Origin of the sequence: Clostridium zeae, from assembly GCF_017312485.1 — a bacterium.
Classification (GTDB): Bacteria; Bacillota; Clostridia; order Clostridiales; family Clostridiaceae; genus Clostridium_AR; species Clostridium_AR zeae.
On record NZ_BMBA01000002.1, the window covers coordinates 363,958 to 594,643 of the forward strand.

Genomic DNA, 230,686 nt, shown 5'->3' on the forward strand with positions numbered 1-230,686 from the left:
TAAGCCATCTACATATACTTATCCACAACTTTATCTAAAATATAACTTCCAAAAGAATAAAAAAACTCCTCAATCCCTGGAAAGGGACGAAGGAGTATATTCGCGGTACCACCCTAATTAGTGCCTAAGCACTCTCTTAGTAGGAACATAGTATTCTTAGTTAAAAGATAATTAGCATACAAGCCTATTGTAACCAATAAGCTCTTAATATCTAATCAAACTTAATCCTAAAAATCTTTAATTCCCGTCCTCTATAACGTGAGGTCACGTCTTTGCCTACTTAAGACTAAAAATTAATCTTATTTCTCAGCAAGAGATTCAAAGACTGCTTCCATAAAGTTTTTCTGCTATGCTTCCACCATCCATAACTCTCTTTAAGAAATTACTTAATGTACTCTTTCTTATCAATATCTTTAGCAATGCAATTTTTATTTATTATACAAGTAAAATAAATAATTTTCAATAGTTTTATATATTTTTTATCATTCTATTAATATATCCACAAAACAAAAATTAAATCTCCTTTGATTTTCACATCTATTTTCCAAAAGTTATACTTTTAGAAGCACTGGCAAAATCGTTTTTCACTTTTGTATATTCATTTTTATTATCTCAAGCTCATCTATTCCACTTACCTCGATATATTCTGCGCCAAGATACTCCATGAAATCGCTAAAACATTTTGCTAAAGCATTTTCCATAGCTTTGGTTAAAGTTATATTTTCTTCCCACCACCAATTTATTATCTCTAAAGTTTTACTTTTTTTATTGTATTTAGGTTCGAACCTTGCTATAAACTTATCTTTATATATTACTGGCAGCACATAATATCCATACTCTCTTATTTCTTTTGGTTTATATACCTCCCATGTATATTGAAAATCAAATATTTCTTTTATTAGTTTTCTATCCCACATTAGATTATCCAATGGGGCTATGAATGAAGCCTTGTTCGGTACTTTAGAACTGCTTAATGTGTCGTGAAGAACTTCCATATCCTCTTTTCTTATATAGAGTGTATGTTCAATATCTTCAACTTCAACTGGAAACACCTGACCACTATCTATTAATTCTTGAAAAGCTGTCTTTCTATCATTACTCTTCATCCAATGTATACCAAGCCACGCATCGCTAGGCTTATTCCATAAAAGTCCTATCGCACCTATTCTTCTTTTAATTGCCCATTTAAAATATTCTTTTAAGTTTTTATTAGGATCATCTTTTTCTAGTATCTCTTTATCAATATATTTATCAGTAAAATCATAGAATCTTCTTGTACCTAACTTATGATGAACTATGAGTTCTCCCCAAAAATACATACTTTCAAGTGCAGCCCTTGATGCTCTCGTTGGTGCCCAAGCCCAATTTACTTTCGTATCAAATTCTAAATCTTTTGATGAAAGTGGCCCCTTTTCTCTAATATCCTTTCTAATAAATCCTAATATATTATCAATTTCAACATCTTTATTAGAAAATCTTTCGAGCCATTCTTCTCTGTACCTTTTAAAATACGGCCAATCTTCAGTACTAAAAATGCACATATTTTTATCCCAACCATCAATAAGCTTTCTATCTTCGTACAGTAATTCATACAACATGTCAACTTTAAAATTCTTTATTCTTGACTGCAACACAAGATTAGAATTGTATCCAGCTACATCTAAAGGATCAAACTGAATGGATCCCACTAAATTTATAAACTCCATTATTCCGTTCTTTCCTTTGAGCTCTCTTGATGGAAATAGTTTTTGATGATTTAAAATAAACCTAGCAGCATCTTTTTTAGTTATTCTCATTTTCTTCCCGCCTTTTATTATAAAATTATCAACTTATATATACATGAAATTCATCATATCCAAACTAAAAAACTTCAAACATAGATTACGTAAGTATCCATTAAAATACCTATACTCATCTATCTTATGTTCTTATAAAAATTATAAAATTCTTCAATAAAATCTTCTAGATGATCTTTAATATAAACAAAGTTAAACTCTCTATAAATTTTAAACTCTTTAATGGGTACTACCTTTATATCACCGGATTCTATTTCGTTAAAAATAGTTTCTTTAGATAATATTGAGTATCCGAGATTTGTATTGATTAAAGATTTTATTGCGCTGATGCTTCCTATCTCCATATAGCCTGTTAACTCATTGTTTATAATATTTAATTTCTTTAACTTTTTTTCTAATATATTTCTAGTTCCCGAGCCCTTTTCCCTAAGTATTAACTCTCCTTTTAGCACTTCTTTCAAATCAACTTCTGTTCTTTTAGCAAATTGATGTTCTTTTGAAACCGCTAATACAAGCTCGTCATCCTTAAGCTTTTTATGTAAGAACTTATTTCTCTCAAAATCACCCTCAACAATTGCAAGATCAATATCTCCATTAGATAATTTATCTATTATGTTACTTGTATTACTAACCTGAAGAAATAGTTTAGTATTTGAATGTACTCTTTTATATTTTCCTAGAATAGCAGGAAGTATATAGCCTCCTATTGTCATACTGGCACCTATCTTATAAGTTCTATTAATAGCATTTTTATTTTTAAGTTCTACTTCAAGAGCCTTATAGTGAAGCTGAATTTCTTTCGAATGTTTATATAATATCTCACCCTCTTCAGTCAATTTAACTTCTTTTCCTTCTCTGTTAAATAACTTTACCTCATATTCCTCTTCTAAAAACCTAATATGCTGAGATACAGCAGGCTGAGTTACGTTTAAAATTTCAGAGGCCCTTGTAAAGTTTTTGAATTCTGCAACAGTCATAAAAGTTTTTAATCTTACATCAATCATATTGCCTCCAAATATAATATTTACTTATATAAAATAATAACATATAAATTTTACTTATGGTAATATAAAAACTTCTAATTGGATTTTTCTTTACGATAATACTATATTAAAGATGCGCCAATAAACTTGACGATGTAACTTACACTATTATTTTAAAAAGGAGTATTTCATTATGAATTGGTTAAAGAAAAACTTACAAGGAATTGTTTTTCCCTTCATTATAGCTTTAGTTGCTAATCTGTTAGGTTATAAGTTTCCAATAATAGGAGGTGCTGTATTTGGAATTGTTATAGGTATAATTATAAACAATATTTTTAAGACTCCTGAAAAATATTCAGAGGGAATAGATTTTACTTCAAAGAAAATATTGCAATGGTCCATTGTAATTCTAGGGGCTGGACTGAGTTTAAAACAGGTTTGGTATACAGGAACAGAATCTGTTTACGTTATGTTTTTCACTTTACTAACTGCTTTCGTTACAGCTTTTATATTTGGCAAACTTTTAAATATACCTTGGAAATTAAAATCTCTTATAGCTGTTGGAACCGCTATTTGTGGAGGTTCAGCCATTGCTTCAATCTCTCCAATTATTGAAGCAGATGATAGCGAAGTCTCCTACTCGATCTCAACAATATTTTTGTTTAACATATTAGCAGTACTTATATTTCCCCCTTTAGGCCATATGCTTAAGCTTTCAAATAAAGCCTTTGGACTATGGGCAGGTACAGCTATTAATGATACTTCATCAGTTGTTGCAGCAGGATATGCCTTTAGTAACATAGCTGGAGAGTATTCTACCATAGTTAAACTTACACGAACTACCATTATAATTCCTATAGCAATAATATTTTCTATTATAATGGCTATACAGAAAAAGAAATCTGTTGTTAGTGCTGATAATTCCGTAAATTTAAATCTATCAAAAATATTTCCGTGGTTTATACTATGGTTCTTAGCTAGCTCACTACTCAATACTTTAGGATTTTTTTCCGAGAACTCAATAAAATATATAAACAGCATTGGAAAGTTTATGATAGTAATGGCTCTATCTGCTGTAGGACTTAAATCTGACTTTAAGAAAATGATAAGCAGTGGATTTAAACCTATCTTACTAGGACTTATTGTTTGGCTTTCAGTAAGTATTGTTAGTCTTATTGTTCAGGCCTTTACTCATCAATTATAAAAACTTATATAGTAAATACTTTAACAACAAACTCTTGTCTTATATAACCGTATTGACTTATAAATTATCTACGTATAATATAAATTTATATTTAATGCTAGAGAAAACCTTGGCAGGCGAATAATTTTTATAACAATAATTTCGGGGGGAAAAATGAAGACTACTTTGTATTTAGTAAGACATGGCGAAACAAAGTGGAACACTGAAGGAAGGTTTCAGGGTTGCATCGATATAGAGCTTTCAGATAATGGATTTAATCAAGCAAGAAAGTTAAAAGATAGATTAAAATATTCTTTTGATTATGTTTATACCAGCCCACTTAGCAGAGCTAAAAAAACTGCTGAAACTATTTGTGAAGATACAACTATAAAACCAATTGAAGAATTTAATTTAAGAGAAATAAACTTTGGAGATTGGGAAGGATTAACTATCACTGAAATAAAAGAAACCTACTCTGAAGAATTCCTAAAATGGAAGCAAGATGAGCTTCTTGGCCCTATATGTGGTGGAGAGCAATCTATCAAAGCAGCAAGTGATAGAGCGCAAAAGGCTATATTAAAAATTGTCCAAGAACATAAAGGTTCAAGAATTGTTATAGTCGCTCATGGAGGCATAATTAAAGCTGCTCTTATAGGACTTTTTGAATGGAAGATGAATATGTATCATAAGTTTAATCTAGGAAATACATCCATTAACGAAATTACTTTCAATGATAAATTAGAACCTAGAATGGTTTCAATAAATGATTTGAATCATCTATAGTTCTATTTTACCTATGGCTTTATTGATAAGTTTCTAATTTATCAATAGGCCTTTAATTTTTATCATTTCTTATCATTTCAATCTCTCACTAAATTGTTTTTAAAATATAGATTCGTTGTATTAATGCTGCATTATCTTAGCCTATGATTTTGAAACTGGATTACTTATTAGTAATTTTGGGCTATAATATAACTAGTGTTTAAGATAATAAATGATAATGAACAATACTATTGATTATTCATATAGAGGAGTACGATTTATGTTTGCAGAAGAACGATTAAATGAAATATTAGACTTGCTATCAAAAGATGGTAAGATATTAGTTAAAGATCTAAGCATTAGATTTAATGTTACTGAAGGTATGATAAGAAAGGATCTTCAGAAACTAGAAAAGGATGGTGCTATTAAAAGAACTTATGGTGGTGCTATTTTAAAAAGAAACATTGCTGAAAGCACAAGTATTTCAAATAGATTAATTAAAAACTTGGAATCTAAGAGGATTATAGCAGAAAAAGCTTTTGACTTAATTGAGGAAAATGACACTATATTTCTAGATGTATCAAGTATTAACTTTGTGCTTGCTGAGCTTATCGCAAGCAGTACAAAAAAGTTTACAGTTATAACTAATATGGTTGAAATAACCTCTGTTTTTAATGATTCATCTAATGTCAATATAATTTGCATAGGCGGAACTTATAATAAGAGTCTTGGTGGTATAATTGGCTCTGAAGCTATAGAAAGTATTAGAAGATACAGAGTAAATAAAGCTTTTATGGGTAGCTGCGGTATAAACCTTTCTGATAGAACCATAAGCAATTTCGACCTAGAGGAAGGCAATACAAAAAAAGCTATAATGTCTTCTGCTAGAACTGTTTATATACTAATAGAAAATGAAAAATTCAATATAGATGGTACTTATAAATTTGCTGATTTAGATGATATTGATTATATAATCACCGAAGAAAAACCAGCTTCTAAGATATATGAAGCAATAAAAAAGTTTAATATTAAACTAATTTAAACTCACTGGAAACATTGAAATCTCTAGATTTATTACTTATAAAAATTTTATATTTTATTTTAAAGTAAAAAACTTCTCTTTATTGATGTTTTTCAATCTTGAGAAGTTTCTTTTTTCATTAACTCATAATTATATAGAATTAATATAAGTAGTCACAAAATCTAATTTCTTTGAAAATCCTTGAACCAAGTTCCTTGGTATGTTAACTTTCCCTTATCTCCTTCTACTAATAGACCATACATTCTTCCACTTAGTGAAAGTTCTAGTCTTTCACCGTGCTCAGTTTCAAAGGTTATGTAATAAGTTGTACTGCTTGAAGTATGCATTGCATTATTATCTCCGGTATTATGAGTATGGTGCGATACATCTATCCTTTTGGCTATAACCTTAGCATCTACTGTTATGATTGGTGATTTAGCATTTTTAGCTGCTTCAGCTATGTTTTTCCCTAAAGCAAAAATAAATAATCCAAACATTAGAATAAACATCAACATAAAAAATGGTGGCATACCACCAAAAAATGAACCAGCTTGATCGTACATAAAAACCTCCTTATTATTATTGGTTAAAATTGCCCTTATACTTATTTTTATGTATTATTATTCTACATATGAATAATTTTTCCTTTACCATTTATTATATTATTTCTTCATATAGAAATTAAAAAATAGTTTTAGATAATGAACAAAAAAATGCATATGTCAACTTGTAAATTCAACAAATTATTCATACACATTTTATGTTTCTATTTAATTATTTTTATGCTTTAGATGCATTAATGCCAAGTCTAATTAGCCACTGCATACTGACTATTATATAGCTTTGCATAGAAACCTTTTTTCATAAGAAGCTCATCATGATTTCCTTGTTCTATTATCTTACCATCTTTCATAACAAGAATTAAATCTGCTTCTCTTATGGTAGAAAGTCTATGTGCTATAACAAAACTTGTTCTTCCCTTCATAAGTGATAAGAACGCTTTTTGTATTCTAGCTTCTGTTAAGGTGTCAATACTACTTGTTGCTTCATCCAGAATAAGCATAGATGGATTCATAAGCATAACTCTAGCTATAGTTAATAGCTGTCTTTGCCCTTGTGAAAGATTAGCTCCATCTTCGGTTATTAATGTATCATATCCCTTTGGAAGTCTCTTTATAAAACTATGTGCATAAGCAGCTTTTGAGGCATTTATTATTGCTTCATCTGATGCATCAGATTTTCCATAGGCTATGTTTTCCCTTATGGTTCCAGCAAAAAGCCAACTTTCTTGAAGTACCATTCCAAAGGAACTTCTAACACTTTCCTTGGTTACTTCTTTAATATCTTTTCCATCTATTAATATTTTACCTTTGTCAATTTCATAAAATCTCATAAGCAAATTCACTAAAGTAGTTTTACCGGCACCAGTTGGTCCAACTATAGCTACTGTACTACCAGGTTTTATATTCATAGTCAATCCTTCAATCAAAGGTCTATCCTTCTTATAGGAAAAACTTACATTCTTAAATTCTACTTTTCCGTCTGCTTTATTTATGGATTGTTTATCCTGTTCTGATGACTCTCCCTGTTCGTCCAATATAGCAAATACCCTCTCTGCTGAGGCCATAGCAGATTGAAGCTGCGTTGCTATACTTGTTATATCATTTATTGGTTTTGCAAATTGATTTGAATAGATTAAGAAACTTGAAATCTTTCCTATAGAAAGCCCTCCAGCTACAGAAACAATTGCTCCTATTATTCCTGAAAGAATATAAGTAATATTATTTATATATCTTGTACCTGGATTAGTTAAGGAGGAGAAAAACTGAGCTTTTCTACCACATTCGTATAACCTTTCATTAATCTCTTTAAAAGCTTCCTCTGATCTTTCTTCATAATTAAAAGCTTTAACTATTTTTTGATTACCAATTATTTCTTCTATATATCCATTTAACTCCCCTAGAGTCTTGGACTGTTCTTTGAACATCTTCTTAGAACTCTTAGCTATAAAGGAAGACAATAAAAAACATAATGGTGTCATAACAACTACCACTAAAGTTATCGTTGGACTTAAGTCTATCATAAATATTAAAGCTCCAACAAAGGTTATTACTCCTGAAAATAGCTGAGTTATCCCTTGTAGCAACCCCTCAGAAATTGCATCTATATCATTAGTAAATCTGCTTATTATATCTCCATTAGCTTTACTATCATAGTACTTAAGTGGCATGGTATTTAATTTTTCAAACAACTCATCTCTAATATCTTTAACAGTTCTATTTGATATCACATTTGTAAAGATAGATAAAAACCATTGAAGCACTGCACTTAAACCGTATATTATCGAAAGAAATGCTACTATCTTTAATATAGCCGAAAAGTTTACTTGTCCTTTCTTAACCATGTAGTCTATAGCCTTACCAGTAAAGAAAGGAGCCACTATTGAAAGTATGTTGCTTGTTAGCGCAAAGGCTATAACAAGAATCAATTGAATTCTATATTTCTTTACATATTTAAGTATCCTTATTAAGGTTCTATTTTTCATAATCACGACCTCCTACTTCTCAACCTGAGAGAGGCAAATTTCTTTATATACTTCACAGGTTCCTATAAGTTCTTTATGTGTGCCCAAACCAACTTGTTCACCATCATCTAAAACCAAGATCAAATCAGCATCCTTTACTGCATTAACTCTTTGAGAAACCATAACCAAAGTCATGCTGCCAGTATTATCTTTAAGTTCCTTTCTAAGTGCAGCATCAGTTGCATAATCCAATGCACTAGAGCTATCATCTAAAATAAGAATCTCCGGTTTCTTTACTAAAGCCCTTGCAATTGTAAGCCTTTGCTTCTGCCCTCCAGAAAGATTAGTTCCGCCTTGAGAGATTTGAGTATCATATCCAAGCTCAAGTTTTTCGATAAATTCTGCGGCTTGTGCTATCTTTGCTGCTTTTTTTATTTCCTTATCAGAAGCATCCTTAAGTCCCCATTTCAGATTTTCCTTTATACTTCCCGAAAACACCACAGCCTTTTGAGGAACTATACCTATTTTTTCTCTAAGTTTTACTTGGTCATAATTTTGGACTTTAATACCATTTATCTTTATGTAACCATCATCAGCATCATAAAATCTAGGTATAAGGTTTATTAGTGTACTTTTTCCTGATCCAGTAGCTCCTATTATCCCAAATGTTTGTCCTTTACTTAACTTAAAAGAGATATCTTTTAACGCATATTCCTTTGATCCTTTATAAGTAAAAGATACATTTTTAAGTTCTATTGCATCACTGCATAGATTGCTTTCATCTATTTCTCCTGATCCTAAAGAAACTTTTGGATCTACTATTGAGCCTTTAGTATCCAAGATTTCATTAACACGTGCGGCTGAAGCTGCTGCCTTTGTAAAAGTAACCACTAGATTAGCCACTACTACTAATGCAGAAAATATCTGTATAACATAATTTATATAAGCAATAACCTGTCCTTGAGTCATTCCACCTATGTTTACACGGAAGCCTCCAAACCATATTATAGCTACAATAGCAAAATTCATTATTATAGAAGTTGCTGGATTCATTAAGGCTGCAATACTACCTACTCTCACAGCAGTATCAGACAAATCTTTATTAGAAGTTTTAAATCTGTCTTTTTCATACTCAACTTTATCAAAAGCTCTAACAACTCTAACACCTGATAGGTTCTCTCTCAGTATCACTGCCAGTCTATCAAGTTTTCCTTGCACCTTTTTATATAACGGAATTGATTTTCTCATTACCGAAAATAAAACTAATGCAAATACAGGCAGTATGATGAGTATTACTATTGATAATTTTAAATCTAATAGCATAGCCATCACTATACCTCCAATGCATAAGAACGGCGCCCTAACAACCAAACGAATCCACATAGCTACTGCTACTTGTAATTGGTTTACATCATTAGTTGTCCTATTTATTAAGGAGGCTGTTCCAAAGCTATCAATCTCTGCATGTGAAAATGTTCCTATATGTTTAAAGATAGCATTTCTTACTACAGTTCCAAAGCCTTGAGATGCGATGGAGGCAAAGTACTGACAAGTAAAAGCAAACATAACTCCCAATGTAGCTATTAAAAGCATAAGTGCTCCCATCTTAAGAATATAGTTTACATCCCTATTCTTCACACCGTTATCAATCACCAATGCCATTATCGTTGGAATCATCAATTCAAATATAGCTTCTAAAAGTTTAAAAAATTGTCCTAAGAATACATTTTTCTTATAGTTTTTTAAAAAAGGTATTAATTTAAGCATACTGTCTCCTCCTTGAATGCTCCTAAGTAAATCTAATTCAAGGTTTACTTGATATCATATAAGTATTTCTTTTGATTAAATTAATAGTGCTTGATTTTCTAACAAGTTAAATTAATTTTGCATTTAAGAACTCTTTAATTATAACAAACATCAGATCATATGAAAAATTTTTATAATATCTTAATCTTAAGGTTTTCTTATTCAGAAAAAAATAAGCCGGATTCATTTTATAAATCCAACTTATTTTTGCAGTGACTACAAGTATTATTATTGTCATCCAACTTGCTTCCACAATAATAACAATATTCTATTTTGGGCTTAATATTTTGTTCTTTTCTAATTTGCCTTTCAGCGGCTCTTCTCTTGCTACTCCAGTTGCATATTGAGAAAATATAAGATAATAAGATAAATAGTCCTATTTCTACTAATTTTGAAAAATGAATTGTAGAAAAACTTACTTTTCCAGATAAAAGAGAGAAAATATCCCTTCCAAAGACAACTAAAATAGTCAATATCATCGATATAGAAATATATGTGCCTTTACCTAATCTTTCGAAGCTTTCCCATTGAGTTTTATCATCAACTTTCAATTTTTTCCCCCTGTAACATTTAGATTATGCTTTTAAAAGCATACCATATAATCCAAATACTAACAATAAGGTTAAATAACAAATATCAATTAAGCTTTCACTTATAGATTATTATCACAGATGTTCTTAACAAAATCTTTTGCTGCCTTTAAATCCACTTCATCAGGATGATTTTTGGATACTCCTCCAATAAGCTTAAAAGGACCAAAAGTATCCCATCCTTTGCAAGAAAAGTTTCCAAGTATTTTTGCGTCTTTTGAATTAAGAATATCTAAAACTGCCTTATGATTTTTCGTAGAACCGCTGTCATTAGTTGAAAATACAAATACCTTTTTATCTTTTAAATTTGCATTTTCTATTAAATCAACCATCTTTTTATTAAAACCAAAAGCATATATTCCTGATCCAAAGCCAATTAAGTCATACTTAGAGAAATCTATTGACTTCGCTTGTACTTCTTCTAGCACCTCAGCATTTATAGCTTCACTCATTGCTAAAGCAACTTTTTTAGTATTTCCATGATGATAAGAACTGTAAATAATTATAGTTTTCATATTACCCACTCCTTAAAATTATAAAATTAAATTTTGCATTATTAAATTTTATAAAATCTATTCACAAGAATAATATTATACCATCTGAATATAAAAGTAAACATGATTAATTGCTTTATGCACTTACTAATATAAATTTTAAAAACGTAAAAGTTATGCACATTTAAAAATTATTTTAATAATTAATTTTCAAACATACATAACTTAGCACTAAATATCTTATTTTATTAAAAAACTGATATTTAAAAGTTATTCAAGTTTTTCTTGCTCATCGTACTGGTCTACTTCAACTATAACTTTATTTTTAATACTGAGGATATTTTTAGGTAAGCTAATGATCAGATTTCCATTTTCAAACTTACCAGTTATACTTTTAGAATCCACATTAGGGACATAAAAATTCTTTCGAATGTCATTTACAGTTTGAACCATAAAAAAAGTACCATATCCTCCGCTTCTATTAACTTTATTGACTCTTACAGTTATAGTTAAATAGTCATTTTCATAGTTTAAGTTTATATTATTTCTCTGCACCCCCAAAATTTTTCCTACTACTACGTATTTGTCGTCTAGGTCTAGCATCTTTAACTCAACCTTATTTTCATTTTTATTATTCATCATACTAAGTAATCCCAAAATCATTCAATCTACCTCAATAAAATTACTTTCATTTTATTGTATTTTTAAATTTTCTATTTGTTCATACATAGTAATTATTTTTACTCTTCTTTTCTAATTGTTCTCCATACGTAAAAATCATTATAATAATTATTACTTATACATAAAGCCAAAATTTACGAACATTTTTTATTTTATTCAACAAATTATTCAACATAATTCTATTTCCTCTTAGAATATTTTAATATAAATTAACTTTCAAAAGGCATTGACTAAGCTGCATATTTTAAGTTTTATTTACATAATTTAAATTTACATTAATTGATATTTATTAAATTTAACATCCATTGATTATTCGTGTTTATAATGTTATAATTTCATTGGATTGATTTACCATATTATACTTATATACCAACAAATACATTTTATTTCATTTAACCATCTCAATCTACTAATAAAAATTAAGGGGGATTACACTTAATGTCACTAAAAAAAATGATGTCGCGAAAATCATTAATGGCTATTTCACTTTCTATAGCCTTAACGATTGAATTAACTGGTTTCTCTGTACCTTTTGTAAGCGGTACCCTAAAAGTTGCTAAAGCTGCCGAAACTGCTCCATATACATGGAATAATACAATTCCTGTAAAGACACCACTTGCTGGTGCTAAAAATAATGGAAAGTTAGTTTTATTTGACAACGCTCACGATAACGCTGCTGGTCAAGCAGACTGGGTAATAGATGGAGGCTTTTCAGATTTTGCTGATGCACTTGTAAATCAAGGCTACACTGTAAAAGAATATAGAGGTGTGGATAAAAACAATGATGGTGCTATAAGGTTCTATGATGATCGGAACTTGACTGCTGACCAGGAAGGCACTTCTGCTGATAAAAATGAAGCACTAATAACCTACGATGCAATTAAGGATGCCGATGTCTTTGTAACAGCAGAAGCAAACAGACCTTTTAGAAAATCTGAGTACGACGCCTTAAAGAAATTTGTTGACTCTGGAAAAGGAGTTTACTTTATTGGCGATCACTATAATGGAGACAGAAATTTAAATACATGGGATTCAACAGAAGTTTATGACGGATATAACAGATGTGACAGTATAAGTTATAATATGGGTGGAGTTTACGGAGACCTAAGAAATACAAAAGATGCTTCTAAAGGTTGGCTTGCAGAAAACTTCGGATTAAGATTTAGATTTAACGCTGGGGACTCAAACCCATTAAATTCTGGACAAACTGGCCCTACAGATATAAGACCAGCTTCAGAAGCTGAAGGTTTAACAGACGGTGTTGTAGGGGAAAAGATACTTGTAGCAGCTGGGTCAACAATTTCAATTACAGATCCTAGCAAAGCTAAAGGAATTATTTACTTTAAAGATTCTGATGATTTAGTACCTTGGAGTAGCGGTGTGGAAAATTCTCATGGTGGAAAAAGCATATACTTTGGTGGTCAAAAAGAAGGTGCTTTCGTTGCTATCTCTAAACCAAGCAAAGGAAGAGCTGCCTTTATTGGAGACTCATCACCTATTGAAGATAAGACACCAAAATATAAAAATGCTACAAATGGTAGTACAAAATCAACTTATAATGGTTGGAACGATCTTGGAAATGCAGCTAAATTATCTGTTAACATCGTTAACTGGCTAGCAGATTCATCTCAAGACTATGTTGGCTTTGGTACCGCTTCACATCCTTCAGATGTATATGGTGCTACATTTACTCCAATGGCTGACGTAGAAAAATCAGATCCAGATAACGGACAACCTTGGTCAGCTCCAAGCAATGGCTTCGATCCATGGAACACTGATACTTGGAAACCAGGTTCCTATGGTGCTCCATATTTAACTACACCTGTGACCGACCCAAGCCAATATACCTTTAACTTATCACTTTACCCATCCTATATATACAAAAACGAACCTTTTGCTATAACCATAGGGGGAGTTGGCTCAAGCCCTAGTTTAGGTATGTACTTAACCGGAGGTACTCAGGTTGGTCAGGTTTATGACAAGGCCTCAAACACTTGGTCTGCTTCAAATTACACTACCTTAAATGGCAACGCTCCTATTACCGTAACCACTAGAGCAGTTAACACAGGTTCTGATGGAGTTATTAACATAAGAGTTAGAAACGGAAAAACTAATACTGATACTAAAACTGCTACAAGCTTAACTAGCGGATATGGATATATCGAAGGTACTGTTGACGGAACTCCAGGAAGCATAGTTGCTGCAAATCTAAACGGAACCATACTTGGAACAGCTCAATTAGATGATTCTAATCACGTTAAGATAGCTGTTAAATCAGGTACAGGAATAACTTTGAGTGTTTATAATTCAAATGGAACTAAAAAGGTTGACTTACCAAATATATATACAGTTGAAGACGGAAAAACTACTCCTTTAATTACAGTTATACCTAAGTCAAGTAATGCAAATTTAAGTTCCTTAACTGTTAATATAAATGATACTTCAACCACAGCTATATCACCCGAATTTTCATCTACAATATTAAATTACAATACAACTGTGGACTACTCAGTAACCTCTGTATCGATAACACCAGTTGTTGCAGATCAAAAGGCATCAATTACTGTAAATGGTACTTCACTTGAAGGCGGCAAATCAATCCTTTCAGATCTTGCTGTTGGCGATAATTTAAATACTATCTCTGTAACTGCTGAAGATGGAACTACTAAGGGATATACCTTAAATATAAAAAGAGATATCTGTCATCCTTCTAAGGTTGAGCTTAGTACTACAGCCATAAAACTTAAGCAAGGTGAAGCTTCAAATATTTCAGCTACAGTTACTCCAGATGAAGCACAAAATAAAGCTGTAAAATGGACTTCAAGCGATACATCAATAGCGTCAGTAGATGAGAATGGAAAAATAACAGCAGTAAATGCAGGTGAAGTAACAATCACAGCTACCACTGTTGATAATAATATTTCGGCTACTTGCGCTGTTACGGTTATACCTAAATCAAGCAATTCTAACCTTAGTTCTTTAACTTTGCGAACTAGTGATTCCAGTATTATAGCTTTATCACCATCCTTCGAAGCTAACAAATTAAATTACAATGCAACTGTTAGTTACTCTGTATCATCAATTGTAGTAGCACCAGTTGTAGCTGATGAAACAGCTAGAGTTTCCGTAAACGGAACTGCTTTACTTACTGACAATTTAACTATACCTACTCTTGCAGTTGGAGACAATTTAATTAGTATAGTAGTAACTGCAGAAGATGGAACAAAGAAGGAGTACACTGTAAATGTAAAAAGAGATGTTTGTCATCCTACTAAGGTTCAACTTAATAGTACAAGTTTACAATTAAGAAAGAAGGATACATTTACTCTTACTGCTACCGTAACACCTGTTGAAGCTGTAAATAAAGCTGTAACATGGTCTTCTAGTAATCCTTCAGTTGCTACCGTTGATCAGAACGGAAAAATAACCGCAATAAGCAAAGGTGACACAACGATAACTGTTACTACCGCTGATGGAGGTTACACAGCAACTTGTGAAGTAAAAGTCTCACAAAAACCAATAACTTTAAAGGATATAATATCTGGTATATTTGAATTTCTTAAAGATATATTTGGCCTTTAAAAATTATATTTTCTTATAATTTCAAAGCATTACTCAAATATACCCAATAACCAAAATAAGCACTATGAATTTTTAATTCATAGTGCTTTAAATTTCTTAATAAATCATTTATCCATATTAAACTCTATAAAATTCCAACTTAAACTATTAAGTTATCTTTATAATTCTAAGAAGCCACTTCTTCCTTTGTCTGAATCTCTCCATCTTTTAACCTTAGTATAGAGGTTCCATAGTACGCTGCCTCTTGTGAATGAGTAACTTGAATTATAGTTTTACTTAAATTTTTATTTATATTTTGGAACAGCTTCATTATGTCCGTTCCAGTCTTCGAGTCTAGGTTACCAATAGGCTCATCTGCTAAAATAATATCTGGTTCAAACACCAAAGCTCTAGCTATAGCTACCCTTTGCTGCTGTCCTCCTGAAAGCTCTCTTGGAGTAACCTTTCTTTTATGACTCATCTCTATTGTATCTAAAATTTCTTTTAATTTTTCTTCATGTTTCTTCAAAGGCTTTCCATCAAGTATTATAGGCAATAAAATATTATCTTCTACAGTTAAGTTAGGAACAAGATTATAAAACTGAAACACAAAACCTATCTCTCTTCTTTTCATAATGCTTTTCTGCTTTTCATTTAAAGAACTTAAATCTCTTCCATTTATGTTAACTACTCCACTAGTAGGCTTATCTAACCCACCAAGTAGGTATAATAAAGTGGATTTCCCACATCCTGAAGGTCCCATTATAGATAAAAACTCACCTTTTTCTACAGAAAAGTTAATATCTTTCAGTACCTCTATCTTCTCTTTTCCAACTTTAAAACTTTTATTTAAATCAAAAACCTCGATTGATCTCATATAATTCCTCCTACGGATATTTTACTCATATTTTAATTCATCTATAATAGACAGTTTTCTGCTCTTAAACAGTACTGGTAATGTTGCTAAAAATACTAAAATTAAAGAAACACTAAGCACTACAGGCATATAAGAAATGTCAAACTTAATATCTAGCGGTAGTCCTATTTTGTCAGTTATCTTTGACATTAAGGATGAAGTAAGGTACGCAAGCGGAGTTACAATTACCACTGCCCATATAACCGAGAGTATTGATTCTACTATAATCATAACACCTCTTTGCCCCTTAGTCATACCAACAGAACTCAAAACAGCCATATCCTTCTTTCTTTGAATAAAACTAATTCCTATGTTGTTAAGCATTCCAAAGCACCCTATAACAACTGCCATATAAGAAAATATGCTTAATATGGTCATAAGCTGATCATTTTGCTCTATATTTCTATCTCTAGTTTCTTCAAAGGTTCTTACCTGCCCACCTAGCCCTTTAACTTCTTTATTTATATTTTCCTTTATATCTTTAGAGCTCTTTGAAGTATTAAAATAAATTGAGTATGAAGCTGAATCATAATATTCTTTGGGAAGTACTTTGTAATTCATTAATATGAATATACCGTTATTTAGCATCTTTCCATCAACTATTCCTACAATTTTATAAGCTTTAGTTGTATTTCTAAGCTTCATATCAAAGGTATCACCTACAGCTAATTTGGTCTTTTCCGCAACTTTTTTTGTTAGTATTATTTCATCGCTAGCTCCATTCTTAAATTTATCATAAATATCTTTATTATTTTTTTCTTCCCAATTTATATAATGATCATAATCAGTATATTTATCAGGTTCAACAGCCATTACTTGAAATACCTCTTCCTTTATACTCCCATTAGCATAGTACATAAATTGGATTGAATCCTTATCTACACCGTCAGTTTTAAGGACTACTTCTTTTATTTTATCTAAATTACCAACAACCCCAGTACCTGAACCATTTATTTCTATACTATAATTCAATTTTTCATATATTCCACTCACTAAGGTTTTAACATTTACACTTAATGAATTTATAGTAATTATGGATACAATAGCTAATATCATAAGATTAACATTTCCAAGCAAAACCTTAGAGGTTCTCATGTTGTTAAAAGAAAGTGCCATAGAACCATTGATTTTTCTTAGTACTATGTAGATACCCCTAGATAGAAAATCTACAAGCTTTGGGAATACAAGCATTGCAGCTGCAACTGCTGTAATCATTAAAATAGGGCTAATATTTACAACTAATTTGCTATTAATTGAATTTAACATTATGACTACAATAAGCATTACAAGCCCTAATATAAACTTCCCATATCCAATATCATTTACTGTACTTGGATTATTCAAAATAACATTCTTAATTTCTAATCTTCTTGTTTTAATTACTGGTAATGCAGCAGATAGTACTGACAGTAGTACTGAAAATATCATACCAAATATCAAATATTTAATATTAATATTGGGCTTTTCAATTATTCCATACTCCCTTAGCGGAGAAATAAAGTAATTTATAATATATAAAATACCTACACCTGAAGCGTTTCCTATGATGCCGCCAAGGATACCATATACCAAACTTTCAATATAAAGAATTCTTCTTATGGTTCCTCTCGTAGCACCTTGGCTTAAGAATGTACCTATTATAGGCATTCTTTCAGTTATTGTAAGCTTAAAGGAACTATATATTATTATAGCACTCATGAAAACTACAATTGCGAGCATCATATAAAACATACTAGTAATTTGAGACAACTGAGACTTTACTTGTTCTTCATTAAAAAGTTCCTTTGTAGAAAACTTTGTATTTGCGTCATTAAACTCTTTCACAGAATCTTTTATTGAATCTTTTGATTTATTTGCTATTATGTAATTGTATTTTCCGTCTACACCAAGCTTTTTAGATATGAATTTATAGGGAACAGTGACTTGAAAAGAATCCTTACTATCCATGTAAAAAGCACCTTCATTTGCTGCTATCGCAGATATCTTCAAGGATATCCTTTCACCATTTAAAATTATTTTTAGATTATCCCCGACACCGAGCTTAAATTTATCACTTATTCTTTTTGAAATTATGCATTTTTCTCCTTCAAAATCCTTAAGCTCCTTATTTATAACCAGTATGCTTTTATCAATATACTTTTCTTCTCTTCCGCTAAGATTAAGTGCTTGCAAATCATCACTATCATACACCACAGATACATTAAGTTCTGGCACTAAATTCTTAACACCTATTTCATTTATGTTTTCCATGGAAAAAGTACTTTCTCCAATTTTGGATGATATATATACGTCTTTATTTTCTAATTGTTCTAGTTGAGGTTTTACAAAACTTTCGATTGCAGCTTCAACCGCTCCCATGCTTCCCACAAAAAGTGCAGTACTTAAAATTATTGCTAAGAGTAATAGTAAAAATCTTGCTTTCTTTTCTATCATGCTTTTTGCAACATACTTTAAAAATATCTTCATTTCTTACCTCCATCGAAAAAATGTCTACCGGCATATATTATCATACATTATTTGGGTTTTGTGTAATATTAAGTTTTATTCATTAAATCTTAAGCTTTTATTAAGATTTAGGATACTTTACTGAATATTAACTATTTATATTTTACCCTTATTTATATGTACATATAAAAACTCTTCATATCTTTAATTATTATTACAAGACTTTTTTGTTGTTTCTATATAAAACTAAAATCAAAGTTGTGCTTAGGCACTGAGTTAAAATTATAACGAATTAAAAAGCAAAAAAGCACATTATAGAGCAAACTTTAATTTTCTCCATAATGTGCATCTCAAACCAAAATATATAATTTTTTGTTGTTTTATTCATTTCGATAATTAATTATTGAATATCTAAATATTTTTATTATATCTATCATTTTAGCAGTATGCTTTTTATGTCATTCCCTGTTATAAAGCTATATTATATTTTTTTTACTACAAGCAAGCCTAAACTTATAATATAAGTTATTGTGGAAAGTATTAATGCTACAATCAGCATCCCTGTTATTAAGATATTATATTTCAATATAGCTTTATCCATAAATTCTATCGATAACCCAAAAGCATTTAATATCACTAATAAAAGAAAAAGAACAATTAACCCTCTTGATGCACCTTTTATATCTGCCATACTTAAAGATATATGTGAGGATATACATATAGCAACAAATAAAAATATATAAAAATACGGATTTTTAAAATTTTCTCCTGAAAAAATACTCTTCACTAAATGACCATATGAGGTCAGTAACCCTTCTATAGTAATTTTCCCAATCCTGGTTATATGAAGCGAGTTGAATAATATATCTATAAATTTGTTATATGTATTTGGTATTGCAAAGTACATAAGCGTTATTATACTTATAACTCCACCAAATATTGGTGCAACCCCTATAAAGAAATTACCAACTTGCTGATATACACTATTAGGGTTATAACTATGATCCACATACCCCATAACACCATTATTATCAGGCTTTTGAAACAACTTTATTTTCCTTATATTGTGCCCAAATATTATAGATAGAATTGCATGACTCAACTCATGTATAGGCACTCCTATAAATCCAGTCACCATTACAGCATTAAATCCTAAACTTTTATAAATATTCTTAATAGAATTATTTCTAAGCACCCCCAAAATCAGTCCAAAAAATATTATCATTCCTGTTAGATATAAAGTTTCTACCAAAGCTCTAATCAATAAATTAACAATAAACTCCATATTTCCTTCTCACCTTTCAAATTTAAAAGTATTTCCTGCGCCCGTATCTATTTCTTAAATTCACACCCCTCATACAAACTATGTATTATAAATCTATCTAAACTATTCATTGCTAATTAAAAAACAAGTAACATTTTCGTCATAACGACAATATAATATATTATAAAACAAATGAAAAAGATTAACGACAGAACTAGTAAAAAATTTATATTTTCTTTACATGTCGTTAATCAATAATATAGTGAAGGGGTATTAAACTATGAACAATAGATTTTTAGCATACAAACAAATGCCAACCTATGGAAAGCCACCTTATCAACAATGTGAAGAGAAAGAAAAGTATTATCCAATGGAATACAAAAAACTTCTTCAAGTTCCAGTAATTGTTGGATTTGGCGATACTCAAGAATTAGTTGTTAAAGAAAGTATTATATCTCCACCAAGTCCTCCAGTTTTCCGTATAGTAAAAGTTGATACAGAAGTATTTATAACAAATACTCAATTAGTACCAAGAATAATGCATCAAGAAAAGAAATGTGATGGAAAGTGGTGGGCAAAGGTAATTATAGATGGTTTTATAGATAAAAATATTCTTTATAAAACTATAGATGATTTTACTTGCGACTCTGTTAATGGTCCAGTATTCCAGTTTACAACAAGATTCCCATTTGCTACTTTCGTAGAAGTTGAAGCAAAAGAACCTATAAAAGAAACAGATAATGTTGAAATATTAAAAGCATTTGTAGAAGGTTCAAAAGAAGAGTTATTAGACCCTAATCCAGTAGAAAACGGAGCTCCTGATTGGGCAGTAACCTTTAACAGACTTCTTGAAAAGCTTATTGTTAGAATAGATCTTAAAGTTACAAGAATAGAGCATGTACCTGTAACTATAGAAGAACACAAAAAAGAATGTAAACCATACTAATTTTTGATAATATACGTTGATTAATAGAAAGTGCAGTTGGATTTCATCCAACTGCACCTTTATAATTATTAGAAGTACAAATTAAAAATATTAGTCTCAAAAGTTCTTGAATATCATTTATATATTATTTCTTTTAAATCTTTCTTTTAAAGTCTTTTCATCCATCTCCATTATTTCAAGTATAGAAAAATTTTTATCTAATCTGCGATGCCAAACTTCAGATTTCATTGATTTTAATGTTGGAGCTCCACTTTCATTTGTTCCTTTATTATCTACTTCATTCTCTTTCCTTAATAAATATGAAATATCAAGTTTTCCTGAGATAGTTATTTCACAAATTGATCCATTTCCCACTTTCATGTTTTTTAGAGCCTCACACTGAAAATATACTATACAGTTTAATGATTCAGAATCAATATTTCCATTAAATTTACCTTCTACAACCTCAGAAAAAGCCCTCTCTATCCTTTTAATTTTATATCTATTTTTATTTATATCTAAATCCTGCATATAAAAAATATATATATAATAATCTCCAAATACTCCAATTTCCTTTTCTGATAATACCTTCATAAATATGTTAGATGACTTTGCTCTACAATCCAGTATTATGTCATTTTCTCTAAAGCTTATTTTACAAATGCCATTAAACTTTTTATTAATATTAATAACCTTAGAATCTGCTCTAATCATAAGCTCTGTTCCTCTCAATATACAATATCCTGTTATATATTATCTCAATTTGAATACTTTTGTTCCTTAATTTATTATGGATTATGAAAACATTTGAATCCAATATAAAAATTATGTATAATTGTATGAATAAATAAGCAAATATAATAACATATCGAGGTTATTAAAGATGAACATTAATCAAATAATCACAGCTTTAGCATTTTTACTAATAGCACTTTTAGTTCTAAAAAACTATATTCCCATAAAAAAGCCTTATAATTATTTAGTAGTTGCTTTTATAGTACCTGCGGTACTAATTCAAACACCTTTAACTCATAAGATAAATGTAAAAGTAGAAGCAATATTAGTCGGAATATATCTCATTTGTTCTTTTGTACTTTTAGTCAGTTATAATCATTCAATCAGCAAAGAGAATAAATAACAACGCGCATATGTTTTATTTTCCCTGCTCTGATTATATATGGTATAATGTCCATATAATTTCCTAGGAAATAATGTCGAAGGAGTAAAAATAATGGATTTGAATAGCAATAACAATAGTATATTTACTACTATATCCTATAACGATTATTTAATAGAGAAAGCAACAATAGATGATATTAATGAACTAGAAGAATTGTACAATAATCTTAACGAGCATTTAGAAATAACTATCAATTATCCTGGTTGGAAGAAGGGCCTATATCCTGTTAGAGAAACGGCAGCAAATGGAATTAGAGAGAATAATTTATTCGTCTTAAAAATAGATGGCAAAATAGCAGGTTCTATTATACTTAATCACTTGCAAGAAGCTGCATACCGAGGAGTTACTTGGGGAATTGAAGTAAAAGATGAAGAAGTTATTGTAATACATACTTTTGCGGTAAATCCAAAATATATGAAAAATGGAGTAGGCCACAAATTGATTGACTTTTCCAAGGAATTTTGTTTAAAGAATGGATTTAAAACTATTCGTCTTGATGTTACTATAAAAAATACCCCTGCAATGACTCTATATGAAAAAAGTGGTTTCAAATATGTTGATACCGTTGACCTTGGACTCAATATTCCTGACTTAAAATGGTTTAAACTATACGAAATAATATTTTAGTCCATAGCATTAAAGATAAACTACTTCCCATTAAAACTTATCAAAATAAAGATTCGTAGAACCAGCGAAATCTTTATTTTGACTCTAAGGATTGAAGTAGTCTATCTATATAACTGTTCTTATCTTATAACCTGAATAAATGGCTCTGTCTCTTTTACCTTTTCAACTTCTGTCCCTTTGACTTCTTTATAATCATCTGTGTTCGTGATTATTACCGAAGTTATCACATCATAGCCTTCATTCCTAATTCTTTCTATATCAAATTCCACTAATAACTCTCCGGCTTTTACTTCGAAGCCTTGATCTACATGAGCTTTAAAGTATCGTCCTTCAAGATTTACCGTATCAATACCAACATGTATCAAAACTTCCACTCCATCTTTACTTTTCAAAGCTATTGCATGCTTAGTATTAAAAAGAGCCACTATTTCACCATCAACTGGTGCTACAACTCGTCCTCTTGTGGGCTCAATAGCCATTCCCTTGCCCATAAGCTCCTGTCCAAAGGTAGGATCATTTACTTCACTTAGCTTCCTTACTCCCCCTTCTACAGGACTATAAACAATTTCACCACTCCTAAACTTATTACCATTATTATATTCTACTCTTGTAGCATCACTTTTTTCTTTTGATCCAAACATATTCTTAAATAACTCTTTAACTCCCATCAAACAATTCCTCCAAACCAATAATACTCAAAATTAACTTATGCGCGTAAGTAAGTAAAAATGATAACTTAAGATAATAACATTTAATATTACATCTCAGTTATTTCACACTGCTAAAAAAGCCTAACTCTACTTTAAGTTAGTATTTTACTTTAAAGTAACTTATTTATTTTATACTTTTATTGTTGTATATTATTAGTAGTATAAAGTAGATACGCCCTAGATTTAAAAATTTTATCAATCTATTTATAGATAATAGTTACTATCTAATACGGATATCTACAGGTCATTTATAATATTAGAGAGGTGTAAAAATGAAGGTATTACTTATTAATGGAAGTCCTAAAGCCCAAGGATGTACTTTTACTGCGTTAAGCGAAGTTGCAAAAGAGTTAAATAAAGCAAATATTGAAACAGAAATTTTTCACGTAGGAAATAAACCTATTCGTGGATGTATGGCATGCGGTGGATGCAATAATACTGATGGAAAATGTGTATTTAATGATGATACTGTAAATATTGCCTTAGAAAAAGCTAAAGATGCTGATGGCTTCATATTTGGTTCTCCAGTTCATTATGCAGCTGCATCAGGTCAAATAACAGCATTCCTAGATAGATTTTTCTATGCTGGCGAAGGGTTCCAACACAAACCAGGTGCTGCAATAGTTAGTTGCAGACGTGGAGGTTCAACTGCTGCTTTTGAGCAATTAAATAAATACTTTACTATATCTAATATGCCTGTTGTATCTTCTCAATATTGGAACATGGTTCACGGTAACACTCCTGAAGAAGTAAAACAAGACTTAGAAGGAATGCAAACCATGAGAATTTTAGGAAAGAACATGGCATGGCTTCTAAAATGCATACAAGCTGGTAAGGATGCTGGCATAAATATTCCTGAAAAAGAAGAACAAAGAGCAATTACTAATTTTATACGTTAATATGAAAAAGAGCTTAAACTCCATTGTTTTAAGCTCTTTTCTATATAATCCACCAATTTCATATCTTATCATAAATACTCCTAACTAGTATTTCATATTATTCTTAATATTTTCAAAGAGTACTAACTAAGTTATCTATATAGTAGTACTTGTTTTCTCTCCTGTAACAGCACTCCAATACATTTCCCCCTAACATTTACAATTGATATAATATTATACTATAATATTAAAATATATCCAAATAATTGAATCTTCGCTATTTTAAATGCAGTATCAGTATCTCTTTAATTCCACGCACAAGTTTATTTTTTTATTTATGCAAGGAGGATTATTATGATAGAATTACAAAAAAATGAAAGAGCCTCACTTCAAAGCCTATGCGTAGGTAAGTCAGATGTTGAGCTTTTTTCATGCATAGAAGGAAAAACAGGACAAGTATGGGCTAATAGCAAAGAAAATCCAACTCTTGCAGTAATTTTAGTTGCAGATTTTTGTTTTTTATTAGGTCACTCAGAAAAACTACAAGATGGTGATTACATAAAAAAACTATATGACAACATAAGACGTAAAATAATTGTCCCAGACAGTCAGTTCTGGATTGATGTCATAGCAAAATACTTTCCAAATAACCACAGAAAATTTAGCAGATATTCAATAAAAACAGAACCTAAAGTATTTAATAAAGCAAAATTAAACAGTTACGTCAGAGCCATTGAATCAAAATTTAATATAGTTAACATAGATAAAACTAATTACAATAAAGTATTAGCAGATGATTTTATGGCAGATTGTTGTTCAAATTACTCATCTTTAGAAGATTTCACTGAGAACGGACTTGGATATTTGATAATTTATGAAGATGAAATAATATCCGCTGCATCATCATATGGTTATTGCAAAGGAAGTATTGAAATAACTATTGGCACTAAGGAAGAATACAGGCAAAAAGGATTAGCCTTAGCTTGTGCTTCAAAACTTATTTTAAACTGCCTTGACAGAGGTATTTATCCTCGTTGGGATGCTGCCAATTTAGAATCAGTGGCTCTTGCAGAGAAGCTCGGGTACCATTTTGATAAAGAATATATTGTTTATTCTATATTTTAGCTTTAATATTATTAAACTGATTTTCTCTTAGTTCAAGAAAGGTGGCTCAAAGATTTTATAAATACTGATGATTTATTTACCAGTTCAGTCAATAAGATAAGCATAGAAATTATATATGAAAATGAAGATTCAATAATATAGCTTGAAATTCCTTTGAAGTAAAAAGTAGTAGGCAGTGCAGATTATAACTGATTACTACTTTTTAATAAATTTATTTTAAAATAATTGAATTATACTGTACATAATTCAAGCTACTCAGTATTTCCGTCTAATAATAGCTTCATATTATTTGTCCATCTTTAAGAGAAATTATCCTATCGCACATATTAGCAATATTAGGATCATGAGTTACAATTATAATTGTTTTACCTTGGTTGTTTAATAGCTTTAAGATATTCATAATTTCCTTTCCAGTCTTCACATCTAAAGCTCCTGTTGGCTCATCAGCAAGAATTATTTTCGGATCACCTACTAATGCTCTAGCTATGGCAACTCTTTGCTGCTGCCCACCTGAAAGTTGTGCAGGAAGTTTATCTTTAAGTTGTTTTATTCCAATCTTATCCATGCACTCGAGTGCTTTTTCCTTGCATGCTTTTGTAGATAATTTCCTATAGCTTAACGGAAGAATAACATTATCCAACGCCGAATATTCTTTAAGTAGCGCAAAATACTGAAATATAAAACCTATTTCCATATTTCTAATTTTATGAAGCTTCTTTTTCTGTAATTCAGAAAACTCAATATTATTTAAAAAATACTTACCTGATGTAGGCTGATCAATAAATCCCATGATGTTCAGTAATGTACTCTTTCCAGAACCTGATGGTCCCATAATTGAAACCATTTCACCCTCTTTAATTGTTATATTAGTATCATTTAAGGCATAAAGTGTATTTTCACCTTCTCCATAAACTTTACATATATTCTCAAATCTGATTATATCCATTTATTCTAATCCCCCTATTAGATCTTTAGGTTGGAGTTTTTTCAGCACATTAAATATTATAAGTGAAATAACAGTAAGCATGAGCATTGCAATTATCAATAATTCTAATAATAAATAAATATCAATAGTTCCATATATATCGATAATATTCATTGAACTATACTGCTTTTTGATCAACTGAATACTACCGTTATTTTCTAGAATGTACATAATGATAGCTCCCACATAAGATATAATTGAGATAAAAATAACCTCTAGAAATAAGCTGCTAAATATATTCAAATGACTTGCGCCATAAGCAATCCTTATGCCTATCTCCCTTTTTTTAGAATAAATAGTCACTATTAAAGATGTAATAAGGCCTATTGACGAAAAAATACAGAAAAATATTCCTATAATCATTTGAGATAAATTTGCATTAATAAAATCATCGATGATAACCTTTAATATAGAATCTAATTTTTCATTTTTCTCAGAGAGCTTCAATTCTTGAGCCTTCAAATTGATTTTCCTACTAGCTTCCTCGTAATTAACATTATCTTTTAATTGCAATAATAAGCCCCTCATAATTCTAGCTACAAACAATTGTTTATCTTGTTCTTCATCTTTATTGATTGGAATTATTAGAGCACTGCTTAAATTATTTAAGGACGAAGTTATTACACCACCTTGATTATAAAAATAAGTATTATTCTTTAGAAATCCTATAACTTTAAACTGTTCCTGTTTGTCTGATTGAAGCGTTATTATATCTCCGACCTTAAAAAACTTTTCAAATATTGATCCAAGCAATATGTTCCTCATCTCATCATGATTCTTTCCAAAATCATTAGATTTAAAATTACTCCCATTATCTAAAGGAAGTTTAACGAATTCATTTGCTCCCTGATCAATTATTAATAATTTTACATCTATTTCTTCTATCTTATCTGAAATAATATTCTGTTTTGTTTTGTTGAAGATATTTAATTCATCAACCAAATTTAATCTCTTTGAGGAATTTAAAGCACTAATGTTTAAAAGTTTACTGCCATATGCATAAGTTCCAAAGTTCTTTACATCACTATTTCCCTTTATGTACTGGTAGAACGCACTATAATCAGGCTGCTCGTTTCCTTTTAATAAGGTTTCTATTCCAGTAGAATTATACATGAAGGATGTTTTCTTTGTATCTGCTACACTTTTAAAATTATAAGAAAAATGATTAATAGAATTATAAAAATTCGCAAAGGTGAAAAGTGAAGAAAAGCCAATAATATATTGAAGTACAAGAAGGAAAGTAGATATTTTTCTTTTGCTTAGTGATTTAAAAGTTTCTATTAATGCACTCATATATACCTCCATTATTCTTTTATTACAACAGCAGGCTCTACTTTAAAGGCAATTAGTGATGGAACTAAAGCAGTTATTAAACAGGTTAATAAAGAAACAATTATAGAAAAAACAAATCCGCTTAACGATAGGTTTATTTCATAGGAAAATATCTTGGTTGAAACCCTAGTTATAGCAGCTAAAAAAACAAATGCCGTTCCACTAGCTAGCGTGCAAATGAAGATTATTTCTTTTAATATGAGAATGTATATAGCTTGATTGCTAGAACCAATTGCCTTACGCAAAGCTATTTCCTTTTTTCTTGAATGAATCCAAAAATAGCTGATATTTATCGTATTCAATATAGAGATAAACAGCATTTTAATAACATCATTCAAATTAGGCTTATACATCCTTATAAGATCGCCCCTAGCTTTATCAATCCTTTCATCTTTATCTACACTTATAACTGCATTTGGATATTGATTCAAAAAATCTTCATTAAATTTATCTATTTCTACTTTTGGATTTATATTAGCTTTTACTACAAATTGAAAAACTTTTGGATTTAGCCTTTTTCCTAGTATTTCAGGTATGTAGTTGATTGGTACAAAAACCTCTCTATTGATTGCTGATTCTTCCTTCTTTCCGAAGGTACCAACTATCTTATATTTTTTGCCTTCTATTGTTAATTCGTTATTTTCAACCCCATTAAATACCTTTCTACCTACTACAGCAACCCTGTCATTAACCTTGTTACCTAAGAACTCTCCCTTTTCCATTGGAGGAGTCCATAAATATTTATCCTTAGATAAAATACCAGTCACAATAATGGTCTCATAGTTCTCTGTTTGTATAGGCACAAATTCAACAGCAATATCAGAATTGATAAAGTCCTTTTCAAACAGACTTGTTAAATCTGAAATCTGATAACTATCTTTAAATGATAAATTAACCCTTTTTACGTATTTAAAGCTGCCATTTGAATAATCATTAGTGATTTTATTAATTTGTGAAATTATTGATGTCCCTATTGAAAGAGCTATCATAGAAATAAAAAAACCTAGAAATATTATTACAAAGCAAAACTTTGAATTTCTTATCCGGTTTATTATCCAATACATTAAGGCATCACCTTTCTTAATCTAACTAACGAGCGCTTGATACTTCAAGCACTCATTGTTAGAATATAATTGTTAAGTTTTTATGCTAGCGTTTAATATTTATATTAGTTTAAGCAGACAACTAATGATTAAACGCTAGTTATATTCATGATAAGTTACTTCTGCAGGATCATCCCCTGAACGTGTATACCATACATGATAAGATGAAACATGCGCTACATTGGTATATACAGTAATGTCTCCTGTAGATGCATTTGCATTTCCTGAAGAATCTACATAGCTATTATGTGCTGGTTCATGATATATTGTGTTATAGCTTGGATCAGAAAATGTCAAATCTGCTGTCACCCTATAAAAACTTGTATCATTAGTGTTTTTAGAATATGAATTTGCCATCATACCATGTGTTAATGGTGTTGCTTTTCCTCCCCAACTTATGTTAGCTTGTACAGCTATACCTATCATCAAGGAACAAGTCAATCCTCCGATTAATAATTTTATTCTATTTTTCATAATAACCTCCAAAAGATAATTTTTCGAAAATGTTATTTATTTTACCGGTAAGTGTTACATCTTCGTTTTTTATTATTACATTTTATGCCATTATATTCAATACAACCCATGTTAACTCTATGTTAAACATCCAAAATATCACTTATTAGAATTACTTTTGAAACACTTACCTAAAAGAATCCCCCAACGACCACCTTAGTAAACCGTGAGATCTTATATGCTAATCTAAATTAACTACTTTGTTAAACAGCAACTTTTAATGTTTGAAATAAGCCTTAGCATAACACAGAATGATAGATATTCTATTTCCTACATTATTATTTTGAGTTTTTTAATTATTTTTTGATATTATAGTGCAAATTTAACTTTTCTTTAAGATATTCTACTCAAAATAATGGTACAATCCTCTTAAAAGAATTGATTTATACATATAACAAAGGAGCGAAAAACGCATGCAATGGAATTCAAAAACGCTGATTTTTTCTTTTATCTCATTAATTCTAATTGTATTACTATCCTATAATATTCTTGTTTATTTTAATTTTATAAAAACTAACACCAACAAAACCAATTATTCAATTTTACTTACCAAGAACAACTTTAAGAGCTCTTATACTCCAAAAATTAATTTTTCTGACAGACATATATCAGAAATCAATGATGTAAATTTAAGTATTTTAGGCAGGACAAGCATCCCTCATATACCTATGATACTTAAATCTCAAAGATATTATATACCACTTAATTTTATTTCAGAAAAGTTGAATTATACTGTAGATAATTCAAGCGGCTCACTAATTATATCAAATAATAGCGATAAAATTTTTTTGACTGAAAACTCTTATGAGAAAAACTCTAAAAAAGGTTCTCTTAGAGGTAATTTAATTAATTACAATAATACCTTTTATATCTCAATATCAGATATAGAAGTAATTTTTGATTTAATTGCCGTATTCAATTTTGAAAATAAAAAAATTAATCTTATTCCAAATGACGTTAAAGCTCCTAATGAGTCTTCATCACTGTATAATCACAAAATTGCCTTAATCAGATTTGAAGATTTCGGTTGTGGTTATTCAAATATTGTAGATAAAAATCAAACAAAAATAAAAATCATGTCAAATTTACTATATTCAAATGGAATGAAGTTTCATGTCTCATGGATACCTAGATTCAAAGTTCCTTTAAGCAACTTTGATAATGATTTACTGACAAAAGACGATATAATAAATGTTGGATTTGTGAATGTACTAGATTATATGCTTAATAAAGGTGGAGAAATTGGTCTCCATGGTTATTCGCACCAATCCGGCAACGTTGCAAGTGGAACCGGCGAAGATATGTCGAAGGACACAAATAGTACGGAAGTTGAAACTCGCGCGGTTATCGAAAAAGGTATAGATACCGCAAGCGCTTTAAATATTCCAATTTCATATTATGAAAGTCCACATTATAGGGCCACTATGGATCAAAAGAAAATAATTAGCAACTATTTTCAATTTCTATATGAACATTATGATTATTCTAAAAAAGATAATATATATAAGACTGATGACAACCATTTATTTGTTCCAACTCCATTAGGTCGTATATCAGATACTGTTAAAGATACTCAGCGTATAATAGATAAATTTAATGAAGGTAACCCAGATGTGCTTAAAAGCTTTTATTATCATCCATCTACAGAAATAGACTATATTGATTTTGAAACAAATGATAATAAGCTAAACATAAATTACAATCCAGACTCACCTCTGCAAAGAATTGTAAAAACTCTTAAAAATAATAAATATACTTCTCTTCACATTGATGAGCTTATAGATAAATAAGTTGGAAATAGAAAAGAGAAATAAAATGATAAAACCACCACTTTGATGTGGTGGTTTTATTATAGGATTCATACGAGAGTATAAATTCTACTTTATCAACTTTTCTCTTATCAATTATAGATTTCAATGTAAAAATTGTCATATGTATGCTAACTTCTACAATTATAGCTTTACATTTTCTTTACCCGGAACAATTTCTATATTGGTGATTAAATTATCTTTAACAGTAAAAAAATAATAAAACAATTGTGGACTACCAGAAAATTTCCCGGTTGTTATTGAAGACACCATTATTATTCCATTTTTATTTTCCGCGTTTATAACTTCTGATTTCAGCTTAAACTCCTCATTCGAAATTCCTCGCCATTTTTTAATATCTATAAGTCCATAGATATGATTATCTTCACCGATATCGTGAACGTGAGCGTCTTTTGCTATACACCTATCTATAACATTATTGTCATTAGTATTTAGAGAATTCATGTAAATTTCAATTGGTTTTGGTAGTTGCATAATCATTGAATTACCTCCTTTTTTATTACAGTTTATCATCTGTAAGTTGACTACAGTATGTCAGATTATATATAAGAATTATGAAAAATGAATAAAATTTATAAAATACTTGATACTAATAATGCAAATAATTATTGAGAGGAGAAATTGCCCATGAAAAACAATAAAAGTATATCGTGTACAGTTACTGAATGTAAAAACCATAGTAAAGAAGAAAATTTCTGTTCTTTAAATAAGATACAAATTGTAAAGCATAGTGATTCAGCTTCAAATGTAGAGCAAACAGACTGCAGAAGCTTTCAAGCATAAAAAAAGATCCTAGAAGGATTTTACCTTCTAGGATCACTATGTATACTACTTTAATTTACATCAAACTAATTTCGACTAAATGCTATTTTCTTAAATAAAAAAACACATGATTTGCAAAATGTTTCCATCTAAACACAAAATAATAAAAAAGCCCCACGACAAACCCCTTACGTAAGCCGTGAGACCTTATATACTAATTTAAATTGATTACTTTGTTAAAGCTTCTTCAATAGCAACTGTTGCTCCAACCATTGGGTTGTTACCCATTCCGATAAGACCCATCATTTCAACGTTGGTTTAAATTTACAGCCTTCTAAACAGCATTATTGTTTAATTAAGCTAAGTCCTTAGTAATTCTTGAATACACGTTTTATCAACATTTATAATAATAAACGTTTCCCTAAAATTATGCAACATATTTTTTCATTTTTTTCACAATCATTTACGAGTATATTACTTAAGATATAATTTATAAAAATTCCTTCATATTATAAGCATTACTTTTCTATACCTTGTCCATAATATCTATTAAAGTGATTTCATGAAAATAAAGAAAAGCTACATTAATATAAATAGCACTATAAAAATATCTTTCTCATTATTATTTACTTCTATATTATATATACTAATCAGAACAATATGAAAAGAGAGTAACTTAATACTCTCTTAAACTCTATTCTTAACTAACACAAATTTATATTCTTTTCCATCTTTACTCTTGTAAACTTGGTTTAAATCATGCCAGTAATGCTCATCTATAAACTTTTCTACGGCTGGCTTATATATTTATTCAGGACAAACCACTGCCATTCCGCTGTATGTTGGATAATATAATTCCTCAAGTTCAAGATTATTTTCTTCCATATATTCAGCTATAATTTTCTTAACCAAGCTAAAATATGGAGCACCTACAACTTCTCCAAAATCCTTTTTATCTTGTATCTTATAAATCTTAAATAGTCTCGCTATTTCACTATCAAACAGCATTTGTTCCTCAGTTTCTAACTTCTTATAGTAATTATACATATTAGACCCCACACAATAATAATTAAATTTGTTTCAAGTGTTTTTTCATTATATATAAAAACTTTTACAAAACAATTTATGTAAATAGTATATCATCTAAATCTTCATATTTGTCACAAATTATATATTTAAAGAAGCTTATTCACTCTTATTACAATAAAGTTACAAAAGCATCTCATTTTAATGTACTTTTATACCATTTTTTACATTAAGTAACACAATTTATGTATATTTTTGTATTCTATTCCAAATATTATTTTATAATATTGATTTTTTCCCTTATTATGTTTAAAATGTAAATGCTAGTGTACAAACGTTTGCAAACAATAATAGACAATTTTATGGGAGGTTTTATACTTATGAAACTAAAAAAAATGTTCATTAAGGGTTTAACACTTTTACTTTCTTTATCACTTGTGTTACCCACAATCCCTGCTTATGCTTCAACTAACAAAAATATTACAAGCACTGAAACATTAACAAAATTTGAAGAAATTGCACATCCTTCAAAAGATATTACTATTCTAAAATCAACGTACTCGACTGGTCGCGTTGATTATACTACCTTAAATAAAGCAACTGGTGAGATTATGTTATCAGACAGTAATCCATTAATGTCAAAAACATCTAACTCTACTAAAACTTATAAAGTTTCTGACATTATGTCCAAGCCATCAAATAGTCAAAACACTTTAAAAACAAAAAATGCCGACGGAACTTTCACTACTTTAGATAGCGGTTATTGGGTTTATAAATGGTCATGCGCGAGAACAAATGCTAAATATGAAGGTATGGTCGCTGGAGTTGTTATTGGTGCGGTTATGGCTGTTACTGGTTTAGGTGCACTCATCGCTGGATCTGCTGTTGGTTCAATGTGGGCAACAATAGCATCTGGAGCAGGTTTACCTACTGCATTGCCAGCAGCATTTCCAGCTTTAGGCTCACTTTGGGAATATGACAGTAATGTATATTATGATGCTCATAATAGTTCAAACGGTATGACATGTTTTCATTATTGGTTTGCCGGTAGTTATAAAGGTTCCTATACAGGTTACTTCACTTGGAGTTAAAACTAAAAATGGAGGACTATTGTCCTCCATTTTTTTTATAATAAATATAACTTATAATGATATTACCAATCCACACAACTAATATAAATGCTAAAATTTTAATTAAAATTGGAAAATTTGTTTTGAGTATAGGTGAAAGTATAGCAGTACAGCATATTATAAACCACACTAATTCAATAATAACTTTTAAAATATAATTCTTCCCCATAAATACCTCTCTATCCTTTTATACCTATATTATAATATTAGAATTAGTACTTTTCAACCATAATATCCCAAAATAGGTTATATATTTAATCTATCATTCTTTCTAATTAACATATACTATACTTTTTTGTAATCATGATTTAAATTTAATTATTTACGCTTGAATTCTTAGCGGTAGATTGACCGAAATAAAAACCAATAATCATAGTATAAATAGCCATAAAATATGTATTAACTTCATTTTTAAATGCTAAAACACAAAATACTAGAGTAAGTACAAGTGCTATTAATTTCTTTACTTCTATAAGTTTACTTAATTTTTCTTTCATATTATATACATCTCCTTGTAATTAAATTTCATGATGTTGTCGATACTATCCACCTCACCAATCTCACTACCTAATCTTATGTGACTTTCTCCCATCAGTTCTAACTCATTTGGCAAATCCCAACCAGTTTTATAATCCACCACGCCATACTACGAATCCAGTTTTCTTACATGCTTTCTTATTAGCATCTATACCATTATATACAACTACCATTCTATTACCTAAATCAGCTATAGCTTCTGCTGTTTCTGTTGGGTCAATAACACCAATTTCATTAGTGCAATTATAATCAGAATAAACTCTCTCTATAGAACCACCATTTCTCCAAACTTTACTCATATAATCACCTTCACTTACATTATTATTTTGTACTACTGTATTAACCTGTGCTTGACCATTTTTTATAGCCTCTAAAGGAAATTTAACCCCAGGGCAATTAGTGTTATAAAGTTCTCTATGTCCAAAGCTAGGTATATTGCCATATAAACTTTGTAAATATGTTTTAACTTGTAAGCAAGCTTGTAATTGAGCTACTGGCATTTGTTCTGTCATATATTTCCCTTCACAACACACACCAATACTATTATAATTTGCAGTAGGACAATGACTTCCCCTCCACCCAAATTGTCTACCTTGATAAACTGACCCATCTTTTCTTATAAATAAATGATAACCTATTCCAGCCCATCCATTAGCTAAATGCCATCTATGTATATCTTCTACTGTACATGTTGATGCATCTGCATTATGCCAAACTATTCTAGTTGGCTTATTCTCTCCATCTATAAATGTACCATTCCAAGTAAAATTATTTTGTATTATATTCAATCTTGATCATCCCCTATTTTTTAAATATAAAATCTTTAACTTCTTTTACATCACCTTTGATATCCTCAATGATGCTGAATTTTTCTGTTAATTTGTCTAATAATCCTTGATATCTCTTTTCTCTCTCGCCTGTCGTTTTTAAAACATATAGCAGAAGAAATACAAAAAGCGCATAGCCAAAACCTTGACTAAGCGCTGCTTTCATTAAATCGTCCATCTTACAACTCCATTCTTAATTTAGTTAATTTCAATGAGATTTATTCTATCTAATCTCTATTTTTGTATTAAAAAAACACTCTATTTTCATAGAATGTTTTTCAACAAATTTACTTATGCAATACATTGAACTTAGCTCCCTCATAGGTAAATGAACTATTTCCATAACCTAATTCTGAAAATGTTGTTGTATAGAAGTGATCTGTACCATTAAAGTACCTATACATAGGAGTAGTTCCTGTTTGTTGTGTTGTTGGTGGATATACATAACACATTGGATTACCATTACACTCTATAGTATATCCGTATTTACCAGTACCTAACTCATTATAATCTATAGTATATAAATGATCTGTGCCATTATAATACCTATATAAAGGTACTGTACCAGGTTGTTGAGTAGGGAATACATATCCCTCAATTCCTTCTAAAGTATACCCTCCACTACCATTTCCAAGTTCATTAAAGTTAGTAGTATACATATGCTCTACAGAACTACTATATCTGTATAATGGAACAGCTTGTACAGTTGGTTGTGATCCTTGTGGTACTACTATTATGTAATTAGCATAAACATACAAATATAATAACTGTTCTTGGCTTGTTCCATCATTTCCAAAAGCTTTTACTTTCAACGTATGGTTGCCTAGAGTAAAATCACTTACTTTGTATATAGTTGAAAATCCACTATTGTTATTCTTATATTCCGGATAGGCATTGTACACATCAGGTCTTGAAAGTCCTATTGTTGTATCTCTAGAATACGATCCATCAATAAATGTTTGTACAGCTTTAATACCTGATTGATTTAAAGCCCAACCTCTTAATTCAAAACTTCCTGTATAAGTAGTATTTATTTGAGGTGAATCTATATTCATTCTTGGTGGTTGATAGTCATATTTACCTAATTGTCCATCAGTATCGATAGCATCAAGTGTAAACAAATCGCCTTGAGTGACATTACTATCTGTGAGTGTATCTACATCATGTACTATACTTATGTTATGTTTTGCATTAGTAGTAAATGTATATTCAAAGTCTAAAACTTCATACTCATTACTTATATTTGTGCATAAATTATTTATTGAACCTATATACTGTCCATCTGCATATACTTTTTGAGAATATACATTAAAAGTTGAATAGTTTTGTTGATTATGTTCAATTATTCTAATTTTTTGCCCAGTTATTGAAAATCGTACTTCATCAGCTTTTTTATATGATATAGATTGTGACAAGTCATATACATTTCCTGGACTAGTATATGAAAGATGATGCCATCCGTCACCAATGTACTGAATATTGCTATTAAAATCATCATATCTATTCCATCCTACTTCTGGAAGATATAAGGTATTTCCAATCTTTGCACTATTGCTAGAAGTGCCATTCAGATTATTTTTCCCAGCTAATCCATCATCCTGATAAGAATATGAATCTGTTGCTTTAGCAACTTTCAGATTACCAGTACTAAATAACACCGTAAATACCATAACTAAACTTAATATTAAACCAAATTTTTTCTTCATTTATTTTCCCCCTCTAAAATTAGTACATGTTACATTATAATTTTGCAACTAATCCATATCAAGGAAAAATATTCTACAATTTGGTTTATATATTACAAATTAAGTAAATGTTTATAAAACTTATTTATTCAAATTTAATTAATACTCTAAAAGTTACAATAATTAACTAATTATCCACATAGCTAATATTCAATTCTTCAGTTTGCTTTTCTCTAATCTTTTAGTTTTTAAATTTACTTTATAATTACCTCGAATAATACCATAAAAAATAGCACCTCAACTTAAATGAAGTGCATTTATGCAACTGGATACTTAGGTATTGCATCCTGCTTTATTTTTAATTGGTTTTCTTCGATATCGTATATAAAATTATTCGGTTTATCTAGAACATAATTGTCTCTATCTAAAACCACAAAATCTCTGATAAGTTCATAATCCTCTTTGTCTTTTCCATAGATATTCATATCTTGAATACCCCCTAAAACTTCTTTTAAATCTCCTGTTCTTTTAGAAAAAAAGATTGTCATTTTACTTTGCATTTCTTCTATTGTAGCCATGTTAAACCTCCTACGCCGTAACTATATACCATATTCGAGGGTAACCATATGCAAAACTCATATTATTGCTCAAATCTCTTTGCACCCAAGTTGAATGAGCATATAAGAAAAATGTTGCAGTTGCTTTATTTACATAAATATAAGAATTTTCAAAAGTTATCCCAAAATTGTGTAAAGAGTAAGCTGAATCTAAATATAACGTACCATTGTCGGGTTCAATCCAAAAAGGTGTTACAACAAAGTCTTTATTTTTAAATTCATCTGGCAATTGAACAGTTATTGTTGAGCCTTCAAAATTTAATGTATCAGCATGGAATAAATAATGATATGATCTTCCTGTCGATCCATTATAATTCATAAATCCATTTCCATCAGCTACGGAATAACTTCCATTAGAATGGTTCCATCTAGAATAAGAGTTAGTATGAATAGCTGTATCTCCGCTTCTTCCCCCTATTCTAAATCCACCATTTGATAAATCAATATCTATTGTTCCATCAATACTTTTTATTTTTCCTGTTATTACAGAACCATCTAAATCAGTTATTAAATCACCATCAAAATAGAATGTATGTCCATCATATTTAAATTTATTAGCAAAGTTAAATGTTCCATCATTCATATTAATCCATGTAATTTGATTTTCAGACTTAAGAACTCCAACTTTTATTAAACTTGCATCTAACTCACCTGTTTTAATGAAGTTAGCTACAATTTCACCATCCATAGTTATCGCCACATTGTAGTCACCATTATATCCAGTGCTAGAATATCCAAGACCATTTAAATTATATCTCCATACCTTTGTGGCAGTAGCTATGTCATCTTTATCCATTATAAGTATTTCACCTTCTCGTTTAACAACATGTCCCCCTAATGCTTCCTTAATCTTATTACCTATGACATAATTATCAGTTGCAACAGTTGCTATTCTATTATTAAGAATATTACTTACTGTATATTCACTCTTTACATAATCTCCAAGCTCTAGCTTAGTATACTTTTCTAGCACACAATCATATGTATAAGAAATCAATCTAGCTTTAATATCTATCCCTAATTTACTGCTATGTATTGTGACTATATCACCTAAATATAATTGCTGAAGTGCTTTTATTTCCTTGTATTCATCAGTCTTTGATAAGTCATCAAATTCTATTGAAAAGTTTACTGAAGGTCTATCAATATGTTGCTCATTATATAATAAAGCTGCTTGTCTTCTAAGCTCAGTATAAACAGCTTCTTTGTCTGCATATTCTGTTACTGCATCATCTCTACTAACCTTAATATTAGGAAAATCAATGTGCTTAAATGAAATCTGTGGATAGTTATTGATCAAAGGAGAGTCAACATATTTCTCAGGTAACTCAAGAACATTATCATTTTCATCTCTTCCAGTAACCATTGATCGAGTTACTTCAGTTCCTTCTGTAGATTCTTCTATAGTTATAAGATTTTCACCTTCAGCAACCTTAAATCCTCTATCTGTACCAAGCTGCTTATATATTCCTATGCTATCTATTCTTCTATCTAACTCTCCACCCCAAATTTTCAAGAATGAATTATCATCATCTCCCATAATTGCATCAAGGAAATTCTTTCTAATATAATAAGCAGTACCTATCTTATCTATATCACTATAAAAATTGAATCTTACAGGACTTTCTGCATGATCTTTCATCCAAGTTAAAGCACCTAATCCATTGGTGCTAGTCGGTCTTACATCTCTTAAGAAATTCCTTGATAGTGATCAGTCGTAGCTGGTCTCAAATTTCTAGCTTTACAACTATCGATAAATTCCTCGAAACCTTCGGCAAAAGTTTTGTCATTCTCTCTTTAAATTTTTAATTTTCTTACCATATGCACCACCTAATTTTGAGAACGTAAAAAAGACACGTTCTACTAGTTTATTACTAATAAAACGTGTCTCGTTATTTCAAAAAATTGATTACTTTGTTAAAGCTTCTTCAATAGCAACTGCTACTGCAACTGTTGCTCCAACCATTGGGTTGTTACCCATTCCGATAAGACCCATCATTTCAACGTGAGCTGGAACTGATGATGATCCTGCGAATTGTGCATCTGAGTGCATTCTTCCCATAGTATCTGTCATACCGTATGAAGCTGGACCTGCTGCCATGTTGTCTGGGTGAAGAGTTCTTCCAGTACCACCACCTGATGCAACTGAGAAGTATTTCTTTCCTAGATCAATCATTTCTTTCTTGTATGTTCCAGCAACTGGATGTTGGAATCTTGTAGGGTTAGTTGAGTTACCAGTTATTGATACGTCAACGCCTTCTTTGTGCATTATAGCAACACCTTCTCTAACGTCATCTGCACCGTAGCATCTAACCTTAGCTCTTGGTCCCTTTGAATAAGCAACTTCTTTAACTATTGCTAATTCTCCAGTATAGTAGTCAAACTTAGTTTGAACATATGTGAATCCATTGATTCTTGATATTATTTGAGCTGCATCTTTTCCAAGACCGTTAAGTATAACTCTTAATGGCTCTTTTCTTACTTTGTTAGCTTTTTCAGCTATCTTTATAGCACCTTCTGCAGCAGCAAATGATTCATGTCCTGCAAGGAAAGCAAAACATTTAGTTTCTTCGCTTAAAAGCATTGATCCTAGATTACCATGTCCTAGACCAACTTTTCTATCATCAGCAACTGATCCTGGGATACAGAATGCTTGTAAACCTTCACCGATTGCTTTTGAAGCATCAGCAGCTTTTGTGCAGTTTGATTTAACAGCTATAGCAGCACCTAATACATATGCCCATCCAGCGTTTTCAAATGCTATTGGTTGTGTTTCTCTTACTATAGTATATGGATCAAAACCTAAATCAACACAAAGTTGTCTAGCTTGTTCTAATGATTCTATACCGTATTTTTCTAATACAGGTGTTATTTGTCCTATTCTTCTTTCAAAACTTTCAAATAATGCCATTTCTTTATCCTCCTTCATCCACTTAATTATGCATGTCTTGGGTCAATTACTTTAGCAGCGTCATCGAATCTTCCGTATTGTCCTGTTGCACCTTCTAAAGCTTCTTGAGCATCTTTACCCTTAGCTATAGCTTCCATCATTTTTCCTAGGTTAACAAACTTGTATCCGATTATTTCTCCAGCTTCATCTAAAGCTACATTAGTAACATAACCTTCAGCCATTTCAAGGTATCTTGGACCCTTAGCTAATGTTCCGTACATAGTACCAACTTGGCTTCTAAGTCCTTTTCCTAGGTCTTCAAGACCTGCACCTATTGGAAGTCCGCCTTCTGAGAAAGCACTTTGTGATCTTCCGTAAACTATTTGAAGGAATAATTCTCTCATAGCTGTATTTATAGCATCACAAACTAAATCTGTGTTTAATGCTTCTAATATAGTCTTTCCAGGTAATATTTCAGATGCCATAGCAGCTGAGTGAGTCATACCTGAACATCCTATTGTTTCAACTAAAGCCTCTTGGATTATACCATCCTTAACATTTAAAGTTAATTTACAAGCTCCTTGTTGAGGTGCACACCAGCCTACTCCGTGAGTTAATGCTGATATATCAGTAACTTCTTTTGCTTGTACCCATCTTCCTTCTACAGGAATTGGAGCTGCTCCATGATTAGGGCCTTTTGCAACTACACACATTTCTTCAACTTCTTTTGAATACATCATTTTGTTTTCTCCTCCTTAATATTAATAAAGATTTTCAAACGCTTGTTGTAGCCTGTATCTAGATAAACGTATGGATTTTAAGACACCATTTTAAAATTAATCTAACTCTATATTTCACTAGAAATTAAATTAACTCATAGTAATACTTAACACCATAGCTCGTCCACATATAAAAAATAATTAATAAGCTACTTCAAAATTTAAGCCTCATATAATGGTCCTCTCAAACTGGGCATTAATAAAAAAGACCAAGGCATTTCACCAGCGGGTTAAAATCAATCCCACTGGGATAAATTTTGCTACCCACATATATTCTAGCAAAAGTCCTCCTCAGTAACAATATATTTCTAAAAATTTTTCCACAAATTTCGATTATTAGTCTATTTGCCCTAAGTAAACTAAGTATTTACAACCATCTTATCTTTGATTTATAAATATATCACTATCCTATTTTATCAATAACCTTATCCATCAAATTTTAAAATAGTAAATCTAAGCTTTATATTTCAAAGATATACCAGTTTAATCTTAAATCTATTTTTAAATATTCTTGAAATTAATTGGTTATGCAGGAGATGCTATATGAGCGAGCTATTAGAATTAAATGATTTTTTCAGATGGAGTGGCGTTAATAAACTGTACTGTTCGAACGTAGTGAGTTTACAGTTTTAGCCATGGAATATGACAAAATCATATTAATTCTTTGCGTAAGTTCATTAAAGCATCGGATGCATAACCAATTAATTTCAACACATTGCAAATTAGATAAATTGCAGCTTCCAATTTTTATTCACAGTACAAAAAAAAGTATTGCAATATATATTTTTTTATGATAATATAATCATGTTGCTTGCCGATGTGGCGGAACGGCAGACGCACTCGACTCAAAATCGAGCGGGAAACCATGAGGGTTCGAATCCCTCCATCGGCACCAAAAAATCACACTTTATTTAAGTGTGATTTTTTTATTTATATGCTATATTTAATAGTATTAATTAACTTCGTTTATTAAATAGCAGCTACCATGAATTTTCTTAGCTTCCTTCTTTATTGCAGCAACATATAGCGCAACATCCTCAGGATTAGAATAACTCACGAATTTACCATATACACCTGCGATTGAAAGAGACGTAATCGGAAGTTTTTCTTTGTTACCTCTCCTATCTACAGCTTCAATGTATTTATTATTCCTATCCTTTTCATTAAAAAAATTTAAGATACCTTGGTTAAATTGCTCTATTACTTTGCTGCATAGATTCTTGCATTCTTCAATTGGATTCTCCAATATACTAACAAAATCATCTCCTCCGATATGTCCCACAAATCCGTTATAAGGAAAAAGCGACTTTATTTCGGTGTTTATTAGTTGAGCAGTATATTTGATAATCCTATCTCCATTTTCAAATCCATATGTATCATTGTAAACTTTAAAATTATCTAAATCAAAATAAAGGATACAGTATGTACGCTCTGTTTTAAGAATATTATTTATAGTATTTTGTATAACCATATTACCTGGAAGCTCTGTTAGTGGATTAAGTTGTCTAGCATAATTACATTCTAACATCGTATTATAATTAAGTAAGTTTTTTATAGAAACTACCCCGCAATATTTATCATTATTAGTTACAATAATATAATCATAAATATTTTTTGTTTTTCTAGACATAGCCATTCTTGACACTTCATTAACAGGTGTATGATAATCAACAATTAGTGGATTTTCGTCCATCACTAAAGATATAGGCCGTTTTGTAAACACTGCTACACCAAATTGAGTAGCAAGAGCAGAATCCAGAGTATGTTTCATTATGAGTCCAACAGGCTTTCCATTCTCTACTATACATGCACCTGCAATATCGTTAAAGTCAAAATACTCTTTAAGCTCTTTACACTGAGTTGAAGCACTAAAGGTTTTATCATTAGATACAATTTCACCAATATTATTAGAAGTATAATTATTATACATATTTTCTTTTAATTTATTGAATCTTATAATTAATTCTTTTACCGGGCCAGGTATATCTAAGAATGTACCTGCAGGTCTACTAATAAAGTATCCTTGTCCTGCATATACCCCTAAACTTATTAGAGTCTTTAGTTCCTCTTCTGTTTCTATTCCTTCAGCTATAAGTTTCATATTTGTAGACTCCGAAAGTTTCACAAAACATTCTAATAATGATTGCTTAAAAGAATCTTTATTTATATCTCTTATTAAATCCATATCGATTTTAACATAATGAGGCTTTGTTTCATTTAACATTTTGAGTCCTGAATAACCCGAACCCGTATCGTCTATTGCAATTTTATATCCTTGATCCACATAATTGTCAAGAGCTTGCCTAAATCCCTTATAATCTTCTATACATGTCTTCTCAGTTATTTCAAAAACTATACAATCTGGGGACATGTTATGCTCTGCTAGAAATTCCTTTGTAAAACCTCTTTTAAATTTTTCATCCTTAAAAATATGGGGATCTACATTTATAAAAAGATATTTATCCTTTTCAAGATTTTCCGCCCTTTCTATAGCCTTTATTCTACATAATTGCTCTAATTCCCAGGTCTTATTGTAAGTTTGAGCAGACTTAAATAGTTTATCTGGATTTTGTAGTGGCGAGCTTATAGGCCCCCTACTCAAAGCTTCATAGCCTATAATTGCAGCATCTAAAAGTGAAACGATAGGTTGATAAACTGTAGAAATATTTTTACTATCAAGTATACTTTTCAATTCAGCCACCTCACTGTAATTTGAAATATCAACTAATCCATTTATCATCATTTAATCTCCTCTTATGTTTAATCACTAATTCTATATGGAAAACCGTATGCATTTAGTTAAAATATAGCATAGGATTATTAATAATATTGATGTTTAAGTTAACTCTATGTAAAATATATTAGATTCGTTAATTTTTTTCATATTTAGAGCATATGAATATCTATTTTAACCTAAATGGTTACTCTGAGAAATTTTAATATATACTTGAGCAAAATCCTTTCATCAATAAATTAATAAATAAGGTTAGAACTTTATAAAAAAATAAACTATCCAAAATAATTTCAAATTTATTTTGGATAGTTTCATAAACTTATATTTCTTCTAAAAAATCTTTTAAAGCACCAATAAATTTACCTTCATAATAAGTTTCCAACTTGTGATCCTTTATTTTCACTCTTGTTTTTGGATCAACCCCATTTTCTATACAATGAGCTGCAAATATACTAATCTGCTTCTTTCCAACAGTATGAGGATCAAGGGCCGGCTCTCCTTCTAGGGTATAAAACTCCTCACCATCAAGCTTAACAAACCTCAGAGCACTATCATAATCAATTTCATTTTTATCTTTTGAAGACATTATAAAAGTATGATGAAAATCGTTTTTTACAGCTGTCATATAATCATAGCTTTCTACATGCCCATCCTTCAATACTACTCCAATAGTCGGCAAATCATTAATCATTGTAGCTCTCCTTTCATTTGTAACCCAATTTTTAATTCTAGTCTATATTTAAGCATAGTATTTATCATATCTCATTGTATTTTTTATCGGTAATATTATGCAATTCTTTATACTTATACATTAGACCATGTTAAGAATATTATTGAAATTAATTGGTTATGCAGGAGATGCTATACGAGCGAGCAATTAGAATTAAATGATTTTGGCAGATGTAATGGCGTTAATGAACTGTACTGTTCGAACGTAGTGAGTTTACAGTTTTAGCCATGGAATATGACAAAATCATATTAATTCTTTGCGAATGCTCATTAAAGCATCGGATGCAAAACCAATTAATTTCAACACATTGCTTTTAACATGGCCTCTACCTAACTATCAATTTAATACCACCTAATACTAACCCAATTAAAAATCCACAAACAGCTCCATTTATTCTTATCCATTGTAGATCATCGCCTACCTTGTCTTCAATCAAATCTATAAGAGTTTCAGTATCAAGTTTTTCTATATTTTCTTTAACTAAAACACCTATCTTTTCATGATTTTTATTAATATATTGAGATATTTGAGAACGTATATATTGATCAATTTTATCCACAAGTTCATCATCTTTTGACATATCACCAATTAACCTATCTAAGATTGGTAAAACTTTTTCCTCTATAACTATATCATCATTTATAAAATCTAATATTTGACCTTCTAGGCCTTGTAATATCTTTAATGAAAAATCATTAATCTTATCATTGTTGCTAATATCCTTTTTATAATCATCTAACTTCTCTATAACACTATTATCTTCACTAATTTTTATAATATTATCACGAATAGAATTCAATACCATTATTCTACTTGGACTATCTTTATATTTTAACTCCTTTAACATGAGAAGTATAAACTCTTGAACTTTATCACCAATTTTATCCTGACCAATAATATCAGTAAATGTATTAAGTGTAAATTGAAGCATACCCTTTTTAGGGATTTTCTTCGCTGCATTTACAGAGGTAGTTGCAATTTCTTTCTTCACATCTTCTCTCTTAATTACTTCTTCAACATTATCAATTAAAACATCTAAAAGCTTATCATCATAATTATTTTTTAAAGCTTGATTTATTAGCTGTTCTAACACATTTTTTGTATCTATAGAATCTATGTACTTACTTATTGTGGTATTAAAATATATTGTCATATCTGTTATAGATATAGAATTCTTGATCCTATTCGCAATATCCACTATTGCTAATTTCACTTGATTTGAATATACGTACTCACTACACATCTGTAATATTTTCTTTGTAAAATTGATTTTGCTAATTCTATGGATTACACTTTCTTTATTTAATAAATCATTTTCAACTATTGAAACTAGCGAAGTGGTTATTCTTTCTCTATTTCTTGGTAAAAGAGCTGTATGTGGTATTGGTATTCCCATGGGATGACGGAAAAGTGCTGATACTGCAAACCAATCTGCCAATCCTCCAACTAGTCCTGCCTCAAATCCATTTTGCAACAATATCATTATGGAGTTATTACTTGAAAATAGTGTAATTATAAAACCTATAAGCATAATAACTAATGATGCTAAGGCTTTTTCACCTGTTCTTACCTTCATTTTTATCCTTTCTAAAAAACCGCCAAACAATTTTTGCACATTTGCATTTCTGAAAATACGTTAAAAAATTTGCAAGGCGATAAATTTATTCTAATTTTATTTTTAACTGCTGATCAATTTATCATTCAATTGTTTATATTATACTACTACAATTCTTATTGCACAAAAAACTTATGAAGAGGCACTACTTTCAAAATAAACTTTAAATTTATAACTAAACCAATACTGACAGATAATAGAATTATCAACTTAGTCTTTTAGATTCTATATGATATATCTATTCATAAGAAAAAAACCAAAATGAATTTTTACTTTTCATTTTGGTTCCTCTTATATAATATTTAAACTTCTATTAATTTTGTATAATTTAATATAGATAACTTTAAAAATATAAATTCCATAACAAAATTATCAGTCTATAAACCGATTCCCTTAGTATTCCCTTAACTTTTTTTGAATATTTTTGTATAAAAATCTACTGCTTTTTTTAAGACTATAACTGCATTCACAGGATTTCTCCCTACCGAGGTTTCACCAGTAAGCATGAACCCACTTACTCCTCCACCTATGCAGTAGAATATATCATTCATTTCATTCACTGTTGGTTTATAATTTTCTTTTAATGAATCTAATACATGAGTTGCAATTATAACATCCTTATTACTGTTCTTCATAGCTCTTATAAAATTATGTTGATATAATGCCATCTTATATATATTGGTTTCTGGAAGCAAATCACCTCTCCCAAGCACCACTCCATCTACCTTTTCTGAGATAGACTTTATATTGTTTATAGCTTTTTCAGTTTCTATCTTTGCCCATAACTTAGGCTCATAACTCTTTTCTATATTCACCTTATCTATAGCATTTTTGAACTTTGCTATATCCTCATGGTCATAAACGTAGGAATAAAGTATAGTATCAACTTTATTCTCTATGCAAAATTCAATATCTTTAAAATCCTTGTCGCTAATATCCCTTGTTTGTCTATTTAGCTCCGGAAGATTACATCCCTTTTCCGCTCTAACTACACCACCACAAACAGCTCTGCACTGTAGCATTGAATCTTTTCTACCAGTCACAGCATACTCCATACTTCCATCTTTCATATATATAGTTTTCAATGGAGATTCTAATAGATCTTGTTCTTTTATAGTTAGAGGAATCAACACTTCTTTTCGTCCTGTCCAAACTTTAAGTATTTCTTCGTAACTATCTTCTGAACAAAAATATACTATTTCACCTTTTGCAGTTTTTCTTACTTCTCTAAAACATCTTCCTACTCTTATTTTATGTCCTTGTATATCCCCAATAATAGTTATTGTTTTAAAATTGCTTTTTATGTATCTGATGGTATCTTTAACAATTTCGTAATCACAATGCGAAAAATTGATCCTTATTCCATTTGCCCCTTCCTCAATCAATCTTTTTATCTCTTGCTGAGTTTTGGCTTTAGGTCCCACTGTTGCAATAGTAAGCATATTACCCCTTCTAGATTAAATTAATTCAATCTATAATATTAAAAAAAGTATATAATTATGTCTAATATTAAGTAACAATTTATTATTAATTAGCATATTATATCTAAGAGGGTGATGCCTATGTTCAAGAAAGTAAAGAAGTTGAAAAAGATTTGGGAGACTCAATGTCTCGCGATGAGATTTTTAACAGTTATAGGGTTCATAGCTTTTATTCACACATGCATCACAATATTTATAAATGGTGGATTTTCTTCGTCCTCAAACGAAACCATAAGATCAGTGATGTCATCTATATTCGGGTATATATTTGGCGATCAAATTATACCAAATAATAATCTTAGAAATAAAAAGTTTCAAGTTTTAATTGCTGGATTTATGTCACTGTTATCTTTAGTTGTTATTATGCTGTCTTATTGGACAAGCATAGATCAAACCAGCTCTACCATCGGAGAAATAAGAAATATTCTATTTTCTACTGTAGGATTTTTAATTAGTAGAGTTAGGCTTGGAACTGCTTCAGATGAGAATGCTAATAATAAAAATGGAAAAGACAAGTTTAAGTGCGATTAATCCATTAAATTAAAACTTTACTCATATATGATAATTTTAATTTAAAGACTTAATAAGTTTTTTAACTTTTTGTATAAGCTTTAGCTCAGATTATTTTAGTTTAAATTTAAGTAGTAATTTATAGATGCCCTTACTAAGCAGTTAATAATTTTGACAATTATAAAATAGACTTAAACTAATCTAATAAGTAATCTGAGCTATTTTTTACATTATACTCTTTCACTAAATATGTTAATTAGCCAATCAGCTAGTTCTTTTTCGAATTCTTTAGCACCTATATCTATAGCACGTGATTTAATTCTAATAATTAATGAAGGTGCTTTTATCTTTTTACATAGATATAAACTTGATCCATCCTTTACATTAACTTCATCGAAACCAATACTCTTCATTTTATCTTTAAACTTTACTAAAAAATCTAATATTCGCTCATCTTTACTCACATATATATCCATTAAATCAACTTCAGACTTTTGGCTTTCAACATTTATATACAAATCTACTCTAGTTTGATTTGCTAATAAAGCCTTTCTAAATAGAACTTCTCCAAATAATTTATTACTATCTTCCTGAAAATTTACAACTGAATGTCTATTTTTTATCAGACTTTCATTCACATATGAAGAAACAACTTTGTTTTCTATATCAAGCCCATACTTCAATATGCTTTCCTCCTTATTTAGCACTATGTAAGAGACTCTATTAAAAATTTGTATCTATATATATTATTCAAATTTCAATAAAATGTTCTATCAGCGTATCTAGTTACATATTATTTTAAAGTAATAATATGTTTATGGAGGTCTCATGAAAAAACTTCTTTCCTTAACTCTTATTTTAATTATTTCATTAACCTTTATAGGATGTTCTGATTCTCAGTACATAAACTTAAAAAAGAAACCATCTAATCATTACTATACAGAAGAGTTGTACAAGCTTATAAATAATAATAAGTTTGAAATCTCTGCCTTCGACACAGATGTTTATAAGGAATTACCTGCAAAAGAGGAAGATGATAAAGTTCTAATTGATTTCATCAAATCCTTAAAGAATGATAATTTTATAAAGAAACCTGCTAATCTTCCTGAAAAGCCAAAATACAAGCTTTTTGTAAAGATATCTGCTGATAAGTATGTTATTAATGTATATGATGAAAATGTAGTTTCTGTTTTTCCTTGGGATGGTGTTTTTGAGGAAGATTATCTTAGTATGGACAACATTCCATTAGCGTATAGATTAGATTCCTTCTGCAAATATGTTTTTAACAAGTAACGTAATATTAGTTTAAAATAAAAAAGTGTATCCAAAACAATTAACTTTTGGATACACTATCATTGATTAGTAAATCTATATATTTATTTAATAACTTTAACTATAAGAATAAAACTTTCTTATTTCAAATTGCTAAGCAATTGTTCTTTTATCTCATATATTCTTTTTCTAAGTATCGGATGAAATTCATAAGGAGCAATCTCCGCTAGTGGTTCTATTACAAATAACCTTTCATGCATTCTTGGATGGGGAATTACTATATGTTCATCTGATGAAATCACATCATCATAAATTAAGACATCTAAATCAATGGTCCTAGGTCCCCATTTTATAATTCTTTCCCTCTTTAATTCACTTTCTACTTGTAGTAAATAATCAATTAATTCTCTTGGTGATAGTATAGTTGATATCTCAGCAGCACCATTTAAGAATTTTTCTTGATTTTCATATCCCCAAGGTTCAGTTGTAATAAAATTAGACACCTTATTTACTTTAGTATGTCCTGATTTACTTATAATTTCTATGGCAGTCAATAAATTGGTGTTTTTATCTCCCTTATTAGAACCTAATGCTATAAATGCTTTGTTCCATTTTCTATATATTTCAATAGCAGCATAGTCTAGGTGTTTGCCTATAGGTGCCCATGGTTTCTTCAATGTAACCTTAACAGCTTCTAATATTGTATATTCTTTCAAAATAAATTCTGCTGTTTTTTCTGCAGCTGTTTCTATTAAATCATAGCTTTCCTTTTGAAATTCTTTTTCAAGTTTATGACACAGTTCTCCATAGTGTACTGATTTAGTTAAGTCTCCTGTAATTGCGGCTTCTCTTGAATTGAAGAAAAGTTCTAGTGATATTACAAATTTCTGACCTAAGGATTTTTCCTCACCAAATACACCATGATTCGCAAACAACTCCAGATTTTCTATATAAAGCTTATCCAATCTATTTCTCCTCCTAAGTTTATCTATTTCTCACAATTGCATCAGTCATGATTGCTGCTCTTCTATTTTCTTTTACATCATGAACTCTTACAAAGTCATATCCCTTCATTACACATATTACAGTTGTAGCCACAGTGCCTTCAACCCTTTCATCCACTGGTAAGTTTAAAGTGTTACCTATAATGGATTTTCTAGAAGTACCTAAAAGCAATGGATATCCTAAAGAATTAAATTTTTCTAAGTTATTCATTACATATAAATTCTGCTCATAGCTTTTAGCAAAACCTATGCCTGGATCAAGTATTATATTTTCTTTTTTTACACCAGCAGATAGGGCTATAGCTATAGATTCTTTAAAATCCACTATCATATCCTCTATTATATCACCGTAGTCAGTATTATCTCTGTTATGCATAAGGCAGCAAGGCACATCATATTTTGCGGCTACTTCTGCAATATATTTATCCTTTTTAAAACCCCAAACATCATTTATTAAATTTGCACCAGCCTTTATAGCTTCTTCAGCAACCTTTCCTTTATACGTATCTATGGATATAGGTATTTCAAACTTTTCTCTAATAGTTTTAATAATCGGAATAACTCTCTGTAATTCTTCCTTTTCATCAACAGCTTTGTGATTAGGCCTTGTTGACTCTCCACCTATATCAATGATATCTACTCCTTCAGCTATCATTGCTTCAGCATGCTCTATTGCATTTTGGGAACAGTTGAACTTTCCTCCATCTGAAAATGAATCTGGTGTCAAATTAAGAATTCCCATTATATAAGTTCTGTCACCAATAATAAATTCTTTATTCCCTATGTACATTATCTCACCTCAAATTAAAAACTAATATGTTATATTATAATTCCTTTTTCCTTCTTCCCAATTGCAAGTAAGTGTTGCTTTACATTCATAGCAGTCTCTTGATAATTTATCACTTTTATAAAATATATAATCAAAACCATTTTCTTTATGATTTCTATGATTTAATATGGCATTAAGCACCATATAACTTTCTTCATCATTAAAATTTGCTTCTTTTAATAAAACTTTAGCAATACCATAAGATGCTTCATTATGAGGTGTCCCATCCTCATATTGCTTAAATCTCCCTATATCATGTAATATAGCTGTAGCATATACTACTTCCTTGGAGATTTGTATCTTCTCTTCTAACACCATGATATAAGCTATCCTTGCAACATCTAAGAAATGTTTTAAATCATGTCTACAATATATTCTATCAACCTCACAAGCTTCAATCTGCGACAGGTAGGATTTATACTTTGGACTGTTTAATATATAATTAACTCTCTCCATCTTATCACCATATTTTCTTAATAATATACAATTGCCTCTAAGTGAACCTACAATTTTATAAGGCTGATCACTTCATTTTTAAGATTATTATTAACGAACTCACCTCTACAGGTTGTAGTAACGGTAATACTACCTTGTTTTTTTATTCCCCTCATAGCCATACACATATGTTCAGCCTCTATAATAACCATTACTCCTTTAGCATTTAAGTATTTCATAATAGCATCTGCAATTTCTTCTGTAAGTCTTTCCTGTAATTGAGGCTTCTTAGAGTATAATTCAACCGTTCTAGCCAACTTTGATAATCCAGTAACTTTACCATTTGGTATATATGCTATATGCACCTTCCCGTAAAAAGGTAAAAAATGATGTTCACACATAGAGTAAAAGCTTATATTTTTTTCTAGTACTAAATCATCTCTTTCTATAGTAAATTGCTTAGAAAGATATTTTTCTGCGTTTTCTCCAATACCTGAAAATATTTCCTCATACATTCTAGCAATCCTATCAGGAGTTTCTATTAAACCTTCTCTATTTACATCTTCACCTATAGCTTCAATTATTAGTTTTGCTGCTTGCTTTATTTTATCACGATCTATCATGTATTGCCTCCTGTATTCTACAACTAGGTATTATATTTTATAAATCTGTATGCTTATAATTATATACCTATAGATGAACCACTTCATAATTAAATTTTATTAGATTTTAATTTATACCTTTTAAATAATCACTACATCTGATTATTATGGCACTTAAACAAATTAAAAGTTAAGCTAGGAACTCTATAGTAATGTATGTTAAAATCATTATATCAAAAAACACCGAAAAATATATAGTCTTGAAAGGAATGATACTTTTTTGAATATAAAAGCAGAATTTCATTGTCATACAACTTCTTCCGACGGCAAAATGTCTCCAACTGAAGTAGTAATGAGAGCAAAATCAAAAGGAATTGAATATTTGGCTATTACTGACCATGATAATACCGAAGGAATCGATGAAGCTATAGAGGCAGCTAAATTTCATGGAATTAAGCTGATTCCTGGTATTGAACTATCATGTAATAACAAAGAAAGTGTTCATGTATTAGGTTATTTTAGAGATGATTCTTACAAAGATGAAAGCTTACAAAAATTTTTAAGGGATCTTAAAACTTCCAGAGTGGCTAGAGCTAAAAGTATAGTAGATAAATTAAAACTCCATTTTAATATAGAACTTGATTATGAAAAGGTATTAGAAAAAGGAGAAGGTATAGTAGCACGTCCTCATATCGCACAAAGTATAATTGAAGCTGGATATAATTATAGTTGGGATTATATATTTGATAACATTATAGGAAATAATTCTCCTGCATATGTACCAAATAAAATCATTACTGTAGAAGAGGGGATTGCATTATTAAAAAAATATAATGCAGTAGTGATACTTGCACACCCTATACTTCTTAAGAAAAATTCTCCAGAAGACTTATTAAAATTTGGATTTGACGGTTTGGAAGCAGTATATTTTATGAACTTTAAAAAAGACCAAGATTATTTGGTAAGTCTATGTAGAAACAACAACCTAGTTTTCACTTGCGGTTCTGATTTTCACGGAATAACTGAAGGGGATACTAAGCATGGTGATATAGGCGATATGTCTATAGATGAAGAAGATTTTAATAAGTTTATGGATCTGTATAAAAACTTATCAAACTAAATGAAATATCTACTTTACATTAGCCTGTAAATTTTATGTTTCCTTATTCAGCAAAAAATTATTTTTTATTTATAACTTAAGAAAGAGATTCTATTTCTAAGAATCTCTTTTTATTTACACCAATAACACTTTACTTAACTTCTTTGTTTTCTCTGGATATAGTTGCCTCAGTAACTTCGTCATATTTTTCTTCTATAGCTTTTTCAGCCTTCTCTTTATCATCAGTAAACCATTTTGCTACTGTAGTTGGATCGTTTAATATTCCCGCCATTACAAGTATTGTTAGAAGTGCATTTATAATATCCTTATAATTCGAAGGAAGTATATCTAATCCAAAACCCTGCAAAACCATAGGAATTAATGCTGCTATTGAAACCCATAGTCCGTAATTTCTAAATCTCGACTTGTCCATAATCAATCCTCCCTCATTAGTATATTTTATTATATTCTCAAAAAACATTTTTGTTCATAAATATACTATTTTAATGACATTATCCATACACTTTGTTTCTTAGGCTATAATACACTTTATACCATAATTATACTGTCATTTATTCAATTAATCTAATACTCAAAAAGCTAAAATAGAGGGTCAAGCCTAAGCTTAACCCTCTATTTTTACGATAATCCCAATTTATCAACTATGCTTCTATTAAGAAAGCTTCATAACCTCTAACTGCTTCATATATATCAGCTTTAGATGCAACTTCCCATGGTGCATGCATATTTTGAAGTGCAATACCACAATCAATTACTTCCATGTTATACTCAGCAAGTATATAAGCAATGGTGCCACCGCCACCTTGGTCTACCTTTCCTAATTCAGCAGTTTGCCAAGCAACATTATGCTTATCCATTATAGCTCTTATTTGCGCTATAAATTCTGGGTTTGCATCATTACAACCGCTCTTACCTCTTGCGCCTGTGTACTTATTAAATACTATTCCCTTTCCAAAGAAAGCAGCATTTTTCTTTTCCATTACAGATGGATAGTTTGGGTCAAAAGCTGCACTAACGTCAGAAGAAAGCATCTTTGAATTAGTTAAACATCTTCTAAGTTTAAGCTCACTATATTCTCCTGCTCTATCCATAACTTCAGCAACTATATTTTCAAAAAACTTCGAATGCATTCCAGTAGCACCTACACTACCTATTTCTTCTTTATCTACGAACAATGTAACACAAGTCTTCTCTGTTTCCTCTATCTTTGCTATAGCTTCAAAAGAAGTAAATGCACATATCCTATCATCATGCCCATATGCCATTACCATACTTCTATCAAGTCCATAGTCTCTTGCTTTACCTGCAGGTACTATTTCTAACTCTGCCGAAACAAAATCTTCTTCTGTGATATCATACTTCTCGTTTAATATCACTAGAATATTTTCCTTTACTTTTTCTTTAACATCTTTATCTTTTACAGGTCTACTTCCAACTAAAAGATTTAAGTCTTCTCCTTCTACAACCTTGTCCCCCTTCTTACCTAACTGGTCAGCTGACAAGTGTATGAGTAAATCCGAAACTCCAACTACAGGATCATTATCATCTTCCCCTATTACTACATTTACAATAGTACCGTCTTTTTTTACAACTACACCATGTATAGCTAGTGGAATAGCAACCCACTGATATTTCTTTACTCCACCATAATAATGTGTTTCTAAAAGAGCTAACTCTGAGTCTTCATATAGAGGATTTTGTTTTATGTCAAGTCTAGGTGAATCTACATGAGCACCTAAAATCGTAAGCCCCTTATCAAATGATTGCTTTCCTATAACAAACATAGCTAGAGTTTTACCCATATTATTAGCATAAACCTTATCTCCAGCTTTTAGAGTGTCTCCATTTTTTATGATTTCTTTTAGATCCTTATAGCCTTTTTCCTCAGCCATTTTTATAAATTCATCTACACACTCTCTTTCAGTTTTGCAAGTAGACATAAATTGCTTATATCTTTCGCTTACTTCAAATACTTTTTTAACATCCTCATCAGAATATTTATCCCAAGCATTAGGAATTTCTCTAGTCAATGTCTTCTTAGTCATATTTGCCCTCCTTAATATACCTTTAAAAATTATATATTTAATCTTATTAAATAATCATATCTTAAAAAATTCAACTTAAATTTTAAAATACTAAAGTATTTTTTTCCCTTTGAATATAGCCATTAAAATTACTACTAAAAATGCCATAGTTCCTATCAGTCCCTCAAAGGCAAACCTTTCATTTTTAAGCGGCATATGTTCAAAACTCATTCCAAATATTGCAGTTATAAGTTGTAAAGGGAGAAATACAGCAGTTATTATAGTAAAAGCCTTCATAAGTTCATTTGTTCTGATGCTTATTTCAGCTTCATATGCTTCTCTTACCATAGCGAGATCCTGAGCCAAACTCTCCATGGAAGCTAATAACTTTCCTATTTTATCGTTTAAATTCTCAAATAGATACATCTGATTATGCTCAATTACGTTATTCTCATTGAGTAACAAAGCATCCCCTATATATCTAAGAGGATTAAGAAGCTTTCTTAATTTATAACTTTCTCTTCTAAGCGATACAAGTTTATTTATATGCTTTGATTTAGGAGATTTTAATATATCCAGTTCTATTCTATCAGCTTCTGTCTCTAAATCTGCAATAATATTATAATTATTAATTATAAGTCTATCTAGAATATAATATAAGATTATGTAAGGTTTACAATTTTCTTTTAATATAAAACAATTTTTATCCTTCTCAATATCTTCCATTAGATTAGATATAAGCTTCACTTTATTTTTATAAACAGTAATAATAAAACTTCTACCTAGGTATATATCAATCTCTCTAGGAATTATCTCTAAATTCTCATTGTCAAGTGCATTAAACACCATAAAAGAATAGTTTTTATAATAATCTATTCTAGGGTATTGTCTAAAATTTTGGCACTCTTCAATAGTTTCAGCAGAGAATATAATTTCAAGATTACGAATTTCATTTTGATCACAACAGATCCAATAATAAGATCTTTCTAGTTCCCATTGTTCTACTACTGCTAAATTATCACAAATATCATATACAATCATAAATATCACCTTTTTTAAATGCTCTATCTATTATGCACATGAAATAAAAAACTTATGTGAATTACTCTTCTGTTTTATTCATTCTGTTTTCAATTATATCAACTGGAGTTGTATCAGACATAAGATTGTATCTATAATTAGCTGCTGCTGCCTCAATTATTACAGCAATATTTCTACCTGGTCTTATAGGTACTCTCATTCTTCGTATGTTAACTCCTAAGATATCAACAAATTCAGCATTAATTCCTAGTCTGTCATAATCTCCGTCATCTCTCCAATGCTCTAAATGGATAGCAAGCTTTATCTCCTTTGATGCTAGTACAGAACTTAATCCATACAGTGCAGATACATCGATTATCCCCATACCTCTAACCTCTAACATTCCAAAAGTAATATGAGGTGATGTCCCTATTAAGTCTTCATCTATTTCCTTGATATCAACCGCATCATCAGTGACAAGTCTATGTCCCCTTTTTATAAGTTCAAGAGCAGTTTCGCTCTTTCCAATTCCACTTTCACCAGTAATCAAAATTCCTATACCATACACATCAACTAACACTCCATGAAGTCTAGTTTCAGGAGCCATTTTATCTGCCAGATATATAGTAGTTTTACTCATAAACTTTGTTGTCATCATTTCAGTTCTCAAAACCCATGTTTTGTTCTTTTGAGCAGCCTTTATAAGCTCTTCATGAGGATCTAAACTTCTTGTTATTACAAGACAACTTACATTAAAACTAAAAAACTTATTAACTCTTTTTTTTCTAAGGTCAACTCCCATATCATCCAAAAAGCTCCATTCAGCTTTTCCAATAACTTGTATTCTTTCTGGAGCGAAATAATTATAAAATCCTGCAAGTTGTAAACCAGGTCTATTTATATCGCTTACTGTTATAGGAATATTCTTTTCACCTTCTACTAGTACTTCAAAATCAAAATCTTTAACTAATTTTTCAACGGTTACAATACCCATAAAATATCATCCTTCATTATTTCTTTAAATTTTTAGGTTCAATTGTATTTAATTGCGCTCTAAAATTACCTTTTACTCTTTCTATATAATCTTTTCTTAATTCTTGTTGCTCTTCTTTTTCTTGTTCATTTAACCCCTCTTCTTTACTCTTCTTATATAAAAAATTAATTCTTTCAATTAGTTCTTCAATGTTCATTGAAATTCTCCTTCTTAAGTACAATATTTCATAATCAAAAAATTTAACTGGTATTTTATATGATAAGGCTTCGATTAACCATGATAAAAAATTAATTATGTGTCTAGTTTTTATTTTACCTTTCTATAAAACATTTATCAACAACAAATCTTTAGACGAAATTCTACAATCTCATTTTATTACATTTATGTAAAATTCTACATTTGCAGACTTTTACATAAATTTCCACTTGTTGCTTTATGCGTTTTGCGGTATTTTGTTAAGATTTTATAGCGTTAATTGTAACAATTTGACTTATGAATCTTTTTTACAAAAATACAAAATTTGTTATAATAATATTACGCTACTAATAAGTTAATAATTTAATTAGATTGGAGGAGAAACTTATGTACTCTTACAGATTGGAAAAGAAAATTATCAGGAGAAAATTCTTACTAAACTTTGTTCTTAATTTTTTATCACCCACTAATATCTTGGTAATAAAACTAAGTGAAAATTTGGACAAGCTCATAGTTAAGCAACAAAAATATCTGCTAAAAAAGTATCTAGGGAAAAGCAGCTTAGGAAAGAAGAGACTGAGAGGACTTTATAAAAATATAGCTTAATATTGTCGGGGTTTAAAATATGTACTATAAATTTTTAGCACACTAAAAAGCCTCTTTAGAAATTAACTAAAGAGGCTTTATAGGGTATGAACTTTATTTCTTACATATATAAACTTTAAAACTGAATTTCTATAGACCTAATTCATCCATAACATCATCGATATCCAAATCTTTATCTTCTTCGAAGAATACAGCTATAAATTCATTGTAATTATAATTTGAAGGATCAATATCATAAGAAACAAACTGAGCTTGAATCTCAAATTCTTCATTAGCTTCATCAATTACATCACTTACGTTATCTAAAGCTATTTCGCTTAAATAAGGTAAAAAGAATTCAGAATACCATTCCTCACTTTCTTCCTCATGATCGCTTTCTTCATTAGAATACGCCTTAGCTGCACTCAATTCATCACTATCGAAATCATAGAAGAACCTTAATACAAAGCCTTCTTTATACTCTATTTCTTGAATATCTACTAATTCATTTTCACTTAAGAATTTAATAATTTCTGATTTTTTCATTACTTTTCCTCCATTAATTAATACAATAATTTCTTATATTCTTTTTTTACAGCTTCAAATTCTTTATCGTCTTCCACAAGGTTATATTCTTCTTTACCTTCTACTTCATCTACTCTAAATATAAATGCGTCTTCTTCATCAGCACCCTCTTCAAGCGGAGATAGTATCAAGTACTCTTGTTCCTCTAAATATATTCTCGCAACAGCTTCAAAATCTACCTTATTTCCATTCTCATCTCTAAAAGACATTATTTCCTTATCTTCTAAATTGCTCATAAAAAATCTCCTCCTAATATTATAAATTTAAAATAAAATTTTCATCTAAGTTCTTATATGTATTATAATTCCATTAATTACAACATCTATTCTAAAAATAGGCTGCTTTTTAAGACAGCAAAAGAACACTATAGATTTGATAGTGTTCTTTCTAAAGATGTACCACTTCGAACCGAAATCTATTTTTAAAACTCTCACGGCTTCTGGTGAGAGAATTTAAAAATAATAAGTTTTATTACAAAGTGGTACATCTATGATTTTTTCTAAACTAAGCTCATGAAGTTTTCAACGAACTCATCTACATTCTTAAAGTCTGCTTCGGATGGTACAAAATTCACCTTAAGTCCATCTATAGTCTTTAATTTTAAGCTCTTAAGTCTTTCAGTCAGCATTGGCACACCTTCTCCACTCCATCCAAAGGAACCAAAAGCCGCAGCTGGTTTTGATCTGTTTATTATAGGGTTCACCAATGACAACAAATCCCATGATGGCTTAACAGCATCTTGGTTTATCGTAGGAGATCCTATCAGAAAAGCAGAACTATTATCTATTAATTCAGCAGCTTTTTCTATAGGCATTGAAGTTATTTCATGAACCTCAACCTTTATTCCTTTTTCACCTATCTTTTCTGTAACGTATTTAGCTATTGCTTCTGTGTTTCCATAGGCCGATATGTAAAACACTTGAATATTTTTTTCAACAACCTCTACTGTAGCCCATTTATCGTAAAGATCCAAATATTTCTTTGCATCAGCCACATGTAATGGTCCATGGCTAGGTGCAATTATCTCTATGTTAAGCCCATCTATTTTTGTTAGTGCTTGTTTTACGAATTTTTTAAATGGTCCCATTATTACTTCAAAATAGTATTTCATTTCTTCAAAGTAATCATCTGAAAAACTATCAGTTAATGCTCCTTCAGGGCAATAATGGCATCCAGTGAAATCACAAGTGAATAAAAGAGCTTTATCTTCTACATATGTAAATATTGTATCTGGCCAGTGAAGATTAGGAGCTGATATAAACTTTAAAGTAGTGCTGCCTAAATTTAAGTCTTCTTTGGCTTCAATAGCTTCAAAAGGCTTATTAACAATATTTTTAAGATAATTTATTGCAGCTCTTGAACCAACTATCTTAGCATTTGGATAATCTTCCATAAGTCTAATAATTGATCCGCTATGATCTAATTCTGTATGCTGAACTATTATGTAATCTACAGCTTTTTCACCTATTATATGAGTTATATTCTCTTTAAATTCATCATAAAATCCGTTCTTAACACTATCAACTACAGCTATCTTATCATCATTTATAAGATATGAGTTATAGGTTGTACCTTTTTTGGTTTCCATTATAATATCGAATACTCTTAATGCGGCATCCTTAACACCAATCCAATATATATTATCTCTAATCTTTTCTACGCTCATTGTACTACCTCCATACCTGTAATAAAATAAAAACCACATAAATTGTACCATAGAAGCTTGTATTTTACAATCTTATCCACACTTATCCAAATGATATACAGCTATATTTCTGTTATTAAAAACTCGTATCACATTACCACACCTAGTTCTTTACTTTGTAATTACACTATTAAAACTCCCCTATTAAAGATGTATCAATTCCAAAACATTTTAATACGAATTGGACATATACAACCTAGGGGAGTTTTGAAAAACATTTAATCTATTAAAGCTTATTATAAATCTTCATTTACAGTCGCTTTTCTTTTTCAATATACTAAAACAAAAATATATTAATCCTAACGAAGCAGGTTACTAATATTACCATTATAAAAAACATACTGATAGTGAAGTGCTCTTGTGAGAACAACATATAGCAACTTTTTATCAAGCTCGTTATCTCTATATATTTGATCATTACAATTAAACACTATCGAACAGTCAAATTCCAGTCCTTTAGTTAAATAGGATGGTATTATTATTTTATCTAATTTTATATTTTTATCTGCTTCTTTTATGAGCGTCCAATCATAAATAGAGTTTTTCTTCATTATATCTCGTATTTTTTTGCACTCATCAAAGGTTCTCCCTATTATAGCCACGCTGTTCTTTCCGCTATTTATAACTTTATTTACAATTTCATCTGTGTCTTTTGCAAAATCATTATTATTTTCATATTGTATAATTTCAGGTTTTTCTCCATGTCTTAGCACAGGTGTTGCAGGCCTCAGATTATTTTTTTGTTTCTTTAACACCTGATTTGCAAATTCTATTATTTCTATGGTTGATCTATAGCTCTGAGTTAAAGGTATGTAGGTGCATTCACCTCTAAATACATCATCGATAAGCTTCTCCCACTGTTCAATTCCTTTATAATAATATATCCCCTGTCCTAAGTCCCCTACTATTGTCATAGAGTTTCCTAATGCTAACATAGATGCTACACACATCTGCAATGGTGAATAATCTTGAGCTTCATCTATAACTATATGTTTATATTTTTTGTCGTCAGGGACACCTTCCACCATAAGCTTTAAGTATAACAACGGAGCAATATCATCACTATCAAGTACGCCTTGTTCATCATCATTTTCTAATATTTCAACTATATAGTTCCAAAGTTTTTTAGGTATGACTCCATCTGTTAATTCATCAAATAGTTCTTCTTCTTTAAATAACCTGTTGTATAAGTTCTTAGTATTAATACCTTTCCAGTTATCAAAATAAGCATCAAACTCACTCTTACCTTCGGTTCTTATCTTATTTTTAAAGGAATCTCTTTCATCATATATCTCTATTAGCTTTTGACGTCTCTCTTGGCAATCATCCATTTGTTTTTTTATTCTTGAAATTTGGTATTCATACTGAAAGTCTATTTTTTCAATAACCTTCATTAGTTTTTCATTCAACTTTAAAGAAAAATATCTCTTTATCTCATCTTTTCTTTTGTTAATCGGCATATGTTTCATATCCTGTACATATAGCCTTTTTATCTCTGTTTTTTCAAAGATTGTAAAACCTTGAATCGTTATATTTTCCATGTTGGAAGACTCTCTTTCTAATATAAGAAGAAATCTATCCATAATAGACTTAAATACCATCGAGCCCTTTATTTTACTAGAATTAGTTATATATTTAACCTCTTCAGAATCTTCATTCTCCAAAACATTTTGGAGTTTTTTATCTTTTGAATACAACTTTCCTTTTAATTTTAAGTAATCCATAGCAAATTCTTCAAAAGTCTTTTGTTTTACTTCTCCAACTCCTAAAGTTGGCAAAACTTCAGATATATAATCCAAAAAGAGCTTATTTGGAGCTATTACTAAAATATCCTGACCATCTAATTTTTCCTTATACCTGTAAAGTAAATAAGCAAGTCTGTGGAGCGCCACAGTAGTCTTACCTGATCCTGCTGATCCTTGCACTATTATTGGTGCATTCTTTTCAGCTCTTATAATTTCATTTTGTTCTTTTTGTATCGTTGCCACTACTTCTTTTAGCTTTCGTCCAGTACTTTGCTCTAGATTTATTTTTAAGAATTCATCAATTAATGCATTTTCACCGCTATCATCTATTGCATTTTTCAATATAATTTCATTGATTCCCTCATCAAAGATATCTTTTATATCGCCTTGATCAAAAAGAAATTTTCGTTTTAATGAAAGTTGTCCTTGAACAACTCCAATAGGTGCTCTATAATATGCGTCGCCTTGTGTTCCACTATAATATAAATCTGCTATAGGCGCTCTCCAATCAATGACCAATTCTTCTCCCTTAGTCATATCTCCTAGCCCAAATTTCCCTATATAAAAAACTTCTTCCTTCTTTCTATATTCTCTAAAATCGATTCTAGCAAAGTATGGCTGTTCAATAGATTCTCTATATCTTTCAAGATTCTTGTGAACTATATTATATATTTTTTCTTCAGTCTCAAGCTCTTCGTTATACTTTCCTTTGGATGCTTTTTTTAGTTTCCCTATTTTATCTAGAAGTTTTTGTTCTTCATTCCCTTGCGTATAAGCAGCATCTTCAAGCCACAGCTTAGTCTCTCTTAAATGTTCCTTTTCATAACCTAATTGTTCTTCTTTCATCATAATCCCACCGCCTTTGGTATACATAAACAGCAACTATAATTTTACCAGTAAATAGTATTAAATCAATATGTTTAACCTTTTTTAAAGGTTTCTATATCTTTAAATAAAAATTATATTAATTTTATACAATTGTTGTCAATAAACTTATATGATATTTCATATAATTTAATATAAATTTATATTTTGTACAAGTATGATTTAAGTAATTAACATATATTTAATTATCCTACAAAGTAAATATATTTACTATTACAATAATTAAACTAATGTAATGAGGTGAGTTTATGAAAATAATGATCTTAGGTTCAAAAGGTAATATTGGTAATTATCTATCAAACTACCTAACAAATCAACATGAAATCATTCCTTTAGACAAAAATGATTTAGATATAACTGATAAAAATTCAGTTTTACAAACTATCAAATCATCTTCACCAGATATAGTTATACAAGCTGCCGGATTGTCAGATATAGATTTTTGCGAAAGTCATGAGACTGAATCTTATACTGTAAATACACTTGGAACACTAAATGTGGCCTATGCATGCAATACCCTATCCATTCCTATTGTGTACATTTCATCAGCTTATGTATATGGCGGTGAAAAACCTTCTCCGTACTTCGAAACTGATAAATGCAGTCCAATAAATATATACGGAAAATCAAAACTTGCTGCCGAAAAACTTATTCGTACTATATGTAGTAAGTACTTTATAATTAGAACTTCTTGGTGTTTTGGAGGAAATGATTGCTATATAAAGAAAGCATTATCTCAAGCAAATGCGCCTATATTTCTAATTTCTGATGCTATTATAAATCCAACATATATAGAGGATTTATGTAATTCGATATCTCAAATCATAACCTCAGATTTTTATGGAGTATATAATTGCGTAAATGATGGATACACCTCGAAGCAAGAGGTTATAAATTATGTTTTTGATTATTTTAATATACAGAAGAACGTTCTGCCACTATCTACAGAAACAATCAAAAACATCGCTCCTAGACCTAAATATACAGCAATGAATACTTGTCTTTTATATAACTGTTTTAATATAAAAATGCCTTCTTGGCAAGACAGTATAACTCATTATTTAGATACAATCGTCAATTCAACTCAATAAGATTTTTAGTATATTTAAAAATAATCTAAATATATAAAAGGTCGCCAATAAAGGCGACCTTTTATATTTAAAATATTATTTATACAAAAATTTAAGAACTTCAAATCTAAAACTTATTTCGTATTCTATTATTTAGAAGTTGAAGATAAAACTTTTCTGAAATCTCTTCTAGTGGCTTTAGATATAGCTTCTACTAATACATATGTTATTGTACCATCTATAAAGTGATGAATCATTGTTCCAACAAGTACAGTTACCACTAAATACTGAAATTTAAATTGTGGAAAAGGCATAATTACTAAAGCCTCTAATATTCCATGGATAGGAGATGTAAATACTACTGTCTTGCCGTATGAAACACCTTTCTTAATCATATACGCACCTGCAAGTCCTACAAATACATGCATCAGCGCTCTTAAAACTACCCATATAGGCTTTCCTGCTATAAAAAACCCTATTGCATTACCTAGTCCAACTGCTACTGCAGCAAAAGGTGATACAAACATACTTAAAAACATAGGAACATGTGAAGCTATGGTAGCAGTAAAAGGCGGTATATTAATTGTTGCAAATCCAAAAGTAATAGGTATTATGATTGCCAATGCTATAAGTACTGAAATATAAGTTAAATTTTTTGTTTTATTCATTTTAAGTCTCCCCTTTTTAAATGTATATACACTAGTATATATTAATAAGTTACACTAGTAAACAGTTTGTTTATTTTTAAATAAACTTTCTCACAATATATTAATTCTATATTATTAAATAGAGTATTCCTTTAATCAGAAGCATAAATACATATTTTTTGCTCAAACTAAAATATAAACAAATTCTAAATATTTTACTTTACAGGAGGTGATTTCTATGTCAGTTGAAGCTCCATCAAAAGAAATAGTATTAGAATTAAATCGTTTTTTAAAAGGTATTCAAATGGGAATAGAAGCCTTTGAAAATCTGCAACATAAAGCCAATGACACTAGCTTAAAACAAAGCTTTTTGCAAGTTCAAGCAATCTATTTAAGTCACAGTAATATTTTAAGAGAAAGAATAGAACAACTTGGAGGCGTCCCAAAAGAGGGTGTGGGCATTACCGGAAAACTCACTGAGATATATGAAAAACTAAAAAATCTCACTGTAGATTCAGATGAAGAAGTAACTTCAGAAGCTTATAAAGCATGTAAAACTGGATTTACTATGGGGGATAGATTTATTGAAGATACTGATAATCTTGACCCTGTTAGCAAAGAAATAATACAAACTATTGTAGAAGATAATAAAAATCTAGCTCAGATATTTTTGAACAAAACATCAGAAGATAAATTTTAGACATAAAAAGGTCGTTTAAATATCAAGGTTTAGCTAGTTTAAAATTTTTATATTTCCCTATACCGCAAAAAAGTCACCGAAGCTCGCTTCAGTGACTTTTTTTGCGCATATGTCTTTCCAAATATATTTACGGAAAATCTGATATACGATAAAATCTATTTTTACTTTATTCTTCTTCGTCAACTAACTCGTACATTTCAATAGCTTGATCAACGTACATAATTCCATCTAAGTGGTCTATCTCATGACAAAAACATCTTGCTAAAAGCCCTGAAGCCTCGTACTCTACAGCTACACCTTTTTCATTCAGTGCTTTAACCTTTACTTTTTTAGGTCTTTCAACTAGCCCTTCAAATCCAACATAGCTTAGGCATCCTTCGTATCCTTCTTCTTTACCTTCTCTATAAGTTATCTCAGGATTAATTAATACTATTGGTTCTGATCCGTCTCTTAGGTCTATAAATACAACTCTTTTATTGACTGCAATTTGAGGTGCAGCAAGACCAACACCATCTACAGAATATAACGTATCCTTTAAGTCTTTTACTAGTGCTAATGTTTCTGCATTTATTTCCTTAATAGGTGCTGATACTTTCTTTAAATGTCCATCACCTAATTGAACTATCTTTCTTACTGGCATTAAGGTAACTCCTTTCAAAATCTATCTAAAAACATTATTACATACTAACCCTAATTACTTCAACTAAAATTTATAGATTCCAAGAAATCACCAAGTTTTTTATGTGCTAGTTTATATTTATAGATCCATTTTTCGTTTCCATCATAAAAAGAACTTTACCACCATTTACTTCGCCTTCTAAAGTATTCTTATTATCACTAGATAATCCAAAACTATTAGTTATAGATCCGCTTTTAGTACTACACTTAAATTTGGCTGATTGTTCCTTTAAAATTCTACTGTTTATATCTCCGAAGGCATTATATATAGTAATATCACCTTCTATAGGTTTATTGCTTTCTAATTTTATAGCACCATTATTAGCCTCAATATTGGCACCTTTTAATGGATTAATTATATTTACATTTCCATACTTGCTTGATATTTTTGAGAATCCACCAATATTCTTTTCAGTGAACGCTCCATTGGAACCTTTAAATTCTAAATCTTCACTTATATTTTCGATACTTGTTGCTCCATAAGCGTTTGAACTTATTACCTTTCCTTTTACATTAAGTACATTAAGTTCTCCATTATTGCAACTTACAGTCAAATTACCTTCTAAAGTATCAATCTTTACCGATCCATACTTATTATTTACTTCAATGTTACCTTTAATATTACTGATATTAGTGCTTCCATTTGATTGGTCAACCTTTCCATCGCTAGAAATATTGGAAACTACTACATCCCCATAAGAACTTTTGATATCATATTTTACAGAACCAGGTAGTTTTATTGTGTAATCTATTTTCTTTACTGCTCCATCTTGTTTGTTTTGATTATTGTTTGTTTTTACCACAAGATTTTCTCCATCTGTAAATTCTATTGCTTGTTTTTGTAATTCACTTATAACAGATTCATTATTATACCCAATAGAAATATTTGCTTCAATTTCTATCTTATCACTATCACTTTTATCAATAGAAATCTTTCCTTGCTTGTTTTCTAAGGTCAAAGATTTTTTCGATTGAAATTCCATCTTATTCGAAACTATCTTTTCATTGCTAAAAGCATTTATAGATATGCCATTTCCATTAAAAATAGAAACTCCATTTTTTGCAGCAAAGCTTATCCCGCTACTTATAAAGACAAAAATGACTATAATTATAGCAATGAAAACACTTTTACCGTCTACCGTCACACTAAGTTTAGGATTTCCTGCTAGGAATGCTCCTACTACAAGTTCTATTCCTAAGCATATTATTAAAACCGGCCACCATTTTTCTATAATTTCAAAATAGTATAGATTCTGTATTCTTGCAACTATAAGCAATGTGCCAAGTAATATTAGACCAACCCCTGCAGATAGTCTACCTATCTTCCATTGTTTCATTACTAGTCCTCCCTATTAATTTCCTTCGGCTTTCCCATAAAAAGCATTTTAATACCAAATCCAATCAGAATCACGGAAGATAATATAACTTTTGTATAATCTTTAATCATAAAGAAAACTCTATTATCTACAAATTCACCTAAAAATCTGTTTGCTAATGCTAAAACACCTGCTACTATAAATACCACTCCAAGAAGCTTAACCCAATTATCGAACCACTTTCCTGAAAAGTTTATTTCTGTTGTTTCTCTTATTCCTTTTACATTCATTAAATCTAATATGGAATAAATTATTATTGCTGGCACTCCTAGTCTTAGAATATCTATATTTACCAATGAAGATAATATATACACAATTAAGAAGATAGATAATAACTTTTGACTTTTTTCTTTTTCTCCTAAGTAAAGTTGGCCTAACCCAGGTATAACCGATAGCATAAAGGCAATTAACTTTCTTTCATCTTCACTACTTTTATCCTCTGCTAAGTTTATCATTCCTTTATTTATTTTTTCTGCATTGATTACACAGTCTAAAACATTAAATATCCATAATGCCGGTATTGCTGCTTCAAATACTCTTGAATATCCACCTATAATATCGTATGAATGACTTAAGAAGCTGGCTGTAAATATATATGATAAGAAACCTCCTAAGAATATCAGCCCTCTATTATTTTCTCCTAAGTATATGTGTCCAAGTCCAGGTATAAAAGAAAGAAAAAATGCTTTAAATTTACTTTTCATAATATGAATCCTCCTTGCAAATCTTATATCATAATAATAAATGCTAAAACTTAAGATTATAGTTAATAAATTCTTAACTTTTTCTTAAAGTCTTTAAAATCAAAAATATAAATACCATCCTAAATAGATTTATCCTTATATTGTAACATAACTATGAATTTTTCCCAATATTTTACACAAAATATCTTTCACTATATAGCTATTCATCTAAAAAGCATCTAATGGATAACCATTTAATTTCAACAAAGTACTCTAACCTAGGCTTAAATTAAAAAGTAGTTAAATTCAGCGTAGAGCTAAACTTAACTACTTGATTACTTAGAAATGCGGAGTTATTTCTTCTTTTTGGATCCTTTTTAAATCTTTCAATCTAAGCTTTGTTTCTTCCATTATCTTATCCCAAGATTCTCCATCTACAAGCATTTTTTTAGCAACTTCATATGCATGATCCTTTTCATTAATACCCATAGCTACCTCCTTATTATTAAGGCTTTATTTAATACAACTATAGTTTGTTGAACATTAAGTATTCATATTCATTGAAATTCTTGCTAAACATTATTTCTTCTATCTTATGTACTAATTTATTATCCGAATTATACTTTCAGGTAAAATTTATACATGCTTATATAGCTTCTTCATTTATATGATTAATAAGGGATTCAATGCTATTTGTTATCTTCTTTGCAACATATGGATTATTCATTGTATATAGATGTATTCCACTTACTCCAGAAGATACCAAGTCAACAATCTGTTCTACAGCATAAGCTATGCCTGCATCTCTAAGCGCTTCTTTATTATGTTCGTATTTATCCATTATTTTTATAAACTTTTGTGGAAGATGTGCTCCTGAAAGTGATGCTATTCTCTCAATTTGTTTCTTATTTGTAACAGGCATTATACCTGCCTGAATCGGTACATTTATATCTTTGCTAGCTACTTTATCAAGAAAGTTATAATACAAATTATTATCAAAAAACAGTTGGGATACTAAAAAATCAGCTCCTGCTTCTACCTTGTTTTTCAGATGTAGTATATCATTGTCTAAATTATCACTTTGCACATGCCCTTCAGGGTAGCAAGCTGCTCCTAGACATAAATTACCTTTTTGTCTTAAATGCTTAATAAGTTCAAAAGCGTAGGTATATCTATCACTTTCATTTTCTTCTCCACTCACATCTCCTCTTAAAGCCAAGATATTCTTAATGTTATTTTTATTTAAATTATCAACAATCTTATTTATTTTATCTTCGCTTGAGTTAATACATGTAAGATGAGCTAATGCTTCTATTCCATATTTATTTTTTACTAAAGAACTTAATTCACAAGTTCTGTTGTTATTTACGCTTCCACCAGCACCATAAGTAACACTTATATAGTCTGGGTTTAAAACAGCTAATTCATCTATTGTTTTATAAACCGTCTCTATTGGTGAAGTAAGCTTTGGAGGAAATATTTCGAAAGAAAAAACCATCCTCTTCTGTTTAAATAAATCCTTAATTAGCATAGTAAGTCCTCCTTTAATTTAAAAACAAATTTTTATACTTTTCTATAAATCAAAAAAACCTAGAGAATATACCTCTAGGTCTAAACCACAAAGCATATCCTATCTTCCAGTAAAAACTGCAGGATTTAGCACCTTTATATGCTCGGTTAATAATAATATTTAACTTATATCATTTAATACATAACATAGTATCTATAAGTTAAGTCTTATATATAACCTATTATAAGGTTGCCGGGTTTCACAGGGCCAGTCCCTCCACCACTCTTGATAAGATGATTTATTCAATTATTTAATTTACAATTTGTTTAGTACTATATGTACATAATATCATATTATATACCATATTATTAATAATTATCAATTAAATTTTATTTTTTATTTTCAAATTATTATTTTAACTAATAATATAGTATATTATCTTGATTAAGATTATAACTATCTAACCTTGAATCTACTTTTACCTATAAGCCCATTTTTATAATCTAAGCAATAATATCAATATAGAAATAAGACTTAGACATGTACTTATTAAACATATATATGAAACTACTTGCCTTGTATTCATTCCCTTTTGCTCAAGTCTATAATGTATTTGACTTCTGTCTGCTTGATATACAGGTTTCCCTTCACTAAATCTTTTAAATATTACAAATATATTATCAAATATAGGCACACCCAATGCTAAAAACGGGATGAATATAGACATAACAGTGGCCTGTTTAAAGGCTCCATCTAAAGCTATTATAGCTAACGTAAATCCTAAAAAATTCGCACCTGAATCTCCCATAAATATTCTTGCAGGGTGTCGATTATACTTAAGGAATCCTAATATTGCACCAACAAGAATTATAGACATAAGGGCTGAATCTGTCTGCCCTTTGGCAAGTGCAACTACAAATAAAGTTGTAGCTGATATGGTTGATATTCCACCTGCTAAACCATCCATTCCATCAGACCAATTAATAACTGTGGTAACCCCAAATATCCACGTAATAGTAAGTAAGTATTTGAGTACAACAGGTAACTCTATATAACTACCGTTAAATGGATCTGTAATTCCATTAAATACTATACCTGATTTATAAATTAGACTTGCTGCTAATATTTGTACTAATACTCTTGGTAATATCATAAACTCTTTGCCTTTTGTCTTAAAATAATCATCTAATAACCCTATTAGCAAAATCATTATTGATGAAACAAATATATATAGACTTTGAGTTCTATCATTTCGTACTAATAAAAAATAACCTATAAAAAAACCAATGAACATAACTATACCACCAATTATTGGTATAGGTTTATCATGTTTTTTTCTCTCAGTAGGTTTATCAGTAAACTCTATTTTTTCAGCTATTTTCATTAGTGATGGAGTTATTAGTATTGCCACTAATGATGATACTACAATACCTAAAATATAATTAAACATTAAAATCTCTCCTTTTATCCTAGGGCACAGCATATATTATATAATATTCTCAAGGACATTCAAAGAAAAATTACATACAAACATATCTTTTTCAATAATATTGCAATTATGTACTAAAATCATGTTATCTTCAAGCTTTTTATTGTGAGACAAAGGTAAGTTCTCTAAAAATCTTGTATATTCACAAAGTAATAGAAAATAACATCCTTTTCTTTGGCATTAAAAACATTAATAAATGACATTTATGTTTACAATATATCATTAAATTGCCACACAAAGATAACAAAAGAATAACAGAGAATATTGTATATAATTAAAAATTAAAGGGTCTCATTAGAGCCCCCATTTTAATTTATTCTTATCCTTGCTTTTACGCCGTTTTCTGACAATCCATCTTTCAAAGCTTTAGTTAATTTGTTTAATATTTCTTTTCTAATTTCATGCTCAACCTGTTCCTTAACAAAGCTGCTGTTAGCTAAAAGACTTGCAAATCCACCTTTATGTTTCTCTAGTATTTCTGCATGATTCACTATATCTATATCTATAACAATCCTCATTAAATCTGCCTCCAAAAATATATAGTATCCCTATATAATATGTTATGATTAGTGTAGTGATTGTTAAGTTTATGTAAATCATTTATTTATCATCTAGATTTGTCTTACATAGCACAGAAAAAGCATGACATGGTATGGCATCTTTTTTCTTTACCTCATATTTAGAAAAAATTTCTCTAGTTAACCTATTTACTTCATCAAATTCTTCTTTAGTTAAATACAAGGTCCTTGAAGTCAGTGATATATTCCCTTCATTATGATCTTCTATTCGAGAGCTTAAGGCTTCAATGACATCATTTCTGGAATTTTGATAATAGTCACTAACTAAATTTAAAACCTCTGATTTATAAATCTGTTTGGCTTGCTCACTTATATTTTCACCAACAATTTCAAATCTATCTGCTGTCAAATAATAATATTTAGCTATAATCCCCTTAACTTCTTTAGTTCTTATAAGTTCAACAATCCCAGCCTTTTCAAGCTTTTTAATATGATAGTGGACCTTTGCTGGTACTTCACCTAATTGATCAGCGATTTCCTTAACAGTAGCTGCATCTCCATTATTTCTTAATAACGTAAGTATTCTTAATCTATATGGATCTGAGTATGCCTTTATTTGCTCCAAAGTGCTCAACTTTACTTTATCTTTCATTAATATCACCTCAATAGTTTATTGTCCATCTTCATCCTTAATTATCAGTTTATCAGTTACATCTTCATCATGCTTTCCATAAAACTTTATACTTCTCAACTTTAGCTTACTAGCTTCATTGAAATCTAAAACGTCTATAAAATAGGCATCTGTGATTTCTTTCTTGAACTCTTTTTCATTTATATCTATAGTATAATATTTTGCAATGTCAGAGGAATTAATGCCGAAAACCACATATTTTTGTTTGTTGTTTTCATCTATAATATTAAGAGCACCAAATAGTGATTTACTAGATTTATCTTGATTTAAATCATTTGAATGAAAGATTGCTCCCGCATCAATAAATCTATTAAAATGCCATTTCTTAAAAGCAAAAATATTTGCACCGTTAGACCCTTTTTTTGTAAACATAATGTATTTATAATTATCTTGTTCTGTAGTAGTTAATATATCTATATCATACCCAACTGTCTTTTCAATATATATCTCAAAATCATCCCCATTATTTTTCAAACTTGAGGAATAATCAGATATACTTGTCCACAAAAAGACTACAAAAGTGCTAACTATTACTGATACTATAATAAACAATAAAATTCTTCCTACAAATTTTTCTCTCATAGCACTTCTCCTAATACCTTTTTTTGTATTATATCATATTAATTATATATTATAAACAACTAAATTTCGCTATATTTACCGCTTGTATTTTAATGATAAATAAAATTTATACTAATTACATGAATTTTCATTATGTCCGTACTTAAAGAATTTATGGACTTTATAATTAAGGTTTAACGTTAAAATACTATATTTTATTATTTATTTATTAAAACTATGTCTAATGATAAAAATAAAATTAGAATCATGCATATTATTGCAAATTTATTATTCATCTCTGAAATTTAGTTGATATGCTCCGATTAAATCCATGAGAATAAAAAAATAGATATCCCACCATTAATAAATTAATATCGCGGTTGGATATCCATATAAAATTTCCAATTACAATTAATTTCAACAAGGTGCTTTAACAGCACCTATTTTTTATAATCTATTATTTATAGAATTTATATTGTCCTCATTGTCTAAGTCAAACAACAGATAATTTTGTGACATTACCAATTTATCTGCTTCTATATACTTCATAATATCTAAACTGAATTTTTCTATATGAGATCTTTTAAAATCATAAGAATCTTTTAATTTCTCCTTTATGATTCTTTCTTCTTCTTTAGTTATATCTCTATTTAAGAATTCAGGTAGCCATTTCTTTTTGTTATACTTTAAATAATCATATTTTATTATATCTTTTAATTCTTCAGTATTTTCTCCATTAAATTTATAATTATTAAAGTCTAGAAAAACCTTATAATATTCTGTATTTCCTATGTTTATATTGAAATACCCTCTTTCATGAAAATAACTTCCCATTGCGTAATAAAAATCAAAAGGATTTTCAAACTTACTCAAAAAATACTTTAATATGGTGTTAAACTTTTGAGAATTATAATATTTATCAACAATTTCTTCTACCTTTTTTAACTCTAAAAGTTCTTCGTAGCTTATATCTTTTGATCTTAGTATTTCATATGGGGCATAAGGAGCATAAACAATCCCCCACTTTTCCGCCTCATCTCTCATTGATGACCCTTTCAGAAGCTTTAAAAATCCAAGTTGTATTTCGTCCGGTCTTATAGAGTGCACATCATTGAACGATTTTTTAAAGGAATTAAAATCTTCACCTGGAAGCCCAGCAATCAAATCAAGATGTTGTTTTACATTGTGAGCTTTAGCAATTCCCAGAACTTTATCCTTTATATTTTCAAACCCAACATACCTATTAATATTATTTAGTACTTCATTATTAGTAGTTTGTACTCCAACTTCTAATTGAATTCTTCCCTTAGGGGCTCTATTTAAAAGTTCTATTTCGTCATTCCTTAGAAGATCTGCTGAAATCTCGAAGTGGAAGGTTGTTTTAGTATCTTGTTCTATTAGAAACTCCCATATTTCCTTAACAAAATTATGATTGCAATTAAAGGTTCTATCGACAAATTTAACTAGTCGTACCTTTTCATCAATAAAAAACTTTAGTTCTTCCTTTACTCTTTCTATATCTAAAAACCTAACTCCGTCAGCAGTTGAGGATAAGCAGTATTTGCATTTAAAAGGACATCCTCTTGATGCTTCATAATAAACTATCTTATTATGTATTTCTTTATCCCCCACTTTATATGGAAAACTTAAATCATTCATATTCATCTGAGGTCTTAATCCATTAAATATGACTTTATCTTCACTTTTATAATAAAGACCTCTAATTGAACCTATGCCTCTAAAGCCCAACTTATATTCTACAAATTCTCTAAAGCTTTCTTCACCCTCACCAGATATTACGTACTCACCATTACAATCTTTTAGAAAATTTTCACTATCATATGAAACTTCTGGTCCTCCATATAATATTTCTATATCTTTATCTACTAATTTTATAAGGTTTGCTAGCTTATTTATATACTCCATATTCCAAATATAACAAGAAAATGCTACTACATCAGCTTTTTCTAATAAGATTTGTTCTAGTATTATTTCTATCCTATCGTTGATGCTAAATTCTCTAATCTTGCATTCACATGGCAAATCCTCAGTGTATGCTTTCAAATACCTTATAGCTAAATTACTATGAATGTATTTTGAATTTACTCCTGTTAATAATATTTTCATCACTTGTTCTTTCCCTTCTTTTTGCTTTTACAAAGTAAATTTTATCATAAAAATCAACTTTTTCTATTTCAAAATAACTTTCTGCAGCTTTTTTTATAAGTTCTACATTAAATTGATTTATTGGATTTATATCTCTATACTTAAATTCTTTAGTTTTATCTCCTGGAAGTAAAACCTTTATATTAGCGTTTACTATTTCTTTTGCTTTCTTATCATAGTCCCATATATAGAGATATCCATCATCTTTAATGAGATTCCATATATGTTTTATTATCTCACGTCTTCCGCCATTACTCCATATCTTTCCCATAGTAAAAAAAAGTACTGCTCCGTCATAGAATATTGTTTCTTTTTCACTTAAAATCTCTCTGTCATCAAAATAGTCCACAGAAATCTCATCTTCCATATTTTTTTTCAAATTATATATTATCCCATAGTTTTCTTTTCCTATATCCAATAAATCACCCTCTAGGCTTATTTCTCTCATATCTAAAATATATTCCATAAAATTACTCCTTTGTAAATAATATCTTGCGTACTATTTACTATTCTACATAAAAAAAAGAATTCCTCTCTACCATGGAATTCTTTTTTCAGCTTAATAATTCTATTTTTTCTTAACTTATGCTGAGCTTACATATCTTTTTCCATATCATACTTTACAATAATGTTATCATAATAATACAAAAGATACCCCGCTGTAGTGATTTGAGCCTCTCTTAATATTTCACTGGTAATTTTGAAATACCGTTGTTCCGTATCTTCAATATTTAAGTATTTATTATGAACTTCATTTGCAAATCTTGCATTGTTTTTAATAAATTCCTCTACACTATTATACCTTTTCGCACCACTGCTTACTCCAAAATTATGGTGTTTAAATAATCTATCTATAATCCAAAGTTCAAATTTTCTATGGCTTTTCAGTAGCCTGTTATTAACATGCTGTGGGACAGTCATGTCTTGAATCAAGTGTGCAGATGCTCCAAGAAAAAATAATCCTTTATGTTCTTCTCCACCTTTTATTAAATCTATCGACTCATCATAGTATTTTTGACATTCTACCAAGGCATTAGAAAAGCCATATAAACCTTTCTCCAATTCATAATGAAAAAAATGATTAGTGCTTTTAAAATCTTGGTCCGCCCAGGTTACTCCATCGTTTAACTGTTTTAAATGTTTCTTATAAAATATATGTGCATCTTCATAGCCATCATTTTTTAATATTTCTATTGCTTGTATATTTATATATTTATGAACCACACAATGGGTTTTTATTGCTACTTTCTTAATAGGATTTATAGCTACCATTACTCTACGAGCCATTCTTCCATAAGTTTTTTCCATACGTTTCTTCATAACTTTCGCCTCGTTTCTATAGATAAAAAAATCGCTGAAGCGACTTTCTTAGGTAATTTTTTTGCGCATCTGCCTTTCCGAATGCATATGAGGAAAATCTGGCAGGCAACATATTCTTCTTTTTTATTCTTTAACTTATATATTATTTTAAGTCCGTTACGCATACTTAACCACAGATTCATTGAATTATGATTTCCTAAAGAATAAAAAATCAAACCATGTCTATGATTTCTTAATTTTCATTAGAATTAAAACCATTACTGATATTATTACACAAAGAGAAAAAAACATTATATTACTATATCCACCTACTAAGTTTTTCTCCTCTTTTTTCATCTCATACATTATTCCATTTTTTTTATCCAATATATATATTGATTGTTTAACCAGCTTTATATCTTTTAATTCAATATTATCATTAAACTTCAATATTTTTTTGTTTAGACCATTGTCATCTAAATTATAAAGGGTAGTTTCATTTTTATCATAAAAAAACATAGAATCTTTCTCTTTTATAGCACCTTCACGATCCACTACTAATCCATAAATCGAACCAGCGTCACTATGAACATAAAATGGAGCGGGAGGGTTTAACATAGGCAACTTGCTTAAAAGCATTTTTACTGATTTACCATTTTCATCAGTAAATTTAGGAGAATTTAATGGATCACCACCACTATAATCAGGCCACCCATACCATATATCTTTTTTTAATTCATAAATATAATCAGTATCTCCTTGTACTGCCCTTGATCCGTTATTTTCAAATCCTCCAACTACTGCCATTAGAGCTCCGGAGGAATTATAGTCCCATCCTTCAACATTTCTAATACCAGATGAAAACAACTGGCTTTTTTTATTTTTTATATCATAGCTAATAACACACGCATTCCCAATAGAATTTACTTTTATCACTTGTCCATTTTTAGTTTTAACGCCATAACCAGAAAAACTTCCCGTAGCTTCTTGTCCGTAGTTTATCCCTTTCAGAGTAAGTTCTATTGGCGAAGTATCTGGGATAGAATTTTTCTCATTAACTACACCTGAATTAGTGGCAGCACTTATTGAAATAAATATACTATTATCTCGTGCTATGATACTATATTTCCCTATATCATTATTTCTTGGAAGATTGCTTATTAGAATATCTTTCTTCTTACTTTTAAGATCATAACCAATAAGCTTATTATCACTTATATAATATAACTTCTCATCTTTATAAATTATTGATGAAATCTTTAAATCTTTATCTTTTATTATATCTTCATTTTTTCCATCTGTCTTAATTAGTTCTATTCCATTATCAGTTCCTAAGTAAATATTATTCAAGCAATCATAGGTAAAGCAGTTAGCATCTTTTATCCCCTTAAATTTTATGGATACGCCTATCTCTCTATCTAAACATGTAATATCATATTTCATTACATTATTAAATAAAATGGCTGCTCCAATAAGGGATAAAATTATAGTAAAGGTAACTACTATTATTTTCTTCATATCTCCCTCCATTATCTAAGCTCCTATGCTAAATATATTTTTACTTAGCACAAATAATGATAAGCAATGAATATTTGTCCACTTTTTTGAATAATTTTTATTATTGAGGCTTAGAGGAGTGATTATATTGGAGCAAAATAGTTTTTATAAAAATTCTATTCTTTTAACTGCAGCTAACCTAACAACTGGAATGTTAGGATTTATATTTTCCATTTATCTTTCAAAGGTATTAGGACCAGAAGGGATGGGACTTTACGGTTTAGTTATGCCTATCTACAATTTGTTCATCTGCTTAATGACTGCAGGAGTGGTTGCTGCTATTTCTAAGGTTTCCGCAGTATATTCATCTAAAAACGACTACGGTAATCTATTCAAAACTATACGAACAGTTGCTATGTTCAATTTAATATGGGCAACCATAATAGGCGTATTAGTATTTTTAGCAGCACCTGCTATAGGTGGATATTGGGTTAAGGATGCTAGAACTATAAATGCAATACAGGTAACTTGCCCAGCAATGATTTTTATTGCATTATCAAACATATTAAAAGGATACTTTTATGGCAGTTCAAAGATAGTTATGCCTGCCTTTGTAGATATATTAGAAAAGGGAATACGAATTTTTGTAATTGCTCTTTTAATTTATTTTTTTAGAGTTAAATCTCTTTCTTCTTTAGTTACAGTAGCTTATATATCTTTATGCATAGGAGAATTCCAAAGCTTAGCTTTATTATTTATATATTACAAAGCTATAACTAGAAAAATACCTATAATGCCATCAAAAAAAGAAGGACGAGCACAGTTATTATTTGATGTTTTAGTAGTATCTGTACCACTTTGCATTACTGGTTTTTTAACAAGTATATTTTATACGATGTCAGCGTTAATTGTGCCAAGAAGACTTGTACAAGCAGGCTTTGAATATAGCACTGCACTATCTATGATAGGAAAATATGGTGGAATGGCTTTAACAATAGTAACTTTTCCATTAATTATAATACAATCATTAAACACACTACTTATACCTGATTTATCTCAATCAATGAACAAAAAAGACTATTATTCTGCCACTCGTAGAATAAGACAAGTTATACGATTAGTATTTTTACTTGGCATATGCACAACAATCGTATGTACCTTAATACCAACCTCCTTAGGTCAAATGTTCTTTCAAAGAAATGATCTGGGTGCCTATATTGAAATCGCAGGATTTTGCACACCTATTTCTTTTACAGCTGCTACAATGTTTGGTATTTTAAACGGACTAAGCAAACAAAATGCCATATTAAGAAACTCTATAATAACTGAAATAATCGAACTTATATGTTTATATGTACTCACAGGTATTCCATCTGTCAATGTTTATGGCTATGCAATAACAGCTTTTATAGTTTCAACTTTAAGCTTAATATTAAATCTATATGAAGTTAATAAAGTAATTGATATAAATATATCTTTTGGAGAAGTAATTATATATGTGTTAATCGGTATTTTAACTTTCTATCTTCTATCAGTATTAATGCCTTTCTTATCAGGCATTAATCTAATAATAAGAAATATAGTGCTTATAGTTTCCTGTTTCTCATTTTTTATATTTGTTTCCTTAAAATTAAAGCTAGAGTAAAAGGTAAAACATCCAACAATAATCACTTAATATAATTTTAAATTAAATTCAAAAAAGAATTAAAGAATTCATAAGAAAATACGATAAGTAAAGGGATGAGGAAAACCTCATCCCTTTACTTATTTATAGTTCTATCTAAGACGTCTTTTTAAAAATCTTGGTAATAATTTAGATACTTTTGGTGACATAGAATCCATTTCAGCTTTTGTTATGCCTCCTATGGATATCATTGTATATAGATATACAATTCCACCACATACTATGGCAATAAATAAAATCATTGAATTAACTATTCTTCCTTCACCTAAATAAGTGTTCATTATTCCGAATACAGATATTTTTAAAACAAATATAACTGCAGTCATAGCTAGAGAACTTAATATAGGCTTAGATGCCACCTTAAGCAAAGAAAATTTAAACTTAAGAGTTTTACACATCTTTCTATGGTTTAATATCATCGGTACAAAAAAGCATAAAATTCCACCAACTACAGCTCCTTTGACATTGATGTCTCTATATCCTATTAAAATATAGTTAGATGCTATTTTAAGAACTATTCCTACGCATAGAGAACCCACTACAAAATAAAACTTATTTACTGCTTGTAAGATTGTATTTTGTATTTGAACTATAGCCATAAAAATAACCACTACTGATCCATATACCATAAGTTCATATCCAGTAGTCTTACCAAAAAGCACTTTATATATCTCCGCACTCAAAATAGCTAGTCCAAATGCTGCTGGAATTGCTATGTCATAGCTTATTCTTATTGCAAACAATATACTTTCCTTCATACTCTTTTTATCTTTAGCTATTAATGCTCTAACTATAGCTGGCATTACTGCTGTAGCTAATGCGGTTATTATAGTTAACGGAACATATAAAAGAGTTTTATAATATCCTAGTATTCCATATAGAACATTACCTTCATCTTGTGTAAATCCAGCATGTGCTAGTCTTGCAGTAACATTAAACATATCAACCAACGCCCCAAAGTTTTGAAGACCTGCGCTTAATGCTATTGGAAATCCGTAGGTCACAAGTTTCTTTATTATTACCTTGGTTCTTATTCTCTTAATGTCCTTATCTTTATTAACTACTTGCTTATCGATTCTTTCAACCGCTGCTATGTAAATTAGATAAACTATTGCTATAAAAGCTCCTAAAGAAGTTCCGACGGTTCCTCCTGCACTTCCCTTTTCAACTCCATACTTTACGAAAATAAATGCGAATAACAAACTTACTGCCACATTCATAAACTGCTCTACCACTTGAGATACAGCTAAAGGCCCCATAAGTCTTCTTCCTTGAAAATAACCTCTGTAGGCACATAAAACAGATGTTAACGCTATAGCAGGTGCTAAAGTTATAAGTCCTATAAATATGTCTGGATTACCACTTTTTTGAGCTATAAACTTAGCACTGGCTATAAGTACAAGTGTAATTCCAGTTCCAAACAGAAGTAATAATGTTCTTGCTAATCTAAAGGTTCTCTGAGCATCCCTATGATTTTCGACTGCTGAAAGCTCAGATATATATTTTGCTATTGCTGTCTGCATCCCGAGATTTAATACAGCATAAAGAAAGGTAAAGACCTCATAGGTCTTTTGATATATACCATAACCTCCAGTCCCAATTATCCCTTGAAGCAAAGGTACATATAGCAAAGACAAAAGCTTTGCTAATATGCCTGCTAATGAAAGTATGGCAAATCCTTTACTGGTTGATTGCTCTTTCATAATATACCCCTAACTAAATAACAAATTTAAATACGTCCTTTTTCACCTTTTTAAACATAGGAGGAAGACCTTCAGCTATAGTTTTATTATTTAGATAACTAAACTTTTCTGGTACATCCCTAAATATAACCTTATATGCATATAAAAATTGATAATTAAGTCCAAATTTGTTTTCAAAGAAATTATTTAGCTTTTTGTCACCGTATTTAGGATCACCTATAATAGGATTATTCAAATGTGCTAAATGAGCTCTTAGTTGATGACTTCTACCTGTAATTAGTTCTAATTCTATAAGTGAATATGCCCCATTACTTTGAATAGTCTTAACATCCATAGCTATTTCCTTAGTGTCTGGAACATACTTGTCATATACCGTAGCAGTGTTATTTTCATCATCCTTAGAAATATATGCTTCATATTTACCGTCTTTAATTCTACCTCTAACTAGAGCAGTATAGTACTTCTGTATTTTTCTATCTCTTATCATTTCATTAAGAAGCTTTAGGGCTTCAAAGTTCTTACCAAAGAATACTATTCCAGAGGTATTTCTGTCCAATCTATTGCATGGAGCTGGTGTAAAGGTAAGTTCCTTTTCTGGAGTATAATCTCCTTTTTTATGAAGATATGATAAAACATAATCATTAAGAGTTGGCTCTCCATCTTTTTTATCAGAATGCACCAACACTCCTGGCCATTTTTCTACCAAAAGCATATTTTCATCTTCATAAGTTATTTTTAAAGATTTAGGATCTACTAACTGGAACTTTTCAGTCTTATCCTTTTTGGAATCTATATACTTAATCTCTATTAAATCACCAATTTGAAGTGAATACTTCTCCTTCTCCTTTTTTCCATTAACTTTAACATCGCCTTTTCTTAGTGCTCTAAATATAGCACTTAGTGGAACATCCTTTAAAAGCTTTCTAAGAAATTTATCCAATCTTTGACCTGCTTCATTTGTTCCTATTTCTATTCTCACATAATCAACTCCTAATTAAGTTTCTTCCATTGTTTAGCTTAATATTAATTCATTATCTTGTCAAATAATTAAATACTGACTGACATTGAACAGCTACTCCAACAGATAAGCACTGTTCATCTATATCAAATTTAGCATTGTGAATAGGTGCTGTAATTCCTTTTTCAACATTTCCTGCTCCAAGCATAAAGAATGCTGCAGGTCTTTCATTTGCAAAGTAAGCAAAACTTTCCACCCACATTCTAGGAAGCTGCTGCAACTGAACATTTTCTTCACCTATAGCTTCTTTTGCAGAACTTCTCACAAGCTCCACCATGTGATCATCATTGTATAGACATGGGTAACTCTCTTCAATATCTATTTCATAACTTCCTCTCATGGCAGTGCAGATGCCACTTACTATCTCCTTTAATCTAACCTTAGTATTTTCTCTATCTTCAGAGGACATAGTTCTTATTATTCCTTTTAACTCAACCTCATCTGGAATGATGTTTTGTGCTGTTCCTCCCTGAATACTACCTATAGTAAGTACTGCTGGGTTAAAAGGAGTTATTTCTCTGCTCACTATGGTTTGAAGCGCTAATACAACTTGTGCTGCAATAACTACAGGATCAACAGTATTGTTTGGAGCTGCTCCATGACCACCTTTTCCTTTTATCTTTATGATAAATGGATTTGATGCTGCATTGACTACTCCGTTCTTAATCATTATCTTTCCGACTTCTAGATCTTCTGTTACATGAAGTCCAAGTACCGCATCCACCTTAGGCTCTTCTAAAACTCCTTCTGCTATCATAACTCTTGAACCGCCTGTAGTTTCTTCTGCTGGTTCAAATAGAAGCTTTACCTTTCCTTTTAAAAGGTGCTTATTTTTATTTAAAAGCTTAGCTGCCCCCAGTAATATTGTAGTGTGAGCATCATGCCCACAAGCATGCATCTTCCCTTGAACCTTTGAACTATATTCACAACTCTTTTTATCTTGAATAGGAAGTGCATCCATATCACCTCTTAGTGCTATAGTTTCACCTTTCTCCGCCCCAATTGCAGTACCTTCTATTATGCCGCATACACCTGTTCCTGCATAAGATTGATAAGGTATTCCTTCCTTATCTAAAAATTCCTTTACCTTATTTGAAGTCCTAAAAACCTCGAAATCTAATTCAGGATTTTCATGAAAATCTCTTCTTAATGCTACTAACTCATCATTTATTGATAAAGCTTCCTTAAAAAAGTCCACTTTCATATATATGCCCCCTTAATCCCAAAATACTTCTATTTTATCACCTTCGTTTAACTTATCTGTATAAGCTGCATTCTCTCCATTTAATAGAAGATTAAGCCTGCCTTTTACAACTGTCAAATCAAACTCAATATAATTAAATATATCTACAAAAACATACTCTCTCTTGCCTTTAAGTTCCTTCGGATGCCCATTTGCAAATACCTTAATTGTTATTCCTAAGTCTTTTGCTTTATTATGTTGTTCCGTATCAGAATTACTATTAGTTTTTTCTTCTACAATACATATTCTATCACCATTTTTTATTTCATATGCCTCGTTTTGCAATTCACCGTTTACATTTAAATTTATTTCTTCATTTAAGTTTAATATGTATTTTTTAATTCCTTTTAAAGTTCTTGGATATGTAATCTTCACTTCATCGTTATTCTTAATAATAGAATCAATGCTTGCCTTCTCTCCATTTATTTCTATCACAGGCTCTACGGTAACAAGCTTATCATTAAAATAACAAGTTATATCTTCTAAATCAGTTAAATAATCTATAATCTTAGGAGCTGCATCCTTACCTTCTTGTGCATACTCTATGGTTATCTTATCTCCGTCTACAACTAAGTCTTCTAAGGTTGCATCTTCCCCATTTAACCTTATTTTCGCATTAGTTCCGAGCTGCCCAAAGGCCATTCTTTTAGATCCATTAATTGTGAATCTTATGTTTTTACCATTTTTACCCATTAATATTTTAGGATTTATGTCAGCATGAAGTAAAACATCCATTACGTTATGCTTATGAGAATTAAATAAACTTATCAAATTATCATTTAAAGTAACATCAATAAAATTATGGCCTAGACTTTTAATTGATAATAGAGCTATACCAAGCACTGTAACTCCAGAACTTCCTGGTGTTAAATCGGTACAAACACAATCTGTTACAGCATCCCGACCCTTTATACCAATCCTTTGTATAGGTATATTTAACTTTTCACTAATTAATTCCTTTAAATATGGAGTATGTGCTCCTCCACCTACTAAAAATACAGCACTAGGTGCCTTTGAACCATTTAAATCGATTATTTTCCTTGAAACTTCTTCTGCTATTTTTTGAACAATAGGCTCTGCTAGTTTATAAATCTCTTCACTACTTACAGTGTTTTCAAAGCCAATAATATCAGTATAAGCTACTTGTTCTTTTTCTGTTGATTCTTTCTTCATTCTTTCCGCTGTATTAAAATCTACAAGATATGCCTGGGCAATAGCTTCAGTAACTTCGTCACCTGCCTGAGGAACCATTCCATAAGCAGTTACACTTTCTTTATTACAGATAGCTATATCTGATGTCCCAGCCCCTACATCCACTAGTGCAATATTAAGAAGTCTTAAATTTTTAGGAACTACTGCTTCCATTGCTGCAATAGGTTCTAGAGTTAGGTTTACAACATTTAAATTTACCTTATTCATAACAGAATAAAGACTATCCACTACAGATCTAGGTAAGAAAGTTGAAATTACCTCTACAGCTACATTCTCTCCCTTATGGCCTAAAAGATTCGAAATAACATAACCATTCAAATAATAATTTTTCACGCTATATCCAACACAGTATAATTTGCCATCAGTTGTCTTATTTATTTCTTCCTCTGCCTTTAATACTGCCGTCATCTCAAGACTTCTTAGAGTATCTTTTGTTATCTCTTCATCATTTAGCTCCATTTCCCCTTTACTCTCTACAGTTCTGAGAAATCTACCAGCGGCTGCAATAGCAACTTCCTTTAGTTTAAAACCAAGCTCTTCTTCCAGTTCTCTCTTTACTTGACTAACTCCTGCTGCTACTAAATTTATATCGTGGATTTGTCCATCTACCATTGCTCTTTCATCATGTTCTAAGAATCTTTCACATACAACATGAAACTTTTTATCTTTAACTATTCCCACTGTTGCTTTAATAGTTCTTGTCCCAATATCTAAAGAAAATATGACATCTTGCTCAACAATATTATCTATAATCATATTGACCCCTCTTACGTTAAAATCTAAAGGCTCACATTCTACTGAATATGAGCCTATGCTTAATTAAAATTATATTATAAATTTGTCAAGTGGACAACGCTTACTTTTGCTGATTAATAGCAAAGTTTGTTGAAAGTGGCATTTTAAAAGTGTATTACACTAATAATTTATTTTATAGATGACCTTTTGTAATAGCTTTGATTTTAGCTTTAGATTTTTCTAAGTGTTCGATAAACTCCTTACAACTTTCAGTCTTGCTGTCTTATCACCATACCAATAATCTGCAAAACACGAAAATAAACCTAACGGTGATGTTATTGGCATTAGACTAGGAACATCAATACTTAATCTCACTGATTCAAGAAAAATATATCTAAATCCGTATAATGGGCCTGCATACCCACTTATTTCAGCAAACTTTTTAAACATAGCCAAAATAAATACCAGTAAACATCCATCAATGATGTTTACTGGTATTTAATGAAATATACTCATTAGTTAAAAAGAGTTCTATTAAATTTTTCATAAAAATCTACCATTCAATTTTTAGTTAAGTATCGCACTATCTTTTAATCTTATCTTATTGTCCAATAGAAAAATTCCATAACCTATGATATTAAAAATAAAGAATAGTATTGTCCACCCTAAGTTTAATCTATTTATATTGTAAGCATAAGTAGTAGCCCATATGCCAAAGGCTATCCAATATAATACAAGGAATGCTATACCTACGGCTATTTCATTAAAAGGAATATATATTATATTAAAGCCTATTCGTAATTCATACTGCTCACCACTAGGGCTTTGGCAATATACCACAAAATAGTGGTTGTTTTCTAATGTCTTATTAAAGACATCCTTATCGAAACCTAATGGATATATTTCTTTTAATACTTTTTTGTCCTCTTCTTCCTTATATACAGCAACAAATTGAATTTTCTTCTTGTTTTTGTTAACAACTTCATTCACTCTATCTGAGTTAATAGCCATGCCTTCCTGGAGTTTTATGCTCGTTTCTTCTTGCAAGTCTTGTGGAAAATTAACACTTCTATATTCATCCAACCTTTTATGAGATATGAAACAAGCTAAACCTATAAGTAAAGATATTACTAATACATAAAAGGATATTTTATTTGATTTACTTCTTACATTAAATATACTTGTCAAATCCTTCTTTAGATCCTTCGCATCACCAAATTTACTTAACGCTATCTTAAAAGCTTCTTCTTCACTGTTTCCTTGTTCAATAAGTTCTTTAAAGCTAATGATAAAATTAGTTTTCATCTCATCTCTAAAATCTTTAATAGTTTCCTTATCCTCTGATAAATTTGAAGATAGACTTACTATAAATTTATCTATCTTCCTATTTAATTCCTTACTAATTTGCACATCACCTTTCATCTTTTTTTCCTCCCATAAATTTATCTATTAAATCCCGCATAAAAATCCATTGTTCATTCTTCTTTTGTATATACTCTAGCCCTTCTTCAGTAATTGAATAGTACTTCCTTCTCCCGCCTCCACTTTCGCTATCATCCCAATAAGATTTCACGTAGCCGTTTTTTTCTAGTCTTTTTAGTGATAGATAGAGAGTACCTTCCTTTAATTCAAAGGTTCCATCACTAATTTCTTTAACCTTTTTTGCAATTTCATAGCCATACATTGAATTATCTTTTATAAGACTTATCAATATAGTGTCTATGTAACCCTTGAGCATTTCCTTATCCATTTCCATATTTTTCACCTTCCATCCACATATTAACACATAGTACTTAATAACGCAATGTACTTAATAATAAAATGTATATTTTTCTCTATTGTTCACAAAATAAAAAAGCTAGTAAAGATTTATAACTTAATACTTTACTAGCTTTTTCTATGATTTTATGATTAAAGAACTTTTTTCCACTTAGTGTGATATATAAAATATCCTACTAAAACACCTGACATACTTACCAACATATCATCCACATCAAACCAAATACCGTGAAGAGACATACCTGTTAAAGCCATAAGCACCTCAGCAATAGAAAATCCCATATAAACTATTACACCTAGTAGCAAACTCTTCTTCAAAGTTCTAAACTTAGGCCAAAGCATCGGTGCTAAAATTCCTAAAGGGATATATCTTATAAAGATCTTAAAGAATCTTCTTACAATTATAAATGTTGTTAAACCTCTATTGCTCATACCAATTATATTTTCCGGTAGATTTATGAGAGGTACGATATTTATGGAATAGGTCATATTTCTATAAAAGTCCGGATAAGTATTCATTGGAAATATTGAAGTTCCAACAAGGAATAAAATATAAATAAAAAGTAACAATATCAACAATTCTTTTTTTAGATTGATCCTTTGGTTCAACTTTATAATATTATTTAATTTTGTAGATGCTATTATTATATAAATTGGTATTGCAAATGCAAGTATTGTACCTTTTAGATTAACAGTAGCACCATTTTGATTTATTGCTATTATTATAAATATAATAAGCAATACTATTGCTGATACTGATGCCCAAACTGCAGTATTAAGTGTTTTTTTAGTTATAGGTATTACTGACGATAACTCAGATTTAATTTGAGGAATCTCTCCAAACCTTCTGATAGCAATCCTTATACTTTCCTCTTCACTTTTTCCTTCTTTCTTAAGCTCTTCAACCGTTTCAATCAAGTGAAACTTCATTTCACTTTTCATGTCTTCTACTTCATCAGAATTGTAATCTGCATTTTTATATATAGACTCTATGTATTTATCTATCTCTTTCACCCTTATACCTCCTCAAAAAAAAGATTTAATATATCTCTAAAAAATACCCATTCTGCTTTTTTACTTTTAAGATAATCAAGCCCTGCTTCTGTTATCTTATGATATCTTCTTCTTCCACCACTACTTTCTCCATCATCCCAATAGGTAGTTACAAGTCCATTATTCTCTAGTCTTTTTAGCACCACATACATAGTTCCTTCTTTAATCTCAAAGCTTTCTTTGCTTGTTGTACGGATTCTCTTTGCTATCTCATAGCCATATAGATCTTCACTCTTTAAAAGTGTAAGTATAATACTTTCTATATAGCCTTTAATCATCTCTTTATTTAATTCCAAAAGATTCACCTCCATGTAAATTATACCATATATTACTCTATGCTATAAAGTACTTTATAGCATAAAATGTAAATTTCTATTTATAGCTTGAAAAATTATCCGTTAGCAATACTTTTCCACTGCTTTTTTCAGTAAAAATACTGCTCCAGCGCTCTTCCCAATATATATGCCGATAATTAGTCAATCAAAAAGTTAAAAGGCACCTCTCTTTAGAAGTACCTTTTTAAAACACAATAAATTTTTCACTGTAATATCTATTGTGGCGGATTACACACCGAACATGGATCTAGCCCTGAAGCTTTAGCATCATTCAAACTAATTGGTATTTTACTTTTACTCAAATATTTACAGCCATCTCTATGATACTTATGTCCTGTATTAGTGGTAAATACAGTAATTGTTTGCTTATCTGAATTAGAAGATTGAGACGCTGAATTATTAGTAGAAACACTTTTCGAACTAGTATTTGACGAACTAGAGTTACTTGTAGTACCTGTAGTACTTGAATTACTAGATTTTACATTAACTTGTGCAGCTTGTTCTTTTTGTTTGCTTTCTTCTTCTGCTTTCTTCTTAGCATCAGCTTGAGCTTGTTCTTCCTCGGCTTTCTTTTTAGCATCTACTTGAGCCTGCTCTTCCTCGGCTTTTTTCTGAGCATCAGCTTTTGCAAGCTCTTCTGCTTCTCTTTTCGCCTTGTCCTCTTTAACCTTTTGTTCTTCTTTGGCCTTTTCTTCTCTTGCTTTGTCTACTTGTTGTTCAGCTATAACTTTTTGACTAGTTAATCCAGTTTGTTCGCTTTTTGCTGGATCATATGTTAATCCACCTATTCCAAAAGTTATAAAGAACAGAACCATTCCTATAGTAGTTATTGTTTTAAATATTTTTCCTCGTGCCTTAAACTTTTCATTTTTTATATACAGATACCCGCCCCATACTAATGTACCGACAACAGATACTACACCTGCAATTTGAGGGCTTGTACTATATAAGATTAAATATAAAATAATTGCTATTGGTATAAATATAATTTTCTTTTTGAATATATTCATAATAATCTCCCCTTATCAATTGTAAATTATTTGTTAATGAAATGATTATATCATGCATTTTCCCATTTAATCCATAAAAATATTAAATTTATACTTATTTCCAGTTTATTTTTCATTTACTCATACTAAACAAAAAAGTGGATCTTTCATGATCCACTCTTAAAATAATTATGAAATTAGCCTATAAAAATCCAATAAAGGTATAATAAATAAGGCATTTTACCATCATAAAGATTCATATAGCACAATATTACTTACTGCTTATCAATCTTACTTATAAGCATATTCTCAACTAGTATCTTTATAGAGAACCCTCTAACCATCCCGTCATCAAAGGTAATCTCTATATTGTCTTCAGTAGTTCCTTTAACCGTACCACTTCCAAAGCTCTTATGAAACACTCTATCTCCAGGGTTAAAGCCATAATCCTCTCTTACAATATACTTATCAATAGCAATCTCCTCTAAGAATCTTGATCTACCTTTGAACTTCCCTCTCAGCATCTTTGGTGAGTATATAAATAGGTTATCCTTTGCTCTAGTAACTCCTACATAGAATAGTCTTCTTTCCTCTTCGCCATCTTCCTCTGCGTTCTTATGTGGGATTATTTCTTCATTAACATCTATAACATATACGTTTTTAAACTCCATACCCTTTACGCCATGGATAGTACTTAGTATTACAGAGTCTTCTTCACTTTTTCTTATACTATTTTTAATGTTTTCTTCTACTGTTTCCACATGAGCTAGAAGAGTTATTATAGATTTAAATTCTCTGCTTATTTCTTTAAATTCCTCTACTATTTCATCTAACTCACTTATACTTTGTTTAAACTTATCACTATATTCTCTAAGGTGACTATAGTATTCTAATTCAAACAATATAAAATCTATTGCGCTGCTTAAGGTCATTTTATTTAAATTAGAAACATCTCTTTGAAGTTCGTCCAACTTCTTTAATTGAAAAGGGTGTATATCCTCAAGCTCCATCAGTTTTTTAAAATTGCTTTCCTTAACTATAGATTTGCTTACTTTTTCCAAGCTTCCTTTAGATATATATCTAAAAGGTTTATTTATCACTCTTGTAAAACTTTCTATATCCCAAGGATCAATTGATAACTTTAAATATGCTAAAATGTCCTTGCAAATAAAGTGATGAAAAAAGTTATACTCTTTATCAAGAAGTTTAAAAGGAATTTTATGTCTTATTAATCCATCTATTATACTTCTTGACTCCATATTAGTTCTATAGAGAATAGCATTATCTTTATATCTATCTCCTTTATTCTTAGAGCCCTCTACCTTGCTTAATATATCTTCTATTTGCTCGCTTTCATTAAAGGGGATTACAACCTCAAGTCTACCACTTTCTTTCCTAAAGTATTGAATCTTCTTATTATTTCTATTTTTATTATTTGCAATAATACTTTTAGATAAATCAACAATATTGCTAGTACTTCTGTAGTTATAATTAAGGTAAAACTTTTCACCTTGCTCAAAGTTTTTATCAAACTCCACCATATATTCTGGTCTAGAACCTCTGAAGGTATATATGCACTGATCTTCATCTCCCACTGCAAATACTGAATTTTGTCCATTTAGAAGTTTAAGAAGGCTTATCTGGAGTTCATCACAATCTTGAAATTCATCAACCAAAATGTATTTAAATAGATTTCTATATCCATTTAGAATTCTTGGCTCTCTCATAAAAAGTCCTATACATCTTAGCTGCAGATCGTCAAAATCCATCAGATTCCTCTGATTTTTATACTCTTCATATGCCTCATAGCATTCGATAAATACATCCTTACTTATTGAAGCCTCAAATTCAACCATGGAAGTGTTGGAGGTCTTAAAAATTGATATATTATTCAGTACCTCTTTAACTTTTTCTTCTCCAACTTCATCAAGCTTGCCAAGTAATATTTTATTTATAAGTCTATATCCATCACTGGGATTGATTAAATCTACATTTTTTTCATGTCTTTTAAGTATTTTATAAAACAGCCCATGAAAGGTTCCAAAGAACGGATAATTTCTCAAATTGCATAGTTTCATAAATCTTTCTTTCATATTAAGTGCTGCAGCTCTAGTGAAAGTTATTACAACTATATTATTAGGATCAACCTTCTTTTCTTCTATTAAATACTTAATTCTATTTATTATAACCATAGTTTTGCCACTGCCTGGAGCTGCAATAACTAAGGCATTTCTACTATTGCATCTTACTGCTCTCTCTTGAAATTCATCTAAATTAGCCAACTTATTTCCTACTTTCTAGAAATGTATATAACGATGAAACACTTCAATCCGAAAGCTATTTTCAAAACTCCTCTGGGTTCTGAGAGGAGAATTTGAAAATATAAACTTAAATATGAAGTGGTTCATCCATATAAATAAGTAAAGTATAACATTAATTTTAAATTTGATAAACTGGCATATATCTTCCATTATTTAAATACTCTGCCCTTTTGTAAACTTTATTATAGTAAAAATCTTGTACTCAAATTTCAGTGCTTTTCTCTATATTATTGACATTTTTAATTAAATAACAAACCCTTATACTCTCCTAAAGCCTAAAAATTACTAAGTATATTGTAATAATTTATTTATAAGGTTACAATATCCTTATGGTATTTCATGTAAAGGAGATTTGCTATGACAAAAGAAATTAACTTCGATGTAAGAAGTTCTAGGAACTTAACAATGCTTGTAGATTTTTATGAACTTACTATGGGAAATGGATATCTAAGAGATGGATTAAAAGATAAAATCGCTTATTTCGATATGTTTTTCAGAAGAGTGCCAGACGGTGGTGGTTACTGTATAATGGCTGGAGTAGAACAGCTTATAGAGTATCTAAGCAATTTAAAATTCACAGAAGAAGATATAGATTACTTAAGAAGCAAACAAATATTTGCTGAAGAGTTTTTAAATTATCTTGAAAATTTCGAATTTTGTTGTGATGTATGGGCTGTTCCAGAAGGTAACCCTGTATTTCCTAATGAACCGCTTGTAACTGTACGTGGTCCAGTTATCCAAGCTCAATTTATTGAAACTATGATACTTCTTACTATAAATCATCAGACTCTAATTGCTACAAAAGCAAACAGAATTTGTAGAGCTGCTCAGGGTAGAACAGTTATGGAGTTTGGATCTAGAAGAGCACAAGGATATGATGGTGCAATTTATGGAGCAAGAGCAGCGGTAATAGGTGGCTGTGCTTCGACTGCTTGTACTATCGCTGAGGAAATGTTTGATATACCAGCATCAGGAACTATGGCCCACTCTTGGGTTCAACTTTATCCAAGTGAATATGAAGCTTTTAAAGCTTGGGCAGAAGTTTATCCAGAAAACTGTACTTTCTTAGTAGATACCTACAATGTATTAAAATCAGGTATTCCAAATGCTATTAAGGTTTTTGATGAAATACTAAAACCAAAAGGTCTTAGACCTAAAGGAATAAGAATTGACAGTGGAGATATAACTTATCTTACTAAAAAATGTAGAAAAATGCTTGATAATGCTGGTTATAGCGATTGCAAGATTGTAATATCAAACTCACTTGATGAGCACATAATAAATGATGTAATATCTCAAGGAGCAAAAGTAGATTCTTTTGGTGTTGGGGAGAGACTTATAACCGCTAAATCAGAACCAGTCTTCGGAGGCGTATATAAACTAGTTGCTATTGAAGACGATTCTAAGATAATCCCAAAAATTAAGATAAGTGAAAATGAAGAAAAGATAACTAATCCTGGTTTCAAAAAGATATATAGAATCTTTGATAAAGATAATGATATGGCCATTGCAGATTTAATTGCTTTAAATGATGAAGTGATAAATACTGACAGTAGTCTAGAGATCTTTGATCCTGTATACACATGGAAGAGAAAGAAACTTTCAAATTTCTATGTTAAAGATTTAATGGTTCAAGTATTTGACAAAGGAAAGCAAGTTTATGAAAGCCCTTCTGTTCTAGAAATAAAAGATTTTGCTAGTGAAGAAACTGAGAAACTTTGGCCTGAGGTTTTAAGATTTGAGAATCCACATACTTATTATGTAGATTTATCAAGTAATTTATGGAGCTTAAAACAAAGCTTATTACATAAATATACAGATCAATATAAGTAATACCTTACCCCAAAAAACAGTCTAACTATATTTTAGACTGTTTTTTGTTTCTACAAAACTTAATTATCAACTAATTTCACTATACTACAATTTCTTATTAAGTAAAAACGCATTACTTCATACTGAGATTCATATTTTTAAAATACTTCACCAAAACTTATGAAGGCTTTTAGAATTATCTTCAACTTAAGTAATGCCCTTTTATATATGTTAAACATGAATAGATGTTCCCCTTAAGTATGAAGCTTATATTTTCAAAGCATCATATCAAAAAATAAGTTTTAGTATAATTTACTAATTAACCGGTCACATCTTTAATTAAATTTCAATTATACATTACGTAATTGAATATGTTCAACCTTAATTAATATTTTAGAAGATTAGTAGCTTGAAGAAGCCTTGAACTTTTTAATAAAGTAATCCTCTTCAATTTCTTCTGTAAAGTCTGTAATCCTTGTCACTTCTTTTAATGATGTTCCTGTCAAATGTGTATTAAAAACACATTCATCTTTATCCTGTGATGAACTTTTCATAGGACATTCATGATCACATTCTACTGAATGGTTATAATTTGACCAAAAAGGACATTGACCCATAATTATCCCCCCTTTAACATTTAAGATAATCTTTGCCATTTTTCTATAGAGTTATTATATTTTAATTTTATAAAAAAATAAAGAAACATTTTGTTAACAATTTCACTTAGCTAACTTTTTTATGTAATTATGTTTAGCCATTCTAAGCATTCTAAATATATATTAGATAAAGTTTCAATTTCAATGTTATGTCTTTTATTAAAATTAATGATTTCATCTTCTTTCATAGCTTCATAGTTAATTGCTACATTAAGTATTTCATAGAGAAAATTATCATTTTTTATAAGTGCTCTCTTTATATCTTCTTCTATAGGTAATTCTTCCATCAAATGCTTCATATCGGTTGAAAAAATAACATCCAAATAAGAGAATAGTCCTACCAGAAACGCTGAAGCTCCCATTTTTTTATCAATTACATCGCATAAAGTTTCACAAAAATGAGCCCTTACCATTGCATTTTTAGATAATTCTTCATAATCTTGGTTTGTAAAAATATTGAAACTTACTAATATTGCCCACTTTTCTAGTTCTCTTGGTCCTAATAAAGTAATAGCTTGTTTTATTGAATTAATCTTATTTGGCATACCGAAATGTGCTGAATTAATATATTTAATCAGTTTGTAGCATAATGAGGGGTCTCTTCTTATAAATCTTTCTAAACTCTCAAAATCTGAATTACAATCTTTCAATTCTTTAATGAACACTATAAAACTCGATTTGGCTACAGGGCTATGCTTACCTGTAATTATCTTTGGTTTACTAAAAAAGTAACCTTGGAAAAGATCATAGCCTAATTTTAGTGCTTTATCAAACTCTTCTACTGTCTCTACTTTTTCGGCCAAGGCTTTAATATTCAATCTCTTTAAATTTTTACATATTACTTTTTGTTCTTCTTCAGTAGTTAATAAAAAATCTACTTTCACAATATCTATAATTTCAACTAACGCACTTATATCTTGTTCATTACTAAAATCATCAATCGCAATCTTATACCCTTTAGCTTTCAGATTCTTACATGCATTAATAACTTCCTCTGTAAATTCTACATCCTCAAGTATTTCTACAATTACTATATCCTTTGGAAGAAGTTTTGGTAGCTCATCGATCAAAGTATTTTTAGTAAAGTTTATAAAAGCCTTTTTTCCTTCAGTAAGTCTACTCAATTCGATTATAGCTGTATTAGATAAAAGTTCTCTTGTGGCTAAATCACCGTCTACATTCTCAAACTTATTAGTGTAACTATTTCTATAAAGTAGTTCATACCCAAAAACTTTTTTGCTTCTAGTAAATATCGGTTGTCTAGCTATAAATATTTCCATATAATCCCCTCTAGTTCTCTATGTAGTCAAAGTTATGTCTATTTAAAAAATTTATTTTACTCAATGTAAATTTGTGATATAATACATTAGATTTTTGTGTTTTATCCTTGTACCCACTAAAAAAAAGGAGGATTTTCAATGAGTACAAAATCCAATATTAAATTTTTAACTTATACTGCTGTAATTACTGCTATATACGTGGTTATGACAGTTACACTCTCCTATATAAGTTATGGACCTTTCCAGTTTAGATTTTCTGAAGTTTTAGTTCTTCTAGCATTTATAGATAAAAAATACATACCTGGTTTAGTTTTAGGATGCTTTTTAGCTAATATTTCTAGTCCATTAGGTCCAATTGACTGGATCATAGGAACTACAGCTACATTTTTATCTGTATTTTGCATTAGCAGAACAAAAAACTTATTTATTGCTACTTTGTGGCCTACAATAATAAATGGACTTTTAGTAGGTGGCGAGCTATTCTATTTAGGTTTTATTCCTGAAACAAAGTTATGGATTCATCCACTAATACTTACTTCAGGTTCAGTAGCAATTGGGGAGTTTGTAGTAGTTTCTATAGCAGGATACATTCTTTTCAAAGGTTTGTTAAAAAATAATGCTATATTAAATATATTAAAAATTTCAAAGTAAAACTGTTATAACCTTTACACTTTTATTTTATATTTCCATACTATAGTATTATTATATCCAGCTTGAAAAAGCATACTTACTGGCTATTTACACAATTATTACTTATATCGTATTAATTTGCAAATTCTTTAAAATAAATAATATCACAAAGGGAAGATGTAATAAAACATCTTCCCTTTATTTATATTAAGTACATTATTTACTGTTTAGGTGAATATTATCTAGTATATCTGCACTCAGGATGCACAGTATTTTTAGAAACACTTATATTTATAATTTCGTTTTGGAACGCTTTAAGTAAAGCTTTTTCAAGTACTTTTTCTTGATCAAAGTTTTCAACATCACGACACTCAGCAAATACTTTATTTAATTCTCCATTTGCATTTCTATATGTTAATGTAATATAAGGTTTTTCATATTCTACCTTAACAACCTTTAATCCCCAAGAAATTTGAGCATAGTCACCATCTATACTTAATTTAGTTAGTTCTCTAAGTTTATCTTTTTCTTCATTTGGATCATTAATGATAAGTAACTCATCACCGATTTTATACTTTGCCATATTTTAGTACCTCCTTAAAATAAAATATATGACTTCCGCTACTAAGGTTAAGTTTACCACTTTCATATACTGTAGTAAAGGAAATTGACGATATTCTTTATTTAATTATATGTTAAAAGTAATTTGTCAAAAAAACACTTATACTTTGTACCAAATATAAATTAAAACCACTTCTAAAGTTTGTTAATTTCAATTATTGTCAATATAAATTTAATACCTAACAATAATTTTGCTCTACTTTTTATTCTTCTATACAGTTTAATATATTTCCACAAATCAATTGTACCAACAGGTTTCTAAAGTTTCTTTAAAGTTTTCATGTTCATGTCAAATATATTGTGAATTGTTTAATATTTATCAAACAAAACCCATAACAATTGAAGCCTCTATATAAAAATTAGCTTAAAAAGCTATTAACTTAACTTTTTTTTGTTATAATTATTTATAATAATTTCAAAACTAAGGAGTGTATATATTGTTTGGATATGTTGTCCCATGTAGACTAGAGCTTAAGGTAAAAGATTATGAAAGATTCAAATCCTACTATTGTGGTCTATGTCATTCTATAAAATCTATTTATGGTAACATGCCTAGATTATCACTAAATTACGATATGACCTTTCTTTCTATATTGCTTAATTCTTTAATTGAAGAAGAAGTTGATTATAAGAGAATAACCTGTGCGCTTCATCCTACTCAAAAAAAAATAATTGCAACGAATACTTCAGCATTAGATTATGCTGCGCATATAAATGTAGCTTTATTCTACTATAAATTAGTAGATGATATTAATGATGATAAAAGCGCAAAAGCTAAAATTATGTCATTAATCTTTGTTAACAGTAAAAATCTATTTTCAAAAAAATATTCGGTTATCAATGAGTTGATAAATACTGAATTAGATGATTTAGCAGAAAAAGAAAAAAATTATTCAAAGTATACATTGGACGAAATTGCTCATCCATTCGGTAATCTCACTGGAGAATTGATGCGTAAATTTCCTTCAGAATTTATTAATGATTCCACACATTTAAGAGATACATTATATGAACTTGGATATAATCTTGGAAAATGGATTTATTTAATAGATGCTTTAGATGACCTTAAAGATGATATGGAAAAGAAAAAGTTTAATGTATTTAACAGCTGTCTTAATGATAAAAACTTAAATTTTCATGAATTTTATGAAAGTATAGTACCAAGAGCAGAGTTTTCTCTTTTAAGCTATGCATCTCGATGTTATAATTCACTTATGGAGTTAGATTTAACCAAGAATAAGGAAATTTTAGAGAACATTCTTGGCTTGGGTTTAATGGAGAAATATGATTCAGTAATTAAAAAGTATGAAATTAATAATACACCTAACGGGAGGACACTTTATGAATAATCCTTATGAAATACTTGGTATAAAAGAAGGGGCTTCAGAGGACGAGATAAAAAAGGCCTATAGAGAGCTTGCAAAAAAATATCATCCAGATCAATATGGAAATAATCCATTGAGAGATTTAGCAGAAGATAAAATGAGAGAATTAAATGAAGCTTATGATTATCTTATAAAAAACGCTAAAAACACTAACTATAATAGCAATAGCTATTCTGGAAACAACAACTATTCTTCTAACGGTTCTACAAACTATGCTGAAATACGTAGAGACTTAGCTTCTGGAAGAATATCCGATGCAGAATATAAGCTAAATAACATCAGAATGCGTGATGCAGAATGGAATTATCTCTATGGCATAGTTATGCTTCAAAAAGGACATATGGATTCAGCTTTCAATTATCTTCAACAAGCTTGCAATCTTGATCCTACAAATGGTGAATATAGAGATACCTTAAATAGAATATCATCAAGTAATAACGCCTATAGACAATCTTATTATAGAACAACAAGAAACAGTGATACACTTGACTGTTGTTTGCAGCTATGGTGTTTAGATTCAATTTGTGAATGTTTTGGCGGAGACCTTATTGGTTGCTGCTAAGAAAAAGGAGTTTATATGAAAGCAAGCCATATTGCAAAGGGAGGGCTGTTTGTAGCCCTAACAATAATTTTTTTATATTTGTCTGGAATTTTACCTACAAATAAATTAGCCTTTATTACCCTAGCTTCAATAATAATTCCAATATCTATTATGGCAACTTCCGTATCATCTTCAGTGCTTGTATATGTTGCATCTTCTATTTTAGCATTATTGTTAGTAAATAAGACAATTGCATTTGCATACATAATATTTTTTGGTTCTTACGGATTTATTAAATATTTTGTGGAACGAATCAATATTATTGTTATAGAGTATATTTTGAAAATCCTGTTCTTTAGTTTATGCTTCTTTGTAATTCACAAGTTTTATAATGTTTTTTTACTAACCAATGTTGGTAATAGATTTCCAATCTGGCAACTTATATTAGCAGCTGAAGTTATATTTGTAATATATGATTATGCTTTAACAGTAGCAATTTCCTATTACATTAGAAGGTTTAATAAAAAATATTAAAGATATATCAATGAGCAAAAAAAAATCGCTGAAGTGCCTTTCTTCAGCGATTTTTTATATAAACTCTATAATTTTCGAAAAATAAAAGAACAGCAAAACTGTTCTTAAGGATAAATAGAAAATGAACATGGACTTTTGAAATTTGTTAATTAATTAACAACCTCGTTTATATTTTAACAGATACTATTTATTATTACAATAGCTTTTTCAAATTTTTTTTGCATTTAGACACTTATTATATAGTATTATTTGACGAGTAATAATAATTATTATATAATATAGATATAACAATTATGAGGATGGTGAAGATGGATAATATAACAAGTATCTTCAGAGAAAAAAAATTAAAGCTAACACCACAAAGAATTGCTGTTTATAAATATTTAAAAGGAACTAAGGAACATCCTTCTGCCGAAGTTATTTACAAAGCTTTACAAGAGGAATATCCTACAATGAGTTTAGCTACAGTATATAAGGCATTAAAGACTCTAGTTGAAGTTGGATTGGTTCAAGAAATTAACGTAGGTGAAGGAAACTTTAGATATGACGCTTTTTCAAGCCCTCATCCACATATCCAATGTGTAAATTGTGGTAGAGTTGATGATTTAGATCAATTAGACTTAGGAGGACTTAATAAGGAAGCTGAAAATAATAGTAAATACAAAGTTCTTTCTAACAAAGTTTATTTCTATGGTATTTGTCAGGAATGTCAAGAAAAATAAAGCTACATATGTAGCTTTATTTTTTTTCAATATAAGTCCTATCAACTATAGTCTGCCACTCATTTCCACTATAACCTCCATTTATTAGACTCTTCGTTTGTTCTAATATATTAGGTTTCATCTTATAAGGCAGATTATGATAAAACACAATGTTATTTTCATTAGCTACCGATATAGGCCATATCATTTGGGATTGAAGTCCTTTAAGTTCAGAATTAGCACTTCTATTACCAGTAATAATACCTTCTTTTCCTAAGGCTTTATAAGATTCATCATCTGATAAATAATCTAAAAACCTAACAACTTCATCTTTATTTTTTGCATTCTGTAACTGACATACTAAGTGATCTATTATAACTGGTGGATTAACTTTTGAATTATCGTTTATATTATTGTTAACTACAGCAATGTTTTTACTTTCATCTATTTCTTTCGAACTTAGTGTGGTAACCAAAGCAAATGGAACTTCTCCACTCTCAACTTTTTTAACTATACTGCTATCACTTAATAAAAACTTATCAGCACTCACACCATAATCTTTATATAGTGTATTCATAAATTTAAACGCTTCTTGCATTTGGCTAAGCTTTTTATATTTTTCCTTACCTACATCAAAGTTTTTTTCTAAATCAGCTTCATTAATCATGTTGTCAGCAACTATTGAAGCAATAGCTAGGGATATATCCATCTCTTTAGGCAGTGCTATTGGAATTTTAATATTCTTATCTTTTGACATCCTAAGTAAAGACATTAAATCTATTTCATCTGAATTCTTAATATATGCCGCAGCCTGTTGCCTGTTATATATGAAGTTCAATGAATATGGCATAACACCGATACCATAGTATTTATCATCTATTCTTCCATAGGTTGACACAATACTATAAAACTTATCAATAACCTTATTATTACTTACATTGCTTGATATGTCAGACAAATAGCCTTGTCGTGCCATACTAATCATCATATTTCTTTCACATATTAAAACATCGTAATCTGGTTTATCAACTGTCACTTTCTCTATCTTTTCATTTTCCGTCATATTTTCGATTTTTATCTCAATCTGAGGATGAGCCTTTTTATAATTAGCTATTAGAGTATTTATCACATCTACATCTTGAGAAACATTATTTTGTATAAGTATACTTAATTTCCCTTTTGGTTCTTCTTTTCCTTTTGAGCATCCAAATACCAAATTACAATTTAGTATGATGAATAATACTATAAAAACTATATTTTTTGTTTTTTTCATAATACACCTCCTAAAATAACTTAATATTATTTTGTGTAAATTAATTTATTCTATGATTCTTTCATATAATTTTAACGAGGTGATAAAAATGAATTCTAAAATACCACGTATAAACAAAAAATTTTATTATTGTTTAGTTTCATGCTTATTAATTGCTTTAATAGGTCTACTTATTTTAATATTTTATACTCTAAAAATCCAAAATAATAAAAATATTAGTGAACAAGCTGTTGCAACTAATTCATTGGTGTCAAATGAAAAAGCTATAAAAAAAGACTTAAATGGTGATGGCAAAGACGACATTTTGTATATTTCTACCAAAAACAACAAATATTATATAGAAGTTCATTCATCCGGAAAAACACTTTTCTTAGATCCGGATAAAAAGATTGGCACTATTGGCATGTACTCAAGTTTTTGGCCTATGAATATTGCTCTTGTAGATTTGTCTAGAGATAAAATCCCTGAAGTTTTAGTACAATCTTCTCAAGATAAAGTACCTATACAACATGTTTTTTCGTATATCAACGGAGAATATAAAGACGTTTATTTTGGATCAAATAATGTGATAGGGATTTTAGACTCTAAAAATAATAAGACTCCAAAACTCATTTCAATGAATTTAAAAAGTCAAGATATGAATGTATCTCAATATATTCTAATAAGAGACTCATTTAAGAAAGTTAGTTCAGAAACCTTAAGCATACCAGGTCTTCAAAATGTATTGCTATTTATAGATACAATAGAAAGTTCTGGAGAGCTTGATAGCACTTATGATATTTTTACTGCAGATATAGATAAAGATAGTATGTCTCTAATTTGGAAGCTTGATAAGAAAAATTATATATATGAATTTCAAGACGCCTTTTTTACTGATTCAAAGTGGGACGAGCAAGGCTTGCCAACCGAATTACAATGGACTTTAAACTTCAAAAAAATTATTGCACAAGGTATCGGGGATCCATCTCAAATAAAAATCAAAATAAACTTAATGAAGGAAGGTCCTAAATTCAACATTAATTCTATAAAAATACAGAAAATTTAAAAGGGTCGCTTTCGCGACCCAAAAGGGGGATGGGGGGTTTTAGCTTTAATGAAGTCTAACTTCATTTAGCTATAGGAGATTTCTCCTAACTACATTATTATTATTAACCGCATTATACATTTTTATACATATATAATTATATTAATAATCTATTTCACCTGCTTGATACATTTCAATAACTCTATCTATAAATCTTGCTCTAGTTGGATCTACAAAACTCCTTACAGCCATCAACATTGATATGTTACCATCTTCTCCTCCAGAATAATTACTTCCGCGATTATGATGCTTTCCTGATCTTCTCTCATAACTACTGTTATTATTACTATTAGAATTACTATTAGAATTATTATTACTATTATTAGCTCCACTAAAAGAATTAAACATAGCCCCAAGATTACTTAAGTCAAATCCTCCTTCTGGAGCCATGGATGAAAATAGTGAAGATATGGAATTAATATCAAAATTATTAAACATGTCAGAAGACTGAGAATTCATATTGAACGGAAATGGTAATCCCCCACCTGTTAAAAAGCTTAACGGGTTCATATTTCCACCCATTTGACCCATATTTCCACCCAACATACTACCTAATATACCTCCTAAAGGTCCCATATTTCCTAACGGTCCCATGTTACCCATATTGCCCATGTTACCCATGTTACCCATATTGCCCATTGGCCCCATATTATCCATAGATCCCATATTACCCATTGGCCCCATATTATTCATGCCGCCAGGACCATCATTTCTGCCTCTATGTCTATGCTTTGGCATTATACTCCCTCCATTTAATTACTGGTATGTATTAAAGTTTTATATATTTTTTTGGAGGGCATATAGCCCTCCAATCTATATTCTAGCGATAGCCATATCCATAGCCACCGTATGGTGTATTGCAGCCTTTACCAAATCCGCTGCATAGCCAGAATAATAAGAATAGTATAAACCCATTTTTATTACATAATACTCCGGAAATCCATAAGATAATGAAAGCTATTAGCCAACCACATCTATCATAACTTCCATTTCTTCCATAAGGATAATAACCATACTGGGGACTTACCATAGGATATCCATAGTTGCAACAACTATTGCACATATCTTAATCTCCTTTCCCTAGCATTACAAATTCACTTTAAAATTCTAGCAGCATCTTGGTTGGAAGTATCCAGCTCCGCCTCTATTGCAACCAAAACCACCTAATCCGCATAATAAGAACAATAATATTAATAAAAATCCTTTATTACTGCATAATAGTCCAGAAAATTGGAATATTAGAAGTAATATAGCTATTGTACATGGACTGCATCCACCTACTCCTTGACCACCAAATCCGCCTACTCCAGGTCCGTAGCCGCCCATTCCAGGTCCATATCCGCCATAAGGGTTCATCATCATTCCGCTGCAGCAGCATCCTTTTCTCTTTGACATAATTAAATCCTCCTATCATACTTTTTTTATACTTTTGTTTCTCGAGATATTATTCAACACATACATTGTTGTCATTGCATCTACAGTTATTTCTTCTTCCAAATCCTCCGCATACGAAGAATAGGATTATTAATATAAACCATAGCCAATTGCTTCCGTAGCCACCAAAGCCACATCCGCCACCGCCGAATCCACCATATCCACCGCCATATCCGCCACTTGGACAGCATGGGTCATATTGTGGGTAATAGCATGTTTGCTTACAGCAACCATGTTTAGTCTTCTTTACATTACAGCAACATGGATTTATAGCGCCAGCACCATATCCTCCACCATATCCTCCACCACATCCACCGAAGCCATTACCACCGCCACAGAATATTAGTAGTAAGAATATTATCCAGATCCATGATCCTCCAAAACCTCTGTTTCCAATTCCACAGTCATCACGATCATTATCACAATCATTGCCGCCAGTTAATCCATTTAGGATTTCATTTAGCTCCATAATTCTTCCTCCTTTTTGTTAAAATGGATTTATTTGGTTTTATAATATATACTATTCTCTTAAGATGAAATTGACACTACTTTGTGGAATAAAATTAAAGTCAAAAGAATATATTATCTGAATTATTTAATATGACTATACATTCTATCGGATATGAACTTAAATAAAAAAAACATCAAATCCTATAAGACTTGATGTTTTTTTACATTATATCAAATTATTTTTCTTCACTGATTTCGCTTAGTACGATATCATCAAAAATTGAATCTACAAGTTCATCTCTACCTTTTTTATTTAGTGATGAGAAGTAGTATAACTTTTCATCAGCTTTTAATTTAAGGGTATCTCTTATCACTTTTTCACTTTTCTTTAAATCATTATTAGATAACTTATCACTTTTTGTGGCAATAACCATTACATCATAACCATAATGCTTAATCCAATCATACATCATGATATCATCCCCAGTAGGCTTATGTCTACAGTCTACTAAAAGCACAACTCTCTTTAATTGTAATCTTGAATTGAGATAAGTTTCTATTATTTGACCCCAAGAAGCTTTTTCCTTCTTTGATACTTTTGCGTAACCATAACCAGGTAAATCTACTAAATAAAAATCATTGTTTATTAAAAAGAAATTTATTAATCTAGTTTTCCCTGGGGTTTGACTAACTTTTGCTAGCCCTCTTCTGTTTGTAATTGAATTTATTATAGATGATTTACCTACGTTAGATCTTCCAACAAACGCAACTTCTATTCTTTCATCTGTAGGATATTGTTCTCTTCTAACTGCGGATGTAATAAATTCTGATGTTTTAATCTTCATTATTATCAGCTCCAACTAATGCATTTTCCAGTACTGTATCAATTTTTTCGGCAAGTATAAAGTTTAATTTTCCTTTTATACTTTGAGGTATCTTTGAAATATCTTTTTCATTTTCTTTAGGTACTATAACTGTATCTATACCCGCTCTATATGCAGCTAAACTCTTTTCTTTAAGACCACCAATAGGAAGTACTCTTCCCGTAAGGGTGATTTCACCAGTCATAGCAACATTGCTCTTTACCTTCTTTTCAGAAAGTGCAGAAACTAAAGCAGTTATCATTGTAACACCAGCAGACGGGCCATCTTTAGGCACTGCTCCTTCTGGTACATGGATATGAATATCTTTAGATTTATAGAAATCACCATTAATATTTAGCTTTTTTGCATTTGCTCTTACATATGTGTAGCCAGCTCTTGCAGATTCTTTCATAACATCTCCAAGCTGCCCTGTAAGCTCTAACTTACCAGTACCATCCATTACCATAACTTCTACAGGTAATGTATCACCACCGTATGCAGTCCAAGCCATTCCTGTAACAACTCCAACCTTATCCTCTTTATCAACCTTGTCATAGTTAAATATTTTTGATCCCAAGTATTTTTCTACTACTGGTGGAGTAACAAGAACACTAGCCTTTTCCTTCTCCATCATTTCTTTGATAGCTTTTCTTATTATGCTTCCTATTTTTCTCTCAAGACTTCTAACTCCAGATTCTCTTGTGTATCCTTCGATAATACTCTTTATAGCGTTATCTGTTATTTTAATCTCGTTATTCTTTATTCCATGCTCTTCTAATTGCTTAGGTATCAAATACTTCTTTACAATATGATACTTTTCTTCATAAGTATAGCCAGATACTTCGATTACTTCCATTCTATCAAGTAGAGGTCTAGGAATTGTATCAAGTGAGTTGGCTGTTGTCAAAAACATAACGTTTGACAAATCCATTTCAATTTCTAGATAATTATCTCTAAATGTAGAGTTTTGTTCAGCATCCAAAACTTCTAAAAGTGCATCTGCCGGATCACCTTTATAATCATTTGCCATTTTATCAATTTCATCTAACAAGAATAGTGGATTCATAGACTTAGCTTGTTTCATCCCATTGACTATTCTTCCAGGAATAGCTCCTACATATGTCCTTCTATGACCTCTTATCTCAGCCTCGTCTCTTACACCACCTAAAGACATTCTAACAAAGTTTCTGTTAAGTGCTCTTGCTACACTTTTTGCTATGGAAGTTTTACCAACCCCAGGAGGTCCAACTAAACAAATTATAGGTCCTTTTAATGTATTACTTACCTTTCGAACTGAAAGATACTCTATTATTCTTTCTTTTACATCTTCTAAGCCATAGTGATCTTCCTTAAGAATTTCTCTTGCTTTTTTTATATCAACTGCATCTTTAGTTTGCTTATTCCAAGGCAACTCTAGTAACAAGTCTAGATAAGTTCTTATAACATTACCTTCAGATGAATAACTTCCAGAAGACTTTAATCTTGACAACTCATAAAGTGCTCTTTCCTTAGCTTCCTTAGGAAGTTTCAGCTTTTTAATCTTGCTTTCATATGCTTCTATTTCTTTCCTATCCTCGTCGTCTTCCCCTAGCTCTTCTTGTATAATCTTCATCTGCTCACGAAGGTAGTATTCCTTTTGAAGTTTATCCATCTTTTTCTTTACTTTATAGCCAATTTTCTTTTCTATCTTTAGAACTTCTATCTCATTCTTTACTATTACAAGTAGCTTTTCTAATCTCTTCTTAACATCAAAGGACTCAAGTAGCTCTTGTCTTACTTCTTGCTTTAATAACAAATATGAAGCAACCACATCAGCTAGTCTTGATGAGTTTTCTATTTCATCCAATGAAAGTATTATATCTGCAGATGTGTTTCCAGATAAATTTAAGTAATCGGAAAAATCATCTTTTAAAGATCTTGTAAGAGCCTCAAGCTCTAAAGATACTTTCTCGCTTACTTCTTCTTCTTCATCTTCAATATATATTTCTGCTTCAACAGTAAAGAACTCTTCACCATTAGTTAGTGAAAGTATCTTTCCTCTATTAGTCCCTTCTACTAAAACCCTGATTGTATCTCCTGGTAATTTTAGAAGTTGTTTAATTGTACTAAGTGTTCCTACTTCGTAAATATCCTCTTTTACTGGTTCTTCAATCTTAGCATCCTTTTGAGTCGCAAGGAAAATTTGCTGATTATTTAACATCGCTTCTTCTAAAGCAGCAATGGATTTCTCTCTACCTACATCAAAATGAATAACCATATTCGGGAAAATGGTTATTCCTCTAAGAGGAATTAAAGGAAGAACTTTATTTTCTCTATTCATGCTTCTCCCCTCCATAATTAATTTTATCAATTAGACCTATTTAGTATACACATAATATGGTTACTTTTCAATAAATATTAGTATTAGTTTTAACACAATAAGTGCTGCTGATATCAGCAGCACTTATATTAATTGTTCAGTGATCTTGCAGATAAGACCTCTACTGATTGCTCCGTAGGGGTATTATTACCTATTTTATCACATATATTAGTCAATGCCAAGTTTATTACTTCCACAATATTATCAACTGGTTTTACTTTTATTCCTTCCAAGGAATCAAAAGATTGACTATAATTTTCACTTGGTATAACAACTATTTTTGCCCCTGCTTTTTGAGCTGCTGATATTTTTGCATTTACACCACCTATAGGTTTTACTAAGCCTTGCAATGAAATTTCTCCTGTCATAGCCACATGATTGCTTACAGGAATATTTTTAATCGCACTATATACAGCAGTAGCTATGCTTATACCTGCTGATGGTCCATCGATTGGTACTCCACCGAGAAAGTTTATATGAATATCATAATTATCGCATTCTATATCAAAGTTATTATTTAGAACGGTTAAAACATTTTCTACAGAACAATATGCAGTACTTTTTCTCTTTACCTTTCTATTAGAAGAGGTTATTTCTTCTTCTTCAATAATCCCAGTAATTTTTAAAGAGCCTTTTCTTCCTATTACATTTTTAGCACTGGCTTCTATTTCTATAATAGTGCCCATATTAGCACCATATACAGCCAACCCATTAACTACTCCAACTTTAGGCTTAGCCCCTATCATCTTCTCAGGCCTTAAAGAATATTGCCCATTCTCAACTACCCATTCTATATCTTCTTCCGTAATCTTTTCTCTTCCATCGTTAATTGCTAGCCCAGAGCATAGTTGAATTAAATTCACTACTTCTCTTCCATTAGAACAATATCTACTAACTATATCTAATCCATTATCGCATATATTTAATCCTACTTTTTTAACAGCATTGTCAGCTATTTGCTTTATCTCATCAGGCAATAATGCTCTAAAAAATATTTCAACACATCTTGATCTAATTGCTGGAACTATATCATCAGGGTTTCTAGTGGTAGCCCCAATCAATCTAAAGTCTGCAGGAAGACCTTTTTCAAAAACCTCCTTTATATAAGTCGGCATATTAGGATCTTCTGAACTATAGTATGCACTATCTAAAAATACTTTTCTATCTTCAAGCACCTTTAAAAGCTTATTTAGTTGAATAGGATGTAGCTCTCCAATTTCATCGATGAATAACACTCCTCCATGTGCTTTTGTAACTGCACCTGGTTTAGGTTGAGGTATCCCTGCTATACCTAAAGTTCCAGCACCTTGATAAATTGGATCATGAACAGATCCAATTAAAGGATCAGCTATTCCTCTTTCATCAAATCTTAGAGTAGTTGCATCTATTTCTACGAATTTAGCTAAATTTCTAAAAGGTGAATTTTTACTTTTCCTAGCTTCTTCTAAAACTAATCTAGCTGCTGCTGTCTTTCCAACTCCAGGAGGTCCATATATTATAACGTGCTGTGGATTCGCTCCACATAATGCTGCCTTTAATGCTTTTATACCCTTTTCCTGCCCTATTATCTCATCAAAACTTTTAGGCCTACTCTTCTCTGTTAATGGCTGAGTAAGCTTTATCTCTCTTAATTTATTTAACTTATCTAATTCTTTATGATTTTCTTTATCTATGACTACTTTATTGTTTCTTTGATTACCAGTATTGTTTATCATAAAAATAAAGAGTAAAACAAGCATCACTACTTGAAGTAAAATAAGTATATTTGTCATTATATGCACCACCTTATTACTTTCTAATTTTTTCTCTTTTGTATTATGTACATATAAAACATAGAATATAACCCATATACTGGTAATAACATGTATAATTTATTAATATTTACTATTTTATCATTCACAATCAAACAGAATTCATTCACTATACTTTCCAATACAGCAAATAAATCTCTAGAGCGACTTTCCTCAGTAATTTTTTTCACATGCGCCTTTCCGAATGCATAAAAAACTTAACAGGTGAATAAGTTTTTTACAGTAAAAAAGCTGACGAACAAGTCGTCAGCTTTTTATGCAGATTCTATACCTTTTTTAGGTTTAGCTTTTTTTGTCTTTAAAACAGGTCTTGTTTCTCCCTCTGCAAGAAGAGTAACATCAGGTTCCTTCTTATCTTTAACAGAATCTTCAGTTACAGTAACCTTCACTATATTGTCTTGTGAAGGGATATCAAACATTATATTAGTCATCATCTCTTCCACTATAGCTCTAAGTCCTCTAGCACCTGTATTTCTCTTTATAGCCTCTTCAGCTATTGCTTGTAAGGCCTGATCATTGAACTCTAAATCTACATTATCAAGTTCAAATAATTTCTTATACTGTTTTACAAGAGCATTTTTTGGAGTTGTTAGTATATTAACTAAAGCACCTCTATCCAATGACTCTAAAGTTACTACAATTGGTAATCTACCAACAAATTCTGGAATCAAACCAAATTTCAAAAGATCTCCAGGCATTATATCTCTCAATAGTTTACCAATATCTTTTTGTTCCTTAGATTGAACATTAGCTCCAAATCCAATAGCACTCTTGCTAGTTCTTTTTTCAATAATCTTATCAATTCCATCAAATGCTCCACCGCAAATAAACAAAATATTACTAGTGTTTATCTGAATGAATTCTTGATGAGGATGCTTTCTTCCACCTTGTGGAGGAACTGAAGCAACTGTTCCTTCAAGTATCTTTAATAATGCTTGTTGAACGCCTTCACCTGATACATCTCTTGTAATTGATGGGTTTTCTGACTTTCTTGCTATCTTATCAACTTCATCGATGTATATGATACCTTTTTCAGCTCTTTCAACATCATAATCAGCATTTTGAATAAGCTTTAAAAGTATATTTTCTACATCTTCTCCAACATATCCTGCCTCAGTTAATGTAGTTGCATCTGCTATAGCAAATGGAACATTTAAAAACTTTGCAAGTGTTTGAGCAAGCAATGTTTTACCTGATCCTGTAGGTCCTAAAAGTAATATATTACTTTTTTGCAATTCAATGTCATCTTCTGCTTCATTTGAATTTATTCTCTTGTAATGGTTATATACTGCCACTGATAGTGCTTTTTTGGCTGCTTCTTGACCAATAACATATTGATCTAAATAGCCTTTTATTTCAACTGGCTTTGGCAAGCTAGTTGAATCAAATTGGATGCTTTCTTCAAATTCATCTGCAATTATTTCAGAACATAACTCGATACATTCATCACATATATATACACCTGGTCCAGCAATCAGCCTTTTAACCTGATCTTGATTCTTACCACAGAAGGAGCATCTTAACTGCTTTTTGTCTTCGTATTTAGCCATTAACTACACCTCACTAAGGTCAAACAAAGAAACTATTCTTTATTTTTCACCTCTTCATTTTTTCTTATAACTTTATCTACTAATCCATATTCTGCTGCTTCATCAGCACTCATAAAGTAATCTCTTTCAACATCAGCTTTAATTTTTTCTAATGGTTTTCCTGTATTTTCACTTAAGATTCTATTCAGATCATCTTTAATCCTAAGTATTCTTCTCGCATGTATATCTATATCTGTTGCTTGACCTTGGAATCCGCCAAGTGGTTGATGAATCATTATTTCACTGTTAGGTAGAGCAAATCTCTTACCCTTTGCACCTGATGAAAGAAGAAACGATCCCATTGAAGCTGCCATTCCAATACATATAGTTGCTACATCAGACTTTATATACTGCATAGTATCATATATAGCCATTCCGGATGTAATTGATCCTCCTGGACTATTTATGTATAAATATATATCTTTATCAGGATCTTCACTTTCAAGGAATAATAATTGGGCTACAATTAAGCTAGCTGAAGCATCATTTACCTCTCCATTCAGCATAATAATCCTATCTTTTAGAAGTCTTGAGAATATATCGTAACTTCTTTCTCCTCTGTTTGTTTGTTCAATTACCATAGGAACTAAACTCATATACAATCCTCCTTCAATTCAAAATACTATATTTATAATATATCCTATTTTGATAATTTATTATAATTAAATTATATAAAATATTTTATCATTTGTTAATCAATATATATATAAGTTACTGTAAAAAATATTCATTTTCATATCTAAAGTACTTATATACCTTTTATATTCTAGTAACTTTTTACAAAACTTATACATTGTATAATTTAATTAAGCAACTTTTAATATATTAATATTCAACTTTAACTATTCATTTAAAGCTAAATAAAATTAATAATGAAAATAAATTAATAAATATATTTATTTTCATAGATAGCTTACGAATTTGTGGAAAGTTTTAAATTAAATAATCATGAATTGTGTTATACCTATTTATACCTAAACTTATATATTTAAAATGATTGCCAGAATTTCTTCTGGCAATCCATATATACATTATATTATTCAGTTACTTTAGCATTGTCTACTAATAATTTTACAGTTTTTTCTGTAACAACTTCTAATCTTATAACTTGTTCTTGACCCTTTAATAATATTTCAGCCATTTTTTCTGAATCTCCAGCACTGTACATCTTAGCTAATTCAGCTGCCTTTGCTTTCATTTCTTCTTCAGTAGCATCTATAGCTTCAGCTCCAGCTACTTTATCAAGAACTAAATCAGTCTTAACCTTCTTAACTGCACTTTCTTGCATATAAGCTTTCATTTGTTCTTCACTACTTCCAGTGAATTCATAGTATTGTGCAAGTGTTAATCCTTGATAGCTAAGTCTGTTTTCTAAATCCTTAACCATAGCTTCTACTTCTCTATCAACCATAACAGAAGGTACTTCTACTTTTGCGTTTTCTACTACAGCACTAACTACAGCTTCTTCAAATTCTTTCTTTGCTCTTTGTTCATTTGAATCAGCTATTTTCTTTCTCATATCAGCCTTAACTTCTTCAATTGTATCAAACTCTGAAACTTCTTTTGCAAATTCATCATCTAACGCTGGAAGTTCTTTAACTTTAATTTCTTTTACAGTAACTTCAAAAACTGCTGGCTTACCATTTAAATCTTCTTTTCCGTAGTTTTCTGGGAAAGTAACATTTACATCTTTCTTTTCTCCAACAGTAGCACCTACTAATTGATCTTCAAAAGTATCTATAAATGTACCTGAACCTATTTCTAATGAATAGTCAGTTGCTTCTCCACCTTCGAATGCTATTCCATCAACAAATCCTTTGAAATCTATAGTTACTATATTTCCCTTTTCAACAGATCCTTCAGTCTTTGTTTCGATTCTTGCATTTTTTTCTTGCATTGCTTTTAATTGTTTTTCTACTTCTTCTTCTGAAACTTCATATGAAGCTTTCTTAACTTCAACACCCTTGTATTCTCCTAATTCAACTTCAGGGTAAACAGTAACTTCAGCTGTGTAAACTAAATCTTTTCCTTCTTCAACTTCTAAAACATCTATCTTTGGATAATCTACTGGTTTAATGTTATTGTTTGCTAAAACTTCAGGATATGTTTCATCTATAGCAATGTTTATAGCATCTTCAAGTAATGCCCCAATCCCGTAATATTGTTTCACCATATTCATTGGTGCTTTACCTTTTCTGAATCCAGGAATATTAAATTTCTTTATATTCTTTTTGTAGGCTTTATTTAAAGCTTCATCGAATTTCTTTGCTTCAACTTTCACTTCAAATTTCACTATATTTGCCTCTATTTTTTCCATTTTAACGTCCATTATAAAATTCCTCCTAAAAAGTGTACTAATCGTCTTTAGACTTAGATATTATAACACATTACTTCTTTTATTTACAAACATTTCTTTATAATATTAACTAAAACACCCATTAACTTCTACCTATGTTATTATTGTATGGTTTTTATAAGTTTATCCAAATAAATCTTACTTTGCAAAATTTCATCATAAGATTTATAATTATCTCCATACACTTCGATTATTGCCTTGCCTTTATAATTTATATCCTCTAAACTTTTTAAAATTTTTTTATAGTCTACATTTCCTTTACCAGGAAGCATGCAACTCTGATTTTCATTTTTATCATTAATATGAAAATTACAAATTTCTTTTCCCATTACATTAATATATTCTTGTGGTTCAATATTTGACTTATAACATTGCTTCAAATCCAAGGTATAGTATAGAGGATATTTAACTTTTTCCTTTAATAGCCTTAGATATTCCAAATCAGAAGACATACACCACGATACATTTTCTTGTGCTAATTTTATATTATTTTCTCCCGCATAATATGTAAGTCTATTGTACATATCTATGATTAGTTCATAGTCAACCTGCAAAAAATCTATTTTTCTCATACCATGGAAAGTATATATTTTGCTTCCACCTAATATATTTATAGCTTTACAAACTTTTTTAAAGATTTCCATCATATCTTCTCTACGCCGTTTATATGCATCAAATAGAAAAGGTTCAAACATTGAGCTATAAATATGAACTGAATTTATATTAAATTTGTTCTTTTCACACTGATCTTTGATCTTCAATATAAAATTTTCTTCATATTCAGAAAATGTGTTTAAAAATATTTCTCCATAATCGAACCCAATTTTTTTCATAATTTCGATACTATCTTCAGCAAGCACATTTGGGTAAAAGCATGCAGAAGACAAACCAACCTGCATCATTATTTTAACCGCCTATTAGCTGTTGTACAGTAATAACCTTTTCTGTATCATCAGCTTTAATATGAAGTCCATCTGCTTCCAAATTTGATATTGTTAAATTTTTAGCTTTTATGTTCATTAGAGCTTTATGTTCTCCAGAGTTTATATCCACAATCCAAATATAAGAGTAAAGATCTGGCACTCCAAACCATGGCAATTGACTTACATATGCTACATGTTTATCATCTATAAACTTCGAGTTAACTGACCATAGATATCCAGGATACTGTTTCATTATAGCTTCTCTACTAAAAGTTCTACCATCCTTAGTAACATAAGAAGCTTTAGTAATTTCCTTTTGTTGTCCATCACTGCCAATAACCTTCATTTGTTGAGTGTTTACCTCATTTATAAGCATAGAATTTTGAGAAGGACTTATATCAAAAGTTACTCCACTATCGATAGGGTCTAGATATTTATATTTCTTAGTCCCTGATACATCGTCATAAAATATTTTTGATACTGTTCCACTTCCTAAAGTAACTTCTATATACTTATCCTCTTCTTGCTTCTTCTCTTCATTACCGTTTTTAGAAGTATCTTTTGAAGCATTTGAATCTGATTGTTTGTTGCCATCTTTATTAGAATCATCCTTTGGCTTAGTAGCTGCTTCTTTATCATTATTCGCCTTATCATTGCTAATTGATGGCTTATCTTGATTACTTTTTTTTGTAAGTATAGATGAGACCTTATCTTTAATATCATTCTTAAAATTGATTTTAGTAGCTGTAAATGCAATTGCTCCTATAACAAGTACAACCAAGATAAATGTAGATACAAGCCTCTTTCTTTTTTTCATTCTTCTTTCATATTCTTTACTGAATATACTAGGTTTTCCCAAAGTTATTCCCTCCTAGTTACTTTTATTATTTTATTATTACATAACTAATTATGCTTTTTATTTAAAGCACCAATAGTTTGACTGTTTACTTGCTATAAAAAAGTTATTCAAATCAATCAAAAGCACTAGATCTAGCCATTCTTCAAATTTTATACTTCCTTATACAGCAAAAAGCCTACTCATAAAATACACCATTTTAAATTAACTGTTTATTTAGGATAATTATCTAATATTTACTATGTTATTATGCACTTTTATATACAGAATTTATTTAACAAATATATTTTTGTATATAATATAAAAGTAATATATCTTATTTGACCATATATATTATACCTTAATGATGTGAAAATTAATAATAATTTTTGTAAAAATTCATATCTTAATGTATAATAGACTATAACTTACCTAATTATGATTGGAGGTCAATATGACGAAATTGCACATTTTAGGCACTGGAAGTGCTATGGTAACCAAGTGCTACAATACGTGTTTTACAATTTCTAATATGGCAGGTGAACACTTTCTAGTAGATACTGGTGGAGGAAACACCTTACTGACTAATTTAGAAAAGCTAAATATCCCTATTACAAGAATACATAATATTTTTATATCTCATACTCACAATGATCACATAGCAGGTATTACTTGGATTGTAAGAGCTATTGCTCAATCAATGATAAACGAGAAATACTTTGGAACTCTTAACTTTTTTGGACATTCTGATGTATTAGAAGTTGCAAAACAAATATGCACTCTTATGCTAGAGGAAAAATTTACAAGATTTTTTGATGACCGAATATTTTTTATTCCTGTAAACGACAATGAAAAGAGGTACATAATAGATTGTGATTTCACTTTCTTTGATATAAATAGTAAAAAACGTCTTCAATACGGCTTTAAACTTGAAGATACAGATGGCATCACATTTACGTTTATTGGTGATGAGCCTTATAAAGATGAACTTGAAAAACACTGCATAAATTCTGATTTTATGATGCATGAAGCATTTTGTTTATTTGAAGAGAGGGATTTATTTAAGCCTTACGAAAAGCACCACACTACAGTTAAAGAAGCATGTGAGAATGGCAGAAAGCTTAATATAAAAAACTTAATCTTAATTCATACTGAAGATAAAAATTACATAAGCAAACCAGAATACTATTGTGCTGAAGGAAGGTACTTCTTTAGTGATAACCTTATTGTTCCATCAGATTTAGACGAGATTGATTTAGAAATTATTAAAGAAGATTAAACCACTTAAAATTTATATGCGGATATACAATTCTTACTTTGTATATTCGCATATTTTTATTTATTCTTAAGGAATTTACAACGCAAATATATCTGTGGATAAATATGAGTAACTACTTAAAATACAATTTGATTTAAAGAATAAAAAATAAGAATATGTCGCCTGTAATATTAATAATAACTTGGCCTTTTGTTCTATATACCTCCAGATAATAGTATAATTTTACTATAAATTTAAGGAGGTTTTTATGTCTAGTTATTTTAATGATAATAGATTGATTAATGATTCAAAATCAGGAATCAGATCTACCCCGTTAATTCTTGTAGTAATACTTTCGTTTATTTTTGTCTTCCTTGCTCAAATATTGGGTGGAATTATACTAGGTTTATTGTTTTTCTACACTAAAACACCATTTAGACAAGAAAATATTATAGGAAGCAATTACGTTATGATTCTCACAACTTCACTTTCAATTTTAATATGCTTTCTTTGGATATACTTATATGAAAAGAGAAATCCTATATCACTTGGCTTTCATCGAAGTGGATTCGGCTCAAATTATATATTCGGGTTCCTGTTAGGTTTATTATTGATGTCCATAGAGGCTGTATTTCTCTGTATCACAAACAATGCTGAAATTTCTAAAGGTAATTTTGCTTTTTATAACTTCCTAAGTTTTTTAGTAGTCATACTTTCCTGGATTATTCAGGGAGCATCAGAAGAGATATTAATTAGAGGTTTTGCACTACAAGCTATCATTGCTAAATATAATGTGCCAGTTGGCGTAATAGTGTCATCCTTAATTTTTGCAGCACTTCATATTTTTAATCCTGGTATCTCATTGCTAGCTTTCATAAACTTAATTTTATTTGGAGTGATAGCTGCACTTTTAGCCTTATATACAGAAAGCCTGTGGGCTTCTTGTGCATTGCATAGCGCCTGGAATTTTGCAGAAGGCAATATATATGGCTTCTTGGTCAGCGGAACTCATGCGTCTGGGAACACTTTAGCTTTCATTAATTATAAGGCAAACAACTTAATTAACGGAGGATTATTTGGCCCAGAAGGTGGACTAGCAGATACCTTAATAAGTATTATTACAATTATGGTATTAATTACCCTTATGAAGAAAAAAAATAGTTCTATAGCTTCAAACTTAAGTTAATAGAACTAATCCACATAACATTGATTCCACAAATATTCATTACTCACCTAAAAGACATCTATATTATAATTGTCTTAATAAATTTCATGTTAAACAGAGCTACTAATTACTATGATGAAATATACAAAGGGAAGTCAACTGACTTCCCTTTGATTATATATGAACTATTATTATTTGTTGCAACATCCTTTTGATGAGCATCCCCCACAACTGTCACAACCACCATTATTTTTGCAACAACCTAAGCTTATACCTAATCCTTTTGCTTCATCAGCCGTAAGCGTCACTATGTTTTCGCTGTAATCTTCATAGTCTGGAGTATCTTTAAGAAAAGACTTCTTTGCTATTTGAATCATATCTCTATGCACCTCAACTTATTTAACAAATATTTTGTTATAACACTTATATGCGTGAATCTCCAAACAAACCAACTTGTAATTCTACCCACATATTAAAGTTTATATAACCTTTTAAAATAAGTCAATGAAATAGCATTTAGTCTCCAACTATTTAGCTCCAAGATAACCAGCAGGATTTACAGCTTGTCCATTAACTCTTATTTCAAAATGTAAGTGAGGTCCAGTACTATAAATACCTTCACTTCCTACTGAAGCAATAACTTGGCCTTGACTAACTTTTTGTCCTACTGAAACATTCACTGATCTCATATGTCCATACATTGTCTGTACCCCGTTCCCATGATCAATTATAATCATATGACCGTATACAAGATTATTTGTTTCAACTACTGCTACAGTTCCACTCTTTGAAGCTCTTACAGCAGAGCCTAAGGACGCACCAATATCCATGCCAGTGTGAAAGCTTTCTGTATGTTTAATAGGGTGAATTCTCCAACCAAATGGATCGGTAATAGGACCACTTGCTGGCCATATAAAGCTTTGCCCTTTTGAAGCGTCACTATTACTAGTATCATTACCACCTTTATTGTTAATTTCAGCAATTTTTCTATCTATTTCAGCCTGAGCATCTTTATTATCTTCCTCTAATTCGCCAATCTTCTCAGCAATCTGCTTTTCAGAATCACTTAAAGAATTAATAACACTATTTTTTTGATTTTTTAAAGATGACAAGTCATCATATTGCTTCTTATTAGCATTTCTTTCTTGCAATAGTGCTTGTTGAGTATCTTTTAATTCATTTTGTTCTACTAAAACTTGATTCTTTTGCGCATCCATATCGGCCTTTTTAGTAGACAAATCTTTTTCTTTTTGAGATAAATCCTTTTGGATGTTTTTCACTTCTTCAATTAACTCATTATCCTTCTGAATAATAGTTGTTATTGTTGTAAGTTTTTCAATGAAATCATTCAGATCATTACTTCCTAAAACTACTCCTAACAGCTGTTCTCCCATGCTTGTTTTATAAGCATTGCGTAGTCTCTTTCCTAACAACTCTTTCTTTTCAACTTCTTCCTGCTTCTTTTCTTCTATGCCTTTTTGCACAGTGTCAATATCGTTTGAAACTTTGTTGATATTAGATTGAATTGAGTTGATCTTACCTTGAAGAGTATCTATTTTACCTTGATAAGTGTCTACTTTTGCCTGTGATGCTTTTAGATCACTAATTTTCTTATCTAACTGATCTTGAATAGCTTTTAATTGATCATTTTGCTGACTTTTAGCATTTTGCACTTGGTCTTTTTGATCTTGTAAATCATTAATTTTGTCTTTATTTGAATCAATCTGGTTTTGTAATGAATCAGTAGAAGCTGCTATAGCTTGTACTGAATTAAAGCCAGACGTTATAAAAAAACAAAGTATTAAAGATAAAATTTTCTTCTTCATCTTATCTCTCCTTACCCCCACTTATTATTCTAACTTTAATTATACTACATTTTTCTTCATAATTTCAGCTTTTTTTTATTATTATCTGTTTGTTTACATTTTTTTTGCGGATATTAAGGAAATTTCACCTAATTTGATAATAGATTTTATTTAATGATGAAGTAATTACAAATTTCAAGTTACACATGCTAAAAGAAAAAATAACTATCTTTTAACATGCATAGCTTATATTAAAAAAGTATTAAGCAAAAAATCTATTACTCCTCACATATTCTTCATAACTAATATCAAACTCTCCAATTCCTATGGTCTCAATACCTAATTTATGAAAATCTCTTAGTGTTTCCTCACCTATATCCTGCTCAGAAGCGTTGCTTAAGGTTGCTAATTTGTTTACTCTATTAATTCCTTTTAACCCAAAAAGTTTATATATGTTTTTTCTATTTAATTCTTCAGCTTTTACACAACTAACATAGATTTTTTCACCATTGATATTACAAACAATAGTACTATCATCTAGTTTACTAACGTAATTGTATTTCTTACTTTTTAAATATTCTATGCACCATTCGATATATTCCTCTTTTGTTAACTTGTTAAGTTCATCTTTCAAAGTAGTAACTTTAAAATCCGTTCTAATCTTAGCACTAATCTTTAAAATATTCCTGCCTATATTAAACAATTGATACACGCAAAGTATAACTACTATACCTGTTATTGTAAACATCTCAAAATACTCCTTCAGCTAGTATTTGTTTTTCTATATTTTCCCGTATTAGCTTGGTAAGCTCAGTACCATCTATAATCTTCAAATCCATTCCAGATTTCTTTATACTTTTAATTTCATTAATACACTTGGAATCAAACTGGCTAGTAGTCACTATAATACAATGATTTATCTTTTTAGCTCTTACTTTTCCTACGATTGAATACAAAGACTCTGACCCAATAACACCGTCTTTATCTTGTAAATAATACATAACGGTAGCTATATTATTCTTATAACAGATAATTTCCTCCAAGCTTTCGGATATAGTTGGATTTTTATATCCCCATTCTTCTAGCATGCTAAACAAATGTTCAACAATGTCCTCGGTCTGTGATATTTTCAGATCACTTCTAGAAAATAGCCTATAGGGCTGTCTTATAGACACATTTTTCTTAGAAATAAAAAATGTAACTATGTTTAACATCTTATTTATAACAACACATAAAACAAAGAAACTGAACATAAATTTAAAGTTTGTTATTATTTGCATAATCAATCACCTCATTTAATTTATTGACAAATTAATCGATACTGATTCATATATTGTTTAGATATTGCCCTTTAAAAAGATTTACACAGAATTAATATGCAAATAACATTCTCTTAATATTCATAGCTTAATATCTTAATAAAGAATGTCTAATTAAAAAGACAAAATCTTTGCCAGCCAAAAACTTTATCTTTAGAAGTTATGACATTCATAACTTCTTTTTATATTGTTTCAACTTCAATTAATAAGTAATGCATGCCTAAAAGTAATGTGCCCCTAATTTGGGAGAGTACATAACTTAATTTTTCACAATTGAACCATATATAGGATTATAAATTTGTACAAAAACAAAAACCTTAAAAGAAAATTTCTCTTAAGGTTTTTATGACATGAGATGATATTACACTTAATATCATTTAGTTCTTATGCGCATTTATAATATTATTCCATTATGTCGATAAGCCATTTCTTGCAGTTTAAACATTTATATATCCTTATAACATATAAGTTAAGAAATCTTTCACCATATTGTTTTTTGTATTCCTCAATTTCTTCCTGAAATATAAAATTTTCATCTTCATCTGTATATCCAACTATATCACCATAAAGGTTACTTTTAGTCTTATTACAGCAATCATTTAAATCTACACATTCAATCTTATCAAGCTTTATGCTTCTAGCTCTTTCTTGAATTATAGGTATTATGTCATCATATTCATTAATATCATCCAAGAAGTCTTCTTTAAAAAACTTTTCATTCTCTATTACAAATAACGGGTTCATCAAAATCACACATCCTTATCATAGGTAAATACTTTCAATTCTATTTCGTCCTTTTTTCTTAGCCTCATAAAGTTTATTATCACATATATTAATGAAAAAATCCAGATTAAAGTCATCTGTAGGAACCACAGTTGCTACCCCTGCACTTATAGTAACGAACTTATTTTCTCCAAGAGCTTCATTTGGAATTCTTTCTTCCTCTATTCTTTTTCTTATTTCTTCACATATGGCAACTGCATCGTCAAAATTTCTGTTTGGTAGTATAACAAAAAATTCCTCTCCACCATATCTTCCGACAACCCCTAAATTCTTTTCTACCACTTCATTTATGCTAGTTGCTATTTTCACCAAACAACTATCGCCTTTAACATGTCCATAAAAATCATTATATTGTTTAAAGAAGTCAATATCTGCAATCATTATAGATAAACTGCTTGAAAACTTCTTCAAGCTATTCCAATACATATAGGTCATTCTATCAAGTTTTCTCTTGTTTGCGATATTTGTTAAGAAATCTTTGTCACTCATTTCCTTAAGTTTTTTATTTGCAAAATGTAAAGTATTATTCATTTTCATAAGACTTAAATTTTTATTCCTTATACTAATATCTTGTTTATGTCTTTCTATCATATTATCATAATTTCTAATAGCTATTATTATAGAAACAACTAAAGTTAAAGTTAAATTAATAAAGAAAATAGTGTTATTAGCATAACCATGTATCCTAATAAAATCTCCAATAAATAATATATGTATAAGACCATATGTAAGTATAACCTGCCTTTTAGATAAGTAAAAAGTAGCTGCACAGGAAAATAATATTTGGTTATATGGTATTGAGTTTGTAATACTCTGCTCTGATGAGCTTTCCATATACGCTATCGTCCAGATTATTACCACTAATATCATAGCAATCTGAATATAAGAAAAATGATTCTCTATAAATTTCTTTTTCTTTTTTATCAAGTTTAGCAGTAATAGCAGCACTATTGAGATACAAAATAAAGCAAGATAATAAAATCTATAGTTTGAAATATTGTATTGATCCCATTGAAAACCATATATATTACCATAAATAAATGAAGCTATAGTAATAATTAAAGCAATAAACGATATTGTTCTTAATGCAAAAAAACTTCTTTTATAATTCAATTTATTCTTTAACTGAATCAATTCTTCATCATTGCTTGTATCAATTGCTGAAAATAAAACTTCTTTAATCCTTTTCAACATTAAGTCCTCCAAAAAGTTACAGAGTTGAATATTTATATTAAGAACTACTTTCTATAAATTTATGTTTATATGAAAATCATTAATGAGATTTTCGCTTGCATTTTTTGCCAATCTACCTTTAAAGCAAGTAAAAACCCTTTCTCAAGGGCTTTTACTAATTATCTTTTATATTGTTTAAAGAACCTTCAATTATTTCTTTAGGATATCCTAAGAATCTTAAAAGCTTTATTGCATTTCTAGTTGGTGAAACTCCTTGTTTTATCTTATAATCAAAGGTTAACCCCTCATCATCATTAATCTCTTCACTAAAGTAATAGCACTTGAATCTCTGTCCTACTAGTTTTGCAATTTCATGATCATGGGTAGCAGCTATAACTAAAGTATTATAGTTCATGATAAATTTAAGAATTTCCCCTGATGCAGCTATTCTCTCAACAGGGTTTGTCCCTCTGAATATCTCATCTATAAGACATAACATAGGTTTTCCATCTTTCGCACTGTTTATAAGCCTTAGCATAGCTTCTGCCTCACCTAAATAAAAACTCTTCCCACTAGTTACATCATCTGATGGACTTATTGAGGACATAAGCTTCATATAGGTTCCTTCATAACTTTCACTTAAACATGTATAAAAGGTTTGAGCTAATAAAACATTTATACCCACCATTCTTAAAAAAGTTGACTTACCAGACATATTTGTTCCTGTAAGAATGATGCCATTCCTCGACAACATTATTGAGTTATCAATGGGATTTTCAACCAGAGGATGTATTCCCTTATTTATATTTAGGTAAGCTTCTCCATCCACAAAAGTAGGTTTCGAAAAACTGCTAAGGCACTGCCTATAAGCGGCGAATCCTATTAAACTATCAACTTCACCTACCAATTTATATATCTCAATTAACTCTTCTCTGTTTTGATTAATCTTATGTGCCATTTTTAGGTAAACTCTCTCTTGCATCAAGAAAAATATATATGCAAAATCTAATATAGCATCGTTACCTTCCATTCTTCCAAATGAAATAGAGTTTTTCGCAATATATTCTATTTTCTTATAAAGTTTACCTAATCTTGTTGTATACCCATCAAATTCCTCATACTGGCTTTTGCTCAGATTCTTAGCAGTTTTAATCACCGAACCTAAGTACATGATACCATCTACATTCATTCTGTTTCTTTCCCTAGAATGAATAAATGTGTTTATAAAATATACGGGTAATAACCAAGCTAAAAATGGTAATCCCTTAAAGACAGCACCAATGGCAATAGCAATCGGTATAATTAAACCTAACAGGTTATAAAGCCACATTTTTGATTTATCTTCTGTAAGACCTTCTTTTAGCATTTTTACAATATAATTATTTTTCTTTCTTCCAAGTTTGAAAAGTTGAAGTTGGATACTCTCTCTTGCTTCATTATTATTTCTAAAAAACTCAATCAATTTATCTCTATCTTTTAGAACATTCACATCATCTATGGGTTCCCTTAACATATGATAAAACACTTCTTCACCAGGTGAAGAAATAGTTCTATCTATACCACTATAAACCTTGTCCATATCTAGATCATTCCAAGTCTGATCATCGATATAAAACCGAGAATCCGTCTTCATAATATCATGATATTGTCTTATAGTTTTAAAATCACGACTTCTTTCATCACCTTTAGGCCATATGTATCTTAAGTACTGAATATATTTTCCTTTTCCAAACATCTAATCAACTCCTACAATCGTGATTAAGTTTATAAATCATTCAAAAATACTTAATAACTATTATAAACATAGAAATAAAATTGCTTTTAAACCTACATTAACTATTCTATTACTATTACTGTAAAATATCAACATATAGTATAATTTATGCCTAATTCTATAATCTCATATACAGCAATAAAAAAACGGAATGTGCGTTTCACTACGCCATTCCGTTTCATAATATTTGTTTTAAGCTATGTTTAAGAACATTGTTGAAATTAATTGGTTATACAGGAGACGCTATATGCAGTCTTATTTTATTACCTTTTCTAAAGTATTAAATAATTCTTTATTTTCTTTTATCTTATTTTCATTACCAACAACGCAAATCAAATCTTCACTCATTACACTTTCTACTAATGGAGCAAAACTTCTTATAGTTTTATCATCAGTTTGTAGCACCTCATCTCTCTCTCTTTGTATATCTTCTGATGTGATGTTACTGAAATAATTTGCAGTTGCAACCTCTGCTTTTGATGCTGTTGTCAATGGATAATCTAATTTTCGCACAGTTCCTATGATATACTTTGTCATTTCTCTTTCATTACTTGTAAAGTTACTTAGGTAATCTTTCATCTCATCATATACTTTAATTGTTTCTTTTATATTAGGGTCTCTATAAGAAACGATGTATGATCCTCCATCTCTCCTAAAGTTTGCAAATACACCATAAGCCCCGCCTTTAACTCTCACGTTATTCCATAAATAATCAAAGCCCGATATAGTCTCTAACACATTTAAAGAACCGTGGTAGCTAAAACCTTTTTTGATGAAATTCCCACCTTTTGCAACATACTGCACATTACCTTGAGTTAAAAGACCTTCATTTGTTACAAGCTCTCCAAAGTTAAATCTATTATTAGAAGTATCTGATACTTCTAAGTATGACAAAAGTTTAGGTACAATCTTTTCTAATGCTTTATAATCTTCTTCCTCTGAGGAATAACTTATTGCTACATTATTTTTATTAAATATAGCTGCAGAGCTTTTCTTCAATTTTAAGATAATATCTTTCTTCTTACTACCAAAATCCTCCTCAATATCACATAAAAACTGATAATAAGTAAGCCCTAAGGTTATTTCATCATATTTTCCTTTTTCTGTGCAGTAAGCCAATATCTTTCTTAAAGCCAATCTATGCCCATTATCTATGAGTCTACCTTCTATTCTAGATCTTATCTCTTTAATTAATTGAAGAAGTCTATCTTCCTTATCAAAAATTGTATTTTGTATTATTTCTCCTAATAAATCAACTCCATTCTCTAACTTACTTAGCAAGGTTTTAAGATTTATCAGTAAATAAGGATTATATTCTCCTTCTTTTCCATTAAGCGAATAACTTACTGGGCTGTAAGCAATGCCACCAGTATTTATATTAATTTTATTTGATAAAGTTCCATAATTATAATTTTTAGTATCCAATTTTCCTAAGATATCTGCTAAGAATCTAACATAAACCACATCTTCACTATTTAAGCCCTTACAATTAAAATATAAGTTTAGATATGCTATTTTATTTGTAAACAGCTTATGATATAGTACTTTAATACCCTCTAAACTTCTCTCTTCAAGAGGTAACACCTCAGCTTTTCTATCTATATCGTCAATTGATAGCATTGGAATTGAAGCTAATGCTTCTTCAGTGTCAGCAGTATTTTGTCTTTCTTTTAAAACCTTACATTTGTCAATTAAAGTGTTTATCTCAGTTTCGCTTAAGTTTTTCTTTACGTTTTCTAACTTATCTTTTAAAGCTTTTTGCTTTTCTTCATTGAGACCTTTTTTAGGCTTAAGGATAATAAATGAACTATGCTTATTGTCTAATATATATTTCTTTATTAAATCTTCAAAATAATTAGTTTTCAAAGCAGTCTTTATACTCTCAAAATACTTATCATATTCTAAATGAACAAAAGGGTCTCCTTCATATAACCAGCTATCCATAATTCGACTATAGTGAATAAGTCCTTTTGGATATCCATCATACTCTCCTTCTCTTAATTCAAATTCTATTCTATTAATTGATGCTTCTATGGTTTCTTTGTCTATTCCCTTATCTACAAGTTCTTGTAAGGTTGAATATACAATCTCCTTAAATCTATCCTTATCCTTTTCATTGCAGTTTTTAGCAACTATAGTCAATATAGGCTGTTTTGTAGAACCACTATACTCTCCTGATACTGCTTTGCCTATTCCATTATCTAACAACGCTTTTTTAAGTGGAGCTGCAGGTGTTTTTAGAAGCATATGTGTAAGTATCTCAAAAGCTAATGCTAGTTCACCTTCATCAGCTTTTCCTATTACAAAGTTTAGATTCAAATAAGTTTTATCTTCTAAAGTATCCTCCTCTGAAATTCCATATTCAAAAGAATGTTCTTTTAAGCTTTCAAATGGTTTTTGAGTTGGTATATTAGATTTAACTTCAATTTTATCGAAATCCCTTAAGTAGTTTTCATCTAAGAATTTTAATTCCTTCTCTATCTGTCCATCTCCGTATAATAAAATATAGCTGTTTGATGGATGATAATATTTCTTATGAAAATTAACGAACTTTTCATAAGTTAAATCTGGAATGAAATCAGGATCTCCACCAGATGCTTCTTTATAAGGAGTATCTGGTAATACCGTTTTACTAACCATTCTATAAAGCAATGATTCTGGAGACGAATATGCACCTTTCATTTCATTGTAAACTACTCCGTTGTAAGTTAATTCATCCTTCGGATTTTCAATATTATAGTGCCATCCTTCTTGCATAAATATCTCAGGATGCTTGTATATATTAGGATATAAAACCGCGTCCATGTATACATCCATCAAATTAAAATAATCTTTTTCATTTCTTGAAGCTACTGGATATATTGTTTTATCTGGATATGTCATGGCATTCAAAAATGTATTTAAGGAACCCTTTAAAAGCTCTACAAAAGGTTCTTTTGTATTAAATTTTCTTGAACCGCATAAAACTGAATGCTCCAATATATGAGTAAGACCTGTACTGTCCTCTGGCGGTGTTCTAAATCCAATAGAAAATACCTTATTATCATCATCATTATCTATTTTAATTAGCCTAGCACCGCTTTTTTCGTGTTCAAATACATATGCTTTTGAACTTATTTCTTTTATTTCTCTTTCTTCTATAAGTTTAAAACCATATTGTACTTCATTTAATCTTAAAGTCATTTAAACTTCTCCTTTCAAAATTCTACTTTATTCCATAGTAATTAATTCCATAAATAAATACAAGTTTTTAGTTTATATTTTTATATTATATGATTATTAGTTAATACAAATTTGCCTAATTCAATAATCTTATAATAAATTGCATACTTTATTCTCAAAGATTCCTTTCTTGTAATATGTTTTACTATTTTTATTTTTTTCATGTTTATTTTTTTTATTTTTATAACATTTTATGATGACATATTATATATAAACTACTTCATATTAGAATTTATCCAAATAAAGATTCGTAGAAGCATCGAAATCTTTATTTGGAATGTAAGGATTGAAGTAGTTTATTTGCTTAAGCGGAATAGATATCCCAGTTCTATTTAATACTTTTCAACATATTAACAGTAGCTTCGGCTGCTATAGCTTGTTGCATATTGCTATCTATAATAGCTTCCCCATCTCCTTTTTGATGTCCATAACTTCCAAAGCCACCGTGATTACCACCATCTATCATCTTGAACACAGTAGTATCAGGAAGCTCATCCTTTGAATCCTTGATCTTATCTAGGTCAGCCACTTTGTCTTCCGAGCCCCAAAGACTTATGACTTTAATATTACTTTCTTTCAAGCTCTTATCACTTAATGGATATGATCCGTAAAATGCTAATCCTTTAATTCTGTCTTGGTTACTGTAAGCAAAACTTTCCGCCATTACTCCTCCTAAAGAATGTCCACCAATGGCCCAAGCATTTATATCTTTGTTGTCTTCAATTATCTGGTTAGCTGCATTGCTGTTAAAAACAGCTAATTTAAACGGCATTTTTGCTATATACACATTAAAACCTTTGTCTGCAATCTTTTGCATAAATTTTATATAAGCTTTTTCATCAACTTTTCCACCTGGATAAAATATAAATCCCACATCACTTTTTTCTTTTGGCAGCAATTCTATATATTTCTCTTTATCTGTTATCGTAATAGTAGACTGTTTACTTGCCATAACCTCTATACTTTCATCAGCCTTGTAGTAAGTGTTTAAATAAATCATAGCTGAAGTCAGTATTAGAACTAAAATTGTTGTTAATACTATTAATATGTTTTTCTTTTTTTTCATACTTGCTCCTTAAAATTTAGTCTTGATATATTTCATTATATTAGTATTATAAAATTATATAAACATCAAAATTTCATCTTCTTATTTTCTAAGTTAAATATAAATCTCAGGAGGATTTTTTATGTATACAATAATGGCTATAAAGCTATCTCCACGTACTAAGATAGCTCCAACAGTACAAGAAATCTTAACTAAATACGGGTGTATAATCAAAGTAAGGCTAGGTCTCCATGAAGCTTCAACAGATGCCTGCTCTACTACTGGATTAATACTTCTAGAATTACTAAGTGATGAAAAAGAACAAATATTAAAACTTTCAGAAGAACTAAATTCATTGGAATATGTTACTGCAAAGCTTTTAGAATTATAATCTAAAAATAACTAATGAACAAAAACCTCACTGAACTTTATTCAGTGAGGTTTTTGCGTATAATTGTCCACATATTTATCTAAAGTATAATTTACTAAAAAATAAAAAGTTTTTAGCCCTTTTCATATGAATTGAAATTTATGTTTTAACCTGGTAATAAAACAAATCTTACTATAAATAAAACTGCAAATACATATAAAATTGGGTGAACTTCTTTATGTCTTCCGTTTAAAACTTTCATCAATGGGTAGAATATTAATCCTACTGCTATTCCATTTGCTATACTGTATGTAAATGGCATCATTGCAATTGTAAAAAATACTGGAACAGCTTCTGTAAAATCACTAAAATCAATCTCTTTTACTGAGCTAAGCATTAATACTCCAACTATTATAAGCGCTGGTGAGGTTGCACTTGATGGTATAATTCCAACTACTCCACTAAAAAACATTGAAACTATAAAAAGTACCCCTGGAACAATATTCGCCAGCCCAGTTCTAGCACCTTCAGATATTCCAGATGCTGATTCAACTACTGTTGCAATTGTTGTAGTTCCAAGTAAACCTCCGATAGTTGTTGCAATCGCATCACTTTCAAGAGCTTTTCTAAGATTTTTCACATTTCCTTCTTTATCAACCATCCCTGCTCTACCAGCAGTACCAACCAAAGTACCAATAGAATCGAATAAATCAACTAAACTTAAAGTTATAACTACCATAGCTATACTTAAGAAGGCTCCCACTACACCTGATCCATTATGTGATAATAAACCTTTAAAATCCAATGCAAAGAATGTAGCTCCAATAGTAGGCATTGAGAAAATTTTTGTACTAGTATCAATAGTTGTAACTCCCATAGGTATACCTATTAAAGTTGTAGCCACGATACCTATTAATATTGCCCCTTTAACTTTTCTAGCCATAAGTACGGCAATTATTAAAACTCCTATAATAGTTAATATAGTAGCTTTATTTGTAAAATCACCAAAAGCCATTAAAGTTGCTGGATTAGCTACTATAACTCCCCCACTTTTAAGCCCTATTAATGATATAAAAAGTCCTATTCCTGCTGTTATTGCAAGTTTTATATTTTCAGGAAGTGCCATTACTATCTTCTCTCTTATAGAAGTTACAGTAATTAGAATAAATATTAATCCTGATATAAATACGGCTGCAAGTCCTTGCTGCCAAGTATAGCCTAAATTTAAGCAAACATTAAAAGAAAAGAAGGATACAAGTCCAAGCCCTGGCGCTAATATAAATGGCAAGTTAGCACGAAATGCCATTATAAGAGTTCCTATTGCAGCTGCTAAGCATGTAGACGCAAAAGCTGATGCTACAATAGGATCATTTGAAATAAGAAGTTTAGCTGCAGCATCACCTTTTAAACCTGCTAAGTTCATTCCGCTCATTTTTAAGATATTTGGAATAACCAAAAGTGCATAAGCAACAGTAATAAAAGATGTTAATCCTCCAAGCAGTTCTGTTTTGACATTTGTGTCATTTTCTTTTAATTTAAACAGCTTCTCCAATAAATTGTTCATATTAAGTTTTCTCCCTTCAAAATAAAAAGTCGCTGAAGTGACCTTAAAAAAGCCGCCGAAGCGAAAAAATGCCGTTATTCGAGTAAATCAAATAACGGCATGTACCATTTGATTTACCCATAGTGAGAAATTTTACGGATTTCTCGTAGAAACATCTGAACCTTATTATCAGAAATATATGGATAAAATTATTTTTATATATTTTTTGTACAAGTGCTATAATATCACCCCTCAGAAACATTTTCAACAAAAAAATCATATTTTCGACAATATATATTAGTTGAATTAAACCTAAAAAACAGTTATATTTATAGAGGTAAAACTATACTGTTCCAACTTAATTATTAATTTCTACATATCTGCAAATTTTTAAGTACACGATTTCAGAGTAAGTATAAATTAAGTTTTTGTAGGGGAACCTCATACTAGGAGTGTGCATTATGAACAAAAATTCTAAATTAAGAGCTATAATACAATTTATAACTTATTCAATGGTTGGTGCAAGTAATGTAATAATTGATCTTATCGTTTTAAATATATTATGGGCAGTTACTGGACTGACAGTAGGCAGAATAAATTTTTTATTTAAGCTAATTTCATTTTGCATATATTCAACTAGTGGTTATTTATTAAACAAGAAGTTTACATTTAAAAGTGAGGCTAAATCCTCTTCTTATTTTGGTTATGTAAGTCTGCTAGGAATATTATCTTTCTTAGACGCTATAATAATAGTTAACCTTACAAGACATAATATCTTTCATTTACATAATAGATATTTTTGGGCCAACATATCAGCTTTCTTAGCTGCTATGCTTACAGGAATTTTAGGCTTTATAATAAATAAATTCGTTATTTTCAATAAAGATTAAAGGTGAACATTAATGTTCACCTTCTTTTATTATTTCTTCAATATTAGAATTTCTCCTGCTTTGATGTTTATATTTCCATCACTCTTAATTTTTTTATTATCCTTATTATCAAGTAAAACCTCGTATTTTCCTTTCTCTAAAGGAATCTTACAGTCAGCAGAAGTACTATTTACGATTACAAATATACTATCTTTTTCATATGTTCTCTTCATATTTAATATTCCACTGTCATTTGTTTCAACCTTATCTACATCCCCTAGTCTAAGTGCTTTATAATTATTTCTTAATTCTAAAAGCTTTTTATAAAAATTATATATAGAATCCTTATCTGCTTTTTGTACATTAAGAGCTACCTTATCAATATCATTTGTGCTTTCCATCCATTTTGTATTTTTACTACTATCTTTGTTGTCCCAAATAAATGGCTCCCTTATATTTTCATCTGGTTTTGATCCACTCATTCCAACTTCTTCTCCATAATATATATAAGGTGTTCCTGGCAATGTAAGATATATAGCTGCTGCCATTTTCATCTTCTCAGAATCTCCAAGGTTATCCATAACTCTATTCTGATCATGATTACTTAAAAAAGGTGCAGGAACAAAGTTCTTATTTTTTTCTTTTAGAGTATCATAGTTATCCTTAATTTCAGTTGGCAAATCTTCTATGCTTTGACCACTAACACCTTTTGTAATTGAATCAGCAAGAGGAAAGTCGAAGATACTATCTAAAGATTCCTGATAAGGTGCCATAGCAAAAAGATTGTCCCAAACTTCTCCGGTTAATACAAAGTTTTTATTTATACTCTTACAATATTCATTGTATTCTTTCCACCACTGTAGATTTTTATCTTGGTCATCATATATCCATTTTGCTGCATCTAACCTAAAGCCATCTACTCCTAGGTCTTCGTAGTATTTAGCTACATTTTTCATCTCCTGCCTTACTTCTTTGTTATCATAATTTAAATCAGGCATACCTTCCCAGAATATAGAATAGTAATAGTCATTAAGTGTAGTATTTTTCGTCCATGGTTTTGTTCCCATTTTTGAGATTTCATTTTCTACATTAGAATCTGTACTCCATATATAATAATCTCTATACTTACTATTCTTATCAGCCTTAGCTTCCTTAAACCAAGTATTTTCAGTAGATGTATGGTTAATTACCATATCCATTAATATCTTTATATCTCTTTTATGGGCTTCTGCCAAAAGAGTCTTCAGATCTTCCATTGTTCCATACTGGGGATTTATTTTGTAATAGTCAGTTACATCATAACCATGATAAGAAGGTGAATCATTTATCGGCATCAGCCATATTCCATTGACTCCCAAATCCTTAAGATAGTCCAATTTTTCTGTTACTCCTTTAAGATCACCTATGCCATCTCCATTACTGTCGTTAAAGGATCTTACAAAAATTTCATAGAAAGCTCTTCCATCATAATTCTGCTGATCCTTTTGCGCAACCGTTTGCTTTGAACACCCAAAAAATAAAGAGACTATTAAAATGAGTACTGTAAAACTACTTATTTTTTTTCTCATAGCATTTCTCCCTAATATTATTTTATTTAAAATGAGAGACAAGAATTTTATCAATTCTCAATTATATCTCAGATATATAAACTCTTGCTTCGTATGGCCTTAGATTTATTATCTTTTCATTTTTTATTTGTGAATTATCTTCATTATCTTCATAGTTATTAATTTTAAGCTTAAAATTACTTTGAAGAATATCTTCTGAAAGCTTAAGCTGTGCGTCTTTGCCAAAAAAATTACATATAACTAGAATTTTTTTGTCTCCTAACGTCCTTAAATACGCATAAATTGAAGTGTTTTCTTTATCAACTTCTTCAAAATCTCCATATACTAATGTCAATTCTTTATTTCTGAGATCAATAAGTTTTTTATAAAAATTCAATATGGAATTATAATCTTTTTCCTGCTGATCAACATTAATCTTTTTATAATTAGAGTTAACATTAATCCAAGGAATTACACTTGTAAAACCTGCATTATCTTTATCATTCCATTGCATTGGAGTTCTTGAGTTATCTCTTGAAGTAAGATTTAATCCTTTAATATAATTTTCATGGCTTACAATACCTGATAAAACAAACTCATTATAGCGGGTAAATATAGATGCATCTCTATAGTCCTCTAGCTTAAAATCATCTGCATTAGTCATGCCTATTTCATCACCATAATATATAAATGGTGTTCCCTTATGAGTTAATTGCAAAGTCGCTAACATCTTTGCAGACAATTTATGATATTTTTTATCATCTCCTAATCTTGACACAGTTCTTGTAGTATCATGATTTGAGTAAAACACTGGACACCAACCTTCTTTTTCATCCCTAGTAGCCCATCCTGTCATTTTTTCTTTTACATCTTTTATAAGATCAATATCCACTCTCTCCCATGGATTTTCACCTTTGCCTACACTATGTAAGTCGAAATGAAAGGTAAAGTCTAACTCCTTATTATCAACTCCAGTATATACATGAGCATTCTCGTAGTTTATTCCACCAGTCTCTCCAATAACTACATGACTTTCAGTAAATACATCTCTTTTTAGCTCTTTAAGATAATCATGAACCTCAGGAAGATTCTGCACATATGGTATGAAGTCACCATAAAGTGCTCCTTCTTTAATTTCTCCATCTGGAAAATTCATATCCTTCGCTAAATGGTTTATAGCATCCATTCTAAAACCATCTACACCTTTTTCAACCCAATACTCAAGCATAGTCTTCATATCCTGTCTTAGCTCTTTGTTTGTCCAATTTAAGTCAGGCTGTTTCTTAGAAAATATGTGCAGATAATACTCCTCTGTATTTTCATCTAACTCCCATGCACTTCCTCCGAAGAATGAGCCCCAGTTATTAGGCAGATTGTTTCCTTTTCCTTTGCTCCAAATATAGTAATCTCTATATTTGCTCTCTTTTGACTTTTTTGCTTCTATAAACCATGGATGTTCGTCAGAACTATGATTTATTACCATATCCATTATAAGTCTCATATTTCTTTGATGAATTCCTTTGAGTAGTTCTTCAAAATCATCTAAATTACCGAATTCAACCATTATATCTTCAAAATCGCTTATATCATATCCATTATCTTCATTTGGAGATTTATTAATCGGATTTAGATATATCATATCAACTCCTAGGGATTTAATATAATCTAACTTTTCAATTATACCTCTTAAATCGCCTACACCATCTCCATTGGAATCCTTAAAACTTCTTACATAAATCTGATATGCTACGCCTTCTTTCCACCACTTGCGTTCCAAAATATCCCCTCCTGAATTTTAATCAATTAACGTAAAAGTCTAAAACTGCATAACATTATTACGATAACTTTATAAAAAGAGCATAGTACTTAATCCTGTAATTCATATACAATAGCTTCATAAGGTCTAAGTTTAATTTGATCATCTTGTGGTACATTATCATAATTTGAAATCAGAATATTTCTTGTTAAGCCTCTTAATTCTTCTGGAACTAGGAATTGTACTTCCTCTTCAAAAAAGTTAAGCACTACTAAAAGCTTTTTATCTTCTAATTGCCTAGTATAACAGTATACACTTTCACTTTCTTTATAATATTCTTTGAAAATTCCATATACTATGACATCATTTTCTTTTCTTAGTTGAATTAATTTTTTGTAATAATAAAAAATCGAATTACTATCTTTTAAAGCCTCTTCAACATTTATTTCTGTATAGTTAGGATTTACTTTAAGCCATGGAGCTCCATTAGAAAATCCACCATTTAAACTATTGCTCCACTGTATAGGAGTTCTAGCATTATCTCTTCCCATTCTATATACACCAGCCATAAAGTCTTCCTCTTTCATAAGACTTCCTTCAACCAGTTCCTTATAAGCATTTAAAATCTCTAAATCCTTATAGTCATCAATAGACGTATATTTAACATTTGTCATTCCAATTTCTTCACCTTGATATATATAAGGAGTTCCATGCATTGTATGAAGCATAGTAGCAAGCATCTTTGCTGATTCCACTCTATATTCCTTATCATTACCAAATCTTGATACCATTCTAGGCTGATCATGGTTGTTTAAGAATAGTGAGTTCCATCCATCATCACTTAATTCTTCCTGCCATTTACTCATTATTGCTTTAAATTCGCCAAGAGTCCAAGGCTTTTCTTCCCACTTAGTTCTACCTTTTCCTATATCCATAAGTTCAAACTGGAATATCATATTAAGCTCATTTCTATCCTTCCCAACATAAGCCTTTGCAAGCTCTGGTGAAACTCCTGGACATTCCCCTACAGTCATAACATCATATTTACTTAGAACTTCTTTATGCATCTCTTGCATAAATTCATGAATTCTTGGCCCATTCATAGAATATGGCGCAAAATTTCCATATAAATCACCTTCACCCTTAGGTCCATCTGGAAGTCCAGGCACCTTTGAGATAAAGTTGATTACATCCATTCTAAATCCGTCCACGCCCATCTCAAACCAATACTTCATCATGTCATAAACTTCTCTTCTAACCGCTGGATTTTCCCAGTTTAAATCAGGTTGCTTCTTTGAGAATAGATGAAGAAAATACTCTTCTGTCGTTTCATCATACTGCCAAGCACTTCCACTAAAGCATGACCCCCAGTTATTAGGAACTTCCCCATTCTTTCCTTTGCCCCAAATATAATAATCTCTATATTGATTGTCAACTGAACTTCTACTTTCTAAGAACCATTTATGCTCGTCCGAAGTGTGATTAACCACAAGATCCATTACAAGCTTTATGCCTCTTTCATGAAGGCCTATAAGTAATTCTTTAAAGTCATCCATTGTGCCAAACTCGTCCATTATATCTCTATAATCACTTATATCATATCCCATATCGTCATTAGGGGATTTATATACAGGATTAAGCCACATTATATTAATACCTAGTTCTTTAAGATAATCTAATTTTTCTATAACACCTCTTAAATCACCTATTCCATCTCCATTAGAGTCCTTAAAGCTCCTTGGGTAAAGTTGATAAACAACTCCTTCTTTCCACCATTTTCGTTCCATTTATTATCACCTCTATTAAAATTTAAAAGTTGTGCATACGGTTTCACAACTATTTTAACACATTATAAATCTTTTAAAAAGGTCCTTTTATAATTAATGTAAAAGTTATCAAAAATCTTTGAATATATACATCTACTGAATATCATACGTTTAAGAACCATGTTGAAATTATAAAAAAGGAGATAAGATGTAAATATAATACATCTTATCTCCTACTTATATTAAAAAGTATAAGTTTCAATATTTTCTATAGCCTTATCAACAAGCTCATCAATTGCTAAAACACTCTCTGATTTTCTTGTAACATCAACTCTTGGTTTTGTCTTAGGATGTTTTGGAACAAATATTGTACAGCAGTCTTCGTATGGTAATATTGAAGTTTCAAAAGTACCTATTTTATTTGCTATTTCTATTATATCTTCCTTATCCATTGCAACTAATGGTCTAAATACTGGTCTATCTGCTACATCGTTACTAACCATTAAACCTTCCATAGTTTGTGATGCAACTTGACCTATACTTTCTCCACTAGAAACTGATTGCACTCCTTTGATTTCTGCAAGTTTACATGCAACTCTCATCATAAATCTTCTCATTATGATGGTAAGTTCATCTTCTCTGCACTTCTCCATAATTGCCATCTGTATATCAGTAAAAGGAACTACATACAATCTAACCTTTTCAGTATATTGAGCTAATATCTTTGCAAGGTCTTTAACCTTATCCTTTGCCCTCTCTGATGTGTATGGATGTGAATGATAGTATACACAGCTAAGTTCTACACCTCTCCTAGCCATTAAATACCCAGCAACAGGAGAGTCAATTCCTCCAGAAAGCATAAGCATAGTACTTCCATTCATTCCATATGGTAGTCCACCAGCACCCTTTATCTTATCTTTATTAGTATAAACATATGCATTTTTTTCTCTTATTTCAACCTTTAAAGTACATTGAGGTTTATGTATATCAACCGAAACAGTCTCAAGCTTGCTAAGTACGTATCCACCTACACCTCTAGAGGTTTCCATAGAGTTAAATGGAAATCTTTTATCTGCTCTATTTGTTTCTACTTTAAAAGTTTCTGCTCCGCTTTCCTTAACTTTTTCAAGCGCTAAGGCTTTTATAGCATCAATATCTCTTTCAACTTGAGTAACAACGCATATTTCCATAACTCCAAATACACTTTTTGATCTTTTACAAGCTTCTTCAAGATCTTCACACTTTATGAACCATCTACCTTGGTCTTCAACTATTTCAAAATCTAATCCAACTAATTTCTTTTTTATATTTTCTTTAAGTCTTCTTTCAAACTTACCTCTGTTTAGACCCTTAAGAAATATCTCAGGGGCATATTTTACAAGAATTAATTTTTTCATATCTTTACTCTCCTTAAAAAAGTTAGTGAATTTCTTAAAACTTCTATTACGTAATCAACTTCTTCAATCGTATTAAAGCTTGAGAAGCTAAACCTTATTGCTCCAGTTATCTCTTTTTCAGTTAATCCTATTGCATTTAATACATGGCTTCCTTTAGTAGATATATGTCTAGAAGAGCAAGCTGATCCTGTTGAAACATATATGTCTTTCTCTTCAAGCAGATGAAGAAGAACTTCTGCTCTTACTCCTATAAATGAAACATTTAAAACATATGGTGAAATTTTATCATCTAAAGGACTATTTATCTTTATATCTTTTATATTTTGTAATTTATCTATAAAATATCTCTTTAATTCTGTAACCTTATTAAAATTACTTTCTAGATTTTTTGAAATTTCTTCAGCAGCCTTTACCATGCCTAAAGCTGATGGTAAATTTTCTGTTCCAGATCTGAAGCCTTTTTCTTGTCCACCACCACTTATAAGCGGAGCAAAAGACAATCCTTTTCTTATATAGCAGAAGCCAGTTCCTTTTGGTCCATGAATCTTATGAGCACTTACTGAAAGCATATCAATCTTATATTTTTTCACATCTATTTTAAACTTTCCGAAACTCTGAACTGCATCAACATGAAACTTAGCTCTTTGACTTCTTTCTTTAATAAGATTACCTATTCTTTCAAGATTTTGTATAGCTCCAATTTCATTATTTACATGCATTATAGATACTAAAACAGTATCCTTACAAATACTTTCTTCTAATTGTTCTATATCAATTTGACCCACACTGTTAACATCTAAATATGTAACCTTTACTCCGTGTTCCTCTAGTTCCTTACAAGTACTCAAAACACTTGGATGTTCAAAACTTGATATTATAATATGATTTCCAGGCTTAGTTATACCTTTTATTATCATATTATTACTTTCACTGCCACCAGAAGTAAAATATACTTCTTCTTTTGTACAGTTAATTAAGCTTGCTAACCTCTCTCTGCAGCTTAAAAGTTCTCTGTCGCATTTTATGCCCATTTTATGTAATGATGAAGGATTACCGTAGAACTCCCTCATTCCATTGATCACTGCTTCAATAACTTCTTCGGTAGGTTTGGTGGTTGCACTGTTGTCAAAATACACCTCCATTTTATCACCCTCTCAGTATCATAATTTCATCTTAAACTATAGCTACTATAAAGTTAAGAGCCTTTATAATATTATCTGCAAATCATCCATTGTACAATTTACCATATATGTGAAATTATAAATATTTTTTATTTACAATCATCAAATATAATATTTTACAGTATTATTTCACTTTTTTCAATAACAATTTAACTTTATCGATTTTATACAATTTCATCAGCTCGTTAAAGTATCGGATGGTCAACCACTCAATTTTAACGTGGTACTTTAACAGCTCTTAATTTTTAAGTAGCTTCTTTCAAAAAAAATCAGTGATATACTTTAAGATATACCACTGAACTACTCTAATCACACAAATTTATTTATATTAACACTTAAACTAACCTACTTTTTCTAATCTCTTAAATAACTTATCTTTAAATACTAATCCAATTACAATTAACATTATAAACACAGTTGTTCCTATATAAATCACAAGTTTATTTCCAATTGCTATATTCGCTCCGTAATAACTTGAAAGAATTAGCATTGGTAATCTTCCTAAAGTTGAATATATCAAAAAATCTATTAATGTAATCCTTGATAGACCACATAAAAATATAGAGCTGTCTTTTGGTATTCCTGGCATTATATAAATTAGAAAAACCACAAGATTTAATCTATCAGAGTTCATAAGTCTTTCAAAGGGCTTTATTGCTACATCTGGCACTACTTTCTCTACAAATCTAGTTCCATACTTTTTAGTAAGATTAAATAGTATAATTGATCCTAAGTTTATTCCTACTATTGATAATAATGTAGCTTCTATTGTTCCAAACACATATCCCCCTGCAGTTTGAAATACTTCTCCTGGGATAAAGAATATTACTACCTGAAGAAATTGAAGAAGAGTATAAACGATTGGAGCTAATGGTCCAAAGGAAAGCAAATATCTTTTAAACTTCTCATTATTCTTTAGTATTTCAATCATGTTGTGTATATCTCTTTTAAATATAATAAACAATAAAATTAAAACTAAAATAGAAAGCATTAGAAGAATTATTCCTTTGTTCTTCTTCCATGAACTTATTAGTTTGTTCATAAACTCCTCCTCATAGATAGTGTACCTTGTCTGTCTTTTTTAATAAACTACAAAAACACATATCTTCATATATACATCTTACTATGATTTAATAAAAAGTAAATTAAATTTATCTTAATTTTATCTTAATTATTGCTTGAAAATTTTATGTTCTCCTATACAGCAAAAAAGGATGAAGTTTAGACTTCACCCATTTTTCTAATTATTTTCCATCAAAATCCTATTATTCTATTTAACCAAGTCTGTGAATGTAATTCCGCTTGATCTCATACTTTGCACTGCTGAATCAACCTGCGAAGGTGAAAGTATAGTATCTTTAGCATGATAAACCCAGTCTACATCTTCCACGTAAGTACTTGCTATAAGAGGATTCTCTCCCTCACCTGTTATAAACCATAAATTAAAGTCAATATTCATAAGCTTTCTTGGTCCAAAGTATGGAGTATCCTGAGTAAATTGCTTGCCATCAATGAAATATGTTGTAGTTCCATCACTAGTGACATTAATAACTAAGTTATGCCATCCTGCATATGAACCAGCCCCAAACTTAGAACTTCCATCCTTATACCAAGGATCAGCAGTATAGGTATGCCAAGAAGTTGTCCACATTCCCTGACCTTGCCCCCATCCCCCATTTGCTAAATATTCAAAATCTAACTCACTATAATTTGGATCTCTATATCCTTCTAAAGGAGATATTGTGAAGAAGGTTTCATTTATCCCAGCTCCATCAGTTCCCGAAGTAGGTGTATCTGTAAACTTAACTCTTGCTGCATAAGTTCCTTTATTATACTTTCTGTTTGAAGTATATATCTCAGCTTGGCTTGTCCCTGCACCAGTACCATTAGTAGTTGCAGTAAGCCTCATTAACTTATTTGTAGAATTTTGAGGGTCATTTAGAAATGAAATGTTGCTTGGTGAAAACTTACAACCACTTGGGCCTGGACCAGATATTTCATTTCTAAGAGTCCACCCATGAGTTGTTAAAGTTCCATCACTTGAGCCAGTATAATTAAAGTCATCAAACAGAATATTAGATGTTGGAAGCGGTGTTGGAGTTCCCTGATATATCTTCACCGAAGACATTTTATCATTGGCATCAGTGCCAACCCAAGAAGAGCTTGTTGTGAATGTCCACTTTGTTCCTAAAAAGTTGTCATCTGCGTAGGCTTCAACAGTCCATCCAGTTGGAACCTTTAATGAAGACATCCAATTATCAGGTATACCAGTAGCCGTTAACTGTGAAAGAGTATAGTTTCCTATAGGTAGTGCTACTGAAACTCCTCCATAATTAATATCTTGATAAAATGTAGCTTGTTCTGGTTCATCCATAGTCCAAACCTGAGCCTCTACATAGTGGTTATATATATTAGCACTACTTCCATTTGAATATAGCCTCACGTATCTTGCACTTATGGTTGAGAAAGTTATCGCCTTTCCTGCAGAAGTTTCTGCATATTCAGCATCAGTTCCTGTACCAAGACCTGCACTATTGTTGTTATCATTATTAAATACTGTTGTTACCCCACTACTAAAGTTTGGGTCATTGGATACCCTTGCAATAACATCATGGTATGTTCTTCCATCAGCAAAATAATGCCAGAGATTTATTTTATTTATATTATACGGCTGTCCCAAATCGATTTGTACCCATTGTAGATTTTGTGTTACCCCAACAAAATTATTACTGTTTACATCTCCATCTGTTATAAGTGATGCAGCTCCAGACATGGTATCACTTGCTGTAATGCTTTTACCCGTAGCTATATTTCTTGTTGCCGCATTAGCATTTTCATCATAAAACTTTAACTGTATGACAGTTAAGGTTAATATGAATACTGCAGAGAAAATTCCTAATCTTTTCTTAAATCCCGTGTTATTTCTTTTAAACATAAAACTATCAAACCCTTCTTTTATATTTTTTATAACATAGCATTTACGCACCATAAAAAATCATTGAAAGATTATTTGTTTAAAAACTTAATTTATTTCTTAGATTTTAAAGAAACTTTTTTTTGCCACTTAAGTTAATTGTTTAAGGATGAATTATAAGATTATTTTTTGAATTAAGATCAGAAAAGAACCTGTGATTGTAAGACATGTATGTTGTTTAATATTGTATAATACTCATTTATCAAAGATTTCATTGCGTAACTACTATATATATATATTGTAAATTATATGGCAATAATTTGCAATATATCATCTATTTTTCTTTTAACAAAAAAATAAAAAGGTTTATTCTACTATCCAAGAATAAACCTTTTTATTGTTATCATATTATTGTGATTAAGCATGCTGAATCTCTTTATCTAATATTTGTTTCTTGAGATAATCATAGTTTTCCCCTGTTGTGGACGCTATTGTATCCACAAATTTCTCAAGTTTTTCAGTTACCTCATATATTTCGTTAGGTTTCATTTCACCCCTAGCTAATCTGTCACATAAGGATAGAAGTGTGATTTCATGTACCGAACAGTCTTCTATCATACTCGATATTTCAGCAAAAGGAAGTCTTTTATTTACATAAAGGTTTTGCATGTGCCATCTTACAAGACCAATCACTGAGTCATTGAACCCTTCATCTTCAGAAAGATCTCTTAAGAAACGCCTAACCATCTCAGCACCTACTGAATCATGGTTATAAGCTGTCCACCTTCCGTTTCTTTTTACAGTTGTTTTTATCTTCCCAACATCGTGAAGTAATGCCGCCCACATAAAGCTTCTTTTGTCTTCACTGATTTCTCTCCTTGATGCAGCTTGATCCACTACCATCATAGTATGATTCCATACATTTCCTTCAGGATGAAATTTCTTCTCTTGCTCAATACTTTCTAATCCGCCTATTATATCAAATGGTCTTTTATGTAAAACTCCATCTTTTTTAAGCTTGTTTAAATATTCTGATGGTCTTTCATCAGATAACAAATGTGCTTCTATTTCATTAAATATTTCTAAACTAGACAATTGTAGCACCTCCCTTTCTCTTTAATTATTATTGCCCTATTTTTATATTAAGATTCAGATATTAACCTTGTATAAATATATATCCTAAGAAATTTCACTTCATCCTTTATAAAGAGTTCATGTAACTATACTTAATTTATACTTGTCCAAAAATCCAGGCTTCTGGAGATTTCCGTCCATGTACAAATTAATAGTTGAGTTAGGAGCTCTATAAAAACTGTTAATTTACAATATGTACGATTATGATTAAACTTTAAAAATTTCTAGTATTATACTATACTGGTTCACGTGTTTGTTTTCTCCAGTAAAATTCAGAATATTATTTATACTCACATTTAATATAGTAATACCAATAACTATACTTTTACAATGAATTTATCAAAAATATTTTTTTGTTCAAATGTCTTGATAAAAAATTAATACATGCTAAAATACATTTGTCGGTATTCTCACGAAACCGAACTAAATGGTTTTTTACTAAAAGCCGAATTATATCCTACTATATTTAAGGAATAAGAACGGGAGGCAAAACATGGAAAGAGGTTTAAACAAATCAAAATTCAGTACTAGACAAATGGTGGTAACTGCAATGTTAGCTGCCATATCAATCTTCTTAGGACTAAGCGGTTTAGGTTTTATAAAAATACCGCCAGTTAATGCAACAATAATGCATATACCAGTTATAATAGGTGCTATAATAGAAGGACCAATCGTTGGGGGGCTAATAGGCCTATGTTTTGGATTATTTAGTATGTATCAAGCATTTACTGCTCCAACAGTTACAAGCTTTGTATTCTGGAATCCAATAGTGGCTCTACTTCCTAGAATCTTAATCGGGGTTGTAAGTTACTACTCATATATTGGAATAACAAAAGCAGTTAAGAAGAATCCTTCAGTTTCGGGGGCCGTTGTAATAACATTTTTATCAGTTATAGTTGCTTTAGCTCTTAAAGTATTATTACCTGTAATGGTTAGTTATGGTATAGCCGCTGCTGTTTTAATATTACTTAATTTTTTATTTGTAAAGTTTAGACTAAGCGAAAAAAGCGATGTACTTTCAGTAGGAACTGCGGCTGTACTTGGTACTCTTACAAATACAGTTTTAGTTTTAAGCTTGATCTACATTGTCTATGTTGATAGATTTGCGAAAGCTATAAATATAAGTTCTTCTGCAGCTGGAAAGACTATAGTTGCAATCGGAATGACCAATGGTATTCCAGAAGCTTTAGTTTCTACAATAATAACAGTTCCAGTTGTATTAGCAATACTTAAGATTAGAAAATAATATTATGAGTGTGTAGCTACGAAAATAGCCGCACACTTTTTTACTGTATATAAAATCGTATTTGAAAACAATATTATTCGAGAGGAGTAAAAGAAATGAACGAGATAAAATTTTGTGATATAGAAGGCATCAGAATTGGACACAGTGAAAACCTTGAAGCCGGAACTGGATGTACTGTTATTATATGTAAAGAAGGTGCTTCTGGTGGAGTTGAAGTAAGGGGTGGAGCTCCTGGTACTAGGGAAACAGATTTATTAAACCCTACGGAGATGGTAGAAAAGATTCATGCAGTTGTGCTTTCAGGCGGAAGTGCCTTTGGTCTAGATGCTGCTGCAGGAGTAATGGAATACTTAGAAAATAATGATATTGGCTTTGATGTTTCTGTAACTAAAGTACCTATTGTTTGCCAAGCTGTACTATTTGATCTATTATGCGGAAACGGAAAAATTAGACCTGATAAAAAAATGGGCTTTGATGCTTGCATAAACTCTGAAACGCTTAAGGAAGATTTAAACGGAAATATCGGTGCTGGTACCGGTGCTACGGTTGGAAAGATTTTAGGACCTCAGTTTTCCATGAAAGGCGGACTTGGAACATATGCTGTTCAAGTAGGTGATTTACAAATAGGTGCGATAGTAGCAGTTAATTGTCTTGGAGATGTAATCGACCCTTCAACTAATGAAATCATCGCCGGAGCTTTAGATGAAAATTTTGAAAACTTTGTTAATACAGAAGAAGTTATGATCTCTCAATATTCTAAAAAGAATAATGTATTCAACGGAAATACAACCATAGGACTCATTGCTACTAATGCTATTCTTACAAAGGCTGAAGCTAATAAAGTAGCCTCTATGGCTCATAATGGTTTTGGAAGAACAATGAGACCAGCACATACAATGGTTGATGGCGATACCATCTTTACAATGGCAACAGGCAATGTAGTTTCTGATATTAATGTTGTAGGTTTACTTTCAGCTAGAGTCATGGAAAAAGCAATTATCAATGCTATAAAATCAGCTGAATCTAGCTACGGCTTTAAATCCTATAAACATAAAATAAATTTGTAAAAATTTCAATAAATAATTTTACTAATTGAAGGCAATATTATTATGGTGAGGGTTTATTAAAGAATAATTTTTATTCCTTAATTTACTTTTTTCTGTGCCTATTCCCTTAATTAGACTTATTTTCATAGTTTATAAAAAAGATATGTACACACAATAATAGTGCAAAGCAAAAGAAGCTTTAGCAAATAAAAATCTTAAAGGAGGATTTTACTATGGCACAAAAATTAGTTCCAGAAGCAAAAGCTGCTCTATCAAAATTTAAAAATGAAGTTGCTAACGAATTAGGAGTTCCTTTCAAGGAATACAACGGTAATCTTTCTTCAAGACAGTGTGGAAGTGTCGGTGGAGAAATGGTTAAGAGAATGGTTGCTGAATATGAAAGTTCTATAAAATAGATTAGATTAAATGAGGTTCAAGCGTAGCGCTTGAACCTCATTTAATGTATAATTTTAATGTTATATAAATCTGCGATTTAAGTACGATAATATATTATATAAAACATATTCAAAGGGGACATTATGAAAAACAGTTTAAAGCTAAAGTTTATTTGCTTATTTCTAGCTTTATTATTCATCAATTTTATTATTGTAGGAATATCACTTTTTAACTTATTCGAGGTAAAACAAGATACTACTAAGCTGGTAGCTAAAAATTATGATAGCATACAAACCTCAAACAAAATGATCCAAATCATAGATGAAGAATCTCAAGATATAATTAGCTACATAAACACAAAAAATCCTGTATTCATACGGAATTTTTATGATACAAATAATAGTTTCCATGAAAATTATCTTTCAGAATTAAATAATGTCACTGAGAAAGGCGAATCATCTGCTATTAACCAGATAAACACTGATTACTCTGCTTTTTTAGATTCATTGACCAGTATTACAGCCATAAGAGATTCAAAAGGTAAAGAAGCAGCACTATCACAATACACAGAACAAATACAACCATTGTATGAAGCCCTTACAAAATCTTTGCGTAAAATAATTGATATAAACGACACAGCTATCGTAAAACAAAAAGACTCAATGAAAAACAGTATAAGCTTCTCAATAAATACAACCATAGGTTTAAGCATTTTCTTAATTTTGGTGGGACTAGCTTTCTCCATAAGATATATAAACAAATTCCTTAGTCCTTTATATTCTCTTCATGATGATATAATAAAAACAAAGGAAGGTGACTTTACACATAGAGCAGAAATTTTATCAGATGATGAAATTGGTATCTTAGCTCAAGAATTTAATAATATGAGTGAAAAAATAGGTCAATTTCAACACAGCACTTTTGGTAAACTATTAGATGAAAAAAATAGATCTTTAGCTATTTTAAAAAGTATATCTGATCCAATCATAGTTTTAGATACTAATTACAGAATAGTACTTCTAAATGATGAATCAGAAAATTACTTTAAGATATCTCAGGCTCAAGCTGTTGGCAGACATGTGTTAGAAACCTTAACATACGGGGAGCTTTTTGATTTTATATCAAATGTAATGGATAATTCTCTAGAAAAAGACAGCAAAATCATGAGCTTTAAAAACAATAGCACTGTATTTAAGATTAATCTATCTCTCATTAAGGACAATGCCAACAAAACTAATGGTATAGTGGTATATTTTCAGAACATAACTGAGATTAAAAAGATAGAGAAATTAAAACACGATTTAATATCCTCATTATCGCATGAGATAAAGACTCCGTTAACCTCTATTATGATGGGAGCAAGCTTACTTGAAGATTCTGAGCTTATGGAATCTAACACAAACTTTAATAAAATAGTTTCTGCAATAAGTGAAGATAGCCAAAAACTATTAAACTTAATAAATAATTTTTTAAGATACGGGCAATTAGAATCTGATCAAAAATTATTAAATATGTCCTTCTGCTCTGTAGAAGATATTATAAATAGAAGTGTAGATGAATACTACTCACTGCTAGAAAATAAAAATATAGAACTGCGTATAGGTATTCAACACAACCTACCTGAAGTATATGTTGACGAAGAAAAGATAGGTTGGGTACTTAACAATCTTTTATCTAATGCAATTAAATATACTAGAAATTTTGGGACTGTATTGATTGGTGCCTATGAAAATTTTGATCATATAAGCATATTCGTTAAAGATAATGGAATAGGTATAACCAACGAATATCAAACTAGAATATTTGAAAAGTTCTTTAGAGCTAATAGTGAAAGCGAAGGCACTGGCCTTGGTTTAGCACTTTCAAAACAGATTGTAGAGCTTCACGGCGGAAGCATTTATTGTGAAAGTCAATATGGCTTAGGTAGTATTTTCACTTTTGAATTGCCAAATAAGGGGGATTAATTATGAAAAAGGTATTAGTAGTAGATGATACAAAAAATATAAGAGAGATGCTTAAAACATATTTAGATATGGAAGGTTTTCATGTATTTGAAGCCATAAATGCTAACGAAGCTATAGATATAATACGAAAAGAAGAAATAGCAATAGTTTTTACTGATATAAAAATGCCTGAGGTTAGTGGCACAGAATTATTGAGATATATAAAAAAATATAATAAGAATATAACTGTGATAGTTATGACAGCTTTCGGTACAATAAAAAATGCTGTTGAATGCACTAAACTTGGAGCTGCTGCTTATCTTCAAAAACCTTTTACAAGTAAGAGAGTAAAAGCAGTATTAGATGAAGTACTAAAAAAGGATTCTATAAAGAATAACCTAGTTGCTCATTTAACTCTTGCAAAAAAACTTCTTGATGAAAATGAAATTGAGAAGGCTGAGGAAGTTCTAAAGAAAACTCTTACTATTAAAGATGACTGTGGTGAAACCTACTTTTTAATTGCAAAACTTGAAGAACTGAAAGGTGATATAGAAAAAGCTGAACGCTTTAAAAGAACAGCTGAGATATTCCAGTTTAACTGCGGATGCGATGAATAGTGCTGTTGTGTGTATAACCTTACTTTAGATAAACTCCATTATATATAAATCTTTTAGCAAAGACTTAAATTTATATATAGTAGAGTTTGTATCATACAAATATGTAATTAAACTTACTATGACATAAAAAGCTCTATCACTAAAATTGATATTAAACTATTTTAATTTATTAATATAAAAAAAGAAAAACTTATATTAAAGTTTCTCTTTTTTATATTCGCTATTAACAATTAAATCAATAACTCCTTGTATCTCTGACAATGATTTATCTGATACAATAACCTCAAAACCTTCTCTAATCAGTCTACTCTTCCAAGAGTTAGGATTATCAGTAATCAAATCTTTCTTCCCATGAAAACCTAGTACAAAAAGAAAAGGCTGAAGTACAACTCTCTTAACATCTCTACTGTTTAATTGATTCACTATATCCTCAAAAGAAGGTTCGCCTTCTATTGTACCTATATAAATGTTCTCATAACCTTTATCTCTAAGGCTTTTTTGAAATTCATAATAGCTCTGCTGCGCCTTATGACTTGTTCCATGAGCTACCATAATTATTTCATCTTCTTTATTAATAATAGGATTAATTGCATCTATAAATTCATAGTTTCTTTTTTTATCTTGTTGTATAAGAGCTGCATGAGTTATGTTTATACTGTGATTACTATTTTGTTCTCTAAGCTCTTTAATCACATTCTCAGCCTCTTCATACTCTTTTCCCTCTATTAAAAATAAAGTAGCTACAGTAATATGTTCCACGTCAATTTTTATAAGCTTCTCTATTCCTTCTCTTAAGTTAGGTATTGAGACATTATGTCTAGCTTTTAGTTTATCGATTATTTTAGCTGAAGCAAATGCCTTTACTACCTCAGAGTATTTACTTGTATCTATATTCTCAATAACGCATTCATATCTATTTAGAGCGTCTAAATCTGCTGTACCATTACTTAATACAATCAACCCTTTTTTCATTTCTACCTCGTTTTAAAGTTTTCTTAAAGCCTCAGCAAAACTTTGTATTTCTTTTTCACCATGCTTCACTGATAAAAACATAGCTTCATATTGGGATGGAGGAAGATATATCCCCTCACTTAACATATGAGTAAAATATCTATTGAATAAATCTATATCACAAGTTTTAACATCATCATAGGTTTTTACGCTTTTATTCTCAGTAAAAAATAAAGTCATCATTCCACCACATCTATTAATAACGCTCGCTATTCCCTTTTGTGATAAAATATCCTTTATTTCTCTTTCTAATATTGCTCCATACTTTTCTATGTTTTCATAATACATAGGATTGCTATTAAGCTTCTTTAAGGTAGCTATTCCTGCAGTCATTACTATAGGATTACCTGACATTGTACCTGCTTGATATATAGGTCCTGATGGAGATAGTTTTTCCATTATATCTCTTCTGCCTCCATAAGCACCACAAGGCATCCCTCCACCCATTATTTTTGCATAAGTAACTAAGTCTGGTTTTACATCAAATAAGGTTTGAGCACCTTTATAAGCTACTCTAAAACCACTCATTACTTCATCAAATATTAAAAGGCTTCCATTATCATCACATAGAGCTCTAAGTTCTTTCATAAAAGCATCCTCAGCTTTTATCACTCCCATGTTTCCTGCTACTGGTTCTATGATGACTGCAGCTATATCTTCACCAAAAGCATTAAAAATAGCTTTTACAGAAGATATATTATTGTACTCTGCTACTAAAGTATTAGATATGCTTCCCTTTGGAACTCCAGCACTGCCAGGTATACCACCAGTAAGAACTCCTGAACCTGCACTAACTAAAAAACCATCAAAATGCCCATGATAGCAGCCTGAGAATTTTATTATCTTATCTCTTCCAGTATATCCTCTAGCAAGCTTTACTGCACTCATAGTAGCTTCAGTACCTGAATTAACCATTCTCACCATATCTATATTATCTAAGGTATCGCACATAAACCTAGCTAATTCTAGTTCCAAATAAGTTGGAGCACCAAATGCTAAGCCGTCGTCCAATGCTTTCTTCATTGATGCTATAACCGCTTCATCCTTATGTCCTAAAAGCATAGGTCCCCAAGCTCCAACAAAATCTATGTATTTCTTATCATCTTCGTCGTAGATATAAGCCCCTTCCCCCCTCTTTATTACTGGAGGATCTATATCTAATCCCTTAAAAGCTCTAACTGGTGAATTAACTCCACCAGGCATATATTTTTGTGATAACTGAAATATTTCACTACTATTCATTTTTATTCCTCCTTAAGCCAAGCTGATGCTTCTAAAGCATAATAAGTTATTATCATATCAGCACCTGCACGTTTTATAGAAAGAAGACTTTCTAAAGCTATTTTTTTCTCATCTATATATCCAAGCTTTGCACCAGCTTTAATCATAGCATACTCACCACTTACGCTATACGCAGCTACTGGATAATCAAATTTGTCTCTTGCCATTTTTATTATATCTAAATATGATAAAGCAGGTTTAACCATTATGATATCTGCGCCTTCTTCTATATCATTTTCCATTTCTCTTACTGCTTCTCTACTGTTTGCAGGATCCATCTGGTAACTCTTTCTGTCTCCAAATTGTGGAGCTGAGTTAGCAGCCTCTCTGAATGGTCCATAGAAAGCTGAACAGTACTTAGCACTGTATGCCATTATTCCTACATTCTCAAAGCTGTTTTCATCTAAAGCTTCTCTTATAGCTCTAACTCTTCCATCCATCATGTCAGAAGGAGCCACCATATCTGCTCCAGCCTTTGCATGAGATACTGCAACCTTAGATAAAACTTCTAAAGTTTCATCGTTTTTAACATATTCATTTTCTATAATTCCACAATGACCATGATCTGTATATTCACATAAGCAGACATCAGTAATCACCCATAGGTTTTTATCCAATTCCTTTATTCTTCTTACTGCTTTTTGAACTATTCCATCCTCTGCATATGCTTCTGATCCACAGCAATCTTTTTCATCAGGAATTCCGAAAAGCATAATACCTCTTACTTTAGCTTTTTTAATTTCCTCTACTAATTCTTCTAATCTATCTACTGAAAAATGATAGTTTCCAGGCATAGATTCTATCTCTTTTTTTATATCGTTTCCTTCAACCACAAAAATCGGGTATATAAAATCCATAGGAGATAAAGAATTTTCTCTTACTAAATCCCTTATCTCTTTTCTTGTTCTAAGTCTTCTATTTCTCTTATTCATGTTATTCACTCCATACTTCTGTAAGTTTTTCTATAGCACCATCTTCACTATGAGTTTCTGATAACACTGCTTTTATAGCCTTTTCTTCTAACGCTTTATAAGTTATAGGCCCTATAGCTATACATAACTTTTCTTTAACCTTATCGATTCCTACCATATCTACTAGATTGTTTACTGTAGAAGGACTTGTAAATATAATTGAGTTTACACTATCAAAGGAGCTTAAATTCTTCAATTCAGCTTTTCGAGTTTCATAAGTATGTACTCTTTCAACCATAGCTCCTTGTTCTCTTAAAAATTCCTCTACTACATTCCTTGAATTCTTAGATATAGGCATAAGAACCTTTTTATCTTTGAATTCATAGTTTTTCAGTTCACTTACAAGACCTTCAGCTACAAATTCATCTGCCATTATATTTGCAATTATTCCTCTTTCTTTCAATGCATTAAAAGTTGCTTCACCTATAACTGCAAACTCTGCTTTAATTTTTCTTATATCTATACTATTATCTCTCAAATAATCGAAGAATATATTAACTCCATTAACTGAAGTTAGAATTACATGGTCAAAAGAACTTATATTATCTTTGTATTGATCTAGATTTTCAGTGGTATCCACAATTTTTATTGCTGGTATTTCAGTAACCTCTGCTCCTAGGCTCCTTAGTTTTTCTTTCATACCTTGAGCTTGTTTTTTAGTTCTAGTTACACAAACATTTGCTCCAAAAAGCGGTAATCTTTCAAACCAATTTAATTTATCACTTAAAGTTACAACCTTCCCCACAACTATTATTGAAGGAGATTTTAAATTATTAGCTTTTACTAGTTCTTCTATGTTCTCTAAAGTGCCAATTACCTTTTTTTGCTTTGCAGTAGTCCCTCTCATTATAACTCCACAAGGAGTATCCTTAGGCTTTCCATTTTCTATAAGATTGTTAACTATATCTCCTAGATTTTCAAGTCCCATTAAAAACACTAGGGTATTCTGTGATTTAGTTAATACCTCCCATTGAATATTTAAAGTAGCTGCACTCATGCCAGTAAGCACATGGAAACCTTGAGAAAGTCCTCTATGTGTTATTGGTATTCCAGCATAACTCATAACAGCAACTGCTGATGTCACTCCTGGTATAACCTCAAAAGGAATATTTTCAGCCTCTAAGGCTAGAACTTCCTCACCGCCTCTTCCAAATACATAAGGATCTCCACCCTTTATTCTTCCTACAGTATGTCCTTTTTTAGCTAGTTCTACTAACATAGCATTTATTTCATCTTGTGTTTTGTAATGACAGCCCGGCTCTTTGCCACAAAAGTAAACTTCACAGCTATCATTCAAATATGACAATACATTATTTCCTATAAGTCTATCATAAAGTACCGCAGTACATTCCTTCATCACCTTTACTGCCTTTAGGGTCAGTAGGCCTTCATCACCAGGACCAGCCCCTATAATATATGCTTTTGACATTATTTCACCTCATTAATCATAGTTCTTTTATAATCTTTTTAGCTAAAGTTTTACCAAGCTCAATGTGATCTTCAACTTTACCTTGAACATCTTTCTTCACTAATCTATTATTAATTTCATATATACCTAATATATAAATGTCCTTATTTTCAATCTTTGCATAAGCCCCTATTGGGGAATGACAGCCTCCATTAAGTTCTTTCATAAAGCTTCTTTCTGCCTCTACAGTGATTCTTGTTTTAGCATCATCAAGCTTCGAGAAAATATGTTTTTTATCACTTGTTTTTAAAGTCTCAATACCTAGCGCTCCTTGCCCTACTGCTGGAAGAAATACTTCTTCGTCGAAATAGTCAGTTATTATAGCTTCCATATCTAGTCTTTTAAGCCCCGCTGCTGCTAAAATTATTCCATCTAGATTTTCTTTTTCTATCTTATCTAATCTTGTTTGAACATTTCCTCTGATAGGAACAATCTCAATATCTGGTCTTAAGGCTCTTAATTGAGAACTTCTTCTTATACTAGAAGTACCTATTTTGGCTCCTTTTTTTAACTCATAAAAACTGATGTTTTTCATAGATACAAATACATCTCTAGGATCCTCACGCTCTGGCATTGCAACAATCTCGAAAGGCTCTTCCAATGCAAAAGGAACATCCTTCATGCTGTGTACTGCGGCATCAGCTTTTCCGTCAAGCAATGCATACTCTATTTCTTTTACAAATAATCCTTTTCCACCTATTTTATTAAGTGCTACATCCAGTCTTCTGTCACCTTCGGTACTCATAAGCAGCTTTTCACTTTCTATGCTACCTTTATTTCTTAGAAGCTCCATAACTATTTCAGTTTGGGTCTGTGCAAGCTTACTTTTCCTAGTTGCTATAATCAAACTCATGGTCATATCCTCCATATAAAACAAAATCATCTTCAAATAATTTATCTAAATATTCTTTATTAAAATACAAGTATAGTATTTTTTCTCCATAACCTTTTTCAAAGAAAAAGCTATACTCATCAGAAATAATAAATTCCATTATAGTCTTATCAATAAAACCTGTTTCTTTCATCCTCCGCCTTAAAGAAGTTGAAAAATCTGTTATGGTCATTAAAGGCTCCACAGCTTTGCCCATTTCACTTAATAGTTTTCTAGACATCTTAGGATTACCACCATTAGTATGGACTGCGCATGAAAAACTTCCATTATTATTTTGTATAGGCAAAACTGCTAATCCATTTTTAGAATCACTGCAGTTTACATATAACTTACTTTGCTCTTCACAATCTTCAATAATTTTTTCTATGGTGATTTTATCATTAATACATATGAAGATTAAATGTTTATTGCTTAAACAAGTCTCACTATAGCTTCCTTTTACAAGCTCAACTACTCCTGTAGAACTTAACGCTTCTATCTCTTCATCAAAATGCTCAGCTAAAATCGTTAAACTACATCCATTTTTCATTAAAGTTGTAGCCTTTATTAAAGCTGCTTTTCCTCCACCAATGATTAAAACTCTTAGCTTACTGCTTATTAAGGATAAAAACATATATTCTAGCTTAGAAATATCTTGCTTATTATCTCCATGCACTGTTCTTCACATCCCTTTAACTTTGCTTCTTTAAGTATATTGATTGCTTTATTTACATAATAATCTGAGGTGCTTTTTATAAGAGTCTCTGCTAACCTCTCGGAGTTTTTATCGTTTGCTCTATTTTTATAACTTTCATATCTATCACTTACTATCTCTTTTCCTGCTTCTTTCATAGCTGAAATTATAGGAGATAATTCTCTCATCTTCAACCAGTTGCTATACTCAATGAAGTATTCCTTGATTATATACTTAAAATCAATCATTCGTGCTCTTCTTAAAGCTTTATTTTTATCATCTATTTTTGATATATCATCAATATCAAGAAGCTCTACATTGTTTAAAGTCTTAATTTCTTTATCCACGTCTCTTGGTACTGCTAGATCAAGAATAAATAAGTCTGCTTCTTTAGGAATCTCTTCATATCTCACAACAGGATGTGGAGCTGAAGTGCATGATATAATACATTCAATTTCCTTTAACACTTCATTTTTTCTATTAAAATTAATAACTTCAATTCTAGGATCAAATATACCTTTTACATTTTCAGGAGTTCGAACCACCAAAAAGATCTTATGTACATCTTGCCCTAAAAGATATTTTACAGCCAAACTTCCTATCTCTCCATATCCTATAACCATATAGGTCTTATAGCCTCTATCTATAGCTTCATGAACTGCTATTGAAGATGATGATACTGGAATTTCGTATAATTTTGCTTCTGTCCTAAATTGTTTTCCACATGTTATGGCAGTTTGAAATAGCCTTCCTAGTTCACCAGAAGCTATTCCTTTATCCTTGGAATATAAAAAACTATCTTTTACTTGCCCAAGTATTTGATCTTCTCCGAGTATCTTAGAATGAAAGCCACAGGCAACCTCCATTAGATGCTCTGTGACTTTGTCATCTTTATCGTGAAAGATGTACTCTTTTAAATCTTTATCCCAATTAAATATATCAAATATGTAATCTATATTTTCTTCACTGCTTCTATCTGCATTAAAGTAAATCTCTGTTCTATTACAAGTATTTATTATAATAGTCTCGGAGAACTTTTTAGTTAGTTCACAAAGGTATTGATCTATCTTACTTTGCCTTATTGCAAATTTTTCTCTTATATCAAGAGATAGATTTCGTTTAAATCCAATAAGCTGATTCATAAATTATCACTCCAAATATTCTTAAGCCACATTGTCACTATAAATTCTTAACAACAAAAGTATAACCTAATAACAGCTATACTTCAAGAAAGTGGACATATTTGCTCCTATTTAATTATTTATAAATCTTAATAACTGCTTATATATCAACATTAATTATATTGATTAAAACATTAAGGGAAGCAATTAGTTTGCTCCCCTTAAAATTAATATCTTATTCCACTCCAATATACATTATCCTTAAGAATTGCCTTCGGTCCTAGTTCTACGTCTTTTAATGCCCATTTTTTAAACTCTTGGAAACCAGTTCTATCAACTATATATCCAATATGTTCTTTTCCGCCAGGAGCATCTTTATCTATATATTCTCTTACGTATTCGTAAGTATTCATTATTATTTTCTTTATACTTTCTTCATCAACCCATATTATAAAATCTTCTGCAAGTCTTGGGTTTTTCTTTCCTGATCTACCCATTATGGCAAGTCTATAATACTTTTCTTCACTTCTAGTCCAAGCTCCAGTTGGGCACTTACCTACACACTCACCACAGCCTATGCACTTATCATGATCTCTTACAACCTTGAAGTTTTCAAACTTTAAAGCTCCAGTAGCTCTTTTCTTACAGTTTGTAACACAAGCTTGACATCCTATACATCTGTAAGCATCGTATTGAGGTTCAGTCATTCCTATGATACCAAAATCATGTTGTCTAACCTTTAGACAGTCATTCGGACAGCCTGTTAAAGCTATTTTTACATGAAGATCATCTGGAAATATCATCTTTTCAATTCTTTGAGCAAAGGCAGTTGTATTGTAATTAGCAAATGGACACACTCTGTTACCTATACAAGAAGTCACATTTCTAGTACCTGCAGCAGGATATCCTTTTCCTTCTTCTTCTTGGTTTATCTCAAGTCCTTCGATTAAATCCTGAAGCATTAAATTTACTTCATTCATGTCCTTCATATCTATCCCAGTGATTTCAAATCCCTGTCTTGTAGTTATATGAACAGATCCATCACCAAACTTTTCAGCAATTTCACCAATCTTAGCTAAATACTTTGAATCTAAATGTCCACCAGGTACTCTTATTCTAGATGAAGTTATTCCTCTCTTCTTAGTAACTCTGAAGGCATTTTTTTTAAGTGCTTTAGTGTTTATATCCATTATCTTTACCTCCCTCTAATCTCTTAGAAGCTTTCCAACTGAATAATTAAATACAGGACCATCTAAACATACGTAAGTGTCATCAATCTTACAATGTCCACATTTTCCAAGACCACAGCACATCTTTCTCTCGTGAGATATCCAGATCTTTTCTTCTTTAATTTCTCTCTTTAAAAATTCACCTACTGTAAATTTCATCATCATTGGAGGTCCAACAACTATAACTTCTACGTTTTCCATATCATCAATCTGTAATTCAGGAATATACTTAGTTACAAGTCCTACCTTACCTTCATAGCCTTCTGGGGCAGTATCTACAGTTAAGATATGATTTATGTTATTTTTCCATACTTCCATATCATCTTTAAATAACATATCAGTTGGAGACTTAAATCCTGATATTAGAGTAAATTTCTTGGCTTCGCTAGGATTTTGTGAGAAATAATCTACTATTCCCTTTACTGGTGAAAGACCTGTTCCACCTGCTACAACTATAACTTCTTTCCCTCTATAGTTTTCTATATCAAATCCATTACCATAAGGTCCTCTTAAAAATAATTGCTGACCAACATAGTAATTAAATATTTCTTCTGTTACTACTCCAACTCTTCTTATAGTAAGTTCTATATAATCTTCACCTATTCCACTTACTGATATAGGAGCTTCCCCGTACTTTGGAAGAGACACTTCAAAGAATTGTCCTGGTTTTACATCACCTTTAAATGAAAGCCTAAAAGTATATTCTATTTCTGTATGCTTTTTTATATCTAAAATCGTTGACTTTGATGGCATATATGGATTATTCATTTGCTTTCACCTCTTCCATTCCTTTTTCTAGTTTATTTACACAGTTTGAGAAGGATATATATTCTGGACAGATATCATCACATCTACCACAGCCAACACACATGTTATATCCCCACTTTTTCTTATAATCATATACCTTATGAAGAACCTTGAATCTCATTCTTTGACCTTTATCTAATCTAAAGCCATGGCCTCCAGCCATATTTGTATATCCATCTACTTGGCAAGAAGCCCAAACTCTTCTTCTTTCCCCAGCCTTTTTGTTATCTTTATAGAATACATCCTGCATTGTGAAGCATGTACAGGTAGGACATACAAAATTACATCTTCCACAAGCTATACATCTTGCTGAGTATTCCTTCCACATTGATGAGTCCATTACGCTTAAATCTAAGTTTTCTGGTATGTTAACCTTTACTCCATTTTCAGTAACAAAATCAACATTAACCTCTTCTTCTTCTCTTGAAAGTTCTCCTAAAAGAGCTTCAAGTTCATCATCTTTAACATCAAAATAAACCATATCATCTTCAACTTTTATATAAGCTTGATGTTCATCAGTTTTATTTGTTCCCATGCTTACGCAGAAGCAGTTTTCAAAGCTTTCACTACATCCTATAAGAACAAATTTTGTTCTCTCTCTAAGAGCTTTATAATATGGATCTTCGAAACCATTTCTTAAATATATATCATCAATTCTTCTTACAGAATGCATGTCGCAGCTTCTCAAGAAAATTATTGCTCCTTTTTCCTCTTGCTTTGGCTCTATCCATTCATCTTCTGTAAAGTAAAACAAAGTTTGAGTGATTGGAAGTAATACTTCCTTATATGAAAAATCTGATTTTTTATCAAATACAACTTCATTAATGTCACTTATTTCGCCATATCTAACTACGTCTGTATCTGAATAACTTCCTTTTCCTTCAAATACCTTTGGCGCAAATATCTTATATTCTTCTGAAAGCTTTTCTAAATACTCATTATAACTTTCTACAGTCATCTTAAATCCCATAATAGCACCTCTTATTTTTCTCTAGATATTAAGTAGTAAGGTATTGCTAATATTACAGCACCACCAACAATATTGCCTAAAGTTACAAATGTTAAATTATGAACAAAACCACTTAAGCTTACAGTAGCTGGATGTGGAATAAATAGACCTATTGATAAAAGTGTCATGTTAGCTATGCTATGTTCAAAACCTGCTGTTATAAACACAAATAAGCACCAAAAGATCATAACAAGCTTTCCTATTTCTTCCTTCATCTTGAAAGAGCACCAAACTGCAAGACATACCAACACATTACATAGAATTCCTCTAACAAAAAGTTCTTGACTTGATAAATTCATCTTAGTGGTAGTTGCACTTAATATGAACTTTCCAACTGGTCCTGAAGCTAGTCCAGCAGAATAGAACAAGAAAGCACCAAACACTGAACCTGCAAGATTACCTATAAAACTTACAACCCATACTAGTATAACGTCTAACCATGAAACGGTTTTCTTTAAAGCACCGATTGTCATTACAAAGTTATTTCCTGTAAATAATTCCGATCCAGCAAAAACAACTAATGAAAGTGCTACACCAAAGGATGCTCCCATAGCAATCTTTGTAGCTGGTGAGTTTGCTGCTGAAAGTAATCCACCTACAGTAAATATAAGCATTATACCTAATCCTACGTACAAGCCTGCAAAAGCTGATGATAATAAATAACCAACCTTATTCTTTCTTAATAATTCACTTTTCCCTTTTGCCGCCTGGGCAACTTTGTTAATTTCTTCACTAAACATAATAAATCCCTCCCGTATATCATTAGTTTACTAAAAAAAATAAAAGTAGACTGTGATAAACATCACAGTCTACTCAAAAACTTTTTAAGAGCATCTTTGATTCTTTTAAATCTTTCAAATATGATTTTTGGTATAATACCCATACACTCTACAACTATATTAAATTACTCGAAGCCTCATACTTGAATTTGCCTTAATATTCGACTAACTTGCTTTTACATCACTTTGGTTTCCATTCCTTATTCACCTTAACTCCAAATAAAATATATAACCCTCTCTCGTACTTGGTCGAATCATAACTAAATTCAAGTGGTATGTCATTAGTATGCCATATAGCATCTATGCATACAATCAAAAGGATATTTAATATCCGATTAGTATCGTGATTAAACTCCCCTACCTGTTTTTCTTATCTATCAAACTGCCACTGCTATCGGTAACATATTCTACTACTAATCATAAAATATAAGTGATGAGGATTTTAATCCGCAGCAAAAATCATAGGAGTGTTTTAATGTATAACAACCAATTTTTTTATTGCCCCAATAGTATACCATATACTATTGACCCGTTTTCAAATGAAAATATGAGAGACTTTGAGAGTTATGATGATATTGAATACTATCGCTTCTTGAATATTTTAATGTATAACAGCCAATTTTTTTATTACCCCAATAGTATACAATATACTATTAGCCCGTTTTCAAATGAACATATGAGAAACTTTGAGGATTATGATGATATTGAATACTATCGCTTCTTTGATGAAGAAGGTTATATCGATGATACTAGAGCTCCTCAGCAGGAAATAAACAGAATATTAGTATTACTAAATCTCCAGATGCCTAATCTCAGCAGAAACCTTCAAAGATGGGTAAATCCAGTATTAATAAATACCTACTTCAGGATTGCCATAGCCTACACAATAAATAACGCCCCAATCCACACCGGAAATATAAATCAAAGAACAAATGCTATATTTAACAGTTTTAGGAGAAGTAATGCTTGGATATTTGTTGCTCTTCTTGCCGCTGGCGTACCTAATAGCGTAATAAATAGCACCTTTAGAGATGTAATACAATTTACTCTAAGAAATATAAGCGCAGCACCTGGTCCTGGTCCACAAGATAGATGGAGTCAGTGGGAGTCCCTAGGCGGGATTTTATCTTTTGGACCTGCTACTTCCTCTTGGGCACCTAACAGACTCGATACCTTTGCAATAGGAAGCAATAGTGCTTTATATCATAAATGGTGGAATGGCTCCAGCTGGAGTAATTGGCAAAGCCTTGATGGAATATTAACCTCTGCACCTGCTGCTGTTTCCTGGGGAAACAACAGAATTGATATATTTGCTAGAGGTACTGATAATTCAATGTGGCATATATTCTGGAACGGTACTCGCTGGAGTGATTGGGAAAGCCTTGGTGGAGAACTAACCTCCGCACCTGCTGCTGCTTCTTGGGCACCTAATAGGCTTGATACTTTTGTTAGAGGTGCTGACAATGCTCTTTGGCACAAATGGTGGGATGGCTCACGCTGGAGCGACTGGGAAAGCCTTGGAGGAGCACTGACCTCATCACCTGCTGCTGTTTCTTGGGGAAATAATAGAATTGATGTATTTGGCAGAGGCACTGATAACGCCCTATGGCACATATTCTGGAACGGTTCTGCCTGGAGTGATTGGGAAAACCTTGGTGGCACATTAACTTCAGCGCCTGCAGTTTCTTCTAGAGCAAGCAACATGCTAGAGGTATTTGCAAGAGGTCAAAATAATCAATTAATGACAATGTCTTGGAATGGTTCTCGCTGGAGTAATTGGAGTGATATTGGAGGAACTATAACCTCTGATCCCGCTGCTGTTTCCTGGGGACCAAATAGAACTGATGTATTCGCTAGAGGCACAGACAATGCAATGTGGCATATTTGGAGAAGTTAAATACATTTCAATAATACAATAGTATAAAGTAATGCTGCAATTTTATTAGTCTAGGTGATATAATTAGGAAAGTGGCAAAATAATTCACTTCCGTTTAAATACAAAAAGAACCCTTGAAAATCAAGGGTTCCTCTTAAATATCTATGTATACTAGCTTTCAGTATAGCTTGATATTGTGTCTTGTGTTACATTGATTGCATTGTTAACAGCATCTAAAGATCTTTGGATCTTTTGTCTGTTTTGATCCTTTTCAACTGTGTTTAAAGCATCTTGAAGATGTTGTTTGCAGTGATTTAACTCATCAAAAGTTGTTTGTACGTTTTGTTTTGCATTTGCCATTGGAATTCCCTCCTTTATATTTTATTGAGGCTTACCGTGAAAGATAATATATATTTTTAAAGCCTACTTTTGAACGGTATTATTATGTGCAGTTGAAACTAAAAAAATTCTCTTTTTAATTTTTAAATGAATTTTAAGTTTTTTATAAAACTCGTTATAGCCTTGTAGAAGTGACATCTTAATTTCAACACAGTATTTAAACATAATTTAAATTTAAATTTATGTTATTGTGTATCTTTCCTCTAAACTCTGATAAAATGGATTTATATTTTCTTTAAGAAGGGATATTATGACTGAATTTAACTTTGATCACATTAAAAATTTAGAGATATTTGCTGGGCTTGACGATGCATTTTTATTAAAACTTTACACTGTTGGAAAAGTAAAAAAATTCGATAAAAATGCCCATGTATTTATGGATAAGGATATGGTTAACAATATATTTGTTGTTTTGAAGGGTAAGTTTTCCTTATACAAATTAAGTGAAAATGCTCAAAAGAAAGTTGTTTTTATCTTAGGAGAAGGAAAGATATTGAATGAAGTTATTTTAGATGACTTACCTGCTTCAATCTGCTGTGAGACCTTTGAAGAAGGATACCTTCTTGTATATGATAAGAAAACTTTTATAGATCTTATGGAAGAAAACTTTGCTTTCACTAAAAATGTTATAAACTCTTTAGCAAAAAAAGTTAGAAGACTTTATAGGCAGATGAAAAATACTACTCCTATAAAAATAGAGAAAAAATTGGCAGCAAAACTTTGGAAACTTTCAAAAGATTATGGCGTTTCTCATCCTTTAGGAACTTTGATTAATCTCAATGTATCAGTTACGTATCTTGCTGATATGTTTGGCAGTCAAAGAGAAACTATATCTAGAGCTTTAAAAAAATTACAAGAGTTAGACTTAATAATAGTGGAAAGCAAAAAACTCTTCATCCCTGATAGAGATAAACTTTCGAACTATTTTAAGGATATTTAATATTAGTCTATCATTTGATATAATAACCATTAGATAATATGAAAAGCTTATTTTTGAATTGTAGGTATTTTACATACTATATTCTTCAATTTTAATAATTAAATATTATATAATTAAGGAGATTAACTTATGAACGAGGGACAAGAAAGATTTTTAGGTTATATTTTAGAGAGAGTACAAGAAGACAAGGTTGAAGAAGCTAAAACATTACTTGCTGGAAATTTCCAAAAGCAAGCAGAAGGAACCTTCACTTTTGAAGACGCACAGCAATTTGGTGTAAAAATTCTTACTTTGCTTAAGCCTGAAAAAGTAGAAGAAGTTCAAGCAGTTATGAAACAATTTTCTCAAAATGTAGGTCATTAATAGTAATTAAACATAGTATTTATACAAAAAAATTGCTAATAGTTTTACACTATCAGCAATTTTTTTATATTATTTCAGTTTATTCTTAATCATTATTCAACTTTATATATACTCAAATTATTATATATAACATGATATTTAACTTAGTTTACTCTAAAAATTTTATAAATTATAAGTTTCCACAGATTGCCTCGGCAAATTCAGTGGTTGTAGCACTTCCACCTAAATCTCCTGTAAGCACTTTTCCTTCTAAGAACACCTTAGAAAGCGCAGCTTCTATCCTATCAGCATGCTCATATTCACCTATATGTCTAAGCATCATTATAGCAGATTGTATAAGTGCTGTTGGATTAGCTTTGTTTTGACCAGCTATATCAGGAGCACTTCCGTGAACAGCTTCAAACACTGCATAATCTCTGCCTATATTTGCTCCTGGTATTATACCAAGTCCGCCAACAAGGCCAGCACATAAGTCTGATAATATATCTCCATAAAGATTAGGCATAACCATAACATCATACTTTTGAGGATTTATTACTAAATTCATCGCTGCAGCATCTACAATTAAATCATTGAACTTAATTTCGGTGTTATTTTCAGCAACTTCTCTAGCAGTATTCAAGAACAATCCATCAGAAAGCTTCATTATATTTGCTTTATGAACTGCGGTTACTGTTGATCTCTTATTATCTTTAGCATATTTAAAAGCAAATTCCACAATTCTTTGTGATGCAGGTTTTGTTATAAGTTTTATGCTTTCAGCACCGTATTCACCGATTTTGTGTTCGATACCAGCATAAAGATCTTCTGTATTTTCTCTTACTATAACTAAGTCTATATCTGAATATCTTGATTCTATTCCTTTAAAGCTTTTAACTGGTCTAAGATTAACATAAAGATCAAGATTTTGCCTTAAAGTAACATTAACACTTTTAAAGCCTTTTCCTACAGGAGTTGTTATAGGTCCTTTTATTGCAATTTTATTTCTCTTAATAGCTTCAATAACATGATCTGGAAGTGGTGTGCCGTATTTTTCTATCTGTGCTTCTCCAGCCTGAACCTCTTCCCATTCTATTTCTACTCCTGATGCTTCTAACACCATCTTCATAGCATTACTAACTTCAGGTCCTATTCCGTCTCCAGGTATTAATGTTATCTTATGCATTCTCTGTACCTTCTTTCATTAATTCCTTAGTATAGTTAAGCTTTCCACCACTTAATAGTGTTTCTATTTCTCTTTGGGATAAATCTGCTACTACTGTAAAACTAGTTCCTTTAGTCTTATTTTCTACTTTAAGTTTTCCAGTATATATGTCTTTATCTATATTATTAATCACTAAATCATCTAAAAGTTCTAAAGTATCGTAGTCTGCTTCATTTTCAAAAGTCAATGGAAGTATACCGCTGTTAATTAGATTAGCTTTATGAATTCTTGCAAAACTCTTTACTATTACAGCTTTTACTCCTAAATATAACGGTGCTAAGGCAGCATGCTCTCTACTTGAACCTTGACCATAGTTATTACCACCAACTATAAATCCTCCATTGTACTCCTTAGCTCTTGCAGGGAAGTCAGTGTCTACTGTATTAAAGCAGAAATCTGCAAGATAAGGTACATTTGATCTATATGGAAGTAATTTTGAGTTTGAAGGCATGATATGATCTGTTGTTATATTATCAGAAACCTTTAGCAGATTCTTGCCTTCTAAAACATTCTTTAAAGCAACTCCATTTGGAAATGGCTTTATATTTGGTCCTCTTACAACTTCAACCTCTCCTGATGTCTCAGCTGGTTTTAATATCATAGAATCATCTAATATAAATCTTTCAGGAAGTTCTATATTTATATCAGTCTTTAATTCTCTTGGATCTGTAAGCACGCCTGTTATTGCACTTACAGCAGCAGTTTCTGGACTTACTAAATAAACCTTAGCTGTTAAAGTTCCACTTCTTCCATAAAAGTTTCTGTTGAAGGTTCTAAGTGAAACCCCTTCTGTTCCTGGAGCCTGCCCCATACCTATACATGGTCCACAGGAATTTTCAAGAATTCTTGCACCTGCACTTATGATATCACCTAAAGCTCCATTACGAGATATCATCTCCATAACTTGTCTTGAACCTGGCGCTATAACTAAGGACACATCAGGATGAATCTTTTTGCCTTTTAGTATCTTAGCTACCTTCATCAAATCTTCATAGGAAGAATTTGTACAGCTTCCAATAGCAACCTGGTCAACTTTAATCTTACCTATAGTTCTTATCTCTTCAACATTATCAGGACTATGTGGCTTTGCCGCAAGTGGCTCTAACTTTTCTAAATCTATAGTCACTTCTTCATCGTAGATAGCATCTTCGTCTGGTAGAAGTTCCTTCCATTCATTTTCTCTACCTTGGGCTTTAAAGTATTCAAAAGTCTTTTCATCACTTGGGAATATAGAAGTAGTTGCCCCAAGCTCAGCTCCCATGTTTGTAATAGTCGCTCTTTGAGGAACTGAAAGTGCTTTAACACCTTCTCCACCATACTCAAATACTCTCCCTACTCCGCCTTTTACCGTAAGTTTTCTTAAAACTTCAAGTATTACATCCTTTGCTGAAACCATAGGGGATAACTTACCAGTAAGGTTTATCTTACATACCTTTGGAGCGTTTATAAAATATGCTCCTCCCCCCATAGCAACTGCTACGTCAAGCCCACCAGCACCTATAGCTATCATACCTACTCCACCAGCTGTTGGAGTATGACTGTCAGAACCAATTAAAGTATCTCCAGGAGTCGAAAATCTTTCTAGGAAAACTTGATGGCATATTCCGTTACCTGGCTTTGAAAACAGTACTCCGTATTTTGCTGCAACAGTTTGTATATACTTATGATCATCAGCATTTTCAAAACCTTGTTGAAGCATATTATGATCAACAAAAGCTACAGATCTTTTTGTTTTTACTCTATCTATCCCCATTGCTTCCAATTGAAGATAAGTCATAGTTCCAGTAGAATCTTGAGTAAGTGTCTGATCTATCTTTATTCCAATTGGCTCACCTTGGATAAGCTCCCCTTCAACTAAATGCTTCTCTAAGATTTTATATACTAAATTTAATCCCATGTTTATTCCTCCTTGTTTTCACTATTATTGATATACTACTTTTCATTGCATTAAAGCTTCAAAAGCTCTCTTCATAATCTATAGATGACCTTTGAAATTACTTACCTGCTAAAGCACTATATCTTATCTCTTTGAATAGTCCTTATATAACTGTACAAGTTCTTTATCAAAAAGACTTCTTTTTAGCTTTACTGATAATTCTCTTACCATAACAAGAAGCTCATCAGCATCGTGTTGAGTTAACTCTATATCATACTCTTTAAATTTATTTACAATAGCAGCCTTACCAGAATGTTTCCCTATAACAATTTGTCTTTCTAAACCTACTTCTGAAGGTTCAAAAACTTCATAGTTTAATGGATTCTTAATTGCTCCATCTGCATGTATTCCTGATTCATGTGCAAACATATTAGAACCAACAATAGCTTTCCATGCAGGAAGTTCTCTGCCAGAAGCCTTAGCTACATATTCTGAGGCTTCTTTAAACATCTTTGTATCAACATTTACATCATATCCATAAACATGTTTTAATGCCATTAAAACTTCTTCTAAGGCTGCATTTCCAGCTCTTTCACCTAATCCGTTTACAGTAACCCCTAAATGAGTAGCACCACCGGCAAGTCCAGCTAACGCATTTGCTGTAGCCATACCAAAGTCATTATGAGTGTGCATTTCTATATCAAAGTCTGTGTTATCTCTTAAAAAGCTTATTTCTTGTTGTATCTTAGCTGGGTGCATTATACCCACAGTATCACAATATCTAAATCTATCTGCTCCTGCTTTTTTTGCTTCCTTTATGAACTGAACTAAGAATTCATTATCAGATCTTGAAGCATCTTCTCCATTAACTGACACATAAAGCCCATTTTTCTTAGCGAACTCAACTGCTTTAAGCATATTTTCAATAACCCATTCTCTAGAAGTCTGTAGCTTGTGCTGTATATGGATATCAGAAACTGATATAGAAATAGCTACTGCATCTACCCCACAGTCTATGGATTGCTCAATATCACTGATTACAGCTCTATTCCATGCCATTATACTTGACTTAAGTCCCTTTTTAACAATGGCTTTTATAGCCTGCTTTTCATCTCCACCCATAGTTGGAATACCAACCTCAAGCTGATCCACCCCTAGATCACTTAACATCTCAGCTATAGATATCTTTTCATGGTTTGCAAATACAACACCAGCAGTTTGTTCACCATCTCTTAGAGTTGTATCTACAATATAAATTTTCTTGCCCGTCTCTTTTTCAAAAACAGCCATTTTGAAGCCCCCTTTCATGATTACAAAATAAAATTAATTACATCCATACATAAATTATTATTTATAGTCTTTAGTTATAATCTTTTACGTATGGTTGCATACAAAAAACATTATAAATCATTCTATCATATTTATTTAAATAATACTATACTATTTATACTAAATTCATAATTATTTTATTAATTTTTTATATTATAAATGTAAACGTTGATTTATTATCACTAAACACAAAAATACCTTAACAATATGATAAATAAACTGCTATATTAATGGACAAAAAAAAGCTTTAACATAATGTTAAAGCTTCTTTTCCATATTCATTGCAAGTGTAAAATATTTTATTGCTTCTCTTACTTCACCTATCTCATGATACATATTTGCCATCTCTATGTATCTGCTATATCTTTGTGCGTAATTTCCAAACTTCATTAAAGAATCTATTGAAAGATTCATATACATCTCTGATTGTTCGTATAATCCTTTTTTCTGAAAAACAAATGCTTTTAAATAATAAGATCTTTCAATCAATCTTACATTATCGCATCCTATAGCAATATTTAAAGCTTCAGATGCCATTTCATCTGCAATTTCAAGCTCACCATTCTCAATATAAATAGTAATAGCTTTATTTAATAATTCACAATAAAAGTCCCTATTTTCTTTAGGTAGCATGTCCATAGCTTCACTAACTTCTTTTATGCCATTTTCCCTATCATCAATCTTAAAATAGGATTCTCCGTAAAAAAGTTTAGCTTTAACAAAATCCTTAGGGCTTTCCTTAAGAAAATCTACGGCTTTATTTATAAATTGGTTGCTTTCTAAGTTATTGAATCTTATAAGCAGACCGCCATATAAGCTTAAAATCTTCCCTTTAATTATTATGTCTTCTATTTTTTCATGCTTCTTAATATAATCCCTTAACAGATTATACGCTAAATCATCTTTTTTTAATTTCAAATAGCATTCTGCTTCAGAATAAGCTATTTCAGCCACAAAATCCTCTTTTGTAATTTGACGACTTATTCTTAATTTACTGTAATAAGCTAGTGCTTCATTGTATTCCTTATTGTCAAAAAAGTATTTTGCCATGTCTTTGTAAAATATATAAGTTTTATCTGTTAACTTTTGAGCTATTTCATAATATTGATTCATCATATCTTGTATTTTGTTATACTTCAGCTCTTCTAAATAATACGTAAAAAGAAGATGCATAAACTCAAAGGCTAAATCTGTATAATTATAGTATGTAGAATAGCTAACACATAACTTTAACTCTTCTTCATAATTATCATTTTTTAATCCTTGTTTTATCAATTTAAGATTACTTTCTAATTGATCTTTAACATCTTCATTTAAATAATTTATATCTAAATCCAGCTTCTTTGCCACAATTTCTAAAATCCAAGGCTCCGCCTTAACTTTTCCGTTCTCTATGCAACTCATCTTAGAAATAGATATATTCTCATCACATAACTCTTTTAAAGTTATTCCCTTATATATCCTAGCCCTTTTTATCTTTTCACCAGTTGATAAAATCTCCATTCCCCTCACCTATCAAAAAAACTAATTTCTAATTATGCCTAATTTTTTAAAGATCCCTACGCCTTCATCTAAAAATCTAGCTGCTTCAGTATCTTTCTTTTGATCTAAGTAGAATTTACCGAGCATTACAGCAATCTCTCCTGCTTTTTTTAAATTCTCACTATCTTGTGATACCTTAAAGGTATCTAACAAAACTGATTCAGCTTCTAAATAACTTTCTTTTATGATTAATACTCTGAACTTAATTAACATAAATTCAATAATATCTGAATAGTTACTTGGATCTAGGTTATCTTCAATATCCTTCATAACAGAGGTACAACTTGCAATATCTTTTAATTTTATATAATTTTCACAAATATTAATCAAAGTTTCTGGAAGTCTACTATCCTTATTCTTCTCCCTTAGCTCTTTTGCTATCTCATAATGCTTAAAGGATTCTTCTAAGTTCTCAAACTGATAGAAAAGTCTACCTAAATTATTTTCTATGTAAGAAACATTTTCTAAATCTTGTAGGTTTTTATAAACCTCTAAAGTTTTCTTAGAATATTTTATAGCGTTAGCTAAATCACCATTTTTGTTGTACTCTTCAGATATTAATAATAGTGTCTTTGCATACTTTTTTTGATCATATATTTGTTCAAATTTTTGTTTAGCAAGGAATGCATAGTTCATTGAATTTTTAACATCTTCTAGCTTAAAATACGTCTTTGAAATAGTAAAATATATCTCTCCAAGCAAGAAGTCATCACCAACACTTCGATCTATATATAATTTTTCTGCTTGTTTAAGATATGATGTAGCAGAATGGTAAGCTTTTAGTTCAAGAGTTATCTTACCTAAATACAAGAAAGTTTGTACCATTTCTTCAAAATTATTATTTTTTATAAAGATAACATTTGCTGAAAGAAAAAACTGTTGTGCTGAAACATTTTCTCCTTTTGCCATATAAATTTTAGCTCTCAAATATAGATTTCTAGCCTTTCTATACTCAAGGCTATACTTTTCTGCATAATAAAGTGAATTTTCTATATATCTTTCTGCTGTAATTGTATCATTGTCTAATATATATGATTCTGCCACTTGCTCAAAATAAGTACATATATTTTCTGCTTGAGTTTCTTCTGATTCCATTAAATATTCTACGGAAGTTTTTAATGTTGCAGCAAGATATTCAAGTAAATCCATTGATGGATTTGATCTTCCTGACTCAACAAGACTTATCTGACCTGGTGTTATTCTATCACCAGCTAAATCCTTTAAAGTCATATCCAATTCTTTTCTTCTTCTTTTTATCTTTTCCCCTAGTGAAAGAATCTCCATACACACTCTTCCTTTTTCCTTAATTATGTAATTTTTTTAGATTTAAAATTATAATTTATTATATCACATAATTCAGCTAATAAAATCAAAACATTACAAACTTCTTCTAATTTTTATTTTATTCTCTACTTTTTCTAAAAAATTTTGTAATATTATATATTTTTATCATCATTTATTAATTATTGTAATAACTTTATTAAAAATTTGTTGTTACTTTAATCCTTAATTTACATTAATTATGGTTATGGAATTTAAATTTAACACATCTTCTAAAGTTATTCTTAAACAATATCCTAAATTATTTTCAAACAAAAATACTCGAGGAATAGTCCTCGAGTATTTTTATTTGAAGAAACCCATCATTCCATCTGCTCTTTCTTCAGCAAGATTCATAACCATTCTTCCTGCTCTTTTTAGAGACTTTTGTGTTTTTCTATCTAGTTGAGGCATTATCATCATTCCAACTGCTGCTCCAACTATTGCTCCAGTAGTTACACCACTCATAAATCTTCCCATTGTTTTGCACCTCTTTTTAATAAATTTTCATTTATATTTTGTGCATTTATTTTAAAAATATAAGCTCCAATTTATACCTATAAAAACCGTTAATTTAATATATTAAGCTTTATTAAAATGTTTTAAATAAATATTCTTTGCGTACTCTAAAACTTCACTACGTTTATTTTCTGGAAGGGCTTCTAATATATCATTAATTGAATCAGGTATTTTTATATCAACAGTATCTTGCCCTAAGCTTTCATCTTCAATTAAAATATTATCTGCATACTTTGGTGCAACTTTTTCTATTTCATATTTTACATTGCTATTTAAGACTATTAATTTGTTGCTTGATAACCACTTCTCAACTACTTTTTCAGAAGTTATTCCTAATTGTTCCTTACATTTTTCATCTACTAATTCATTAAAAAAATCTCCCGTATGACTATCAACTTTAACAAAAATAACTTCTATACCCTTGTTCATAAATTCATTCATCTTTTCATAATATTGCTTTGATGATTCATCTTTTCTTTCCCAGAACCCAGTGGCATGATAACAAATTCCTGCATAGTCATGAAAAATAACTAACTTTTTTTCTCCTGAAAGTAAAGCATACTCTGTAGCTTTTACTGCTGCTTCTAGCTCACCAGCTATTTGTCTTATATTTTTTTCTGAATTACTTTTACCTACTCCACTACCTATGTATTGAACAACATCATTTCTGACAGCTACCACCCCGTAAGCATATTCTTCTGTACTCACATTGTAGCTTCCATCAACATATGCATGAAGGCAGTCTAATGGATAATTATCTTCACCTTTTTTTAGTATATTCCCTTGTTCCTTTAAAAAGGCTTTTGCCTCTTCTATACTTTCGAAACTTTTATATTTTGCTCCCTTTACGCCCTTCACCAACTTTAAGCACTGATCCCAGGTGTTCACTATCAAATCTTGCACTTTTTCATTTTTATTAAAATCAAAACCTTCTTTGATCGCATATACTTTTTTGCCCATATGTAGCCTCGCTTTTCTTTGTTTTAGAATTTCTCTAAGGACTTTAAACTTCAACTAGTTGATTAATTGCACTATAAACTTTCTCTATGTTTTTAGCAGCAGTATATCTTGTTAAGTACTCAGCAGAACTTCTCAATACATCTATAAATTCATTTTTACCTTGCCAGTTTTCTAGTATTACTTCTAGAGGAACATCTTCTACTATTCTATTAATAGCAAAAAATACTGCTCCAAGATCATCAATACCTCCAACAAAAGGTATCTTATCAGGTAAGATATCAAAAGGTAACGTTATATATGCCATAGAAGATATTAGCACAACCTTAGTCTTTTTAGCTACTCTTTTATCCTTCAATAACCTATACACTAAAGCAACTATGTCAGGTATTATAAATAAATAATCTGAATATTTCTTTAACCTCTTTGGTATCTTCTCAGAAACTTTTTCTCTTGTATCAGAATAGCCATCTTTAACCTTCTGAACGTCAATTAATGCAACTTCCTCTTTTGGTACTTCTTCCTCTAATTTTTCTGTAATTACCTCAGGTGCTTCCCCTATTCTTTTTAAATCTATAGTTGCAGAATCTATATCAGCTAATATGAACCCTTCTTTCAAGCAGAGGTTTCCTACGTTCAAATTTAAAAAAGGAACCAGTTTTAATATACTATTTATATCAATTTTAATTATATCTTTTTCAGCCGCTATGCCCATGTGCTTAAAATTCTTCAAACTAAGCTTCAAAGCAAAATTCTTGATAAATTTTAATATCCCAACCTTCATTATCTTCACGCGTGATATGTTCAGTGTAAGTATGTTATTATGTATGCTTACTATCTCAACTTGCCCTTTAAACTTTATGTTTACTAATTTTTTAAAGTTTCCCTCTACTTCTATAGTATCCCAAATTTTTATATTCTCAAAACTCAAACCATCAACTTTTACAAAATCATTTAAAATAGACATGACATCTTGTCCACTTAATCTAGCTGTAACTTGAGAAACATGCATATGCTCTCCCCCTCTTAACCTAATATTTATATAAATACATTCATCTATTGAGTATACATTATTTGCTATATTTTTTAAAGCCAAAACATCCATAACTTACATTGGCAAAAGTTATGATTTTGATTAGACAGTTAAATTTAAAAAAGTATAATTTAAATTATGATAAATGTTTTAAAGTAGGGGGATGCAAATGAATAAATTAAAAAACAAGATGATTATTGTTCCTATATTAACTGCAATAATGTCTTTATCTGCGTTAATATTCTATACCTATTATCTACCTACTACAAAGGTAGAAAAAAACTATTCCGAATTTGTAAAGGATTTGGACTCAAATGTAATATCAAATGTACAGATTAATGATTCATCTAAATTGACTGTATACCTTAAAACTGGAGAAAGCTATATAGTTGAGAATCCAGACAGTCCAAATTTGAAAGAAAGCCTACTTACAAAAGGAGTTAAAGTTAAGAGCTCTGTAGCAGCTCCAATACAAAAAACAATTCCTTCTGTTATATTGACTATTTCAGTTTTTTCTATAATCTATATGGCAGTTTATAGTGGACGTGCTTCCACTTCTTCTATGACAGTAGTTGATGGTGCTGATGTAAAAGACAGCGAAAAAAAGGGATTCAGTTTTGAATCTATGGCTGGAAATGAAGAAGCTAAGGAAAGCGTTCAAGATATAGTTGATTTTCTTAAAAATCCTGAGAAGTATAAAAAGTATGGTGCTAGATTACCTAAGGGTATAATACTTTATGGTGAACCAGGTACAGGTAAAACTTTACTTGCTAAAGCTGTTGCAGGTGAAGCTGGAGTTCCTTTCTATGCAGTCAGCGGTTCTGATTTCGTACAGATGTATGTAGGTGTTGGTGCTGCTAGAATAAGAAGTTTATTTAAAAAAGCTAGAGCTAACGGAAAAGCAGTAATCTTTATAGACGAAATAGATGCAATCGGAAAAAGAAGAGATGGGGGGAAGACATCAGGCGGAAATGATGAACGTGACCAGACTCTTAATGCTCTTCTAACAGAAATGTCCGGCTTTGGTGAACAAGAAGGTATAGTAATTATGGCAGCAACAAATAGATTAGATATCTTAGACTCTGCATTATTAAGACCAGGTAGATTCGATAGACACGTTGAGGTAATTTTACCTGATGTAAATGCAAGAGAAAAAATTCTTAATCTTTATTTTAAAAATAAACCTATTAACAACATTGATGTTAGAGATTGGGCCAATAAGACAACTTACTTCTCTGGAGCTAAGTTAGAAAGTTTAGTAAATGAAGCTGCAATACTAGCTGCAAAGGAAGATTCCACCTACATAACTGAAGAACATATGGATAAAGCTTTCTCAATAGTAATTGCTGGTCATGAAAAAAATGATAGAAGCTCAATTAGAGATATAGATAGAAAGATAACTGCGTATCATGAATCAGGACATGCTATAGTTTCACTTATAAAACTTCCTGAAGAAAAGATTTCAAAAGTTACTATAATCCCTACAACTAAGGGAGCTGGAGGATATACCCTTACAATACCAGAAGATTCAGCCTACAAAACCTATAGTTATTTAAGAAAAAGAATTATGGTATTACTTGGTGGAAGAGCAGCTGAGGAAATTATCTTTGGTAGTGAAAATATAACTACAGGAGCTTATAGTGATATAAGTCATTCAACAAGTCTTGCTAAAGATATGATATCAGAGTATGGGATGGGTAAAAACCTTGGATTACTGAAAATATCAAGCTTAGGTGATTTATCAAATTCTTGTGGAACCTCAGTTATAGAAGAATGTAAAGCTATGATAGATGAATTATATGATGAGACAAAAGAACTTCTACTTGCAAATATTGATAAACTTCATAGCATGTCTCAGCATCTTCTTAGCGATGAAACTCTATATACAGAAGATCTTCATCGTGAAATGACTAATTAATAATTATACTAGGTCTAATTTAATATAATTATAGTAGTTCATTTTAATTACTTTAGTTTATACCTAAGAAACATAAAGCAAAAGACTCTCGATTTTAGTATATCGGGAGTCTTTTTGTTTAATTAATTCTTTGCGTAAGCTCATTAAAGCATCGGATGTATGACCACTTAATTTCAACACAGTGCTATAGCAACACTTAATTAAAAAAGAGAGTTCTAATTATTAGCTTGTTCTAATTTATTTTGCTTCAAATACTCTATACTTGTTGTTGTCTAAATTTCTTGTTATCGTATAGTAGGAAAGATACAACTAAACCACCAAGCAGTCCCCCAAAATGTGCAAAGTTATCTATATTACGTGAAGAAAGTCCTATTATTATATTCATTCCTATAACTGTAGCTATTTCAGTTAAAAAATTCTTTCCTATTCTGTTTCTTTCTTTCAAACCAAAAACTACAGCCGCACCAAATAGACCAAATATTGCTCCTGAGGCACCAACAGAAACATTAGGCGAAAAAATATAACTTGTTGTAGTTGATAAAATTCCTGCTAAAAAGTATATCAGTAAGTATTTCCACTTACCGTATATATTCTCGATTAGATTTCCCAATGAATATAATGCATACATATTAAATGCTATATGAATTATACCTCCGTGTAAAAACATTGCAGTTATAAGTCTATAATATTGACCTGCTTGAATTAATTCATTTTGTTTTGCTCCAAAGTATACAAGTACTGATGTCTCTATATCACCAAAATTTCCTGAAACTAGTGCTGTTATTAAAAACATTACCACATTAATTCCAATAAGACCAAAGGTTATCTTTGATTTACCTTCTAAGGATATCTTTTTTGTCCCTCTTTCTGTCATGTCTTTTATGCAATTATATACAAACTCTCCATTTCGCTCATAATGTGTAACACCGTTTATTCTTCTATCATAAATAACTCTGGAATAAAACATCTGGTTTTCTGTTCCACTATAATTGCCTTCAGTAAGGACTACATTAACCAAAGCGAATTCTTGCCATTTTTCTCTAAGATAATAACCTGCGTATTCTGCGGATACTGTTTCATTTTTTTCTTCTGAAACAATTACCGCATAAACTCCCCCCTGTATATCTCTTAACGCAATCCATCTTTTTTCCTCTAGTGGATTGCAGTAATATTCTTCTATAAAGAATCCCTGCTCCTTTACCAAAAACTGTAGTATTGAATTTTCATTAACTTTCATAGCCTTCTCCATATTTATTATTTATAAAAAGGACTGCCTAAGCAATCCTTTTTATAGTAAATTCTATATTAGCTCATCAAGCATATCTAAAAGTTCATTAAATCTATCTATTGTAGCTTCAAGTGGTGCTGGGGTTGTCATATCAACTCCGGCCTTCTTTAGAACATTTATTGGATAATCAGATCCACCAGACTTTAAGAAACCTTTATATTTTTCTACAGCTTCTTCTCCGTTTTCTAGTATTGCCTTAGCAAAAGCAGATGCAGCTGCATAACCAGTAGCATACTGATATACATAGAAGTCTCTATAAAAATGTGGTATCCTTGACCATTCACTATCAATTTCTTCATCTACAACCATATCTGATCCAAAATATTTTGTATTAAGATCATGCCATATACCATTAAGTTCTTTAGGACTCAATGCTTCACCTTGCTCAATAAGTTCATGGGTCTTTAGCTCAAATTCTGCAAACATAAGTTGTCTGAATACCGTAGCTCTTATTTGTTCTAATTCTTGATTCACAAGATATAGTTTTCTTTTTTTATCTTGTTCCTTATCTATCAAATGATGTATAAGAATTATCTCATTAGTTGTAGATGCTACTTCAGCACAGAATAATGTGTAGTTTGAGTAAATGTATGGCTGATTTTTTGATGAATAATAAGTATGAATTGAGTGTCCCATCTCATGTGCAAGTGTTGAAACATCATTTAGTGAGAAGTTATAGTTTAAAAGTACATATGGCATTGTATCGTACGCCCCACTTGAATAAGCGCCGCCTCTCTTACCTTTGTTCTCAAAAACATCAATCCAACCACTTTCTATTCCTTCTGAGAATATCCCTAAATACTCTACTCCTAAAGGATTTAGACCTTCTGTTACCATCTCTACTGCTTTATCATACTCAATATGTTCTTTTTCTATATCTACAACAGGAACATATAAATCAAACATATGAATTTCATCTAAAGACAAAAGCTTTTTCTTTAAAGTTACATATCTATGCAAAGATTTTAAGTTGTCATTCATTGTTTCCACAGAATTTGTATATACTTCTAACGGAATATCATTTGGACCTAATGAAGCCTCTAGAGAGTTTGTATACTTTCTTACTCTTGCGTTAAAAATAAAATTCTTTATGGATGCTGTTAATGAAGCAGATAGAGTATTTTCTAAGTTTTTATATTCTTTAAATAAAGCTTTAAATGCCGCTTCTCTGACACTTCTGTCTTTACTTCTTATAAAACCTGAATAATTCCCTTCTGTAAGCTCCACATCATTGCCGTCTTCATCTTTAATAACGGAAAATTTCATATCAGCATTGGTAAGCATGTTGTGAATATTAGATGGTGCATCTAGGCAATCTGATACTGACGCTAGCAATTCTTCCATTTCTTTTGTAAGTATATGTGGTTTCTCCTTCAAGATACTCTTTAACAAGAAATCATAAACCTTTAATTCAGTATTTTCTTGTAGAAATCTTTCTATAGTACCATCTGGAAGAGCTAAAATTTCTGGTTCGAAAAAGGCAACATAACTAGCAAGTTCAGCGAAATAAGAATCTATTTTACTTCTAATTATCTGAAACTCAGGATTTGAAGTATCTTCATCAGACCTTAAGTGAGCATATACCATTAATTTTTCTGCTTTCCTTACGATCTTCTCATTAAGCTTTAGAAAAGTTTCTAAAACCTTACTATCCCCTAATTTGCCTTCATACTTTCTTGTCTCTAAAGCTTCTTCTTTTAAACTTTTAAAATCAGCTTCCCACTGCTCTGTGCTATTATATATCTTTTCTACTTTCCATTTGTATTTTAAGTCTATCTCTTCTCTTTTTTTAAGACTTTTCACTTCAGCCATTTCTCATTCTCCTCTCATTAATTTCAAATAAAAATCACTTCATATGATATATTTAACTTTTACCTTCAAAGTTATTATAAAAATATGTTAGATGTCATTTATCTATTTATATTCATCTTCCTTATCTTTAATATCCTCAAAAACTTTTTCTATTTTCTCCTTTATAATAGAGCATAATTCATTAATAATAGCTCTAGTCTCCTCATGCTCAGTATCATATGGGAATCTTACTACCCAAGTTGGATTATATTCTTCATCCTCTTCTTTTATTTTATAACCAAGTTCTTCAAAAGCTTCTATCTCAAAAAGATCGTATATAGCTGAATACTCCCATTCTTCCACATCTCTCTTTGTATCAAAATATAAACTTACTTCATTATCTATACAATATAATTTTGTAACGTAAACAGCACCTTCATTTACTGAGTAGCTACCTAACTCACTTAATATATTTCCTGTTTCCTTATCTTTTTCTATAAGTACTAATGATGAAAAATCCATAATGCCCATCCTTTCAATCTGTAAAAAATTATAAGTATATTATATTGTTATAATAACCATATTTTCAAGTATTCTTATACATTTTATTTTAATAATAGATTTATTTTATCCATAGCATTTAGAATATATGAAATATTAATCAATAAGCTTTATTTATTTTACATAATTTGGTAATATATTTTTATTGCACATCTTTTAGATTTCAGATTGAATTGTTTCATCTTTAAGAATACTGTTCAAATTGTTAAAGCAATGCATAAATACTATATCATAGGCAAGCATTTAGAATTTTAAAAATTTAGATACTTAAGGAGCTATCATATGGAAAGTATAATTACAATGAAAAATAAAAAAAGATTAACTAACAAGTTTAGATTTGCAAGAGTAGCTTTAATTTCAGCCATAGTAATTTCTATAATTTCTTTGATAAACATAAATATTACTAATTCTAAATGTAAGGATCTTAATTATGCTACTAATCACTATATGACTACAGGAATATTTAATAAAAATAAAGTTCTTACCGTAAATGGAATGAACCTCTTATTTTCTGATGATAATAAAGCTATAGTGGAAGTTGAAGGTTTATATTACCAATCCCCACACATAAGAAAAAAATATCAACTTTCTCTATCTAAAACTAAAGGCAACATGTGGAAATTAGATAATGTAAAGGATATTTCATCTTTAACAGCTAAAAATAATTAGTTTTTATAAAACTAAATGTATTTATCTTGTCCTTTTGTTGCAAACCATTTGCATTTAGTTGTATAATAAAGTTTAGATTATAAAACGGAGCTGATAAATTTGATAAAAGTTAAAGATTTATGTTTTTCATATACAGGTAAAGAACCTTATATATTAAATAACATTAATTTACATATTCCAAAAGGAGCCTTTGTTTCAGTAATAGGTCCTAATGGTAGTTCTAAAACTACTTTGGTTAAATTAATGTTAAACCAATTATCACCTAATAAAGGCAAAGTAGAACTTAATACAAGTAAAATAGGTTATGTTCCACAAAAAGTTGATAGTTTTAACTCGCAGTTTACCATTACAGTTAAAGAAGTATTAGACTGCCATGCTAATGCTCTAAAGCTTAGGGATAAATCATCTATAAATAGATCTCTTGAGAAAGTTAACATGCTTCAGTATTGCAATAAACTTATTGGTGCCCTTTCCGGTGGACAGCAACAAAAGATTTTTATATCTAGAGCATTAATGGGAGAGCCTGAGCTATTATTTTTAGATGAATTGAGTACAGGAGTAGATCATTTATCTCAGAAAGAAATTTATGATTTAATAAGAAAACTTAATCAACAACATAAAATAACTGTAATTTCTGTAGAGCATAATTTAAGAATGGCAATTGATTATTCTACACACATTCTTGAGCTTTATGAAGGTTCAGCAACACTATATGATGTAGATCAATATAAAAAAATAATCAATGACAATAGAATTTACTTAGATAGGAAGGTAGAATAGCATGTTTGAGCTTGAGTTTATGAGAAATGCCTTTCTTGCAGGATTTATTATATCACTATTATGTCCTTGTATAGGTTTATTCTTAGTTTTAAAAAGATACTCTATGATTGGTGATACATTATCACATTCGTCTTTTGCTGGAGTAGCAATCGGATTAGTTTTTGGTTTTAACCCAATAATTACAGCATTTATTTTCACATCCGTATGCGCCATTGTTATAGAACTTTTAAGAGATTACTTTAAAAAGTATGCTGAACTTGTAATGTCTATAATTTTAACATTAAGTTTAGGTATAGCCATAGTATTAATAAGTAGCGGTAAAGCCAGTGCCAAAGTTAACAGTTATCTATTTGGAAGTATTTTAACTGTTTCTAAAAGCGACTTGTATCTTATAAGTATTATAGGATTGATATGCTTCGTAACAATAGCACTACTTTATAAGAAATTAATATATACAACCTTTGATGAAGAAGGTGCAAAAGTATCTGGAATCAATGTAAAATTGGTCAACTATATTTTTACATTAATTGTAGGTGCAACCATATCTGTTTCTATAAGAGTTATGGGAATATTAGTTATATCATCAATAATTGTAGTTCCTGTAGCTACAGCTATGCAGTTGAAAAAGGGTTTTTCAGTTACTTTGATACTCTCAATGATTTTTGGAGTTATCGATATTTTAGTAGGACTTATAACATCCTATTATTTTAATTCTGCTCCAGGTGGTACTATAGCCTTAACTTCAGTAGCTTTATTAATAATAATACTTATACTCTTTAAAAAAGAATGATTTATAGGATAAAGGTGTTTTATGAAGGAAAAAATTTTAGAAATACTAAAGGAAAATAAGGATTTCGTATCTGGAGAAACTATATGCAAAGAATTTGGAATAACAAGATCTGCAGTATGGAAATGCATAAAGTCTTTGAAGGAAGATGGATATAATATAGAGTCCTACACTAAAAAGGGATATAAGCTTGTATTCTCTCCAGACTATTTGAATAAATCAGAGCTAAAGCCTTATTTAAATAACAGTGACTTTGTTAAAGATATCTTATATTTTGACTCAATAGACTCTACCAATACCTATAGCAAAAAAATAGCCAACGAAGCCAGCGATGGTACTGTTGTTATCGCTGAAGAACAAACACTAGGTAAGGGCCGTTTTGATAGAGCATGGATATCCCCTAAATATAAAGGTATATGGTTTTCAATGATATTAAAGCCAGACATTGATCCAATCTTAGTTACTAGAATAACTCAAATTGCTGCTGCAGCAGTGCATTTAGCAATGCATAAACACAGATTTAAGACTATGATAAAATGGCCAAATGATATAATTCTTAACAATAAAAAAATTGGTGGAATTTTAATTGAGATGAGTTGTGAACTATCTCAAATTAATTATATAGTAATCGGTATAGGCATAAATGTGAATCTAGAATCGTCAGATTTTCCTGAAGAAGTTATAAACAAAGCCACTTCCCTTAGGATAGAAGGATCTAAAGTCGTTGATAGAAAAGTCCTTTTAGCAGATATACTTAATAATTTCGAAACACTTTACAAAGAATTTCTAATAACCGGCTCTGTACAAACCTCTTTAGAAATATGTAAATTAAACTCATCAGTTTTAGGAAAAGATATAAAGATAATACATAGAGGAAATGAAACTTTTGCGAAAGCAGTAGATCTAAATGAAGATGGGAACCTTATGGTTTCCTATGAAGATGGTAGTGTAAGACCTCTTTATTCCGGGGAAGTATCAATAAGAGGATTAGATGGGTATGTTTAAAATCCAAAGGGCTCACCTTGAGTCTCTTTGGATTTTTTATGCCTATTATATATAATCAAATTCACCGTATTTTCTAAATCTTCTATATCTAAACTCTAGCAGTTCTTCTTGTGTTTTTTCTTTTAAAACTTTAAGCTCTTTTACTAGGTTTTCCTTTATGCTTATACTCACAAAATCCACATCTTTTTGAGCACCACCAACAGGTTCCTTTATTATCTTATCGATGACACCCATTTTATATAGATCCAAAGATGTTATCTTCATAACTTCAGCAGCTTCCTTAGCTCTTTTTGAATCTTTCCACAATATAGATGCGAACCCTTCTGGTGAAAGAATTGAATATATTGAGTTTTCAAGCATCCATACTCTATCTGCTAAAGCTAAAGCAAGTGCACCACCGCTTCCACCTTCACCTATTATTATAGATATCATAGGAACATTCATGCCGGCCATCTCCATAAGGTTTTTTGCAATTGCTTCTCCTTGGCCTCTCTCTTCAGCTCCTACACCACAGAAAGCTCCTTTTGTATCTACTAGACATATTATAGGCCTATTGAACTTTTCAGCCATCTTCATATGTCTCAAAGCTTTCCTATATCCTTCTGGGTTTGGGCTTCCAAAATTTCTTTCTATATTTTCCTTAATATCTCTTCCTCTTTGAATGCCAATTATAGTAACCGGCTCACCATCTAACAGTCCTATACCGCTAACTATAGATTTGTCATCTCCAAAGGATCTATCTCCATGAAGCTCAACAAAAGAAGTAAATATTCTATCAATATAATCTAAAGCAGTTGGCCTATCAGCCATACGTGCTATCATTAATCTTTCCCATGCACTTAATACTTCACTCATAAAGTCACATCCTTATTTACATCCATGAAGCGAAAGAAGTACTGATAAAGTTTCCTTCATTTCTTCTCTCTTCACTATTTTATCAACAAAGCCATGTTCTAATAAAAACTCAGAAGTTTGAAACTCATCTGGAAGCTTTTGTTTTATGGTCTGTTCTATTACTCTTCTTCCTGCGAAACCTATAAGAGCTTTAGGTTCGGCCAAAATTATATCACCTAGACTAGCATAAGAAGCTGTAACTCCACCAGTTGTAGGATCTGTAATAACTGATATATATAATAAACCTGCCTCATCATGTCGCTTTAAAGCAGCACTTGTTTTCGCCATTTGCATTAGTGAAAGAATGCCTTCCTGCATTCTAGCTCCACCAGAACATGTAAAGATAATTACTGGTTCTTTTCTAGCTGTGGCAATCTCTATAGCTTGAGTTATCTTTTCCCCTACTACAGACCCCATACTACCCATCATAAAATTACTATCCATAACAGCTAATACTACATTTTTACCGTTAACCTTACCAAGACCAGTAGTTACCCCGTCAGTGATACCTGATTTTTCTTGACTCTCAATTAGCTTATCTTTGTATCCAGGAAAATTTAATGGATTTTTAGCTATCATTCCATAATTAAATTCCTTAAAAGTTCCTCTATCCATTATTGATGCAATTCTCTCATCTGCAGACATTCTAAAGTATCCACCACAGTGAGTGCAGATTTTATGATTTTCATCTATTTCTTTCTTGTATATTATCTTTCCACAGGAGTTACATTTAACCCACATTCCATCCGGAATTGCAGGTTGATTCTCCTCCTCTGCCTTACTTGTTTCTACATTCATAGGAACAGTAAAATATTTTTTCTTTTTAAACAATCCCATAAGCTTTCACCTATTATTTTATTATTTCCTTATTTATAAATCCGGTATCAAACTTTCCATCTATAAATTTCGGATGATTCAATATTTCTAATTGAAAGTCTATATTATTATCAATACCATCTATAGTGAATTCCCACAAGGCTCTTTTCATTTTTTCTATAGCTTCTTCTCTAGTTTTGCCGAAAACTATTAGTTTCGCTATCATAGAATCATAATGAGGTGGAATTACATATCCATTATACACTGCACTGTCAATTCTTACACCATTTCCTCCCGGCATAAAAAGAAATTCTATCTTTCCTGGAGAAGGGGCAAAGTTTCTATGTGGATTCTCGGCATTTATCCTACACTCAATAGCATGACCCTTTATCTCTAGGCTCTCTTGGGTAATTGAAAGTTGTTCTCCTGCTGCTATCTTGATTTGCTCTTTTACTAAATCAATACCTGTAACCATCTCAGTAACTGGATGCTCAACCTGTATTCTTGTATTCATTTCCATAAAGTAGAATCTTCCATTCTTATCAAGAAGGAATTCTATAGTTCCAGCATTTTTATAATCCACTGCTTTTGCAGCTTTTACTGCAGCATTTCCCATTCTATCTCTTAAGTCTTTATCTAAAACCACAGAAGGCGCTTCTTCTAAAACCTTTTGATTTCTTCTTTGAAGTGAACAGTCTCTTTCTCCTAGGTGAATTATGTTTCCGTGTTCATCACCTAATATCTGAAATTCTATATGTCTAGGATTTTCTATGAACTTTTCCATGTAAATCCTGTCATCTCCAAAGTTTACCTTTGCTTCACTTTTTGCTGTTTCATAGGCATTATCTAATTCTTCCCTTTTATGAACAATTCTAATACCTTTTCCGCCGCCACCAGCAGAAGCTTTTACCATAACAGGATATCCTATGTTTTCAGCACTATCATAAGCTTCTTCTAAAGTCTCTATGATACCTTCCGTTCCAGGAACTACTGGAACTCCAGCATCTATCATAACTTCTCTTGCTCTTGATTTGTCTCCCATCATTTCTATAGTACTAGGTGATGGTCCTATAAACTTAATATTACATTCTTCACACATTCTTGCAAATACTGAGTTTTCTGATAAAAATCCGAATCCTGGGTGAATAGCTTGCGCTCCTGTAAGTACTGCTGCACTGATTATATTGCCCATATTTAAATAGCTATCTTTAGATTTTGCAGGACCTATACAAACTGCTTCATCAGCAATTTGTGCATGAAGGGAATCTCTATCTGCTTCTGAGTAAACAGCTACAGTCTCTATTCCCATTTCTCTACATGCTCTTATTATTCTTACTGCTATTTCTCCTCTATTGGCTATAAGTATCTTTCTTATCATTTAATCACCTCAATTAAGGAATTAGTCTCCTATAGCGAACATAAACTCGCCTTCAACAGCCTTTTCATCGCCTACGTATGCTATGCCTTTTCCTACACCTGCTGGTCCTTTTGCTTTAATTATCTCAACTTCTAGTCTTAAAGTGTCTCCAGGAACTACCTGTCTTCTGAATTTTACTTTATCAATTCTTCCGAAGAAAGCTATTTTCCCCTTATTCTCTTCTAATGAAAGCATTGCTACAGCTCCAGTTTGAGCTAAAGCTTCTATTATCAAAACCCCTGGCATAACTGGATGACCTGGGAAGTGACCTTGAAAAAAGTTTTCATTACCTGTCACATTTTTAATAGCTACAGCTCTCTTTCCTTCTTCAAGCTCTAAAACTCTATCTATTAATAGAAATGGATATCTATGTGGAATTATTTCTTGTATTTGCTTTATATCTAGCATATAAATCAACTCCTATTATTTAATTCTGAACAACTTCTGACCGTATTCTACCATCTGTTCGTTAGAAACTAGTACTTCAACAATTTCTCCATCCACTTCACTTTGTATTTCGTTCATAATCTTCATAGCTTCTATGATACAAAGTACATCGCCTTTTTTAACTTTGTCTCCAACATTCACAAAAGCTGGCTTCTCACTACCTGCTGAAGCGTAAAAAGTTCCTACTATTGGAGAATTTACGTATGTTCCGCCTTTAACTTCTACTTCTTCAACAACCTTTTCTGTCTTGCTTTCTGATATATATTCTAATTTGCTAGCTTCAACAGCTTTTATTTCCTTTGTTGTAGTTGTTTTTGGAGCACTCACATTATTATCTTTACTCATCTTAAGAGAAACTCCGTCAAACTCCATTTCGAAGTTTGTAAGATCAGAAGAATTGATTATTCCAATCAATTCTTTAATTGAAGCATAATCCATAAAACATTACCTCTCAGTCCATTTTTTAAATAGAAGTACACCATTATGACCGCCAAATCCTAAGGAATTTGAAAGTACATATTTAACTTCTTGATTTCTTCCTGTATTCACTACATAATCTAAATCACAGTCTTCATCAGCATTTTCATAACCAATTGTAGCTGGTATATAGTTTTCTTCTACTGCCTTAATTGCCACTATAGCTTCTATTGCTCCAGCTGCTCCTAAAAGGTGACCAGTCATTGATTTCGTTGAACTAACTGGTACTTTATAAGCTTGCTCTCCAAATAGTCTTTTTATAGCTACTGTTTCAAATTTATCATTATATGGAGTACTTGTTCCATGAGCATTTATATAGCTTACTTCTTCTTTAGCAATGTTACCTTCTGTAATAGCAAGTTCCATAGCCCTAGCAGCACCTTCACCTTCAGGAGATGGTGAAGTCATATGATAAGCATCACAAGTGCTTCCATATCCAACTACTTCTCCATATATCTTTGCTCCTCTTGCTAGTGCATGATCTAATTCTTCAAGAATTAGTATTCCTGCACCTTCTCCCATAACAAAGCCTTCTCTATCTTTATCAAAAGGAATAGATGCTCTCTTAGGATTCTCATTTTTTGACAAAGCATTCATAGATGCAAATCCTGCTATACCAAGAGGTGTTATTGAAGCTTCAGCACCACCTGCTATCATTATATCACTATATCCAAATTTTATGTTTCTAAAAGCCTCACCTATAGAATTGGTAGCACTTGCACAAGCAGTTATTACTGAAGTACATATTCCCTTTGCACCAAATCTTATAGCGATATTACCTGCAGCCATGTTTGAAATTGACATTGGTATAAAAAACGGTGAAACTCTTGTAGGTCCTTTTTCATGAAGCTTTATAGTTTGTTCTTCTATAGTAGCAAGACCTCCTATACCTGAGCCAACGATAACTCCTAATCTTTCTTTATTAACTTTATCAAGATCCAATTTTGAATTTTCTACTGCTTGTTGTGCTGCAGCTAATGCAAATTGGCAGTATCTATCCATTCTTCTAACTTCTTTTCTGTCTATATATTCTTCAGGGATAAAATCTTTTACCTCTGCAGCAAGTTTTACTTTTTGTTCTGTAGTATCAAAAGCTTTTATTTCATTAACTCCACAAACGCCTTCTTTAATACCATTCCAAAAAGAGTCAACACTATTTCCTAAAGGAGTTATTGCTCCCATTCCCGTTACTACAACTCTTCTTTCCATCATTCCACCATCCTTACATAACCATTCCGCCATCAACATTTATAACCTGGCCAGTAATATAATTTGATAAATCGCTTACTAAGAATCCTACAAGATTAGCAACATCTTCTGTAGTACCTAATTTCTTTAAAGGAATTGAACTTAATGTAGCTTCCTTCACTTTATCTGATAATGCATCTGTCATATCTGTTTCTATAAACCCAGGTGCTACCGCATTACATGTTATACCTCTTGAAGCAAGTTCTCTAGCAACAGATTTAGTAAGCCCTATAACTCCTGCTTTTGACGCAGCATAATTTGCTTGACCTGCATTTCCAGTAATACCTACTACAGAAGTCAAGTTTACTATCTTACCACTTCTTTGCTTCATCATTATAGAAGATGCTGACCTTATTGTATTGAATGTACCTTTTAGATTTGTATTTATAACACTGTCAAAATCTTGATCTTTCATTCTCATTATTAGTCCATCTTTAGTTATTCCTGCATTGTTAACAAGTATATCTACAGAGCCAAACTCAGCGAATGCTGTCTTTATAAGCTTATCAGCGTCTTCACTGCTCGATATATCACATTGTACACCTATAGCATTTACACCAAATGCTTTTATTTCAGCTAAAACTTCGTCTATAGAGCTACTTCTATAGTTAACTACTATATTAGCTCCCATTTCAGCAAGCTTAATAGCAATAGCTTTCCCTATTCCTCTACTTCCTCCAGTAATTACTGCAGTTTTTCCCTTTAACATGAATTCACACCTTCCTATTAATTTAACTTGCTTAATCCGTCAATAGTTTTATCTAAAGATTTAATGTCTTCAACATTAAATATGTTTACATTTCTGCTTATCTTTCTAACAAAGCCACTAAGAGCGCGCCCTGGTCCAACTTCTATAAAGGTATCAACACCATCATTTATCATAAGTTTTATAGAATCTTCCCATTTTACTGAACTCATGACTTGTTCAACTAGTAAAGGCTTTACATCAGAAGTTGAATTTACATATTCAGCAGTAACATTACTAATAAGTGGAATACTTAGTTCATTTAATTCTATTTTATCCAATTCTCCAAATAATCTTTCACTTGCTGGTTTCATCATTGATGTATGAAAAGGACCACTTACAGTTAATGGAATAACTCTTTTTGCTCCTCTTTCAGATAATAAGGCACCGCACTTTTCAACAGCATCCTTTTCACCGGCAATAACTATTTGGTCTGGGCAGTTATAATTAGCTACTTCAACTACACCAAATTCTTTGCATTCGTTAACACATGAATTAAGAACCTCTTTATCCATACCAAGTACTGCAGACATAGCCCCTATACCTAGAGGTACAGCTTCCTGCATAAAGAATCCTCTTTTCTTAACTAAAGTTACTGCATCATTAAAGCTCATAGTTCCTGCTGCAACATGAGCTGAGTATTCACCTAAGCTAAGTCCAGCAACTACATCAAAGTTTATTCCTTTTTCTTGTATAACCTTAAGAGCAGCAATAGATGTAGTTAAAATAGCAGGTTGAGTATTTTCAGTTTTATTTAATTCTGTATTTGGGCCTTCAAAGCATATTGACTTAAGTGAAAATCCTAAGGCTTCATCAGCTTTATTAAATATGTCTCTTGCAACCTCATAATTATCATATAATTCTTTTCCCATTCCAACGTATTGTGCACCTTGGCCGGAAAATAATAATGCTATCTTCATCATATCCTCCTAGTTAAGCTTCGCTATAAGTTCATCATATTTTTCAAACATCTCTTTTATGATTTCTTCACAACTTTGTTCTTTTGATATCATACCAGCTATCTGTCCTGCCATGAACGAACCTTCGTCAGGATTTCCTTCAACAACAGCCTTAGCTAAAGCCCCACGTCCTAGTTCGTCATAAGCTTCAATTGGAGCATTTTCTTTTTCTAATGCCTCAAACTTTTTAGCAAGCTTATTTTTAATAACCTGAACTGGATGACCTGTAACCCTTCCAGTAACCATTGTATCTATATCCTTAGCCTTTATTACGATATCTTTATAGTTTTGATGTATCGTACACTCTTTAGCAACTAAAAATCTAGTACCTACCTGCACTCCCTTTGCACCAAGCATAGATACTGCTGCAATTCCTCTTCCATCACCAATACCACCTGCAGCTATTACTGGTATATTTACTGCATCCACTACTTGTGGTACTAAAGCCATAGTTGTAAGCTTACCTACATGACCACCAGATTCACAGCCTTCAGCAATAACAGCATCTGCACCACATCTTTCCATTCTCTTTGCCAATGCCACAGAAGGTACAACTGGAATAACCTTTATTCCGTTATTTTTCCACATCTCAACATATTTTCCAGGATTACCAGCTCCGGTAGTTACAACTTTTACACCTTCTTCGCAAACTACTCTAGCTAATTCATCTGCATTTGGGCTTAAAAGCATTATGTTTACTCCAAAAGGTTTATCCGTCAAAGTTTTTGCTTTTCTTATTTGCTCTCTAACATGTTCAACCGGTGCATTTGCTCCTGCAATTATACCAAGACCTCCAGCATTTGATACAGCAGATGCCAATGATGCATCCGCTACCCAAGCCATACCCCCTTGTAAAATAGGGTATTTTATATTTAGAAGTTCACAAATATCTGCCTTAATCATATTTTCCTCCTAAGGATTAAACTCTCTCTTCGATATAAGTAACTGCATCTCCAACTGTCTTTATAGCTTCTACATCTTCTATTTTTACATTGAATTCTTCTTCTAAGTCCATGATTATTTGGAATAAATCTAAAGAATCAGCACCTAAATCTTCTTGAAATGTAGTTTCTAATGTTATTACATCAGCGTCTACTCCTAATTGTTCTACTATTACCTCTTTTATTTTTTCTAATACCATTATTTTTTCCTCCTAATAATTTCATAATTTATATTTATCCGGCTATCTTTTAAAAATAAAGACACAATTTTTAAAAATCATCTTTTAGTACTATTAAAAAAAGATGACTGCTTTATTTTATTTTTGTTGAGCCAGTAAAATTGGCAAATTTTTTTAATTTAATATTAAAATTTTACAACTTGTTTATGCGTAAATTAATTCTACCACTGTAGGAATACAGATCCCCAAGTGAGACCTCCGCCAAAACCAACTAAAACTAACTTATCTCCCTGCTGAAGCAATCCATTTTTATTAGCTTCATCTAATGCCAAAGGAATAGATGCAGCTGATGTGTTACCATACTTATTTAGATTTACATAAAACTTTTCTTTAGGTAAGTCTAGTTTTTTAGCTGCAGAGTCCACGATTCTAAGATTAGCTTGGTGTGGGAATATTAATTTCACTTCATCTAGTGATGTTTCTGCTTTTGCTAACACTTCATTTACTGCTTGTGGAATCTTATTTACTGCAAATCTAAAGATCTCTTTACCATCCATATTTATATAGATTTCATCTTCTTGATTTTCATCTTCAATATATGGATTCTTAGGAACGAATTCTCCCGACGTAAGAGAACTTCTACCCAAAGTTCCATCGGATCCTAGCACAGAACTTATTATTCCCTTTTCTTCAGTCTTTTTAAGTACTACTGCACCAGCTCCATCTCCAAAAAGAACACAGGTACTTCTATCATTCCAGTTTACTATTCTTGAAAGGGTTTCTGCTCCTATTACTAAAGCATTAACCTCTTCTCCTGCTCTCATAATTTTATCTGCTACAGATATAGCATATATAAAACCTGAACATGCAGCACTTACATCAAACGCGTAAGCTTTTTTAGCTCCAATGATATCTTGAACTATGCATGCTGTTGATGGAGTAAACATATCTGGAGTAGTTGTTGCTACTATTAGCAAATCTATATCCATAGGTGTAAGCCCTGCATTATTTATTGCATCTAATCCAGCCTTTGCAGCTAATGCTGAAGTGTTTTCCCCTAAAGAAATTCTTCTTTCTCTTATTCCTGTTCTAGAACTAATCCATTGATCATCTGTTTCAACTATTTTAGATAAATCATCATTAGTAACTATATTATTTGGTGCATAACTTCCTGTTGATATTATCTTTGTATAAACCATAACTACTCCTTGCTTTCTTTATTAAATAAATCATATGTATTTCTACAAAACACATTTAATTTTTGTAGAGCGTGAACCAGTACAGCTTCTTCTTCTTCAGATAAGTCTGTCACTGTTACTTTTACCAACTCTAAATGAAACTTTTCATGAATTCTATAAAGTAACTTACCTTTCTTGGTAAGGCTAATTTTAACTACTCTTCTATCTTCCTCAGATCTTATTCTCTCAACATAACCTTTCTTAACAAGATTATTTATTGCAATTGTCAGTGTACCTACTGTTATACTCAGCTGCTTTGCTACTTCACTCATGCTTTTTGAATCATAGTAACCTATAGCCTCAACAGTATGAACTTCTGTAACAGAGACATCATTAAATGCTCCTGACTGCAGTGCGTATTCTTCTATATTTAAAATCTCATTAAAGATATCCACGAGAAGAGAATTGATAATACTATGAGTATTATTCATATTGCCTCCTAAATATATTTTGATAATCAAAGTTTTTTATATTCAAAGTATATGGGAATTATTTATTTGAGTCAATAGATAGTTTTTCGCTATATATGCTTAAAATTAGATATTTAATCCATTTAATTAAAAATAGCTATGATTATTTCACTTTTATGTAGTGAAAACAATCATAGCATTATATTATTCCATATCTATTATCAATTAATTCATAATTATGTAATTAATTTAACTGTAACCATACCAAAACATAAATATTTTTAAATTAAAGCTATATATGTCCAGCATTATCCTCTTCAAGCATAACTTAAAAACAAATTTTACAGTTCACAATTTATTTACACTTATTTTAATCTTTATTTTTACATTGTTCACATATTCCTTTAAGCACTAACCTATGTTCTGTTAATACAAATCCCGTTTGATTTTTAAGTATTTCTTCAATTTGCTGCATTGGACATGGCACTTCTATTTCTTTATGACATTCAGAACACTCTATTTTATGCATATGCTTATTTTTTCTTATAGCAAACGAGTATTTTCCATTACCTAAATCGAATTTTTCAATTATTTGTTTAGCTTCAAAAACTTCTAAAGTCCTATATACTGTTGAAAGATTTATATCCATCCCCACAGCTTTACATTGGTCATAAATATAATCTGCAGAAACACTAGAATCATTGTCTGAGAGAATTTTATATACGGCTATCCTACTCTTTGTAACCTTTATTCCTTTTTCACCTAAGTATTCGCCAACTCTCATATTTTGCTCCTAACATTTTTATTTCATTATAACATATATTGTGCTGTTTTCAACATATTGAATTATATATAATTTCACTTTGAGTTCTTTCATATTATACTTGTCCAATTTTATCTTATAGCGATATAACTTAATAACAAATTTTATTCTTTAAACTACTCCACTAACCTCTAGAGATGTTTAAAAATAATTTGAGTATTGTACCTATCTATCTAAATTATGCAAATATCATTTTCAATCCAAAAAGTAGAAGGATTATACCACCTATGTAATCTGCATATTTTGAAATTAATTCTATTCTCCTCATATATCTTGAAAAGAAAAAAGCACACATACTAAGTACAAATGTTACTAATCCAATAATAATAGAATTAAATAATATAGAAACTGTACTTTCAACATGGTGAAACACTGTAAATCCAACTACCAAGGCATCTATACTTACTGAAATTCCAAGAACAAAATACATCTTTGGTTTTAGTAATAAACATTCATCCTTTTGCTCCATCCCATCTTTTATCATCATTACTCCTGTAAAAGCAATCACCATACCGCCAATTATGTTAGGTATAGAAGTAACATATTCCTCAAATAATACACCAAAGTAAGTACCTAAAAATGATAACAAAAACTGAAAGAAACCAAATGAAATAGCGAAAAGTATTTTCTTAGTTTTGCTCACCCCACAATTTATACCTATACTCAAAGCAATGGCCGATGCATCCATTGCCAGTGCAACTGAAATGATTAATAAACTTTTCATTTCCATAGTTTGTCCCTCTTTTCTACTAACTTTCAAAGTCTAAACATATATTTGCGTGACTTCATACAATATATTGTATTTTAAAGTTTTCAAATTTATTCTTCAAATGCTTCACTTACAAAAATTGGATGAGCCACAATACTTAATCTTAATTATGAGACAATTCTAAATATATAAATTATATTCTTTTACACTAATAGGCTTTATATTTATCATATTTTATAGTATAGTATTCATTGTACATATTATTTACACAAATAGTATAGCACATTTAAACTACTCAGTACAAAGGAGAGATATAATGAATTGTATCGTTGCCCAATCAGGTGGTCCAACTTCAGTTATAAATTCTAGTGTTTTTGGTTTAGTTGAAGCTAATAAGGATTTAAATATATATGATAACGTCTATGCTGGATTAAATGGTATAGAAGGAATATTAAATAGAACGATAATAAATTTATCTGAAATGGATAGCGCAGAACTTGAAGTATTTCAACATACTCCATCATCTGGGTTAGGTTCTTGTAGGTACAAGCTAAAAGATTCTTCTGAATGTGAAGATGAATATATTTCCCTTATGTCTATACTTAATGAACTAAATATTAAAGCTTTCTTTTATATAGGTGGAAATGACTCAATGGATACTACTGCTAAACTTAGCAAATATGCAAAGGATCATGATATCGATATTAAATTTATAGGTATTCCAAAGACTATAGATAATGATTTGATGTTTACTGATCATACTCCAGGTTTTGGTAGTGCAGCAAAATTTATAGCTACTTCTACAATAGAAACCTACTTAGATTCTACCGTATATAGCGATAACGGAATATTCATATTAGAAACAATGGGTAGAGATACTGGTTGGTTAGCTGCTGCTGGAGCACTAGCAAGTGTAGGCGATAAAAAAGCAGCTGATTTCATATACTTACCAGAAGTTGCTTTCGATCAAATAAAATTTATAAATGATATTAGAGAAACATTTAAGAGAAATAACCATGTTTACATAGTAGCATCTGAAGGTCTTAGAGACGAAAACGGTAATTTTCTAACAATGTCTTCCCAAGGTGGCGCTCATGACAAATTTGGTCACAGTCAACTTGGTGGTGTTGCTCATTATCTTCGTACTCTAATAATAAATGCAGGTATAACTAATAGAGTAAAAACTCTAGAACTGGGAGTTTTACAAAGATGTGCTATGCATTCAGCATCAAAAGTTGACTTTGATGAAGCTAAAATGGTTGGAAGAGATGCACTTAAATATGCTGCAGATGGTCATTCTGGTTATATGGTAGCTATAAAAAGGGAAGAAACTGAAATTTATAGTTCCTCTACCTTCTTGATAGAAGCAGATAAGGTTGCTAATAAAGTTAAATATTTCCCTACAGAATGGATAAATGAAGAAGGTAATAACCTAACTATTGAGGCAATTGAGTATCTTAAGCCATTAGTTTTTGATCAACCTGCCTATAAACTTTCAGATTCTCTACCAAAATATAGAGTTTTCAGAATGTAATTATTCTTAATTTTATGTTTACATATATACAGGCTATATGAATATTGAGTTCATATAGCCTGTATTGTTGTATTATCTCTTCTTTTATAAATAAACAATTTATTAGTATAGATGTTTTCTTATTATATACTCCAGTACATTTAGAAACTCATTAATTTCATTTACTGTATTGTACATACCAAAGCTTATTCTTACCATACCAGGTTTTCTACCCCGACTTCCGCGTATGAAGCTTAGTACTTCTTCATCAGTAACATCCAATAATCGTTTAGCGTAAGGCTGAGCACAAAAACAACCACTTCTTACTGCTATTCCTCTTAAGTCCGATAACATACCAGCTAGTTCTTCATGATAAATATCTCTTAAATTAATAGATATTAATCCTAGTTTATTTTTATCATTCAAATCACAATAGGAAATAACATCTGGCATACTTCTTAGTCCATCTGAGAGATAGTCTCTAAGTAAGTCTTCATGCTCCTCAATGTTATTAAATCCAATTCTGTTGAACTCATAAATAGCCGCTACTAAAGCTATTACCCCTAACACATTCGGAGTACCGCCTTCATCCCTCTCAGGTGCATCTAACCAGTAAACTTCGTCATCTGTAACAATATCTACCGTTCCTCCACCCTTTAATAAGGGCAACTTATTATTAAACTTACGCTTTTTACCCACTATTGCTCCACTTCCAAAAGGCGCATACATCTTATGAGCAGAAAAAACCAAATAGTCAATATCATCATCCTCGTCCACATAATTCATATCAACTTTTCTATGCGGAACTAATTGTGCACCATCGACTATTATTTCAGCACCATTTTCATGAGCAATCTTAGCTATTTTATGAATATCGTTTATATAACCAGTAACATTGGAGGCCCCTGTTACACTAACTAATTTTATACTTCCCCTAGCTTTATCTAATTTTTCTTGAAATTGATCAATTTTTAATCTCCCTTTATCATCTACCTCAACGTATTCAACTCTGCATTTTTCTCTCCACGGCAAGTCATTTGAATGATGCTCCATTCTTGTTGTTAGAACAGTTTCTGAACTATCTTCAATCAAAACATTAACAAGAGTATTAATGCCTTCAGTTGTATTTTTTACAAATATTACAGTGTAATCATCTCTATCGCTCAGATTGAAAAACTTTAATATTTCATTTCTAGCATCATTATATAGCTCTGTGCTAACTTTTGATTTATAGCCTTTGCCTCTACCTATAGATCCATAAAGAGGTAAAAACTTATTTACACAGCGCAAAACTTGCTTCATAGCAGGTGTAGTAGCAGCATTATCGAAATTAATAGGAGTTATTTTTCGTCCATTTGCTAAAGGAATAGCTTGTTCTATGCCCAAAAATAATTCTCTAAAGTCCATTTCTCTTTTTTTCATCATAACAAACTCCCTCCAATATATACTATTCACACATCGTACTAATGTACATCAAACTCTTCATATTCTTATATTTTTACAATTATTTCAATATTTCATAGCTATACGGACTTTTTTGTAGGAGGTCATTAGTACCAATTATTTAGTAAACTTATTAAGACATCAAACATAGTGATACATTACTTAACATCTCCTAAAACGTTATATATTTAATAGTATTGTTGAAATTAAGGTGTCACTACGGAGATACTATATGAACAAGCATTTAGAATTAAATAATTTTCGTAAATGTAATAGCGTTAAAAAACTGTATTGTTCGAACGTAGTGAGTTATACAGTTTTAGCTATGAAATTGTATAAAATTATATTAATTCTCTGCGCAGTTCATTAAAGTATCGGATGTAGTGACACCTTAATTTCATACACCGATGAAACATATAATAAAAATTAAATTTTGAATATATTAGTCTACTTTCATTAAATCTTCATATTATTTAAACATATAATTATAAGAGTTTTATTTGGAGGTATTAAAATGTATCCTGATAGGAAGTACATGGATAAACCAATTAATGATGATTTGAGCTTTGAGCCATTTGTAGGAGAATATGACTCTCCTTTTTCTGAAAATCTATTATCTACTTATGATAATACTAAGTTATCTTCAGATAAGTTCGTTCCATTTTCAGAGGATAATGTTCCGTTTCTAGAAAACTCAGCTCCTTTTTCGGAGAACGCAGTTCCATTCACTGAAAATTCAACACCTTTTACAAACAATCTATACTTGAATGGATTTAATAATAGGTCTTCAATTGGAGATAATTTTAATAAAATAAAGCTTTCTTCAACATATTGGTTTAATTCACTTTTCAACAATTCTACTGATATCAACAGAGGTTATGTACCAGTACCTGTTCAACTTTTTGAAGATATAGATAACGACTTCGATGATAGACTGACCAGCGATAAGGTTAATGAAATATTTAGCAAAATAGAAGAGAATAATAGTTCAATCATAAAAAGTCTCGAAGCCTATAAAATTCCTTTTCCAGTTTCTAAGATGATTGTAAAGAAACTCATTGCACTTTCTATAAAGTATTCTTCAAAACAATAGACGAAAAAACTCGCTGAAATAATATTTTTCAGCGAGTTTTTTCCATCTATCGTTCCCATTGTCTATGAGTAAAATTTGGCAGATTATATATTTTTTTATTCATATCTTAAAGCATCTATAGGATCTAATTTCGCTGCTTTTCGAGCAGGATAAATACCGAAAAATATCCCTACGCTCATAGAAAATAATATTACAAGAAATATATGTTTAACGTATAGAATAGGTGTAACATTAGCTAACCTTCCTATAGCAAAGGCGCCTAAAACACCTATTACCATTCCAACCACTCCACCTATCAAAGATATAATAACTGATTCAGTTAGAAATTGAATTAAAATCAAGTTAGTAGTAGCTCCTATTGCCTTTCTTATACCTATTTCTCGTGTCCTTTCAGTAACTGATACAAGCATTATGTTCATTACTCCAATCCCTCCTACAAGTAGAGATATGGCTGCAACTGCTCCTATGAATGAAGTAAATATATCTATAACCTTATTTACTTGCTCAACCTGCTTCATAAGCTTTTCTCCAGTATATACATCTTTATCTTTGTTATTATGTCTAGATTCTAAAATATTTATTGAGTCACTTGTTGCAGTATCAACATTATCTTTAGTCTCAGCTAAAACGTACATACTATCAAAATTATCATTAAGATCATAAATATTTTCTATGGTAGCAACAGGCATAGCTATAAAAGCTGGGATTTGGTCTTGTGCAAATCCTACCATGAGTTCAGAAGATTTGGTTACTCCAACAACAGTCACTTTTTTAGGAGCATTATTTCTTCCTATTAATATCGACTCTCCTGTAATATCTTTATATCCAAATAAATATTCTGCAGTAATTTCATCAATAACAGCTACATTTTTTCCATCTTCCATTTCTTTTTCATTGAAAAAGCGCCCAAAGAGGAACTCGTAATTCTGTATGTAACTAAAATCTGTGTTTCCTCCATATACTACAGCTCTCTTACTTCTATCATTTACCCTTACAATTCCTGATTTTTGTATTAAAGGTGATATGTATTTAACATTTTCACTTTTATCTTTTATAGCCTTTACATCATTTATATTGAAATAATCTGATTTGGCAATTTGTTGACCAGACACCTTTAACTCCACTGTAAATGAACCTATTTTCTCAAGTTCTCCAGTGATACTAGCTTTCCCACCATTTCCGAGCGATAATATTGCAATAACAGAACTTATTCCTATTATTATTCCCAACATGGTCAAAAAAGATCTTAACTTATTAGCTTTAATGCTGTCTAGGGACATCTTAAAGTTTTCTATAAAGTCCATCTCAATCCCCCTATATTAATTAATATTAACCAGTTCCTTAATGCCTAAAACTCATAAACATTTTAACAATAGAGTTATGTTTTAAGCACTGTATTACTGATAACGATTCTATTTTTAACTTTCTCATCGTTAATTATTAGTCCATCTTTAACTTTAACTAGTCTTTTTGTGTACATTGCTATATCCGGTTCATGAGTGACCATTATTATAGTAGCCCCTTCTTCATTTAAATCTTGAAATATCTTCATCACCTCTAAACTAACCTGAGAATCCAAGTTTCCTGTAGGTTCATCAGCCATAATTACTGATGGAGAATTAACTATAGCTCTTGCAATAGCTACCCTTTGTTTTTGTCCTCCAGATATTTCATTAGGTTTATGCTTTATCCAATTTGTAAGCGAAACTTTCTCTAAAGCTAAAAGCGCTCTACTTGTTCTTTCCTTAGCTGAAATACCAGCATATATCATAGGTAATTCAACATTTTCAAGTATATTCATCCTAGGTAGAAGATTAAAATTTTGAAAAACAAAACCTATTTCCTTATTTCTTACTCTTGCTAACTCATTTTCAGCCATATTAGATACATTTTTTCCATTTAGTATATACTTCCCAGCATCTAATCTATCTAAACAACCAAGTATATTCATCAAAGTACTTTTCCCAGAGCCTGATGGTCCCATAATTGAGGTAAACTCCCCTCTCATTACTTTAAAGCTTACTCCTTTAAGTGCAGTAAAGTTTAACTCTCCAGTTTTATAAGTTTTGTATATCTCTGATATCTCAATCATTGGTGCCTCCTTTACCACTAAACTTAACTGTGATTCCATCCCTTATCGTAGTACTTGGATTTAATATTATTCTTTCTCCTATATTTATACCGCTAAGTATCTCTGAATTTATCTCAGATTGTATTCCTAGCTTTACTTCTCTTTCAGATACTTTCCTGTTAGCATCTACGGTATATACAACATAGCGACCTCCTTTTACAGCTTTTATTGCTTCCATCGGTACTGTAATCACCGAATTTCTCTCAGCAAGTAAAACATCCACATCTACACCAAATTCTGCTTTTAGGCTTTCATCAGATTTATCGAGTTCAATTTCTGTATCCATTGTCACATCACTATTTGTAGTAGCTGCCATCATACCAATTCCAGTTACTCCTTTTTTACCTGAAGGACTTATAAAAGATATTTTCCCATCATACTCTTTTCCATTACTTCTGATTGTAGCAGTCTGACCCATTTTTACTTTATCAATATCTGATTTTCCTAAAGATACAATCACTTTTAAATTTTCTAAATCTTCAATAGTCAATGCTGCTGATGCAGGGTTAACTATACTTCCTATAGTTGCATTTAATGCAGTGACAGTTCCGTCAAAATCAGCAATCAAGTTTTCTGGCATATATCTTAGTCTAGAATTAGCTGATTCAAAGGCAATCTTAGCAAGTGCAACTGTATTATCCATCTGCTTAAGTTTTTCTTCTGAAATTGGTTGTATGCTATTTTTTTGCGTTTCAAGCGTAGTCAAAGCTTTCGATAACTGCTGCAGCCCATCTACACTTGAACTACCATCAGTTTGAGCCATTTCGGAAGGTTGCCCATTACTATCCAAAATGTTAGTTGCCTCTTTTGAATACTTTTTTTCCTTATTTGTTATTTTATCTTTTAATGCACTTACAGTATTTATAAATCCATAACTATTTACTGTATTTTTATCTAACTTAAGTTGCTCTATTTTACTCTTAACAGCTACTATTTCACTATCTAAATCATTAATTTTACCGCTTATCTTAGCATTTTGATTTAATAAATCCTGCCTTTGTAAAACTGCACTATCATATTGAAGCTTAGCTTGCTTAGCAGCATTTTGCATATCCGATGTATCGAAGCTCATTAGAATGTCACCTTTCTTCACTTTATCTCCAATCTTAAAGTTAATACCAGTGACTTTTAACTGTGAACCGTAATAATCTTTAATATTTTTAGCCTTAACAACTCCTGTGGTGTTTAAATAAGACTTAATATCCTCTTTTGTAACTATTATAGTTTTTACAGAAATGTTGTTAGATTTATTCTTTTTAAACTGAAAAAAACTAAAAGCTGTGCCTATTAAAATTATTACTCCAATTAATGTGATTATATTTTTTCTTTTGTTCATATCTTCTAATGGTTCACTTCCTTTCTTAAGCTTCTTGCCTATTTACAGTATTATTATATATAATAGTTTAAATAATATTATCAATAATATTATTTATTTGAATATTTGTGTAAAAGTGATATGGATAGTATAATTAATCGTGTTTGCATGTGTGAAGCAAAATTAAAATCAAGAATTTCATTTTTCTTTCATACATTTATAATTGTCAGTATAAAGGAGTTTTATTTATGATAATCTTAAGTTGTAAAAATATAAAAAAAAGTTTTGGTATAGATGAGATTTTAAAAGATGTAACTTTTAATATAAATGAAGGCGAAAAAGTTGGACTCATAGGGGCAAACGGTGAAGGAAAATCCACATTATTCCGCATACTTACAAGAGAAGTATCTTATGACAGCGGTGAAGTTTTTATAGATAAAAACAGTACTTTGGGATATCTCTCACAGCATCTTGCTTTAGAAAACTTTAATACAATAATGGATGAGATGCTTACAGTTTTTTCTGATTTAATGAATCTTGAAAAAAAACTAAAAACCATTGAAGAAAAAATGAATGAACCTTATGACTCATCAAAACAAGAATATCACGATAAGTTAATTAAGGATTATACTCAAGGTCATGAACTATATGAAAATAGAGGCGGTTATGTTTTTAGAGGAGAAATCTCTAGAGTATTAAAAGGCTTAGGATTTACAGAAGAAGACTTCGATAAGCCTATCAATGTTCTTAGTGGTGGTCAAAAGACCAGGGTAGCCCTATGTAAATTACTTTTAATTAAACCAGATTTGCTTTTATTAGATGAACCTACTAATCACTTAGATTTAGATGCCATTGAATGGCTTGAAGAATATCTTAAAAACTATAAAGGAACTGTTTTAGTAATATCCCATGATAGATTTTTCTTAGACAGTATAACAACACATACCTACGAGCTTATAAATGGCCATATCAACTGTTATAATGCTCCATACACTAAGTATTTAGAACTTAGAAAGAAAGATTATGATGCAAAATTAAAAGCATTTAACCTACAGCAATCAGAAATTAAAAGGCAAGAAGATATTATAGAAAAATTTCGATCTTTTAATAGAGAAAAAAGTATACGTGCTGCTGAAAGCAGACAAAAAGCATTAGATAAGATGGAAAAAATTGATGCTCCTGATAGAGAAAAAAATGGAACCCGAATTTCTTTTCAATCACAAATTAAAAGTGGTAATGACGTAATCCATGTAGAGAATCTGTCCAAAAGATACAGTGATAAATTGCTATTTGAGGATGTTAATTTTGATCTAAGAAGAGGTGACAAGGTCGCTTTAATAGGTGAAAATGGTAGGGGTAAGACTACACTTTTCAAGATAATAATGGGAGATATAAAATCTGATAGTGGAATCACCTACTTAGGGAAAAATGTATTTTTAGGTTACTACGATCAAGAGCAATCTAATTTAAATCTTGATAAAACAGTAATCGATGAAGTTTGGGATGAATTTCCAAAAATGAGCACTACAGAAATAAGAACAGCTTTAGCTTCTTTCTTATTTTTCAATGAGGATGTATTTAAAAAGATAGAAAACTTAAGTGGTGGAGAACGTTGCAGGATAAATCTACTTAAGCTTATGCTTTCTAAATCTAATTTTCTATTATTAGATGAGCCAACAAACCACTTGGATATAATGTCAAGAGAAGCCTTAGAAGAAGCTATCCTTGATTATGATGGTACTTTAATTGTAATTTCACATGATAGATATTTTTTAAACAAGGTTATAAATAAAATATGCGAATTAGAACAGACTGGAATTAAAGAATATCTAGGAAATTATAGCTATTATACTGAGAAGAAGAAAAATCCTAATAGATATGAGGGCTTAGAAGAAGAACAGCTCGGTAAAACAAAAACTCAAATCAAAGAAGAAAGAAAAAAGAAAAAGGAAGCTGAAAAATTAGAAAAAGAAAATAGTTTAAAATTGAAAAATTTAGAAAAAAACATCTCTATACTAGAAGAGAAACTATTAAAATTACAAGAAGATTTATGCTTAGAAGAAGTATATTCTAATCCAACAGAGAGCGAAAAGGTTAATAAAGAAATCATATCCACTCAAGAAGAAATAGATTGTTTATATGAACAATGGGAAGAACTAGAAGCAAATTCTTAAAAATCTTGTAATAACATTAAAATCTATAGATTTAGTAGATATAACAATTTTATATTTTCTTTTACATTAAAAATAGGCTCTAGTGGTTTCATACCTCTAGAAGCCTATTTTTCTATCTATGTACCTTTATTATCTTAACCCAGTAGACCCAAATCCACCACGGTCACTATTTCCAAAGGATTCCACCTCTTCAAATTCTACTTCTGGCATAACCTCCATTATCCTAAATTGCCCTATTTTATCACCAATCTTAATCCAGGTTCCTTCAGATTCCATCTCACACAAAGATTCATTTGACAATGTTTCTGAATATTTTTCTAAGTGCTTACCTTGCAAACAGTATACGGGCATGTGCCATTGATCATTGTCACCTATATATGTATCATCAACAACTCCAACTGAATTTGTTTGAATTACCCCCCATGTTTTGAATGTTGAACTTCTAGGCGCTAGATGAGCTTCCCACCCTTGAGGTAATTCTAATGCAAATCCCAATGGAACCATTGCTCTCTCTCCAACTTTAATAAATATATCTTTATTCGCATATACGTCAATCCAATTGCCTTTTTCTATTTTTTTTAATTTAGTTGCTCCTTCAAAATATTTAACTCTTATTTTCATACTTAATATTTTCCATCCTTTTTTATATTGTTTTAATAAAAATATATCACTTATCTATAACTTTTTATTAAGTTACAGATAGTATTCCCCACTAATTATATAAAGCCTTTGTATGTTTTATATAATCTTCATAGGTATAGTTTTCTTCAATTATAACAAAAAAAGTGAAAATAGATAAGATGCCTAAGTGGCACCTTATCTATTTTATAATTTACTCATGTTATATGAACCAGAATCCGCAGCCACAGAAACCGAATAACAATAATAAAATCCAGAAACCATCAAAGCCAAAACCATCGCAGCAGTTATTTCTAAATCTGCCACAGTTGTTATCAAAACCTCCACAGCAATTATTAAAGTTGTTACAGCATCTATTTTGATTAAAGTTTGCTAAAACTTCTTTTCTAATTCTGTTAACAGCTGTAATTTTTCGTTCTCTGTGATTTCTATCTATAGTAACCTGATCGCTTGGAATATAAATTGGATCTCTAAAAACGCATTTATCTATTGGTTGAACTACCTTATAAATGCCATCTCTCAATCCTTCAAATATAGCTCTACCATTTCTATCAGTGATTTTTGATGATACAAAACAGAACTTTGTTTCACAACCGCAAGTGTCTAATCTTAATAGAAAAACTCTTACTCCACTGATTGGTTCACCATCTACGCTGATAAGTCTTGATGTAAATATTATTTTGCCACCTTTTCTTTCATGATGATCATCGTGGCAATCATCATGATGCTCATGATGTTCATGATGCTCATGATGTTCATTATGCTCATGATGTTCATTATGCTCATGATGTTCATTATCCTTACATCCGCTATTACGTTTTTCTTCTCTTATTGTAGCTTCATTAAATTGATCCACGTCAACATCTACATCTACATCAAAATTATTTTCAATGTTCACCTGATTATTTGACGCATAATTATTTCCAAGTTCATGATTACCATTTAGCCATTCTAAAGTTTCATTGTTATATAGATTGTCAGAAAATTTCATACCCACAGTGGTACCCCTCCTTTTCATCCTTCTTCTACATATTATGTAAGAGATACCAGTTATGTGATTAACTTCGACAGTAAGATAAATCATAAGTTTTTGTTTTTAATATAATTTAATATATGAAAAAAGACAACCAATGTTGAACATCAGTTGTCTTTTTGTTGTACTCTAAAATATAATATTAACTTAATTTTAAAATCTTAAATGACATTGGATCTAAAACTATTTTACCATCAATCGCTTGCTTTTTATTTTCATATAGATCGTAAGCTACTCCATTAACATCTAATGAATACTCGTACTTTTCTTCACTGTTATTTATTAAAACAAATACTTTTTCATCCTTATAACTTCTCACAAAACCTAATGCCATTCCATCTTTACATATATTCGTATAATCTCCATACACAAGAGCCTTAGATTTCTTTCTGACATCATTTAAAGCTTTATATAAGTCGAACATATCTAAATCTTGTTTTTCTTTATCCCATATCATACATCTTCTGCAATCAGGATCATTTTTACCTTCCATTCCGATTTCATCACCATAGTATATATATGGGATTCCAATATATGTGTATTGAAGTGCAATAGCAAGTTTCATCTTATTCTTATCGCCTTCACATTCAGTTAAAAATCTAGCAGTATCATGGCTATCTATAAGGTTTAGCAACTGCCTATTCACTGAATTCATATATAAAGCTCTACTCTCAGCAAGTATATGATCAAGTTCATCAGCATTCATAACTTTCCTTGCAAAAAAGTCTAAACAACATTCTCTAAAAGGATAGTTCATTATTGAATCTAGCTGATCTCCTTTTAAGAAAGAACTGGATTCGTGCATTATCTCACCAATTATAAACCCATCTTCCTTAGATTCTTTTACAGCTTTTTTGAAATCTCTCCAAAAAGCATGATCTACTTCATCACAAACATCTAGTCTCCAACCATCTATTCCGATCTCTTCAATCCAATACTTAGAAACCTTTAATAAATAGTCTTTAACTTCAGGATTGCTTGTATTCAATTTAGGCATTCTTGAAACCTTATTTGCAAATGTTAAATAATTAACTTCCTTCACATCTACTGGGTATGAGTCAACAAAATACCAATCCTTATATTTTGATTTTTCACCTTTTTCCACCAAGTCCTCAAAAGCAAAGAAATCACTTCCAGAATGGTTATAAACCGCATCTAGAACAACCTTTATCCCCCTATCATGGCATTTCTTCACCAATTCTCTTAGTGTTTCATTATCTCCAAACTGAGGATCTATTTCATAGTAGTTAGTTGTATCATATTTGTGGTTAGATCTAGACTTAAATATCGGAGTCATGTAAAGTATATTTACGCCTAAGTCACTAAGATAGTCTACCTTATTAATTATACCTTGTAGATCTCCTCCAAACATAGTTTCAGGAGTTACTTTGCCCCCCCAAGGAAGCGTTCCCTTCGGGTCATTATTCTTATCTCCATTGGAGAATCTGTCTGGGAAGATTTGATAAACTACCCCTTCTTGTGCCCAATCTACCTCTTTATATAAATCAGCTTTACAAAGAAATGGGAACTGGAACGCATTAGGATTGCTAGGTTTTTTATCAACTAAGCCTCTTTCATTAAGGTAATATTCATTATCTTCTAAATCTATTAATCCAAAGAAATATCTAAATCTTTTTTCTTCTACTTCAATATCTATTTCATAATAATCAAAAAGATCAGAGGTATTTGCTTTTTTCAACTCTATACTATCAAATTCATTTTCCCAATCATATCTATCCTTATAGTAAACAACTACTGATTTCAAATCGTCTTTTGCAGTTCTAAGTTTTAAATGCAAAGATTTATCTCCTGTACCATAAGCGTAAGGAGCCTCTGTTATATGATGTATTGCATGTTTGTTCATATGTTCCACCTCTTATTATAGATTAGTTAGCAATTAGCTATTTAAATATACTTTCTTTATTATTAATAAAGACTATAAAATTTACTGAAGCTAATGCACCAATAGTGTTATTATTTTTATATAAATTACTATTAATATATCAATTTCAAAGATTAGAATTAAATCTTGCTATATAATTAAAATTTTCAAAACCTTATGGATTATACCAATAAAGTTTTGAAAATTTTTAATCAAAAATCATATTATCTATAGATGAATCACTTCATAATCAAATTTATATTTTCAACTTTCCCTCTCAGAATCCAGGAGAGTTTTGAAAATAGATTTCATATTGAAGCATACCTCTTTATTAACCTTTTACTGATCCTGCAACTAGCCCTTGAGCAATAAATTTCTGGCATGCAGTAAATACTATAGCTATAGGAAGTGATGCCATTACTGATGCAGCTGAGAACTGAGTCCAGTTTGCAGCAAATTGATTTTTTATAAAACTCCTAAGCCCTGTAGCTATTGTTTGATTTGCTGCATCTTTCATCAATGCAGACGTAAAGATAAATTCTGAGTATGTTCCAATGAATGAAAACAAGAACATAACCACAAGCATTGATTTAGTTAAAGGGAGTATTATCTTAACAAACATCTGCCAAGTAGTTGCTCCATCAACATATGCAGCTTCGTCTAAATCCTTAGGAATTCCATCAATAAATCCCTTAAGTAGCCATATACTATAAGCTGATCCACCTGCAAGTAATATTATAAGAGTCCAGAACTTATCCATAAATTCGAACTTATAAGCAATACCTAATATTGCTGGTAGAGCCATTGTTGCTGGAAAATATTGAAGAACAAGTAATGCCATAAGTCCATTTTTTCTGCCTGTAAATCTTACCCTTGCAAAAGCAAATGCTGCTGGTAAGGTCATAGCTAATTGAATAAACGCAACCGAAAAGCATAAAACCATTGAATTCTTAAACCATATCAAGAAGTCTGTTTCATTTAATACCTTAGAGTAATTTCTCAAGGTCCACTCTTTAGGGAAGAATGTAGTTTGTACAAAGGCTTCTCCTGAAGCCATTGATGAAGTTAATACTGCAATGATAGGAATCATGGTTACAATAACAACAAACCATATAAATATTCTTCCGATCCAAAGATTTCTCACTTCAGAAGTTCTAAGCTTTTTCTTGTATTTTAGATTAGTTTTAATATTACTAGATTCTTTAGTAGATAACATACTAATCAACCTCCTTAAATTGTCCTGATGCTTTCATTTGTATTACTGAAATTGTAGCTATTATCAAGAATATTATTATAGAAAGTGCTGATCCTATGTCGTATCTTCCAAATTGTGTTGCTAATTTATATGTTGTTGATGAAAGTATATCTGTGTAACCTGCAAATTGTGTATCTAATCTTGCTGGTCCACCCTCTGTAAGCAAAAATGCTGATCCAAAATTGTTAAAATTAAATGCGAAGGTTGATATCAGCAAAGGATATGCTGTTCTTGCCAGTTCTGGTAAAGTTATCTTTCTAAATTGAGTGAACTTGCTTGCACCATCTACTTCTGCTGCTTCGTATTGATCTTCTGATATAGCTGAAATTGCACCTATACATATATTCATCATATATGGGAAGCCTAACCAAATATTCACTATTATAATCGCTATTCTTGCCCACCATGGATTAGTTAGCCATTGTAGAGGTTCTTTCAAGATATGAAGATTAACTAAAATTGTATTAATTGCACCGTAATCAGTGTTTAGTAAGCCCTGCCAAGATAATATAGCTACTGCTACAGGCAATGCCCAAGGAATAACTAAAAAGCCTTTATATACGAACGCTTCTTTCATGTTTTTGTTAGAAAGAACAAGCGCTATTATCAATCCTACAAAAAAACAAGTTGCTGTTGAAATTAATGCGAATGAAAATGTCCATCCAAAAACCGGTAAAAAAACCGCCTTAAAAGGTCCTGTTAGTACTTCTTTAAAATTACTCAATCCTACAAAATGATAATTATCTCTGTTATACATGGTGAAATCAGTTAAAGAGACATATACTGTATATATAATTGGTAATACTGTAAAGATAAATATTGAAATAAGTGCTGGAAATAAATATGGAATAGCTTTTAATCCATTTCTTCTATTGCTTGTAACTCTTTCCACAACTAACCCCCCTAATTATTTTTTAAAAAAGGGGGATTCCCCCCCCATATAGTTTAACCTAAATTATTTTTGTTGTGCAATACCTTGCTTAATTTGTTCAACTGTAGTGTCAGCAGCTTTTTTAGCATCTACTTTTCCTGCTGTTAAAAGTTGTAAGTTATTTGCACCAGGTGTCCACATAGCTTGAATTTCAGGTATGTTTGGCATTGGTTGTGCAACTTTAGCTTGTTCAGCAAATTGTACAGCTGTTTCACTAGCCTTGAACTTGTCACTATTTAAAGCATCATTTAATACTGGTATTCTGTTTCCAGTTTCAAATAATACTAATGGAGCCTTATCGTTTAAGTATTTCATTAATTCCCAAGCTGTATCTTGGTTCTTAGATTTTGAACTTACGAATGCTGTTTGAACTCCCATGAATGATGGAGTAGCTTTTCCATTTGTTTGTGGTAGTGGAACTACTTTAAATGGAACTTTAGCATCTTGGAATCCCTTAACATCCCAAGGACCTGAAATATAGAAACCTATCTTACCAGCTTGGAAGTCTCCCTTTGCTCCATCACCCTTTATGTCAGAGCTCATGAACTTATTTTTAGCAACTAGATCTTGAATAAATTGATATCCTTTTACTGCACCTTCGTTGTTTAATCCGATATCCTTTGCATCTAATGAACCGTTATTATTCTTAAATACGTATCCACCGTTTGCAGCAAGGAAAGCATATGAATAATAGAAGTTATTGATATCATATTTAAATCCAACTTCTTTAGCCTTAGTAACTAACTCGTCCATTGATTTAGGAACTTCTTTTACTTTGTCAGTATTATAGAATAATGCATATGTTTCCATAGCTATTGGAACTGCATATTGCTTACCTTGTAAAGTAACAGCATCAATTACTGATTGAGATGCGAATTTACTCTTATCAATAACTCCAGAAGGAACTTCTGCTAATACTCCAGCTTTTTGGAATGTTCCAAGGTTATCATTTGCTAAACCATACATTATGTCTGGGCCTTTAGAACTTTGAGCTGCTTGGATATAAGCTTGGAAATCACCCTTGTCCTCTACAACTTTAACCTTATTACCAGTTTCTTTAGCCCATTGTTGAGCAATCTTGTCTAATTCTTTTACTTCATTAGTCATTAAATGTGACCAAACAACTAATTCTTTTCCACCCTTAGAATCCTTTGCAGCTGTAGAATCATCTTTCTTTCCACATCCTATAAATGCACTTGAAATTACTAGAGCTGACATTACTGTTGCTAAAACCTTTACACGTTTACTCATATTGTACCCCCCATAATTAATTAATTTATAATATTTCAAACATTAGCGCAATCGGTTGCATTAACGTTTGTGATTTACTGTAATTTCATTATAAATTCTAATGAATACGTTGTCAACATGTTTTCAAGTTATTTTTTACTGTTTTTCATGCTATTTACCGATTATTAGTATTTATCTTTATTATTTTAACTATTTCTCTATAATGCTACATATTATATCTTCATTTGAATTTCTAAGTATATTTTTAGCCAATTACACAAAAACTTATTTAATACATTTATATACTAAAACATTAATGTTTATGAAAGATTTTTAGGAAGCAAATACGTTTCATTTTTTGCTGTATATTACCATAAAACTAACGCCTTTAAAAGCTCCAAATATAGTCTCCATAAAAATTTCATACATTCCATATATAGCAAAAAAGCACCTTATTGTTCAAGATGCTTTTAAAATTCATATTTAATATCATTTTTTATATTGCCATAATTACAATTCTTCATAATCTACATCTACAACTTTGCTTCCTGTAGAATTAGATTTAACCTGTTCATTTAAGTTCTGTTTTATTGGTTCATCTTTTTTGTACTTGTTGGTTCCAGAAAACATGCTGCTATTTTTTATGGTTTTATATAACCATCCTCCAATTACTACAAGTAATATTACTGGCAATAGGAGTTTAAACAACATCACTGCCCCTATTATTATTGCAATGATAATTAAAATCTTTACTATACTTTCCATAATTAAAATTCGATACCTCTTCTCCTTATATACATATGCACATATCAGTAAAAATTCGCTAAAGCGATCTTATTAAGTGAATTTTTTTGCGCATCTGCCTTTTCTGAACGCATGTGAAGAAATTCTGGCAGGCGACATATTCTTATTTTTTATTCTTTAAATCACATTATATTTTAAGTGGTTACTCATATTTATCCACAGATATAATTTAGTTACAATTTTCTAAAGAATAAAAAAACTTAATATTTAAAATATAAACTATTCATTTAAAAATATTAACTTTGACATCTATGTATTTATTTTTATTCCTATTTAAATAATTTACAAAATTCACTGAATCCTTATATTGATTTTATTATATCATTTATTATGCAAAAATCCATGAACAAATTGTAAATTATAATTATAATTACTGCATAATACAGTATCTCATACTATTTCATGCAAACCTTTCCAATCTGGGTTTTATTACCTACTAAAAAAAACAATATTTTTTCCCCTATTTGAAATAATAAAGAGATGAAAATAAATAATTTGTATTAATCTCTAGGAGGCGATTATATGAGGCATACTACTCGAATTACATTTTGTATCCTCTTATCATTAATTTTATTTAGTTTAAGTGCTGTTAATGTTTTTGCACACGAAGAAACATTAAACGAGCAAAAGGTAGTTTACTTAACCTTTGATGATGGTCCTAGCGGAAAATTAAATAATAAAGTATTAGATATTTTAAAAGAAAAAAATGTTAATGCTACATTCTTTCTTATCGGTAATATGATTAAAGGTCAAGAAACACTAGTAAAAAGGATGGTTGATGAAGGAAATGCAATAGGTCTTCATACTTATAGTCACGAAAAAGATAAGATATATAGAAGCAATAAAAGCTTTGTGGATGAAATGTTATTAACTCAACAAATAATTTATGACGTTACAGGAGTTAAATCAACTATAATCCGATTTCCATTTGGTTGCAACAACAATTCTTATAAATTAACTACAGCTATGGTTGATACACTTCACAGTAGTAATTTTAAAATCTACGATTGGAATGTAGATTCAACTGATGGTATGAACCCCAGCTTAGCTCCTTATAAGATTTTATCTAGAGCCAAAAGTGATAAAAACCCAGCTGTAGTACTTATGCATTGTGGTTACCTAAACAAAAATACTGCTGCTGCTCTGCCAGAGATAATAGATTTTTATAAGAGCAAGGGTTATGAATTTAAGGTAATAACTGAAGAGACCCCTGAAGTGTATAGATTAAGTAAACATAGATAATTATTAATAGTATTTAGAAATTATATAAATATTTATGGATACACCTTATTTACAGCCTTATCAATAATTATATTGAAAAGGCTGTAAAATACAACTTCTATTTAAATTAAACATTTAACATAGTACATTTTATTTAGATTTGAATATTATGATTATATAATAATTTTTATGGATGTATTATGTATTATAACAATATATCAGCCGTATCCTATGCTACTGAATACGCTTTATCTCCTAATGACAAGTTTGTATACATGAAGCCACATGGTAAGATAGGTGGAGATTGTGCGAGTTTTTTATCACAATGCCTATTAGCAGGTGGTTCAAGAATGCAGTACAATAATTTACCATGGTTTTATCACTCTACATCTTCGTCACCATATTATAATTGCTCTATCAACTGGTCCGTAGCAAGTTCTCTCTACTGGTTTTTAATGAATAATTCTACAAAAAGTAATTATGGACCAAAAGGAAAATTATTAAATGATATCTCAGAATTAACATTGGGCGATTTAATTTTCTTTCAAAACTCGAATCAAAAGATATTTCATGGGTCGATTGTAACCTCATTTGATGGTGAAGGCACACCTTTAATATCACAACATACCTATAATGGTTTAAATGTCCATATCAGAAGCGAGTATTTTAAAGATACAATCTACTATGTTAGAATATTTATATGAACATCAAAGATTAAAATCAAAAAAAGAAAGCTATGGCTACCATAGCTTCAATTTTTTGCGTACATAGCTTATCCACTTTCTGATGCTTCTTTATTAGATTCTGCTTCTCCAGTAATCGCTTTTACTATAGCTTTAGCAATTGTGTATGGATCATATCTTTCCATATCTTCTTCTGAATCAATAAAACAACATTCTATTAATACACAAGGCATATTTGTGTATTTTGTTACGTACAGGTTACTGTTTTTAACACCTCTATTTACATAACCAAGCTTAGAGATTTCCTCACATATTCGATAAGCAAACTTTTCTGATCTGCCTCCAAGTTCGCTTACCCAACATTCTATTCCTCTTCCACCTCCCGTATTAAAATGAATAGAAAGATGCAGTGATGAATTACTTTCGTTTGCAAGTCTAACTCTATAACCTTTAGAAGCACCAGCAGAATTAAAACTTTTCTCCCAAGGTGTACAATCTTTAGTTTTATACCCTAGTTTTTGAAGATTTTTCATAATAAGATTCCATACAGCCTTTGTGCAGCTATCTTCCAGTCTTAATCCTTTAGCGCCAACATCCGGATAACAGTTATGCCCAGCATCTCCACTAATAGTAGAACCTTTTGCAATTCGCATTCTATCACCACCTAAAATTTTATTCTATATACATCCATACTATGCTTAATTTTTATAAAGGTAACTATTATTGTTTAAAAACCATTGGTACTTATTTTTAAGGATATGTTTAAGAGTATTGTTGAAATTAAGTGGTTATAAAGGAGATGCTATATGAGCGAGCTATTAGAATTAAATGATTTTTTCAGATGTAATAGCGTTAAAAAACTGTACTGTTCGAACGTAGTGAGTTTACAGTTTTAGCTATGGAATCTGACAAAATCATATTAATTCTTTGCGTATGCTCATTAAAGCATCGGATGGATAACCACTTAATTTCAACACAGGTGCTTAAACTTAACCATTTTTAAAAGAAAAGAGCTACCAAATAACTTTAAGTTATTTTGGTAGCTCTATTTCTTTTATCCTAAATATCTTTTCTCTAGATTATTTAATGAATCTAAGTACTTGTTTTGTATCCCACTATTTTCTGCATTTATTTCAAAGTCTTCACAATTCTTATTTATTGAAGCAAGGGTTTCACCTGAAAGATTATTTTTAGCAAATTTATATACAATCTTATCTTCTTTATCAATATGTCTATCTAACAAATTAGCATATGATATAGCATTTGCTATCACATCGAGTTTTGCTTCTTCTTCTCCATTTAAAACCTTTTTTATTGCTTCATCCAAGCTATTTATAAAAAACCTTCCTTGATCGTGTTCAACCAACATTCCAAACTGGATTGTCTTTTTTATAGCCTCATTTAGTTCCTCTTGCATCTTATTGAATAAAAATTGTTCTTCTTTACCATGATGATGTTTATCAGCATAATTTCTTATAAAGTCAATCATCAAATACAAATCATCATAAGAGGCATCAGTACCTTTAAGTACTTTAAAACAAAAACTTCTTACCACTTTTAGCATTCTTTTTATGTTCTTATGTTCTTCCATCATTAATTCGATTGAATCCATTTAATCACATCCTAGCCTACTAATTTTATAATTCTTGTTCCATTATCAGTTATTTTATATTCAAAGTTACTATTTAATTCTTTTACAAATTCTTTTAACCAATTATCTCTTAATCTATAAAATAATCCTACATCCCCATTTTCTCTATCCCAGTATTGGTGATGAATGCATTGAGTAGCTACCCATTCAATTCTTTCTTCACTATTAGCAGTAACTTCATTTACCCTATCGCAAGGCATGCCTTCTAGTATATAATCATTCATAGCTGTATAAATTTCTGCAGGTGTTTGTGGTAAACCTTTTTCTGTCTTATATTCTTCTGCTGCAATCTTACCTTGCTCAGAAAATACTTGAATCATATCATTTATTAATAAACTATCTCTTTCAAGCAGTTTAGTAACCCAAGCAGCTTGCCTTGATTCGGCAGCACTTATTTTACCTTGAAGCCATCCATGAATATTGCCAGTATCAATCATATCTTCTAACGGTCTATCTTCCACAGGAGCTCCGTACTTAGCATAAATTTCATTTCTTAAATCTTCTATATCTATTCCTTTTTGTTCAGCTAACTTAACTAAACTTTCTTCTAAACCTTCAAACCACTCTATCTTATTAAATAACCAGTAATGTATCTTTCCTAAAAATAAACTCATTTTAATATCACCTCGTATAAATTTGTGTAATGTATATTTATTAAATTTGAATAAGCTTAACTATTCTTTACACTTATTTAAAGTATAATAAGTATTTTTTACATCTTATATATTATTTATTTAACAATTTTATTTTATAATAAAACTTATAAAATAACGGTAACAAAAGTTACAGCATTAAAAAATTTGATTTTTGTAATTTTGTTTTGATTTTGTAATTTATTTTTATTAATTTGTAAATAAATGACTAAATTTAGCATTTATAATTATTATGTAAGCTTATTTGACAAACTAGGCAATTATTGTTTATCATGAAAACACATAAGTTTGAAATAACACAAGCACTAAATTGGAGGGACAAAACAATTGCATAAACAAAAAAGACTTAAGCCTAAAAATCTCCTATTAACATTGATAATAACATTTACGTTAATATCAATAATTTTTCTACACATTAATTATGTCAATAATAAATCTAAATTACCTCCTCCAGCAATTTCAGCATCTAATAATGTTGATATTAATCCTACTCATGACAATAATCCTCGTCTAAGAGAACATGTAATAAATACTGACTCTTACGATAATCCTAAAGATCATAGTTCAGAAAAACCACCAATAAATCATGGTAAAAACGGCTATGATGCCTCTATTATACAAGATTTTTTATTGAAAAACAAAATCAAATCAGATGGTAAAAAAATAGCTTTTCTAACATTTGATGATGGACCTTCTTTAGAAGTTACCCCTAAAATTTTAAAAACACTTAATGAACATAGTATCAAAGCTACATTTTTTATTGTTGGAAATCAGTTAGATAAACATCCAGAATCAAGAAAACTACTGATGGACGAGTATATGCAAGGCAATTCTATTGGAAATCATACTTATAGTCATAATCCTGACAAGCTATATCCTAAAAAAGATGTAGATACTAAGTTCTTCATGGAAGATTTAGAGAAAAATAATGTAACTCTTAGAAGTGTGTTAGGAGAAAACTTTCACACAAGAGTAATTAGATTTCCCGGTGGTCATAGAACTTGGAACAAAACTTCTGAAGTAGATCATATCTTAAAAAAGCAGGGATATGTATTTTTAGATTGGAACGACATGACAAGTGATGCTGAAGGAAATCCTAAAACAAAGCAAGAACTCATAGAGAGATATAAAAACACCTTTAAAGGTCAAGATAAATTAGTGATTTTGATGCATGACTCCGAAGATAAGAGCACTACTGCTGATGCTTTACCTGACATTATTAATGATTTAAAAAGCAAAGGCTATGAATTCGAAACTCTAACTTAGCTATGATTTCATATGCCATTCCAAACATTAAGTTATGCATACTAAAAGGATAGTTACGCTATTTCTTAATATGTATAACTTATTTTTTATAAGCTCTTCCTGTATATAAACAAAAGATTTATAATCTAAATCTTCCTTCTATTATAACAAAATTATTTTTTATAATTATATATAATATTATTATTATATATAAAAACTAATTTGTTACAATCTACAAACTTGCTTTTAAATAGTCTTTTCTCTAAAAAAAATTGTTCAAATTCCAACATTCTGTGATATATTTGAGTAAAGATGATTTTCTATTAAAAGGAGGATTTCTATATGTTAGTAAAATGTTCAAATAATACATTATGCACTACTTTAACTATAGGCAAAGAATACTTAGTTATCGATGAAGGTGACAAATATTACGTTATTCTAGATGATACTCAAAATGAAATAACTACAAAGAAAGATAGATTTACTGTTGTTGAAGACAGCGATCTAGCTAAGAAAACCAAAGCCACAATAACTGAGCTAAACTATCAGTTAAGCACTGATTTTTCTGATATCAAAGATTTTAAAATCAGAAAAAACAGTAAAGGTGAAATAAAAGAAATAATAGTAAAGTTTAAATACGAATAGTCTCTATACTTATCTTTGAACTTTACATTAAAACTTATTATTTAAACCTTTTCACAAATTTTGAATCTTATACTTTCTTATACAATAAAAGATAGGTTGTGTTTAATCACAGCCTATCTTTTTGTAATTTTTTATTTAATTCTATAGATGAACCACTTCATAATTAAATTTATATTTTCAAATTTTCCTCTCAGAAACCAGAGGAGTTTTGAAAATAGATTTCAGATTGAAGTGTTTCATCTTTAATTACATAGTACCTGTCCTATTGTACATTTTATAGGAACTAGCTACAATTCTATATAGTATCAATCCAACAATCAAATTCAATATCATTGCTGGTACTACTGCTGCCATAAATAAAGCTGTAAAACTTCCTGGCAATCCTACAATAATTGACGCTGACTCTAAAAATATAAGTCCACTTATAAGTGTACCTATAGGCAAAACTATTCCCATAGTTAAAGTATCTTTTACTCTTCCTTTTAAACCCTTTAGTATAAGAAAAACTAGGTTTGCAGTTATTATTTTATCAATCATATTTGGTACCTGTCCACCTGGAAATTTAGTTGTCATAGCTGTAAAAATTCCTATGATTATTCCTGCTATAAAAGCAGTCTTATAATCATCATTTATCATCAAAATTATAAATAGCATAGTAAGAGCAAAGTCTGGCTGAATCGGTAATCCTAGCGCTGGTGTAATCTGATGAAGCAATGCCCCAATTGCTAAAAGTATGGCGTTTATTATCATTTTTCTTGTTTTCATTATAAAATACCCCCTGATTTATTATTATTGTATTTTCACTGCAGTTAAAATTATTATACTCTTTACTTCACTTCATCAAATTCACCTCCCTAGCTCTGACTACAGCTCAAACTGTAGTAAAATTTATATTTTTTGGCAAATAAAAAAACCCCATCCTATAAAAATAGGACGGAATATATCCGCGGTGCCACCTAAGTTACCAATAAAGGTCTCTCATTATCAGGTACAATCATACCTTCTCTGCTATAACGTGCAGAACACGACATCAACTACTCTCAAAAAGATTTCGTATAGTTCCTCAAAGGCCCATTCACCGGATATCCATGTGCTGCTTCTCATCAAATGCAGCTTTCTGTAACACTTTTATACCTGCTACTATCCCTTATCAAAGGATTTATTATTTATATTATAATTCCAGTTTTATCTAATGTCAAGACTTAATCAACCATTTTTTCTAAGACTCCTAATTCCTTTCTTTTAGGAATTAATACAACTACAACAAATATTCCTGTTAGGATTATTCCCTTTAATATACTGCTTATGCTTATACTCCACCAAACTCCATCAAGCCCCAGCATATTCGGCGCTGAAAGAATAATTGCTAAAGGAATTCTAGCACCAGTTAATACTATACTAGTTATTGAAGGGTATATTGTTCTGCCTAGACCATTAAAAGCTCCACTTGTTGTTATTTCTATACACATAAACAATTGTGAATATCCAAGTATTCTCAAGTACATTTTCCCTAAGCTTATAGCTTCAACTTCTGGTATAAATACTCCAAAAATAGCTTTCCCACCAAAAACTAATAATATAGTTGCCAAAAAACCTATAGCTGATGCAAGAAGTATAGTAGCAAAATAGCCTTTAAATATCCTATCCCATTTTTTAGCCCCAAAGTTTTGTCCAACAAAAGCACTTAATGCAGTAGATAATCCCCCTGCAGTCATCCAAGATATTGCCTCTATTTGAGCCCCTACCTTTTGAACTGCTATAGCAGTTGATCCATATACAGCTATTATTCTAGCAATAAACATCGCAAAAATTGAGAACAAACCATTTTGCAATGCTACTGGTAATCCTAATCTTAGTATCTTCTTAATTGAGTTTATATCGAGTTTTTCAAATAGTTTAATCTTTAAAAATGCATCTTTTCTATTCTTAAGTGCATAAAGAAAAAGTAAAGTAACTACCATTTGGGCTGTAACTGTAGAAATAGCTGCTCCTGTTACCCCCATCTCAGGTATTGGCCCCAATCCAAATATAAGTATAGGATCTAAAACCATATTGTATACTAATCCTACAGTATTTATCAAAAAGGGAATCTTGCTCTCTCCTGATGCATTAAAAATCCCTGTTAGAATGGGATTAATAAAAGTAAATACCATTCCTAAGGCCGATATTACCAAAAATATATCTGCCATATGTATAACATCACTATCACCTAACTTAAAAAAATCTATTAATGGTTTTCTTAATAAGATAAGTAGTAATCCATATAAAATTGCTATTATTAAATTTAACCTTATACTATTATTTATGAATTTTTTTGCTTCACTATTCTCATTTTTCCCTAAAGCTTGTGCAACTCCCACCTCAGCACCAGTCTTTGATATAAGAACTAATGAATTTCCAAACCAAGAAAAAAATCCAGCTGTTCCAACTGCAGCCACCGCCTTACTACCATAATTTCCAAGCCAAAGCATGTCCGTCATGTTATAAGCCATCTGAATAAATGAAGTTCCCATAATAGGTAGCGAAAGCTGTATTAATGTTTTAACTATATTTCCTTCTGTAAGTGTTATTCTTTTTTTCATCGTTACCTCCTTTTGATATAAGTTTCTAAGCACCTCACTTACAATCATTTAAAAATGATCTCAATCAAATATTTCTAGATTATACAAGTAAAAAAGTTTAGGAAGTCCCTCCTAAACCTTATGCAACAATATATCTTTCTTTCATAAGCTCAACAATTTTTTCATAATTTTCTGGCTTACTATAGTAGTACCCCTGAACAAAATCACAGAAAATACTTCTTAAGTAGTCAACTTGATTTTTGTATTCCACACCTTCTGCGACAACTTTAATGCCCAACTTATGAGATAGTTGTATTATATTCTCTACTATATATTGACTTTTTAAGTTACCACCAAGTTCAGAAACAAAGCTTCTATCTATCTTTAGTACATCTATCGGTAGCTTGGTAAGATAGTTAAGAGAAGAATATCCTGTACCAAAATCATCTAATGCAATGCTAAAACCTAAGCCCTTTAGGAAAGCTAGTATTTTTATATTTCTATCAAAAGATTTCATAAGCAAGCTTTCTGTTATTTCAATCTCTATATACTTTGGTTCTATATTATATTTCTCAGTTAATTTTTTGAATGACTCAATTATATTATCATCTCTAAGTTGAATTTCTGATAAATTAAGCGCTAACTTAAAATCATCATGCCCTTTTTCAAGCAAATCTTTACACTTCTTACATACTTCTTCAATTACAAAAAATCCTATTGGTATTATAAGCCTTGTATTTTCAGCTACTGGTATGAATTCTACCGGACTTACCATTCCAAGCTCTTCGCTCTTCCATCTTATAAGAGCTTCAAAACCCATTATCTTAGAATCATCAAGAACTACTTTAGGTTGAAATTGAACATATAGTTCCTTCTTTTCTAATGCCGTTCTTAATCCTTTTTCTAAAGTATAAAATCTATTTTGTTCGCGAGATATTTGATCATCAAAAAACTGATAAATATTTTTACCATTTCCTTTAGCTTTGTACATAGCAACATCTGCATTTCTAAGTAATGATTTATAATCAACGGCATCATCTGGAAAAACTGTAATCCCTATACTTGCTGTAGTAAATATCATTTCGTCCATTAGATTTTTAGTACTATTAAATACATCAATTATCTCTTTTGCAACTGATTTAACATCCTTCAAATCATCTATATCCTGCATAAAAATTACAAACTCATCTCCACCAAACCTACATAATAAGTCCCCTCTTTGACTTACAATATCTTTTAATGCTTGAGCTATAATTTTTAATATATCATCTCCGTAATCATGACCAAAAACATCATTTATATACTTAAAGTTATCTAGATCTATTAAGATTAATGCAGCCTTATCTTTATTCGTCTTATTTTCCTTAAGATATTTATTTATAAGTACTTTGAGGTAATTTCTGTTATGTAGTCCTGTAACTGAATCGTAATAACTCATATAACTAATCTTAAGCTCTTTTTCCTTTTTATCAGTTAAATCACACATTGATCCATATAACCATGTTGCTTTTCCTGAATTATCTCTTATAATTTTTGCTTTAATATTGAGCCATTTTATAGTTTCATCGTCCGCAACTATTCTATATTCAGTTTCATAATAATTAACATCCTGATCCTCAATAGCATCTAATAATTTTTTTCTTGATAAGGTTCTATCTCCTTCATGAATTATTGATGACCAATCTTTTTCATAACTAATAATGTTATTATCACTAAAACTTACAATTTCTTTAATCTTTTCACTGAAGTTAACTTCATCTTTAAGTATGTTCCATTGAAATATTATATCTCTTGTGCCTTCAATTGCAACGGTATACTTTTCTCCCTCTTCCTGAAGCTGTTTATTTAAATTTACTAGCATATTTTTTTCTTTATCTAGTTTCAACAACACCATAAATAAGAAGGTTAAAACTGCTAAATCAAATACGAATCCTACTATTCTCAGCCTTGCAATATTCATAATTATAATTGCTATGACTGAAACAGCATAACCCAAAATGTATATATTCTTTTTCAAGTAATTACCTCCAAATTTATGTATAGTATATGTATCTTATTGATTATCTTTAGTTGTATTTGAAATATCCCCTGCTTCGGAGCTTTCATTTTCTACACAACAGTTTTTATCGTTTAATAAAGTAGCTATTAATGTTATTGAAGCAGCGGCTAATAATAATAATTTTCCTTTTTTCATAAACAGTAATCTCCTTTACGTTAACCTACTTATAAAATATTATATTAGAAATTATTGCTGTTGGAAACATTTTTATTCATTTTAATTATTTTTTTTACATTATATTTTATATTTATTAATAAAACTTATGACTTAATCTATCAATCTTGGAATGTTTATCATAATTTGTAGATTTATTTGACGTAATTTAGTTTTTCAATAAATCTTATATCTACAAAAACCTTCAACTTATTTTTATTATAATTAAGTAGTTATCTAATAAATTGATTAGTTTCTTGGCGATATATATAGCCTTCAGACATTAATCTATCAACTAGTATATTTCGAGATATATCCATATCTTCACACAAATCATCTAAATTACTATAAAAATCCCTTAATTTCATATTTATTATGCTTAATAGTATATAAGCATCCATAACCTTAATTTGTTCATTATCCATCTTTCTCTTCCCCTTCTTTACTCTTTAATTTTGTTTAACATCATATAAAGATGAAACACTTCAATTTGAAAATATAAATTTAATTATGAAGTGGTTTATCTATATATAACTTTTACTTAATATTACCATACTATTATTTCCCAAGAAATCTTATACATGAAAATTCATAATTATTACATATACAGTTGTTTTAAATATATAAAAGTTCCAAATAAAATTCAAACCATTAATTATACTATCAATAAATTCTAAATATCATCTAAAACCTGCATGTAATTATTGGAACTTATTTCCCTATTTTACAATATAATATATCATGTCAAGAAAATAACTTATGATAAGGGGAGAAATATTATAAGTTATAAAGGCTTTCTAGATGAAATCTATGATTTTGGATAAGGACTTTAATCGGAAAGACAAAGGTACTAGTAGATTAGTAGAAATTTTTCTAACAAGATTAATTCTCCCTATCCAAAATCAGCGTTAAGAAAATGCCTTAGTAGTACTATACTACACTTTTAACCTCTTCTAACTATATTCCTGATTAAATATTCGTCCTTTGTGTTGTTAGATTGAGAAATCAGTCTAGCAAAAGACCTCCAACATTTGTTGGAGGTCTTTTGCTAGACTTATCTCTTTTTAACTTGGTTAAGTTTAATAATATTATTGAAATTGTGTGGTTATGCAGTAGCCGCTATATGAGCAAGCTATTAGAATTTATATATGCTTTTCGATTATTTCTACTGCTTCTCTAAGATATTTTTCTTCTAATTCTCCAAATCTACCTTTACTTGGAGAATCAAGATCTAACACTCCAAATACTTCTCCATTTTTAATTATCGGAAGTACAATTTCTGAATTTGAAGCACTATCACAAGCTATATGACCTGGAAAATCATGAACATCCTCTACACGTAAAACAGTTTTTTCTTGTGCAGCAGTTCCACATACTCCACTTCCTACTTTAATTCTATAGCATGCTGGCAGCCCTTGGAATGGTCCAAGTACCAACTCCCCATCTCTCATAATATAGAATCCAGCCCAATTGCAATCATCCATATAAAATTTTATAAGCGCTGAAATATTTGAAAGGTTAGCAATTAAATCAGTCTCTGTCTCAAGTTGATCTCTTACTCCCCACACCATAAACTTGTAATTTTCTTCTCTATTTGTATCTGAAGCTACTCTTATTTCTTCCATTTTTTATGCCCCCATCATCTTGTTTATTTATTTCAACAAATTTTTTATTTAACTTTTTGAAATTATAACATAGTATCTTTTTTAGAACAAGTTACTTTTAATCACTAAATTCATGTTTAATAAACTAAATAAATTTTCATATTTTTGAAATTCACATGGATTTTCTATTTTATTAGTCACTATAGCTTTTTTCTAATTGCTATGTCTAAAAGCTCTTTTCTTAATCTATCCTTTATAGATTTGTCACAAAATGCAAAATTTATTGCATTTTCTATTGTATGAATTACTTCTGAATCAGTTAATTTAAAATTACTTATTATCTTAATGTATTCATTAGTTAAAGTCGTATTTGAAACAGTATTATTATCTGTATTTACTGTAACGATTAAATTCTTCTTAATATATTTATATATTGGATGGTCAATAATTCTATCTATTATTCCAGTATTATAATTACTAGTTACACAAACCTCCAAAGGAATATTTTTATTAAGCAAAATATTCATAGTTTTTTCACTTTGGATTGCTGCTGTACCGTGACCAATTCTTTCTGCATGAAGTAATTCTATAGATTTATCTATATTTTCAAAATTTCCAGTCTCTCCTGCATGTATAGTTATATGAAACCCTAAACTTTTAGCTTTATCAAATAGTTTAACGAATTGATCTGCAGGATACTTTTGTTCATCGCCTGCTAAATCTATAGCCACTACTTTATTACCTAAAAACTTTTTTGCAGCATAAAGTTGCTGCTCATTTATTTCATAACTTTCATGCCTTAGAAGACATATAATCAGATTAAATTCTACATAAAATTTAGACTTACCTTCATTAGCACCATCGAATACAGCCTGAATAACTTCTTCCATTGACAATCCATTCTTACAATGGAAGCAAGGGGCAAATCTTATCTCTATATATTTTATGTTTTCCTTATTACAGTCCTCTACAAGTTCATATGCTATTCTTTTTAAATTCTCTTTATTTTGCATTAATGATATTGGAATGTCAAATTTTTTCAAATATGCTTCTAAGGAAACAGTTTTATCCAACACTGCTATTTGGTTTATAAACTCTTCTTTCTTGTCTTTTTCCATATATCCATCTTGTTTCATCAATTGTAGCATTGTGTCTGGTCTTACAGAACCATCTAAATGACAATGTAGATGTATCTTAGGTAAAGATAATAATTTTTCAAGTTCCAAATAATCACCTTCTCTTATTCAACATTTTTTATACCAGAAATATAAAACGCCACTCCATTATGTTCATTCTTAGCTTGTATATTAGCTCCATGATACTGGACTATTTCTTTTACAATGGATAGCCCTAATCCGTACTTACCGTTTTTTCCTTTAGTGAAAGGTAGAAATAAGCTTTCAAAATCTTTCTCATCTATCTTTTCACCATCATTGTATATTCTTATAGTATATTTCTCTTGTTGTATATATAGACTTACCTCAACCTTTTTCTTAGCATATCTTGATGCATTATCAAGCAAGTTTTCAAGCACAATAGTAAATTGCTCTTTATCTCCTAAAGTGAAAGCATCCTCTAAGGTTTCTATATCCCATTGTAATTCCATATTATTGGCTTTTATTTTATAAAAAACATCAGAAATCACATCACATAATGAGTATAATTGGTTTTTAACAGGTTTAGAGTTTATATATTCAAGTTTTGAAAGCTGTAAAAGGTCCTTTATCCTCTTCTGAAGCATTATAGCCTCTTCATCTATAACCTTCATTGTCCCTTGAAGGGTCCCATTTGGATAAATCCCGTCCTCAACCGCTTGTACGTAGTTCCTAATTACCATTACTGGAGTTTTTAATTCATGTGAAACCTGCTGAAGCATATTTTGTCTCCACTCATCCCTTTTTATAAGCTGGATTCTCATATCTTCAATACTTTCTGCTAAGCCGCCAAGTTCATCTCCTCTTTCAAGTTTAAGTGAGTCGTACCAATCCTGTTTTGCTATTCTTTTCACTCTACTTTCCAAAAACTTTATAGGTGCAGTTATATAGTTGGAGAATGCCATAGACACCATTAAACTTATCATTATTGCAATGATTCCTCCAACTATTAGTTTCTCAGTAACATCCTTAACAAGCTTATTTCTATAAGTATCCATCATGAAAGATATTAGATAAGAATCTTTTCCCTCAAAGTTAGTCTTTTTTATAACATAATATAATCTGCCACTGCTAAGTTTATATTCATATCTCTTACTGGTTTCACTCTGAGTCCTTGTTTCTTTTTCAATTATCTTCATTAGGTCATTAGTTAATGAAGACCTAGAAAATCTCTTAATAATGTTTAAATTTTGATATGGATACACCACCTGGGTTACTGATCTTGTATCTTGAATCATACCTATATTTTCAGCATTTATTTCTTCTAACTCCAAATTTTTATCCTTATTTTTTGACTGTAGAAAAGTATCTTGCGCTAATTCTATGGTTTTATATGTTTCATCTGTAAAAAAAGAACTTATGGATATATTAAAGTACAGTACTAAACATATAAATACCCCAGCAATTATCCCGGCACTTACAGCCCAAACTTGAAAGGTCAAAGATTTATTTTTCATACCAACACCTCAAACTGATCTTTAATTAAGTCTATAACCAAATCCATATACAGTCTCAATTCTAAGTTCAGGCATCCTTTTTCTAAGCCTTCTTACAAGATCATCCACGACCCTGTCACTTCCATAATAGCTTTCTCCCCAAATCATATTTAATATATCATCTCTTGAAAAAGTTTTCTGTTTATTATTTAAGAAAAGCATAAGAAGATCAAACTCCTTAGAACTAAGGCCTACATCCTCGCCACCTTTTGTTATTATTCTTTTATCTGTTTCAATTAAATATCCATATAAATACTGACCACTTGATAGCTCTAATTCTTTGTATGTTCTATCTAATAGCTTTTTTGTCCTTATAACTAATTCTCTGGGCATGAAAGGTTTAGCTAAGTAGTCATCACTACCCATTTCAAGTCCTACTATCCTATCAATATCTGCATCTCTGGCAGATATAAAAATAACTGGAATATTTTTATTACTGGCTTTAATTTCTTTTAAAACTGTAAATCCATCTACATCAGGCAACATTATGTCTAAAATCCATAGATGGGGATTTTCATATATAGATTCTATAGCATCTTCGCCTTTTGAAAAGCTAGACACTTCGAAACCTTCTCTTACTAAATAAGAGCATAATACTGTATTTAAATTCTTATCATCCTCAACTAAGAATATCTTATAACTCATAATTTTTCACTCCTCTTAAGGATATCGCTAATTTTATTATCATAATTATACTCTAATTATTACAAAAAAGTTAATATTTTTTACATTATTAATTCAAAATAAAGATGAAACACTTAAATTAATAATACAAATTTAATTGTGAAGTGATTCATCTATAAGTTTACATATCTAAGACACAATTTCCTATACAGTAAAAATAGCTTTAATGATATTAAATCACTAAAGCTATTTTTTAGTTTTAATCTAATTCTTCATATTCTAGTTTAGCCATCGGAAATGGTTCTAATGCTCTCTCGAGTATTCCTTGAACATATGCTATTAACATTCCATAGTTTACGATTGGGACATTATAAGCCTTAGCATCATCTATTCTTGAGCACATTGCAGTTCTATTTAGCATACATCCACCACAATGAACTATAAGTGAGTATTGTTTAACATCATCAGTAAATACTACGCCTGAAGAATATTCAAAGCTTAATTCTTTTCCTGTAAGTTGTCTAAGCCATCTAGGAATCTTCACTCTTGCTATGTCATCTGCCTGCTTGTGATGAGTACATCCTTCTGATACTAGTATCTTATCTCCATCCTTTAGCGTCTTAATCGCTTTTATACCTCTAACCATTTCTGCAAGATCACCTTTATATCTAGCGAACAATATTGAAAAAGACGTAAGCATTATATCCTTAGGAGTATCTGCTGAAACCTTTAGAAATACCTGTGAATCTGTTATAACGAGCTTCGGCTTCCTTCCAAGACTATCTAGTGTTTGCCTTAATTCGTGCTCCTTTGTAACCACTGCTATTGCATCACTTTCTAAAATATCTCTGATTGTTTGCTGTTGTGGCAGTATTAGTCTTCCCTTTGGAGCTGCTTTATCAATTGGTGTTACTAAAACAACTAGGTCTCCAGGATTTATAAGGTCTCCAACTATTTTAAATTTATCTTCTTCTTGAGGTAAAAGGCTTATTATCTTATTTTTTATTTCCTTTATACCTTTATTTAGAGCTGCTGAAGCTGGTACCACTTGAATAGAAAGCTTCTTTGCCATTTCTTGAGCAGCTTCATCATAGGAAACTAATTCATCAATTTTATTTAGTACTCCTAATATAGGAATATTTTTCTCTTTTATTACTTTAACTATATTTAGATCTTCTTCAGTAACACCAATAGTGCCATCTACAACTATTAGTGCAACATCTGCTTTATCTAAAACTTCAATGGTTTTTTTTATTCTAAGTTCTCCTAGTTCTCCTTGATCATCAAGTCCAGCTGTATCAATTATCACACATGGTCCAATTGGTAGTATCTCTATAGATTTGTAAACTGGATCTGTTGTAGTTCCCTTAACCTCTGAAACTATAGAAATTTGTTGTTCTGTTATAGCATTTATAACACTTGATTTACCTGCATTTCTTCTTCCAAATAGGGCTATATGTACTCGCTCTGAGCGAGGTGTAGAATTTAAACTCATTTAATCTTCTCTCCTTACTTTCCAGGTATACCTGGCTTTGTTAACTCTAAAGGATTAAGTATTGCATCTACTTCTTCCTTAGTCAATATATTGTCTAGATATATAACTTCTCTTAAGGTTATCCCTAAAGCCAATGCTTTTTTCGCAATTTCACTTGCTCTATCATAACCTATATGATGTATTAAAGCAGCAGTCATAGCTGTGGATTTTTCTAAATTATCTCTGCATACGTCATTATTTACTTCAATACCTTCAATACATTTCTCTCTAAATATTATAACAGCTTTTTCTAATAACTCTAAGGATTCTAATAGATTTTCTGTTATAAGAGGAATGAAAGCATTGAGTTCAAGCTGTCCACTGGCTGCAGCAAAAGTTATTCCACTGTCGTTTGAAACAATCCTCATAGCCACCTGCGCTATCATCTCTGGTATTACTGGATTAACCTTTCCCGGCATTATGGATGATCCTGGCTGTTTCATTGGAAGTATCAACTCTCCAAAACCACCCTTAGGACCTGAGCTTAAAAGCCTTAAATCATTTGATATTTTCATTAAGTTAACAGCACAGGATTTTAAAAGACCTGACACTTCAACAAAAACATCAGCATTTTGGGTGATATCCATGGGAAAATCTGAACGAGCAAGCCCAAGTCCTGTAAGCTGTTGAAGCATATCTGTCATCATAAAAATATATTTATTCGTGGCATTGAGACCTGTACCGATTGCTGTGCCACCTATATTTATTACTCTAAGTCTTTCTTCAACCTTATAAATCCTCCATCTATCTCTCTCTATAGCTTTTGCATAAGCACCAAATCCTTGCCCAACCATCATAGGTAGTGCATCCATAAGTTCTGTTCTTCCAAGCTTTAATATATTTGCAAACTCATTTTCTTTCACTTGCAGTGATTCCTGTAAATCTGCTAAAGCATTAGCTAGTCTTCTAATCTTTCTTATAGCTGCAATTCTTAAAGCTGTTGGACATACATCATTTGTAGACTGAGACATATTTACATGATTCAATGGATGAATCACATCATAGTTACCTTTTTGCTCTCCCAATAGCTCTAAAGCTCTATTGGCTATAACTTCATTTACATTCATATTAGTAGATGTTCCAGCACCACCTTGAAATGCATTTATCCTAAAACTATCATTAAACAGGCCTTCTGCCACTTCTTCTGCAGCTCTAACTATAGCCTTCCCTTTCTCTTCATCTAGTCTTTTAAGCTTTGAATTCACTATCGCTGCTGATTTTTTTATAATCGCAATTTCTTTCACAAAATCTATATTGACATACCTATCTCCAAGATTAAAGTTTTCCATAGCTCTTACAGTATGTATCCCATAATACTTAGAATCATCTATATTTCTATTTCCTAACATATCGTGTTCTATTCTAAAGTCCATAAACCTGCTCCTTTACATTTCTACTTCCTTTATCATATTTTCAGCTCCCCACTTTGACATAATCTCGAGAACAGGAATAAGACTTTTGCCTCTTTCTGTTAGAGAGTATTCGACCTTAGGAGGGACTTCGTTATACTGTTTTCTATTTATTATCTTATCTGCTTCAAGCTCTTTAAGTTGTTGACTTAAGGTCTTATGAGCAATCGTTTGAAGTCTTTCTTTCAATTTGCTGTATCTTACTACTTCATGTCTATATATCTCCCATAGTATTACCCATTTCCACTTTCCCTCTAATACAGAAATTGTGTAATACATTGGACATTCCCCATATCTATCAATAAATCTATCCATTTTTCCCCCTTGTTAACACAATAGTCAGTTTGATTATATTTTATCTCAATACTTACTTTTTGTTAAGTATATAACAAATAAGTGCATACTTACTTCTTTTTATATTAGAATATATAATTTATTATATAAAGTCAATTTACTTGAAGTTAAGTATTAGGTTGGAGGAGAGATTAATATGAAAATTATTGCTTTAAATGGTAGTCCAAGAAAAACTAAAAATACTGCTACTATTCTAAAAGAGGCACTTGAAGGAGCAAAAACACAGGGTGCAGAGATTGAACTCATCAATCTTTACGATTTAAACTATAAAGGCTGCGTTAGCTGTTTTGCTTGCAAACGAATTGGTGGTCAAAGTTATGGTAAATGTGCTGTTAAAGATGATTTGCAGGCAGTACTTAGGAAAATTGAAGAGGCAGATGCTCTAATATTAGGTTCACCAATATATTTTGGTGAAATAACAGGAGAAATGAGATCATTTTTAGAACGCTTCCTATTTCAGTATCTAACTTATGATGAAAATCATACTGTTATATTTGATAGAAAACTGCCAATCGGTTTAGTTTATACTATGAATGTACAAAGTGAGCATATGAAGCTTGTAGGGTATGAACAGAAA

General features: G+C 30.6%; 217 protein-coding genes, 1 tRNA gene, 2 pseudogenes, 2 riboswitches and 2 other annotated features (1 of these 224 cut by a window edge). Of the genes and pseudogenes, 52 read left to right on the plus strand and 168 right to left on the minus strand.

Features of this window, described 5'->3' with window-relative positions; genetic code table 11:
- Nucleotides 1-79: 79 nt before the first annotated feature.
- Nucleotides 80-417: a binding site (T-box leader), on the minus strand.
- 167 nt (nt 418-584) lie between these two features.
- Together J3477_RS11050 and J3477_RS11055 are read right to left on the minus strand one after the other, a co-directional pair.
- Nucleotides 585-1,796 carry a winged helix-turn-helix domain-containing protein gene (locus tag J3477_RS11050; RefSeq protein ID WP_206870010.1) on the minus strand — a complete coding sequence of 404 codons (1,212 nt, stop codon included), beginning with the start codon at nt 1,794-1,796 and terminating at the stop codon, nt 585-587.
- Between the two features lie 119 nt (nt 1,797-1,915).
- Complete coding sequence (locus J3477_RS11055; protein WP_206870011.1) at nt 1,916-2,800, minus strand: LysR family transcriptional regulator; 885 nt, start codon at nt 2,798-2,800, stop codon at nt 1,916-1,918.
- 172 nt (nt 2,801-2,972) lie between these two features.
- Here J3477_RS11055 and J3477_RS11060 point away from each other — a divergent pair, with 172 nt between their 5' ends.
- The 3 genes from J3477_RS11060 to J3477_RS11070 all read left to right on the plus strand — a co-directional run bounded on the left by J3477_RS11060 (nt 2,973) and on the right by J3477_RS11070 (nt 5,766).
- The gene (locus J3477_RS11060; RefSeq protein WP_206870012.1) at nt 2,973-3,983 is read left to right on the plus strand and encodes a YeiH family protein; all 1,011 of its coding nucleotides are present in this window, start codon (nt 2,973-2,975) and stop codon (nt 3,981-3,983) included.
- A gap of 153 nt (nt 3,984-4,136) precedes the next feature.
- Nucleotides 4,137-4,745 (plus strand): histidine phosphatase family protein, encoded by a 609-nt coding sequence (locus tag J3477_RS11065; protein ID WP_206870013.1) that lies wholly within the window; start codon nt 4,137-4,139, stop codon nt 4,743-4,745.
- A 259-nt stretch (nt 4,746-5,004) separates the two neighbouring features.
- Entirely contained in the window at nt 5,005-5,766 is a 762-nt protein-coding gene (locus tag J3477_RS11070) for a DeoR/GlpR family DNA-binding transcription regulator (protein WP_206870014.1), read from the plus strand.
- Nucleotides 5,767-5,927: 161 nt separating this feature from the next.
- On the opposite strand, the gene J3477_RS11075 is transcribed toward J3477_RS11070, so the two are convergent.
- From J3477_RS11075 to J3477_RS11100, 6 genes are all read right to left on the minus strand, one after another.
- Complete coding sequence (locus J3477_RS11075) at nt 5,928-6,308, minus strand: DUF2500 domain-containing protein (RefSeq protein ID WP_206870015.1); 381 nt, start codon at nt 6,306-6,308, stop codon at nt 5,928-5,930.
- Between the two features lie 245 nt (nt 6,309-6,553).
- Nucleotides 6,554-8,290, minus strand: coding sequence for an ABC transporter ATP-binding protein (locus J3477_RS11080; protein WP_206870016.1), 1,737 nt, complete (start codon nt 8,288-8,290; stop codon nt 6,554-6,556).
- Nucleotides 8,291-8,302: 12 nt separating this feature from the next.
- Entirely contained in the window at nt 8,303-10,036 is a 1,734-nt protein-coding gene (locus J3477_RS11085) for an ABC transporter ATP-binding protein (RefSeq protein WP_206870017.1), read from the minus strand.
- A 227-nt stretch (nt 10,037-10,263) separates the two neighbouring features.
- A complete protein-coding gene (locus J3477_RS11090; RefSeq protein WP_206870018.1) occupies nt 10,264-10,626 on the minus strand; it encodes a hypothetical protein in 363 nt (120 codons plus the stop codon).
- Nucleotides 10,627-10,727: 101 nt separating this feature from the next.
- The gene (locus J3477_RS11095; RefSeq protein WP_206870019.1) at nt 10,728-11,180 is read right to left on the minus strand and encodes a flavodoxin family protein; all 453 of its coding nucleotides are present in this window, start codon (nt 11,178-11,180) and stop codon (nt 10,728-10,730) included.
- A 249-nt stretch (nt 11,181-11,429) separates the two neighbouring features.
- Nucleotides 11,430-11,801 carry an Hsp20 family protein gene (locus J3477_RS11100; RefSeq protein ID WP_206870020.1) on the minus strand — a complete coding sequence of 124 codons (372 nt, stop codon included), beginning with the start codon at nt 11,799-11,801 and terminating at the stop codon, nt 11,430-11,432.
- A 477-nt stretch (nt 11,802-12,278) separates the two neighbouring features.
- Here J3477_RS11100 and J3477_RS11105 point away from each other — a divergent pair, with 477 nt between their 5' ends.
- Nucleotides 12,279-15,422: an Ig-like domain-containing protein gene (locus tag J3477_RS11105; protein WP_206870021.1), complete on the plus strand. Its 3,144-nt coding sequence runs from the start codon at nt 12,279-12,281 to the stop codon at nt 15,420-15,422.
- A gap of 166 nt (nt 15,423-15,588) precedes the next feature.
- Here the strand turns inward: J3477_RS11105 and J3477_RS11110 are convergent, their stop codons facing one another.
- The 3 genes from J3477_RS11110 to J3477_RS11120 form a co-directional block, all read right to left on the minus strand.
- Nucleotides 15,589-16,278 (minus strand): ABC transporter ATP-binding protein, encoded by a 690-nt coding sequence (locus J3477_RS11110; protein ID WP_206870022.1) that lies wholly within the window; start codon nt 16,276-16,278, stop codon nt 15,589-15,591.
- A 21-nt stretch (nt 16,279-16,299) separates the two neighbouring features.
- Nucleotides 16,300-18,783 carry an ABC transporter permease gene (locus tag J3477_RS11115; RefSeq protein ID WP_206870023.1) on the minus strand — a complete coding sequence of 828 codons (2,484 nt, stop codon included), beginning with the start codon at nt 18,781-18,783 and terminating at the stop codon, nt 16,300-16,302.
- 460 nt (nt 18,784-19,243) lie between these two features.
- Complete coding sequence (locus tag J3477_RS11120) at nt 19,244-20,047, minus strand: hypothetical protein (RefSeq protein WP_206870024.1); 804 nt, start codon at nt 20,045-20,047, stop codon at nt 19,244-19,246.
- 259 nt (nt 20,048-20,306) lie between these two features.
- Between J3477_RS11120 and J3477_RS11125 the strand changes: the two genes are divergently transcribed.
- Complete coding sequence (locus J3477_RS11125) at nt 20,307-20,972, plus strand: DUF3794 domain-containing protein (protein ID WP_206870025.1); 666 nt, start codon at nt 20,307-20,309, stop codon at nt 20,970-20,972.
- Nucleotides 20,973-21,089: 117 nt separating this feature from the next.
- On the opposite strand, the gene J3477_RS11130 is transcribed toward J3477_RS11125, so the two are convergent.
- Complete coding sequence (locus tag J3477_RS11130; protein ID WP_206870026.1) at nt 21,090-21,665, minus strand: hypothetical protein; 576 nt, start codon at nt 21,663-21,665, stop codon at nt 21,090-21,092.
- Between the two features lie 169 nt (nt 21,666-21,834).
- Between J3477_RS11130 and J3477_RS11135 the strand changes: the two genes are divergently transcribed.
- Nucleotides 21,835-22,089, plus strand: coding sequence for a hypothetical protein (locus tag J3477_RS11135; RefSeq protein ID WP_206870027.1), 255 nt, complete (start codon nt 21,835-21,837; stop codon nt 22,087-22,089).
- Between the two features lie 93 nt (nt 22,090-22,182).
- Nucleotides 22,183-22,758: a GNAT family N-acetyltransferase gene (locus tag J3477_RS11140; RefSeq protein WP_206870028.1), complete on the plus strand. Its 576-nt coding sequence runs from the start codon at nt 22,183-22,185 to the stop codon at nt 22,756-22,758.
- Nucleotides 22,759-22,877: 119 nt separating this feature from the next.
- Here J3477_RS11140 and J3477_RS11145 read toward each other — a convergent pair whose 3' ends face one another.
- The gene (locus tag J3477_RS11145) at nt 22,878-23,426 is read right to left on the minus strand and encodes a PTS sugar transporter subunit IIA (RefSeq protein ID WP_206870029.1); all 549 of its coding nucleotides are present in this window, start codon (nt 23,424-23,426) and stop codon (nt 22,878-22,880) included.
- 314 nt (nt 23,427-23,740) lie between these two features.
- On the opposite strand from J3477_RS11145, the gene J3477_RS11150 reads away from it, so the two are divergent.
- Complete coding sequence (locus J3477_RS11150) at nt 23,741-24,367, plus strand: flavodoxin family protein (RefSeq protein ID WP_206870030.1); 627 nt, start codon at nt 23,741-23,743, stop codon at nt 24,365-24,367.
- 333 nt (nt 24,368-24,700) lie between these two features.
- On the plus strand, nt 24,701-25,471 hold the full coding sequence (locus J3477_RS11155) for a GNAT family N-acetyltransferase (RefSeq protein ID WP_206870031.1): 771 nt from the start codon (nt 24,701-24,703) through the stop codon (nt 25,469-25,471).
- 280 nt (nt 25,472-25,751) lie between these two features.
- Here J3477_RS11155 and J3477_RS11160 read toward each other — a convergent pair whose 3' ends face one another.
- The 4 genes from J3477_RS11160 to J3477_RS11175 all read right to left on the minus strand — a co-directional run bounded on the left by J3477_RS11160 (nt 25,752) and on the right by J3477_RS11175 (nt 29,365).
- Complete coding sequence (locus J3477_RS11160; RefSeq protein ID WP_206870032.1) at nt 25,752-26,417, minus strand: ABC transporter ATP-binding protein; 666 nt, start codon at nt 26,415-26,417, stop codon at nt 25,752-25,754.
- On the minus strand, nt 26,418-27,749 hold the full coding sequence (locus tag J3477_RS11165; RefSeq protein ID WP_206870033.1) for an ABC transporter permease: 1,332 nt from the start codon (nt 27,747-27,749) through the stop codon (nt 26,418-26,420).
- A gap of 11 nt (nt 27,750-27,760) precedes the next feature.
- Complete coding sequence (locus tag J3477_RS11170) at nt 27,761-28,852, minus strand: ABC transporter permease (RefSeq protein ID WP_206870034.1); 1,092 nt, start codon at nt 28,850-28,852, stop codon at nt 27,761-27,763.
- Nucleotides 28,853-28,987: 135 nt separating this feature from the next.
- Nucleotides 28,988-29,365, minus strand: a complete 378-nt coding sequence (locus tag J3477_RS11175) for a hypothetical protein (protein ID WP_206870035.1) — start codon at nt 29,363-29,365, stop codon at nt 28,988-28,990.
- A gap of 452 nt (nt 29,366-29,817) precedes the next feature.
- Here J3477_RS11175 and J3477_RS11180 point away from each other — a divergent pair, with 452 nt between their 5' ends.
- Nucleotides 29,818-31,194, plus strand: a complete 1,377-nt coding sequence (locus J3477_RS11180) for a DUF2334 domain-containing protein (protein WP_206870036.1) — start codon at nt 29,818-29,820, stop codon at nt 31,192-31,194.
- 162 nt (nt 31,195-31,356) lie between these two features.
- On the opposite strand, the gene J3477_RS11185 is transcribed toward J3477_RS11180, so the two are convergent.
- Nucleotides 31,357-31,713, minus strand: coding sequence for a hypothetical protein (locus J3477_RS11185; RefSeq protein WP_206870037.1), 357 nt, complete (start codon nt 31,711-31,713; stop codon nt 31,357-31,359).
- Between the two features lie 147 nt (nt 31,714-31,860).
- Here J3477_RS11185 and J3477_RS11190 point away from each other — a divergent pair, with 147 nt between their 5' ends.
- Nucleotides 31,861-32,016, plus strand: a complete 156-nt coding sequence (locus tag J3477_RS11190; RefSeq protein ID WP_206870038.1) for a DUF1540 domain-containing protein — start codon at nt 31,861-31,863, stop codon at nt 32,014-32,016.
- A 207-nt stretch (nt 32,017-32,223) separates the two neighbouring features.
- On the opposite strand, the pseudogene J3477_RS11195 reads toward J3477_RS11190, so the two are convergent.
- Together J3477_RS11195 and J3477_RS11200 are read right to left on the minus strand one after the other, a co-directional pair.
- A pseudogene (locus J3477_RS11195) lies at nt 32,224-32,310 on the minus strand (GGGtGRT protein); the annotation flags it as partial.
- 492 nt (nt 32,311-32,802) lie between these two features.
- Entirely contained in the window at nt 32,803-33,042 is a 240-nt protein-coding gene (locus J3477_RS11200) for a hypothetical protein (protein WP_206870039.1), read from the minus strand.
- A 359-nt stretch (nt 33,043-33,401) separates the two neighbouring features.
- On the opposite strand from J3477_RS11200, the gene J3477_RS11205 reads away from it, so the two are divergent.
- Nucleotides 33,402-34,112, plus strand: a complete 711-nt coding sequence (locus tag J3477_RS11205; RefSeq protein WP_206870040.1) for a hypothetical protein — start codon at nt 33,402-33,404, stop codon at nt 34,110-34,112.
- A gap of 353 nt (nt 34,113-34,465) precedes the next feature.
- Here J3477_RS11205 and J3477_RS11210 read toward each other — a convergent pair whose 3' ends face one another.
- From J3477_RS11210 to J3477_RS11245, 8 genes and pseudogenes are all read right to left on the minus strand, one after another.
- The gene (locus J3477_RS11210; protein ID WP_206870041.1) at nt 34,466-34,648 is read right to left on the minus strand and encodes a hypothetical protein; all 183 of its coding nucleotides are present in this window, start codon (nt 34,646-34,648) and stop codon (nt 34,466-34,468) included.
- Nucleotides 34,649-34,777: 129 nt separating this feature from the next.
- Nucleotides 34,778-35,476, minus strand: coding sequence for a peptidoglycan recognition protein family protein (locus J3477_RS11215; protein ID WP_206870042.1), 699 nt, complete (start codon nt 35,474-35,476; stop codon nt 34,778-34,780).
- 13 nt (nt 35,477-35,489) lie between these two features.
- The gene (locus J3477_RS11220) at nt 35,490-35,693 is read right to left on the minus strand and encodes a BhlA/UviB family holin-like peptide (RefSeq protein WP_200265878.1); all 204 of its coding nucleotides are present in this window, start codon (nt 35,691-35,693) and stop codon (nt 35,490-35,492) included.
- A gap of 109 nt (nt 35,694-35,802) precedes the next feature.
- Nucleotides 35,803-37,221: an Ig-like domain-containing protein gene (locus J3477_RS11225; RefSeq protein ID WP_206870043.1), complete on the minus strand. Its 1,419-nt coding sequence runs from the start codon at nt 37,219-37,221 to the stop codon at nt 35,803-35,805.
- Nucleotides 37,222-37,517: 296 nt separating this feature from the next.
- A complete protein-coding gene (locus J3477_RS11230) occupies nt 37,518-37,778 on the minus strand; it encodes a hypothetical protein (protein WP_206870044.1) in 261 nt (86 codons plus the stop codon).
- Between the two features lie 10 nt (nt 37,779-37,788).
- Nucleotides 37,789-39,504 (minus strand): annotated as a pseudogene (locus J3477_RS11235) (phage tail spike protein); the annotation flags it as partial.
- Nucleotides 39,505-39,726: 222 nt separating this feature from the next.
- Nucleotides 39,727-40,728 carry a GGGtGRT protein gene (locus J3477_RS11240; protein ID WP_206870045.1) on the minus strand — a complete coding sequence of 334 codons (1,002 nt, stop codon included), beginning with the start codon at nt 40,726-40,728 and terminating at the stop codon, nt 39,727-39,729.
- 26 nt (nt 40,729-40,754) lie between these two features.
- Complete coding sequence (locus J3477_RS11245) at nt 40,755-41,447, minus strand: iron-sulfur cluster assembly scaffold protein (RefSeq protein ID WP_183276582.1); 693 nt, start codon at nt 41,445-41,447, stop codon at nt 40,755-40,757.
- 852 nt (nt 41,448-42,299) lie between these two features.
- On the opposite strand from J3477_RS11245, the gene J3477_RS11250 reads away from it, so the two are divergent.
- Nucleotides 42,300-42,381, plus strand: a tRNA-Leu gene (locus tag J3477_RS11250).
- A gap of 57 nt (nt 42,382-42,438) precedes the next feature.
- On the opposite strand, the gene J3477_RS11255 is transcribed toward J3477_RS11250, so the two are convergent.
- The 4 genes from J3477_RS11255 to J3477_RS11270 form a co-directional block, all read right to left on the minus strand.
- Nucleotides 42,439-44,226: a GGDEF domain-containing protein gene (locus J3477_RS11255; protein WP_206870730.1), complete on the minus strand. Its 1,788-nt coding sequence runs from the start codon at nt 44,224-44,226 to the stop codon at nt 42,439-42,441.
- 313 nt (nt 44,227-44,539) lie between these two features.
- A complete protein-coding gene (locus J3477_RS11260) occupies nt 44,540-44,911 on the minus strand; it encodes a hypothetical protein (protein WP_206870046.1) in 372 nt (123 codons plus the stop codon).
- Between the two features lie 364 nt (nt 44,912-45,275).
- Nucleotides 45,276-46,526 (minus strand): DUF445 domain-containing protein, encoded by a 1,251-nt coding sequence (locus J3477_RS11265; RefSeq protein ID WP_206870047.1) that lies wholly within the window; start codon nt 46,524-46,526, stop codon nt 45,276-45,278.
- 443 nt (nt 46,527-46,969) lie between these two features.
- On the minus strand, nt 46,970-48,007 hold the full coding sequence (locus J3477_RS11270) for a pyruvate kinase (protein ID WP_206870048.1): 1,038 nt from the start codon (nt 48,005-48,007) through the stop codon (nt 46,970-46,972).
- Nucleotides 48,008-48,127: 120 nt separating this feature from the next.
- On the opposite strand from J3477_RS11270, the gene J3477_RS11275 reads away from it, so the two are divergent.
- Complete coding sequence (locus J3477_RS11275) at nt 48,128-48,577, plus strand: hypothetical protein (RefSeq protein ID WP_206870049.1); 450 nt, start codon at nt 48,128-48,130, stop codon at nt 48,575-48,577.
- Nucleotides 48,578-48,786: 209 nt separating this feature from the next.
- Here J3477_RS11275 and J3477_RS11280 read toward each other — a convergent pair whose 3' ends face one another.
- Nucleotides 48,787-49,239, minus strand: a complete 453-nt coding sequence (locus J3477_RS11280; RefSeq protein WP_206870050.1) for a hypothetical protein — start codon at nt 49,237-49,239, stop codon at nt 48,787-48,789.
- Between the two features lie 145 nt (nt 49,240-49,384).
- On the opposite strand from J3477_RS11280, the gene J3477_RS11285 reads away from it, so the two are divergent.
- Nucleotides 49,385-49,849, plus strand: a complete 465-nt coding sequence (locus tag J3477_RS11285; RefSeq protein WP_206870051.1) for a DUF4883 family protein — start codon at nt 49,385-49,387, stop codon at nt 49,847-49,849.
- Between the two features lie 119 nt (nt 49,850-49,968).
- On the opposite strand, the gene folK is transcribed toward J3477_RS11285, so the two are convergent.
- The 4 genes from folK to folE are packed head-to-tail and all read right to left on the minus strand — an operon-like array spanning nt 49,969 to nt 52,716.
- Entirely contained in the window at nt 49,969-50,793 is an 825-nt protein-coding gene (gene folK, locus J3477_RS11290; protein WP_206870052.1) for a 2-amino-4-hydroxy-6-hydroxymethyldihydropteridine diphosphokinase, read from the minus strand.
- A 19-nt stretch (nt 50,794-50,812) separates the two neighbouring features.
- Nucleotides 50,813-51,622 carry a dihydropteroate synthase gene (gene folP, locus J3477_RS11295; protein WP_206870053.1) on the minus strand — a complete coding sequence of 270 codons (810 nt, stop codon included), beginning with the start codon at nt 51,620-51,622 and terminating at the stop codon, nt 50,813-50,815.
- Nucleotides 51,623-51,643: 21 nt separating this feature from the next.
- Entirely contained in the window at nt 51,644-52,117 is a 474-nt protein-coding gene (locus tag J3477_RS11300) for an HD domain-containing protein (protein WP_206870054.1), read from the minus strand.
- 47 nt (nt 52,118-52,164) lie between these two features.
- Nucleotides 52,165-52,716, minus strand: coding sequence for a GTP cyclohydrolase I FolE (gene folE / locus J3477_RS11305; protein ID WP_206870731.1), 552 nt, complete (start codon nt 52,714-52,716; stop codon nt 52,165-52,167).
- A 262-nt stretch (nt 52,717-52,978) separates the two neighbouring features.
- On the opposite strand from folE, the gene J3477_RS11310 reads away from it, so the two are divergent.
- Nucleotides 52,979-53,818, plus strand: coding sequence for a PHP domain-containing protein (locus J3477_RS11310; protein WP_206870055.1), 840 nt, complete (start codon nt 52,979-52,981; stop codon nt 53,816-53,818).
- Nucleotides 53,819-53,948: 130 nt separating this feature from the next.
- Here J3477_RS11310 and J3477_RS11315 read toward each other — a convergent pair whose 3' ends face one another.
- The 5 genes from J3477_RS11315 to J3477_RS11335 form a co-directional block, all read right to left on the minus strand.
- Complete coding sequence (locus J3477_RS11315; RefSeq protein WP_206870056.1) at nt 53,949-54,230, minus strand: phage holin; 282 nt, start codon at nt 54,228-54,230, stop codon at nt 53,949-53,951.
- Nucleotides 54,231-54,459: 229 nt separating this feature from the next.
- Entirely contained in the window at nt 54,460-55,863 is a 1,404-nt protein-coding gene (locus J3477_RS11320; RefSeq protein WP_206870057.1) for an aminopeptidase, read from the minus strand.
- A gap of 90 nt (nt 55,864-55,953) precedes the next feature.
- Nucleotides 55,954-56,883: a magnesium transporter CorA family protein gene (locus J3477_RS11325; RefSeq protein WP_206870058.1), complete on the minus strand. Its 930-nt coding sequence runs from the start codon at nt 56,881-56,883 to the stop codon at nt 55,954-55,956.
- Nucleotides 56,884-56,944: 61 nt separating this feature from the next.
- A complete protein-coding gene (gene hprK, locus J3477_RS11330) occupies nt 56,945-57,856 on the minus strand; it encodes an HPr(Ser) kinase/phosphatase (RefSeq protein ID WP_206870059.1) in 912 nt (303 codons plus the stop codon).
- Between the two features lie 16 nt (nt 57,857-57,872).
- The gene (locus J3477_RS11335) at nt 57,873-58,052 is read right to left on the minus strand and encodes a DUF896 domain-containing protein (RefSeq protein WP_206870060.1); all 180 of its coding nucleotides are present in this window, start codon (nt 58,050-58,052) and stop codon (nt 57,873-57,875) included.
- Between the two features lie 386 nt (nt 58,053-58,438).
- Here J3477_RS11335 and J3477_RS11340 point away from each other — a divergent pair, with 386 nt between their 5' ends.
- Complete coding sequence (locus tag J3477_RS11340) at nt 58,439-58,657, plus strand: hypothetical protein (protein WP_206870061.1); 219 nt, start codon at nt 58,439-58,441, stop codon at nt 58,655-58,657.
- A gap of 129 nt (nt 58,658-58,786) precedes the next feature.
- Here J3477_RS11340 and J3477_RS11345 read toward each other — a convergent pair whose 3' ends face one another.
- The 4 genes from J3477_RS11345 to helD form a co-directional block, all read right to left on the minus strand.
- Nucleotides 58,787-59,182, minus strand: coding sequence for a hypothetical protein (locus tag J3477_RS11345; RefSeq protein WP_206870062.1), 396 nt, complete (start codon nt 59,180-59,182; stop codon nt 58,787-58,789).
- Nucleotides 59,183-59,199: 17 nt separating this feature from the next.
- A complete protein-coding gene (locus J3477_RS11350; protein ID WP_206870063.1) occupies nt 59,200-59,457 on the minus strand; it encodes a DUF1292 domain-containing protein in 258 nt (85 codons plus the stop codon).
- A 263-nt stretch (nt 59,458-59,720) separates the two neighbouring features.
- Nucleotides 59,721-60,887, minus strand: a complete 1,167-nt coding sequence (locus J3477_RS11355; RefSeq protein WP_206870064.1) for an FprA family A-type flavoprotein — start codon at nt 60,885-60,887, stop codon at nt 59,721-59,723.
- 338 nt (nt 60,888-61,225) lie between these two features.
- The gene (gene helD, locus J3477_RS11360; protein WP_206870065.1) at nt 61,226-63,520 is read right to left on the minus strand and encodes an RNA polymerase recycling motor HelD; all 2,295 of its coding nucleotides are present in this window, start codon (nt 63,518-63,520) and stop codon (nt 61,226-61,228) included.
- A gap of 284 nt (nt 63,521-63,804) precedes the next feature.
- On the opposite strand from helD, the gene J3477_RS11365 reads away from it, so the two are divergent.
- Complete coding sequence (locus tag J3477_RS11365) at nt 63,805-64,647, plus strand: SDR family oxidoreductase (protein ID WP_206870066.1); 843 nt, start codon at nt 63,805-63,807, stop codon at nt 64,645-64,647.
- A 128-nt stretch (nt 64,648-64,775) separates the two neighbouring features.
- Here the strand turns inward: J3477_RS11365 and J3477_RS11370 are convergent, their stop codons facing one another.
- Nucleotides 64,776-65,294 carry an ECF transporter S component gene (locus J3477_RS11370; protein ID WP_206870067.1) on the minus strand — a complete coding sequence of 173 codons (519 nt, stop codon included), beginning with the start codon at nt 65,292-65,294 and terminating at the stop codon, nt 64,776-64,778.
- A gap of 217 nt (nt 65,295-65,511) precedes the next feature.
- Here J3477_RS11370 and J3477_RS11375 point away from each other — a divergent pair, with 217 nt between their 5' ends.
- Nucleotides 65,512-65,973, plus strand: a complete 462-nt coding sequence (locus J3477_RS11375) for a DUF2383 domain-containing protein (RefSeq protein ID WP_206870068.1) — start codon at nt 65,512-65,514, stop codon at nt 65,971-65,973.
- A gap of 166 nt (nt 65,974-66,139) precedes the next feature.
- Here J3477_RS11375 and def read toward each other — a convergent pair whose 3' ends face one another.
- The 13 genes from def to J3477_RS11440 all read right to left on the minus strand — a co-directional run bounded on the left by def (nt 66,140) and on the right by J3477_RS11440 (nt 78,462).
- Nucleotides 66,140-66,613, minus strand: a complete 474-nt coding sequence (def, locus tag J3477_RS11380) for a peptide deformylase (protein ID WP_206870069.1) — start codon at nt 66,611-66,613, stop codon at nt 66,140-66,142.
- 106 nt (nt 66,614-66,719) lie between these two features.
- On the minus strand, nt 66,720-67,988 hold the full coding sequence (locus tag J3477_RS11385; RefSeq protein WP_206870070.1) for a DUF4097 family beta strand repeat-containing protein: 1,269 nt from the start codon (nt 67,986-67,988) through the stop codon (nt 66,720-66,722).
- Between the two features lie 2 nt (nt 67,989-67,990).
- Nucleotides 67,991-68,731: a hypothetical protein gene (locus J3477_RS11390; RefSeq protein ID WP_206870071.1), complete on the minus strand. Its 741-nt coding sequence runs from the start codon at nt 68,729-68,731 to the stop codon at nt 67,991-67,993.
- 318 nt (nt 68,732-69,049) lie between these two features.
- Entirely contained in the window at nt 69,050-69,199 is a 150-nt protein-coding gene (locus tag J3477_RS11395; protein ID WP_206870072.1) for a hypothetical protein, read from the minus strand.
- A 157-nt stretch (nt 69,200-69,356) separates the two neighbouring features.
- On the minus strand, nt 69,357-70,241 hold the full coding sequence (gene metF / locus J3477_RS11400; RefSeq protein ID WP_206870073.1) for a methylenetetrahydrofolate reductase [NAD(P)H]: 885 nt from the start codon (nt 70,239-70,241) through the stop codon (nt 69,357-69,359).
- A 96-nt stretch (nt 70,242-70,337) separates the two neighbouring features.
- Nucleotides 70,338-70,515, minus strand: a riboswitch (SAM riboswitch).
- A gap of 201 nt (nt 70,516-70,716) precedes the next feature.
- On the minus strand, nt 70,717-71,670 hold the full coding sequence (locus tag J3477_RS11405) for an MraY family glycosyltransferase (RefSeq protein ID WP_206870074.1): 954 nt from the start codon (nt 71,668-71,670) through the stop codon (nt 70,717-70,719).
- A 347-nt stretch (nt 71,671-72,017) separates the two neighbouring features.
- Entirely contained in the window at nt 72,018-72,227 is a 210-nt protein-coding gene (locus J3477_RS11410) for a hypothetical protein (protein ID WP_183276552.1), read from the minus strand.
- An 82-nt stretch (nt 72,228-72,309) separates the two neighbouring features.
- On the minus strand, nt 72,310-72,879 hold the full coding sequence (locus tag J3477_RS11415; RefSeq protein WP_206870075.1) for an ArsR/SmtB family transcription factor: 570 nt from the start codon (nt 72,877-72,879) through the stop codon (nt 72,310-72,312).
- Nucleotides 72,880-72,897: 18 nt separating this feature from the next.
- A complete protein-coding gene (locus J3477_RS11420) occupies nt 72,898-73,500 on the minus strand; it encodes a hypothetical protein (protein WP_206870076.1) in 603 nt (200 codons plus the stop codon).
- Nucleotides 73,501-73,926: 426 nt separating this feature from the next.
- On the minus strand, nt 73,927-75,606 hold the full coding sequence (locus J3477_RS11425) for a B12-binding domain-containing radical SAM protein (protein ID WP_206870077.1): 1,680 nt from the start codon (nt 75,604-75,606) through the stop codon (nt 73,927-73,929).
- Entirely contained in the window at nt 75,563-76,111 is a 549-nt protein-coding gene (locus J3477_RS11430) for a hypothetical protein (protein ID WP_206870078.1), read from the minus strand. Before J3477_RS11430 ends, J3477_RS11425 begins: the two co-directional genes overlap by 44 nt.
- A gap of 128 nt (nt 76,112-76,239) precedes the next feature.
- Nucleotides 76,240-76,965, minus strand: coding sequence for a zinc dependent phospholipase C family protein (locus J3477_RS11435; RefSeq protein WP_206870079.1), 726 nt, complete (start codon nt 76,963-76,965; stop codon nt 76,240-76,242).
- A gap of 222 nt (nt 76,966-77,187) precedes the next feature.
- Entirely contained in the window at nt 77,188-78,462 is a 1,275-nt protein-coding gene (locus tag J3477_RS11440; protein ID WP_206870080.1) for a PQQ-dependent sugar dehydrogenase family protein, read from the minus strand.
- Nucleotides 78,463-78,589: 127 nt separating this feature from the next.
- Between J3477_RS11440 and spoVB the strand changes: the two genes are divergently transcribed.
- Nucleotides 78,590-80,086: a stage V sporulation protein B gene (gene spoVB, locus J3477_RS11445; RefSeq protein ID WP_206870081.1), complete on the plus strand. Its 1,497-nt coding sequence runs from the start codon at nt 78,590-78,592 to the stop codon at nt 80,084-80,086.
- Between the two features lie 131 nt (nt 80,087-80,217).
- Here spoVB and J3477_RS11450 read toward each other — a convergent pair whose 3' ends face one another.
- From J3477_RS11450 to J3477_RS11500, 11 genes are all read right to left on the minus strand, one after another.
- A complete protein-coding gene (locus J3477_RS11450; RefSeq protein ID WP_206870082.1) occupies nt 80,218-81,828 on the minus strand; it encodes a putative polysaccharide biosynthesis protein in 1,611 nt (536 codons plus the stop codon).
- A gap of 13 nt (nt 81,829-81,841) precedes the next feature.
- Nucleotides 81,842-82,807, minus strand: coding sequence for an RluA family pseudouridine synthase (locus J3477_RS11455; protein WP_206870083.1), 966 nt, complete (start codon nt 82,805-82,807; stop codon nt 81,842-81,844).
- Nucleotides 82,808-82,859: 52 nt separating this feature from the next.
- Nucleotides 82,860-84,050 (minus strand): M20 metallopeptidase family protein, encoded by a 1,191-nt coding sequence (locus J3477_RS11460; protein ID WP_206870084.1) that lies wholly within the window; start codon nt 84,048-84,050, stop codon nt 82,860-82,862.
- Between the two features lie 12 nt (nt 84,051-84,062).
- Nucleotides 84,063-86,057 carry a cell division protein FtsA gene (locus tag J3477_RS11465; RefSeq protein ID WP_206870085.1) on the minus strand — a complete coding sequence of 665 codons (1,995 nt, stop codon included), beginning with the start codon at nt 86,055-86,057 and terminating at the stop codon, nt 84,063-84,065.
- A gap of 219 nt (nt 86,058-86,276) precedes the next feature.
- Nucleotides 86,277-86,492, minus strand: coding sequence for a hypothetical protein (locus tag J3477_RS11470; protein WP_206870086.1), 216 nt, complete (start codon nt 86,490-86,492; stop codon nt 86,277-86,279).
- Nucleotides 86,493-86,603: 111 nt separating this feature from the next.
- On the minus strand, nt 86,604-87,458 hold the full coding sequence (locus tag J3477_RS11475) for a permease prefix domain 1-containing protein (RefSeq protein WP_206870087.1): 855 nt from the start codon (nt 87,456-87,458) through the stop codon (nt 86,604-86,606).
- Nucleotides 87,448-87,792 carry a PadR family transcriptional regulator gene (locus J3477_RS11480; RefSeq protein WP_206870088.1) on the minus strand — a complete coding sequence of 115 codons (345 nt, stop codon included), beginning with the start codon at nt 87,790-87,792 and terminating at the stop codon, nt 87,448-87,450. The genes J3477_RS11475 and J3477_RS11480 overlap by 11 nt, the downstream gene beginning before the upstream one ends.
- A gap of 155 nt (nt 87,793-87,947) precedes the next feature.
- Complete coding sequence (locus J3477_RS11485) at nt 87,948-88,829, minus strand: VanZ family protein (RefSeq protein WP_206870089.1); 882 nt, start codon at nt 88,827-88,829, stop codon at nt 87,948-87,950.
- 2 nt (nt 88,830-88,831) lie between these two features.
- Nucleotides 88,832-89,164 carry a PadR family transcriptional regulator gene (locus J3477_RS11490; RefSeq protein ID WP_206870090.1) on the minus strand — a complete coding sequence of 111 codons (333 nt, stop codon included), beginning with the start codon at nt 89,162-89,164 and terminating at the stop codon, nt 88,832-88,834.
- A gap of 254 nt (nt 89,165-89,418) precedes the next feature.
- A complete protein-coding gene (locus tag J3477_RS11495; RefSeq protein ID WP_206870091.1) occupies nt 89,419-90,213 on the minus strand; it encodes a hypothetical protein in 795 nt (264 codons plus the stop codon).
- Nucleotides 90,214-90,467: 254 nt separating this feature from the next.
- Entirely contained in the window at nt 90,468-92,474 is a 2,007-nt protein-coding gene (locus J3477_RS11500) for an ATP-dependent helicase (protein ID WP_206870092.1), read from the minus strand.
- 396 nt (nt 92,475-92,870) lie between these two features.
- Between J3477_RS11500 and J3477_RS11505 the strand changes: the two genes are divergently transcribed.
- A complete protein-coding gene (locus tag J3477_RS11505; protein ID WP_206870093.1) occupies nt 92,871-94,346 on the plus strand; it encodes a nicotinate phosphoribosyltransferase in 1,476 nt (491 codons plus the stop codon).
- Between the two features lie 380 nt (nt 94,347-94,726).
- On the opposite strand, the gene J3477_RS11510 is transcribed toward J3477_RS11505, so the two are convergent.
- Nucleotides 94,727-94,942: a hypothetical protein gene (locus tag J3477_RS11510; protein ID WP_206870094.1), complete on the minus strand. Its 216-nt coding sequence runs from the start codon at nt 94,940-94,942 to the stop codon at nt 94,727-94,729.
- Nucleotides 94,943-95,061: 119 nt separating this feature from the next.
- The gene (locus tag J3477_RS11515; protein ID WP_206870095.1) at nt 95,062-96,261 is read right to left on the minus strand and encodes an EAL and HDOD domain-containing protein; all 1,200 of its coding nucleotides are present in this window, start codon (nt 96,259-96,261) and stop codon (nt 95,062-95,064) included.
- Between the two features lie 138 nt (nt 96,262-96,399).
- Here J3477_RS11515 and J3477_RS11520 point away from each other — a divergent pair, with 138 nt between their 5' ends.
- Nucleotides 96,400-96,912 carry a QueT transporter family protein gene (locus J3477_RS11520; RefSeq protein ID WP_206870096.1) on the plus strand — a complete coding sequence of 171 codons (513 nt, stop codon included), beginning with the start codon at nt 96,400-96,402 and terminating at the stop codon, nt 96,910-96,912.
- A 217-nt stretch (nt 96,913-97,129) separates the two neighbouring features.
- On the opposite strand, the gene J3477_RS11525 is transcribed toward J3477_RS11520, so the two are convergent.
- On the minus strand, nt 97,130-97,474 hold the full coding sequence (locus tag J3477_RS11525; protein WP_206870097.1) for a hypothetical protein: 345 nt from the start codon (nt 97,472-97,474) through the stop codon (nt 97,130-97,132).
- A 475-nt stretch (nt 97,475-97,949) separates the two neighbouring features.
- Here J3477_RS11525 and J3477_RS11530 point away from each other — a divergent pair, with 475 nt between their 5' ends.
- The 4 genes from J3477_RS11530 (at nt 97,950) to perR (ending at nt 100,694) form a co-directional block, all read left to right on the plus strand.
- Entirely contained in the window at nt 97,950-98,861 is a 912-nt protein-coding gene (locus J3477_RS11530; protein ID WP_206870098.1) for a DUF5685 family protein, read from the plus strand.
- A complete protein-coding gene (locus tag J3477_RS11535; protein WP_206870099.1) occupies nt 98,854-99,459 on the plus strand; it encodes a J domain-containing protein in 606 nt (201 codons plus the stop codon). Before J3477_RS11530 ends, J3477_RS11535 begins: the two co-directional genes overlap by 8 nt.
- 15 nt (nt 99,460-99,474) lie before the next feature.
- Nucleotides 99,475-99,972, plus strand: coding sequence for a hypothetical protein (locus J3477_RS11540; RefSeq protein ID WP_206870100.1), 498 nt, complete (start codon nt 99,475-99,477; stop codon nt 99,970-99,972).
- Between the two features lie 308 nt (nt 99,973-100,280).
- Nucleotides 100,281-100,694, plus strand: coding sequence for a transcriptional regulator PerR (perR, locus tag J3477_RS11545; RefSeq protein WP_206870101.1), 414 nt, complete (start codon nt 100,281-100,283; stop codon nt 100,692-100,694).
- Between the two features lie 16 nt (nt 100,695-100,710).
- On the opposite strand, the gene J3477_RS11550 is transcribed toward perR, so the two are convergent.
- Nucleotides 100,711-101,946 (minus strand): ABC transporter substrate-binding protein, encoded by a 1,236-nt coding sequence (locus tag J3477_RS11550; protein ID WP_206870102.1) that lies wholly within the window; start codon nt 101,944-101,946, stop codon nt 100,711-100,713.
- 88 nt (nt 101,947-102,034) lie between these two features.
- Here J3477_RS11550 and J3477_RS11555 point away from each other — a divergent pair, with 88 nt between their 5' ends.
- Nucleotides 102,035-102,991, plus strand: a complete 957-nt coding sequence (locus tag J3477_RS11555; protein ID WP_206870103.1) for an FG-GAP repeat domain-containing protein — start codon at nt 102,035-102,037, stop codon at nt 102,989-102,991.
- A gap of 141 nt (nt 102,992-103,132) precedes the next feature.
- Here J3477_RS11555 and J3477_RS11560 read toward each other — a convergent pair whose 3' ends face one another.
- From J3477_RS11560 to J3477_RS11615, 12 genes are all read right to left on the minus strand, one after another.
- A complete protein-coding gene (locus J3477_RS11560; protein WP_206870104.1) occupies nt 103,133-103,768 on the minus strand; it encodes a hypothetical protein in 636 nt (211 codons plus the stop codon).
- An 82-nt stretch (nt 103,769-103,850) separates the two neighbouring features.
- Nucleotides 103,851-104,093 carry a hypothetical protein gene (locus tag J3477_RS11565; RefSeq protein WP_206870105.1) on the minus strand — a complete coding sequence of 81 codons (243 nt, stop codon included), beginning with the start codon at nt 104,091-104,093 and terminating at the stop codon, nt 103,851-103,853.
- 44 nt (nt 104,094-104,137) lie between these two features.
- Complete coding sequence (locus J3477_RS11570) at nt 104,138-104,425, minus strand: hypothetical protein (RefSeq protein ID WP_206870106.1); 288 nt, start codon at nt 104,423-104,425, stop codon at nt 104,138-104,140.
- Between the two features lie 49 nt (nt 104,426-104,474).
- The gene (locus J3477_RS11575) at nt 104,475-104,933 is read right to left on the minus strand and encodes a hypothetical protein (protein WP_206870107.1); all 459 of its coding nucleotides are present in this window, start codon (nt 104,931-104,933) and stop codon (nt 104,475-104,477) included.
- A gap of 217 nt (nt 104,934-105,150) precedes the next feature.
- Nucleotides 105,151-105,759 carry a ribosome biogenesis GTP-binding protein YihA/YsxC gene (yihA, locus tag J3477_RS11580; protein WP_206870108.1) on the minus strand — a complete coding sequence of 203 codons (609 nt, stop codon included), beginning with the start codon at nt 105,757-105,759 and terminating at the stop codon, nt 105,151-105,153.
- Nucleotides 105,749-108,097, minus strand: a complete 2,349-nt coding sequence (gene lon / locus J3477_RS11585; RefSeq protein WP_206870109.1) for an endopeptidase La — start codon at nt 108,095-108,097, stop codon at nt 105,749-105,751. The genes yihA and lon overlap by 11 nt, the downstream gene beginning before the upstream one ends.
- 128 nt (nt 108,098-108,225) lie before the next feature.
- Entirely contained in the window at nt 108,226-109,908 is a 1,683-nt protein-coding gene (gene lonB, locus J3477_RS11590; protein ID WP_206870110.1) for an ATP-dependent protease LonB, read from the minus strand.
- A 293-nt stretch (nt 109,909-110,201) separates the two neighbouring features.
- Complete coding sequence (gene clpX / locus J3477_RS11595) at nt 110,202-111,497, minus strand: ATP-dependent Clp protease ATP-binding subunit ClpX (RefSeq protein WP_206870111.1); 1,296 nt, start codon at nt 111,495-111,497, stop codon at nt 110,202-110,204.
- Between the two features lie 32 nt (nt 111,498-111,529).
- A complete protein-coding gene (gene clpP / locus J3477_RS11600) occupies nt 111,530-112,132 on the minus strand; it encodes an ATP-dependent Clp endopeptidase proteolytic subunit ClpP (protein WP_183276509.1) in 603 nt (200 codons plus the stop codon).
- Nucleotides 112,133-112,572: 440 nt separating this feature from the next.
- Nucleotides 112,573-113,865, minus strand: coding sequence for a trigger factor (gene tig / locus J3477_RS11605; protein WP_206870112.1), 1,293 nt, complete (start codon nt 113,863-113,865; stop codon nt 112,573-112,575).
- A gap of 128 nt (nt 113,866-113,993) precedes the next feature.
- On the minus strand, nt 113,994-114,791 hold the full coding sequence (locus tag J3477_RS11610) for a sugar phosphate isomerase/epimerase family protein (protein WP_206870732.1): 798 nt from the start codon (nt 114,789-114,791) through the stop codon (nt 113,994-113,996).
- A gap of 7 nt (nt 114,792-114,798) precedes the next feature.
- The gene (locus J3477_RS11615; RefSeq protein WP_206870113.1) at nt 114,799-115,674 is read right to left on the minus strand and encodes a hypothetical protein; all 876 of its coding nucleotides are present in this window, start codon (nt 115,672-115,674) and stop codon (nt 114,799-114,801) included.
- A gap of 430 nt (nt 115,675-116,104) precedes the next feature.
- Between J3477_RS11615 and J3477_RS11620 the strand changes: the two genes are divergently transcribed.
- Together J3477_RS11620 and J3477_RS11625 are read left to right on the plus strand one after the other, a co-directional pair.
- Nucleotides 116,105-116,929 carry an MBL fold metallo-hydrolase gene (locus J3477_RS11620; RefSeq protein WP_206870114.1) on the plus strand — a complete coding sequence of 275 codons (825 nt, stop codon included), beginning with the start codon at nt 116,105-116,107 and terminating at the stop codon, nt 116,927-116,929.
- Between the two features lie 247 nt (nt 116,930-117,176).
- Complete coding sequence (locus tag J3477_RS11625; protein WP_206870115.1) at nt 117,177-118,094, plus strand: CPBP family intramembrane glutamic endopeptidase; 918 nt, start codon at nt 117,177-117,179, stop codon at nt 118,092-118,094.
- 170 nt (nt 118,095-118,264) lie between these two features.
- Here the strand turns inward: J3477_RS11625 and J3477_RS11630 are convergent, their stop codons facing one another.
- The 9 genes from J3477_RS11630 to J3477_RS11670 form a co-directional block, all read right to left on the minus strand.
- Complete coding sequence (locus J3477_RS11630; protein ID WP_206870116.1) at nt 118,265-118,450, minus strand: hypothetical protein; 186 nt, start codon at nt 118,448-118,450, stop codon at nt 118,265-118,267.
- Nucleotides 118,451-118,600: 150 nt separating this feature from the next.
- The gene (locus tag J3477_RS11635) at nt 118,601-119,899 is read right to left on the minus strand and encodes a murein hydrolase activator EnvC family protein (protein ID WP_206870117.1); all 1,299 of its coding nucleotides are present in this window, start codon (nt 119,897-119,899) and stop codon (nt 118,601-118,603) included.
- Between the two features lie 241 nt (nt 119,900-120,140).
- Complete coding sequence (locus J3477_RS11640) at nt 120,141-120,626, minus strand: hypothetical protein (RefSeq protein ID WP_206870118.1); 486 nt, start codon at nt 120,624-120,626, stop codon at nt 120,141-120,143.
- A 1-nt stretch (nt 120,627) separates the two neighbouring features.
- Entirely contained in the window at nt 120,628-121,158 is a 531-nt protein-coding gene (locus tag J3477_RS11645) for a restriction endonuclease (protein WP_206870119.1), read from the minus strand.
- A gap of 441 nt (nt 121,159-121,599) precedes the next feature.
- Entirely contained in the window at nt 121,600-121,941 is a 342-nt protein-coding gene (locus tag J3477_RS11650; protein WP_206870120.1) for a hypothetical protein, read from the minus strand.
- An 18-nt stretch (nt 121,942-121,959) separates the two neighbouring features.
- Nucleotides 121,960-123,174, minus strand: coding sequence for a GGDEF domain-containing protein (locus J3477_RS11655; RefSeq protein WP_206870121.1), 1,215 nt, complete (start codon nt 123,172-123,174; stop codon nt 121,960-121,962).
- A gap of 154 nt (nt 123,175-123,328) precedes the next feature.
- Nucleotides 123,329-124,888, minus strand: coding sequence for a MutS-related protein (locus tag J3477_RS11660; protein WP_206870122.1), 1,560 nt, complete (start codon nt 124,886-124,888; stop codon nt 123,329-123,331).
- 294 nt (nt 124,889-125,182) lie between these two features.
- Nucleotides 125,183-128,110: an insulinase family protein gene (locus tag J3477_RS11665; protein WP_206870123.1), complete on the minus strand. Its 2,928-nt coding sequence runs from the start codon at nt 128,108-128,110 to the stop codon at nt 125,183-125,185.
- Between the two features lie 367 nt (nt 128,111-128,477).
- Nucleotides 128,478-129,215 carry an alpha/beta family hydrolase gene (locus tag J3477_RS11670; RefSeq protein ID WP_206870124.1) on the minus strand — a complete coding sequence of 246 codons (738 nt, stop codon included), beginning with the start codon at nt 129,213-129,215 and terminating at the stop codon, nt 128,478-128,480.
- A gap of 121 nt (nt 129,216-129,336) precedes the next feature.
- Between J3477_RS11670 and J3477_RS11675 the strand changes: the two genes are divergently transcribed.
- The gene (locus J3477_RS11675; protein ID WP_206870125.1) at nt 129,337-129,585 is read left to right on the plus strand and encodes a CPF_0552 family protein; all 249 of its coding nucleotides are present in this window, start codon (nt 129,337-129,339) and stop codon (nt 129,583-129,585) included.
- Nucleotides 129,586-129,730: 145 nt separating this feature from the next.
- On the opposite strand, the gene J3477_RS11680 is transcribed toward J3477_RS11675, so the two are convergent.
- Entirely contained in the window at nt 129,731-131,128 is a 1,398-nt protein-coding gene (locus tag J3477_RS11680; protein WP_206870126.1) for an NCS2 family permease, read from the minus strand.
- A gap of 100 nt (nt 131,129-131,228) precedes the next feature.
- Nucleotides 131,229-131,330: riboswitch (purine riboswitch) on the minus strand.
- A gap of 238 nt (nt 131,331-131,568) precedes the next feature.
- Here J3477_RS11680 and J3477_RS11685 point away from each other — a divergent pair.
- Nucleotides 131,569-131,997 (plus strand): GtrA family protein, encoded by a 429-nt coding sequence (locus tag J3477_RS11685; RefSeq protein WP_206870127.1) that lies wholly within the window; start codon nt 131,569-131,571, stop codon nt 131,995-131,997.
- Between the two features lie 29 nt (nt 131,998-132,026).
- Here J3477_RS11685 and J3477_RS11690 read toward each other — a convergent pair whose 3' ends face one another.
- The 8 genes from J3477_RS11690 to J3477_RS11725 all read right to left on the minus strand — a co-directional run bounded on the left by J3477_RS11690 (nt 132,027) and on the right by J3477_RS11725 (nt 143,632).
- Entirely contained in the window at nt 132,027-133,544 is a 1,518-nt protein-coding gene (locus J3477_RS11690; RefSeq protein WP_206870128.1) for an alpha-amylase family glycosyl hydrolase, read from the minus strand.
- Nucleotides 133,545-133,605: 61 nt separating this feature from the next.
- Nucleotides 133,606-135,300, minus strand: coding sequence for a glycoside hydrolase family 13 protein (locus J3477_RS11695; RefSeq protein WP_206870129.1), 1,695 nt, complete (start codon nt 135,298-135,300; stop codon nt 133,606-133,608).
- A gap of 89 nt (nt 135,301-135,389) precedes the next feature.
- Entirely contained in the window at nt 135,390-137,066 is a 1,677-nt protein-coding gene (locus J3477_RS11700) for a glycoside hydrolase family 13 protein (protein ID WP_206870130.1), read from the minus strand.
- Nucleotides 137,067-137,287: 221 nt separating this feature from the next.
- Nucleotides 137,288-138,442, minus strand: a complete 1,155-nt coding sequence (gene thiI / locus J3477_RS11705) for a tRNA uracil 4-sulfurtransferase ThiI (RefSeq protein WP_206870131.1) — start codon at nt 138,440-138,442, stop codon at nt 137,288-137,290.
- Nucleotides 138,439-139,584, minus strand: a complete 1,146-nt coding sequence (locus tag J3477_RS11710; protein ID WP_206870132.1) for a cysteine desulfurase family protein — start codon at nt 139,582-139,584, stop codon at nt 138,439-138,441. Before J3477_RS11710 ends, thiI begins: the two co-directional genes overlap by 4 nt.
- A 379-nt stretch (nt 139,585-139,963) precedes the next feature.
- Entirely contained in the window at nt 139,964-140,665 is a 702-nt protein-coding gene (locus tag J3477_RS11715; RefSeq protein WP_206870133.1) for a TVP38/TMEM64 family protein, read from the minus strand.
- A gap of 228 nt (nt 140,666-140,893) precedes the next feature.
- Entirely contained in the window at nt 140,894-142,558 is a 1,665-nt protein-coding gene (locus J3477_RS11720; protein ID WP_206870134.1) for a discoidin domain-containing protein, read from the minus strand.
- A gap of 396 nt (nt 142,559-142,954) precedes the next feature.
- Nucleotides 142,955-143,632, minus strand: coding sequence for an HDIG domain-containing metalloprotein (locus J3477_RS11725; RefSeq protein ID WP_206870135.1), 678 nt, complete (start codon nt 143,630-143,632; stop codon nt 142,955-142,957).
- 532 nt (nt 143,633-144,164) lie between these two features.
- Between J3477_RS11725 and J3477_RS11730 the strand changes: the two genes are divergently transcribed.
- From J3477_RS11730 to J3477_RS11750, 5 genes are all read left to right on the plus strand, one after another.
- The gene (locus J3477_RS11730) at nt 144,165-144,917 is read left to right on the plus strand and encodes an ECF transporter S component (RefSeq protein WP_206870136.1); all 753 of its coding nucleotides are present in this window, start codon (nt 144,165-144,167) and stop codon (nt 144,915-144,917) included.
- 95 nt (nt 144,918-145,012) lie between these two features.
- Nucleotides 145,013-145,984, plus strand: coding sequence for a P1 family peptidase (locus tag J3477_RS11735; RefSeq protein WP_206870137.1), 972 nt, complete (start codon nt 145,013-145,015; stop codon nt 145,982-145,984).
- A gap of 212 nt (nt 145,985-146,196) precedes the next feature.
- Nucleotides 146,197-146,379, plus strand: a complete 183-nt coding sequence (locus J3477_RS11740) for an alpha/beta-type small acid-soluble spore protein (protein WP_206870138.1) — start codon at nt 146,197-146,199, stop codon at nt 146,377-146,379.
- A 123-nt stretch (nt 146,380-146,502) separates the two neighbouring features.
- Complete coding sequence (locus J3477_RS11745; RefSeq protein ID WP_206870139.1) at nt 146,503-148,323, plus strand: ATP-binding protein; 1,821 nt, start codon at nt 146,503-146,505, stop codon at nt 148,321-148,323.
- A gap of 2 nt (nt 148,324-148,325) precedes the next feature.
- Entirely contained in the window at nt 148,326-148,919 is a 594-nt protein-coding gene (locus J3477_RS11750; protein ID WP_206870140.1) for a response regulator, read from the plus strand.
- Nucleotides 148,920-149,114: 195 nt separating this feature from the next.
- Here J3477_RS11750 and J3477_RS11755 read toward each other — a convergent pair whose 3' ends face one another.
- The 11 genes from J3477_RS11755 to J3477_RS11805 form a co-directional block, all read right to left on the minus strand.
- Nucleotides 149,115-149,891, minus strand: coding sequence for a sirohydrochlorin cobaltochelatase (locus J3477_RS11755; protein ID WP_206870141.1), 777 nt, complete (start codon nt 149,889-149,891; stop codon nt 149,115-149,117).
- 12 nt (nt 149,892-149,903) lie between these two features.
- A complete protein-coding gene (gene hemL, locus J3477_RS11760; protein ID WP_206870142.1) occupies nt 149,904-151,172 on the minus strand; it encodes a glutamate-1-semialdehyde 2,1-aminomutase in 1,269 nt (422 codons plus the stop codon).
- A gap of 2 nt (nt 151,173-151,174) precedes the next feature.
- A complete protein-coding gene (gene hemB, locus J3477_RS11765) occupies nt 151,175-152,143 on the minus strand; it encodes a porphobilinogen synthase (RefSeq protein ID WP_206870143.1) in 969 nt (322 codons plus the stop codon).
- A 1-nt stretch (nt 152,144) separates the two neighbouring features.
- Nucleotides 152,145-153,611: a uroporphyrinogen-III C-methyltransferase gene (gene cobA, locus J3477_RS11770; RefSeq protein WP_206870144.1), complete on the minus strand. Its 1,467-nt coding sequence runs from the start codon at nt 153,609-153,611 to the stop codon at nt 152,145-152,147.
- A 16-nt stretch (nt 153,612-153,627) separates the two neighbouring features.
- Nucleotides 153,628-154,503: a hydroxymethylbilane synthase gene (gene hemC / locus J3477_RS11775; RefSeq protein ID WP_206870145.1), complete on the minus strand. Its 876-nt coding sequence runs from the start codon at nt 154,501-154,503 to the stop codon at nt 153,628-153,630.
- The gene (locus J3477_RS11780) at nt 154,481-155,197 is read right to left on the minus strand and encodes an NAD(P)-dependent oxidoreductase (protein WP_206870146.1); all 717 of its coding nucleotides are present in this window, start codon (nt 155,195-155,197) and stop codon (nt 154,481-154,483) included. Before J3477_RS11780 ends, hemC begins: the two co-directional genes overlap by 23 nt.
- On the minus strand, nt 155,161-156,357 hold the full coding sequence (gene hemA, locus J3477_RS11785) for a glutamyl-tRNA reductase (RefSeq protein WP_206870147.1): 1,197 nt from the start codon (nt 156,355-156,357) through the stop codon (nt 155,161-155,163). The genes J3477_RS11780 and hemA overlap by 37 nt, the downstream gene beginning before the upstream one ends.
- A 206-nt stretch (nt 156,358-156,563) precedes the next feature.
- Complete coding sequence (gene asrC, locus J3477_RS11790) at nt 156,564-157,526, minus strand: sulfite reductase subunit C (RefSeq protein WP_206870148.1); 963 nt, start codon at nt 157,524-157,526, stop codon at nt 156,564-156,566.
- A 15-nt stretch (nt 157,527-157,541) separates the two neighbouring features.
- Entirely contained in the window at nt 157,542-158,333 is a 792-nt protein-coding gene (gene asrB, locus J3477_RS11795) for an anaerobic sulfite reductase subunit AsrB (protein WP_206870149.1), read from the minus strand.
- Nucleotides 158,326-159,342, minus strand: coding sequence for an anaerobic sulfite reductase subunit AsrA (asrA, locus tag J3477_RS11800; protein ID WP_206870150.1), 1,017 nt, complete (start codon nt 159,340-159,342; stop codon nt 158,326-158,328). Before asrA ends, asrB begins: the two co-directional genes overlap by 8 nt.
- An 11-nt stretch (nt 159,343-159,353) precedes the next feature.
- Nucleotides 159,354-160,121 (minus strand): formate/nitrite transporter family protein, encoded by a 768-nt coding sequence (locus J3477_RS11805; RefSeq protein WP_206870151.1) that lies wholly within the window; start codon nt 160,119-160,121, stop codon nt 159,354-159,356.
- A 1,075-nt stretch (nt 160,122-161,196) separates the two neighbouring features.
- On the opposite strand from J3477_RS11805, the gene J3477_RS11810 reads away from it, so the two are divergent.
- A complete protein-coding gene (locus J3477_RS11810) occupies nt 161,197-162,057 on the plus strand; it encodes a PLL family lectin (protein ID WP_503826902.1) in 861 nt (286 codons plus the stop codon).
- Between the two features lie 150 nt (nt 162,058-162,207).
- Here the strand turns inward: J3477_RS11810 and J3477_RS11815 are convergent, their stop codons facing one another.
- Nucleotides 162,208-162,396 (minus strand): EscE/YscE/SsaE family type III secretion system needle protein co-chaperone, encoded by a 189-nt coding sequence (locus J3477_RS11815; protein ID WP_206870152.1) that lies wholly within the window; start codon nt 162,394-162,396, stop codon nt 162,208-162,210.
- Nucleotides 162,397-162,685: 289 nt separating this feature from the next.
- Between J3477_RS11815 and J3477_RS11820 the strand changes: the two genes are divergently transcribed.
- Nucleotides 162,686-163,375, plus strand: coding sequence for a Crp/Fnr family transcriptional regulator (locus tag J3477_RS11820; RefSeq protein ID WP_206870153.1), 690 nt, complete (start codon nt 162,686-162,688; stop codon nt 163,373-163,375).
- A 129-nt stretch (nt 163,376-163,504) separates the two neighbouring features.
- Nucleotides 163,505-163,738 carry a hypothetical protein gene (locus tag J3477_RS11825; RefSeq protein WP_206870154.1) on the plus strand — a complete coding sequence of 78 codons (234 nt, stop codon included), beginning with the start codon at nt 163,505-163,507 and terminating at the stop codon, nt 163,736-163,738.
- Nucleotides 163,739-163,907: 169 nt separating this feature from the next.
- Here J3477_RS11825 and J3477_RS11830 read toward each other — a convergent pair whose 3' ends face one another.
- From J3477_RS11830 to J3477_RS11865, 8 genes are all read right to left on the minus strand, one after another.
- Entirely contained in the window at nt 163,908-164,903 is a 996-nt protein-coding gene (locus J3477_RS11830; RefSeq protein WP_206870155.1) for an isocitrate dehydrogenase (NAD(+)), read from the minus strand.
- The gene (locus tag J3477_RS11835) at nt 164,896-166,839 is read right to left on the minus strand and encodes an aconitate hydratase (protein WP_206870156.1); all 1,944 of its coding nucleotides are present in this window, start codon (nt 166,837-166,839) and stop codon (nt 164,896-164,898) included. Before J3477_RS11835 ends, J3477_RS11830 begins: the two co-directional genes overlap by 8 nt.
- Nucleotides 166,840-166,962: 123 nt before the next feature.
- Nucleotides 166,963-168,108, minus strand: coding sequence for a homocitrate synthase (gene nifV / locus J3477_RS11840; RefSeq protein ID WP_206870157.1), 1,146 nt, complete (start codon nt 168,106-168,108; stop codon nt 166,963-166,965).
- Between the two features lie 297 nt (nt 168,109-168,405).
- Nucleotides 168,406-169,650, minus strand: coding sequence for a helix-turn-helix domain-containing protein (locus J3477_RS11845; RefSeq protein WP_206870158.1), 1,245 nt, complete (start codon nt 169,648-169,650; stop codon nt 168,406-168,408).
- A 21-nt stretch (nt 169,651-169,671) separates the two neighbouring features.
- A complete protein-coding gene (locus J3477_RS11850) occupies nt 169,672-170,973 on the minus strand; it encodes a helix-turn-helix transcriptional regulator (protein ID WP_206870159.1) in 1,302 nt (433 codons plus the stop codon).
- Between the two features lie 342 nt (nt 170,974-171,315).
- Nucleotides 171,316-171,489 (minus strand): hypothetical protein, encoded by a 174-nt coding sequence (locus J3477_RS11855; RefSeq protein WP_206870160.1) that lies wholly within the window; start codon nt 171,487-171,489, stop codon nt 171,316-171,318.
- A 102-nt stretch (nt 171,490-171,591) separates the two neighbouring features.
- On the minus strand, nt 171,592-172,488 hold the full coding sequence (locus J3477_RS11860) for a ribonuclease H1 domain-containing protein (RefSeq protein ID WP_206870161.1): 897 nt from the start codon (nt 172,486-172,488) through the stop codon (nt 171,592-171,594).
- 43 nt (nt 172,489-172,531) lie between these two features.
- The gene (locus tag J3477_RS11865; protein WP_206870162.1) at nt 172,532-173,497 is read right to left on the minus strand and encodes a YkvA family protein; all 966 of its coding nucleotides are present in this window, start codon (nt 173,495-173,497) and stop codon (nt 172,532-172,534) included.
- 190 nt (nt 173,498-173,687) lie between these two features.
- On the opposite strand from J3477_RS11865, the gene J3477_RS11870 reads away from it, so the two are divergent.
- On the plus strand, nt 173,688-175,436 hold the full coding sequence (locus tag J3477_RS11870; RefSeq protein WP_206870163.1) for an ATP-dependent metallopeptidase FtsH/Yme1/Tma family protein: 1,749 nt from the start codon (nt 173,688-173,690) through the stop codon (nt 175,434-175,436).
- A gap of 256 nt (nt 175,437-175,692) precedes the next feature.
- Here the strand turns inward: J3477_RS11870 and J3477_RS11875 are convergent, their stop codons facing one another.
- The 3 genes from J3477_RS11875 to J3477_RS11885 all read right to left on the minus strand — a co-directional run bounded on the left by J3477_RS11875 (nt 175,693) and on the right by J3477_RS11885 (nt 179,037).
- On the minus strand, nt 175,693-176,673 hold the full coding sequence (locus tag J3477_RS11875) for a rhomboid family intramembrane serine protease (RefSeq protein ID WP_206870164.1): 981 nt from the start codon (nt 176,671-176,673) through the stop codon (nt 175,693-175,695).
- 63 nt (nt 176,674-176,736) lie between these two features.
- Nucleotides 176,737-178,527 carry an oligoendopeptidase F gene (gene pepF / locus J3477_RS11880; protein ID WP_206870734.1) on the minus strand — a complete coding sequence of 597 codons (1,791 nt, stop codon included), beginning with the start codon at nt 178,525-178,527 and terminating at the stop codon, nt 176,737-176,739.
- 111 nt (nt 178,528-178,638) lie between these two features.
- Nucleotides 178,639-179,037, minus strand: a complete 399-nt coding sequence (locus J3477_RS11885; protein WP_206870165.1) for a DUF6762 family protein — start codon at nt 179,035-179,037, stop codon at nt 178,639-178,641.
- Nucleotides 179,038-179,358: 321 nt separating this feature from the next.
- Here J3477_RS11885 and J3477_RS11890 point away from each other — a divergent pair, with 321 nt between their 5' ends.
- The 4 genes from J3477_RS11890 (at nt 179,359) to J3477_RS11905 (ending at nt 182,317) form a co-directional block, all read left to right on the plus strand.
- Entirely contained in the window at nt 179,359-179,745 is a 387-nt protein-coding gene (locus tag J3477_RS11890) for a hypothetical protein (protein WP_206870166.1), read from the plus strand.
- Between the two features lie 99 nt (nt 179,746-179,844).
- Entirely contained in the window at nt 179,845-180,525 is a 681-nt protein-coding gene (locus J3477_RS11895) for a metal ABC transporter ATP-binding protein (protein WP_206870167.1), read from the plus strand.
- A gap of 1 nt (nt 180,526) precedes the next feature.
- Entirely contained in the window at nt 180,527-181,315 is a 789-nt protein-coding gene (locus J3477_RS11900) for a metal ABC transporter permease (protein ID WP_206870168.1), read from the plus strand.
- Nucleotides 181,316-181,336: 21 nt separating this feature from the next.
- Nucleotides 181,337-182,317: a biotin--[acetyl-CoA-carboxylase] ligase gene (locus tag J3477_RS11905; RefSeq protein WP_206870169.1), complete on the plus strand. Its 981-nt coding sequence runs from the start codon at nt 181,337-181,339 to the stop codon at nt 182,315-182,317.
- Between the two features lie 45 nt (nt 182,318-182,362).
- Here J3477_RS11905 and J3477_RS11910 read toward each other — a convergent pair whose 3' ends face one another.
- From J3477_RS11910 to J3477_RS11975, 14 genes are all read right to left on the minus strand, one after another.
- Nucleotides 182,363-183,172: an acetyl-CoA carboxylase carboxyltransferase subunit alpha gene (locus J3477_RS11910; RefSeq protein ID WP_206870170.1), complete on the minus strand. Its 810-nt coding sequence runs from the start codon at nt 183,170-183,172 to the stop codon at nt 182,363-182,365.
- A gap of 12 nt (nt 183,173-183,184) precedes the next feature.
- Nucleotides 183,185-184,048 carry an acetyl-CoA carboxylase, carboxyltransferase subunit beta gene (accD, locus tag J3477_RS11915; protein ID WP_206870171.1) on the minus strand — a complete coding sequence of 288 codons (864 nt, stop codon included), beginning with the start codon at nt 184,046-184,048 and terminating at the stop codon, nt 183,185-183,187.
- 13 nt (nt 184,049-184,061) lie between these two features.
- Nucleotides 184,062-185,405: an acetyl-CoA carboxylase biotin carboxylase subunit gene (locus J3477_RS11920; RefSeq protein ID WP_206870172.1), complete on the minus strand. Its 1,344-nt coding sequence runs from the start codon at nt 185,403-185,405 to the stop codon at nt 184,062-184,064.
- Nucleotides 185,406-185,426: 21 nt separating this feature from the next.
- Entirely contained in the window at nt 185,427-185,852 is a 426-nt protein-coding gene (fabZ, locus tag J3477_RS11925; RefSeq protein WP_206870173.1) for a 3-hydroxyacyl-ACP dehydratase FabZ, read from the minus strand.
- A 15-nt stretch (nt 185,853-185,867) separates the two neighbouring features.
- Nucleotides 185,868-186,329, minus strand: a complete 462-nt coding sequence (accB, locus tag J3477_RS11930; RefSeq protein ID WP_206870174.1) for an acetyl-CoA carboxylase biotin carboxyl carrier protein — start codon at nt 186,327-186,329, stop codon at nt 185,868-185,870.
- Nucleotides 186,330-186,335: 6 nt separating this feature from the next.
- Complete coding sequence (gene fabF, locus J3477_RS11935; protein WP_206870735.1) at nt 186,336-187,577, minus strand: beta-ketoacyl-ACP synthase II; 1,242 nt, start codon at nt 187,575-187,577, stop codon at nt 186,336-186,338.
- Nucleotides 187,578-187,590: 13 nt separating this feature from the next.
- The gene (fabG, locus tag J3477_RS11940; protein ID WP_206870175.1) at nt 187,591-188,325 is read right to left on the minus strand and encodes a 3-oxoacyl-[acyl-carrier-protein] reductase; all 735 of its coding nucleotides are present in this window, start codon (nt 188,323-188,325) and stop codon (nt 187,591-187,593) included.
- A 17-nt stretch (nt 188,326-188,342) separates the two neighbouring features.
- Nucleotides 188,343-189,284 (minus strand): ACP S-malonyltransferase, encoded by a 942-nt coding sequence (gene fabD / locus J3477_RS11945; RefSeq protein WP_206870176.1) that lies wholly within the window; start codon nt 189,282-189,284, stop codon nt 188,343-188,345.
- 6 nt (nt 189,285-189,290) lie between these two features.
- Nucleotides 189,291-190,223, minus strand: coding sequence for an enoyl-[acyl-carrier-protein] reductase FabK (gene fabK / locus J3477_RS11950; protein ID WP_206870177.1), 933 nt, complete (start codon nt 190,221-190,223; stop codon nt 189,291-189,293).
- A 16-nt stretch (nt 190,224-190,239) separates the two neighbouring features.
- Nucleotides 190,240-190,461 (minus strand): acyl carrier protein, encoded by a 222-nt coding sequence (gene acpP / locus J3477_RS11955; protein ID WP_206870178.1) that lies wholly within the window; start codon nt 190,459-190,461, stop codon nt 190,240-190,242.
- 200 nt (nt 190,462-190,661) lie between these two features.
- Complete coding sequence (locus J3477_RS11960) at nt 190,662-191,639, minus strand: beta-ketoacyl-ACP synthase III (protein WP_206870179.1); 978 nt, start codon at nt 191,637-191,639, stop codon at nt 190,662-190,664.
- A gap of 2 nt (nt 191,640-191,641) precedes the next feature.
- Entirely contained in the window at nt 191,642-192,109 is a 468-nt protein-coding gene (locus tag J3477_RS11965; RefSeq protein WP_206870180.1) for a MarR family winged helix-turn-helix transcriptional regulator, read from the minus strand.
- Between the two features lie 349 nt (nt 192,110-192,458).
- Entirely contained in the window at nt 192,459-192,872 is a 414-nt protein-coding gene (locus J3477_RS11970; protein WP_206870181.1) for a Fur family transcriptional regulator, read from the minus strand.
- A 217-nt stretch (nt 192,873-193,089) separates the two neighbouring features.
- Nucleotides 193,090-193,641, minus strand: coding sequence for a manganese efflux pump MntP (locus J3477_RS11975; RefSeq protein WP_206870182.1), 552 nt, complete (start codon nt 193,639-193,641; stop codon nt 193,090-193,092).
- Between the two features lie 295 nt (nt 193,642-193,936).
- Between J3477_RS11975 and J3477_RS11980 the strand changes: the two genes are divergently transcribed.
- The gene (locus J3477_RS11980; protein WP_206870183.1) at nt 193,937-195,154 is read left to right on the plus strand and encodes a 6-phosphofructokinase; all 1,218 of its coding nucleotides are present in this window, start codon (nt 193,937-193,939) and stop codon (nt 195,152-195,154) included.
- A 102-nt stretch (nt 195,155-195,256) separates the two neighbouring features.
- On the opposite strand, the gene J3477_RS11985 is transcribed toward J3477_RS11980, so the two are convergent.
- Nucleotides 195,257-196,558: an aminotransferase class V-fold PLP-dependent enzyme gene (locus J3477_RS11985; RefSeq protein WP_206870184.1), complete on the minus strand. Its 1,302-nt coding sequence runs from the start codon at nt 196,556-196,558 to the stop codon at nt 195,257-195,259.
- Between the two features lie 532 nt (nt 196,559-197,090).
- Between J3477_RS11985 and J3477_RS11990 the strand changes: the two genes are divergently transcribed.
- Nucleotides 197,091-197,669, plus strand: a complete 579-nt coding sequence (locus tag J3477_RS11990) for a hypothetical protein (protein ID WP_206870185.1) — start codon at nt 197,091-197,093, stop codon at nt 197,667-197,669.
- A 95-nt stretch (nt 197,670-197,764) separates the two neighbouring features.
- On the opposite strand, the gene J3477_RS11995 is transcribed toward J3477_RS11990, so the two are convergent.
- The 3 genes from J3477_RS11995 to J3477_RS12005 form a co-directional block, all read right to left on the minus strand.
- Nucleotides 197,765-198,973, minus strand: coding sequence for an ABC transporter permease (locus tag J3477_RS11995; RefSeq protein ID WP_206870186.1), 1,209 nt, complete (start codon nt 198,971-198,973; stop codon nt 197,765-197,767).
- Nucleotides 198,974-199,047: 74 nt separating this feature from the next.
- Nucleotides 199,048-199,761: an ABC transporter ATP-binding protein gene (locus tag J3477_RS12000; protein ID WP_206870187.1), complete on the minus strand. Its 714-nt coding sequence runs from the start codon at nt 199,759-199,761 to the stop codon at nt 199,048-199,050.
- Nucleotides 199,754-201,136: an efflux RND transporter periplasmic adaptor subunit gene (locus tag J3477_RS12005; protein ID WP_206870188.1), complete on the minus strand. Its 1,383-nt coding sequence runs from the start codon at nt 201,134-201,136 to the stop codon at nt 199,754-199,756. Before J3477_RS12005 ends, J3477_RS12000 begins: the two co-directional genes overlap by 8 nt.
- Nucleotides 201,137-201,363: 227 nt before the next feature.
- On the opposite strand from J3477_RS12005, the gene J3477_RS12010 reads away from it, so the two are divergent.
- On the plus strand, nt 201,364-203,289 hold the full coding sequence (locus J3477_RS12010) for an ABC-F family ATP-binding cassette domain-containing protein (protein WP_206870189.1): 1,926 nt from the start codon (nt 201,364-201,366) through the stop codon (nt 203,287-203,289).
- A 129-nt stretch (nt 203,290-203,418) separates the two neighbouring features.
- Here J3477_RS12010 and J3477_RS12015 read toward each other — a convergent pair whose 3' ends face one another.
- The 7 genes from J3477_RS12015 to J3477_RS12045 all read right to left on the minus strand — a co-directional run bounded on the left by J3477_RS12015 (nt 203,419) and on the right by J3477_RS12045 (nt 211,024).
- Nucleotides 203,419-203,910: a dUTP diphosphatase gene (locus J3477_RS12015; RefSeq protein ID WP_206870190.1), complete on the minus strand. Its 492-nt coding sequence runs from the start codon at nt 203,908-203,910 to the stop codon at nt 203,419-203,421.
- Between the two features lie 220 nt (nt 203,911-204,130).
- Nucleotides 204,131-204,925: a prealbumin-like fold domain-containing protein gene (locus tag J3477_RS12020; protein ID WP_206870191.1), complete on the minus strand. Its 795-nt coding sequence runs from the start codon at nt 204,923-204,925 to the stop codon at nt 204,131-204,133.
- A 178-nt stretch (nt 204,926-205,103) separates the two neighbouring features.
- Complete coding sequence (locus J3477_RS12025) at nt 205,104-206,825, minus strand: glycoside hydrolase family 13 protein (protein ID WP_206870192.1); 1,722 nt, start codon at nt 206,823-206,825, stop codon at nt 205,104-205,106.
- 349 nt (nt 206,826-207,174) lie between these two features.
- The gene (locus tag J3477_RS12030; RefSeq protein WP_206870193.1) at nt 207,175-208,059 is read right to left on the minus strand and encodes a sugar ABC transporter permease; all 885 of its coding nucleotides are present in this window, start codon (nt 208,057-208,059) and stop codon (nt 207,175-207,177) included.
- Nucleotide 208,060: 1 nt separating this feature from the next.
- On the minus strand, nt 208,061-208,990 hold the full coding sequence (locus J3477_RS12035; RefSeq protein ID WP_206870194.1) for a carbohydrate ABC transporter permease: 930 nt from the start codon (nt 208,988-208,990) through the stop codon (nt 208,061-208,063).
- Between the two features lie 63 nt (nt 208,991-209,053).
- A complete protein-coding gene (locus J3477_RS12040) occupies nt 209,054-210,280 on the minus strand; it encodes a sugar ABC transporter substrate-binding protein (protein WP_206870195.1) in 1,227 nt (408 codons plus the stop codon).
- A 489-nt stretch (nt 210,281-210,769) separates the two neighbouring features.
- Nucleotides 210,770-211,024, minus strand: coding sequence for a hypothetical protein (locus tag J3477_RS12045; protein ID WP_206870196.1), 255 nt, complete (start codon nt 211,022-211,024; stop codon nt 210,770-210,772).
- Nucleotides 211,025-211,585: 561 nt separating this feature from the next.
- Here J3477_RS12045 and J3477_RS12050 point away from each other — a divergent pair.
- Together J3477_RS12050 and J3477_RS12055 are read left to right on the plus strand one after the other, a co-directional pair.
- On the plus strand, nt 211,586-212,305 hold the full coding sequence (locus J3477_RS12050; protein WP_206870197.1) for a polysaccharide deacetylase family protein: 720 nt from the start codon (nt 211,586-211,588) through the stop codon (nt 212,303-212,305).
- A gap of 179 nt (nt 212,306-212,484) precedes the next feature.
- On the plus strand, nt 212,485-212,988 hold the full coding sequence (locus J3477_RS12055) for an amidase domain-containing protein (RefSeq protein ID WP_206870198.1): 504 nt from the start codon (nt 212,485-212,487) through the stop codon (nt 212,986-212,988).
- A 68-nt stretch (nt 212,989-213,056) separates the two neighbouring features.
- Here J3477_RS12055 and J3477_RS12060 read toward each other — a convergent pair whose 3' ends face one another.
- From J3477_RS12060 to J3477_RS12070, 3 genes are all read right to left on the minus strand, one after another.
- Nucleotides 213,057-213,620 (minus strand): N-acetylmuramoyl-L-alanine amidase, encoded by a 564-nt coding sequence (locus tag J3477_RS12060; protein WP_206870199.1) that lies wholly within the window; start codon nt 213,618-213,620, stop codon nt 213,057-213,059.
- A 401-nt stretch (nt 213,621-214,021) separates the two neighbouring features.
- Nucleotides 214,022-214,579 (minus strand): hemerythrin domain-containing protein, encoded by a 558-nt coding sequence (locus J3477_RS12065; protein WP_206870200.1) that lies wholly within the window; start codon nt 214,577-214,579, stop codon nt 214,022-214,024.
- An 11-nt stretch (nt 214,580-214,590) separates the two neighbouring features.
- Nucleotides 214,591-215,232, minus strand: a complete 642-nt coding sequence (locus J3477_RS12070; RefSeq protein WP_206870201.1) for a hypothetical protein — start codon at nt 215,230-215,232, stop codon at nt 214,591-214,593.
- A gap of 366 nt (nt 215,233-215,598) precedes the next feature.
- Between J3477_RS12070 and J3477_RS12075 the strand changes: the two genes are divergently transcribed.
- Together J3477_RS12075 and J3477_RS12080 are read left to right on the plus strand one after the other, a co-directional pair.
- Nucleotides 215,599-216,537, plus strand: a complete 939-nt coding sequence (locus J3477_RS12075) for a polysaccharide deacetylase family protein (protein WP_206870202.1) — start codon at nt 215,599-215,601, stop codon at nt 216,535-216,537.
- A gap of 321 nt (nt 216,538-216,858) precedes the next feature.
- On the plus strand, nt 216,859-217,161 hold the full coding sequence (locus J3477_RS12080) for a hypothetical protein (protein WP_206870203.1): 303 nt from the start codon (nt 216,859-216,861) through the stop codon (nt 217,159-217,161).
- Between the two features lie 246 nt (nt 217,162-217,407).
- Here J3477_RS12080 and J3477_RS12085 read toward each other — a convergent pair whose 3' ends face one another.
- From J3477_RS12085 to J3477_RS12140, 12 genes are all read right to left on the minus strand, one after another.
- Nucleotides 217,408-217,926 (minus strand): tryptophan transporter, encoded by a 519-nt coding sequence (locus tag J3477_RS12085; RefSeq protein ID WP_206870204.1) that lies wholly within the window; start codon nt 217,924-217,926, stop codon nt 217,408-217,410.
- A gap of 161 nt (nt 217,927-218,087) precedes the next feature.
- Nucleotides 218,088-218,324: a binding site (T-box leader), on the minus strand.
- Between the two features lie 39 nt (nt 218,325-218,363).
- A complete protein-coding gene (locus tag J3477_RS12090; RefSeq protein ID WP_206870205.1) occupies nt 218,364-219,743 on the minus strand; it encodes an MATE family efflux transporter in 1,380 nt (459 codons plus the stop codon).
- Nucleotides 219,744-219,861: 118 nt separating this feature from the next.
- Nucleotides 219,862-221,739 (minus strand): bifunctional diguanylate cyclase/phosphodiesterase, encoded by a 1,878-nt coding sequence (locus tag J3477_RS12095; protein WP_206870206.1) that lies wholly within the window; start codon nt 221,737-221,739, stop codon nt 219,862-219,864.
- Between the two features lie 36 nt (nt 221,740-221,775).
- Nucleotides 221,776-221,916: a hypothetical protein gene (locus tag J3477_RS12100; RefSeq protein WP_206870207.1), complete on the minus strand. Its 141-nt coding sequence runs from the start codon at nt 221,914-221,916 to the stop codon at nt 221,776-221,778.
- A gap of 251 nt (nt 221,917-222,167) precedes the next feature.
- Nucleotides 222,168-222,359: a DUF4250 domain-containing protein gene (locus J3477_RS12105; protein ID WP_206870208.1), complete on the minus strand. Its 192-nt coding sequence runs from the start codon at nt 222,357-222,359 to the stop codon at nt 222,168-222,170.
- Nucleotides 222,360-223,076: 717 nt separating this feature from the next.
- Nucleotides 223,077-223,559 carry a free L-methionine (R)-S-oxide reductase MsrC gene (msrC, locus tag J3477_RS12110; protein WP_206870209.1) on the minus strand — a complete coding sequence of 161 codons (483 nt, stop codon included), beginning with the start codon at nt 223,557-223,559 and terminating at the stop codon, nt 223,077-223,079.
- Nucleotides 223,560-223,738: 179 nt separating this feature from the next.
- Nucleotides 223,739-224,764 (minus strand): adenosine deaminase, encoded by a 1,026-nt coding sequence (gene add, locus J3477_RS12115; protein ID WP_206870210.1) that lies wholly within the window; start codon nt 224,762-224,764, stop codon nt 223,739-223,741.
- Between the two features lie 14 nt (nt 224,765-224,778).
- The gene (locus tag J3477_RS12120; protein WP_206870211.1) at nt 224,779-226,149 is read right to left on the minus strand and encodes a sensor histidine kinase; all 1,371 of its coding nucleotides are present in this window, start codon (nt 226,147-226,149) and stop codon (nt 224,779-224,781) included.
- Nucleotides 226,150-226,170: 21 nt separating this feature from the next.
- Nucleotides 226,171-226,833, minus strand: coding sequence for a response regulator transcription factor (locus J3477_RS12125; RefSeq protein ID WP_206870212.1), 663 nt, complete (start codon nt 226,831-226,833; stop codon nt 226,171-226,173).
- Between the two features lie 238 nt (nt 226,834-227,071).
- Nucleotides 227,072-228,307 (minus strand): [FeFe] hydrogenase H-cluster maturation GTPase HydF, encoded by a 1,236-nt coding sequence (hydF, locus tag J3477_RS12130; protein WP_206870213.1) that lies wholly within the window; start codon nt 228,305-228,307, stop codon nt 227,072-227,074.
- Nucleotides 228,308-228,321: 14 nt separating this feature from the next.
- Nucleotides 228,322-229,719 carry an aspartate ammonia-lyase gene (locus J3477_RS12135; protein WP_206870214.1) on the minus strand — a complete coding sequence of 466 codons (1,398 nt, stop codon included), beginning with the start codon at nt 229,717-229,719 and terminating at the stop codon, nt 228,322-228,324.
- Nucleotides 229,720-229,731: 12 nt separating this feature from the next.
- Nucleotides 229,732-230,070, minus strand: a complete 339-nt coding sequence (locus J3477_RS12140; RefSeq protein WP_206870215.1) for a winged helix-turn-helix transcriptional regulator — start codon at nt 230,068-230,070, stop codon at nt 229,732-229,734.
- A gap of 175 nt (nt 230,071-230,245) precedes the next feature.
- Here J3477_RS12140 and J3477_RS12145 point away from each other — a divergent pair, with 175 nt between their 5' ends.
- On the plus strand, nt 230,246-230,686 hold the 5' portion of the coding sequence (locus tag J3477_RS12145; protein WP_206870216.1) for a flavodoxin family protein. It continues 210 nt past the right edge of the window; only the first 441 of its 651 coding nucleotides appear in the window; the start codon lies at nt 230,246-230,248; the stop codon falls past the right edge of the window.

Excerpts from the sequence above, each read along its gene's own strand:
- hemA (WP_206870147.1), bottom strand. The coding sequence starts at position 156,357 with ATGAATCAGCTTATTGGATTTAAACGAAATCTATCTCTTGATATAAGA.
- J3477_RS11505 (WP_206870093.1), top strand. The coding sequence starts at position 92,871 with ATGACAAAAGAAATTAACTTCGATGTAAGAAGTTCTAGGAACTTAACA.
- accD (WP_206870171.1), bottom strand. The coding sequence starts at position 184,048 with ATGGGATTGTTTAAAAAGAAAAAATATTTTACTGTTCCTATGAATGTA.
- J3477_RS11685 (WP_206870127.1), top strand. The coding sequence starts at position 131,569 with ATGAACAAAAATTCTAAATTAAGAGCTATAATACAATTTATAACTTAT.
- fabG (WP_206870175.1), bottom strand. The coding sequence starts at position 188,325 with ATGTTAAAGGGAAAAACTGCAGTAATTACTGGAGGAAGTAGAGGAATA.
- tig (WP_206870112.1), bottom strand. The coding sequence starts at position 113,865 with ATGGACGTTAAAATGGAAAAAATAGAGGCAAATATAGTGAAATTTGAA.
- msrC (WP_206870209.1), bottom strand. The coding sequence starts at position 223,559 with ATGGAAGAAATAAGAGTAGCTTCAGATACAAATAGAGAAGAAAATTAC.
- J3477_RS11875 (WP_206870164.1), bottom strand. The coding sequence starts at position 176,673 with ATGAAAGTTAATGAAAATTCAATACTACAGTTTTTGGTAAAGGAGCAG.
- J3477_RS11665 (WP_206870123.1), bottom strand. The coding sequence starts at position 128,110 with ATGACTTTAAGATTAAATGAAGTACAATATGGTTTTAAACTTATAGAA.
- J3477_RS12065 (WP_206870200.1), bottom strand. The coding sequence starts at position 214,579 with ATGGATTCAATCGAATTAATGATGGAAGAACATAAGAACATAAAAAGA.
- J3477_RS11105 (WP_206870021.1), top strand. The coding sequence starts at position 12,279 with ATGTCACTAAAAAAAATGATGTCGCGAAAATCATTAATGGCTATTTCA.
- J3477_RS11155 (WP_206870031.1), top strand. The coding sequence starts at position 24,701 with ATGATAGAATTACAAAAAAATGAAAGAGCCTCACTTCAAAGCCTATGC.
- folP (WP_206870053.1), bottom strand. The coding sequence starts at position 51,622 with ATGTACATAGGGAATAAAGAATTTATTATTGGTGACAGAACTTATATA.
- J3477_RS11520 (WP_206870096.1), top strand. The coding sequence starts at position 96,400 with ATGAGTACAAAATCCAATATTAAATTTTTAACTTATACTGCTGTAATT.
- fabF (WP_206870735.1), bottom strand. The coding sequence starts at position 187,577 with ATGGAAAGAAGAGTTGTAGTAACGGGAATGGGAGCAATAACTCCTTTA.
- hprK (WP_206870059.1), bottom strand. The coding sequence starts at position 57,856 with ATGGGTATTGTAACCGTTGAAAAATTAGTTAAAGATTTTGATTTTGAA.
- J3477_RS11430 (WP_206870078.1), bottom strand. The coding sequence starts at position 76,111 with ATGGAATATATTTTAGATATGAGAGAAATAAGCCTAGAGGGTGATTTA.
- J3477_RS11905 (WP_206870169.1), top strand. The coding sequence starts at position 181,337 with ATGAAGGAAAAAATTTTAGAAATACTAAAGGAAAATAAGGATTTCGTA.
- J3477_RS12090 (WP_206870205.1), bottom strand. The coding sequence starts at position 219,743 with ATGAAAAAAAGAATAACACTTACAGAAGGAAATATAGTTAAAACATTA.
- J3477_RS11435 (WP_206870079.1), bottom strand. The coding sequence starts at position 76,965 with ATGAAGAAACGTATGGAAAAAACTTATGGAAGAATGGCTCGTAGAGTA.
- J3477_RS12060 (WP_206870199.1), bottom strand. The coding sequence starts at position 213,620 with ATGCGAATTGCAAAAGGTTCTACTATTAGTGGAGATGCTGGGCATAAC.
- J3477_RS11230 (WP_206870044.1), bottom strand. The coding sequence starts at position 37,778 with ATGGCTACAATAGAAGAAATGCAAAGTAAAATGACAATCTTTTTTTCT.
- J3477_RS11970 (WP_206870181.1), bottom strand. The coding sequence starts at position 192,872 with ATGAGAGTTGGCGAATACTTAGGTGAAAAAGGAATAAAGGTTACAAAG.
- J3477_RS11075 (WP_206870015.1), bottom strand. The coding sequence starts at position 6,308 with ATGTACGATCAAGCTGGTTCATTTTTTGGTGGTATGCCACCATTTTTT.
- J3477_RS11335 (WP_206870060.1), bottom strand. The coding sequence starts at position 58,052 with ATGAACATTGAAGAACTAATTGAAAGAATTAATTTTTTATATAAGAAG.
- acpP (WP_206870178.1), bottom strand. The coding sequence starts at position 190,461 with ATGGTATTAGAAAAAATAAAAGAGGTAATAGTAGAACAATTAGGAGTA.
- J3477_RS11425 (WP_206870077.1), bottom strand. The coding sequence starts at position 75,606 with ATGAAAATATTATTAACAGGAGTAAATTCAAAATACATTCATAGTAAT.
- J3477_RS12085 (WP_206870204.1), bottom strand. The coding sequence starts at position 217,926 with ATGAAAACAAGAAAAATGATAATAAACGCCATACTTTTAGCAATTGGG.
- J3477_RS11265 (WP_206870047.1), bottom strand. The coding sequence starts at position 46,526 with ATGAAGGTAAGAACAGGTGAAAAAGCCTTAGCATCATTAGTTATTATG.
- J3477_RS11555 (WP_206870103.1), top strand. The coding sequence starts at position 102,035 with ATGAATTCTAAAATACCACGTATAAACAAAAAATTTTATTATTGTTTA.
- J3477_RS11710 (WP_206870132.1), bottom strand. The coding sequence starts at position 139,584 with ATGGAGGTGTATTTTGACAACAGTGCAACCACCAAACCTACCGAAGAA.
- J3477_RS11160 (WP_206870032.1), bottom strand. The coding sequence starts at position 26,417 with ATGGATATAATCAGATTTGAGAATATATGTAAAGTTTATGGAGAAGGT.
- J3477_RS11110 (WP_206870022.1), bottom strand. The coding sequence starts at position 16,278 with ATGAGATCAATCGAGGTTTTTGATTTAAATAAAAGTTTTAAAGTTGGA.
- J3477_RS11060 (WP_206870012.1), top strand. The coding sequence starts at position 2,973 with ATGAATTGGTTAAAGAAAAACTTACAAGGAATTGTTTTTCCCTTCATT.
- lon (WP_206870109.1), bottom strand. The coding sequence starts at position 108,097 with ATGAATAGAGAAAATAAAGTTCTTCCTTTAATTCCTCTTAGAGGAATA.
- J3477_RS11130 (WP_206870026.1), bottom strand. The coding sequence starts at position 21,665 with ATGATTAGAGCAGATTCTAAGGTTATTAATATTAATAAAAAGTTTAAT.
- J3477_RS12015 (WP_206870190.1), bottom strand. The coding sequence starts at position 203,910 with ATGAAAATAAGAGTTAAATATTTTGAAGGAGCAACTAAATTAAAAAAA.
- J3477_RS11920 (WP_206870172.1), bottom strand. The coding sequence starts at position 185,405 with ATGATAAGAAAGATACTTATAGCCAATAGAGGAGAAATAGCAGTAAGA.
- accB (WP_206870174.1), bottom strand. The coding sequence starts at position 186,329 with ATGGATTATGCTTCAATTAAAGAATTGATTGGAATAATCAATTCTTCT.
- J3477_RS11720 (WP_206870134.1), bottom strand. The coding sequence starts at position 142,558 with ATGTTTAAAAGAAATAACACGGGATTTAAGAAAAGATTAGGAATTTTC.
- J3477_RS11835 (WP_206870156.1), bottom strand. The coding sequence starts at position 166,839 with ATGGGATTAAATTTAGTATATAAAATCTTAGAGAAGCATTTAGTTGAA.
- J3477_RS11570 (WP_206870106.1), bottom strand. The coding sequence starts at position 104,425 with ATGTCAAAGAGAAAAGGATGCTGCTGCAGCGGAATGATGATGAACCCT.
- J3477_RS11870 (WP_206870163.1), top strand. The coding sequence starts at position 173,688 with ATGAATAAATTAAAAAACAAGATGATTATTGTTCCTATATTAACTGCA.
- hemB (WP_206870143.1), bottom strand. The coding sequence starts at position 152,143 with ATGAATAAGAGAAATAGAAGACTTAGAACAAGAAAAGAGATAAGGGAT.
- J3477_RS12135 (WP_206870214.1), bottom strand. The coding sequence starts at position 229,719 with ATGGACTTTAGAATAGAACACGATATGTTAGGAAATAGAAATATAGAT.
- J3477_RS11755 (WP_206870141.1), bottom strand. The coding sequence starts at position 149,891 with ATGAAAAAAGGGTTGATTGTATTAAGTAATGGTACAGCAGATTTAGAC.
- J3477_RS12000 (WP_206870187.1), bottom strand. The coding sequence starts at position 199,761 with ATGATTGAGATATCAGAGATATACAAAACTTATAAAACTGGAGAGTTA.
- J3477_RS11885 (WP_206870165.1), bottom strand. The coding sequence starts at position 179,037 with ATGGATTTTTCATCATTAGTACTTATAGAAAAAGATAAGGAAACAGGA.
- J3477_RS11675 (WP_206870125.1), top strand. The coding sequence starts at position 129,337 with ATGTATACAATAATGGCTATAAAGCTATCTCCACGTACTAAGATAGCT.
- fabK (WP_206870177.1), bottom strand. The coding sequence starts at position 190,223 with ATGATTAAGGCAGATATTTGTGAACTTCTAAATATAAAATACCCTATT.
- J3477_RS11355 (WP_206870064.1), bottom strand. The coding sequence starts at position 60,887 with ATGAGCGTAGAAAAGATTAGAGATAATATATATTGGATTGGTGTTAAG.
- J3477_RS11285 (WP_206870051.1), top strand. The coding sequence starts at position 49,385 with ATGAAAAAACTTCTTTCCTTAACTCTTATTTTAATTATTTCATTAACC.
- J3477_RS11985 (WP_206870184.1), bottom strand. The coding sequence starts at position 196,558 with ATGATGAAAAAAAGAGAAATGGACTTTAGAGAATTATTTTTGGGCATA.
- J3477_RS11900 (WP_206870168.1), top strand. The coding sequence starts at position 180,527 with ATGTTTGAGCTTGAGTTTATGAGAAATGCCTTTCTTGCAGGATTTATT.
- J3477_RS11170 (WP_206870034.1), bottom strand. The coding sequence starts at position 28,852 with ATGTATTGGATAATAAACCGGATAAGAAATTCAAAGTTTTGCTTTGTA.
- J3477_RS11325 (WP_206870058.1), bottom strand. The coding sequence starts at position 56,883 with ATGATTGTATATGATATTTGTGATAATTTAGCAGTAGTAGAACAATGG.
- J3477_RS11260 (WP_206870046.1), bottom strand. The coding sequence starts at position 44,911 with ATGATTAATGATTTGCCGACTATTGGAGTAGTATTGAAGGATGGGCAT.
- J3477_RS11660 (WP_206870122.1), bottom strand. The coding sequence starts at position 124,888 with ATGTTTGGAAAAGGAAAATATATTCAGTACTTAAGATACATATGGCCT.
- J3477_RS11645 (WP_206870119.1), bottom strand. The coding sequence starts at position 121,158 with ATGCAAATAATAACAAACTTTAAATTTATGTTCAGTTTCTTTGTTTTA.
- J3477_RS11085 (WP_206870017.1), bottom strand. The coding sequence starts at position 10,036 with ATGCTTAAATTAATACCTTTTTTAAAAAACTATAAGAAAAATGTATTC.
- J3477_RS11410 (WP_183276552.1), bottom strand. The coding sequence starts at position 72,227 with ATGAGGATTGTTATAGATATAGATATAGTGAATCATGCAGAAATACTA.
- J3477_RS11080 (WP_206870016.1), bottom strand. The coding sequence starts at position 8,290 with ATGAAAAATAGAACCTTAATAAGGATACTTAAATATGTAAAGAAATAT.
- J3477_RS11565 (WP_206870105.1), bottom strand. The coding sequence starts at position 104,093 with ATGTGCAATAGTTGTTGCAACTATGGATATCCTATGGTAAGTCCCCAG.
- J3477_RS11980 (WP_206870183.1), top strand. The coding sequence starts at position 193,937 with ATGAATTGTATCGTTGCCCAATCAGGTGGTCCAACTTCAGTTATAAAT.
- J3477_RS11465 (WP_206870085.1), bottom strand. The coding sequence starts at position 86,057 with ATGATTATAGATAATATTGTTGAGCAAGATGTCATATTTTCTTTAGAT.
- J3477_RS11220 (WP_200265878.1), bottom strand. The coding sequence starts at position 35,693 with ATGGACGATTTAATGAAAGCAGCGCTTAGTCAAGGTTTTGGCTATGCG.
- J3477_RS11300 (WP_206870054.1), bottom strand. The coding sequence starts at position 52,117 with ATGGAGAGAGTTAATTATATATTAAACAGTCCAAAGTATAAATCCTAC.
- J3477_RS11240 (WP_206870045.1), bottom strand. The coding sequence starts at position 40,728 with ATGGCATTATTTGAAAGTTTTGAAAGAAGAATAGGACAAATAACACCT.
- J3477_RS11320 (WP_206870057.1), bottom strand. The coding sequence starts at position 55,863 with ATGACTAAGAAGACATTGACTAGAGAAATTCCTAATGCTTGGGATAAA.
- J3477_RS11740 (WP_206870138.1), top strand. The coding sequence starts at position 146,197 with ATGGCACAAAAATTAGTTCCAGAAGCAAAAGCTGCTCTATCAAAATTT.
- J3477_RS11115 (WP_206870023.1), bottom strand. The coding sequence starts at position 18,783 with ATGAAGATATTTTTAAAGTATGTTGCAAAAAGCATGATAGAAAAGAAA.
- def (WP_206870069.1), bottom strand. The coding sequence starts at position 66,613 with ATGCCAGTAAGAAAGATAGTTCAATTAGGTGATGGACATTTAAAGAAA.
- J3477_RS11120 (WP_206870024.1), bottom strand. The coding sequence starts at position 20,047 with ATGGAGTTTATTGTTAATTTATTGATTAGAGCTTTGGTAGAAACTTTA.
- J3477_RS11200 (WP_206870039.1), bottom strand. The coding sequence starts at position 33,042 with ATGTATAATTACTATAAGAAGTTAGAAACTGAGGAACAAATGCTGTTT.
- helD (WP_206870065.1), bottom strand. The coding sequence starts at position 63,520 with ATGATGAAAGAAGAACAATTAGGTTATGAAAAGGAACATTTAAGAGAG.
- J3477_RS11460 (WP_206870084.1), bottom strand. The coding sequence starts at position 84,050 with ATGAAAGTGGACTTTTTTAAGGAAGCTTTATCAATAAATGATGAGTTA.
- J3477_RS11735 (WP_206870137.1), top strand. The coding sequence starts at position 145,013 with ATGAACGAGATAAAATTTTGTGATATAGAAGGCATCAGAATTGGACAC.
- J3477_RS12055 (WP_206870198.1), top strand. The coding sequence starts at position 212,485 with ATGTATTATAACAATATATCAGCCGTATCCTATGCTACTGAATACGCT.
- J3477_RS11670 (WP_206870124.1), bottom strand. The coding sequence starts at position 129,215 with ATGAAAAAAAAGAAAAACATATTAATAGTATTAACAACAATTTTAGTT.
- metF (WP_206870073.1), bottom strand. The coding sequence starts at position 70,241 with ATGCTAATTAAGGATTTATTTAAACAGAAGAGGATGGTTTTTTCTTTC.
- J3477_RS11450 (WP_206870082.1), bottom strand. The coding sequence starts at position 81,828 with ATGAAAGAGCAATCAACCAGTAAAGGATTTGCCATACTTTCATTAGCA.
- J3477_RS11535 (WP_206870099.1), top strand. The coding sequence starts at position 98,854 with ATGAATAATCCTTATGAAATACTTGGTATAAAAGAAGGGGCTTCAGAG.
- J3477_RS11070 (WP_206870014.1), top strand. The coding sequence starts at position 5,005 with ATGTTTGCAGAAGAACGATTAAATGAAATATTAGACTTGCTATCAAAA.
- J3477_RS12045 (WP_206870196.1), bottom strand. The coding sequence starts at position 211,024 with ATGGAAAGTATAGTAAAGATTTTAATTATCATTGCAATAATAATAGGG.
- J3477_RS11815 (WP_206870152.1), bottom strand. The coding sequence starts at position 162,396 with ATGGCAAATGCAAAACAAAACGTACAAACAACTTTTGATGAGTTAAAT.
- J3477_RS11095 (WP_206870019.1), bottom strand. The coding sequence starts at position 11,180 with ATGAAAACTATAATTATTTACAGTTCTTATCATCATGGAAATACTAAA.
- J3477_RS12070 (WP_206870201.1), bottom strand. The coding sequence starts at position 215,232 with ATGAGTTTATTTTTAGGAAAGATACATTACTGGTTATTTAATAAGATA.
- J3477_RS11420 (WP_206870076.1), bottom strand. The coding sequence starts at position 73,500 with ATGAGAGAAAAATTTGTAGGAAGAATTTTATTGTTTATTATAGTATCA.
- J3477_RS11205 (WP_206870040.1), top strand. The coding sequence starts at position 33,402 with ATGAAACTAAAAAAAATGTTCATTAAGGGTTTAACACTTTTACTTTCT.
- J3477_RS11515 (WP_206870095.1), bottom strand. The coding sequence starts at position 96,261 with ATGGAAATATTTATAGCTAGACAACCGATATTTACTAGAAGCAAAAAA.
- J3477_RS11315 (WP_206870056.1), bottom strand. The coding sequence starts at position 54,230 with ATGGACAAGTCGAGATTTAGAAATTACGGACTATGGGTTTCAATAGCA.
- J3477_RS12125 (WP_206870212.1), bottom strand. The coding sequence starts at position 226,833 with ATGAGTTATAAGATATTCTTAGTTGAGGATGATAAGAATTTAAATACA.
- cobA (WP_206870144.1), bottom strand. The coding sequence starts at position 153,611 with ATGTCAAAAGCATATATTATAGGGGCTGGTCCTGGTGATGAAGGCCTA.
- J3477_RS12030 (WP_206870193.1), bottom strand. The coding sequence starts at position 208,059 with ATGTTATCTACTAAAGAATCTAGTAATATTAAAACTAATCTAAAATAC.
- J3477_RS11190 (WP_206870038.1), top strand. The coding sequence starts at position 31,861 with ATGAAAAACAATAAAAGTATATCGTGTACAGTTACTGAATGTAAAAAC.
- clpX (WP_206870111.1), bottom strand. The coding sequence starts at position 111,497 with ATGGCTAAATACGAAGACAAAAAGCAGTTAAGATGCTCCTTCTGTGGT.
- hemC (WP_206870145.1), bottom strand. The coding sequence starts at position 154,503 with ATGAGTTTGATTATAGCAACTAGGAAAAGTAAGCTTGCACAGACCCAA.
- J3477_RS11145 (WP_206870029.1), bottom strand. The coding sequence starts at position 23,426 with ATGGGAGTTAAAGAGTTATTTAAGAATATGTTTGGATCAAAAGAAAAA.
- J3477_RS12100 (WP_206870207.1), bottom strand. The coding sequence starts at position 221,916 with ATGAAAAAAGGAAAATTATTATTATTAGCCGCTGCTTCAATAACATTA.
- lonB (WP_206870110.1), bottom strand. The coding sequence starts at position 109,908 with ATGACAAATATACTTATTTTACTTCAAGTAGTGATGCTTGTTTTACTC.
- asrC (WP_206870148.1), bottom strand. The coding sequence starts at position 157,526 with ATGGATATAAACACTAAAGCACTTAAAAAAAATGCCTTCAGAGTTACT.
- J3477_RS11510 (WP_206870094.1), bottom strand. The coding sequence starts at position 94,942 with ATGGGTCAATGTCCTTTTTGGTCAAATTATAACCATTCAGTAGAATGT.
- J3477_RS11275 (WP_206870049.1), top strand. The coding sequence starts at position 48,128 with ATGTTCAAGAAAGTAAAGAAGTTGAAAAAGATTTGGGAGACTCAATGT.
- J3477_RS11965 (WP_206870180.1), bottom strand. The coding sequence starts at position 192,109 with ATGAATAATACTCATAGTATTATCAATTCTCTTCTCGTGGATATCTTT.
- fabZ (WP_206870173.1), bottom strand. The coding sequence starts at position 185,852 with ATGCTAGATATAAAGCAAATACAAGAAATAATTCCACATAGATATCCA.
- asrB (WP_206870149.1), bottom strand. The coding sequence starts at position 158,333 with ATGAATAATCCATATATGCCATCAAAGTCAACGATTTTAGATATAAAA.
- J3477_RS11825 (WP_206870154.1), top strand. The coding sequence starts at position 163,505 with ATGAACGAGGGACAAGAAAGATTTTTAGGTTATATTTTAGAGAGAGTA.
- J3477_RS11845 (WP_206870158.1), bottom strand. The coding sequence starts at position 169,650 with ATGGAGATTTTATCAACTGGTGAAAAGATAAAAAGGGCTAGGATATAT.
- J3477_RS11890 (WP_206870166.1), top strand. The coding sequence starts at position 179,359 with ATGGAAAGTATAATTACAATGAAAAATAAAAAAAGATTAACTAACAAG.
- J3477_RS11385 (WP_206870070.1), bottom strand. The coding sequence starts at position 67,988 with ATGAAACAATGGAAGATAGGTAGACTATCTGCAGGGGTTGGTCTAATA.
- J3477_RS11640 (WP_206870118.1), bottom strand. The coding sequence starts at position 120,626 with ATGTTTACAATAACAGGTATAGTAGTTATACTTTGCGTGTATCAATTG.
- J3477_RS11635 (WP_206870117.1), bottom strand. The coding sequence starts at position 119,899 with ATGAAGAAGAAAATTTTATCTTTAATACTTTGTTTTTTTATAACGTCT.
- J3477_RS11100 (WP_206870020.1), bottom strand. The coding sequence starts at position 11,801 with ATGATGAATAATAAAAATGAAAATAAGGTTGAGTTAAAGATGCTAGAC.
- J3477_RS11610 (WP_206870732.1), bottom strand. The coding sequence starts at position 114,791 with ATGCAGGTTGGTTTGTCTTCTGCATGCTTTTACCCAAATGTGCTTGCT.
- J3477_RS11245 (WP_183276582.1), bottom strand. The coding sequence starts at position 41,447 with ATGATGTATTCAAAAGAAGTTGAAGAAATGTGTGTAGTTGCAAAAGGC.
- J3477_RS11625 (WP_206870115.1), top strand. The coding sequence starts at position 117,177 with ATGTCTAGTTATTTTAATGATAATAGATTGATTAATGATTCAAAATCA.
- J3477_RS11975 (WP_206870182.1), bottom strand. The coding sequence starts at position 193,641 with ATGGAAATGAAAAGTTTATTAATCATTTCAGTTGCACTGGCAATGGAT.
- J3477_RS11820 (WP_206870153.1), top strand. The coding sequence starts at position 162,686 with ATGACTGAATTTAACTTTGATCACATTAAAAATTTAGAGATATTTGCT.
- J3477_RS11185 (WP_206870037.1), bottom strand. The coding sequence starts at position 31,713 with ATGATTATGCAACTACCAAAACCAATTGAAATTTACATGAATTCTCTA.
- J3477_RS11995 (WP_206870186.1), bottom strand. The coding sequence starts at position 198,973 with ATGGACTTTATAGAAAACTTTAAGATGTCCCTAGACAGCATTAAAGCT.
- clpP (WP_183276509.1), bottom strand. The coding sequence starts at position 112,132 with ATGAGTTTAGTTCCTATGGTAATTGAACAAACAAACAGAGGAGAAAGA.
- hydF (WP_206870213.1), bottom strand. The coding sequence starts at position 228,307 with ATGAGTTTAAATTCTACACCTCGCTCAGAGCGAGTACATATAGCCCTA.
- J3477_RS11395 (WP_206870072.1), bottom strand. The coding sequence starts at position 69,199 with ATGGGTATTAATGAAAAGGATCATGCATATGAAGTTGCTAAAAAAATG.
- J3477_RS11175 (WP_206870035.1), bottom strand. The coding sequence starts at position 29,365 with ATGAAAAATAGAATAAAATTATTAATCGGAGGATTGACTTGTTCCTTG.
- J3477_RS11475 (WP_206870087.1), bottom strand. The coding sequence starts at position 87,458 with ATGAAAGGTGATGTGCAAATTAGTAAGGAATTAAATAGGAAGATAGAT.
- J3477_RS11480 (WP_206870088.1), bottom strand. The coding sequence starts at position 87,792 with ATGGAAATGGATAAGGAAATGCTCAAGGGTTACATAGACACTATATTG.
- J3477_RS11415 (WP_206870075.1), bottom strand. The coding sequence starts at position 72,879 with ATGAAAGATAAAGTAAAGTTGAGCACTTTGGAGCAAATAAAGGCATAC.
- J3477_RS11960 (WP_206870179.1), bottom strand. The coding sequence starts at position 191,639 with ATGGTTTATACAAAGATAATATCAACAGGAAGTTATGCACCAAATAAT.
- J3477_RS11700 (WP_206870130.1), bottom strand. The coding sequence starts at position 137,066 with ATGGAACGAAAATGGTGGAAAGAAGGAGTTGTTTATCAACTTTACCCA.
- J3477_RS11690 (WP_206870128.1), bottom strand. The coding sequence starts at position 133,544 with ATGAGAAAAAAAATAAGTAGTTTTACAGTACTCATTTTAATAGTCTCT.
- J3477_RS12005 (WP_206870188.1), bottom strand. The coding sequence starts at position 201,136 with ATGAACAAAAGAAAAAATATAATCACATTAATTGGAGTAATAATTTTA.
- J3477_RS11370 (WP_206870067.1), bottom strand. The coding sequence starts at position 65,294 with ATGAATAAAACAAAAAATTTAACTTATATTTCAGTACTTATAGCATTG.
- J3477_RS11830 (WP_206870155.1), bottom strand. The coding sequence starts at position 164,903 with ATGCATAAGATAACATTAATACCTGGAGACGGAATAGGACCTGAAGTT.
- J3477_RS11745 (WP_206870139.1), top strand. The coding sequence starts at position 146,503 with ATGAAAAACAGTTTAAAGCTAAAGTTTATTTGCTTATTTCTAGCTTTA.
- J3477_RS11715 (WP_206870133.1), bottom strand. The coding sequence starts at position 140,665 with ATGAACAAACTAATAAGTTCATGGAAGAAGAACAAAGGAATAATTCTT.
- J3477_RS11750 (WP_206870140.1), top strand. The coding sequence starts at position 148,326 with ATGAAAAAGGTATTAGTAGTAGATGATACAAAAAATATAAGAGAGATG.
- J3477_RS11850 (WP_206870159.1), bottom strand. The coding sequence starts at position 170,973 with ATGGAGATTCTTTCACTAGGGGAAAAGATAAAAAGAAGAAGAAAAGAA.
- J3477_RS12040 (WP_206870195.1), bottom strand. The coding sequence starts at position 210,280 with ATGAGTAAACGTGTAAAGGTTTTAGCAACAGTAATGTCAGCTCTAGTA.
- J3477_RS11560 (WP_206870104.1), bottom strand. The coding sequence starts at position 103,768 with ATGCCAAAGCATAGACATAGAGGCAGAAATGATGGTCCTGGCGGCATG.
- J3477_RS11855 (WP_206870160.1), bottom strand. The coding sequence starts at position 171,489 with ATGGGAAGATTTATGAGTGGTGTAACTACTGGAGCAATAGTTGGAGCA.
- J3477_RS11055 (WP_206870011.1), bottom strand. The coding sequence starts at position 2,800 with ATGATTGATGTAAGATTAAAAACTTTTATGACTGTTGCAGAATTCAAA.
- J3477_RS11655 (WP_206870121.1), bottom strand. The coding sequence starts at position 123,174 with ATGTTGAAAAGGATTAAAGAAGTTTTATTTTCAGCAATTGATACAAGC.
- J3477_RS11375 (WP_206870068.1), top strand. The coding sequence starts at position 65,512 with ATGTCAGTTGAAGCTCCATCAAAAGAAATAGTATTAGAATTAAATCGT.
- nifV (WP_206870157.1), bottom strand. The coding sequence starts at position 168,108 with ATGGCTGTTTTTGAAAAAGAGACGGGCAAGAAAATTTATATTGTAGAT.
- J3477_RS12080 (WP_206870203.1), top strand. The coding sequence starts at position 216,859 with ATGTTAGTAAAATGTTCAAATAATACATTATGCACTACTTTAACTATA.
- J3477_RS11255 (WP_206870730.1), bottom strand. The coding sequence starts at position 44,226 with ATGATAAATGGATTAGTTGATATTTCAAATTACAGTGAGGTGGCTGAA.
- J3477_RS11135 (WP_206870027.1), top strand. The coding sequence starts at position 21,835 with ATGAACATTAATCAAATAATCACAGCTTTAGCATTTTTACTAATAGCA.
- J3477_RS11405 (WP_206870074.1), bottom strand. The coding sequence starts at position 71,670 with ATGTTTAATTATATTTTAGGTATTGTAGTATCATCATTAGTGGCAATA.
- J3477_RS11540 (WP_206870100.1), top strand. The coding sequence starts at position 99,475 with ATGAAAGCAAGCCATATTGCAAAGGGAGGGCTGTTTGTAGCCCTAACA.
- perR (WP_206870101.1), top strand. The coding sequence starts at position 100,281 with ATGGATAATATAACAAGTATCTTCAGAGAAAAAAAATTAAAGCTAACA.
- J3477_RS11270 (WP_206870048.1), bottom strand. The coding sequence starts at position 48,007 with ATGCTTACTATTGCAACAGTGGGACCTAAAGCCAAAACTCAGCAAGAG.
- J3477_RS11210 (WP_206870041.1), bottom strand. The coding sequence starts at position 34,648 with ATGAAAGAAAAATTAAGTAAACTTATAGAAGTAAAGAAATTAATAGCA.
- J3477_RS12010 (WP_206870189.1), top strand. The coding sequence starts at position 201,364 with ATGATAATCTTAAGTTGTAAAAATATAAAAAAAAGTTTTGGTATAGAT.
- J3477_RS12050 (WP_206870197.1), top strand. The coding sequence starts at position 211,586 with ATGAGGCATACTACTCGAATTACATTTTGTATCCTCTTATCATTAATT.
- J3477_RS11575 (WP_206870107.1), bottom strand. The coding sequence starts at position 104,933 with ATGGAGCTAAATGAAATCCTAAATGGATTAACTGGCGGCAATGATTGT.
- J3477_RS11150 (WP_206870030.1), top strand. The coding sequence starts at position 23,741 with ATGAAGGTATTACTTATTAATGGAAGTCCTAAAGCCCAAGGATGTACT.
- fabD (WP_206870176.1), bottom strand. The coding sequence starts at position 189,284 with ATGATGAAGATAGCATTATTATTTTCCGGCCAAGGTGCACAATACGTT.
- J3477_RS11630 (WP_206870116.1), bottom strand. The coding sequence starts at position 118,450 with ATGATTCAAATAGCAAAGAAGTCTTTTCTTAAAGATACTCCAGACTAT.
- J3477_RS11650 (WP_206870120.1), bottom strand. The coding sequence starts at position 121,941 with ATGAACCCGTTATTTGTAATAGAGAATGAAAAGTTTTTTAAAGAAGAC.
- J3477_RS11805 (WP_206870151.1), bottom strand. The coding sequence starts at position 160,121 with ATGTTTAGTGAAGAAATTAACAAAGTTGCCCAGGCGGCAAAAGGGAAA.
- thiI (WP_206870131.1), bottom strand. The coding sequence starts at position 138,442 with ATGAAAAAATTAATTCTTGTAAAATATGCCCCTGAGATATTTCTTAAG.
- J3477_RS11365 (WP_206870066.1), top strand. The coding sequence starts at position 63,805 with ATGAAAATAATGATCTTAGGTTCAAAAGGTAATATTGGTAATTATCTA.
- J3477_RS11990 (WP_206870185.1), top strand. The coding sequence starts at position 197,091 with ATGTATCCTGATAGGAAGTACATGGATAAACCAATTAATGATGATTTG.
- J3477_RS11350 (WP_206870063.1), bottom strand. The coding sequence starts at position 59,457 with ATGAGCAATTTAGAAGATAAGGAAATAATGTCTTTTAGAGATGAGAAT.
- J3477_RS12105 (WP_206870208.1), bottom strand. The coding sequence starts at position 222,359 with ATGGATAATGAACAAATTAAGGTTATGGATGCTTATATACTATTAAGC.
- J3477_RS11140 (WP_206870028.1), top strand. The coding sequence starts at position 22,183 with ATGGATTTGAATAGCAATAACAATAGTATATTTACTACTATATCCTAT.
- J3477_RS11340 (WP_206870061.1), top strand. The coding sequence starts at position 58,439 with ATGTACTCTTACAGATTGGAAAAGAAAATTATCAGGAGAAAATTCTTA.
- J3477_RS11065 (WP_206870013.1), top strand. The coding sequence starts at position 4,137 with ATGAAGACTACTTTGTATTTAGTAAGACATGGCGAAACAAAGTGGAAC.
- J3477_RS11390 (WP_206870071.1), bottom strand. The coding sequence starts at position 68,731 with ATGAAAAGTAAATTTAAAGCATTTTTTCTTTCTTTTATACCTGGACTT.
- J3477_RS11730 (WP_206870136.1), top strand. The coding sequence starts at position 144,165 with ATGGAAAGAGGTTTAAACAAATCAAAATTCAGTACTAGACAAATGGTG.
- J3477_RS12025 (WP_206870192.1), bottom strand. The coding sequence starts at position 206,825 with ATGAACAAACATGCAATACATCATATAACAGAGGCTCCTTACGCTTAT.
- J3477_RS11865 (WP_206870162.1), bottom strand. The coding sequence starts at position 173,497 with ATGCATGTTTCTCAAGTTACAGCTAGATTAAGTGGACAAGATGTCATG.
- asrA (WP_206870150.1), bottom strand. The coding sequence starts at position 159,342 with ATGGGATTTAAGATGACTGTAGAAAGTTATAATGAGTATTTAGAAAAG.
- J3477_RS11860 (WP_206870161.1), bottom strand. The coding sequence starts at position 172,488 with ATGGGCAAAAAAGTATATGCGATCAAAGAAGGTTTTGATTTTAATAAA.
- J3477_RS11910 (WP_206870170.1), bottom strand. The coding sequence starts at position 183,172 with ATGAGTGAAGTATTAAGTGCATGGGAAAGATTAATGATAGCACGTATG.
- J3477_RS11620 (WP_206870114.1), top strand. The coding sequence starts at position 116,105 with ATGACGAAATTGCACATTTTAGGCACTGGAAGTGCTATGGTAACCAAG.
- J3477_RS11050 (WP_206870010.1), bottom strand. The coding sequence starts at position 1,796 with ATGAGAATAACTAAAAAAGATGCTGCTAGGTTTATTTTAAATCATCAA.
- J3477_RS11165 (WP_206870033.1), bottom strand. The coding sequence starts at position 27,749 with ATGAGTGCATTAATAGAAACTTTTAAATCACTAAGCAAAAGAAAAATA.
- J3477_RS11525 (WP_206870097.1), bottom strand. The coding sequence starts at position 97,474 with ATGGCAAAGTATAAAATCGGTGATGAGTTACTTATCATTAATGATCCA.
- J3477_RS11440 (WP_206870080.1), bottom strand. The coding sequence starts at position 78,462 with ATGAAGAAAATAATAGTAGTTACCTTTACTATAATTTTATCCCTTATT.
- J3477_RS11495 (WP_206870091.1), bottom strand. The coding sequence starts at position 90,213 with ATGAATATATTCAAAAAGAAAATTATATTTATACCAATAGCAATTATT.
- J3477_RS11345 (WP_206870062.1), bottom strand. The coding sequence starts at position 59,182 with ATGAAAAAATCAGAAATTATTAAATTCTTAAGTGAAAATGAATTAGTA.
- J3477_RS12120 (WP_206870211.1), bottom strand. The coding sequence starts at position 226,149 with ATGAAAAATAAATCTTTGACCTTTCAAGTTTGGGCTGTAAGTGCCGGG.
- J3477_RS11180 (WP_206870036.1), top strand. The coding sequence starts at position 29,818 with ATGCAATGGAATTCAAAAACGCTGATTTTTTCTTTTATCTCATTAATT.
- J3477_RS11680 (WP_206870126.1), bottom strand. The coding sequence starts at position 131,128 with ATGAACAATTTATTGGAGAAGCTGTTTAAATTAAAAGAAAATGACACA.
- J3477_RS11225 (WP_206870043.1), bottom strand. The coding sequence starts at position 37,221 with ATGAAGAAAAAATTTGGTTTAATATTAAGTTTAGTTATGGTATTTACG.
- hemL (WP_206870142.1), bottom strand. The coding sequence starts at position 151,172 with ATGAATAGTAGTGAAATATTTCAGTTATCACAAAAATATATGCCTGGT.
- J3477_RS12140 (WP_206870215.1), bottom strand. The coding sequence starts at position 230,070 with ATGGATAGATTTATTGATAGATATGGGGAATGTCCAATGTATTACACA.
- J3477_RS11125 (WP_206870025.1), top strand. The coding sequence starts at position 20,307 with ATGAACAATAGATTTTTAGCATACAAACAAATGCCAACCTATGGAAAG.
- yihA (WP_206870108.1), bottom strand. The coding sequence starts at position 105,759 with ATGAAGATTAAAACATCAGAATTTATTACATCCGCAGTTAGAAGAGAA.
- J3477_RS11550 (WP_206870102.1), bottom strand. The coding sequence starts at position 101,946 with ATGAAAAAAACAAAAAATATAGTTTTTATAGTATTATTCATCATACTA.